The sequence below is a fragment of the Halomonas sp. PGE1 genome, from assembly GCF_013000985.1.
GTDB lineage: Bacteria > Pseudomonadota > Gammaproteobacteria > Pseudomonadales > Halomonadaceae > Halomonas > Halomonas alkalicola.
Window position 1 is genome coordinate 2,239,746 of the sequence record NZ_CP053032.1, and the last position, 226,259, is coordinate 2,466,004.

General features: G+C 68.7%; 207 protein-coding genes, 1 tRNA gene and 1 pseudogene (2 of these 209 cut by a window edge). 83 read left to right on the plus strand and 126 right to left on the minus strand.

The window, feature by feature from the left end:
• From HIR79_RS10600 to HIR79_RS10620, 5 genes are all read right to left on the minus strand, one after another.
• On the minus strand, positions 1–6 hold the 5' portion of the coding sequence (locus tag HIR79_RS10600) for a c-type cytochrome (RefSeq protein ID WP_169958336.1). The gene continues 471 nt to the left of window position 1, outside the view; 6 of the gene's 477 nt are visible here — the first part of the coding sequence; its start codon is at positions 4–6; the stop codon falls past the left edge of the window.
• Between the two features lie 92 nt (positions 7–98).
• Positions 99–500, minus strand: a complete 402-nt coding sequence (locus tag HIR79_RS10605; RefSeq protein WP_169958337.1) for a DUF2069 domain-containing protein — start codon at positions 498–500, stop codon at positions 99–101.
• Positions 500–1,123, minus strand: coding sequence for an NAD(P)H:quinone oxidoreductase (gene wrbA / locus HIR79_RS10610; RefSeq protein WP_169958338.1), 624 nt, complete (start codon positions 1,121–1,123; stop codon positions 500–502). The genes HIR79_RS10605 and wrbA overlap by 1 nt, the downstream gene beginning before the upstream one ends.
• Positions 1,124–1,157: 34 nt before the next feature.
• Positions 1,158–1,505: an arsenate reductase (glutaredoxin) gene (gene arsC, locus HIR79_RS10615; protein ID WP_169958339.1), complete on the minus strand. Its 348-nt coding sequence runs from the start codon at positions 1,503–1,505 to the stop codon at positions 1,158–1,160.
• An 83-nt stretch (positions 1,506–1,588) separates the two neighbouring features.
• Complete coding sequence (locus HIR79_RS10620; protein ID WP_169958340.1) at positions 1,589–2,032, minus strand: gamma-glutamylcyclotransferase family protein; 444 nt, start codon at positions 2,030–2,032, stop codon at positions 1,589–1,591.
• Positions 2,033–2,148: 116 nt separating this feature from the next.
• Here HIR79_RS10620 and smrA point away from each other — a divergent pair, with 116 nt between their 5' ends.
• On the plus strand, positions 2,149–2,763 hold the full coding sequence (gene smrA, locus HIR79_RS10625; RefSeq protein ID WP_502708648.1) for a DNA endonuclease SmrA: 615 nt from the start codon (positions 2,149–2,151) through the stop codon (positions 2,761–2,763).
• 194 nt (positions 2,764–2,957) lie between these two features.
• Here smrA and HIR79_RS10630 read toward each other — a convergent pair whose 3' ends face one another.
• The 5 genes from HIR79_RS10630 to metH form a co-directional block, all read right to left on the minus strand.
• Positions 2,958–4,160 (minus strand): ISL3 family transposase, encoded by a 1,203-nt coding sequence (locus HIR79_RS10630; RefSeq protein ID WP_211620706.1) that lies wholly within the window; start codon positions 4,158–4,160, stop codon positions 2,958–2,960.
• A 207-nt stretch (positions 4,161–4,367) separates the two neighbouring features.
• A complete protein-coding gene (locus HIR79_RS10635; RefSeq protein ID WP_169958341.1) occupies positions 4,368–4,916 on the minus strand; it encodes a DUF934 domain-containing protein in 549 nt (182 codons plus the stop codon).
• Positions 4,909–6,561: a nitrite/sulfite reductase gene (locus HIR79_RS10640; protein WP_110068714.1), complete on the minus strand. Its 1,653-nt coding sequence runs from the start codon at positions 6,559–6,561 to the stop codon at positions 4,909–4,911. Before HIR79_RS10640 ends, HIR79_RS10635 begins: the two co-directional genes overlap by 8 nt.
• Positions 6,562–6,697: 136 nt before the next feature.
• On the minus strand, positions 6,698–8,026 hold the full coding sequence (locus HIR79_RS10645; protein ID WP_169958342.1) for an MATE family efflux transporter: 1,329 nt from the start codon (positions 8,024–8,026) through the stop codon (positions 6,698–6,700).
• 55 nt (positions 8,027–8,081) lie between these two features.
• Positions 8,082–11,783, minus strand: coding sequence for a methionine synthase (metH, locus tag HIR79_RS10650; RefSeq protein WP_169958343.1), 3,702 nt, complete (start codon positions 11,781–11,783; stop codon positions 8,082–8,084).
• Positions 11,784–12,082: 299 nt separating this feature from the next.
• Here metH and nfuA point away from each other — a divergent pair, with 299 nt between their 5' ends.
• Positions 12,083–12,673, plus strand: coding sequence for a Fe-S biogenesis protein NfuA (gene nfuA, locus HIR79_RS10655; RefSeq protein ID WP_110068711.1), 591 nt, complete (start codon positions 12,083–12,085; stop codon positions 12,671–12,673).
• 174 nt (positions 12,674–12,847) lie between these two features.
• Here the strand turns inward: nfuA and HIR79_RS10660 are convergent, their stop codons facing one another.
• Positions 12,848–13,876: a DNA-binding protein gene (locus HIR79_RS10660; RefSeq protein ID WP_169958344.1), complete on the minus strand. Its 1,029-nt coding sequence runs from the start codon at positions 13,874–13,876 to the stop codon at positions 12,848–12,850.
• A gap of 277 nt (positions 13,877–14,153) precedes the next feature.
• On the opposite strand from HIR79_RS10660, the gene HIR79_RS10665 reads away from it, so the two are divergent.
• On the plus strand, positions 14,154–15,299 hold the full coding sequence (locus HIR79_RS10665) for a tyrosine-type recombinase/integrase (RefSeq protein WP_169959543.1): 1,146 nt from the start codon (positions 14,154–14,156) through the stop codon (positions 15,297–15,299).
• Positions 15,300–15,327: 28 nt separating this feature from the next.
• Entirely contained in the window at positions 15,328–15,753 is a 426-nt protein-coding gene (locus HIR79_RS10670; RefSeq protein ID WP_169958345.1) for a SufE family protein, read from the plus strand.
• Positions 15,754–15,779: 26 nt separating this feature from the next.
• Here the strand turns inward: HIR79_RS10670 and yidD are convergent.
• The 6 genes and pseudogenes from yidD to HIR79_RS10700 form a co-directional block, all read right to left on the minus strand.
• A pseudogene (gene yidD / locus HIR79_RS10675) lies at positions 15,780–16,092 on the minus strand (membrane protein insertion efficiency factor YidD).
• Positions 16,093–16,148: 56 nt separating this feature from the next.
• The gene (gene hisI, locus HIR79_RS10680) at positions 16,149–16,595 is read right to left on the minus strand and encodes a phosphoribosyl-AMP cyclohydrolase (RefSeq protein ID WP_169958346.1); all 447 of its coding nucleotides are present in this window, start codon (positions 16,593–16,595) and stop codon (positions 16,149–16,151) included.
• Between the two features lie 44 nt (positions 16,596–16,639).
• Positions 16,640–17,083: a transcriptional repressor gene (locus HIR79_RS10685; RefSeq protein ID WP_169958347.1), complete on the minus strand. Its 444-nt coding sequence runs from the start codon at positions 17,081–17,083 to the stop codon at positions 16,640–16,642.
• A 67-nt stretch (positions 17,084–17,150) separates the two neighbouring features.
• Positions 17,151–18,140: an alpha-L-glutamate ligase-like protein gene (locus tag HIR79_RS10690; protein ID WP_502708649.1), complete on the minus strand. Its 990-nt coding sequence runs from the start codon at positions 18,138–18,140 to the stop codon at positions 17,151–17,153.
• A 5-nt stretch (positions 18,141–18,145) separates the two neighbouring features.
• Positions 18,146–19,651, minus strand: coding sequence for a UUP1 family membrane protein (locus HIR79_RS10695; protein WP_169958349.1), 1,506 nt, complete (start codon positions 19,649–19,651; stop codon positions 18,146–18,148).
• 48 nt (positions 19,652–19,699) lie between these two features.
• Positions 19,700–20,536: an ATP-dependent zinc protease family protein gene (locus HIR79_RS10700; protein WP_169958350.1), complete on the minus strand. Its 837-nt coding sequence runs from the start codon at positions 20,534–20,536 to the stop codon at positions 19,700–19,702.
• 290 nt (positions 20,537–20,826) lie between these two features.
• Here HIR79_RS10700 and HIR79_RS10705 point away from each other — a divergent pair, with 290 nt between their 5' ends.
• Entirely contained in the window at positions 20,827–21,414 is a 588-nt protein-coding gene (locus HIR79_RS10705) for a DUF3833 domain-containing protein (RefSeq protein ID WP_169958351.1), read from the plus strand.
• Between the two features lie 44 nt (positions 21,415–21,458).
• Here HIR79_RS10705 and HIR79_RS10710 read toward each other — a convergent pair whose 3' ends face one another.
• The 4 genes from HIR79_RS10710 to gorA form a co-directional block, all read right to left on the minus strand.
• On the minus strand, positions 21,459–21,854 hold the full coding sequence (locus HIR79_RS10710; protein ID WP_169958352.1) for an ectoine synthase: 396 nt from the start codon (positions 21,852–21,854) through the stop codon (positions 21,459–21,461).
• Positions 21,855–21,944: 90 nt separating this feature from the next.
• The gene (ectB, locus tag HIR79_RS10715; RefSeq protein WP_169958353.1) at positions 21,945–23,210 is read right to left on the minus strand and encodes a diaminobutyrate--2-oxoglutarate transaminase; all 1,266 of its coding nucleotides are present in this window, start codon (positions 23,208–23,210) and stop codon (positions 21,945–21,947) included.
• A gap of 91 nt (positions 23,211–23,301) precedes the next feature.
• The gene (gene ectA / locus HIR79_RS10720) at positions 23,302–23,880 is read right to left on the minus strand and encodes a diaminobutyrate acetyltransferase (RefSeq protein ID WP_169958354.1); all 579 of its coding nucleotides are present in this window, start codon (positions 23,878–23,880) and stop codon (positions 23,302–23,304) included.
• Between the two features lie 283 nt (positions 23,881–24,163).
• Positions 24,164–25,543 carry a glutathione-disulfide reductase gene (gene gorA / locus HIR79_RS10725; RefSeq protein ID WP_169958355.1) on the minus strand — a complete coding sequence of 460 codons (1,380 nt, stop codon included), beginning with the start codon at positions 25,541–25,543 and terminating at the stop codon, positions 24,164–24,166.
• Positions 25,544–25,708: 165 nt separating this feature from the next.
• Between gorA and can the strand changes: the two genes are divergently transcribed.
• A complete protein-coding gene (gene can / locus HIR79_RS10730) occupies positions 25,709–26,356 on the plus strand; it encodes a carbonate dehydratase (RefSeq protein ID WP_169958356.1) in 648 nt (215 codons plus the stop codon).
• On the opposite strand, the gene HIR79_RS10735 is transcribed toward can, so the two are convergent.
• Positions 26,353–26,832, minus strand: a complete 480-nt coding sequence (locus HIR79_RS10735; protein WP_249322118.1) for a cytochrome c — start codon at positions 26,830–26,832, stop codon at positions 26,353–26,355. The genes can and HIR79_RS10735 overlap by 4 nt on opposite strands.
• A 141-nt stretch (positions 26,833–26,973) precedes the next feature.
• Between HIR79_RS10735 and pepQ the strand changes: the two genes are divergently transcribed.
• Positions 26,974–28,269, plus strand: coding sequence for a Xaa-Pro dipeptidase (gene pepQ, locus HIR79_RS10740; protein WP_169958358.1), 1,296 nt, complete (start codon positions 26,974–26,976; stop codon positions 28,267–28,269).
• A 7-nt stretch (positions 28,270–28,276) separates the two neighbouring features.
• Positions 28,277–29,311 (plus strand): hydrolase, encoded by a 1,035-nt coding sequence (locus HIR79_RS10745; protein ID WP_169958359.1) that lies wholly within the window; start codon positions 28,277–28,279, stop codon positions 29,309–29,311.
• 28 nt (positions 29,312–29,339) lie between these two features.
• On the opposite strand, the gene msrA is transcribed toward HIR79_RS10745, so the two are convergent.
• Genes msrA through HIR79_RS10765 form a run of 4 tightly spaced genes read right to left on the minus strand, consistent with a single transcriptional unit; the run spans position 29,340 to position 36,723 of the window.
• A complete protein-coding gene (gene msrA / locus HIR79_RS10750) occupies positions 29,340–29,870 on the minus strand; it encodes a peptide-methionine (S)-S-oxide reductase MsrA (protein ID WP_169958360.1) in 531 nt (176 codons plus the stop codon).
• 27 nt (positions 29,871–29,897) lie between these two features.
• The gene (gene tamB, locus HIR79_RS10755) at positions 29,898–33,920 is read right to left on the minus strand and encodes an autotransporter assembly complex protein TamB (RefSeq protein WP_249322119.1); all 4,023 of its coding nucleotides are present in this window, start codon (positions 33,918–33,920) and stop codon (positions 29,898–29,900) included.
• Positions 33,884–35,755: an autotransporter assembly complex protein TamA gene (tamA, locus tag HIR79_RS10760; protein ID WP_169958361.1), complete on the minus strand. Its 1,872-nt coding sequence runs from the start codon at positions 35,753–35,755 to the stop codon at positions 33,884–33,886. The genes tamB and tamA overlap by 37 nt, the downstream gene beginning before the upstream one ends.
• Before the next feature lie 56 nt (positions 35,756–35,811).
• Positions 35,812–36,723: a coiled-coil domain-containing protein gene (locus HIR79_RS10765; protein ID WP_169958362.1), complete on the minus strand. Its 912-nt coding sequence runs from the start codon at positions 36,721–36,723 to the stop codon at positions 35,812–35,814.
• Between the two features lie 224 nt (positions 36,724–36,947).
• Here HIR79_RS10765 and HIR79_RS10770 point away from each other — a divergent pair, with 224 nt between their 5' ends.
• Positions 36,948–37,529 (plus strand): superoxide dismutase, encoded by a 582-nt coding sequence (locus HIR79_RS10770; RefSeq protein WP_110068692.1) that lies wholly within the window; start codon positions 36,948–36,950, stop codon positions 37,527–37,529.
• Positions 37,530–37,623: 94 nt separating this feature from the next.
• On the opposite strand, the gene HIR79_RS10775 is transcribed toward HIR79_RS10770, so the two are convergent.
• Positions 37,624–38,910, minus strand: coding sequence for a UDP binding domain-containing protein (locus HIR79_RS10775; protein WP_169958363.1), 1,287 nt, complete (start codon positions 38,908–38,910; stop codon positions 37,624–37,626).
• Positions 38,911–38,914: 4 nt separating this feature from the next.
• A complete protein-coding gene (galU, locus tag HIR79_RS10780; RefSeq protein WP_169958364.1) occupies positions 38,915–39,805 on the minus strand; it encodes a UTP--glucose-1-phosphate uridylyltransferase GalU in 891 nt (296 codons plus the stop codon).
• 230 nt (positions 39,806–40,035) lie between these two features.
• Here galU and ubiG point away from each other — a divergent pair, with 230 nt between their 5' ends.
• Together ubiG and HIR79_RS10790 are read left to right on the plus strand one after the other, a co-directional pair.
• A complete protein-coding gene (gene ubiG / locus HIR79_RS10785; protein ID WP_110068689.1) occupies positions 40,036–40,761 on the plus strand; it encodes a bifunctional 2-polyprenyl-6-hydroxyphenol methylase/3-demethylubiquinol 3-O-methyltransferase UbiG in 726 nt (241 codons plus the stop codon).
• Positions 40,761–41,423: an HAD-IA family hydrolase gene (locus HIR79_RS10790; RefSeq protein WP_169959545.1), complete on the plus strand. Its 663-nt coding sequence runs from the start codon at positions 40,761–40,763 to the stop codon at positions 41,421–41,423. Before ubiG ends, HIR79_RS10790 begins: the two co-directional genes overlap by 1 nt.
• A gap of 134 nt (positions 41,424–41,557) precedes the next feature.
• Here HIR79_RS10790 and HIR79_RS10795 read toward each other — a convergent pair whose 3' ends face one another.
• From HIR79_RS10795 to HIR79_RS10855, 13 genes are all read right to left on the minus strand, one after another.
• On the minus strand, positions 41,558–42,322 hold the full coding sequence (locus HIR79_RS10795; RefSeq protein ID WP_169958365.1) for a YciK family oxidoreductase: 765 nt from the start codon (positions 42,320–42,322) through the stop codon (positions 41,558–41,560).
• 16 nt (positions 42,323–42,338) lie between these two features.
• Complete coding sequence (gene ybgF / locus HIR79_RS10800) at positions 42,339–43,115, minus strand: tol-pal system protein YbgF (RefSeq protein WP_119021043.1); 777 nt, start codon at positions 43,113–43,115, stop codon at positions 42,339–42,341.
• A 31-nt stretch (positions 43,116–43,146) separates the two neighbouring features.
• Positions 43,147–43,695, minus strand: a complete 549-nt coding sequence (gene pal / locus HIR79_RS10805; protein WP_169958366.1) for a peptidoglycan-associated lipoprotein Pal — start codon at positions 43,693–43,695, stop codon at positions 43,147–43,149.
• 44 nt (positions 43,696–43,739) lie between these two features.
• Positions 43,740–45,026: a Tol-Pal system beta propeller repeat protein TolB gene (tolB, locus tag HIR79_RS10810; RefSeq protein ID WP_169958367.1), complete on the minus strand. Its 1,287-nt coding sequence runs from the start codon at positions 45,024–45,026 to the stop codon at positions 43,740–43,742.
• Positions 45,026–46,189 carry a cell envelope integrity protein TolA gene (gene tolA / locus HIR79_RS10815; protein WP_169958368.1) on the minus strand — a complete coding sequence of 388 codons (1,164 nt, stop codon included), beginning with the start codon at positions 46,187–46,189 and terminating at the stop codon, positions 45,026–45,028. Before tolA ends, tolB begins: the two co-directional genes overlap by 1 nt.
• Positions 46,190–46,198: 9 nt before the next feature.
• Entirely contained in the window at positions 46,199–46,636 is a 438-nt protein-coding gene (gene tolR / locus HIR79_RS10820; protein ID WP_169958369.1) for a protein TolR, read from the minus strand.
• A 12-nt stretch (positions 46,637–46,648) separates the two neighbouring features.
• Positions 46,649–47,326, minus strand: a complete 678-nt coding sequence (tolQ, locus tag HIR79_RS10825) for a protein TolQ (protein ID WP_240407769.1) — start codon at positions 47,324–47,326, stop codon at positions 46,649–46,651.
• Between the two features lie 23 nt (positions 47,327–47,349).
• The gene (gene ybgC / locus HIR79_RS10830) at positions 47,350–47,766 is read right to left on the minus strand and encodes a tol-pal system-associated acyl-CoA thioesterase (protein ID WP_283241835.1); all 417 of its coding nucleotides are present in this window, start codon (positions 47,764–47,766) and stop codon (positions 47,350–47,352) included.
• Entirely contained in the window at positions 47,763–48,800 is a 1,038-nt protein-coding gene (ruvB, locus tag HIR79_RS10835) for a Holliday junction branch migration DNA helicase RuvB (RefSeq protein WP_169958370.1), read from the minus strand. The genes ybgC and ruvB overlap by 4 nt, the downstream gene beginning before the upstream one ends.
• A 4-nt stretch (positions 48,801–48,804) precedes the next feature.
• The gene (ruvA, locus tag HIR79_RS10840; RefSeq protein WP_169958371.1) at positions 48,805–49,416 is read right to left on the minus strand and encodes a Holliday junction branch migration protein RuvA; all 612 of its coding nucleotides are present in this window, start codon (positions 49,414–49,416) and stop codon (positions 48,805–48,807) included.
• Positions 49,417–49,568: 152 nt separating this feature from the next.
• Positions 49,569–50,108: a crossover junction endodeoxyribonuclease RuvC gene (gene ruvC / locus HIR79_RS10845; protein ID WP_169958372.1), complete on the minus strand. Its 540-nt coding sequence runs from the start codon at positions 50,106–50,108 to the stop codon at positions 49,569–49,571.
• A 138-nt stretch (positions 50,109–50,246) separates the two neighbouring features.
• Positions 50,247–52,025 (minus strand): aspartate--tRNA ligase, encoded by a 1,779-nt coding sequence (aspS, locus tag HIR79_RS10850; RefSeq protein ID WP_169958373.1) that lies wholly within the window; start codon positions 52,023–52,025, stop codon positions 50,247–50,249.
• A gap of 53 nt (positions 52,026–52,078) precedes the next feature.
• A complete protein-coding gene (locus HIR79_RS10855) occupies positions 52,079–52,345 on the minus strand; it encodes an FmdB family zinc ribbon protein (protein ID WP_110068678.1) in 267 nt (88 codons plus the stop codon).
• Between the two features lie 181 nt (positions 52,346–52,526).
• Between HIR79_RS10855 and HIR79_RS10860 the strand changes: the two genes are divergently transcribed.
• From HIR79_RS10860 to HIR79_RS10870, 3 genes are read left to right on the plus strand one after another with little or no spacing between them, the layout of a single operon-like run.
• Complete coding sequence (locus HIR79_RS10860; protein ID WP_169958374.1) at positions 52,527–53,459, plus strand: D-2-hydroxyacid dehydrogenase; 933 nt, start codon at positions 52,527–52,529, stop codon at positions 53,457–53,459.
• Positions 53,460–53,474: 15 nt separating this feature from the next.
• Positions 53,475–54,389, plus strand: a complete 915-nt coding sequence (locus tag HIR79_RS10865) for a ribokinase (RefSeq protein WP_169958375.1) — start codon at positions 53,475–53,477, stop codon at positions 54,387–54,389.
• Positions 54,390–54,398: 9 nt separating this feature from the next.
• Complete coding sequence (locus HIR79_RS10870; protein ID WP_169958376.1) at positions 54,399–55,343, plus strand: nucleoside hydrolase; 945 nt, start codon at positions 54,399–54,401, stop codon at positions 55,341–55,343.
• Here HIR79_RS10870 and HIR79_RS10875 read toward each other — a convergent pair.
• Positions 55,340–55,612: an acylphosphatase gene (locus tag HIR79_RS10875; protein ID WP_169958377.1), complete on the minus strand. Its 273-nt coding sequence runs from the start codon at positions 55,610–55,612 to the stop codon at positions 55,340–55,342. The two genes, HIR79_RS10870 and HIR79_RS10875, sit on opposite strands and share 4 nt — an antisense overlap.
• A gap of 236 nt (positions 55,613–55,848) precedes the next feature.
• On the opposite strand from HIR79_RS10875, the gene HIR79_RS10880 reads away from it, so the two are divergent.
• A complete protein-coding gene (locus HIR79_RS10880; RefSeq protein ID WP_169959547.1) occupies positions 55,849–56,892 on the plus strand; it encodes a Glu/Leu/Phe/Val family dehydrogenase in 1,044 nt (347 codons plus the stop codon).
• Between the two features lie 96 nt (positions 56,893–56,988).
• On the opposite strand, the gene HIR79_RS10885 is transcribed toward HIR79_RS10880, so the two are convergent.
• Positions 56,989–57,924, minus strand: a complete 936-nt coding sequence (locus HIR79_RS10885; RefSeq protein WP_169958378.1) for a YihY/virulence factor BrkB family protein — start codon at positions 57,922–57,924, stop codon at positions 56,989–56,991.
• A gap of 134 nt (positions 57,925–58,058) precedes the next feature.
• Between HIR79_RS10885 and HIR79_RS10890 the strand changes: the two genes are divergently transcribed.
• A complete protein-coding gene (locus tag HIR79_RS10890; RefSeq protein ID WP_169958379.1) occupies positions 58,059–59,153 on the plus strand; it encodes a bifunctional nicotinamide-nucleotide adenylyltransferase/Nudix hydroxylase in 1,095 nt (364 codons plus the stop codon).
• A 3-nt stretch (positions 59,154–59,156) separates the two neighbouring features.
• Here HIR79_RS10890 and HIR79_RS10895 read toward each other — a convergent pair whose 3' ends face one another.
• The 7 genes from HIR79_RS10895 to HIR79_RS10925 all read right to left on the minus strand — a co-directional run bounded on the left by HIR79_RS10895 (position 59,157) and on the right by HIR79_RS10925 (position 67,012).
• Complete coding sequence (locus HIR79_RS10895) at positions 59,157–60,074, minus strand: LysR substrate-binding domain-containing protein (protein ID WP_169958380.1); 918 nt, start codon at positions 60,072–60,074, stop codon at positions 59,157–59,159.
• Positions 60,075–60,138: 64 nt separating this feature from the next.
• Complete coding sequence (gene cls / locus HIR79_RS10900; protein WP_169958381.1) at positions 60,139–61,554, minus strand: cardiolipin synthase; 1,416 nt, start codon at positions 61,552–61,554, stop codon at positions 60,139–60,141.
• A 92-nt stretch (positions 61,555–61,646) separates the two neighbouring features.
• The gene (locus HIR79_RS10905; protein WP_169958382.1) at positions 61,647–63,152 is read right to left on the minus strand and encodes a fumarate hydratase; all 1,506 of its coding nucleotides are present in this window, start codon (positions 63,150–63,152) and stop codon (positions 61,647–61,649) included.
• A 172-nt stretch (positions 63,153–63,324) separates the two neighbouring features.
• On the minus strand, positions 63,325–64,149 hold the full coding sequence (gene nei / locus HIR79_RS10910; RefSeq protein ID WP_169958383.1) for an endonuclease VIII: 825 nt from the start codon (positions 64,147–64,149) through the stop codon (positions 63,325–63,327).
• Positions 64,150–64,333: 184 nt separating this feature from the next.
• Positions 64,334–66,355, minus strand: a complete 2,022-nt coding sequence (gene uvrB / locus HIR79_RS10915) for an excinuclease ABC subunit UvrB (RefSeq protein ID WP_169958384.1) — start codon at positions 66,353–66,355, stop codon at positions 64,334–64,336.
• 28 nt (positions 66,356–66,383) lie between these two features.
• On the minus strand, positions 66,384–66,800 hold the full coding sequence (locus tag HIR79_RS10920) for an OsmC family protein (RefSeq protein ID WP_110068668.1): 417 nt from the start codon (positions 66,798–66,800) through the stop codon (positions 66,384–66,386).
• A gap of 14 nt (positions 66,801–66,814) precedes the next feature.
• The gene (locus tag HIR79_RS10925) at positions 66,815–67,012 is read right to left on the minus strand and encodes a hypothetical protein (protein ID WP_110068667.1); all 198 of its coding nucleotides are present in this window, start codon (positions 67,010–67,012) and stop codon (positions 66,815–66,817) included.
• A 182-nt stretch (positions 67,013–67,194) separates the two neighbouring features.
• On the opposite strand from HIR79_RS10925, the gene ygfZ reads away from it, so the two are divergent.
• Positions 67,195–68,232 (plus strand): CAF17-like 4Fe-4S cluster assembly/insertion protein YgfZ, encoded by a 1,038-nt coding sequence (gene ygfZ, locus HIR79_RS10930; protein WP_110068666.1) that lies wholly within the window; start codon positions 67,195–67,197, stop codon positions 68,230–68,232.
• Here ygfZ and HIR79_RS10935 read toward each other — a convergent pair whose 3' ends face one another.
• Positions 68,233–68,991: a TatD family hydrolase gene (locus HIR79_RS10935; protein WP_169958385.1), complete on the minus strand. Its 759-nt coding sequence runs from the start codon at positions 68,989–68,991 to the stop codon at positions 68,233–68,235.
• A gap of 73 nt (positions 68,992–69,064) precedes the next feature.
• The gene (gene prfC, locus HIR79_RS10940; protein ID WP_169958386.1) at positions 69,065–70,654 is read right to left on the minus strand and encodes a peptide chain release factor 3; all 1,590 of its coding nucleotides are present in this window, start codon (positions 70,652–70,654) and stop codon (positions 69,065–69,067) included.
• Positions 70,655–70,798: 144 nt separating this feature from the next.
• Here prfC and HIR79_RS10945 point away from each other — a divergent pair, with 144 nt between their 5' ends.
• Entirely contained in the window at positions 70,799–72,073 is a 1,275-nt protein-coding gene (locus tag HIR79_RS10945; RefSeq protein ID WP_169958387.1) for an ATP-binding protein, read from the plus strand.
• 27 nt (positions 72,074–72,100) lie between these two features.
• Entirely contained in the window at positions 72,101–72,646 is a 546-nt protein-coding gene (locus tag HIR79_RS10950) for a response regulator transcription factor (protein ID WP_110068662.1), read from the plus strand.
• 104 nt (positions 72,647–72,750) lie between these two features.
• On the opposite strand, the gene HIR79_RS10955 is transcribed toward HIR79_RS10950, so the two are convergent.
• Together HIR79_RS10955 and hybE are read right to left on the minus strand one after the other, a co-directional pair.
• Positions 72,751–73,524, minus strand: coding sequence for a 3-hydroxybutyrate dehydrogenase (locus tag HIR79_RS10955; RefSeq protein ID WP_110068661.1), 774 nt, complete (start codon positions 73,522–73,524; stop codon positions 72,751–72,753).
• 83 nt (positions 73,525–73,607) lie between these two features.
• Positions 73,608–74,054 (minus strand): [NiFe]-hydrogenase assembly chaperone HybE, encoded by a 447-nt coding sequence (gene hybE / locus HIR79_RS10960; protein WP_169958388.1) that lies wholly within the window; start codon positions 74,052–74,054, stop codon positions 73,608–73,610.
• A 103-nt stretch (positions 74,055–74,157) separates the two neighbouring features.
• On the opposite strand from hybE, the gene HIR79_RS10965 reads away from it, so the two are divergent.
• The 3 genes from HIR79_RS10965 (at position 74,158) to HIR79_RS10975 (ending at position 76,264) form a co-directional block, all read left to right on the plus strand.
• Complete coding sequence (locus tag HIR79_RS10965) at positions 74,158–74,979, plus strand: inositol monophosphatase family protein (RefSeq protein ID WP_110068659.1); 822 nt, start codon at positions 74,158–74,160, stop codon at positions 74,977–74,979.
• A gap of 118 nt (positions 74,980–75,097) precedes the next feature.
• Complete coding sequence (locus tag HIR79_RS10970) at positions 75,098–75,373, plus strand: GrxA family glutaredoxin (protein ID WP_110068658.1); 276 nt, start codon at positions 75,098–75,100, stop codon at positions 75,371–75,373.
• A 123-nt stretch (positions 75,374–75,496) separates the two neighbouring features.
• The gene (locus tag HIR79_RS10975; protein ID WP_110068657.1) at positions 75,497–76,264 is read left to right on the plus strand and encodes a VOC family protein; all 768 of its coding nucleotides are present in this window, start codon (positions 75,497–75,499) and stop codon (positions 76,262–76,264) included.
• An 80-nt stretch (positions 76,265–76,344) separates the two neighbouring features.
• Here HIR79_RS10975 and HIR79_RS10980 read toward each other — a convergent pair whose 3' ends face one another.
• Both HIR79_RS10980 and HIR79_RS10985 read right to left on the minus strand, forming a co-directional pair.
• Positions 76,345–77,004, minus strand: coding sequence for a CoA transferase subunit B (locus HIR79_RS10980; protein ID WP_110068656.1), 660 nt, complete (start codon positions 77,002–77,004; stop codon positions 76,345–76,347).
• An 88-nt stretch (positions 77,005–77,092) separates the two neighbouring features.
• Positions 77,093–77,794 carry a CoA transferase subunit A gene (locus HIR79_RS10985; RefSeq protein ID WP_169958389.1) on the minus strand — a complete coding sequence of 234 codons (702 nt, stop codon included), beginning with the start codon at positions 77,792–77,794 and terminating at the stop codon, positions 77,093–77,095.
• A 206-nt stretch (positions 77,795–78,000) separates the two neighbouring features.
• Between HIR79_RS10985 and HIR79_RS10990 the strand changes: the two genes are divergently transcribed.
• From HIR79_RS10990 to HIR79_RS11015, 6 genes are all read left to right on the plus strand, one after another.
• Positions 78,001–78,897, plus strand: coding sequence for a LysR family transcriptional regulator (locus tag HIR79_RS10990; RefSeq protein ID WP_169958390.1), 897 nt, complete (start codon positions 78,001–78,003; stop codon positions 78,895–78,897).
• A gap of 75 nt (positions 78,898–78,972) precedes the next feature.
• Positions 78,973–79,839 carry a 1-acylglycerol-3-phosphate O-acyltransferase, YihG family gene (yihG, locus tag HIR79_RS10995; protein ID WP_169958391.1) on the plus strand — a complete coding sequence of 289 codons (867 nt, stop codon included), beginning with the start codon at positions 78,973–78,975 and terminating at the stop codon, positions 79,837–79,839.
• Entirely contained in the window at positions 79,791–80,726 is a 936-nt protein-coding gene (locus HIR79_RS11000; protein ID WP_110068652.1) for a LysM peptidoglycan-binding domain-containing protein, read from the plus strand. The genes yihG and HIR79_RS11000 overlap by 49 nt, the downstream gene beginning before the upstream one ends.
• A 108-nt stretch (positions 80,727–80,834) precedes the next feature.
• Positions 80,835–81,992 carry a glycosyltransferase family 4 protein gene (locus tag HIR79_RS11005; RefSeq protein WP_110068651.1) on the plus strand — a complete coding sequence of 386 codons (1,158 nt, stop codon included), beginning with the start codon at positions 80,835–80,837 and terminating at the stop codon, positions 81,990–81,992.
• A complete protein-coding gene (locus HIR79_RS11010; protein WP_119021007.1) occupies positions 81,964–82,506 on the plus strand; it encodes a phosphatase PAP2 family protein in 543 nt (180 codons plus the stop codon). The genes HIR79_RS11005 and HIR79_RS11010 overlap by 29 nt, the downstream gene beginning before the upstream one ends.
• A 50-nt stretch (positions 82,507–82,556) precedes the next feature.
• Positions 82,557–83,177 (plus strand): alpha-ketoglutarate-dependent dioxygenase AlkB family protein, encoded by a 621-nt coding sequence (locus HIR79_RS11015; RefSeq protein WP_169958392.1) that lies wholly within the window; start codon positions 82,557–82,559, stop codon positions 83,175–83,177.
• A 132-nt stretch (positions 83,178–83,309) separates the two neighbouring features.
• Here HIR79_RS11015 and gcvT read toward each other — a convergent pair whose 3' ends face one another.
• Together gcvT and HIR79_RS11025 are read right to left on the minus strand one after the other, a co-directional pair.
• The gene (gcvT, locus tag HIR79_RS11020; protein WP_169958393.1) at positions 83,310–84,422 is read right to left on the minus strand and encodes a glycine cleavage system aminomethyltransferase GcvT; all 1,113 of its coding nucleotides are present in this window, start codon (positions 84,420–84,422) and stop codon (positions 83,310–83,312) included.
• A gap of 77 nt (positions 84,423–84,499) precedes the next feature.
• Positions 84,500–85,903 carry an alanine/glycine:cation symporter family protein gene (locus tag HIR79_RS11025; RefSeq protein ID WP_110068647.1) on the minus strand — a complete coding sequence of 468 codons (1,404 nt, stop codon included), beginning with the start codon at positions 85,901–85,903 and terminating at the stop codon, positions 84,500–84,502.
• A gap of 497 nt (positions 85,904–86,400) precedes the next feature.
• On the opposite strand from HIR79_RS11025, the gene gcvH reads away from it, so the two are divergent.
• From gcvH to sorU, 4 genes are all read left to right on the plus strand, one after another.
• Positions 86,401–86,793, plus strand: coding sequence for a glycine cleavage system protein GcvH (gcvH, locus tag HIR79_RS11030; RefSeq protein ID WP_110068646.1), 393 nt, complete (start codon positions 86,401–86,403; stop codon positions 86,791–86,793).
• Between the two features lie 104 nt (positions 86,794–86,897).
• Complete coding sequence (gene gcvP, locus HIR79_RS11035) at positions 86,898–89,792, plus strand: aminomethyl-transferring glycine dehydrogenase (RefSeq protein WP_169958394.1); 2,895 nt, start codon at positions 86,898–86,900, stop codon at positions 89,790–89,792.
• Positions 89,793–89,963: 171 nt separating this feature from the next.
• Positions 89,964–91,190, plus strand: coding sequence for a SorT family sulfite dehydrogenase catalytic subunit (sorT, locus tag HIR79_RS11040; protein WP_169958395.1), 1,227 nt, complete (start codon positions 89,964–89,966; stop codon positions 91,188–91,190).
• A gap of 65 nt (positions 91,191–91,255) precedes the next feature.
• Positions 91,256–91,579, plus strand: coding sequence for a SorU family sulfite dehydrogenase c-type cytochrome subunit (gene sorU / locus HIR79_RS11045; RefSeq protein WP_169958396.1), 324 nt, complete (start codon positions 91,256–91,258; stop codon positions 91,577–91,579).
• 32 nt (positions 91,580–91,611) lie between these two features.
• On the opposite strand, the gene HIR79_RS11050 is transcribed toward sorU, so the two are convergent.
• Positions 91,612–92,526, minus strand: coding sequence for a LysR family transcriptional regulator (locus HIR79_RS11050; RefSeq protein WP_169959548.1), 915 nt, complete (start codon positions 92,524–92,526; stop codon positions 91,612–91,614).
• A gap of 98 nt (positions 92,527–92,624) precedes the next feature.
• Between HIR79_RS11050 and ppnN the strand changes: the two genes are divergently transcribed.
• Positions 92,625–93,986, plus strand: a complete 1,362-nt coding sequence (gene ppnN, locus HIR79_RS11055) for a nucleotide 5'-monophosphate nucleosidase PpnN (protein ID WP_283241836.1) — start codon at positions 92,625–92,627, stop codon at positions 93,984–93,986.
• A gap of 119 nt (positions 93,987–94,105) precedes the next feature.
• Here the strand turns inward: ppnN and HIR79_RS11060 are convergent, their stop codons facing one another.
• On the minus strand, positions 94,106–94,471 hold the full coding sequence (locus tag HIR79_RS11060; protein WP_169958397.1) for a hypothetical protein: 366 nt from the start codon (positions 94,469–94,471) through the stop codon (positions 94,106–94,108).
• A 1-nt stretch (position 94,472) separates the two neighbouring features.
• Positions 94,473–94,937, minus strand: coding sequence for a flavodoxin domain-containing protein (locus HIR79_RS11065; RefSeq protein WP_110068642.1), 465 nt, complete (start codon positions 94,935–94,937; stop codon positions 94,473–94,475).
• 154 nt (positions 94,938–95,091) lie between these two features.
• Here HIR79_RS11065 and HIR79_RS11070 point away from each other — a divergent pair, with 154 nt between their 5' ends.
• Positions 95,092–95,301 carry a DUF2788 domain-containing protein gene (locus tag HIR79_RS11070; protein WP_110068641.1) on the plus strand — a complete coding sequence of 70 codons (210 nt, stop codon included), beginning with the start codon at positions 95,092–95,094 and terminating at the stop codon, positions 95,299–95,301.
• A 57-nt stretch (positions 95,302–95,358) separates the two neighbouring features.
• On the opposite strand, the gene ihfA is transcribed toward HIR79_RS11070, so the two are convergent.
• The 10 genes from ihfA to cysQ all read right to left on the minus strand — a co-directional run bounded on the left by ihfA (position 95,359) and on the right by cysQ (position 104,954).
• Positions 95,359–95,658: an integration host factor subunit alpha gene (gene ihfA, locus HIR79_RS11075; protein WP_110068640.1), complete on the minus strand. Its 300-nt coding sequence runs from the start codon at positions 95,656–95,658 to the stop codon at positions 95,359–95,361.
• Between the two features lie 90 nt (positions 95,659–95,748).
• A complete protein-coding gene (pheT, locus tag HIR79_RS11080) occupies positions 95,749–98,145 on the minus strand; it encodes a phenylalanine--tRNA ligase subunit beta (protein WP_169958398.1) in 2,397 nt (798 codons plus the stop codon).
• Between the two features lie 33 nt (positions 98,146–98,178).
• A complete protein-coding gene (pheS, locus tag HIR79_RS11085) occupies positions 98,179–99,198 on the minus strand; it encodes a phenylalanine--tRNA ligase subunit alpha (protein WP_169958399.1) in 1,020 nt (339 codons plus the stop codon).
• 119 nt (positions 99,199–99,317) lie between these two features.
• Positions 99,318–99,671, minus strand: a complete 354-nt coding sequence (gene rplT, locus HIR79_RS11090; RefSeq protein ID WP_021817421.1) for a 50S ribosomal protein L20 — start codon at positions 99,669–99,671, stop codon at positions 99,318–99,320.
• Between the two features lie 35 nt (positions 99,672–99,706).
• Entirely contained in the window at positions 99,707–99,901 is a 195-nt protein-coding gene (gene rpmI, locus HIR79_RS11095; RefSeq protein ID WP_089725334.1) for a 50S ribosomal protein L35, read from the minus strand.
• A 107-nt stretch (positions 99,902–100,008) separates the two neighbouring features.
• On the minus strand, positions 100,009–100,551 hold the full coding sequence (infC, locus tag HIR79_RS11100) for a translation initiation factor IF-3 (RefSeq protein WP_258306193.1): 543 nt from the start codon (positions 100,549–100,551) through the stop codon (positions 100,009–100,011).
• 33 nt (positions 100,552–100,584) lie between these two features.
• Positions 100,585–102,483 (minus strand): threonine--tRNA ligase, encoded by a 1,899-nt coding sequence (thrS, locus tag HIR79_RS11105; protein ID WP_169958400.1) that lies wholly within the window; start codon positions 102,481–102,483, stop codon positions 100,585–100,587.
• 199 nt (positions 102,484–102,682) lie between these two features.
• Positions 102,683–103,345, minus strand: a complete 663-nt coding sequence (locus tag HIR79_RS18665) for an OmpA family protein (protein ID WP_169958401.1) — start codon at positions 103,343–103,345, stop codon at positions 102,683–102,685.
• Between the two features lie 267 nt (positions 103,346–103,612).
• Positions 103,613–104,080, minus strand: coding sequence for a DUF2489 domain-containing protein (locus HIR79_RS11115; RefSeq protein ID WP_169958402.1), 468 nt, complete (start codon positions 104,078–104,080; stop codon positions 103,613–103,615).
• Positions 104,081–104,123: 43 nt separating this feature from the next.
• Positions 104,124–104,954, minus strand: a complete 831-nt coding sequence (cysQ, locus tag HIR79_RS11120; protein WP_169958403.1) for a 3'(2'),5'-bisphosphate nucleotidase CysQ — start codon at positions 104,952–104,954, stop codon at positions 104,124–104,126.
• 212 nt (positions 104,955–105,166) lie between these two features.
• Between cysQ and HIR79_RS11125 the strand changes: the two genes are divergently transcribed.
• Positions 105,167–106,627, plus strand: coding sequence for an SLC13 family permease (locus HIR79_RS11125; RefSeq protein WP_169958404.1), 1,461 nt, complete (start codon positions 105,167–105,169; stop codon positions 106,625–106,627).
• 82 nt (positions 106,628–106,709) lie between these two features.
• Here HIR79_RS11125 and cyoE read toward each other — a convergent pair whose 3' ends face one another.
• The 4 genes from cyoE to HIR79_RS11145 are packed head-to-tail and all read right to left on the minus strand — an operon-like array spanning position 106,710 to position 110,015.
• Positions 106,710–107,633, minus strand: a complete 924-nt coding sequence (cyoE, locus tag HIR79_RS11130; RefSeq protein WP_375153259.1) for a heme o synthase — start codon at positions 107,631–107,633, stop codon at positions 106,710–106,712.
• Positions 107,634–107,640: 7 nt separating this feature from the next.
• Positions 107,641–108,705, minus strand: coding sequence for a COX15/CtaA family protein (locus HIR79_RS11135; RefSeq protein WP_169958405.1), 1,065 nt, complete (start codon positions 108,703–108,705; stop codon positions 107,641–107,643).
• A gap of 21 nt (positions 108,706–108,726) precedes the next feature.
• A complete protein-coding gene (locus HIR79_RS11140) occupies positions 108,727–109,275 on the minus strand; it encodes a redox-active disulfide-containing membrane protein (RefSeq protein ID WP_169958406.1) in 549 nt (182 codons plus the stop codon).
• Entirely contained in the window at positions 109,275–110,015 is a 741-nt protein-coding gene (locus HIR79_RS11145; protein WP_249322121.1) for an SURF1 family protein, read from the minus strand. The genes HIR79_RS11140 and HIR79_RS11145 overlap by 1 nt, the downstream gene beginning before the upstream one ends.
• Positions 110,016–110,025: 10 nt before the next feature.
• Here HIR79_RS11145 and HIR79_RS11150 point away from each other — a divergent pair, with 10 nt between their 5' ends.
• Positions 110,026–110,220 carry a DUF2909 family protein gene (locus tag HIR79_RS11150; protein ID WP_110068630.1) on the plus strand — a complete coding sequence of 65 codons (195 nt, stop codon included), beginning with the start codon at positions 110,026–110,028 and terminating at the stop codon, positions 110,218–110,220.
• Between the two features lie 40 nt (positions 110,221–110,260).
• Here the strand turns inward: HIR79_RS11150 and HIR79_RS11155 are convergent, their stop codons facing one another.
• From HIR79_RS11155 to HIR79_RS11175, 5 genes are all read right to left on the minus strand, one after another.
• Positions 110,261–111,118: a cytochrome c oxidase subunit 3 gene (locus HIR79_RS11155; RefSeq protein WP_169958408.1), complete on the minus strand. Its 858-nt coding sequence runs from the start codon at positions 111,116–111,118 to the stop codon at positions 110,261–110,263.
• Positions 111,115–111,714: a cytochrome c oxidase assembly protein gene (locus HIR79_RS11160; protein WP_169958409.1), complete on the minus strand. Its 600-nt coding sequence runs from the start codon at positions 111,712–111,714 to the stop codon at positions 111,115–111,117. Before HIR79_RS11160 ends, HIR79_RS11155 begins: the two co-directional genes overlap by 4 nt.
• A gap of 32 nt (positions 111,715–111,746) precedes the next feature.
• Entirely contained in the window at positions 111,747–113,381 is a 1,635-nt protein-coding gene (gene ctaD, locus HIR79_RS11165) for a cytochrome c oxidase subunit I (RefSeq protein ID WP_169958410.1), read from the minus strand.
• A gap of 33 nt (positions 113,382–113,414) precedes the next feature.
• Entirely contained in the window at positions 113,415–114,536 is a 1,122-nt protein-coding gene (gene coxB, locus HIR79_RS11170) for a cytochrome c oxidase subunit II (RefSeq protein WP_169958411.1), read from the minus strand.
• Between the two features lie 133 nt (positions 114,537–114,669).
• On the minus strand, positions 114,670–114,843 hold the full coding sequence (locus tag HIR79_RS11175) for a DUF2970 domain-containing protein (protein WP_169958412.1): 174 nt from the start codon (positions 114,841–114,843) through the stop codon (positions 114,670–114,672).
• A gap of 162 nt (positions 114,844–115,005) precedes the next feature.
• On the opposite strand from HIR79_RS11175, the gene HIR79_RS11180 reads away from it, so the two are divergent.
• Complete coding sequence (locus HIR79_RS11180; protein ID WP_169958413.1) at positions 115,006–115,359, plus strand: hypothetical protein; 354 nt, start codon at positions 115,006–115,008, stop codon at positions 115,357–115,359.
• Between the two features lie 95 nt (positions 115,360–115,454).
• On the opposite strand, the gene HIR79_RS11185 is transcribed toward HIR79_RS11180, so the two are convergent.
• The 3 genes from HIR79_RS11185 to HIR79_RS11195 all read right to left on the minus strand — a co-directional run bounded on the left by HIR79_RS11185 (position 115,455) and on the right by HIR79_RS11195 (position 118,252).
• Positions 115,455–116,189 (minus strand): LrgB family protein, encoded by a 735-nt coding sequence (locus HIR79_RS11185; protein WP_169958414.1) that lies wholly within the window; start codon positions 116,187–116,189, stop codon positions 115,455–115,457.
• A complete protein-coding gene (locus tag HIR79_RS11190) occupies positions 116,186–116,542 on the minus strand; it encodes a CidA/LrgA family protein (RefSeq protein ID WP_169958415.1) in 357 nt (118 codons plus the stop codon). Before HIR79_RS11190 ends, HIR79_RS11185 begins: the two co-directional genes overlap by 4 nt.
• Positions 116,543–116,623: 81 nt before the next feature.
• A complete protein-coding gene (locus tag HIR79_RS11195; RefSeq protein ID WP_169958416.1) occupies positions 116,624–118,252 on the minus strand; it encodes a BCCT family transporter in 1,629 nt (542 codons plus the stop codon).
• A 210-nt stretch (positions 118,253–118,462) separates the two neighbouring features.
• On the opposite strand from HIR79_RS11195, the gene HIR79_RS11200 reads away from it, so the two are divergent.
• Together HIR79_RS11200 and HIR79_RS11205 are read left to right on the plus strand one after the other, a co-directional pair.
• Positions 118,463–118,539, plus strand: a tRNA-Pro gene (locus HIR79_RS11200).
• 91 nt (positions 118,540–118,630) lie between these two features.
• The gene (locus HIR79_RS11205; protein ID WP_169958417.1) at positions 118,631–119,296 is read left to right on the plus strand and encodes a L,D-transpeptidase; all 666 of its coding nucleotides are present in this window, start codon (positions 118,631–118,633) and stop codon (positions 119,294–119,296) included.
• Positions 119,297–119,306: 10 nt separating this feature from the next.
• Here HIR79_RS11205 and HIR79_RS11210 read toward each other — a convergent pair whose 3' ends face one another.
• Together HIR79_RS11210 and HIR79_RS11215 are read right to left on the minus strand one after the other, a co-directional pair.
• Positions 119,307–119,771, minus strand: coding sequence for a hypothetical protein (locus HIR79_RS11210; RefSeq protein WP_169958418.1), 465 nt, complete (start codon positions 119,769–119,771; stop codon positions 119,307–119,309).
• A gap of 115 nt (positions 119,772–119,886) precedes the next feature.
• Positions 119,887–121,122, minus strand: coding sequence for a DUF4236 domain-containing protein (locus HIR79_RS11215; RefSeq protein WP_169958419.1), 1,236 nt, complete (start codon positions 121,120–121,122; stop codon positions 119,887–119,889).
• Between the two features lie 200 nt (positions 121,123–121,322).
• Here HIR79_RS11215 and HIR79_RS11220 point away from each other — a divergent pair, with 200 nt between their 5' ends.
• Together HIR79_RS11220 and HIR79_RS11225 are read left to right on the plus strand one after the other, a co-directional pair.
• Positions 121,323–121,721, plus strand: a complete 399-nt coding sequence (locus HIR79_RS11220) for an antitoxin Xre-like helix-turn-helix domain-containing protein (protein ID WP_169958420.1) — start codon at positions 121,323–121,325, stop codon at positions 121,719–121,721.
• Positions 121,715–122,407 (plus strand): RES family NAD+ phosphorylase, encoded by a 693-nt coding sequence (locus HIR79_RS11225; protein WP_169958421.1) that lies wholly within the window; start codon positions 121,715–121,717, stop codon positions 122,405–122,407. Before HIR79_RS11220 ends, HIR79_RS11225 begins: the two co-directional genes overlap by 7 nt.
• 45 nt (positions 122,408–122,452) lie before the next feature.
• Here the strand turns inward: HIR79_RS11225 and HIR79_RS11230 are convergent, their stop codons facing one another.
• A complete protein-coding gene (locus HIR79_RS11230) occupies positions 122,453–123,877 on the minus strand; it encodes a DNA recombination protein RmuC (RefSeq protein ID WP_169958422.1) in 1,425 nt (474 codons plus the stop codon).
• 238 nt (positions 123,878–124,115) lie between these two features.
• On the opposite strand from HIR79_RS11230, the gene HIR79_RS11235 reads away from it, so the two are divergent.
• On the plus strand, positions 124,116–124,727 hold the full coding sequence (locus tag HIR79_RS11235) for a superoxide dismutase (protein WP_169958423.1): 612 nt from the start codon (positions 124,116–124,118) through the stop codon (positions 124,725–124,727).
• Positions 124,728–124,812: 85 nt separating this feature from the next.
• Here HIR79_RS11235 and HIR79_RS11240 read toward each other — a convergent pair whose 3' ends face one another.
• Genes HIR79_RS11240 through HIR79_RS11255 form a run of 4 tightly spaced genes read right to left on the minus strand, consistent with a single transcriptional unit; the run spans position 124,813 to position 131,304 of the window.
• Positions 124,813–125,691, minus strand: coding sequence for a DUF7281 domain-containing protein (locus HIR79_RS11240; RefSeq protein ID WP_169958424.1), 879 nt, complete (start codon positions 125,689–125,691; stop codon positions 124,813–124,815).
• Between the two features lie 20 nt (positions 125,692–125,711).
• Positions 125,712–126,959, minus strand: a complete 1,248-nt coding sequence (locus tag HIR79_RS11245) for an SET domain-containing protein (RefSeq protein ID WP_169958425.1) — start codon at positions 126,957–126,959, stop codon at positions 125,712–125,714.
• Positions 126,956–127,582 carry a condensin complex protein MksE gene (locus HIR79_RS11250; RefSeq protein WP_169959550.1) on the minus strand — a complete coding sequence of 209 codons (627 nt, stop codon included), beginning with the start codon at positions 127,580–127,582 and terminating at the stop codon, positions 126,956–126,958. Before HIR79_RS11250 ends, HIR79_RS11245 begins: the two co-directional genes overlap by 4 nt.
• Before the next feature lie 41 nt (positions 127,583–127,623).
• Positions 127,624–131,304, minus strand: a complete 3,681-nt coding sequence (locus HIR79_RS11255) for an ATP-binding protein (protein ID WP_169958426.1) — start codon at positions 131,302–131,304, stop codon at positions 127,624–127,626.
• A 538-nt stretch (positions 131,305–131,842) separates the two neighbouring features.
• Here HIR79_RS11255 and HIR79_RS11260 point away from each other — a divergent pair.
• Complete coding sequence (locus HIR79_RS11260; RefSeq protein ID WP_169958427.1) at positions 131,843–132,802, plus strand: zinc metalloprotease HtpX; 960 nt, start codon at positions 131,843–131,845, stop codon at positions 132,800–132,802.
• Between the two features lie 69 nt (positions 132,803–132,871).
• Here HIR79_RS11260 and HIR79_RS11265 read toward each other — a convergent pair whose 3' ends face one another.
• Positions 132,872–133,354, minus strand: coding sequence for a Spy/CpxP family protein refolding chaperone (locus HIR79_RS11265; protein ID WP_169958428.1), 483 nt, complete (start codon positions 133,352–133,354; stop codon positions 132,872–132,874).
• Between the two features lie 135 nt (positions 133,355–133,489).
• Here HIR79_RS11265 and nfo point away from each other — a divergent pair, with 135 nt between their 5' ends.
• The 5 genes from nfo (at position 133,490) to HIR79_RS11290 (ending at position 137,742) form a co-directional block, all read left to right on the plus strand.
• Positions 133,490–134,338 (plus strand): deoxyribonuclease IV, encoded by an 849-nt coding sequence (nfo, locus tag HIR79_RS11270; protein WP_169958429.1) that lies wholly within the window; start codon positions 133,490–133,492, stop codon positions 134,336–134,338.
• Positions 134,335–134,838: a GNAT family N-acetyltransferase gene (locus HIR79_RS11275; RefSeq protein ID WP_169958430.1), complete on the plus strand. Its 504-nt coding sequence runs from the start codon at positions 134,335–134,337 to the stop codon at positions 134,836–134,838. Before nfo ends, HIR79_RS11275 begins: the two co-directional genes overlap by 4 nt.
• A gap of 94 nt (positions 134,839–134,932) precedes the next feature.
• The gene (locus HIR79_RS11280) at positions 134,933–135,928 is read left to right on the plus strand and encodes a TRAP transporter substrate-binding protein (RefSeq protein ID WP_169958431.1); all 996 of its coding nucleotides are present in this window, start codon (positions 134,933–134,935) and stop codon (positions 135,926–135,928) included.
• 66 nt (positions 135,929–135,994) lie between these two features.
• Entirely contained in the window at positions 135,995–136,483 is a 489-nt protein-coding gene (locus HIR79_RS11285; RefSeq protein WP_169959551.1) for a TRAP transporter small permease, read from the plus strand.
• On the plus strand, positions 136,480–137,742 hold the full coding sequence (locus HIR79_RS11290; RefSeq protein ID WP_169958432.1) for a TRAP transporter large permease: 1,263 nt from the start codon (positions 136,480–136,482) through the stop codon (positions 137,740–137,742). Before HIR79_RS11285 ends, HIR79_RS11290 begins: the two co-directional genes overlap by 4 nt.
• 27 nt (positions 137,743–137,769) lie before the next feature.
• Here HIR79_RS11290 and HIR79_RS11295 read toward each other — a convergent pair whose 3' ends face one another.
• Positions 137,770–139,149, minus strand: coding sequence for an FAD-binding oxidoreductase (locus tag HIR79_RS11295; RefSeq protein WP_169958433.1), 1,380 nt, complete (start codon positions 139,147–139,149; stop codon positions 137,770–137,772).
• 201 nt (positions 139,150–139,350) lie between these two features.
• Between HIR79_RS11295 and HIR79_RS11300 the strand changes: the two genes are divergently transcribed.
• Positions 139,351–139,548, plus strand: coding sequence for a hypothetical protein (locus HIR79_RS11300; protein WP_169958434.1), 198 nt, complete (start codon positions 139,351–139,353; stop codon positions 139,546–139,548).
• Between the two features lie 17 nt (positions 139,549–139,565).
• Here the strand turns inward: HIR79_RS11300 and HIR79_RS11305 are convergent, their stop codons facing one another.
• The 3 genes from HIR79_RS11305 to HIR79_RS11315 all read right to left on the minus strand — a co-directional run bounded on the left by HIR79_RS11305 (position 139,566) and on the right by HIR79_RS11315 (position 141,848).
• Complete coding sequence (locus HIR79_RS11305) at positions 139,566–140,189, minus strand: DUF938 domain-containing protein (protein WP_169958435.1); 624 nt, start codon at positions 140,187–140,189, stop codon at positions 139,566–139,568.
• A gap of 27 nt (positions 140,190–140,216) precedes the next feature.
• Entirely contained in the window at positions 140,217–141,287 is a 1,071-nt protein-coding gene (gene rluF / locus HIR79_RS11310) for a 23S rRNA pseudouridine(2604) synthase RluF (RefSeq protein ID WP_169958436.1), read from the minus strand.
• Positions 141,288–141,389: 102 nt separating this feature from the next.
• A complete protein-coding gene (locus HIR79_RS11315) occupies positions 141,390–141,848 on the minus strand; it encodes a YchJ family protein (protein WP_169958437.1) in 459 nt (152 codons plus the stop codon).
• Between the two features lie 181 nt (positions 141,849–142,029).
• On the opposite strand from HIR79_RS11315, the gene HIR79_RS11320 reads away from it, so the two are divergent.
• Entirely contained in the window at positions 142,030–144,798 is a 2,769-nt protein-coding gene (locus HIR79_RS11320) for a cation-translocating P-type ATPase (RefSeq protein ID WP_169958438.1), read from the plus strand.
• A gap of 80 nt (positions 144,799–144,878) precedes the next feature.
• On the opposite strand, the gene hrpB is transcribed toward HIR79_RS11320, so the two are convergent.
• Positions 144,879–147,329 (minus strand): ATP-dependent helicase HrpB, encoded by a 2,451-nt coding sequence (gene hrpB, locus HIR79_RS11325; RefSeq protein WP_249322123.1) that lies wholly within the window; start codon positions 147,327–147,329, stop codon positions 144,879–144,881.
• 79 nt (positions 147,330–147,408) lie between these two features.
• On the opposite strand from hrpB, the gene HIR79_RS11330 reads away from it, so the two are divergent.
• A complete protein-coding gene (locus HIR79_RS11330) occupies positions 147,409–148,437 on the plus strand; it encodes an ArsJ-associated glyceraldehyde-3-phosphate dehydrogenase (RefSeq protein WP_169958440.1) in 1,029 nt (342 codons plus the stop codon).
• Entirely contained in the window at positions 148,434–149,651 is a 1,218-nt protein-coding gene (gene arsJ / locus HIR79_RS11335; RefSeq protein WP_211620710.1) for an organoarsenical effux MFS transporter ArsJ, read from the plus strand. The genes HIR79_RS11330 and arsJ overlap by 4 nt, the downstream gene beginning before the upstream one ends.
• Before the next feature lie 3 nt (positions 149,652–149,654).
• Here the strand turns inward: arsJ and HIR79_RS11340 are convergent, their stop codons facing one another.
• Together HIR79_RS11340 and HIR79_RS11345 are read right to left on the minus strand one after the other, a co-directional pair.
• Entirely contained in the window at positions 149,655–149,960 is a 306-nt protein-coding gene (locus HIR79_RS11340; RefSeq protein WP_169958441.1) for a type II toxin-antitoxin system RelE/ParE family toxin, read from the minus strand.
• A 210-nt stretch (positions 149,961–150,170) separates the two neighbouring features.
• A complete protein-coding gene (locus HIR79_RS11345; protein ID WP_169958442.1) occupies positions 150,171–150,851 on the minus strand; it encodes a TetR/AcrR family transcriptional regulator in 681 nt (226 codons plus the stop codon).
• 237 nt (positions 150,852–151,088) lie between these two features.
• On the opposite strand from HIR79_RS11345, the gene xdhA reads away from it, so the two are divergent.
• From xdhA to HIR79_RS11370, 5 genes are all read left to right on the plus strand, one after another.
• Positions 151,089–152,552, plus strand: coding sequence for a xanthine dehydrogenase small subunit (xdhA, locus tag HIR79_RS11350; protein ID WP_169958443.1), 1,464 nt, complete (start codon positions 151,089–151,091; stop codon positions 152,550–152,552).
• 58 nt (positions 152,553–152,610) lie between these two features.
• Entirely contained in the window at positions 152,611–155,088 is a 2,478-nt protein-coding gene (xdhB, locus tag HIR79_RS11355) for a xanthine dehydrogenase molybdopterin binding subunit (protein WP_249322124.1), read from the plus strand.
• A gap of 2 nt (positions 155,089–155,090) precedes the next feature.
• Positions 155,091–155,993: a xanthine dehydrogenase accessory protein XdhC gene (xdhC, locus tag HIR79_RS11360; RefSeq protein ID WP_169958445.1), complete on the plus strand. Its 903-nt coding sequence runs from the start codon at positions 155,091–155,093 to the stop codon at positions 155,991–155,993.
• 138 nt (positions 155,994–156,131) lie between these two features.
• A complete protein-coding gene (guaD, locus tag HIR79_RS11365) occupies positions 156,132–157,448 on the plus strand; it encodes a guanine deaminase (RefSeq protein WP_169958446.1) in 1,317 nt (438 codons plus the stop codon).
• Between the two features lie 144 nt (positions 157,449–157,592).
• The gene (locus tag HIR79_RS11370) at positions 157,593–158,963 is read left to right on the plus strand and encodes an NCS2 family permease (RefSeq protein ID WP_110068789.1); all 1,371 of its coding nucleotides are present in this window, start codon (positions 157,593–157,595) and stop codon (positions 158,961–158,963) included.
• A gap of 65 nt (positions 158,964–159,028) precedes the next feature.
• On the opposite strand, the gene HIR79_RS11375 is transcribed toward HIR79_RS11370, so the two are convergent.
• The 3 genes from HIR79_RS11375 to msrP are packed head-to-tail and all read right to left on the minus strand — an operon-like array spanning position 159,029 to position 160,968.
• Positions 159,029–159,373 carry a c-type cytochrome gene (locus tag HIR79_RS11375; RefSeq protein WP_169958447.1) on the minus strand — a complete coding sequence of 115 codons (345 nt, stop codon included), beginning with the start codon at positions 159,371–159,373 and terminating at the stop codon, positions 159,029–159,031.
• Positions 159,370–159,975, minus strand: coding sequence for a protein-methionine-sulfoxide reductase heme-binding subunit MsrQ (msrQ, locus tag HIR79_RS11380; RefSeq protein ID WP_169958448.1), 606 nt, complete (start codon positions 159,973–159,975; stop codon positions 159,370–159,372). The genes HIR79_RS11375 and msrQ overlap by 4 nt, the downstream gene beginning before the upstream one ends.
• A 15-nt stretch (positions 159,976–159,990) precedes the next feature.
• A complete protein-coding gene (gene msrP / locus HIR79_RS11385) occupies positions 159,991–160,968 on the minus strand; it encodes a protein-methionine-sulfoxide reductase catalytic subunit MsrP (RefSeq protein WP_169958449.1) in 978 nt (325 codons plus the stop codon).
• 235 nt (positions 160,969–161,203) lie between these two features.
• On the opposite strand from msrP, the gene HIR79_RS11390 reads away from it, so the two are divergent.
• Positions 161,204–162,193 carry a cytochrome-c peroxidase gene (locus HIR79_RS11390; RefSeq protein ID WP_110070353.1) on the plus strand — a complete coding sequence of 330 codons (990 nt, stop codon included), beginning with the start codon at positions 161,204–161,206 and terminating at the stop codon, positions 162,191–162,193.
• Positions 162,194–162,274: 81 nt separating this feature from the next.
• Here the strand turns inward: HIR79_RS11390 and HIR79_RS11395 are convergent, their stop codons facing one another.
• The 6 genes from HIR79_RS11395 to HIR79_RS11420 all read right to left on the minus strand — a co-directional run bounded on the left by HIR79_RS11395 (position 162,275) and on the right by HIR79_RS11420 (position 170,589).
• The gene (locus tag HIR79_RS11395) at positions 162,275–163,270 is read right to left on the minus strand and encodes an adenosine deaminase (RefSeq protein ID WP_119020903.1); all 996 of its coding nucleotides are present in this window, start codon (positions 163,268–163,270) and stop codon (positions 162,275–162,277) included.
• A gap of 78 nt (positions 163,271–163,348) precedes the next feature.
• Positions 163,349–165,115 (minus strand): thiol reductant ABC exporter subunit CydC, encoded by a 1,767-nt coding sequence (gene cydC, locus HIR79_RS11400; RefSeq protein WP_169958450.1) that lies wholly within the window; start codon positions 165,113–165,115, stop codon positions 163,349–163,351.
• Positions 165,108–166,793, minus strand: a complete 1,686-nt coding sequence (gene cydD, locus HIR79_RS11405) for a thiol reductant ABC exporter subunit CydD (protein WP_169958451.1) — start codon at positions 166,791–166,793, stop codon at positions 165,108–165,110. Before cydD ends, cydC begins: the two co-directional genes overlap by 8 nt.
• Before the next feature lie 3 nt (positions 166,794–166,796).
• Positions 166,797–167,798 carry a cytochrome d ubiquinol oxidase subunit II gene (cydB, locus tag HIR79_RS11410; protein WP_119020900.1) on the minus strand — a complete coding sequence of 334 codons (1,002 nt, stop codon included), beginning with the start codon at positions 167,796–167,798 and terminating at the stop codon, positions 166,797–166,799.
• Between the two features lie 3 nt (positions 167,799–167,801).
• Positions 167,802–169,220 (minus strand): cytochrome ubiquinol oxidase subunit I, encoded by a 1,419-nt coding sequence (locus HIR79_RS11415; protein ID WP_169958452.1) that lies wholly within the window; start codon positions 169,218–169,220, stop codon positions 167,802–167,804.
• Positions 169,221–169,608: 388 nt separating this feature from the next.
• Positions 169,609–170,589, minus strand: a complete 981-nt coding sequence (locus HIR79_RS11420; protein ID WP_169958453.1) for a calcium/sodium antiporter — start codon at positions 170,587–170,589, stop codon at positions 169,609–169,611.
• Between the two features lie 200 nt (positions 170,590–170,789).
• Between HIR79_RS11420 and HIR79_RS11425 the strand changes: the two genes are divergently transcribed.
• The 6 genes from HIR79_RS11425 to HIR79_RS11450 all read left to right on the plus strand — a co-directional run bounded on the left by HIR79_RS11425 (position 170,790) and on the right by HIR79_RS11450 (position 177,173).
• A complete protein-coding gene (locus HIR79_RS11425) occupies positions 170,790–172,163 on the plus strand; it encodes a paraquat-inducible protein A (RefSeq protein ID WP_169959553.1) in 1,374 nt (457 codons plus the stop codon).
• The gene (gene pqiB, locus HIR79_RS11430) at positions 172,160–173,833 is read left to right on the plus strand and encodes an intermembrane transport protein PqiB (RefSeq protein WP_169958454.1); all 1,674 of its coding nucleotides are present in this window, start codon (positions 172,160–172,162) and stop codon (positions 173,831–173,833) included. Before HIR79_RS11425 ends, pqiB begins: the two co-directional genes overlap by 4 nt.
• A gap of 58 nt (positions 173,834–173,891) precedes the next feature.
• Positions 173,892–174,485: a PqiC family protein gene (locus HIR79_RS11435; RefSeq protein WP_249322125.1), complete on the plus strand. Its 594-nt coding sequence runs from the start codon at positions 173,892–173,894 to the stop codon at positions 174,483–174,485.
• An 82-nt stretch (positions 174,486–174,567) separates the two neighbouring features.
• Positions 174,568–175,086, plus strand: coding sequence for a helix-hairpin-helix domain-containing protein (locus HIR79_RS11440; protein ID WP_169958455.1), 519 nt, complete (start codon positions 174,568–174,570; stop codon positions 175,084–175,086).
• A gap of 149 nt (positions 175,087–175,235) precedes the next feature.
• Positions 175,236–176,549 (plus strand): DEAD/DEAH box helicase, encoded by a 1,314-nt coding sequence (locus HIR79_RS11445; RefSeq protein ID WP_169958456.1) that lies wholly within the window; start codon positions 175,236–175,238, stop codon positions 176,547–176,549.
• A gap of 81 nt (positions 176,550–176,630) precedes the next feature.
• Positions 176,631–177,173 (plus strand): hypothetical protein, encoded by a 543-nt coding sequence (locus HIR79_RS11450; protein WP_169958457.1) that lies wholly within the window; start codon positions 176,631–176,633, stop codon positions 177,171–177,173.
• Positions 177,174–177,266: 93 nt separating this feature from the next.
• Here the strand turns inward: HIR79_RS11450 and HIR79_RS11455 are convergent, their stop codons facing one another.
• Positions 177,267–178,148, minus strand: coding sequence for a DMT family transporter (locus tag HIR79_RS11455; RefSeq protein WP_119020893.1), 882 nt, complete (start codon positions 178,146–178,148; stop codon positions 177,267–177,269).
• A 144-nt stretch (positions 178,149–178,292) separates the two neighbouring features.
• Here HIR79_RS11455 and HIR79_RS11460 point away from each other — a divergent pair, with 144 nt between their 5' ends.
• The 6 genes from HIR79_RS11460 (at position 178,293) to HIR79_RS11485 (ending at position 185,387) form a co-directional block, all read left to right on the plus strand.
• Entirely contained in the window at positions 178,293–179,519 is a 1,227-nt protein-coding gene (locus tag HIR79_RS11460) for an MFS transporter (RefSeq protein ID WP_249322335.1), read from the plus strand.
• Positions 179,520–179,610: 91 nt separating this feature from the next.
• A complete protein-coding gene (locus HIR79_RS11465) occupies positions 179,611–180,342 on the plus strand; it encodes an ABC transporter ATP-binding protein (RefSeq protein ID WP_169958458.1) in 732 nt (243 codons plus the stop codon).
• 7 nt (positions 180,343–180,349) lie between these two features.
• Positions 180,350–182,713: an ABC transporter permease gene (locus tag HIR79_RS11470; RefSeq protein WP_169958459.1), complete on the plus strand. Its 2,364-nt coding sequence runs from the start codon at positions 180,350–180,352 to the stop codon at positions 182,711–182,713.
• 16 nt (positions 182,714–182,729) lie between these two features.
• Positions 182,730–183,938 (plus strand): efflux RND transporter periplasmic adaptor subunit, encoded by a 1,209-nt coding sequence (locus HIR79_RS11475; protein WP_249322126.1) that lies wholly within the window; start codon positions 182,730–182,732, stop codon positions 183,936–183,938.
• A gap of 61 nt (positions 183,939–183,999) precedes the next feature.
• Positions 184,000–185,058: an asparaginase gene (locus HIR79_RS11480; RefSeq protein ID WP_169958460.1), complete on the plus strand. Its 1,059-nt coding sequence runs from the start codon at positions 184,000–184,002 to the stop codon at positions 185,056–185,058.
• 92 nt (positions 185,059–185,150) lie between these two features.
• Positions 185,151–185,387, plus strand: a complete 237-nt coding sequence (locus tag HIR79_RS11485; protein ID WP_169958461.1) for a DUF2789 domain-containing protein — start codon at positions 185,151–185,153, stop codon at positions 185,385–185,387.
• A 15-nt stretch (positions 185,388–185,402) separates the two neighbouring features.
• Here the strand turns inward: HIR79_RS11485 and HIR79_RS11490 are convergent, their stop codons facing one another.
• The 3 genes from HIR79_RS11490 to trhP form a co-directional block, all read right to left on the minus strand.
• On the minus strand, positions 185,403–186,083 hold the full coding sequence (locus HIR79_RS11490; RefSeq protein WP_169958462.1) for a TVP38/TMEM64 family protein: 681 nt from the start codon (positions 186,081–186,083) through the stop codon (positions 185,403–185,405).
• Positions 186,084–186,206: 123 nt separating this feature from the next.
• Positions 186,207–186,875, minus strand: coding sequence for an anti-virulence regulator CigR family protein (locus HIR79_RS11495; protein WP_169958463.1), 669 nt, complete (start codon positions 186,873–186,875; stop codon positions 186,207–186,209).
• Between the two features lie 147 nt (positions 186,876–187,022).
• The gene (trhP, locus tag HIR79_RS11500) at positions 187,023–188,465 is read right to left on the minus strand and encodes a prephenate-dependent tRNA uridine(34) hydroxylase TrhP (RefSeq protein WP_169958464.1); all 1,443 of its coding nucleotides are present in this window, start codon (positions 188,463–188,465) and stop codon (positions 187,023–187,025) included.
• A gap of 198 nt (positions 188,466–188,663) precedes the next feature.
• Here trhP and queC point away from each other — a divergent pair, with 198 nt between their 5' ends.
• Genes queC through HIR79_RS11520 form a run of 4 tightly spaced genes read left to right on the plus strand, consistent with a single transcriptional unit; the run spans position 188,664 to position 191,231 of the window.
• Positions 188,664–189,401, plus strand: coding sequence for a 7-cyano-7-deazaguanine synthase QueC (queC, locus tag HIR79_RS11505; protein WP_169958465.1), 738 nt, complete (start codon positions 188,664–188,666; stop codon positions 189,399–189,401).
• Positions 189,401–190,093, plus strand: coding sequence for a 7-carboxy-7-deazaguanine synthase (queE, locus tag HIR79_RS11510; RefSeq protein WP_169958466.1), 693 nt, complete (start codon positions 189,401–189,403; stop codon positions 190,091–190,093). The genes queC and queE overlap by 1 nt, the downstream gene beginning before the upstream one ends.
• Positions 190,093–190,938 (plus strand): 6-carboxytetrahydropterin synthase, encoded by an 846-nt coding sequence (locus tag HIR79_RS11515; RefSeq protein WP_169958467.1) that lies wholly within the window; start codon positions 190,093–190,095, stop codon positions 190,936–190,938. Before queE ends, HIR79_RS11515 begins: the two co-directional genes overlap by 1 nt.
• The gene (locus HIR79_RS11520; protein WP_169958468.1) at positions 190,935–191,231 is read left to right on the plus strand and encodes a YkgJ family cysteine cluster protein; all 297 of its coding nucleotides are present in this window, start codon (positions 190,935–190,937) and stop codon (positions 191,229–191,231) included. Before HIR79_RS11515 ends, HIR79_RS11520 begins: the two co-directional genes overlap by 4 nt.
• An 11-nt stretch (positions 191,232–191,242) precedes the next feature.
• Here the strand turns inward: HIR79_RS11520 and HIR79_RS11525 are convergent, their stop codons facing one another.
• The gene (locus tag HIR79_RS11525) at positions 191,243–191,596 is read right to left on the minus strand and encodes a hypothetical protein (RefSeq protein WP_249322127.1); all 354 of its coding nucleotides are present in this window, start codon (positions 191,594–191,596) and stop codon (positions 191,243–191,245) included.
• A 351-nt stretch (positions 191,597–191,947) separates the two neighbouring features.
• Here HIR79_RS11525 and HIR79_RS11530 point away from each other — a divergent pair, with 351 nt between their 5' ends.
• A complete protein-coding gene (locus HIR79_RS11530) occupies positions 191,948–192,772 on the plus strand; it encodes a helix-turn-helix domain-containing protein (RefSeq protein WP_169958469.1) in 825 nt (274 codons plus the stop codon).
• 37 nt (positions 192,773–192,809) lie between these two features.
• Here the strand turns inward: HIR79_RS11530 and HIR79_RS11535 are convergent, their stop codons facing one another.
• The 8 genes from HIR79_RS11535 to HIR79_RS11570 form a co-directional block, all read right to left on the minus strand.
• Positions 192,810–193,187: a histone-like nucleoid-structuring protein, MvaT/MvaU family gene (locus tag HIR79_RS11535; RefSeq protein ID WP_169958470.1), complete on the minus strand. Its 378-nt coding sequence runs from the start codon at positions 193,185–193,187 to the stop codon at positions 192,810–192,812.
• A gap of 371 nt (positions 193,188–193,558) precedes the next feature.
• Positions 193,559–195,235, minus strand: coding sequence for a 30S ribosomal protein S1 (gene rpsA, locus HIR79_RS11540; protein WP_169958471.1), 1,677 nt, complete (start codon positions 195,233–195,235; stop codon positions 193,559–193,561).
• Positions 195,236–195,414: 179 nt separating this feature from the next.
• Positions 195,415–196,113, minus strand: coding sequence for a (d)CMP kinase (cmk, locus tag HIR79_RS11545; protein ID WP_169958472.1), 699 nt, complete (start codon positions 196,111–196,113; stop codon positions 195,415–195,417).
• Positions 196,110–198,431: a bifunctional prephenate dehydrogenase/3-phosphoshikimate 1-carboxyvinyltransferase gene (locus HIR79_RS11550; RefSeq protein WP_249322128.1), complete on the minus strand. Its 2,322-nt coding sequence runs from the start codon at positions 198,429–198,431 to the stop codon at positions 196,110–196,112. The genes cmk and HIR79_RS11550 overlap by 4 nt, the downstream gene beginning before the upstream one ends.
• A gap of 9 nt (positions 198,432–198,440) precedes the next feature.
• Positions 198,441–199,532 carry a prephenate dehydratase gene (gene pheA / locus HIR79_RS11555; protein ID WP_169958474.1) on the minus strand — a complete coding sequence of 364 codons (1,092 nt, stop codon included), beginning with the start codon at positions 199,530–199,532 and terminating at the stop codon, positions 198,441–198,443.
• Positions 199,533–199,537: 5 nt separating this feature from the next.
• On the minus strand, positions 199,538–200,656 hold the full coding sequence (gene serC / locus HIR79_RS11560; protein ID WP_169959558.1) for a 3-phosphoserine/phosphohydroxythreonine transaminase: 1,119 nt from the start codon (positions 200,654–200,656) through the stop codon (positions 199,538–199,540).
• Positions 200,657–200,678: 22 nt separating this feature from the next.
• On the minus strand, positions 200,679–203,363 hold the full coding sequence (gene gyrA, locus HIR79_RS11565) for a DNA gyrase subunit A (protein WP_169958475.1): 2,685 nt from the start codon (positions 203,361–203,363) through the stop codon (positions 200,679–200,681).
• 110 nt (positions 203,364–203,473) lie between these two features.
• Positions 203,474–203,905 carry an acyl-CoA thioesterase gene (locus tag HIR79_RS11570; protein WP_169958476.1) on the minus strand — a complete coding sequence of 144 codons (432 nt, stop codon included), beginning with the start codon at positions 203,903–203,905 and terminating at the stop codon, positions 203,474–203,476.
• A gap of 166 nt (positions 203,906–204,071) precedes the next feature.
• Between HIR79_RS11570 and HIR79_RS11575 the strand changes: the two genes are divergently transcribed.
• From HIR79_RS11575 to HIR79_RS11595, 5 genes are all read left to right on the plus strand, one after another.
• Positions 204,072–204,998 (plus strand): recombination-associated protein RdgC, encoded by a 927-nt coding sequence (locus HIR79_RS11575; RefSeq protein ID WP_169958477.1) that lies wholly within the window; start codon positions 204,072–204,074, stop codon positions 204,996–204,998.
• Positions 204,999–205,002: 4 nt separating this feature from the next.
• The gene (locus tag HIR79_RS11580; RefSeq protein WP_110070385.1) at positions 205,003–206,175 is read left to right on the plus strand and encodes a 1-acyl-sn-glycerol-3-phosphate acyltransferase; all 1,173 of its coding nucleotides are present in this window, start codon (positions 205,003–205,005) and stop codon (positions 206,173–206,175) included.
• A 24-nt stretch (positions 206,176–206,199) separates the two neighbouring features.
• Positions 206,200–207,396: a cation diffusion facilitator family transporter gene (locus HIR79_RS11585; protein WP_110070386.1), complete on the plus strand. Its 1,197-nt coding sequence runs from the start codon at positions 206,200–206,202 to the stop codon at positions 207,394–207,396.
• Between the two features lie 100 nt (positions 207,397–207,496).
• Positions 207,497–208,204 carry a transglutaminase-like cysteine peptidase gene (locus tag HIR79_RS11590; protein WP_169958478.1) on the plus strand — a complete coding sequence of 236 codons (708 nt, stop codon included), beginning with the start codon at positions 207,497–207,499 and terminating at the stop codon, positions 208,202–208,204.
• Between the two features lie 32 nt (positions 208,205–208,236).
• Entirely contained in the window at positions 208,237–210,153 is a 1,917-nt protein-coding gene (locus tag HIR79_RS11595) for a bifunctional diguanylate cyclase/phosphodiesterase (RefSeq protein WP_169958479.1), read from the plus strand.
• A 238-nt stretch (positions 210,154–210,391) separates the two neighbouring features.
• Here the strand turns inward: HIR79_RS11595 and HIR79_RS11600 are convergent, their stop codons facing one another.
• The 6 genes from HIR79_RS11600 to HIR79_RS11625 all read right to left on the minus strand — a co-directional run bounded on the left by HIR79_RS11600 (position 210,392) and on the right by HIR79_RS11625 (position 223,129).
• Complete coding sequence (locus HIR79_RS11600) at positions 210,392–210,730, minus strand: tryptophan synthase subunit beta like protein (RefSeq protein WP_169958480.1); 339 nt, start codon at positions 210,728–210,730, stop codon at positions 210,392–210,394.
• A 135-nt stretch (positions 210,731–210,865) separates the two neighbouring features.
• Complete coding sequence (locus tag HIR79_RS11605; RefSeq protein WP_169958481.1) at positions 210,866–216,316, minus strand: retention module-containing protein; 5,451 nt, start codon at positions 216,314–216,316, stop codon at positions 210,866–210,868.
• Between the two features lie 244 nt (positions 216,317–216,560).
• Positions 216,561–217,190, minus strand: a complete 630-nt coding sequence (locus tag HIR79_RS11610) for a response regulator transcription factor (RefSeq protein WP_169958482.1) — start codon at positions 217,188–217,190, stop codon at positions 216,561–216,563.
• Positions 217,191–218,627, minus strand: a complete 1,437-nt coding sequence (locus tag HIR79_RS11615; protein WP_169958483.1) for an HlyD family type I secretion periplasmic adaptor subunit — start codon at positions 218,625–218,627, stop codon at positions 217,191–217,193. It abuts the gene before it with no gap.
• A complete protein-coding gene (locus HIR79_RS11620) occupies positions 218,627–220,801 on the minus strand; it encodes a type I secretion system permease/ATPase (protein WP_249322129.1) in 2,175 nt (724 codons plus the stop codon). The genes HIR79_RS11615 and HIR79_RS11620 overlap by 1 nt, the downstream gene beginning before the upstream one ends.
• A 99-nt stretch (positions 220,802–220,900) precedes the next feature.
• The gene (locus HIR79_RS11625; RefSeq protein ID WP_169958484.1) at positions 220,901–223,129 is read right to left on the minus strand and encodes a TolC family outer membrane protein; all 2,229 of its coding nucleotides are present in this window, start codon (positions 223,127–223,129) and stop codon (positions 220,901–220,903) included.
• Between the two features lie 440 nt (positions 223,130–223,569).
• Between HIR79_RS11625 and HIR79_RS11630 the strand changes: the two genes are divergently transcribed.
• The 3 genes from HIR79_RS11630 to HIR79_RS11640 form a co-directional block, all read left to right on the plus strand.
• Positions 223,570–223,851, plus strand: coding sequence for a hypothetical protein (locus HIR79_RS11630; RefSeq protein ID WP_169958485.1), 282 nt, complete (start codon positions 223,570–223,572; stop codon positions 223,849–223,851).
• 169 nt (positions 223,852–224,020) lie between these two features.
• Positions 224,021–225,505 carry a tRNA uracil 4-sulfurtransferase ThiI gene (gene thiI, locus HIR79_RS11635; RefSeq protein ID WP_169958486.1) on the plus strand — a complete coding sequence of 495 codons (1,485 nt, stop codon included), beginning with the start codon at positions 224,021–224,023 and terminating at the stop codon, positions 225,503–225,505.
• Positions 225,506–225,591: 86 nt separating this feature from the next.
• A protein-coding gene (locus HIR79_RS11640; RefSeq protein WP_169958487.1) for a transglycosylase domain-containing protein crosses the window boundary here: on the plus strand, positions 225,592–226,259 show its 5' portion. It continues 2,464 nt past the right edge of the window; the window shows 668 of its 3,132 coding nt (coding positions 1–668); it begins with the start codon at positions 225,592–225,594; its stop codon lies beyond the right edge, outside the window.

Sequence of the window (226,259 nt, forward strand, 5' to 3'; positions counted from 1 at the left end):
GGTCATCACGATCTCCTTTCGTGTGGCGGGTCATGAATTGTATGGCTTGAGTCAGCCGTCTTGAGGTGAATCAAGCCTTTCAAGCGTAGCACGTGCGCCTAGTTCCCGCGGGCCGCGCGCTGCTGGCGGCTGCGAAAGCGGGCATAGAAGGTGCAGCCGCCGAACAGCGCCAGCGCCGCCAGGGCGATCAGCCAGCCCAGCCAGCCGAGCCCGGGCAGGATCGCGACGTTCACCCCGATCATGAAGTAGAGCAGGCTGACGAAGGCCAGCCAGGCGTGCCCGCGGGGTCGCTTCGCCAGCAGGGAGGGCAGGAACAGCGCCAGTGGCAGCAGGAAGGCCAGCAGCGGACGCAGGTTGCCATCGTCGCGAGCCAGCAGAAGACCCCAGGCCAGCAGGGCCAGGACCAGGATCCCGTAGCTGCCCAGCACCCAGCGGCGCGACCGGTCGGTCAGGTGATCCAGCCCCTTCTCGGCCTCCAGGGCCTCGAGCCAGCGCCTCATCAGCGCTCCTCCCTGGGCATCGCCGACAGCGCCAGGGCGATCCTGGCCAGGCGGCGGCCCTGGGCGTGGGCCAGGTGGCGCTCCCGCTCGTCCAGGGGGCGGTCGCTGCGCTTGCCGGCCAGGTGGCTGGCCCCGTAGGGAGTGCCACCGCTGGTGGTCTCCATCAGCTCGGTCTCGCTGTAGGGCAGGCCTGCATAGAGCATGCCGTGATGCAGCAGGGGCACCAGCATGGTCAGCAGGGTGCTCTCCTGGCCGCCGTGCAGGCTGGAGGTGGAGGTAAAGGCGGTGGCCGGCTTGTCGATCAGTGCCCCGCCGAGCCACAGCTCGCTGGTGCCGTCGAGGAAGTGCTTGAGGGGGGCGGCCATGTTGCCGAAGCGGGTCGGGCTGCCGATCGCCAGCCCCGCGCAGTGGCGCAGGTCGTCGAGGCTGGCGTAGATGGCCCCCTCGGCGGGAATCTCCGGGTCTACCGCCTCGCAGGTCGGCGAGACTGGCGGCACGCTGCGCAGCCGCGCCTCGATGCCGCGAACGGACTCGACGCCGGCAGCCAGCCGTTCGGCCATGGCGCGGGTGGCGCCGTGGCGGGAGTAGTAGAGGATCAGCACATAGGGCAGGGAGGCGCTCATCGGGGCTCCTGGGGCAGGGAGGGGTGGGAAGGGGTCACTCAAGCAGGCGGAGAACGTCTTCGGGCGGGCGGCCGATCACGGCGCGCCGGCCGTCGTCGGCGATGGGGCGCTCCATGAGCCGAGGATGGGCGACGATCGCCGAGATCACCTGCTCGACGTCGCTGGCATCGGCATCCAGCGACTTCCACTCGGGTTCCTTGGTGCGGATCAGGGCCGAGTGGTCGCCGTCGAGGCGGGCGATCAGCGCGCGCAGCTCGTCGGCGCCGAGCGGCGCCTCCAGGTAGCGGCGTACCTCCACCGGCACGCCGCGCTCCTCGAGTAGGGCCAGCGCCTGGCGGGACTTCGAGCAGCGCGGATTGTGGAGGAGGGTGATGGCGGTCATGTCGACTCCTTGTCGAGGGCGGATCGCCGCCGGGACCGGCCCGGGGCGTGGCAGCGGCCATTGTATTCGGCGGCGTGGGGCGCTCACAACCGAGCCCCGTTGAGGGCCTCCTCGGGCAGGCGCCGGTAGACCCAGGCGTCGCTGCCGTCGGCCAGGGTGAGGCGCACCCGTTCGTAGCGCAGGCCGAGGCGCTCGTAGCGATCGAGCCGGGCGAGCTCCTCGGCGCTCACCGTGATCACCTCGCCCTCGACGCGCTCGCCGGGGGCCTCCTCCAGGTCGAGGGCGCTGCGGCGGAAGTCCTCGAGCGTGGCCGGTCGTGACTCGCCGGCGCGGCCGGTGACGATCCAGCGCACCAGCCCCGAGCGCAGAGTGCCGTAGACGAAGACCTCGTGGGGGCCCGCTTCAATGGGGGGCAGATGGTCGGGGCGATCATAGGTGAAGGGGCTGAGCATGGTCAGCCAGAGCCAGCCGGCGAGGGCAAGGGGCAGGCCGAGCAGGGTGGCGAGCAGCAGGTGTAGGCGTCGCATGGGGCTCCTTCCGGGAGGGGAGCGTCCCATCCTGCCATGCCGCGAGGGCGTTGTCCGGTGTTCGTCATCGGGCGGCTTAAGCCGGGTCGAGCGCTCTGCTAGGATGGAGCCTCCCCATGACGAACGTGAGGTGCCCCATGACCCGGCAGGCGTGTTATGACCTCGACTTCCAGGCCCTGATGGGTGACGTACGCCCGCTCTCCCGGGACCTCAATCGCGCCGACCCCGGCCGCACGCGTCGCGCGCCCAGCGAGGCACAGCTGGCCAGGCGGGAAAGCGCCGCCGCTGCGCCAGCAGGCCATGGCTTTCTCTCCGATGATTTCGTCGACCTGGTGCCTCCCTTCGATCCCCTCGAGTACCGGCGCGACGGCATCCAGCAGGGGGTGGTGGACCGCCTGCGCCATGGCGGCTACGCGGACCAGGCGCGCCTGCACCTGCTGCGTCGCCCGCTGGAAGAGTGCCGGCGAGCGCTGCCGCCCTTCATCCACGAGGCCTTCGCCCACGACCTGCGCTCGGTGCTGATCGTCCACGGCCGCGGCCGGGCGATCGACAGCCCGGCCAACGTGCTGCGCTCCTACCTGGCCAAGTGGCTGCTGCAGTTTCCGGAGGTGCAGGCCTACGTCTCCGCCCAGCCATCGGACGGCGGCCTCGGCGCCACCTGGGTGATGCTGCGCAAGAGCGAGCGGGCCAAGGCGGCCAACCGCGAGCGGCAGCAGAAGCGAAGGGGGTAAGCGGGTAATGTAGGTGAGGTTGGTGATTGCGGGGCTTTCCCGGCGACAGGCCTGTACGGGGGCGCTGTGAATACCTCCCTGTACGCTACTTTTTCCCTGCGGCGCTCTCGCATCCTGCTCCGCTTGCAGGGCCGGTGCTGGCCATCCTTGGCCAGCCCGTTCGGAGCAATGCTCCTCACCCCTGGAAAAAGGGTTCATCGCATTTTGCCGGGAAACGCGGCACGGATCTTCAGGAAGAAGTATTCCGTGTCGCGGTACCCATAGGCCATCCGTTTGATGACCTTGATCCGGTTGTTCATGCCCTCCAGCACGCTGGTGTTTAGCCGGTGGCGAGCACTGGACACGATGCCATCCAGGTAAGGCTCCAGCTTCTTGGTGAAACGCACCAAGGCGTCGATGCCGCTGCTCAACGCCATGCCGGCCCACTCTCGCCAGCCATGGCGGGCGGTTGCCTCGTCATCGGCAAACCACAGCGTCTTAAGCTGGTCCTTGAGCAGGTAGACCTTGGTCAGTGAGGCATTGGCAGCCAGCAGCTCCTCCAGCTTCACCGCCTGCTCAGGCTTGAGATTGTCCTGATTGCGCAGTAACAGCCAGCGGCTGCCTTTGATCACCTTGCGGGCCGCCTTATCATCGCGCAGCTGGTTGGCCTGATCGACACGCACCCGGTCCATCACTTCACGCCCGTACTTGGCCACGACATGGAAGCGGTCGTAGACCACCTCGGCGTTGGGGCACTGGTCCTTCACTTCGAGATCGAAAGACGCGTTCATGTCCATGGCGACGGCCTCGATCTGCTGTCGCGCATCACCCAACCATTCGAAGAACGGGCGGATCGCCTCCCGGGAGCGACCTTCGCCGATCCACACCACCTGCTGGGTGTCGGCACACGCAATCACCGTGGCGTAGCGGTGCCCCTTGTGGAGGGCGAACTCGTCCATCATCAGGCGACGTAGCCGTGTCGGGTCCGGAGCCGGCAGGTCACGCTGAAGGCGCTGCTTATCGATGGTCTTGACGGTATGCCAGTGCAGGCCGACCAAGTCGGCGACATGCCGGATCGGCAACAACTCGACCAGACGCTCCACCCACTGGCGCAGCGTAGTGGTCACCGGTGAACGACCCGGCAACCAGTCAATGCGCTCGCGTGTCGGGCCGCAGACGGGGCAGCGCAGGCGACGTACCGGCACCTCCAGCTCCACCCGGTAGGTCAGCAACGGCGCCTCTCGGACGCGACGGTGATGCACGTCATGGACGAGAAAGCAGGCATGGTCACAGCCGCTGCAGACCGGCGGGACTCGGTCATCAGGCGCCAACTGGAGCCGTAGTGTTTGCTCATCCAGGAATTCGTGATGGGCGACGGTGAAACCTTTCCAGAACAGGCAGAGCGGGGTAGCATCCATGGCAACGGCGGTATCCGTAGGCTGGGGTTTGTGGTGAACATCAGCTTACTCGGATTTACCGCCGTTTCTCTATCCCGCCTCTGCCTAAGGTTGCTTCGCTTTCACGCCAGTCTGCGAAGAACCGGAAAAAGACCCCCTTCAGGCCTGCCCCCGGCGCCCCGCCTCAAGCGTGAGCAAGCCCTTGCTGGCGACAGGCCCTGATGATGGTCAGGCGTAGGCAGCGGCCTCTTCGCGGGCCCGCGCCCACTCGCGCTCGCGGCGGCGGAACAGCGGCTCGGGCTGGTCCACGGCCGGCTGGTAGGCGCGGCTGAAGGCCCCCAGCGCCCGCTGGGCGTCTTCCAGCCACTGGTCCTCGCGCAGCGAGAGGCCGTCGAACCCGCAGCGGGTCATGAAATAGAGCTGATCCACCAGCACGTCGCCCACCGCACGGATCTCGCCGCCAAAGCCGTGGCGCTCTCGCAGCAGCCGCGCCAGGCTGTAGCCGCGCCCGTCGGTGAACTTCGGGAAGTCCACGGCGATCAGCGGCGCCTCGGCCAGCCGCTCGGCCAGGGCGTCGGTCAACTCGGTGTCGGCCGGGAGCCAGGGGGCCAGGGTGGCGCTCGGTGCGGCCTCGAGCCAGTCGGCGAGGGGCACGATGGCGGCGGCACCGGCCGGCGCCTCGCCCTCGCGAACCAGGGTCCAGGCGTCCGCGGCGGGCTGGCCGCGGAACAGGTAGGGGCGTGACTCGGGGCGTGCGTTGGGGGCTTGATCAGGCATAGACCCGCTCCTTGAAGGGTTTGAGGCCGATACGGCGGTAGGTGTCGAGGAAGGTCTCGCCGTCACTGCGCTCGCCGACGTAGACCTTGAGCAGCTTGTCGATCACCTCGGGCACGCTTTCGCGGCTGAAGGAGGGACCGAGGATCTTGCCCAGCGAGGTGGCGTTGCCCTGGGCGCCGCCGAGCGAGATCTGGTACCACTCCTCGCCCTTCTTGTCGACGCCGAGGATGCCGATGTGCCCCACATGGTGGTGGCCACAGGCGTTCATGCAGCCCGAGATGTTCAGCTCCAGCGGGCCCAGGTCATAGAGGAAGTCGAGGTCATCGAAGCGTTCCTGGATCGCCTGAGCCACCGGGATGGACTTGGCATTGGCCAGGGCGCAGTAGTCGCCCCCCGGGCAGCAGATCAGGTCGGCCAGGGTGCCCACGGTGGGGTTGGCCAGGCCCAGGGCATCCAGGCGCTGCCACAGCTCGTGGAGGCGATCCACCGGCACGTCGGAGAGCACCAGGTTCTGCTCGTGGGTGACCCGCAGCTCGCCGAAGCTGTACTCGTCGGCGAGATCGGCGATCTGGTGCATCTGCTCGGCGGTCACGTCGCCGGGGGACTGACCGGCTCGCTTGAGCGACAGGGTCACCGCCTTGTAGCCGGGCACCTTGTGGCCGGTGACGTTGTTGGTCACGAAGCGGGCGAAGGCGCGATTCTCGCCGCGCAGCCGCTGGAAGGCCTCGATGGCCTCGGCGCTGACCGGGCGGCGTTCGGGGTCGACGAAGTGGCCGGCGACCGCCTCGACGGTTTCGTGGGTGAGGGTCTGGGGGCCATCCTTGAGGTGGGCCCACTCGGCGTCGACCCGGCGGCGGAACTCCTCGATGCCTAGCGCCTTGACCAGGATCTTGATGCGCGCCTTGAACTTGTTGTCGCGGCGACCGAACTGGTTGTAGACCCGCACCAGCGCCTCGAGGTAGGTCAGCAGGTGGCGCCAGGGGAGGTCCTCGCGTACCACGTCGCCGATCATCGGCGTGCGGCCCAGGCCCCCACCGGCCAGCACCCGAACGCGCACCTCGCCGCTGTCGTCGCGCCACAGGCGCAGGCCCACGTCATGGACCTGGATGGCCGCGCGATCCTCGGCGGCACCGGTGACGGCGATCTTGAACTTGCGCGGCAGGTAGGCGAACTCCGGGTGGAAGGTCGACCACTGGCGGATCAGCTCGCACCAGGGGCGCGGATCGACCTCCTCATCCTCGGCCACCCCGGCGAACTGGTCGGTGGTGGTGTTGCGGATGTCGTTGCCGCTGGTCTGGATCGCATGCATCTCCACGCTGGCCAGCTCCGCCAGCATGTCCGGCACCGTCTCGAGCTTCGGCCAGTTCAGCTGCAGGTTGGTGCGGGTGGTGAAGTGGCCATAGCCGCGATCATAGTCGCGGGCCAGGTCGCCGAGCTTGCGCAGCTGGTAGGAGGCCAGCATCCCATAGGGGATGGCGATGCGCAGCATGGGGGCGTGACGCTGGACATAGAGCCCATTCTGCACGCGCAGCGGAAGGAACTCCTCCTCGCTGAGGCGGCCGGCCAGATAGCGCTCCATCTGGTCGCGGAACTGGGCGACGCGTTCATTGACGAGGGTCTGGTCGTGGGTGTCGTAGCGGTACATTCAGCCGTTCCTGCTGCAGTGAAGGGTGGCGGAGCCTGAAGGTGCACCATACGCGCCCCGCGTTATACTTGGAAAGAATAAATACTTATAGTTTTTATGCGAAAAGTAATTACCGGACCGCGGCAGGGGCGGCCCGTCACACCCTGAGGCGCTGCCAGCGACGGCGCTGCCAGATCACCGCGAACCAGGCGGAGTTGAGGCAGCGATAGCCGAGCTGCGCCCACCAGATGCCGAGCAGGCCCTGCTCGAGGCCCACGCCGATCCACCACGCCAGCGGCAGGAACACCAGCCACTGCAGGCCGAGGGTGGTGGTCATCACGGTGCGATTGGCGCCGGCGCCGAGCAGCGCCTGGGCCAGCACCAGGGCGGCGGCATCCAGCACGATCATCAGCGCGGTGAGCTGCAGGGGCAGCCGGCCCAGCTCGATCAGCGCCGGGTCATGCAGGAAGAGCCCCAGCACCGCCTCGGGAAACAGGGCCATGGGCAGCGCCAGGGCCGCGAGGCACAGCCAGGCCAGGTGCACCACCTCCCAGCCCCAGCGATGGGCATCGCCATGGGCCTCGCGGCCCAGCGCCTGGCCTACCAGGCTCATGGCGGCCATGCCGAGCCCCACCCCGGGCAGGATCAGCAGCAGCGAGAGGTTCACCAGTACGTGGCCCACGGCGACGCTGCGGGTATCGATCTGGCCGAGGATCCAGAACAGCACCGCGTAGCCGGCGGCGAACCACAGCTGCTGGAAGGAGTGGGGGGTCGCCAGGCGCAGGGTGGTCGCGAAGGTGAAGCGCCGTGGCAGGCCGGCGAGGAAGCCGCTGCCCCTGGCATGGCGCGCGCTGAGAAGCGCCCAGATGGCCAGCCCCATGAACAGCGACAGGCTGGTGCCGGCCCCGGCGCCGGCGGCTCCCATGGCCGGCAGGCCCAGGTAGCCGAAGATCAGCGCCAGGCTCGCCGCCACGTTGACGGCGTGCATCACGAGGATGATGCGCAGGTAGATGCCGGTCTGCTGGATACCGTTCCAGTAGCCGCGAAAGCAGAAGATCATCGCCACGGCGGTAAGCGACACCACCCGCCAGCGGAAGTACTCCACCGCCACGGCGTTGACCGCCGGGTCCTGATTGATCAGCGCCAGCAGCCGCGGCGCCTGCCACAAGCAGAGCAGCGTGATGGGCAGCGATGCGATGACCGCGATCACCAGCCCCGCGTTGAGCGGCACCGCGCGCCGCTCCCAGGCCTCCTCGCCGTGGCGCCGGGCAGTCTGGGCCTGAACCCCGGAGGAGAGGCCGAACACCAGGGCGGTGATCAGGAACATGGCATAGCCGCCGATGCCGACGCCGGCCAGGGGCACCTCGCCCAGCGACCCCACCATGGCGGCGTCGATCAGGTTGATCAGGCTCTGGGAGAGCATGCCGGCGATGATCGGCAGGGCGAGGCGCAGGATCGTCTGGCGGCGAGTGGGCTCGGGCAGCATGGGGGTCCGTCGAGTCAGGGCCCGCAAAGCGGGCCCCTGGGCGGCTGGCGACCGATCAGGCCGGGTCGTAGGAGAGCACCGGCGAGAGCCAGCGCTCCATCTCGTCCAGGGCCATGCCCTTGCGGCTGGCCAGCGCCTCGACCTGATCGCGGGTGATCTTGCCGGTGGAGAAGTACTTCGACTGGGGGTGCGAGAAGTACCAGCCGGCCACCGCGGCGGCGGGCCACATGGCGAAGCTCTCGGTGAGCGTAAGGCCGCTGTTGGCCTCGGCGTCGAGCAGTCGGAAGAGGGTCGCCTTCTCGGTGTGGTCCGGGCAGGCCGGGTAGCCGGGGGCGGGGCGGATGCCCTGGTACTTCTCGGCGATCAGCGCCTCGTTGTCCAGCGTCTCCTCCGGCACGTAGCCCCAGATCTCCTTGCGCACCCGCTCGTGCAGGCGCTCGGCGAAGGCCTCGGCCAGGCGGTCGGTGAGCGCCTGGACCATGATGGCGTTGTAGTCGTCACCGGCGGCCTTGTAGCGCTCGGCCAGCTCCTCCACGCCATGCCCGGCGGTGACCGCGAAGCCGCCGATCCAGTCGGGCTTGCCGCTCTCTTTCGGGGCGATGAAATCGGCCAGGCTGTAGCAGACCCCGTCGCGATTCTTGGTGGTCTGCTGGCGGATATGGTGGAGCCGCTCGATCACCACCTGGCGCGACTCGTCGGCGTAGACCTCGATGACGTCGTCGTCGACGCTGTTGGCCGGCCAGAGGCCGATCACCCCGCGGGCCTGCACCAGCTTCTCGTCGATCAGCCGGGCGAGCATCGCCTGGGCATCGCGGAACAGGTTGCGCGCGGCCTCGCCCACCACCGCGTCGTCGAGGATCTTCGGGTACTTGCCGGCCAGCTGCCAGCTCATGAAGAAGGGGGTCCAGTCGATGCGCTCGACCAGCTCCGTGAGATCGTACTCCTCGAACACCGTGAGGCCGGTGACGGCAGGCCGGGGCGGGGTGTAGCTGGTCCAGTCGATGACGAACTTGCGCGCGCGGGCCTCGGCATAGCCGAGATCGGCGGCCTTGGGGCGACGCTTGGCGTTGCGCTCGCGGACCTGCTCGTATTCGCTGCGGATCTCGGCCACATAGGCCTCCTTGAGGCCGGGCGAGAGCAGCTTGCCGGCCACGCCCACGGCGCGGGAGGCATCGGGCACATAGACCACCGGGTGCTCGTAGCCGGGCTCGATCTTGACCGCGGTGTGGGCCTTGGAGGTGGTGGCGCCGCCGATCAGCAGCGGGAGGCTGAAGCCCTGGCGCTGCATCTCCTTGGCGACGTGCACCATCTCGTCGAGCGACGGGGTGATCAGCCCGGAGAGGCCGATGATGTCGGCGTTCTCGGCCCTGGCGGTCTGCAGGATCTTCTCCGCGGGCACCATCACGCCGAGATCGACCACCTCGTAGTTGTTGCACTGGAGCACCACGCCGACAATGTTCTTGCCGATGTCGTGGACGTCGCCCTTGACCGTGGCCATGACGATCTTGCCCTTGGCCTGGGTCTCCCCGCTCTTCTCGGCCTCGATGAAGGGAATCAGGTAGGCCACCGCCTGCTTCATGACCCGCGCCGACTTGACCACCTGGGGCAGGAACATCTTGCCGGCGCCGAACAGGTCGCCGACCACGTTCATGCCGTCCATCAGCGGCCCCTCGATCACCTCGATGGGGCGCGCCGCCTCCTGGCGAGCCTGCTCGGTGTCCTCCTCGATGTAGACCGTCACGCCCTTGACCAGGGCATGCTCGATACGCTTGTTCACCGGCCAGGAGCGCCACTCGAGGTCCTCCTTCTTGGCCGGGCCGGCGCCATCGCCCTTGTACTTGTCGGCGAGATCCACCAGGCGCTCGGTGCCGTCGGGGCGGCGGTTGAGCACCACGTCCTCGACCGCCTCGCGCAGCTCCTCCGGCAGGTCGTCGTAGACCGCCAGCTGGCCGGCGTTGACGATGCCCATGGTGAGACCCGCGCGGATGGCGTGGTAGAGGAACACCGAGTGGATCGCCTCGCGCACCGGGTTGTTGCCGCGGAAGGAGAAGGAGACGTTGGAGACGCCGCCGGAGACCATGGCGTGGGGCAGGTGCTCGCGGATCCAGCGGGTGGCGTCGATGAAGTCCACGGCGTAGTTGTCGTGCTCCTCGATGCCGGTGGCGATGGCGAAGATGTTGGGGTCGAAGATGATGTCTTCCGGCGGGAAGTCGAGCTCATCCACCAGGATGCGGTAGGCCCGCTCGCAGATCTCGGTCTTGCGCGCGAAGGTGTCGGCCTGGCCGGTCTCGTCGAAGGCCATCACCACCACGGCGGCGCCGTGGCGGCGACAGATGGTGGCCTGCTCGCGGAAGGCCGCCTCGCCCTCCTTCATGGAGATCGAGTTGACCACCGCCTTGCCCTGCACACACTTCAGGCCCGCCTCGATGATTTCCCACTTGGAGGAGTCGATCATGATCGGCACCCGGGCGATGTCGGGCTCGCCTGCGATCAGGTTCAGGAAGCGCACCATCGCCTCCTGGGACTCGAGCATGCCCTCGTCCATGTTGATGTCGATCACCTGGGCGCCGTTCTCGACCTGCTCGAGGGCTACCTCCAGGGCGGTGGTGAAGTCCTCCTCCACGATCAGCCGCTTGAAGCGCGCCGAGCCGGTGACGTTGGTGCGCTCTCCGACGTTGACGAACAGGGAGTCGGCGGCGATGTTGAAGGGCTCGAGGCCCGACAGGCGGCAGGCCCTGGCGATCTCTGGCACCCGGCGCGGCGCCACGCCGTGGATGGCCCGGTGGATGGCCGCGATATGCTCGGGCGTCGAGCCGCAGCAGCCGCCGATGATATTGACCAGGCCGCTCTGGGCGAATTCGGCGACGATGGTCGCCATCTCCTCGGGGGTCTGGTCGTACTCACCGAACTCGTTGGGCAGGCCGGCATTGGGGTGGGCGGAGACGAAGGTGTCCGCCTTGGTGGAGAGCTCCTCCACATAGGGGCGCAGCTCCTCGGCCCCCAGCGCGCAGTTGAGGCCCACCGAGAGGGGGCGCGCATGGCGCACCGAGTTCCAGAAGGCCTCGGTGGTCTGGCCGGAGAGGGTGCGGCCGGACGCATCGGTGATGGTGCCGGAGATCATCACCGGCAGGCGCTCCCCGCGATCCTCGAACAGCTCCTCCAGGGCGTAGATCGCCGCCTTGGCGTTGAGCGTGTCGAAGATGGTCTCGATCATGATCAGGTCGCTGCCGCCCTCGATCAGCGCCTCGGCCGCCTCGTAATAATTCTCGCGCAGGGCGTCGAAGGTGACGTTGCGCTTGGCCGGGTCGTTGACGTCCGGCGAGAGCGAGGCGGTGCGCGAGGTGGGGCCCAGCACCCCGGCCACGTAGCGGGGCACGCCGGTCTCGGCGGCCACGGCGTCACACGCCTGACGCGCCAGGCGGGCCGCCTCGCGGTTGAGCTCGACTACCAGCGCTTCCATGCCGTAGTCCGCCTGGGAGAGCCGGGTGCTGTTGAAGGTGTTGGTCTCGACGATGTCGGCACCGGCTTCGAGGTACTCGCGATGGATGCGCGCGACCAGCTCCGGGCAGGTGAGCACCAGCAGGTCGTTGTTGCCCTTGAGGTCGGAGGGCCAGTCGATGAAGCGCTCGCCGCGGAAATCGGCTTCGGACAGGCCGGCATTCTGCAGCATGGTGCCCATGCCGCCATCGAGCATGAGGATGCGCTCGTTGAGGCTGTCGATGAGGGAAGCGGTCTGAGCGGTGGGAAGGGCGGCCATGGGCAGGTCTTGTCTCCAGCGAAAGTCGCATCCAGGGGCAGGGCCGCACGGACGCCTCGGGGCGTCTTCTGCCTGCTGCAGCGCTCCGGTAGAGCTGGCGGTGTCAGTCAGGGGCGGCCAGGGATGGCGGCCCATGTTACCAAAAGGCGCGCCCAAAGGCAGGCCGTTGCGCAAAGACCCACCAATTCACTCGGGATTGTCAGTTCCGGCCCGCTGTCTTACCATGGGAGGCAGTCAATCCCCGACGCGCGGCCTGCCGAGGGAACGCACCAGGCCGCAGCCCGACCAGCGAGAACACCATGAGCAACCCGATCCAGATCACCGACAGTGCCCAGGACTACCTTGCCGAGCTGCTCGAGAAGCAGAACGTCGAGGGCATCGCCGTGCGCATCTTCATCACGCAGCCCGGCACCCCCTATGCCGAGACCTGCCTGGCCTACTGCCGCCCCGGTGAGGAGGAGCCGACGGACGAGCGTCTCGAGCTGCCGAAACTCGCGGTCTACCTGGACAAGAACAGCCTGCCGTTTCTCGAGGAGGCGGTGGTCGACTTCAACAAGGATCGCATGGGCGGCCAGCTGACCATCAAGGCGCCCAACGCCAAGATGCCCAAGGTCAACGCCGACAGTCCGCTGGAGGATCGCATCAACTACATCCTCTACAGCGAGATCAACCCCGGCCTTGCCGCCCACGGCGGCGAGATCAAGCTGATCGAGCTCACCGAGGAGCAGGTGGCGGTGCTGGCCTTCGGCGGCGGCTGCCAGGGCTGCGCCGCGGTGGACCTGACCCTCAAGGAGGGCGTCGAGAAGACCCTCATGGAGCGCATTCCGGAGCTGGCCGGCATCCGCGACGTGACCGACCATACCGACACCACCAACGCCTACTACCGCTAGGCTCTGCCCGAAAACTGGCTGCGCTCGACCATACGGCGTTAAAAATCAGCTCAAAGTACTCATTTACACCCCGTAAACTCCGTCTTTTCGCTGATTTTTGCCTTGTCTGACCTTCGCTCGCCGACGTTTCAGGCAAAGCCTAGGCAGGCCGGGCGGGCAGGCGCCCGCCCTCGGCTATTTCTCTGAAGGCTCCGCCATGGCGGGGCCTTCGTCGTTGTCGGCCTCCTCCTCGCCGTCGGGTGTCGGCGGGGTCTGCCACAGGCAGCGGTGGAGCTGCTGCTCCAGGTCGCGCAGGCGGCGGGCCTGCTCCTCCAGCAGACGCTTCTGCTCGTCGATGCGCGCCTGCAGCAAGGCCTGCTCGTGCTGGCGGGTGTCGGCCAGGGTCTCGGCCTGGCGGCGCGCCCAGTCGGTTTCCCGGTGCTGCTTCTCCTCCTCGGCCAGGCGCCCGCGGGCCTCCTGCAGCTGCTGCTCCAGGCGCTCCAGGCGGGCCGCGACCTGCTTCTCCCGATCCGCGGCGGCCTTCTCGCCGGCCAGGCGTTCCTGGCGCGCCTCGTCCAGCAGCCCCATCAGCCGCGCCTCGGCGCTCTCGTGGCGCTGCTCCTCTCTGGTCAGGCGCTCGCGCTGCGCCGCCTCCAGGGCCTCCATGGCCTGCTGGTGCTCCCGGCCCTGCTGGGCCATCTCGCCGCGGATCCGCTCGAGCAGCCCCTCAAGCTCGGCGTGGCGGGTCTCCAGGCGGTGACCCTTCTCGGTGAGCTGTTCCCGCTGCGCCTCGCTGCGTGCCAGGGCCGTGCTGCGCTCCTCCAGACGCTGCTCGGTGCTGGCCAGGTGGGCCGCCAGGGCCGATTCGCGCTGCTCGGCGTCCTCGGCCTGGCGGCGCGCCTCGGCCACCGCCTCATCGGCCGCCGCGATGCGACGGTCTGCCTCCTCCCGGTAGTGGGCGAGGGCCTCGTTGGCACTCTCCTGGGCCCTATGCCACAGCACCTCTGCCAGCTCCTGCAGGGCCGCCGGCATGCCGCGGGGCGGCGGCACGTCGCGGTTCTCCTCGCGCCGCTGGCGCCACTCGCGCAGATGATCACTGATGGTGGTGAAGCTGCCGGTGCCCAGCACCTCGCGCACCTTCTGCACGCTGGGCGCCTCGCCCCGTGCCAGCAGGTCATCGATCGCCCGCTGCACGTCCTCGTACTGCACGCCGGTGCGCGCCATATCGCCTCTCCTTGCTCTGCTCTCGCCTGTGGGCCACCTCGAGATGGGGCGCGGCCGCAGGCGCCGATGGGGCGCAGCATATCCCGTGGAGGGGTGAAAGGGAAATTAATTACATAATACGTTATACGTAATTTATGATATGAAATAGGCAGTAAAAGCAAGATTACGCGGCTTATCTTGATTTTATGAGCATGGAGTCGGGATACTGGGGCGCAAGGACTAGCAGAAGGGGAAAGGGGTGGATCGCCAGACCCGTGACGAGACGAGCAGCGAGCTTCTGCCCGCGCCGGCAGGAGAGCTGCTTCCCGCCTTACCCGCCGGGCACAGCGCCCATATCAGTGCGCGCAGCGACGCGGAGGCGGTGGGGCTGTGGCTGGCCGAATATCGGGCCAGCCCGCAGACCCGGCGCGCCTACCGCCGCGAGGCCGAGCGGCTGCTGCTGTGGCTGGCGGAGCAGGGGCTCGCGCTCGGCGAGGTGCGGCGCGACCATCTGGATGCCTTTGAGGCCTTCCTGGCCGACCCGCGCCCGCGGGAGCGCTGGGTCGGGCCGCCCAGGCCGCGCCACGCCGATGACTGGCGGCCCTTTCGCGGGCCGCTGGCCCCCGCCAGCCGGCGCCAGTCCCTGGTGATCCTGCAGGGCATGTTTGCCTGGCTGGCCGAGGCCGGCTGGGTGGCCCACAACCCCTTCCGGCTGATGCGCGACAAGCGCCGGCGGCTCGACAACCGCCAGGGAGGCATCGAGCGCTACCTGGAGCGCCCGCTGTGGGCGTGGTTCTGGTCCTGGCTGGGCCGGCCGGTGGGGGAGGGCGCTTCGCCCAGGCAGCACTACGAGTGGCAGCGTCGCCGCCTGGTATTCGGCTTCGCCTACCTGCTGGCCCCCCGGATCGGCGAGATGAGCGCGGCGCGCATGGGGGACTTCCATCGCCGCGAGGGACGCTGGTGGTGGCGGGTGACGGGCAAGGGCGACAAGACGGCGACCATTCCGGTGCCGCCCGACATGGTCACGCTGCTCACGGCGTGGCGCCGCACGCTGGGGCTCGCCGCCGAACCGCTACCGGACGACGCCACGCCGGTGCTGCGCTCCCTGGACGGCCGGCGCGGCCTTGGTGACAACCGGCTTTATCGGGTTATCCGCGAGGCGTTCGGCGAGGCCGCCGAGGCGCTGGAGGCTGAGCAGGGAGAGGAGGGCAGGCCATGGGCCATGCGGCTGCGCGCCGCCACCCCCCACTGGCTGCGCCACACCGCGCTGACCCATCAGGCCCAGGCCGGGGTGGAGCTGCGCTACCTGGCCGCCACCGCACGCCATTCGAGGCTCGACACCACGGCACGCTACCTGCATGCCGAGGATGAGGCCTGGCACCGCCAGCAGTCGGCCCATCGCCTGGCCACAGGGGCGGACGAGGGCAGCAACCAGCCGGTATAATCAGCGCGAAAATGACCAAGGAGCCCCCATGACGACCGAAGCCACCACCGAGCAGGCACAGCAGGCACTGCTGGAAGAGTTCGAGATGTTCGACAACTGGATGGATCGCTACCAGTACATCATCGACATGGGCAAGGCGCTGCCGGACTTTCCCGAGGCGTGGAAGACCGACGAACTGAAGATCCAGGGGTGCCAGTCCAACGTCTGGATGCGCCATGAGCGCGACGGCGAGCGGATCCACTTCGACGCCATCTCCGATGCGGCCATCGTCTCCGGGCTGATCGCCGTGCTGATGCGCATCTACAGCGACCGGCCCGCCGCCGAGATCCGTGACACCAGCCCGCACTTCCTTGCGGACCTGGGCCTCGACAAGCACCTCTCGCCGACCCGCAGCAACGGCCTGCACGCCATGCTCAAGCGCATCTACGAGGTGGCCGAGCAGGAGACGGCCTGACACCGGGCTGGCTTGTCGGCAGGGACTCACTCCGCCTTCTTCTGCTCCCGTGCCGGAGCCGCGGAGTCCCGGGGCCGGAAGTGCTCGTCCAGTTCCGGGTCCTCGCGGCACAGTCGTTCGCTGGGCCCGCCCGGCACCGGGTCGATGCCGCCCTCGCAGCCGGGGTGGCAGCGCACGATACGCCGCGCCGCCATGACGCCCCCCCCTGAGGGGGCCGTGCACCTGAATCGCCTCCACCGTGTAATGGGAGCAGCTCGGCCAGTAGCGACAGCGAGGCCCCAGCAGCGGGCTCAGGGTGACCTGGTAGACCCTCACCAGCGCAATCATCAGCCAGGCCATGCCCCGGCGCAGGGCGCGCAGCAGACGGGCCAGCCAGGCGGCGAGGCAAGGCATCGCTATCCCTTGCCGCTGCCGTAGAGGGTGTCGGGATCGATCAGCGGTTCCGCGGTGATGCGCGCTTCGTCGTTCTCCAGGGCCACATAAAAGCAGCTGCGCCGGCCGGTGTGGCAGGCCGGACCGGTCTGCTCCACCTGCAGCAGCAGGGTGTCGCCGTCGCAGTCCAGGGCAGCGCTCTTCAGGTGCTGCTGCTGACCGGAACTCTCTCCCTTACGCCACAGTTTCCCCCGCGAGCGGGACCAGTAGCAGACCCGGCCGGTGTGCAGGGTCTCCTCCAGCGCCTCGTGATTCATCCAGGCCATCATCAGCACCTCGCCGGAGTCATGCTGCTGGGCGATGGCGGGAATCAGGCCGCTCTCATTGAAGCCCACGGCATCGAGGATCTCGGCCAGGGGGTGGCGGCTGTCGCGGGGGGCCCGTTCGAGGGTCTTGAAGGGTTCGCTCATGGTCGGTCCGGCAGGCAGTGGTGGAAAGGGGCAGGGTGGCTGGCTCAGGGCGCGGTATGGCACGCCTCGCAGTGGCCGAGCAGTTCGATGGTCTGGCGCTCCACGCGGAAGCCCAGGTCACGGGCCCGCTGCGAGAGCTGGGCATTGACGTCATCAAGGTGCAGCTCCTCGACCCGCCCGCAGAGCCGACAGATCAGCAGCTGGAAGCCATGGGTATGCTCCGGGCAGGGGCAGGCCACATAGGCGTTGAGCGATTCGATGCGGTGCACCAGGCCCTGGTCGATCAGGAATTCCAGGGCGCGGTAGACGGTGGGCGGGCGGGCGGCGGCATGCTCCTCGGCCAGGCGGTCGAGGAGATCATAGGCCTTGAGGCCGCCGGGGGCCTCGGCGATCATCTCCAGCACCCGTCGCCGGATCGGAGTGAAGCGCACGCCGCGCACTTGGCACTGCTGGGCGGCCTGGTCGAGCAGGGCGCGTGAGTCTGACATGACGACCGTCGAGTGGCGAAATGAAAGGCCTATTCTACGCGTCGCACCGCGGCCCGGCCAGCCGCCGTCAGACGGCCTCGGCCGTCGCCTCGACGATGGGTTCGAGCTCGCTGCGTCTGGCGAAATGGTGCTGGGCGAAGGCCACCCGCGCCTCGGGGGAGGCGCCAGGCGCCTGACGCTCGATCAGGTCGAGCCGGCGGCGCAGCCCCTCGCCGTTGGCCATCTGGATGGCCAGCCCCGGACGGGCGTTGAGCTCCAGCAGCATGGGTCCCTGGTCGCGGTCCAGCACCATGTCGGTGCCGAGGTAGCCAAGCCCGGTCATTTCATAGCAGCCGGCGGCCAGCAGCAGCAGGGTACGCCAGTCCGGGATATGCAGGCTGGCCAGTTCGTGGCCGGTATCCGGGTGGTCGACGCGGGTGCGATCGAACTGCACGCCGCGGATGGCGGTGCCGGTGGCGATGTCCAGCCCCACCCCCACGGCCCCCTGGTGGAGGTTGGCCTTGCCGTCCGAGGCCGCGGTGGAAAGCCGCATCATCGCCATCACCGGGTAGCCGAGGAAGATGATGACGCGGATGTCGGGCACCCCTTCATAGGTGTACTCGGAGAGCCGTTCGTCGAAGTTGATCAGCGCCTCGACCACCGCCACGTCGGGCGAGCCGCCCAGGGAGTAGAGCCCCGAGAGGATATTGGAGGTGTGGCGCTCGATATCCTCCAGGGTGAGCCGGGCGCCGCTGGGCTTGACGAAGGCGCCGCCGTCGACGTGGTCGATCACCAGGATCCCCTTGCCGCCGCTGCCCTTGGCCGGCTTGATCACGAAGCCGTTGTGGCCGCGCAGCATCTCGTCGAGGTGCTTGACCCCGAACTGGGTCGTCACCGTGCCGATCAGCGCCGGCGTGGTGATGCCGTACTCCTGAGCCAGCAGCTTGGTCTTGAGCTTGTCGTCCACCAGCGGGTAGAGGCGCCGATCGTTGTAGCGGCCGATGTAGCGGATGTTGCGCCGGTTCATGCCGATGATGCCCTTCAGGCGCAGCTTGTCCGGGGAGGTCCAGTTCCACATGTCGCTCAATCCTCGGTCACGGGCTTGAAGCGGCGCAGCTCGAGCAGCCGGTAGCCGGTGTAGTTGCCGAGCAGCAGGATCAGCGCCATCAGGATCAGCTGCACCCCCAGGAAGTTGAAGGTGATGTGGCGCACCCAGGGGTTGTTCATGGCCAGGTAGGCGAGTACCGCGGTGAGCAGGCTGCCGCCGCCCTGGATCAGCACCTCCTTGGGTCCTTCCTCCTCCCAGAGGATCGACATGCGCTCGATGGTCCAGGAGAGGATGATCATCGGGAAGAAGGTGATGGTCAGGCCCGCGTTGAGGCCGAAGCGGTAGGAGAGCACCGAGAAGAGCGAGATGATCGCGATCACCGTGATGATCACCGCCGAGACCCTCGCCACCAGCAGCAGGTTGAGGTAGGAGAGGTAGTTGCGGATCACCAGGCCCACCGCCACCACCAGCAGGAAGCCCACCAGGCCGGTGATCAGGGTGGTCTGGATGAAGGCCAGCGCGATCAGCACCGGCATGAAGGTGCCGGAGGTCTTGATGCCCACCAGGATCCGCAGCAGCACCACCACCAGGGCGCCGATTGGGATCAGCAGGATGGTCTGGAACAGCGCCTGCTCCTCCAGCGGAAGGCTGTGGATGGAGAAGTTGAGCAGGGTGTCCTCGGCCATCTGGCTGCGCACCGCGGCCGCCGCCGGCTGGTTGCGGTTGAGCATCGAGAAGGTGACCCGGGAGTTGGTGCCGCCCTGGACCTCCAGCACCGCCTGACCCGAGGACTCCCACAGCAGCAGGTTGTCCGGGCGGCCCTGTTCGCCGGTGACGGGATTGAACAGGGTCCAGCGGTCGCCGTCGAACACCTGGACCCACTGGCTGAGGGACTGGCGGCGACGGCCATCCTCCAGCAGCAGGCCGCTGACCTCCCGGGCCGGCACGCCGGCCTGGTTGAGCAGGCGCACCAGCAGCGGGCCGCGCTCGAACTGGGTCAGCAGCAGGCGCGAGTTCTCGCCCTGGCGCTCGTCGCCGAAGTCGCGGATCAGCTCCCGGGCGAAGGTGAAGGCATCGGCGCTGCGGTTCCAGGCGCGTTCGATCACCTGGGTCGCCGCGGTGTCGTAGGGGCGCTCCCAGACGATGTCGCGGCGCAGCTCAGGCGGCTCGACTTCCGGGGAGCTGGCGTTCGGGGTCGCCAGCATCTGGGTGGTGTAGTAGAGCTGCTGGCTGCCGGAGGCCTCGCGAATCGACCACTGGGCGCGACGCCCGCCGTTCTCCTCCAGGAAGGCCAGGCCGTAGCCGGGCGAGGCGGTGTGCTCGGTGAGCAGCCGATACGCCTGTTGATGGGACGGCAGCGCCATGTTGACCAGCACCGGCCCTCCCTGGGCGGTGAAGTTGACCAGCGCCTCGACCTCCCAGACCTCGCGCTGTTCGCCGGGGGTCCAGGGGACTTCGAGGGTAATGTGACGGTGCACGCTGAGGCCGATGCCGGTCACCAGCAGCAGGCCGACCAGCAGATAGAAGGGGAGTCGTGACATGGGGCTTCCTTGGCGAGATCAGTACGAGACGGGGCCGGGCAGGGCGCCTCAGCGCTCCTCGTCTTCCCGATCGTTCTCGTCGGCTTCGGCCTCGTCGGCCGGGCGGCCGCCGGGGAACTCGGGGCGCTCGTGCAGGTAGGTCTCCGCGACATCGATCATCGCGATGTCCATCAGGAATCGCCGGCCGAGCAGCACCGGGTAGTTGAGGTGAGTACGGTCGTTGAGGGTGAACTCCACGGACTCGCGGATCGGCCCCAAGGTCATCATCAGGCTGACCACCGGCCGAGTTCCCTCGCCGAAGGCCTGCACGATCCGCACCCGGCGCTCCACCGGCGCCTCGATCCACTCGTCGCGCACGCCGTCGACCACCACGTCATCGTCGGTGAGCCCCAGCTTGAAGCGCACCCAGTTGGCGCCGTCGCGCTCGAACCGGGTGATCTCGCTGGCCGAGAGCGACGAGGTGTTGGCGCCGGAATCGACGCGCGCCTTCAGGTAGGTGCCCACATCGGGCAGGCCGATCCACTCGCTGCGACCGACCACGGTCTTGCCGCCCATGGCAGGCTCGACGGTGGCGCACTCCTGGGGAATCAGGGTCGGCTCGCCATCGGTGCGCTCCAGGCGCTCGATATCGGCGCGCAGGTGGCGCACCAGGCTGCCGACCTCGCGCACGTCGTCCACCAGGGTGTCCTGGCGGCGGGCCTGTTCACCGAGCTGCGCCTGCTGCAGCTCGCACTGGGTGGCGAGGTTGGCCTCGAGCCGGTCGATGCGCAGCGCGAACTCTTCCGGGCCCAGCACGGGGTCAGGTTCCGGCTGATGGGTCAGGGCGCAGCCGGAGAGCAACAGGCCGAGGGAGAGGGCTCCGGTGAACAGCAGGGGTCGGGACATGGGACAGGAATGTTCCTTGTAGCGGTCGCGTGATGATAAGGAGTAGCCGGCCGGCTTGTCCAACCGGGGAGGGCCAGAGGGCGTGAAGATTCAAGCAAAAAGGGTGAAAAAGTGTCACCGAGGGCGGGATGGCTCCGCTGGCATCCACCTTATTTAACATAATATACATTATGCGCACTTCAAGGTGCCGTGGGCGAGGTAGCCGTCTCAACCGGTGTTTCCGCTGGCCGCCGGACCTTTCCGGGGCTAGGATGACAATATCTCTACCAATGTTATACGAGTAAATATCAATGTATCGAAAAATCCGCTCTCATTCGCTGGCACTGCTCCTGCTGGCCCTGCCTCTTCTGCTGGCCGGCTGCAGCAGCGTGGATATCGAGCGCTATGCGGGCACGACGCCGGAGCTCGATATCGGCGAGTATTTCGAGGGACGCACCCGGGCCTGGGGCATGGTCCAGGACTATCGCGGCGAGGTGCAGCGGCGCTTCGTGGTCGACATCGACGGCGAGCATGACGGTACCACCCTGGTGCTCGACGAGCACTTCGTCTATGACGACGGCGAGACCGACCGTCGGGTCTGGACCTTCGAGCGCCAGGGTGACGGTCGCTGGGTCGGCAGCGCCAACGACGTCGAAGGCCCCGTGGAGGCACGCCAGGCGGGCCACGCCTTCACCATGACCTACCGGCTGCCGGTGGAGGTCTCGGGCCGCGAGATCACCTTCACCATGGAGGACTGGATGTTCCTGCAGCCCGACGGGCGCCTGCTCAACCGCACCGACATGAAGAAGTTCGGCGTCACCCTGGCGCGCATCACCATCGTCTTCGAGCGCCTCGACGATGCCTCGGGTAGCCTTGACGCAGACGCCCCCGACACCTGAGGTGCCGGGGGCGTCATCATGCGACCGGGCGCGCAGGCCCCGGCTCAGCCTTCGTCGGCCGGCGCGTAGGAGCCATCCTCGCGATGGACCTCCTTGCCGGAGAGGCCCGGCGTGAACACGCAGGCCAGGTGCATGGTCTTGTGGGCACGCAGCAGGTGCTCGTCGTGCTGGTCGAGGATATAGATGTCGCCCGGCTTGATCGGCCAGATCTTGCCGTCGGCCAGGGTCTCCACCTCGCCTTCCCCTTCGATGCAGTAGACCGCCTCGAAGTGGTGCTTGTAGTGGATATGGGTCTCGGTACCCTCGTAGATCCGAGTGATATGGAAGGAGCAGTTGCCACCGTCGTCAGCCAGGCTCAGACGGGTGCTGTCCCAGTTGCCGTTCTCGGCCTTGACCAGGCGGTCGGTCTTGCGGCACTCCTCGAGATTGCGAACGATCATATGATGTCTCCGTAATAGATCCTGTCCGATCGGGCGCTCTTGCGCCCGACCGCCGGTGTCACCTGCGAGGCTCCCCCGCAGAGCAGCCTATCAGCTCAGCGCCTGACGCGCGCTCTCCTCGAGGATGGCCAGGCCCTGCTCCAGATCCTCGTCGGTGATGGTCAGCGGGCAGAGACACTTGACCACTTCGCCATCCTGGCCGCTGGTCTCGATGACCAGGCCGTTCTCGAAGGCCTGGTGGGTGATCTTGTCGGCGATCTCACCGGTGCCTACGTCGATGCCGCGCATCAGGCCGCGGCCACGCACGCTGGCCTCGATGCCCTGGGTGCCGAGCCAGGCGGCGATCTTGGCGAAGCGCTCGGCGACGATCTCGCCCTTGCGCTGGACGTCGCGCTCGAAGGCATCGTCGCGCCAGTAGTGGTTCAGGGCGGCGGCGGCGGTGGTGAAGGCCAGCGCGAAGCCGCGGAAGGTGCCGTTGTACTGACCCGGCTTCCAGGCGTCGAGCTCCGGGCGCATCAGCACCTGGGCGAACGGCAGGCCGAGGCCCGAGAGGGACTTGGAGTTGGTGACGATGTCGGGCACTACGCCGGCGTGCTCGAAGCTGAAGAACTTGCCGGTGCGGCCGCAGCCCGCCTGGATGTCATCGACGATCAGCAGGATGTCGTGGGCGCGGCAGATCTGCTCCAGGCGCTTGAGCCATTCGGGGCTGCAGGCGTTGATGCCGCCCTCCCCCTGCACGGTCTCGACGATCACGCCGGCCGGCACGTCGAGGCCGCCGGACTTGTCGGTGAGCAGTTTCTCGAAGTAGTCCAGGGTGTCGGTGCCGTCACCCAGGTAGCCGTCGTAGGGCAGGAAGGTGCCGCCCACCGTCGGCACGCCGCCGGTGGCCTCGCGGAACTTGCGGTTGCCGGTGGTGGCCAGCGCCCCCATGGTCACGCCGTGGAAGCCGTTGGTGAAGGTGACGATGTTGTGGCGACCCTTGGCGTTGCGCGCCAGGCGGATGGCCGCCTCGACGGCGTTGGTGCCGGTGGGCCCGGGGAACTGCACCTTGTAGTCCAGCCCGCGGGGCTTGAGGATCACCTCGTCCAGGGTCTCGAGGTAGTGGCGCTTGGCCTCGGTCCAGAAGTCCAGGCCGTGGATGATGTTGTCCTCGGCCAGGTAGTCGAGCAGCGCCTGCTTGATCTGGGGATTGTTGTGGCCGTAGTTGAGGGTGCCGGCACCGGCCAGGAAGTCGATGTACTCGCGGCCATTCTCGTCGGTGAGGCGCGCATTCCTGGCCCGGGTGAAGACCACCGGGAAGGAGCGTGAGTAGGTCCGGACTTCGGATTCCATGCGTTCGAGGATCTGGGTCTGCATTGGCGACCTCCTGTCGGTAGGTGGGTAGCGGAAAAAAGGCGTGCGCATGCCGTGGCCGATCACGGGACCGGCCTGGCGTCACGAGGGGGGATCAGATGCGATCGGTCTGGAAGGGACCGATGCGCACCAGGTTCTCCGGGTCGTGCTCCCCGCCGAGCTGGTCGGTGGAGAAGTACTCGCGGCTGTTGAGCGGCGCCTGCCAGCGATCGGCGAGGCGGCGGAACAGCCCCCAGGAGGCCTGGTTGTCGGGGGTGATGGTGGTCTCGAGGTGATGCACCTCGGCCAGTTCGGGGCGTGACATGACGGCCTCGACCAGGCGGCGGGCCAGCCCGGTGCCGCGGGCCTTCTCGCCCACTGCCACCTGCCACAGGAAGTAGGTGTCCGGGGCGTTGCTCTTCACGTAGCCGGAGACGAAACCGACGATCTCGCCCTCCTCGTCGGTGGCCACCGCGCAGCTGTCGCGGAACTGGGTGGCAAGCAACAGGTAGGCATAGGCGGAGTTGACGTCCAGCGGGGGGCAGGACTTGACCAGCTCGTAGATGCCCCAGCCGTCATCGGGGTTGGGCTTGCGGATGAAAAGCGAGGTGCTCTCGGCGCCGACCACGGCATCTGCCACGCTCGGGCGGGCCAGGTCGGCGGAGGGAGTGAAGGGCTCGGTTGTTGTCATCATGGGCAGGTTCGCTGTGCGAATTTGGAAAGGATTATACCAGCGGCGGGCGATAATTCAAATCTGTAGTTATTTTCCACGCCATTATCTATAACGGAAAATTATGCAATGCGTGCTGCCGGCAGCGAAACCGCCTGCCGGGGCCAGAGGGGGCGTGCCTTTCCGCCTATCGCGCCCTCCTCCCCTGCAGTCTAGTCCAGCCCCCCTGTGTTCGGGGCCGCCACCCAAACGCCATCGGGCCACCCGAAGGTGGCCCGATGGCGTGGTGAACCGAGGTGAAGAAGGCTCAGCGCCGCGTCGGCGTACGCAGGGTGACGAACTCCTCGGCGCCGGTGGGGTGGATGCCCACGGTGGCGTCGAAATCGGCCTTGGTAAGGCCCGCCCGCACGGCGATGGCGATGCCCTGGATCACCTCCCCGGCCTCCTCGCCCACCATATGGGCGCCCACCACCACGTCGCTTTCGTCATCCACGATAAGCTTCATCAGGCAGCGCTCCTGGCTGCCCGAGAGGGTGTGCTTCATGGGGCGGAAGTCGGTGACGTAGACGCGGATCTCGCCGCACTGCTCGCGGGCCTGCTCCTCGGAGAGCCCCACGGTGCCGATGTTGGGATGGCAGAACACCGCGGTGGCAATGTTGCGGTAGTCCAGAGGGGCCGCCGGCGGGGTGTCGCCGAAGTGGTGGGCCACCAGGTGCATCGCTTCGGCCAGGGCCACCGGGGTCAGCTCGAGGCCGCCGGTGACATCGCCGAGCGCCAGGATTGAGGGCACCGAGCTCTCGAAGCGGTCGTTCACCGCGACGTGGCCGCTCTCGGTGAGTTCGACCCCCAAGGCATCGAGGCCGAGTCCCGCCAGGTGCGGTCGGCGCCCGGTTGCGGCCAGCACGGCGTCCACCTCCAGCACCTCGCCGCTGGTCAGGGTCACCGCCAGGCCGCCTTCGCTGCGTTCGATGCGCTCGATATTGGCCTCGAAGTGCAGGTTGACGCCCTTGGCGGCCATCTGGTCGCGGGTGAACTCACGCACCTGCTGGTCGAAGCCGCGCAGGAACAGCTCGCTGCGATAGACCAGATGGGTCTCGCTGCCCAGGCCGTTGAAGATGCTGGCAAACTCCACGGCGATGTAGCCGCCTCCCAGCACCAGGAAGCGCTCGGGGAAAGCATCGAGATCGAACACCTCGTTGGAGGTCAGAGCCAGGTCGCTGCCCGGGAACTCCGGCACGAAGGGCCAGCCGCCCACCGCTACCAGGATCTTCTCGGCACGGTGGGTCTCGCCGGCCACCTCGACGGTGTGAGCATCGAGGACCCGGGCGCGCCCGTTGATCAGGCGGACCCCGGCACCCTCCAGCAGGCGCCCGTAGATGCCGTTGAGGCGCTTGATCTCGCCGACCTTGTTGTCGCGCAGGGTCGCCCAGTCGAACTGCGGCGTCTCGCCGAGCTGCCAGCCGAAGCCAGCGGCGTCCTCGAAGGCGTCGTGGAAGTGGGCGGCGTAGGAGTAGAGCTTCTTGGGCACGCAGCCCACGTTCACGCAGGTGCCGCCGAGATAGCGATCCTCGGCCACGGCGACCCGGGCACCGGTGGCCGCGGCGGTACGCGCCGCCCGCACGCCGCCGGAGCCGGCGCCGATCACGAAGAGGTCCCAGTCGTAGTGGGAGTCGGTAGGCTCGGACACGAGATTCTCCTGTTGCTGGGGGCCCTGGGCCCGATACGTCGTGGCGGCATGATAGCAGCCGGACCACGGCCCCGGCAGGCGGCGATTTGACCCAGTGCGTCTCGACCGGGTAAAAACCTCCGCCAACGGTCGTACGGCCCCTGCACCTTGATAAGAGCCCCCGCCATGAAGAAGGAAATCCACGGCCTGCTGGAGAACAACCGCCTTTGGGCCGAGAAGGTCTGCCGTGACGATCCGGAGTTCTTTGCCCGCCTCTCCCGGCAGCAGAACCCCGACTACCTGTGGATCGGCTGCTCCGACAGCCGCGTGCCGGCCAATCAGATCATCTCGCTGCCGCCCGGCGAGGTCTTCGTGCACCGCAACGTCGCCAACCTGGTGCACCACAACGACCTCAACGCCCTCTCGGTGCTGCAGTACGCCGTCGAGGTGCTGGGCGTGCGCCATATCATGGTGGTGGGCCACTACGGCTGTGGCGGGGTGAAGGCCGCGGTCACCGGTGGCGATCACGGCATGGTGGACATCTGGCTACACTCGGTGCGCGAGCTCTACAGCCGCCACCGCGAGGCGCTGGCGTCGCTCTCCCTGGACGACCAGGTGAACCGCATGTGCGAACTCAACGTCGAGGCCCAGGTGATGAACCTGTGTCGCACCAAGATCATCCAGTACGCCTGGCAGCGTGGCCAGGAGGTCTCGGTGCACGGCTGGGTCTACGGACTGGCGGACGGCCGGGTCAAGGATCTCGCCTGCAGCATCTCAGGCCTCGACCAGATCGAGGCCCTCTACCACATCGAGGGGCTCTCCCCGGCCGGCTAGTAGCGGTAGCGGCGGTGGCAGCTGCGGCAGGTCAGGCTGAGATCGGAGAGCTCCCGGGTCGCCAGGCGGTAGTCCTCCGCCTCGGCGGCCTCGCGCAGGGCCGCGACCCGCTCCTCCAGGGCCGTGAAGCCCGCCTCGAACTCCTCCCACTCCTCCCAGATGCGCGCGCGGGCCTCGGAGCCCCGTCCGTGGCTGCCCTCGATGAAGGCGGGCAGCAGGTGCGCGCCGCTGGCGAACTCGGCGAGTTCCGCCAGGCGCGGCTCGGCGCCGCGGGCGTCCCGGTTGTTGACCAGGTCGAAGCGCAGCTGGCGCACCAGGCGCTCGATGCCCTTGAGCTCCTCGCGGCGCCAGGTGACGGCCTCGCGCGGATCCTCGAAGCGGGGCCCCTCCCCGTTCGGCGACTCGGCCTGCAGCGGACCGGCCAGCGCCATGCCTGTCGCCAGGACGGCCATCAACGATTTCCGCAGCATCAGCATCTTGTTCCTCCCCGTGTGACTCATGCGCTGCGCATGATGCCAGCCGCACCGCGTCATGTCTGCCCTGCCCGTCTTACCTGAGGGGCGCTACAATGCGACCAGGCAGCGCATCGGCTCACCCCCCTGCCAGGATCCGACCCCATGACCGAACGTGATCGCCAGCAGCACGCCCATCTGAGCGCCCTGACCCAGGCCTACGCCGAGGTGCTGGGGGCCCAGGGGTTCGACGGCGTGCTGCTCTACAGCGGCCGGCCGGCCCGCCATTTCGGCGATGACCAGCATGCCAGCTTCACCGCCTATGGCCACTTCGTGCACTGGACCGGCCAGGCGCAGCTGGCCCACAGCTGGCTGCTGATCCGCCCGGAGGAGCCGCCGATCCTCTATCTGCATGCCCCACAGGACTTCTGGCACCTCCCCGCCGAGCTGCCCGAGGAGCCCTGGGTCGCGCGCTTTCGGGTGGTGCGGCGCGAGACGACCGAGGCTCCGACGCTGCCCCCCGGGCGCTTCGCGGTGCTGGGGGATCTCGACAGCGGGATGGCAAGGGCGCTAGGCGCCGAAGCCAATCCCCCGGGCCTCGTGGCCGCGCTCGACGAGCGCCGGGTGTGCAAGAGCGACTACGAGGTGAGCTGCCTGCGCGAGGCCAACCGCCGTGCCCTGGCCGGCCACCTGGCCGCGCGGGAGGCGTTCGAGGCAGGCGGCGCCGAGCTCGATATCCAGCTGGCGTACCTGGCCGCGGCCCGCCAGCGCGAGAGCGAGCTGCCCTACCCCAACATCGTCGGGCTCAACGCCCACGCCGGGGTGCTCCACTACCAGCACTACGACACGGCGCCGCCACCGGTACGGCACAGCCTGCTACTGGATGGCGGCAGGCGCTTCCGGGGCTACTGCGCCGACATCACCCGCACCTGGGCCGGCCCCGCGGCGGCGCCCGAGTTCGCGCCGCTGATCGAGGGCGTCACCGCGCTGCAGCAGCGGCTGATCGCCGGGCTCGCCCCCGGGGTGAGCTACGTGGGCCTGCACGCGCGGATGCACGAGGAGCTCGCGGCACTGCTGGTGTCCCACGGCCTGGTGGCGGCCTCGCCCGAGGCAGTGCTGGCGAGCGGCTTGACCCGCGCCTTCTGCCCCCATGGGCTCGGCCACCTGCTCGGCGTGCAGGTCCACGACGTGGCCGGCCGGGTGAGTGCCGACGGTGAGCCACTGCCGCCCCCCGCCGAGCACTCGGCGCTGCGCCTCACCCGGGAACTGGAAGCCGGCATGGTGGTCACCATGGAGCCGGGGCTCTATGTCATCCCCACGCTGCTGGAGGCCCATCGCCACCGGACCGAGGTGAACTGGGGACGGGTGGAGCGCCTGGCGGACCACGGTGGCATCCGCATCGAGGACAACGTGCTGGTGACCGCCAAGGGCCCGGACAACCTCACTCCCCAGGAGGCGTGAGCCCGCCATGACCGGTCAGCTGCATCGCGCCGACTTCGTCCCTCCCGCGGGGCTGGCCAACCGCCATGTCCAGACCCTGCTGCCCCGCCTGCTGCCGCGGCGCCACCTGCCGCATCGCTGGGAGACTCTGACGCTGCCGGATGGTGACTTCGTGGAGCTGGCCTGGGTGGCGCCGGGTCCCACGGCCCCGGACGCGCCGCTGTTCCTGCTCTTCCACGGCCTGGAGGGCTCCTTCGACTCCCCCTATGCCCGCGAGCTGCTGGCCGCCGCCGACGCCCTGGGCTGGCGGGCGGTGCTGATGCACTTCCGCGGCTGCGGTCGCCGGCCCAACCGGCTGCCGCGGGCCTACCACAGCGGCGACACCGCCGACGCCTACTGGCTGATCGGCCAGCTGGCCCACCGCTACCCCCGCGCCCTCAAGGTGGCCGCGGGGGTCTCGCTGGGCGCCAACATGCTGGTCAAGCTGGTGGCCGAACAGGGGGGCGATGGCCTCGACCTGGCCGGCGCCATTGCCATCAGCGCCCCCCTGGATCTCGCCGCCAGCGCCGACTGCCTGCAGCGCGGCTTCGCCCGGGTCTATGAGCGCCACCTGCTCGCCTCGCTCAAGGCCAAGACCGCCGGCCGGCTGGGTGACTTCCCGCTGGCGCTCGACCGCGAGAGACTGGGGCGGCTGCGCACCCTGCGCGACTATGACGACGCCGTCACCGCGCCGCTGCACGGGTTCCGCGACGCGGCGGACTACTACCGCCGCGCCTCGGCGGGCCGCTGGCTCGGCGAGCTGGAGCTGCCGACCCTGATCCTGCATGCCGAGGATGATCCCTTCATGCCCGGAGACCTGTTCGAGCGGCTGCCGCCCCCGGGGGCGGCGGTGCGAGTCGAGCTGGCCCGCCAGGGTGGCCACGTGGGCTTCATGGAGTGGCGCGAGGGGCGACTGCGCTCCTGGCTGGCGCGCCGGGTGAGCCGCCAGCTCGAGGACTGGGCGCCGACCTTCGCCGGCCGGCCTCGTCGCCTGGCCGCCGAGAGCGAACCCCCCGGTCGCTGAGGGCTACCCTCGGCGGCAAGGGTGGCCCTCAGCCCTTGAGCCGGTGGCCGAAGTGCTGTGCCAGCTTGTGACGCTTGGGGGGAATCACGTACTGGCAATAGGCATTGCCGGGGTTCTTCGTGAAGTAGTCCTGGTGATAGTCCTCGGCGGGATGGAATACCGCCAGGGGGGCCACCTCGGTGACGATGGGGGCCGCGTAGTCGACCGCCAGCGCATCGATCATCTCCCGCGCCTCCCTGGCCTGGTCCTCGTCCAGGGTGTAGATCGCCGAACGGTACTGGGTACCCACGTCATTGCCCTGGCGGTTGGGCGTGGTGGGGTCATGCAGGGCGAAGAATATCGTCAGCAGGTCGCGAAATCCGATCACCGCCGGGTCATAGGTCAGCTCGACCACCTCGGCGTGGCCGGTGGTGCCGCGGCAGACCGCCTCGTAGGTCGGCGCCGGGTCATCGCCCCCGGCATAGCCGCACACCACCTGCTCCACGCCCTCCACCAGGCGGAAGCTGGCATCCAGGCACCAGAAGCAGCCGCCGCCCAGCACGCAGGTTTCCATCGCCATCGTCTCGTCCCTCCCGGGTTGTCGCTATCAATCTTGCTCGGTGATCCTCGGCGGCTTGCCGGGACGGCTGAAGGCGTAGACCAGATCCACCGCCTGGGCCGCCCCGGAGACCGCCTGCAGGTAGAGGTTGCGCCACAGGGTATAGCGTAGCGTCAGCTCGGCGATCGGCGAGAAGACCCCGACCCCGTAGCTGATGCGCAGATCATCGGTGAGCTGCCCGGTCACCACCACCTGGCTCTCCTCGCCGGTACCGGCGGTCTCCAGGGCGAGATCGGAGATGCCGAAGGCCTCGCCGATGGCGCCCACGGCGCCGCCGGTCTGGCCCAGGGTCAGGCCGATCAGGGCCTGGGTCAGGGCGCCGTCGGTATCGCTGTCGTCCGGGGCGCGGCCGCGCAGCAGGTAGGAGAGCGCCCGCGCCTCGTCCATGGCGGGCTCGGAGAAGACCCGCAGCTGCGGCTCCGCGGCGGTGCCGGTGACGCGCAGCCCGGCGATCACGCCGTCCTGGGTGACGTTGGGGTTGCGGATCGCCTCGAAGCTGAGCAGCGGCTGGTCCGGCGGGCCGCTGAACAGCAGCTGCCCCTCGCGAATCAGCAGGTCCTGGCCGTAGGCCCGGAAGCGGCCGTCTACCAGGCTGACATCGCCGAACAGCTGCACCGGCCCGCTCTGCTGGCGTACCTCCAGGGTGCCGGAGAGGCCGGACTCCAGGCCATAGGCCGACAGCTGCATATCGGGGCCCAGGCGCAGGTTCAGCTGTACATCGACCGCCATGCCGGCCCGAGCCAGGGCCTCAGCGGCCTCCTCACCGGGTTCGCCCGCGGCCGCCTCGGCGGCCCGCTGGGCCTGGCGCCGCGCGCGCTCCTCGTCGCGGCGGGTGATGATGATCTCGTCCGGGCTCGGCGACACGGCGGAGGGCGGCAACTCGCCCACCTCCAGCCTCGCCCAGGGCACCCGCACCTCGCCACGCACCTGCAGCAGCGAGGGCGTCACCAGCACGGTCATTTCCGGGGCCAGGCGCAGGCGGCCGAAGGCCGGCAGTACCGCCAGCAGCGGCTGGTCGCGGCCATCCAGGGCGATGCTGATGCGCCAGTCGTCGGCGCTGGGCCAGGCGGCATCGCCGCGAATGGCCAGGCGCCCCTCCTCGGCGGCGATGAAGCCGTCTATGCGGCCCTGGTCGCCGCTGAGCGTGATCGCCACCTCCCCGTCGCGGACCTCCACCGGCACATCGGCCCCGCGCAGGCGCAGCCCGGCCAGGTCGATGCGACCGTCCAGGGAGGGCACCTGGGTGGTGCCGGTGATGGCCACCTGGCCATTCAGGCGCCCCTCCAGGGTCTCCATGCCCGCCACCAGGGTGCGATAGCGATCGAGGCGCAGGTCGTCCAGGCGCAGCTGGCCGTCGAGTCGTCCCGCCCCCGCCGGATCGTCGATGGTCAGCGCCAGGCCCACCTGCCCCGCCTCGGCCACGCTCAGGTCGAGGTCCACCTCGGCCCGCGCCTGGGTGGCGGAGACCCGAGCCGCCAGGCGTGAGGCCGGCAGCGACCAGGGCTGGCCGTAGGCATCGAGCCCCTCGACGGCCAGGTCGCTCTCAAGGCGCAGGTCGGCCTGCCAGGCGCTCCCGCCCTGGCGCCACTCGGCCACTAGGTCGAGCTCGCTTCCGCCCTCGAGGGTCCACTCCTCCGGCACCCATTCGTCGAGCAGCGACATGGGCAGGTCACGCAGGCTCAGCGCGGCGCGCCCGCGGTCGGCAGAGGTCTCGAGCGTCTCGACGAGGCAGAGCTCGCCGCCCTGCTCGCGACGCAGGCAGAAGGGCTCGGCTCTGACGCTGCCGGCGGGCAGGTTGGCCTCGAAGGCGATCGCCTCCGCCAGGCGGATGTCGCCGAACTCGGTATCGACCTCCAGCGGCGTGAGTGCGCCGCGATAGCGTTCCCGGGCCCCATCGAGCCCGCCCTCGAGGGCGAGGGCCGCACGCGACAGGGGCATGCCGCGACCGGCCTGGGCCGCCACGGTCAGGCGATGGGCGGAGAGGCGGCCGTCGAGCCCCAGGGTGATCTCGCTGAAGCGCTGGCCGGCGGCGTTGAGGCGCTCGAGCTCAAGGCTCACGTCGAGGGCAGGGTCCTCGATGCCGCTGATATCGGCGCTCAGGCGCAGCGAGTCCACCCGATGCTGGGCGAAGGCCAGGTCGTCGCCGCCGAGCTCGAGGTCGAGCTGGGGCGCTTCGAGGCTGCCACCGGCGGCGAAGCGCCCGGCCAGGGTGCCGGATAGCTCGTCGTGGAGGCTCCCGAGGTTGGGCATGTCCAGCTCGCCGGCCAGGTCGATGAGGGCCTCGCTGACCCGGCCGGCGGCATTGAGGCGATTCTCCCCCTGGCGGAAGTCGAGGGTGTCGATCTCCCAGCGCATGTCGCTGTTGCCGCTCAGGCGTGCGTCGAGGGCCAGCGGCAGCTCCTGGAGCACGCCGCTGATGGAGAGGGTCGGGATGGCCAATTGCCAGCCCTCTGCCGACTGGGTGAAGCTCGCCGCGATGTCGCCGTCGAGGCGCCCGTCGAGCCCCTCCACGAAGCGCCCGGGCTCCACGCGATCCAGGCGCGCCACGGTCTCCACCGCCAGCTCCTCGGCCCAGTCGACGCGTCCGCGGGTCACCAGGGAGCCGCCGGCGAGGCTGATCGAGAGCGGGGTCCAGGCGAAGTGCTCGAGATCGCCGCTGCCGGCCAGCGCCACCCGGGTGAAGGGGACCTCGGGGCCCTCCACCATCAGCGAGGCGGCCAGCCGGTAGTCGGTCAGGCGACCCTCAGCGCGCAGCGTCAGCTCCTCCACCAGCCAGGGCTCGGGGGCGGCCTCCTCCTCCTCCGACATGGCGCCGGGCAGCGGCCACTGCACCAGGTCGCTGGCCAGAGAGGCGCTGAAGGGCAGCGTCGGCTCCAGCGCATCCAGGCGCGCATCCAGGGCGGCGTTGACCGGCCCCTCCAGCTGCAGCCGCACCAGCAGCTCGGCCAGGCTGCCGTCCAGGGCCAGGTCGATGCGCTGGCCGGCAAGCTCGGGAAGGCGGTCCGGCAACCACAGGGCGCTCTGCAGTCGCGCCTCGAGCGGGTAGTCATCGCGCAGCGAGACCCGCGCCTGGAGGCGGGCATCGGCGTCGCGGCTGCTCACCTCCAGGGGGTGGAGCTCCACGTCGTGTCCGCTGGCGGAGAGCGTCAGGGCCAGGCGTTGGATACCGTATTCCATGGCGCCTTCCACTGCGCTGTCCTCCACCAGCAACTCCGGGACCTCCAGACGCAGCGGCAGGCGGATCTCGGGCAGCGTGCGGCGGGGCTGCTCGGCCAGCGGCGTGGCGGCGAGCCCCTCCAGCTCGGCGGCGACTTCCGCCGGCAGCGGCGAGCGCACGGCAATGGCGGCATCGATGGCCGCGGCGACGATCCTCGGCCCCTCGTGCTCGGCCTCGCTCAGGGCGAGCCGGGCGCCCGGCGACAGGGGCAGCAGCAGCCGCAGGCCGGCCAGCCGCGTGGGCCGCAGAGTGACGCTCTGCTCCTCGGCCAGCGCCCCGCTGGTGAAGGTGTCCCAGCGCAGCCGGGTCCCGTCGGCCAGCATCACCTCCACGTCATTGAAGGCCAGGGTGCGCAGCTCCACCGGAAACGGCAGGCGGATCTCCTCCAGGGGCTCGCCGGGGGGCGCAGGCTCGTCGTCGCCCTCCTCGCCTGCACCGACCCGGATCCGGGCGCCGTCCACCACCAGGGTGTCCAGGCAGAGCCGGCCCTGCAGCAGGCAGTCGTCGGCCCAGGCGAGCTCGAGGCGCTCGAGCGCCACGCGGACCGGCCCCGCCTCGAGCTTGAACCCGTGCAGCACCAGGCGATCGAGAGGCGCGCCCTCATGGCTCTCCAGCTGGTAGAACCCCTGGCGCGCCCCGGTGTCCAGCAGCAGCCCCGTGCCCCAGGGGGAGAGCGCCAGGCCCAGGGCCAGTATCACCAGCCCCAGCAGGGTGAGCGGCAGCAGGATCAGCAGGCGAAACAGGGCCCAGAGCAGGCTCAGAACTCTGGACCGATGGCGAAGTGGATGCGCCACGCATTGTCCTCGTCGTCGAAGGGGTGAGCGATGTCGAAACGGATGGGGCCCACCGGAGAGATCCAGCGAACGCCGAGGCCGGCACCGGTGTTGAGGTCATCGGGCCCCCACTCCTCGAAGGCGTCGCCGGTGTCGACGAAGGCGGCGCCCCACCAGTCGCCGGTCAGCCGTCGCTGCAGCTCCACGCTGGCGGTCAACAGCTGCTGGCCACCGGTCAGCTTGCCCTCCTCGTTGCGGGGCGAGAGGCTCTCGTAGCCATAGCCGCGCACGCTGCGGTCACCGCCGGCGAAGAAGCGCAGCGAGGGGGGGATCTTGCTGAAGTCATCGGACTCGATGGCGCCGATGCCCATGCCGGTCACCAGGCGCATGTCGTCGCCGAACAGGCGGATCCACTGGGTCTCGCCGGTCATGCGCAGGAAGTCGGCGTCGGAGCCCCAGGCGCCGTCGGAGACCTCGAAGGCGATGCGCTGGCGATCCCCCCAGGTGGGGAAGGTGGGATTGCGGGTCCGGGTCCGCGACCAGCTGACGCCGGGGTAGAGGATCACCACCTGCTCGTCGTCGCCGCCCTGGGTGAAGTCCTCGAAGGTACTGCGCACGTAGATCGTCTGCACCCAGCGGTTCTCGAACTCCCAGCGCCGCGCGCCCTCGAGGGTCGCCTCCAGCGAGCGGGTATCCTTGTTGTCGCGATGCCGAAAGCCGTACTGGAAGCGGTAGCTGTCGCGCAGCGGATCATCCAGCGGCATGCTGTAGACCCCGGAAAAGCGCTGCTCCGGCGCCGAGATGAAGAGGTCGTGGTCCAGCCCATGGCCATAGCGGTTGATCCACGGCTGGTCCCAGGAGAAGCGCAGCCGCGGCCCCACGTCAGTGGCGAAGCCCACCCCCACCTCGAACTGGTGACGATCGGCCGGTGTGAGGGTGACGTCGACCGGCACCTCGGGGGGGCCGCGACGCCCCACCGCGGCGGCCGCGTCGACCGCGGCCATGGTCAGGGTCGGCGTCTCGACCTCCGGGGGCGAGGCCTCGAGCTCGCCCCACCAGCCGTCTGCCTCGGCTGACGCGGCGTCGGCGTCGCGAAACAGCGCCTCGCCCTCGATCAGCCGGGGGCGCACGGTGATCGAGCCGAACCAGCGGGTCTGGCCGAGGCGCTGGTTGTAGCGAGCCAGCTCGCCGGCCAGGTAGGGGTCGCCGGGGGCGAAGGTCAGCATGTTGCGCAGGCGCTCGGGCTCGATATGGCTGCCGCTCAGGGTGACGTTGCCGAAGCGATAGCGGGGCCCGCTGTCCAGGGCGAGGTAGAGCCGCGCGCTCTCGGCGAAGGGGCGTACCTCCATGCGGCGGTCGGTGAAGCGCCAGTCGAAGTAGCCCCGCTCCAGGGACAGGTTGGCCAGCCGGGCTCGCAGGCGGTCGTAGGGGGCATGCACCAGGGGGTCGCCCACGGCCAGGGGAAAGGCGTCGATGGCCTCCTGGAAGGGTGGGTCCTCGCGGGCATCGCCGGCCAGGCGAAAGGAGAGGCGCTCGATGGTGACGCGGGGGCCCGGGTCGATGGCCAGCTCAACGTGGCGCGGCGGGTCGCGGTCGTCGAGGCGCAGCCGGATATCGGGCTCGTAGTAGCCGTAGACCCGCATCGCCTCGCGGGTGCGGCGCTGGGCCTCGCCCTCGACCCGGGCGCGGCTGAACTGCTCGGGGTCCAGCCCGTCCAGGTAGTGGCGGATGTTCTCGGCCACGTTGCCGTCGATGCCGTCGATGCGAACATCCAGGGCAAGGGCCCCGCCCGGCATCAGGGCAAGGGCCGCCACCAGAGTCGCGGTTCCCAGGCGTTTTCCCACATGATCTCCCATCTCTCGACGCCTTCGCTCCATGCGACTCGTTTTCCCGCCCCCATGGCAAGTCGCCATCAGGGACGCAGGGCCTCCAGGCGCGCACTCAGCGCAAGCTGGCTGCGCCGCAGCTCCCCGACTTCCACCGCCAGGGCCGCGAGGCGGGCCGCCAGGGCCTCCTGCGCGCTGCCCTCATCATCCCTTGCCGCGGCGAGGGCTTCAACCTCCCCTCCCAGGGCGGCCAGCTGCTCCTCGAGGCTCTGACGCTGACGCTCGGCGGCCTCCTCGGCCTCGGAGAGGCGCTCGGCCAGGGCCTGCTGGTCGGCCTCGAGGCGCGCCACGGCCTCGTCCTGGCCGCTCTCGACGGTCAGCTGGCCGAGTCGCTCGTCCAGCGCGTCCAGGCGACGGCGCTCGCTGGCCTGGACCTCGGCCAGGTCGTCCAGCTGGCCGCGCTGGGCCTCGAGGGCATCGCCCAGGGCGGCCCGCCCCTCTGCGCCGGCGCGCTCCAGGGCATCCAGGGAGAGCTGGGTCGCCGCCAGCATCGCCTCGCGGGTGGCGGCGGCCTCGGCGATGCGCACGAGGCGCTGCTGAAGGGCGTCGTGGCGGGCCTCCTGGGCCTCCAGCCCCGAGGCAAGGTCCTCCTCGAGCACCGCCAGCAGCCCGTCGTGGGCTTCGTCGCGACGCACGAGGGCCGTCAGGCGTGCCTCGATGTCGGTGAGCGCCTCGCCCTCGCCGAGGGCCGCGTCGAAGCGCGCATGGACATTGGAGAGCTCCCCGGAAAGCCGGGCCACTTCGGCATCGAGGCGCGCACGCTCCTCCCAGGCCAGATAGCCCGCCCCGCCCCCGGCGGCGGCCAGCCCCAGGACCAGCAGCCACAGCGGCCATACCCGGGGCGGCGGCGGTCTCCGCCAGCGCCGGGAGGCCAGGCTGGCCTCGGGATCGGGGACGATGGAGGCGGCATGACGGCGGTCCTCATGGCGATCAGCCATGGTCAACTCCTTCTCTGGCGGTGGGCGGGGGGCACAATTGGCGCCCCCTGCGACGGGTGCTATGATGCCGCGGCACCCTGTACAGCGTCGCCGTAGTGTAAGGTTTTTTTGCCCCACGGCGCACGGGGTCCGGCCAACGGAGCGGCCCCCTTGAAGTCCAGGCAAGGAATACCCACCATGGACGATCGCTGTGACTCATTGTGACGACCCGAGGAGAAACCTGAATGGCATTTGAACTGCCCGCCCTGCCGTACGACAAGAACGCTCTGGAGCCGCACATCTCCGCCGAGACCCTCGAGTACCACTACGGCAAGCACCACCAGGCCTACGTGACCAAGCTCAACGAGCTGACCGAAGGCACCGCTGATGCCAGCAAGTCTCTGGAAGAGATCATCAAGTCCTCCTCCGGCGGCCTCTTCAACCAGGCGGCCCAGGTGTGGAACCACACCTTCTACTGGCACTGCCTGGCGCCCAACGGCGGCGGCGAGCCCTCAGGCGCCCTGGCCGACGCCATCAACGCCAAGTTCGGCTCCTTCGAGAAGTTCAAGGAGACCTTCAACGCCAACGCCGTGGCCAACTTCGGCTCCGGCTGGACCTGGCTGATCAAGACCGAGGACGGCGGCGTCGACATCGTCAACACCAGCAACGCCGACACCCCGATCGCCCATGGCCAGACCCCGCTGATGACCATCGACGTGTGGGAGCATGCCTACTACATCGACTATCGCAACGCCCGTCCGAAGTACCTGGAGAGCGTGTGGAACGTGCTGAACTGGGAGTTCGTCGCCCAGAACTTCGCCGGCTGATCGGCAAGCACGTCAGGCGTCGCTGACGCCCGATGGAGACGAGCGGCCCCGCCATTGGCGGGGCCGCTTGCTGTGGTGGGAAGGCCCGAGGCGGTCAGGGATCCGCGCGACGTCCGATGCCCCGATAGTGCAGGCCCTGGGCGGCCACCCAGCCCGGGTCGAAGATGTTGCGGCCATCCAGCAGCAGGCCCTCCCCCAGCAGGCCGGCGAGCCGTTCCCAGTCGGGGTTCCAGTAGGCCTTCCATTCGGTCACCAGCATCAGCGCGCAGGCGCCCTCGCAGGCGACGTGGGGATCGCCGTCGAACACCTCCAACAGCGGCTGCTCACCCACCTCCTCCAGCAGTGCCGGAATCGCCGCGGGATCGTGGAGCCGGACCCGCACCCCCTCCGCCCACAGCGCCCGCAGCAGGCGCAGCACCGGGGCATGGTCGATGCGCGCCGTGCCGGGCTTGAACGCCGCACCCCAGATGGCCACGGTGCGCCCCTCGAGGCGACCATGGAAGTGGGACCACAGCTTGCGGAACAGCGTCTCCTTCTTGTGCTCGTTGATGTCGAGCACCTGCTCGAGCAGCGCCGAGCGGCGACCGCTGGCGGACTGGACGTCGGCCAGGCGCATCAGGTCCCGGGAGAAGTTGGGACCGCCGAAGCCGCAGCCGGGATAGAGATACTCGTAGCCGATGCGGGAATCCGCCCCCATGCCCCGGCGCACGTACTCGACGTCGACGCCCAGGCTGTCGGCCAGGCCGGCCATCTCGTTCATGTAGCTGATGCGGGTGGCCAGCATGCCGTTGATGGCGAACTTGGTGAGCTCGGCGGCGCGGCGCGGCATGCGCTGGATCACCTCGCTGCGGCGGTTGAAGGCCCGCAGCAGCTCACGCATCTGCGCCTCGGCGGTGGCATCGTCGCTGCCGAGCAGCCAGCGCCCGGGGCGCGTGAAGGTGTCCCAGGCGCGCCCCTCCTCCAGCAGGTCCGGCAGGGAGACCGTCCGGCCGCGGCCGTCGAGCTGGGCCTCCAGGCGCTCGGTCTCGCCCACCGGGAAGGTGGAGTTGTTGACCACCAGCAGGGTCGCGGCGCCGCCGGCAAGGGCGGCCAGCAGGGGGGCCAGGTCGCCGCGCTGCCCGGGGGAGACCGCCAGCCAGAGCACCTCCTGGTCGGCGGGGCGCGCCGCCTCGAGGGACTCGACGAGGCGCAGGCTGCCGCCCTGGCGGCTCTCCTCCAGCTGGGCCAGCAGCCGGGGCTCACGGCGCAGCCAGTCGGCGTGCTCGAGCTCTGCCCAGGGCGTCTCGGGATGGGGAAGCCAGGTGACGCGATGGCCCACCGAGGAGAGCGCGGCGGCGGCGGTGGCCGCGGCAAGTTCACTGCCGTGGATCAGCACACGCATGGCGTCAGGCCTCGTCGGCGTAGCGGGTGAGCAGCTCGCGGAATCCCTCGCCGTAGCGGGCATGGCGGCGTCCGTAGGCGAGGATCGCTTCCAGGTAGCCGAGCTGGTGACCGCAGTCATAGGTCTTGCCGCGCATGCGGAAGGCATCGACGCCCTCGCGCTGGCGGAGGGTCTCGATGGCGTCGGTGAGCTGGATCTCGCCCCCGGCCCCCGGGGCCGTCTCGGCCAGCAGCTGGAAGATGCTGCCGGGCAGCGCGTAGCGGCCGATCACCGCCAGGTTGGAGGGCGCCTCTTCCACCGGCGGCTTCTCCACCACACCGGCCAGCGGGCGCGACTCGCCGGGAGCGGGTGTATCACCCCCGGTGTCGACGATGCCGTACTTGTAGGTCATCTCGCGGGGCACCTCCTCCACCATCAGCTGGGCGCGGCCGCTGGCGTCGAAGGCACCGAGCATGCAGGCCAGGTCGTTGCGTTCGAGGCCCTCGGCATCCACCAGCACGTCGGGGAGCAGCACCGCAAAGGGCTCGTCGTCACCCACCACCGGGCGGGCGCAGAGCACGGCATGGCCGAGCCCCAGGGGCTCGGGCTGGCGCACGCTGATGATATTGACGTCCTCCGGCACGATGCTGCGCAGCTCGGCGAGCAGCTCGTGCTTGCCCTTGGCCTCGAGGCTCGCCTCCAGCTCGAAGTGCTTGTCGAAGTGGTTCTCGATGGCCGACTTGCTGCCATGGGTCACCAGCACGATATCGCGGATGCCGGCGGCGACCGCCTCCTCGACCACGTACTGGATCACCGGACGGTCAACGATGGTGATCATCTCCTTGGGAATTGCCTTGGAGGCCGGCAGGCAGCGGGTGCCGAAGCCGGCGACGGGAAGCACGGCCTTCTTGATCATGGTGAAATCCTTGTCCGTAACGTCATCGTCTGTGAATGGCCACGACGCGGCCGGACCCTGAGAGCCCCGCCGCGTCGCGCCAGGCGACTCCCGCCCCTGGCCATGGGAATGCGGCCTCAAGAGCGGGTAGAATGGTGCCATGATACCGGACGAGCCTGGCCCTGCCACTGTGCCGGCCAGGCAACATCCATGGTTAGGACTGCATCGTGATTCCTGAACGGAGAGCTCAGATGGGCGCAAGTCAGACGCAAGCGGGCAACGTCGACCCCGGCGAGATTGCCAAGTTCGAGGCCCTGGCCAGCCGCTGGTGGGACCCGGAGAGCGAGTTCAAGCCGCTCCATGAGATCAACCCGCTGCGCCTGGACTTCATCGATGCCCGCGCGGGCCTGGCCGGCAAGCGAGTGGTGGACGTGGGCTGCGGCGGCGGCATCCTGGCCGAGGCGATGGCCCATCGCGGCGCCCGGGTCACCGGCATCGATCTCGGCGAGGCGCCCCTGGCGGTGGCCAGGCTGCATGCCGAGGAGAGCGGCGTCGAGGTCGACTATCGCCGCATCAGCGTGGAGGCGCTGGCCGAGGAAAGGCCCGGCGAGTTCGACGTGGTGACCTGCCTGGAGATGCTCGAGCACGTGCCCGATCCGGCTTCGGTGGTGCGCGCCTGCGCCACCCTGGTCAAGCCCGGCGGTCAGCTCTTCTTCTCCACCCTCAACCGCAACCCCAAGGCCTATGCCCTGGCGATCCTCGGCGCGGAATACCTGCTGCGCCTGCTGCCCCGCGGGACCCACGACTACGAGAAGTTCATCCGCCCGGCGGAGCTGGCCGGCTGGTGCCGCGCGGCACACCTCGAGATCCAGGAGCAGAGCGGCCTGGTCTACAACCCGCTGACCCGGCGCTACCGCCTGCACCCCACCGACGTCTCGGTGAACTACCTGATGCACTGCCGCCGGGAGGCCGAGTGATCACCGCGACGCGTCCGGCCGCCCTGCTCTTCGACCTCGACGGCACCCTGGTGGATACCGCGCCGGACCTGGCCCGGGCCACCAATGCCCTGCGCGCCCACCATGGGCTCGCCCCCCTGCCCTATCCGGTGATCCGCGCCCAGGTCTCCAATGGCGGCAGCGCTCTGGTGACCCTGGCACTCGGACTCGCCAGGGAGGCCGAGGGCCACGACGAGGCGCGCACCTTCCTGCTCGCCGCCTACGGCGAGGCGGTGGCCGACGAGAGCCGCGTCTTCCCGCCGCTGGTGCGGCTGCTGGAGCAGTGGGAGGGTGCCGAGCGCCCCTGGGGCATCGTCACCAACAAGCCGCGGGCCTATGCCGAGCCTCTGGTGGCTGCCCTGGGGCTGGCCCCGGGGGCGCTGCTGTGTGCCGACGACCTGCCGGTGAAGAAGCCGGACCCAGTCCCGCTGCTGGAGGCCGCCCGCCGTCTTGCGGTGGCGCCCCAGGCCTGCTGGTACCTGGGCGACCACCTGCGCGACATCCAGGCCGCCCGCGCTGCCGGCATGGCGGCCGTGGCGGTGGGCTGGGGCTATGTGGAGGAAGGCGACGACTATCGCGCCTGGCCCGCCGATCTCTGGTTCGAGAGCGGCGAGGCGCTGGTGGCCGCGCTGCTGCAAGGATGACGGGAAACAGTGTGAGTGGCGCCGGGACAGGCCCGGTCGCCACGGGCGCAGACCCCGACCCGGCCACCAGGCCCACCGTGGTGGGCCTGGTCGACACCGCACAGGCCTGACCCCATGAGCCTGTTGTCGGGCGGTTACTCCTTCGGCGGCTGAGCGTCGAATGTCTCGCCGTTGTGGCCGCGGCTCTCCGCGCCCATCAGCCACAGGTAGGTGGGCATGATCTCCTCGGGAGTGCGCAGGGTCTCCGGCAGCTCGCCCGGGTAGGCCTGCTTGCGCATCTGGGTGCGGGTGGCGCCGGGATTCAGGCTGTTGACCCGCACGTTGCCCAGGTGCTCGACCTCGTCGGCCAGCACCTCCATGAACCCCTCGGTGGCAAACTTGGAGACCGCGTAGGCCCCCCAGTAGGCACGCCCGCGGCGTCCGACGCTGGAGGAGGTGAACACCAGCGAGGCATCCGCGGACGCCTTGAGCAGCGGCAGCAGCGCCTGGGTCATCCAGACGGGACCGTTGAAGTTGACCTGCATCACCTGCTCCCACAGCTCCGGATTGTACTGCTCGAAGGGCGTGATGCGCCCCAGCAGGCCGGCGTTGTGCAGGATACCGTCGAGGCGGCCGAACTCCCGGTCCAGGGTCTCGGCCATGTCGTGGTAGTCCTTGAGGGTGGCGCCCTCGAAGTTGAGCGGGAAGATCGCCGGCTGAGGCCCCCCCGCGGCCTCGATCTCGTCGTAGACCTTCTCCAGCTTGGCGATGGTGCGGCCCAGCAGGATCACCGTGGCCCCGTGACGGGCAAAGGTCAGGGCTGCGGCCCGGCCGATCCCGTCGCCCGCGCCCGTTACCAGGATGATGCGGTCCTTGAGCAGGTCCGCAGGGGCCTGATAGTCGATCTTGCAGGTCGTCATGGGGTCTCCTTGGTGATCAGTTGCCGGACTGGCGCAGGAAGTCGTTGGCCAGGCCCGCCGCGGTGGTGTCCGGGTAGTCGTCACGCACCCGTTCGAGCAGCTCGCGGCTGGCCTGGGGGTCGCCCTGGCGCGCCTTGAGCAAGCCCAGCTTGTAGAGGGAGTCGGGCACCTTGTTGCTCTGCGGGAAGTCGTCGAGCACGGTGCGGAACTCGCGCTCGGCCGCTTCGAGGTCGCCCTCCGCGGCGTGCAGCTCCCCCAGCCAGTAGTAGGCATTGGCGGTCAGGCTGTTGTCGGGGTGCTGGGCCACGAAGCGTTCGAAGGCGCCGATGGCCTCGCTGAACTCCCGGGCCTGGACCCTGGCGAAGGCCTGCTGATAGGCCTGCTGGGCCTCGGGGCTCGCGCCGCTGGGCGACGGTGCCTGGGCCACCTGGCGTGCGGCCTCGTCATCGACCTGAGCGCTCGCATCCCCGCCGACGCCGACCGGCGCCGTGGCGAGTCTGTCCTCGAGGTCCAGGTACTGGTCGCGAGTCTGGCGGCGCAGCTGCTCGAGCTGGTGCCGAAGCTCCTCGACCTGGCCGCGCAGCTGGCGGATCTCCTCCTCGTGCTGCTGGACCTGATTGAAGATCACCAGGCTGCCGCCCGCGGCCTCGCGGGTTTCCGTTTGCTGGTAGAAGGTGCGCGGCTGGGAGGTGAGGTCTTCGACCACCGGCTGCTGCGCGACTGCGGGGAGCCATACGGACAGCGGGAGCACCAGGGCTCCCGCGCCGCACAGTCCTTTCAGACCGTGTTTCATGCGTGCCTCCATCGACGCGGGTACCGGCGACTCAGTAGGCGAAGACGACCCGACGGTTCTGGGCGTAGGCTTCCTCGTTCTGGCCACGGGCGGCCGGGCGCTCCTCGCCGTAGCTCACTACCTCGATCTGGGAGGGCGACACGCCCTGCACGGAGAGGAAGCGCTCCACGGAGCGAGCACGACGCTCGCCCAGCGCCATGTTGTATTCGCGGGTGCCACGCTCATCGGTATGGCCCTGCAGGACCACACGGGAGTTGCCATTCTCGCGCAGGTAGCGGGCGTGGGCGGCCAACACAGGTTCGAACTCGCTGCGGATGCGGTCGCTGTCGAACTCGAAGTAGATGGTGCGCTGCTGGGGGATGCGGCCATCGGCCTCCTGGCCAGCGGTGCCGCTGCCGAAACCGGTGCCGCCTACCTGGCTACCGGAGACGCCGCTGCCAGCCACGCCGTTGCCGGTGCGGGAACTGTCCATGGACCCGTCCTGGGTCCCGCCACTGCTGGAACAACCTGCCACGAAGGCCAGGGACAGAGCGACCGCCAGGGTCCTGGCATAGGGCTTGAGACCGCGCTTGAGTTGCATTGTGTTACTCCTTACTGAATCGAAGAGCACCAACATCACTGTGGTCAGTTGAGAAAGGGAGACCATGCGGGTTCACGCACGTCGCCCGATGCGGAAGGCAGCCGGAAGGACGCACGTCCGTCGGCGGTCACTGCCCCCAATACCCCGCTGTTACCCTGCTGGGTGGCGAAGATTACCATGGTCCCGTTGGGCGCAACACTGGGGGATTCATCCCAGCGCGAATCGCTCAGCACGACCAGTCGTCCGCTGTCCAGGTCCTGGCGCGCCACCTGGAAGCCGTTGCTGGAGCGGTGGATGAGGAAGATCGATTCCCCGTCGGGCGAGAAGCGCCCGCGGGCATTGTAGTTGCCGGTGAAGGTGAGCCGCTGCTGCTGGCCGCTGGCGAAGTCGTGGCGGTAGAGCTGCGGCCCGCCGCTGCGGTCCGAGGTGAATAGCAAGCTGCGACCGTCGGGCGCCCAAGCCGGCTCGGTGTCGATGCTCGAGCTGTTGGTGATGCGCTGGAACTCTCGCGAGGCGATGTCCATCACGTAGATCTCCGGCTGGCCATCCTTGGAGAGCGACATGGCGAGTCGGCGGCCATCCGGTGACCAGGCCGGGGCCCCGTTGATGCCCTCGAAGGAGGTCGCGCGCACCCGCTGGCCCGAAGCCAGGTCCTGGATATAGATCGCCGGCCGCTCGGTCTCGAAGGAGACATAGGCCAGGCGGCGCCCGTCGGGCGACCAGGCCGGCGACAGGATCGGTTCCCGTGAGCTCAGTACCTGCTGGCTGTTGCGGCCGTCGGCATCCGCCACGTAGAGGGTGAACTGCATGTTGTCGCCCACACCCTGGGCCGTCACGTAGGCGATGCGGGTCGAGAAGGCGCCGCGAATGCCGGTGATCGCCTCGAAGATCTGGTCGCTGATGTAGTGGGCGGCGCCGCGCAGTTCGTTCTGGTCGGCGGTGACCACCTCCCCCAGCATGCGGCGCTCGCCGCTGACGTCCATCAGCTCATAGCGCAGGCGGTAGCCGTTGCCTTCCCGGCTGGCACGCCCCACCACCAGGTAGCGCACGTCCAGGCTGCGCCAGGTGCCATAGCGCACCTCGTCGCTCTCGCTGGGGCGGTCGATCATCTGGCGGCGCGGCAGCGGGTCGAAGTAGCCGCTGCGCTCCAGGTTGTCGTGGATCACCTGGGCGACGTCCTCGGGGAAGTCGTCGCCGCCGGCGAAGGGCACCACGGCGACCGGGGTCGCCCGGTCACTGCCGCGGGTGATCTCGATGGTCAGGTTGGCCTGGGCCAGGCCGCTGAAGATCAGCAGCAGAGCCGTCAGCCAGGAAGTGATCAGGGCTTTCATCAGCGCACGTCTCCCGGTGTGAAACGCAGATTGAATTGACGGTAGTCCCGTTGCAGGTTGGCTGGCAACTGTCGCAGTTCGGCGAACGGTGCCGCGGCCTCGACCGCCTGGATCGCCGAGCGATCGAAGGCGCTGTCGCCGCTGCTGCGGGTGATCGAGGCGCCGAACAGCTCGCCGGAAGGGCCGAGACGCACCGCGACCTCCGCGGTGGCACCGCCCGGTACATTGGGGGGAATCACCCAGGCCTGCTCCACCGCGCGGCGGACCAGGTTGATGAAGCTGTTGGCGGCCTCCTGGCCCTGTCGCGCATTGGCGACGGCGTCGCTCTCGCCATCGATGGCGCGATCGAGCCCCTGGCTCGCCGCCTCGGCGGCGCGGCGCGCGGCTTCCTCGGCCTCGCGCTGGCGCTGGGCCTCCTGCTCCCGGCGGCGCTGCTCCTCCGCTTCGCGCTGACGACGGGCCTCTTCCTCGGCCTGACGCTGGCGTTCGGCTTCGGCCTGGCGCTGACGCTCGGCTTCCGCCTCGGCCTGGCGCTGACGCTCGGCTTCCGCCTCGGCCTGACGCTGGCGTTCGGCTTCCGCCTCGGCCTGGCGCTGGCGCTCGGCCTCTGCCTCGGCCTGACGCTGCCGTTCGGCTTCCGCTTCGGCCTGGCGCTGTCGCTCGGCTTCCGCCTCGGCCTGGCGCTGTCGCTCGGCTTCCGCCTCGGCCTGACGCTGCCGTTCGGCCTCTTCCTGCTGAACGCGCTGCTCCTCACGCTGCTGGGCCTGGCGTTCGGCCTCCTCGGCGCGCCGGGCGGCGTCGGCCTCGGCCGCCTCGGCGGCACTACGGGCCTCTTCCTGAGCCTGGGTCTCGGCCTCCTGCTCCGCCTGACGCGCGGCCTCGACGGCGGCAGCCGCCTCCTCTGCCTCGCGGGCGGCCTCCTCGGCCTGACGCTGCTCCTCCGCTTCCCGCGCCAGGGCGCGCGAGCGCGCCGCCTCGGCACGCTGCGCCTGGTCGGTCACCGTCTCGGTGCTGACCAGGGTCGCCTGGACGATGGAGGATGAGGTCGGTTCCGGCTCGCGGCTGGGCAGGCTGATCACGCTGAACAGCACCACCACCACGTGCAGCGCCACCGCGAGGATCGTCGGCAGGCCGTACCCTACCCGTGGGTCCTGTGTGGCCATCGATAATCCTCAGCCTTCCCCGCCGGGTGGTTCGGAGATCAATCCGACGTTGGCCACGCCGGCCACCTGCAGGGTACTCATCAGGGTGACCACCTGACCGTAGGTAACATTGCGATCCCCGCGCACCATCACCGGCGTGCCGGGGCGGCGCTCGAGCAGGATGACCACCCGATCGGCGAGCTCGTCGAGGTCCACGGCGCTCTCCTCGCCGCCGATGGAGAGGTAGTAGCCGCCGTCGCGATCCACCGAGACGATGATCGGGTCACTCTCATCGGCGTTCTCGATGGGCTCGGAGGTCACCTGGGGCAGATCCACCTGCACGCCCTGGGTCATCATGGGGGCGGTGATCATGAAGATCACCAGCAGCACCAGCATGACGTCGATGAAGGGCACGACGTTGATTTCGCCCATGGGCTTGCGCCCGCTGCGATTGAAAGGTCCATGCATGGCCAGACTCCCTCAGGCGGCGCCGGATTCGGCCCGGCCCTGCAGGTTGCGGTGCAGGATGGAGTGGAACTCCTCGGCGAAGTCCTCGTACTTGCCCAGCAGCCGCGCGGATTCTGACGACAGGCGGTTGTAGAAGATCACCGCCGGGATGGCGGCGAACAGCCCCATGGCGGTGGCGATCAGCGCCTCGGCGATCCAGGGGGCCACGGTAGCGAGTGTCGCCTGCTGGGTCATGGAGAGCGCCTGGAAGGAGCCCATGATGCCCCAGACGGTGCCGAACAGGCCGATATAGGGGCTGGCCGAGGCCACGGTGGCCAGGAACACCAGGTGCAGGCTGAGGCGCTCCTCCTCCCGGGACCAGGCCACCCGCATGCTGCGCTGGACGCCATCGAGGATCGCCTGGGGGCTCTTGGTCTTGGGCAACAGGCGGTTGAATTCGCGGAAGCCGGCGCGGAACACGTGCTCGGCGCCCTGGGTCTCCTGCTCCGCCGGGGTCTCCCGGTAGAGCTCGTTGAGGTCGACGCCGGACCAGAAGCGCTCCTCGAAGGCCTGGTGGGTCTGCTTGGCACGGCGCATCACGAAGGTGCGCTGGAAGATCACGACCCAGGAGAGGATCGAGCCCACCGTGAGCAGCAGCATAACCAGCTGCACCACGGTACTGGCGCTCATGATCAGGTGGGGTATGGACATGGAGTCGTTCACGGGCATCCTCGTCAGTCTTGCGGTTGGGCAGAGGGTTGGGCCAGGGCCGCGGCCAGCGCCGGCGGCCAGGGTACGGGCTTGAGGCGCGTCGCATCGATGCAGGCGATGTCGACCCGCGCCTCGCACAAGGGTTCCCCGCGACAGCTCACGACCTGGCCGAACTGCAGCCGGGCGCGGCCATGGGACCGGATCTCGGCGCTCACCTCGAGCGCGTCATCCAGTCGGGCGGGCTTGGCATAGCGACACTCCAGCTTGTGCACCACCAGCTGGATGCCGGCCTCGAACAGCTCGCGCTGGGTGATCCCCTGCGCGCGCAGCCACTCGCTGCGTGCCCGCTCCATGTACTTGAGGTAGTTGACGTAGTAGACGATGCCACCGGCATCGGTGTCCTCGATATAGACGCGCACCGGCAGACGGAACTCGCTCACGGCCGGGTCTCCCCGGCGGCGTCCGCGGCATCCTCGGCGGGTGCCAGGCCGAAGTGCAGCCAGGCCTGGCGGGTCACCACCCGACCCCGCGCGGTGCGCATCATCAACCCCTGCTGGATCAGGTAGGGCTCGATGACGTCCTCGATGGTATCGCGCTCCTCGCCGATGGCGGCGGCCAGCGAGTCGACCCCCACCGGGCCGCCGTCGAACTTCTCGATCATCGCCAGCAGCAAGCGGCGGTCCATGTGATCCAGGCCGTGATGGTCGACGTGGAGCATGTCCAGCGCCCGGTCGGCGATCTCGGCGTCGATACGGCCGCTGCCGCGCACCTCGGCGTAGTCGCGCACGCGGCGCAGCAGGCGGTTGGCGATGCGCGGGGTACCTCGGGAACGGCGCGCCACTTCCCGGGCGCCGTCGGCGTCCGCCTCGACCCCCATCAGCCGCGCCGAGCGGGTGACGATCTCGGTGAGCTCGCCGATGGCATAGAACTCCAGGCGCTGGACGATCCCGAAGCGATCGCGCAGCGGCGAGGTCAGGAGTCCCGCCCGGGTGGTCGCCCCCACCAGAGTGAAGGGCGGCAGGTCGAGCTTGATGGAGCGCGCCGCCGGCCCCTCGCCGATCATGATGTCGAGCTGGAAGTCCTCCATGGCGGGATAGAGGATCTCCTCCACCACCGGCGAGAGGCGATGAATCTCGTCGATGAAGAGCACATCGCCGGCCTCGAGGTTGGTCAGCATGGCGGCCAGGTCGCCGGCGCGCTCCAGCACCGGGCCGGAGGTGGACTTGAGCCCCACCCCCATCTCGGCGGCGATGATGTTGGCCAGGGTCGTCTTGCCCAGCCCCGGGGGGCCGAACACCAGGGTGTGGTCGAGGCTTTCGTCCCGGGCGCGGGCGGCGCCGATGAAGATCTCCAGCTGCTCGCGCACGCGCGGCTGGCCGATGTAGTCGGCCAGGCGCTTCGGGCGGATGGCGCGGTCGATGGGCTCCTCACCCTCGCGGGCGTCGGCAGCGATCAGGCGATCGTTCTCCAGCATCGCGCTACCCCGCCATCCGGCGGCTCAGGGCCGCCTTGATCATCGCCTCGGTGCTCCCCTCGCCCTCGAGACCCGCCAGCATCCTGGCCGCCTCGGCGGGCTTGTAGCCCAGGCTGACCAGGGCCGCCTCGGCATCGGCCAGGGGATCGTGGTGTGAGACGTTGGGCTGGGCGCCGCTGGCCAGCTCCGCCAGGGCGTCGTCACCGGGCTCCCAGTGGGGGAAGCGGTCGCGCATCTCGATGATCAGCCGCTCGGCGGTCTTCCTGCCCACCCCGGGCAGGCGCATCAGCGCCTTGACGTCGTCGTCGAGCACGCAGCGCCGGAAGGCGGCCTCGTCCATGCCGGAGAGGATCGCCAGAGCCAGCCTCGGGCCTATGCCATTGACCTTGATCAGTGCGCGGAACAGCGCCCGCTCCTGCTCCCGGGAGAAGCCGTAGAGCAGGTGGGCGTCATCGCGCACGATCAGGTGGGTGTGCAGGGAGACGGCCTCGCCGTTAGCCGGCAGGGCCACCAGGGTAGTCATGGAGGCCTCGAGCTCGTAGCCGACCCCGGCCACGTCCACCACCAGCCAGGGAGGCTGCTTCTCGAGCAGGGTGCCACGCAGGCGTCCGATCATGGAGAAATCCGTGTCCTTCACTGCAGGAAAGGCGGCTCAGGGCCGCCGATGACGCCACTATACTGGTCGCCCGTGCGGCTGACCAGCCCGTGCTGAAACAGCGTTCGACAACTCGCCGACGCCTCATCCGGCGTCGCCGGAGAGCGACAGCCTCAGGGTTGGAAATCGCGCCAGGAAACGCCCTTCCGGCGGCTGCGGTGGCCGCCGAAGCTGCCGGTCTGGAGCAGGCCGAGGCGGGCATGGGCGTGGGTCAGGGCGATGGCCAGGGCGTCGGCGGCATCGGCCTGGGGCGTGGCGGAGAGCTTGAGGATGGCCGTCACCATGTGCTGCACCTGGGCCTTGTCGGCGCCGCCGGTGCCGGTCACCGCCTGCTTGATCTGCCGCGGACCGTACTCGCTCACCGGGAGGCCGTGGTTGGCGGCACAGACGATGGCGGTGCCCCGGGCCTGGCCGAGCTTGAGCGCCGAATCGGCGTTCTTGGCCATGAACACCTGCTCGATGGCGAATTCACCGGGGCGATGGATGGCGATCAGCTCACTCACCCCCGCATAGACCTGGGCCAGCTTCTGGGCCAGGTCGTCGGCCCGGATGCGGATGCAGCCGCTGGCCACGTAGCGTGGCGTCGAGGTCGAGACGTCGAGCACCCCGTAGCCGGTGAGCCGCGAGCCGGGGTCGATGCCGAGAATCAGCACGGCCCTGCCCCGCCATCGGTTTGCTGCGTGCTCCTCATGGGGCCTCCCTGCTCGGCTCGGTGATCGGATCAGTCGCCATCATACGATACCGGCGCCCATTGGGCGCCGGTCTCTTGCTGCGTCAGGGGTCAGGAGATATTACTCCTGCCCTTCCGCCTTGGCCTTCTGGCGCAGCCGGATGCTCAACTCGCGCAGCTGGTCGATGCTCACCTCGCCCGGGGCGTCGGTCATCAGGCAGCCGGCGCTCTGGGTCTTCGGGAAGGCGATCACCTCGCGGATGGTGCGGGCACCCGCCATCAGCATCACCAGGCGGTCGAGGCCGAAGGCCAGGCCGCCATGGGGCGGCGCACCGTACTGCAGGGCGTCGAGCAGGAAGCCGAACTTCTCACGGGCCTCCTCCTCGCCGATGCCGAGGATCTCGAACACGGTGGTCTGCATCGCCTGGTCGTGGATACGGATGGAGCCACCGCCCAGCTCGGTGCCGTTGAGCACCATGTCGTAGGCCCGGGAAAGCGCGCCCGCCGGGTTGGCCTTGAGCTCCTCGGGGCTGCAGGAGGGCGAGGTGAAGGGGTGGTGCAGCGGGCTCAGACGACCGTCGTCGTCGGCCTCGAACATCGGGAAGTCCACCACCCACAGCGGCGCCCAGGGCCGGGTGTAGAGGTCGAGGTCCTCGCCCAGCCTGACGCGCAGCGCGCCGATCGCCTCGTTGACGATGCGCGCCTTGTCGGCACCGAAGAAGATGATGTCGCCGTCCTCGGCGCCGACGCGGTCGAGCAGCTGCTCCACCACGTTCTCCATGAACTTGACGATGGGCGACTGCAGGCCCTCGAGGCCCTTGGCGCGCTCGTTGACCTTGATCCAGGCCAGGCCCTTGGCGCCATAGATGCCGACGAACTTGGTGTAGTCGTCGATCTCCTTGCGGGAGAGCTTGGCACCGCCCGGCACGCGCAGCGCAGCCACGCGCCCATCCTCGGCGCTGGCGGGACCGGAGAAGACCTTGAAGTCCACCTGCTGCATCAGGTCGTCGACGTCGGTGAGCTGGAGCGGGATGCGCAGGTCCGGCTTGTCGGAGCCGAAGCGGTTCATCGCCTCGCTCCAGGTCATGCGCGGGAACTCGGGCAGTTCGACCTTGAGCACCTCCTGGAAGAGCTGGCGGATCATCGCCTCGGTGATCCCCATGATGTCGTCCTCGGAGACGAAGGAGGCCTCGAGGTCGATCTGGGTGAACTCCGGCTGGCGGTCGGCGCGCAGGTCCTCGTCGCGGAAGCACTTGGCGATCTGGTAGTAGCGGTCGAAGCCGGCCACCATCAAGAGCTGCTTGAAGAGCTGCGGCGACTGGGGCAGTGCGAAGAAGCTGCCCGCATGGGTGCGGCTCGGCACCAGGTAGTCGCGAGCCCCTTCCGGGGTGGCGCGGGTGAGGATCGGGGTCTCGATGTCGAGGAAGCCCTGCCCCTCCAGGAAGGCGCGTACGCTGTGGGAGATGCGCGAGCGCAGGCGCAGCTTCTCGATCATCTCGGGACGGCGCAGGTCGATGTAGCGGTGCTTGAGGCGCACCTCCTCGCCCACCTTGCCGTGCTCGTCGAGCTGGAAGGGCGGCGTGGCGGCGGTGTTGAGCACCTCCACCTCCTTGGCCAGCACCTCGATCATGCCGGTGGGCATGTTGGGGTTCTGGGTGCCTTCCGGGCGCAGCCGCACGCGGCCCTGGATGCGCAGCACGTACTCGCTGCGGGCGCGGTCGGCGGTGGCGAAGGCCTCGGCGGTGTCGGGGTCGACCACGACCTGGGCGATGCCGTCGCGATCGCGCATGTCGAGGAAGATCACGCCCCCGTGGTCACGGCGGCGATGTACCCAGCCGCACAGGGTGACCGTCTGGTCCACCAGGGTCTCGTTGAGCTGGCCGCAATAATGGCTGCGCATGTCGTATCCTGTTCTGTAGCGAAATGAGGGGTTGGCGAGTGGCTGGGCGGCCCTCAGGCCGCCGCGCCCTCCTTCTTGCTGGACGATGACCCGCTCTGGGCGGAGCCTCCTGCATCACCGGCCAGGTTCTTCTTGCCGCCGGACTTGAAGTCGGTCTCGTACCAGCCGCCGCCGGCCAGGCGGAAACCGGCCGCCGAGACCAGCCGCGAAAGCTCGGGGGCCTCGCAGGCGGGACAGTCGGTCAGCGGGGCGGCGCTGATCTTCTGCAGCTTTTCCAGGCGCTGGCCGCAGGCCTTGCACTCGTATTCGTAGATGGGCATGGTTTGATCACTCCGGAAAATCACGGTATCCAGATCAGGACGCTGCCGGGCGCTCCCGGCGACAACGAATATGTGGCCGGCCCGCAGCGAATCCAAGCCTGCCAAAGCCGGACATTATAGCGTGCCCACCACCCGTGCGGGCAAGGCGCCTGCGCAAGGCCCCCCAGAAGGAAGCCAACCGATGAATGCCGTTCTCCTCGATGCTTCAAGCCTCGGCCCCGATATCGACCTCGCCCCGATCCGCGAGCAGGTCGACTCCCTGGCGGTCCACGACCAGAGCACCACCGCCGAAGCCCGCGAGCGCCTGGCCGGCGCTCGGGTCGCCATCGTCAACAAGGTGGTGCTGGACGCCGCGACCCTCGAGGCGCTGCCCGAGCTCAGGTTGATCTGCGTGCTTGCCACTGGCACCAACAACATCGACATGGCCGCCGCCGAGCGCCTGGGCATCGCGGTGAAGAACGTCACCGCCTACGGCACCGCCAGCGTGGCCCAGCACACCCTGATGCTGATGCTGGCCCTGGCCAACCGACTGCCCCTCTACCAGCGCGACGTGGCGACCGGGCGCTGGGGCGAGAGCCCCTTCTTCTGCCGGATGGACCACGGCACCCTGCAGCTGGAGGGCAAGCGCCTGGTGATCGTCGGCCAGGGGGTGCTCGGCAGCCGGGTCGCCCAGCTCGCCGAGGCCTTCGGCATGGCCGTGACCTTCGCGGCCCGGCCCGGCAAGGCGGATGACCGCCGCCCCACCCTGGCCGACCTCGCCCCCGAGGCCGACATCATCAGCCTGCATTGCCCGCTCAGCGAGGCGACCCGGCACCTGGTCGATGCCGACCTGCTGGCCACCCTCAAGCCCGGCGCCCTGCTGGTCAACTGCGCCCGCGGGGGCATCATCGACGAGCTGGCGGCCCTCGAGGCCCTTCGCGAGGGGCGCCTGGGCGGGCTCGGCGTCGACGTGCTGCCGGTGGAGCCGCCACGTGACGGCCATCCGCTGATCGATGCCCTGGCGGAGCCGCTGAACCTGATCGTGACCCCTCACAACGCCTGGATAACCCCGGAGTCGCGCCAGAACGTGGTGGCCCTCACCGCCGACAACCTGCGCGCCTGGCAGTCCGAGTGACGGAGGCCCCGGCCCATGCTGCACAACCTCGGCTCCATCAACCTCGACCACGTCTATCGCGTACCCCACCTGGTCAGACCCGGGGAGACCCTGGCCAGCCATGACTACCGCGTGGGCCTGGGCGGCAAGGGGGCCAATCAGTCCCTGGCCATGGCCCGGGCCGGCGGGCGGGTCTGCCACTGGGGCCGACTGGGCCGCCAGGACGCCTGGGCCCGGGACAGCCTGGCCCGGGCCGGGGTCGACGTCACCCATGTCAGCCTGGTGGATGCCCCCAGTGGCCACGCCATCATCCAGGTGGACGATTCCGGCGAGAACGCCATCATCCTCTTTCCCGGGGCCAACCACGGTTTCCGGCGTGCCGACCTGGAGGCGCTGGTAGCCGCGACCCGGCCCGGCGACTGGCTGCTGCTCCAGAACGAGTGCAACGGCCTCCAGCAGCTGCTTCCCCTGGCCGCCGGCCACGGGCTCAGGATCGCCTTCAACCCGGCCCCCATGAGCGAGGCGGTGAGTGAGTTGCCGCTGCCGGCCTGTCAGCTGCTGTTCCTCAACCGCAGCGAGGCGGCCGGGATCACCGGCCTGGCCCTGGAGGCGGGCGCGGAGGCCCTGCTCGACGCCCTGGCCGAACGGCTGCCGGGCTGTGAGGTCGTGCTCACCCTGGGCGGCGAGGGAGCCTGGTACCAGCAGGGCGACCAGCGGCTGCATCAGCCCGCCCTGCCGGTCAGGGCGGTGGATACCACCGGGGCCGGCGACACCTTCATCGGCTACTTCATGGCCGCCCTCCAGGCCGCGCTGCCGGTCGGTGACTGTCTGCGGCGCGCCGCCAGCGCCGCGGCCCTGGCCGTGCAGCGCCCCGGCGCCGCCGAGAGCATCCCGGTCGTCGCCGAGGTGGAGCGCCTGCTCCACGACTCGACCCCGCCCCCAAGCCCCTGAGGAGCCCCCATGCCCCATCCGATCATCTTCGATACCGACCCCGGGGTGGACGACGCCCAGGCCATCGCCATCGCCCTGCGTCACCCCGAGATCGAGCTGCTGGGCCTGACCACCACCTATGGCAACGTGGACGTCACCACCGCCACCCACAACGCCCTGCTGCTGGCCGAACTGGCCGGCCGCGGTGAGGTGCCGGTGGCCCAGGGCGCCGCCGCGCCGCTGGTCAAGAGGCGCTGTCCGCCGCCGGCCCATATCCACGGCGCCAACGGCCTGGGAGACATCTCACTGCCACCGGTGAAGGGCCGAGCCGACGGGCGAAGCGCGGCGCAGTTCATCGTCGATACCGTCAATGCCCGCCCCGGCGAGGTCACCCTGGTGGCGGTGGGGCCGCTGGGCAACCTGGCCGCCGCCCTCCAGCTCGACCCGACGCTCATCGAACGGGTGAAGCAGGTGGTGATCATGGGCGGTTCGATTCGCGAGGGGGGCAATGTCACCCCGGTGGCCGAGGCCAACATGTTCAACGACCCCCATGCGGCAAGCCGGGTGCTGACCGCCGGCTGGCCGCTGACCCTGGTCGGCCTCGATGTCACCCACCGCTGCGTGCTGACGGCCGAGCACATGGCGCGCATCGAGGCCGGCCAGGGCGAGCTTGGCCGCGTGCTGGCCGGCAGCTACGCCTTCTACCGCGACTTCTACCGGACCTTCCTGGGCATCGACGGCTGCTGCCCCCACGACAGCTGTGCCCTCGCCTGGCTGCTCAGGCCAGAGCTCTTCACCACGGCGCGCGGCCACCTCGCCGTGGTCACCGACGGTGACGCCGAGGGCCAGACGCTCTTCGCCCCCGAGGGGCGGACCTTCATCGAATCACGCTGGTCCCGAACGCCCGAGGTGGATGCCTGCCTGGGGGTCGATGGCGAGGCGGTGAGCGACTGGATCGCCGAGGTGCTGGGCTAGTCGGTCCGGAAGTCATCGGGGGCGTGGGCCTCGATCACCTCGAGCTCGACGTGGGTCACCCTAGCCTTCTCCGGCCCCCGCCACAGCCACTCGCTGACCGCCTTCACGGCATCCGGGCCACCGCACAGCAGCACCTCCACCCGACCGTCGGGCAGGTTCCTGGCGTGGCCGGTGACACCATGCTGCAGGGCCTGCTCCTGGGTCGCCCGGCGATACCAGACCCCCTGCACCTTGCCCGTCACCAAGGCCTTGACGCAGCACATCTCCATGCCCACCTCCATCGTCGCAGTGTCCGGAACGGCCCGCTGCCGCTCCGTTGGGTATGCCCTTGTTTCTACCAGCCCCGACGCGGCCAAGGCCAGCCCGGCAGGTGACTTCCCGCCAACGCCGCCATGCTCTAACCTTGACCATAGTCCTGTCTCCCGGCCACAAGCCGGATCGACAGGTCCCCGCCCTACCCGGGCAAGCCAGTACAACGACAATCCTCATGAGGGAGAGCCACGCCATGCCGGTCTTCGAGCACCCGGAATTCGACCACCACCAGCAGATCGTCTTCGGCAGCGATGCCGGGAGCGGGCTGCGCGCCATCATCGCCATCCACGACACCTCCCGCGGCCCCGCCCTCGGCGGCCTGCGCATCTACCCCTACGCCAGCGAGACGGAGGCCCTCACCGACGTGATGCGCCTCTCACGAGGCATGAGCTACAAGTCGGCCATGGCGGACCTGCCCCTGGGCGGCGGCAAGGCGGTGATCATCGCCGACCCGCGTACCGCGAAGACTCCCGAACTGCTGCGCGCCATGGGGCGCCTGGTGGACTCCCTGGGGGGCGCCTATATCACCGCCGAGGACTCCGGCTCCAGCGAGGCGGACATGCAGGTCATCGCCGAGGAGACCCGCCACGTGGGCGGGCTGCGCCGAGCCAGCGGGGAGTCCGGCGACCCCTCCCCCTTCACCGCCTGGGGCGTCTTCTGTGCGCTGAAGAGTGCGGTGCGCCACGGCCTCGGGCGCGACGATCTCGAGGGGCTCAGGGTGGCGATCCAGGGCGTCGGCCATGTCGGCGCCCACCTGGCTCGCCACCTCGCGGATGCCGGTGCCCGCCTGGTGCTCACCGACGTCGACCGCGAGGCGCTTGCCCACCTGGCCGAGGAACTCGGTGCCGAGACGACGCCGCCGGAGGCGATCTTCGATGCCGAGGTGGACCTCTTCGCCCCCTGCGCCCTGGGCGCCGTGCTGGATGACGACGTGGTGGAGCGCCTCAGGGCGAGGGTGGTGTGCGGTGCGGCCAACAACCAGCTGGCCACCCCGGCCATGGCCGAGCGGCTGATGGCGCGCGGGATTCTCTATACGCCGGACTATGTGGCCAACGCCGGCGGCGTGATCGAGATCGCCTGGCAGCGCCGCGAGGACTATCGTCGCGGGGCGGTGATGGCGCATATCGAGGGGATCGGCGCGACCCTGGAAGAGCTGTTCGCCCGGGCGGCCAGCGAGGGGCGCAGTCCCGCGACCATCGCCGACACCATGGCCCGGGAGCGCTTCGGCCGCGGCTGAGCCTGGCGAGGCCCCGGCGCCCGGTGGAAACCGGGCACCCCATACCGCGCGAGGCCGGCATGCTGCCGGCCTCATCGCCTTGGGACCTGGCCCCCGCTAGCTGTCCATCAGCTCGCGCCTGACTACCACGGCGGTATTGCGCGGCACCAGCGGCTGCCCCCGCTCGGCCAGGTGGCAGCGGGTGAAGGCGGCGCCGAACAGCAGGATCAGCGAGCTGTAGTAGACCCACAGCAGGATCATCACCACCGAGCCCGCGGCCCCGTAGGTGGAGGCGGTAGCGGTGTGGGAGAGGTAGACGGCGATGGCCGAGCGCCCTACCGCAAAGAGCAGCGCGGTGACCACGGCGCCTACCACCACGTCCTGCCAGCGCAGCACCACGTCGGGCAGCACCTTGAAGATGGTGGCGAAGAGCACTGAGATCACCGCCAGGGAGACGAGGAACTCGACTCCCGTGGTCAGGAAGCCCACAAAGGGCACCAGCTCATCGGCGGCCTGCAGCATGGCCCGCACCATGACGCCGAAGATCAGCGAGACCAGCAGGATGAAGCCGATGGAGAGCACCACGGTCAGCGACAGCAGGCGGTTCTTGATGAAGATCAGGGCGCTGTTGGCGCTGGGCCGCGCGGTGACCCCCCAGATGGTGTTGAGCGAGAACTGCATCTGGGCGAACACCGTGGTGGCCCCCACCAGCAGGGCGCCGACGCCCAGCAACGTGGGCAGCAGGCCCGACTCCTCGATGCGCGAGCTCGCCACGGCCTGTTCGATGGCGGCGGCGGCATCATGGCCCATGGTGTCCTGCAGCTGGGCGACGATCTGGCCCTGGGCGGCATCCTCGCCCAGCACCAGGCCGATCACGGTGACGGCGATGATCACCGTGGGGGCCAGGGAGAAGAGCGTGTAGAAGGCCAGCGACCCGGCGTAGCTGAAGGCGTTGCGCTCCAGCCAGAGGCGAATCGCCCCCTGGGTCACGTTCCACCAGAACAGCAGCGTGGCCCTGAGCGCGGCCGGTGTCAGTCGGTTGAGCTCGATCATGGTGTTCCCCGCATCCCTGTGTGCCTTTCAGCATACGCGAATGTAACCGAGCGTGCTGCCATAGGGCGCATTGCACCCGCCTGCGGCGCTGACCATAATGAGCGGCGCCTTCACACCGCCCGCCAGGAATGCCCATGACCGACTGCCCGGACATCGACCGCGACGCCTTCGACTTCGACTGCCTGGTGTTCATCGGTCGCTTCCAGCCGCCTCACCTGGGGCACCTCGCGGTGATCCACGAGGCGCTCAAGCGCGCCCGCCAGGTGATCGTGCTGGTGGGCTCCTCCTGGCAGGCGCGCTCGCTGCGCAACCCCTGGCGCTTCGACGAGCGCCGCGCCATGCTGCGCAGCGCTTTCGACGACGAGGAGAACCGCCGGCTCGCGGTGGTGCCGCTGCTCGACGCCCTCTACAACAACGATGTCTGGGTGCGCGACGTGCAGCGCAAGGTGCGCGATATCGCCAGCCCCCAGGGGGCGCGGCTGCCGCGCATCGGCCTGATCGGCGCCAGTCGCGGCCAGTCCAGCTACTACCTCTCGCTGTTCCCCCAGTGGGAGTCGGTGAGCGTGCCGCTGGTGGAGGGCATCTCGGCCAGCCAGATCCGCGAGCGGCTGTTCCGCTCCCCCTCCTCCGCCGACGACTACCTGACCACCGGGGCCTCCCACGACCTGCCGCCGGGGGTGGTCGGTGCCGTCCGGGACTTCTGTACCGGCGAGCACTACCGGCAGCTGAGCGAGGAGCAGCGCCTGCTGGACCAGTACCGCAGCGCCTGGGCCCAGGCGCCCTATCCACCCATCTTCGTCACGGTGAATGCGGTGGTGGTGCAGTCGGGACACGTGCTGCTGGTGCGCCGCACGGCGGCGCCCGGCAAGGGGCTGCTAGCACTGCCCGGCGGCTTCATCAACTCCCATGAGCGGCTGCTGGATGCCTGCCTGCGGGAGCTGCGCGAGCGGATCCGCCTCAAGGTGCCGGAACCGGTGCTGAAGGGCTCCCTGCGCGGCCAGCGGCTATTCGACGAGCCCCATCGCAGCTGGCGGGGCCGCACCCTGGCGGAGGCCTTCTACTTCGCACTGACCCCCGACCAGCAGCTGCCGCGCCTCAAGCCGGTCAAGGGGGGCGACCACGCCCGCTGGGTGGCGCTGGCGGACCTCGATCCGGAGGCCCTCTTCGAGGACCACTTCTTCATCATCCAGGACTTCCTGGGACTGCCGGCGGACTTCGGGGGGGGCTAGGGCTCAGGCCTGGAGGAAGTCGCGCGGGAGCTTCTGCATCTGCCGCCACAGCTTCTCCACGCCGGGCTTGTGGACCAGCGAACAGCGATAGAGGCGGATCTCCAGGGGCACATCCCACTCCTCGCCCCCGGCGCGCACCAGGCGGCCGCTCTTGAGCTCCTCGCGGATGCAGAAGTCGGGGATCCAGGCCATGCCGATGCCCTGCAGCACCATCCCCTTGAGCCCCTCGGCCATGGCGGTCTCGTAGACGGTACGCAGGCGCAGGCGCAGCGCGTCGTTCTTGAGCAGCATGCGTACGCTGCTGCCCAGGAAGGCGCCCTGGGTATAGGCGAGATAGGGAATGGACTCGCTCCCCTCCAGCGGGAAGCGCGGTCTGCCCTCCTCGTCCGGCAGGCTCACCGGCAGCATCTTCACCTTCCCGATGGAGAAGGAGGGAAACACCTCCGGGTCGAGCTGCATGCTGGCATAGGGGTCGTAGTAGGCGAGCATCAGGTCGCACTTTCCCTCTCTCAGCACGTGGATCGCCTCCCCCACGTTCATGGCCACCAGCCGGGTCGGCAGCTCGCCGACTCCCTGCTGCAGGCGGGAGATCCAGGGGGGGAAGAAGCTCAGCGCCAGGGAGTGGGCGGCGACGATGTCCAGCGCCTCGTTGGCGATGGAGAGCCCGCGCAGGTGGCCCAGGCTCTCGTTGAGCTGCTCCACCAAGTTGCGGGCAGTCACCAGGAACAGCTGCCCTTCGGGGGTGAGGTCCACCGGCGTGGTGGAGCGGTCCACCAGGGTGGCCCCCACCGCCTGCTCCAGGGCGCGAATGCGGCGGCTGAAGGCGGGCTGGGTGACATGCCGTTGCCTCGCCGAGGCGGAAAAGCTGCGGGTATTGGCCAGAGCGACGAAGTCTTCCAGCCACTTGGTCTCGAGGTTCACCGTGACTCCCGGTCGGCGGATGGCAGGGTGGCCGACGCTGCGGCCATCGTGAAACGATAATGTATCACTGGATGGGGGACAGCAGGTAGGCGGCCCGCGAGACCAGCTTGCGCCACAGGGGGCGCGAGGTGATCTCGTCGAGGCTGATCCGTCGGCAGTCGGCGAAGTCCTTCTCCAGCATCAGGCGCACCTTGGCGGCGAACAGGCGATCCGGCAGGAAGGCGGTGATCTCGAAGTTGAGCCGGAAGGAGCGGTTGTCGAGGTTCACGGTGCCGACGCTGGCCGCCGCATCATCGATCAGCATCACCTTCTGATGCAGGAAGCCCGGCTGGTAGCGATAGACCTTCACGCCGGCCCTGAGCATGTCGGGCAGGAAGGAGAAGGCCGAGAGGAACACCAGCAGGTGGTCGGGGCGCTCCGGGATCATGATGCGCACATCGACGCCGCGCATGGCGGCCAGGCGAAGGGCGTCCTGAACGCCCTGGTCGGGCACGAAGTAGGGGCTGGTCACCCAGAAGCGCTCGCGGGCGCTGTGGATGGCATGTTGCACCAGCAGCCCGGCGGTGTCCTGGCGGTCCGCCGGCCCCGAGGGGACGATGACCACCTGGTGGCACTCCTCGCAGGTCACCCGGGGGGTCCAGGAGAGGGTGATGACCTCGCCCGTCGCCCAGTGCCAGTCCTCCCAGAAGGCCTCCTGCAGGCCCAGCGCGCTCGGCCCGGTCAGCTTGAGGTGGGTGTCCCGCCAGGGCCCATGGCGCCCCTGCCCCAGGTACTCCACGCCGACGTTGAAGCCGCCGACCCACCCCACGTGGCCGTCCACCACCAGCACCTTGCGGTGGTTGCGGAAGTTGAGCTGGAAGCGATGGCGGAACCCCCGCGACGACCGGAAGGCGCTCACCTCCACCCCACTGCTGGCGAGGTCGCGCAGATAACCCTCGTTGAGCTTGTGGCTGCCCACCTCGTCGTAGAGGAAGTAGACCCGCACCCCGCGCTCGGCCACCCGCTGCAGGCGGTGCTTGAGCTCGATGCCCAGGGCGTCGTTGCGCACGATGAAGAACTGGATCAGCACGTAGTCCCTGGCCCGCTCGATGCCGTCGAAGAGGCTGTCGAAGGTGGCCACCCCGTCCACCAGCAGCTCGGCGCGGTTGCCGCTGGTCAGCGGCATCTGGGCCAGCTGCTCCACGGCGCGCACGTCGGGATCCCGGGCATCGGCGACGAAGGGTTCGAGCTGCTCGCGATAGCGGGACAGCACACGGCGCAGCACGGAGTCGCGCTCGCCGCGGGCGGAGACGTAGCCGTAGAAGCGCGGGCGGCCGAAGATCCAGTAGGCGGGCACTGCCAGATAGGGCAGCGTGATGAGGGAGAGGATCCAGGCGATGGCGCCCTGGGAGGTGCGACTCGACAGCAGGGCCAGCAGCGCGGAGACGACCCCCAGCACGTGGAAAAGGAAGATGGCCAGGCCGAACAGCCAGGAGGTCATGATCTCTCCCTGAAAAAACAGTGTCCTACAGGATACCCAAACGGCAGCGGCCCCGCCAGATGGCGGGGCCGCTCGGTTGCCCTGGCAGGGGATCAGGCGCGCTCGGCGATGATCTCCTTCCACTTGGCCGGACCGGTCTGGTGGACCGAGGTGCCCTGGCTGTCCACGGCCACGGTCACCGGCATGTCCTCCACCTCGAACTCGTAGATGGCCTCCATGCCGAGGTCCTCGAAGCCCACCACGCGGGACTTCTTGATCGCCTGGGCCACCAGGTAGGCGGAGCCGCCCACGGCCATCAGGTAGACCGCCTTGTTGTCGCGGATCGCCTCGATGGCGGCCGGGCCGCGCTCGGCCTTGCCCACCATGCCCAGCAGGCCGGTCTCTTCCAGCATGGTGCGGGTGAACTTGTCCATGCGGGTGGCAGTGGTGGGACCAGCCGGGCCGACTACCTCGTCACCCACCGGATCCACCGGGCCCACGTAGTAGATGAAGCGTCCCTTCAGGTCCACCGGCAGCGGCTCGCCCTTGGCGATCATGTCCACCATCCGCTTGTGGGCGGCGTCGCGGCCGGTGAGCAGCTTGCCGTTGAGCAGCAGGGTATCGCCGGGCTGCCAGGTCTGAACCTCTTCCGGTGTCACGCTGTCGAGGTTCACGCGCTTGACGTTGTCCCCCGCCTCGCGGGTGATCTCCGGCCAGTCCTCGAGCTTCGGTGCCGGCAACGCGGCGGGGCCGGAGCCGTCCAGCGTGAAGTGGGCGTGGCGGGTGGCCGCACAGTTGGGGATGATCGCCACCGGCTTGTTGGCGGCGTGGGTCGGGAAGTCCTTGACCTTGATGTCGAGCACCGTGGTCAGGCCGCCCAGGCCCTGGGCACCGATGCCGCTCCGGTTGACCTTATCGAAGAGCTCGAGGCGCAGCTCCTCGGCGCGATTGGAGGGGCCGCGGGCCTGCAGCTCCTGGATATCGATGGGATCCAGCAGCGCCTCCTTGGCGATCTCCATGGCCTTCTCGGCGGTGCCGCCGATGCCGATGCCCAGCATGCCGGGCGGACACCAGCCGGCGCCCATCTTGGGAAGCTGCTCCATCACCCAGTCGACCACGCTATCGGAGGGGTTGAGCATGGCGAACTTGGACTTGGCCTCGCTGCCGCCCCCTTTGGCTGCCACGTAGACCTCCACGGTGTCACCGGGCACGATCTTGTGGTGGATGATGGCCGGGGTGTTGTCGCCGGTGTTCTTGCGGGCGCCGTCCGGGTCGGCCAGCACCGAGGCGCGCAGCACGTTGTCGGGCAGCGCATAGGCACGGCGAACGCCCTCGTTGACCATGTCGTCCAGGCTCATCTCGGCGTCCCAGCGCACGTTCATGCCCACGTGCAGGAAGACGGTCACGATGCCGGTGTCCTGGCAGATCGGACGGTGCCCCATGGCACACATGCGCGAGTTGATCAGGATCTGGGCGATGGCGTCCTTGGCGGCAGGGTTCTCCTCGCGCTCGTAGGCCTGGGCCATGGCGTCGATGAAGTCCTTGGGGTGGTAGTAGGAGATGTACTGCAGCGCATCGGCGACGCTCTGGATCAGATCGTCCTGGCGGATCACGGTCATGAGCAAGGGGCTCCTTGGCGTTGTCGGCATGCCCGCTCGTCACCGGCGGCGCGGCCGGCGTGGCGGGCTCGAACGGCCGGCATTATACCCTACCCCGCCGGCTGTCGACATTGGGCCGCCAAAGGTAGCAGATGCTTTCAAAGACATGAGATAACGGTATAAAAATGGAAGCTCAAGGGGATGCCTGGCAGCGCGGGCAGGCGTAGAGCCTACGCGAGGCCACCGTCGCCCTCTCGATGGCCGTGCCGCAGAGGTGGCAAGCCAGCCCCTCCCGCTCGAAGACGGCAAAGCGCCAGCGCCGACGGGACGCCCCACCCCGTCGCTCCGCCGCCGCCCAGTCGGGTCGGTTGGTTACCCCCGCCTGGTCGTAGGCCTGGCGGGTCACCTCGAGAACCGTGTGCGCCAGCCGCTCGAGCGCCGCCTCGTTCAGGTCCATGGGCCGCGCCCTGTGGTGGAGGCCGGCGAAGAAGAGGATCTCGGAGCGCAGGTAGTTGCCGATGCCGGCGAACAGCGACTGGTCCAGCAGCAGCCCGCCCAGGCGCCGGCGCTGGAAGCGCGGTTCCCGTAGCCGGGCCATGGCCTCCCCCACCGTGACCCCGTGGGTCAGCAGGTCCGGACCGAGCCGAGCGAGGAAGGGGTGGTCACCGAGACGGTCCTGCTGCCACAGCGAGACGTCCGAGGCGCTGTAGAGGCTGGCCGCCCTCCCCTCGGCCACCAGCCGCACACGCAGCGAGCGGCCGGTATCCGGCTCGCGTTCGGCATCGTGGAGCTTCCAGACGCCGTAGAGCTGGTTGTGGGAGTAGAGTACCCGGCCATCGTCGAAGCGGGTCAGCAGCGCCTTGCCCCAGCTGTCCACGGCGCTGACCCGCCGCCCCACCAGCGAATCCGCCCGGGGCGCCAGCGCGGGAAAAGCGAACCAGACGTGTTCCAGTCGACGGCCGGCGAGCTGGGCATGCACCCGGTCGGCGGCGCGGCGAATCTCGGGCCCTTCAGGCATCCCTTTTCCTTACGAACTAAGCAACGAATCCGACAATCAATGCCCCTCGGGGCTGATCCGCGGACAGGCCTGCGAGGAGGCGCTGTGAACCCATCCCTGGGCGCTACTTTTGCCATCCATGGCAAAAGACCTCCTCTTCGGCCTGCCCCCGGCGCCCCTCACCTTGGCGAAGTCGCGAGGCTGTCTATCCAAGCGCCAGCTGGCGCTCCTTGAGCCCATGCAGCCGGTCGCGCAGCCGCGCCGCCTCCTCGAACTCCAGGTTCTGGGCCGCCTCGAACATGGCGTCCTCCACCCGGGTCAGCTCCTGCGCCAGCTCGGCCGGCGACAGCTCCGCGGGGTCGTAGATCGCCTCCCGCTCCGCCACCTTGCGCTCGCCGCGACGCCCCTTGCCCTTGCGGCCCGGCGCCTGGGCGGCCTCGAGGATATCGGCCACCGAGCGGGTCACCGTGGTCGGGGTGATGCCATGGGCCTCGTTGTGGGCGATCTGCTTGTCGCGGCGTCGCTCGGTCTCCTCCATGGCGCGGCGCATGGAGTCGGTGACCCGGTCACCGTAGAGGATCGCCTTGCCGTGGGCATTGCGGGCCGCGCGGCCGATGGTCTGGATCAGCGAGCGCTCGTTGCGCAGGAACCCCTCCTTGTCGGCATCGAGGATCGCCACCAGCGAGACCTCGGGAATGTCGAGCCCCTCGCGCAGCAGGTTGATCCCCACCAGCACATCGAATTTGCCCAGGCGCAGGTCGCGGATGATCTCCACCCGCTCCACGGTATCGATGTCGGAGTGCAGGTAGCGCACCCGCACGTCGTGCTCGCCGAGATACTCGGTGAGATCCTCGGCCATGCGCTTGGTCAGCGTCGTCACCAGCACCCGCTCGCCCACCGCGCTGCGCAGGCGGATCTCCGAGAGCAGGTCGTCCACCTGGGTACCGGCCGGGCGCACCTCCAGCTCCGGGTCGAGCAGCCCGGTAGGCCGCACCACCTGCTCCACCACCTGGCCGGCATGCTCGGCCTCGTAGGGACCTGGGGTCGCCGAGACGAAGATCGTCTGGGGGGAGATCGCCTCCCACTCCTCGAACTTCATCGGACGGTTGTCCAGCGCCGAGGGGAGCCGGAAGCCGTACTCCACCAGGGTCTCCTTGCGCGAGCGGTCGCCCTTGTACATGCCGCCCACCTGGGGAACACTGACATGACTCTCGTCGATGAACAGCAGCGCATCCGCCGGCAGGTAGTCGAAGAAGGTGGGCGGCGGCTCGCCCGGGTTGCGTCCTGAGAGGTAGCGGGAATAGTTCTCGATGCCGTTGCAGTAGCCCAGCTCGAGCATCATCTCGATGTCGTAGAGAGTGCGCTGCTCCAGGCGCTGGGCCTCCACCAGCTTGTCATGCTTGCGCAGCCAGTCGAGGCGCTCCTTGAGCTCCGCCTTGATGGCGTCGATGGCGCCGAGGATGGTCTCCCGGGGCGTCACGTAGTGGGACTTGGGGTAGATCGTCATGCGCGGCACCTTGCCCCTGACCTCGCCGGTGAGCGGGTCGAAGAGGCTGATGGTGTCGATCTCGTCGTCGAACAGCTCCACGCGCACCGCCTCGTCCTCGGCGTCTGCCGGAAAGATGTCGATGACATCGCCGCGCACCCGATAGGTGCCGCGCTTGAAGTCCATGTCGTTGCGGGTGTACTGCAGCTCCGCCAGGCGGCGCAGGAAGGAACGCTGGTCAATCAGCTCGCCGCGGGTGAAGTGCAGGCGCATCTTCAGGTACTGGTCGGGGTCACCCAGGCCGTAGATGGCCGACACCGAGACCACGATCAGCGCATCGCGCCGCTCCAGCAGGGCCTTGGTGGCGGAGAGGCGCATCTGCTCGATATGGTCGTTGATGGAGGCATCCTTCTCGATGAAGGTGTCCGACGACGGCACATAGGCCTCGGGCTGGTAGTAGTCGTAGTAGGAGACGAAGTACTCGATGGCGTTGTCGGGGAAGAACGCCTTGAACTCGCCGTAGAGCTGCGCCGCCAGGGTCTTGTTCGGCGCCATGACGATGGTCGGGCGCTGCAGGCGCTCGACCACGTTGGCCATGGTGAAGGTCTTGCCCGACCCCGTCACCCCGAGCAGGGTCTGGTGGGCGAGCCCCGCCTCGAGCCCCTTGACCAGGCTGTCGATAGCCGTGGGCTGGTCGCCGGCGGGCTGGAACTTAGAGGCGAGGCGAAAGGGCTTGCTCATGGCGTCTCCGCGTGTGGGGTCCGGAAGGTCAGGCCTCGACGGTGGTCCGCGTGGAAACCTCCACGGTGGAGCTGGTCATCAGGCGATGGATGGGGCACTTGTGGCTGATCTCCTCGAGGCGCAGGCGCTGCTCGGGCTCCTCGATGCCGTGAAAGGTCATCTCCACGTCGAGCCGGTAGGTGCCATGGCGCTCCTCGCTGTCATCGCGATGCACCTTCACGCTCACCCCCTCCAGGGGCCACTTCTTGCGCTTGGCATACATCATCGAGGTGATCGCCTTGCAGGCCCCGAGCGACAGGTCGAAGAAATCGTGGGGATCCGGGGCGCTGCCCTCGCCGCCATAGGCCTCCGGCACATCGACGAAGAGGTCGTCGAAGCCATCCAGTTCGACTCGCTGGCGGAAGATATGGTTGCGTACGCTTACGATCTCAATGGTCTTCTTCATGGGGAACCTCCTGTTCACTTGACCTGGATGGGAAGCTTGAGGGCCTCGATGGCCTTGATCAGCGCCTCGCGCCGGGCGCGCCCCTCGACCTCGGCACCGTGACGCCCCACCTCGGCGCTGTCGACGCCGTCGAGCATCATCAGGGCGGTGGTGATACGGTTGATCTGATCGGCGTTCTCGACGCCGGTGAAGCTCAGCGATTGGTGCGCCATGGGGACGGCTCTCCGAGGTGGTGGCGAGAGGGACGGCGGGGCCTGTCGCGGGTTGCCGCGAGCGCCCGGCAGAAATCTGCGGCGAGTCTAGCATGGCGCCGGGGCGACCACAGCGGTTGCAATGTCGCACGGCTACCCGCATAAGAAGAGCCAGCCAACCAGCAGACGACAAGGAGCTCCCCATGCACGACTGGATCACCGCCTGTGGCGGACGGCAGGACGCCGAGGACCGGATCGCCTTCGACACCCCGGCGCCGGCCCGCCAGGCCCTGGATGGCACCGTGGTCACACCGCTGGTGCATCTGGGCGTACTCGACGTGATCGGCCAGGACGCCGAGCGCTTCCTGCAGGGCCAGGCCAGCGCCCAGGTGGGCCTGGCCAACGGCGATTTCGCTCCTCTCACCGTGTTCTGCACCCCCAAGGGGCGAATGCTGGCCAATGCCCAGCTGCTGCGCGTCGCCGAGGGGCACTATCGACTGCTGATGCAGCGCGGCCTGGTCCAGCCCCTGTCGGAGCACCTGGGCAAGTTCGCCGCCTTCTACAAGGCCGAGCTCCGGGTTCGCGACGACCTGGCGCTGATCGGCCTGATCGGCCGTGACGCCCCGGCGCTGGCCGAGGTGAGGCTGGACCTGGTGCCACCCCCGGTGTGGCATCAGGCAGGCGATGCCGAGGCCCAGCTGCTGACCCACCCGGGGCCGCTCCCGCGCCAGCTGATCTGCCTGGCCTCCGGCCAGGCCGCAGCGCTATGGTCGCGCCTCGCCGAGCAGGCCACCCCGGTGGGCAATGCCATCTGGTGCCTGCATGACATCCAGGCCGGCCTGGCCTGGCTGACCCCCGCCCATCGCGATGCCCTGCTGCCGCAGATGATCAACTGGGAGGCGCTCGGCGGGATCAGCTTCAAGAAGGGCTGCTACACGGGGCAGGAGGTAGTGGCCCGGGCCCACTTCCGCGGCCAGGTGAAGCGCCGCCTGGTGCGCGCCCAGCTGGAAGGCGGCGAGCTGCCCGCCCTGGCAAGCCCCGTGGAGAGTGCCGATGGCAAGGCGGTGGGCGAGGTGGTGGCCGCCGAACTCGACGCCTATGACCAGGCGGAGATCCTGGCGGTACTGAGCACCAAGGAGGACCTGGGGCCGCTCCGCGTCGCCGGCCAGGCCGTCAAGCAGCTGAAGCTGCCCTACCCCATCGAACGCCTGGACCCGGAGAGCCTGGCGGCCAGCCGCTAGTCACAGCCGGAAAAGGCGCCTGGCGTTGGCGGTGCTGGCCGCCGCCACCGCCTCGAAGGGTTCCTTGCGCAGTTCGGCCACGAGCCGGCACACCTCCGCCACCCGCGCCGGCTCGTTGCGCTCTCCCTGGCGACCGGCCAGCGGCATGTCGGGGCTGTCGGTCTCCAGCACATAGCCATCGTCGGGCAGGCTCGCCACCGTGCGCCTCAGGCGCTTGGCCCGGACATGGGTGACCGCGCCGCCCAGGCCCACCACGAACCCCAGATCGAGAAACGCCTTCGCCTGCTCCGGTGAGCCGGCGAAGGCATGGATCAGCCCGCCGGCCGGCAGCGCCAGCTCACGCAGCCGCCTGGCGACCCGGTCGTTGGCGCGCACGCAGTGGATCACCACCGGCAGACGGCGCGCCTTGGCCATCCTGAGCTGGGCATCGAAGAGCCGCCACTGGGCGTCGAGGGTCTCGGGAAAGCGGGCGTCGATACCGCACTCGCCAATGGCGACAAGGTCGCCATGCGTCTCCAGCCCTGCCTCAAGAGCGGCCAGGTCCTCCTCCCGATGTTCCTCCAGGAAATAGGGATGCAGCCCCAGGCAGACGCTGACGTCGTCCCGCGCCCCCAGCGCCAGCACGTCGGGCCAGCGGGCGCGCGTCGTGCCCGGCACCACGAAATGGGCGACGCCCGCCGCCCTGGCCCGCTGGATCACCGCCTCGCGGTCGGCGTCGAAATCGGGGAAATCCAGATGACAGTGGGCGTCGATCAGCATGTATCCCCCTTCAGGCCCGTCCCCGGCGCCGCTCGGCTAGGCACTATCCTGCTCGGCGCTCCGTGCTGGTATCTCAATGCTCCCGGGTGGGCTGGAAGCGGATCTCCGGCCAGCGCTCCTGGGTCATCTGCAGGTTGACCCGGGTCGGCGCGATGTAGGTCAGGTAGCCGCCGCCGTCGATGGCGAGGTTGGCGCTCGCCTTGCGCTTGAACTCCTCGAGCTTCTTGGCATCGTCGCTATAGATCCAGCGCGCGGTGTTGACGTTCACCCCCTCGTAGATCGCCTCCACCTTGTACTCCTCCTTGAGGCGGTGGGCGACGACGTCGAACTGCAGGGTCCCGACGGCACCGAGGATCAGGTCGTTGTTGTCCAGCGGCATGAAGACCTGGGTGGCCCCCTCCTCGGAGAGCTGCTGGAGCCCCTTCTGCAGCGCCTTCATCTTGAGCGGGTCCTTCAGGCGCACCCGCTTGAAGAGCTCCGGGGCGAAGTGCGGGATGCCGGTGAAGCGCATCTCCTCGCCCACCGTGAAGGTGTCGCCGATCTGGATGGTGCCGTGGTTGTGCAGGCCGATGATGTCGCCGGGCCAGGCCTCCTCCACCTGGGAGCGGTCCGAGGCCATGAAGGTCAGGGCGTCGGCGATCTTGACGTCCTTGCCGATGCGCACATGGCGCATCTTCATGTTCTTCTCGTACTTGCCCGAGCAGACCCGCAGGAAGGCGATGCGGTCGCGGTGGTTGGGATCCATGTTGGCCTGGATCTTGAACACGAAGCCGGTGAAGCGTGAATCGTTGGCCTCCACGGTGCGGGTGTCGGTCTCCCGTGACTGCGGGGGTGGCGCATACTCCACGAAGCCGTCCATCATCTCGCGCACGCCGAAGTTGCCCATGGCGGTCCCGAAGTAGACCGGCGTGAGCTCGCCGCGGCGGTAGGCCTCGAGGTCGAAGGCGTGCGAAGCACCGCGTACCAGCTCCACCTCCATGCGCAGCTCCTCCGCCTGGTCCTCGCCCAGCACGGCGTCCACCTCAGGGTTGTCGAGCCCTTCGATACGCTTGTCATCGGGGATGCGACTGCCCTGCCCCTGGGTATAGAGGTGGATGACGTCGTTGTAGAGGTGGTAGACCCCCTTGAAGTGGCGACCCATGCCGATGGGCCAGGTCATGGGCGCGCACTGGATGTTGAGCACTGTCTCCACCTCGTCCATCACCTCAATGGGGTCGCGGATATCGCGGTCCATCTTGTTCACGAAGGTGAGGATCGGGGTGGTGCGCAGGCGGCACACCTCCATGAGCTTGATGGTGCGGTCCTCGACGCCCTTGGCGCCGTCGATCACCATCAGCGCCGAGTCCACCGCGGTCAGGGTGCGGTAGGTATCCTCGGAGAAGTCCTCGTGGCCGGGGGTGTCGAGCAGGTTGACGATGCGCCCACCGTAGGGGAACTGCATCACCGAGGTGGTCACCGAGATGCCGCGCTCCTGCTCCATCTTCATCCAGTCGGAGGTGGCGTGGCGGTCGGCGCGCTTGCTCTTGACGGAGCCGGCCATCTGGATGGCGTTTCCGAACAGCAGCATCTTCTCGGTGATGGTGGTCTTGCCCGCATCGGGGTGCGAGATGATGGCGAAGGTCCTGCGCAGCCCGACTTCGCGGGCCAGTGTGGCGTCTGACATCGATGGGGTTCGTCGTCGAGGCACCGTCATGGGTGCGTGAATGAGTGCCGGTTCGGCAGTGGCCGCATTCTACGCCGGTCGGCCGGCGAAATGTAGGGCGGCCCGGCAGCGGGTATGATGGATAGCCGTCAGCGAGGAGCCGCCATGACCACCACCCAGCCACTGCCCCTCTCCACCCCCAGCCGCAACCTGGTGCGCCTGACCATCGTGCGCGGCATCACCTGGACCGGCTTCCTGGTCGGGGTGATCATCGGCGTGGAACTGCTCGGCTTCACGCTCCAGGTCAAGGCGGTGATCGGGGTGATACTGGCGATGGCGCTGGTCAACCTGGCCACCTGGTGGCGCCTGGGACGTCACCGCGCCGTCTCCCACGGCGAGTACCTGGCCCACCTGCTGGCCGATGTGGCGGGGCTCACCCTGCTGTTCTACTTCACCGGCGGCTCCAACAACCCCTTCATCACCTACTACCTGGTGCCGGTGACCATCGCCGCCGCCACCCTGCCCTGGCGCTTCGCCTGGATCATCGCCACCACCGCCCTGCTGGCCTACTCGCTGCTGATGGTGCAGTACCACCCTGTGCCCCAGCTGGCCCACGGCAGCCATGCCGATCACGGCATCAGCCTTCACGTGCTGGGGATGTGGCTCAACTTCGCCCTGTCGGCGGGGCTGGTGACCTTCTTCATCTACAAGATGGCCCATGCGCTGCGCAGCCGGGAGCAGGCGCTGTCGCGCACCCGGGAAGCCGCGCTGCGCAACGAGCAGGTGCTGGCCGTCGCCACCCAGGCGGCGGGCACCGCCCACGAGCTGGGGACCCCGCTCTCCACCATGGCGGTCCTGCTCACCGAGATGCGCGATGAGGCCCGCGACAACCCCGCACTGGTCAAGGACATCGAGCTGCTGCGCCAGCAGGTGGACACCTGCAAGTCGCGGTTGCGCCAGCTGGTGGAGAACGCCGACCGACGGCGCATGGGGGAGCCCCAGGTGCGCGACGCCGAGATGTGGCTGGCCGCCGTGGTGCAGCGCTGGCTGGTGCTGCGCCCCGATGTCAGCCACCGCATGGCGGTGGCGGAGCGCCGGGGGCGCCCCTGGATCTCGGTGGACACCACCCTGGAGCAGGCGCTGACCAACCTGCTCGACAACGCAGCCGATGCCAACCCGGACGACATCCTGATCAGCCTCGACTGGAACACCCAGGAGGTGGTGATCGACATCCGCGACCATGGCCCCGGCGTGGCGCTCGCCATCGCCGACCAGCTGGGCGAGACCTTCATCTCCACCAAGAGCAAGGGGCTCGGGATCGGGCTGTTCCTGACCCACGCCACCATCAACCGTCTCGGCGGCGGCGTGAGCCTGTACAATCATCCCGAAGGCGGCACCCTGACCGAAGTGGTGCTGCCGCGCAGCGAACCGGCCAGCTGAGCCATGACCCGACGTGACGAGGACGCCATGCAAGAGCCAACCACAGCCGAACGGCTGCTGATCATCGACGACGACGAGATGTTCTGCCACGTGCTGGACCGCGCCATGCGCCGCCGCGGCTTCGAGGTCGTGGTGGCCCACGACGCCGAGCAGGCGCTGGCCCTGGCGCATCAGCAGCGCCCGGCGCTGGCCACCCTCGACCTGAAGCTCGAGCACGACTCGGGGCTGAAGCTGCTGCCGGAGCTGCTCGAGGTGGTGCCCGAGTGCCGCGTCGTGGTGCTGACCGGCTACTCCAGCATCGCCACCGCCGTGGAGGCGATCAAGCTGGGGGCGGTGAACTACCTCTGCAAGCCGGCGGATGCCGACGAGGTGCTGGCGGCCTTCGGCCGGGAGGGCGGCGACCCGGAGACGGAAGTGGCCGAGCAGCCGCCTTCCATCAACCGCCTGGCGTGGGAGCATATCCAGAAGGTGCTGCAGGAGCACGATGGCAACATCTCCGCCACCGCCCGCGCCCTGGGGATGCACCGACGCACCCTGCAGCGCAAGCTGCAGAAGCGGCCGGTGAGGCGATAACGCGGCAAGCGGCCAGGAAGCGATGCCGACCCTCAGACGCAAACCCCGAGGCCATGGCCTCGGGGTTTGCATATAGCTCGGCGCCTACGGCAGGGCGCTGGCGCTTACTGCGCCGTCCAGCCCAGGTCGATGTTCCAGCTCGAGCCGGTGACCGCACCAGCGGCATCCGAGGCCAGGTAGGCGACCAGCTCGGCCACCTCGGCGGGCTCGATCAGACGCTTCACGGCGGCGTTCTTGAGCATGATCTGCTCGATCACCTGCTGCTCCTCCATGCCGTGGAGCTTCGCCTGGTCGGCGATCTGATTGTCCACCAGCGGAGTCTTCACATAGGCCGGACAGATGGCGTTGGCGGTGATGCCCTGGGCCCCGCCCTCGAGCGCCGCGGTCTTGGTCAGGCCGATCATGCCGTGCTTGGCGCTGATGTAGGCGGACTTGCCGGGCGAGGCCACCTGGGCATGCACCGAGGCGATGTTGATCACCCTACCCCAGCCATTCTCGCGCATGGAGGGCCAGACGGCCTGGGTCAGCAGGAAGGGCGCCGTCAGCATCAGGTCGATGATCTGGCGCCACTTCTCCTCCGGAAACGCCTCGATGGGGGCGACATGCTGGATCCCGGCATTGTTGACCAGGATGTCCACCCGCCCGAAGCGGCGGATGGCCTCCGCCACTGCCGCCTTGCAGGCCTCGCCATCGGTCAGGTCGGCCTGGAAGAAGACGGCGCCGGCCTGCTCGGCGACCTCGGCACCGGCCGGGTTGAAGTCCACGGCCAGCACCTGGTGGCCCTGCGCGCAGAAGTGGCGCACCACGGCTTCACCGATGCCGCTCGAGGTGCCGGTCACCAGGGCAACGCGGGGAGTAATGGGGGCGGTTCCTGACATCAGCAGCTCCTTGTCTTTTCGTTGTCATGCCCAGCGCGCGGGGCTGGAGAAATGAAGCGCCCCCAGCATAAGGCCGCCTGCTCTCAGGCGCTACCATCGCCGGGCGAGCCATCGGCCATCACCCGCTCCATCAGCTGCTGGGCCAGCCGGCTCGCGGCCGGTCGGCTGGCCACGTCGGAGAGATCGTCGAGCAGCACCAGGCGCCGACACCAGGCCGACTCCCCCAGGGCGACGGTCTCCAGCGGGTACTCCCCCGAGGGCAGCGCCAGCCAGTGGCGGCTGCCCGCCTCGGGCATCTCGGCGCTGTCGGCCGCGGGCACCATCGCCAGCCACAGCGACACCGGGGTGACCAGGGCCCCCACCAGCTGCTCGCCGAGCTCGGGGTCGGTGTGGCGCTGGAAACAGAGGGCATCGGCGGCCAGCCGGGGGTTGAAGGTCGGCGACGCCTTGGCGTCGCGCAGGTGCGCATGGGTCCAGGCCTCGGCCAGCTGGCGCAGGCGGGCATACTGCTCGGCGGTCAGGGCATGCATGGTGGGCTCCTCGGCAAGTGGGCGGCAGTATAGCGTCGCCCTCCCCGCGGTTCAGCCCGGCCTGCTATGCTGGAAGGCCGTTTCCCACCCCATGGAGCCCGTCATGACCGATGCCGAACGCCTGGCCCTGGCCGTCGAGATCGCCCGGGAGGCCGGCCAGATGATCCGCGAGGCGCGGGAACAGCGGACCTTCGGCCACCGCTACAAGCAGGGGCACGAGCTGGTCACCGATGTGGATGTCGCCGTCGACACCCATATCAGCGCACGGCTCGAGGCGAGCTTTCCCGGCGAGGCGCGACTCAGCGAGGAGCTCGCCCCGGATCGCGAGGTGCTTGGCAGCCCGGCGCCGCTGTGGGTGGTGGACCCCATCGACGGTACCGTCAACTTCGCCCACGGCCTCCACCACGTGGCGGTCTCCATCGCCTGGGCCGTGGCGGGCCGCGTGCGCCTCGGGGTAGTCCACGCACCCTTCCTCGGCGAGACCTTCACGGCGCTCGACGGCCAGGGGGCCCACTGCAACGGGCGGCCCATCCAGGCCAGTCGCCGCGGCAGCCTCGAGCGCAGCCTGGTGGGCACCGGCTTCCCCTACCGCCGCGACAGCCGCCCGCCGCTGATGCGCCGCCTGACGGCGGTCCTCGAGCGCTGCCAGGACGTGCGCCGCAACGGTTCCGCCGCGCTGGACCTCTGCGACGTGGCCTGTGGCCGGCTCGATGCCTACTACGAGAGCGTCTCACCCTGGGACTTCGCCGCGGGCTGGCTGATCGCCCGGGAGGCCGGCGCACGCACCGGGCACCTCTACCCCCGCCCCGAAGGTTTCCCCGAGGATCTCTACGGCGAGAACCTGCTGGTGGCGAGCCCCGCCATCCACCGAGAGCTGGGCGAGCTGCTGCGCCGCGCCGACAGCGGCGAGGGCATCCCGCGCTGAAGCACACCGCGCCCCCATAGGGCCCGCCAATGGTGCCTCTTGATGTCGACTATTGGCGCGCCCGGTGTCGATCCGTCACAATCGACACCATCCGACCGCTTCCCCACCAGGAGTCCGCATGTTCGTCGTCATCTTCGGCCGCCCCGGCTGCCCCTTCTGCGTCTTCGCCAACGAGCTGGCCACCCGGTTGCAGGGCGCCGGCGCCATCGAGGGCTTCCGCTACGTGGACATCCAGGCGGAGGGCATCACCAAGGCCGATCTGGAGAAGACCATCGGCAAGCCGGTGCATACCGTGCCGCAGATCTTCATCGACGAGACCCCGATCGGCGGCTACACCGAGTTCGAGCAGTATGTGCGCGAGCATCGCCTGCTGGAGCCGGCCCGCAGCGTCTGAGCCAGCGCCCCTCCCTGCAGCGCGCTTCCGGCTACCCAGAAGCGTCATCGCGGCGTTGAAAGCCCCCGGGCGGCACCCGCCTATACTTCCCGCCAGCATCAGACGACAAGGGAAGCCAGCGAGATGCAGAGGGAAGAGTTCGTCCAGCAGCTGTGGCTGGACTATATTCATCAGCACCCGGAAGTGGGCGCCCTGCGGTTATGGCCGGTGGACGCCCCCGCGGAATATCTCGCGCTGCTGACACTTAACCATGGGCCCTGGAGCATGGATGCCCTGATGCCCAGCCTGGCGCATCTGGGCTATCGCCCCGGGCACCGCCACGCCATGGCCGACCGCGGGCTGCTGGTGACCCTGCTCTCCCCGCCGGACGATGGCCCCTGGCTGGTACTGGCCGAGCTGCAGCTGGGCACCCTCTCCCGGGAACCGCGCCAGCGGCTCGAATCCCTGATGGCCCAGGCCCCGGTGGCCGATCAGCGCGGTCAGAACCTGCTGTGCCGCGGACGCCCCTGGCCAATGCCGGACTGGGACACCTACCAGAGGCTGTGCGAGGCCCACCCCCTGGCCGGCCTACTGGCCGTCAACGGCCCCCGCCTCCACCATGCCGGCTTCGACTGCCAGCGCCTGGGGGACTCCCTCGAGTATTTCGATGCGCGGCTCGGCGAGAGCGGCTTCAGCGGCAGCAGCGACCGCCACCACGGCATCTTCCCGGTCTCCGGGCTGCTCGACTACCGCTTCTACCCGGCCTGCTCCCAGCGCCTGCCCTTTGCCGAGGGCGACGAGCACCGCATCGAGAGCGGCGGGCTCGCCCTGGTGCAGAAATCGGTCAGCGCCAACCAGGAGCGCGCCGTGGAGCTGCTGCTGCCCCACCATACCCGCTGCGAGATCGCCTGAGCGCCAGCCGTTTCACCGCCCCGAACGACGCCGGCCCGGTCGCATCGCGACCGGGCCGGCATGTCTCACACGTGACGTGATTAGTCGAAGGTCATCTCCGGCACGTGATCCGGAACGATCAGCTTGCCGGCGGTCTTCTCGACGATCTCCTCCACGGAGACGCCCGGGGCGCGCTCCTTGAGGTGGAAGGCGCCGTCCTTGATCTCCAGATAGGCCAGGTCGGTCAGCACCCGGTTGATGCAGCCCGCGCCGGTCAGCGGCAGGCTGCACTTCTCGAGCAGCTTGGACTCGCCGTGCTTGGAGGCGTGGGTCATGGTGCAGATGATGTTCTCGGCACCGGCCACCAGGTCCATGGCACCGCCCATGCCCTTGATCAGCTTGCCCGGGACCATCCAGGAGGCGATATTGCCCTCCTGATCCACCTCGAAGGCGCCGAGCACGGTCAGGTCCACGTGGCCGCCGCGGATCATGGCGAAGGACTCCGCGGAGTCGAAGATCGCCGCGCCAGGGCGGGCGGTCACCGTCTGCTTGCCGGCGTTGATCATGTCCGCGTCGACCTCCTCCTCGGTGGGGAAGCGACCCATGCCGAGCAGGCCGTTCTCGGACTGCAGCATCACGTCGATGCCGTCCGGCACGTAGTTGGCCACCAGGGTCGGGATGCCGATGCCCAGGTTGACGTAAAAGCCGTCCTCGAGTTCGCGCGCCACGCGCATTGCCATCTGTTCGCGAGTAAGTGCCATCTTGTTGCCTCGTTGTTCGATGTAACAGCTTCGGGGGAGAAGCTCAGGAAGCGCCGGCCGGGCCGGCGGTCAACGCATCGCTACGGCCTCAGGCCTCGCGGACGGTGCGCTTCTCGATGCGCTTCTCGAAGCTGCCCTGGATGATGCGATCGACATAGATGCCCGGGGTGTGGATCTGGTCCGGCTTGAGCTCGCCCGGCTCGACGATCTCCTCCACTTCCACCACGGTGATCTTGCCGCAGGTGGCGGCCAGCGGGTTGAAGTTCTGGGCGGTGTCGCGATAGACCACGTTGCCGTAGCGATCGGCCTTCCAGCCCTTGACGATGGCGAAGTCGGCGTGGAACGCCTCCTCGAGGATATAGTGACGGCCGTTGAACTCGCGCACCTCCTTGCCCTCGCCGATCGGGGTGCCGTAGCCGGTGGCGGTGTAGAAGGCGGGGATGCCCGCGCCCCCGGCCCGCATCTTCTCGGCCAGGGTGCCCTGGGGCGTCAGGATCACCTCGATCTCGTCGTTGAGCATCTGCTGCTCGAACATGGCGTTCTCGCCCACGTAGGAGGCGTAGATCCGGCTGATCTGCTTGTCCTCCAGCAGGATGCCGAGGCCGAAGCCGTCGACGCCGCAATTGTTGGAGATCACGGTGAGGTCCTTGACGCCCAGGCGCTTGATCTCGGCGATCAGGTTCTCGGGGATGCCGCAGAGACCGAAGCCGCCGGCAACGACGGTCATGCCGCTCTCGATGCCTGCCATCGCCTCTTCGTAGGAGTTAACGCGCTTGTCGAATCCGGCCATAGTGAGTGGCGCCTCATGTTGTTGTGAATGAGCCTGGCCAGGGGGACGCTGTGGTGTCGGCGCCCTGGAGGCGGCTCGGGGGTGAAGGATAGCGGGTCCCTGGGGACACGATGGCCCCAGTGTTGTGCCTGGTGATATATTTGTTAAGTTTGTTTTTCTTATTGATTGATCAATCCGGCTTATAAATTTGACCTTGGTAGCATGCCATGACCGTCAAGCAGCTTCGCGCCTTCCTCGCCGTGGCCCAGTCCCTGAGCTTCACCCAGGCCTGCGAACGGCTGCATCTCTCCCAGCCGGCGCTGAGCCTGGCCATCAAGGGGCTCGAGGAGAGCCTGGGGGGGCGACTGCTGATCCGCACTACCCGCAGCGTGCGCCTGACCCCGGAGGGTGAATCCTTCGTGCCGCTGGCCAAGCGGCTGCTGGCGGAGTGGGACAACACCGAGGAGCTGATGCGCCAGCGCTTCACCCTGCAGCTGGGTCGCCTGGCGGTGGCCACCATGCCGTCCTTCGCCAGCAACCTGCTGCCGCCGGCGCTGATGGCCTTCCGCAGTCGCCATCCGCGCATCAACGTCACGGTCCACGACGTGATCAACGAGCAGGTCATCGACATGGTGCGCGACCGTCAGGTGGAGCTGGGCATCGCCTTCGAGCCCGAGGCGGTAGGCAGCCTGGCCTTCACCCCGCTGTTCGTCGACCGCTTCGTGGCCGTGGTGCCGCCCCGCTCGCTGCTGGCCCATCACCAGAGGCTCAGCTGGGAGACCCTGCTGACCCACGACTTCATCGCCCTGCAGCGCCCCTCCATGGTGCGCCGGCTGCTCGAACAGCAGCTCGGCGAACGCGGCATCAGTCTGCCGTCCGCCTTCGAGAGCCACCAGCTGGCCACCGTGGGGCGCATGGTGGCCAGCGGCCTGGGCGTCAGCGCGGTGCCCTCGCTGTGCGCCCGGCAGATGGAGGAGCTCGGCGCCCGCTGCCTGCCGCTGGACGACCCGGCCATCGAGCACGCCGTCGGCATGCTCACCCACGGCGAGCTCTCCGCCGCCGCGCTCGCGCTTCGCCAGGTGCTGGTGGAGACCCTCGGCCGAGCCGAGCCGGTGGCCGAGTGAGGACGCTGGGCAGCCGGCCGACGATCCTTTAGCATTGCCGCATCCTTGCCCCTCCCACTGCACACGGAGAGACGCATGCCGACCCTCAAGGGTCTCGTCAGCCTTGTGCTGCTCACCCTCAACACCCTGTTCTGGGGCGTTCCGCTGATCCTGCTCACCCTGCTCAAGCTGGTGACCCCCGGCCGGCGACTGCGCCGGCGCGTCCTGGGTGGGCTCAACGCCGTGGCCCTCAACTGGATCGGCGTCAACCTGTGGTGGATGCGCCACTGGCTCAAGCCACGCTTCGAGATCGAGGTCCCCGAGGGGCTGCGCCGCGACCAGTGGTGGCTGGTGATCTCCAACCACCGCAGCTGGACCGACATCTTCGTGCTGTTCTTCGCCCTGCACCGCCGCATCCCCATGCCGCGCTTCTTCCTCAAGCGTCAGCTGATCTGGATCCCCATCGTGGGGCTGGCCTGGTGGGCCCTGGAGTACCCCTTCATGCGCCGCATGAGCGCCGAGCAGCGGGCCCGCCACCCCCACCTGGCGCGCCGCGACCAGGAGGCCACCGAGCGGATGTGCCACCGCGCCCGGGAGGCGCCCATCGCCATCTTCAACTTCCTCGAGGGCACCCGCTTCACGCCGGCCAAGCGCGAGGCCCAGGGCGCCCCCTTCCGCCAACTGCTGCGCCCCAGGGCCGGCGGCATCGCCCAGGTGATCAACCTGCTCGGCGACCGGCTGGAAGGGGTCCTCGACGTGACCCTGAGCTATGACAACCCCGACCCCACCTTCTGGGGCTTCCTGTGCGGCCAGGAGCAACGCGTGGTGATGAAGGCGCGCGTCCTTCCGGTGCCGGCCTGGATGCTCGAGGGGGACTATCAGGACGACCCCGACCTCAAGGAGCGCTTCCACTCATGGCTCAACGCCCTGTGGCAGGAAAAGGACGACTCGCTCTCGCGCTGATGCTGGCGGCGCTGCTGCTGGGAGGCTGCGCCTCGCGGCCCGACGCCCCCGACAGCGCCCGCACCAACGCCACCGCCGAGAGCGGCGGCTGGGTGGTGGTGCAGCGCGGCGATACCCTGGGCGAGATCGCGCGACGCGGTCAGGTGCCCCTCGAACGCCTGCAGCGCTTCAACCCCGACGTGGACCCGCGGCGCCTCGCCGTGGGCCAGCGCCTGCTGATGCCCACCCAGCAGGAGCGTGCCCCCTCCGGCGGCCCCTATCGCTACCAGGTGCGGCCCGGCGATACCTACTCGAGCATCGCGCGCCGCTTCGGCACCCGTGCGTCGCGCATCCAGGCCGCCAACCCCGGGGTCCAGCCCACCGCCCTGAGGGTCGGCCAGCTCATCCAGGTCCCCCTCGCCGGCGGCGCCTCGGCCGGTGCCTCTCGCCCGGCGCAAGCCGGCTCGAGCGGGTCGGGGGGCGCCGCCGCCCCGGCGCGAGCCAGCCTCCCCGACCCCGGCAACCTGCCGAGTTCGGCCCGCAACTGGCCCTGGCCCCTGGAGGACTACCGCATCGTGCGTGCCTTCGGTGCCGACAGCCGCGGGACCCTGCAGCCGATGCTGCTGGCCACCGGCCGCGGCGCCCGGGCCCGCGCAGTAGCCGATGGCGAGGTGCGCTTCGCCGACAGCATGCGCCAGCTGGGGCAGGTGGTCATCGTCCACCACGCCGACAACCTGCAGAGCGTCTACGCCCTGTGCGAGACCACCCTGGTCGCCAACGGCGCCCGGGTCAGCCGCGGCGACCCGCTCTGCGAGGTGGGCTACAGCAGCACCAGCGAGCGCCATGACCTGCTGTTCGACCTGCGCCACGGCGGCAAGCCGATCGATCCGCGCCGCGTACTGCGCTGAACCGCGTCATGCAACCGTCACCCCGGCGTCGCCGGGGTGTCATCGCGCAGGCCCATCCTCGACGGGTGACGGGGCCCATGACGGGCCCGCCACGCCGCGGGGATGCACATGCGTATCTGTCTGGTCAGCGAAACCTGGGCGCCGGAGATCAACGGCGTCGCCCATACCCTGGGTCACCTGAGCCGGGAAGCCATCGCACGCGGCCATCGCCTGCAGCTGGTGCGTCCGCGACCGGCCTCACCGGCGCCACGCAGCGAGGGCATGGAGGCCGAGCTTCGGGTGCGCGGCGTCTCGCTGCCGGGCTACCGGGAGGTCCGCCTGGGGCTGCCCGCCGCCCGCTGCCTCACCCAGTTCTGGCGTGAACAGCGCCCCGACGTGGTCTACCTCGCCACCCAGGGCCCGCTGGGCTGGTCGGCGCAGGGTGTCGCGCGGCGCCTGGCCATCCCCAGCGTCGCCGGCTGGCACACCAACTTCGACCACTACTGCCATGACTATGGCGTTCCCTGGCTGAGCGGCCCGGTGCGCCGCCGCCTGCGCACCTTCCACAACCGCAGCCAGGCCACCCTGGTGCCGACCCGCAGTCAGGCCGAGGCGCTCACGGCCGATGGCTTCCGGGAGGTGCGGGTCATGGCACGCGGCATCGACGGGGAGCGCTTCTCCCCGGCCCACCGCGACCCCGCCCTGCGCGCCCGCTGGGGGGCCGGCGAACACACCCCGGTCATCCTCCACGTGGGACGCCTGGCCCCGGAGAAGAACCTGGCGCTGCTGCGGGAGAGCTGCGTGGCCATCGGCGAGGCCCGCCCCGATGCGCGCATCGTTATCGTCGGCGACGGCCCGGGACGCAAGGCCCTGGCGGCCTCGCTGCCCCATGCCCACTTCACCGGCTTCATCCCCGCCGACGACCTGGCGCGCCACTATGCCAGCGCCGACCTCTTCCTGTTCCCCTCGCTCTCGGAGACCTGGGGCAACGTGCTGCTCGAGGCGATGGCCAGCGGCCTGGCCACGGTGGCCTTTCGGCATGCCGCCGGCGCCGAGCTGATCGACCACGACCTCAACGGCTTGGCGCCGGCAGTGGAGGACGTCGCCGGCTTCCGGGAGGCCGCCGTTACCCTCTGCCAGCAGCCGGCCCGACGGGCCCGCCTGGGGCGAAATGCCCGTGAGCGGGCGCTGGCCTACGCCTGGCCGGCGATCGCCGACGCCTTCCTCGCTGTTCTCGACCACGCCCGGGAGACTCCCCATGGACACTCGCGCCCCCGCCCTGCTTGACCGCCTCGACCTGCTGGAGTGGCGACTCTGCCAGCGCATCGGCCGCCTCAACCTCTATCGCCCCTGGCTTTGGCTGCTCCGCCTGGCCAGCCGTCTCGGGGACTGGCCCGCCTGGGTGGCCCTGGTGCTCGCCCAGCCGCTGCTGCAGGAGAGCGGCGGCTGGCGGCACCTGGTGCAGTACACCCTGACGGCCCTGGTCGCCATTGCCGTTTACCGCCTGGTGAAGACGCGCCTGTGCCGGGAGCGTCCCTTCATCACCTTCGTGGGCAACGTGCGCTCCCACGAGCCGGCCCGGGACCGCTACAGCTTTCCCAGCGGCCACACCATGCATGCGGTGATGTTCCTTGTGCTGACCGCGAACCATCTGCCCTGGCTGGCGCCTTGGCTGGTCCCGCTGGTGCTGCTGATAGCCCTCTCACGGGTTGGCCTCGGCCTGCACTACCTGAGCGATGTGGTGGCCGGCGCCCTGCTCGGGCTGCTGTTCGCCGGCGCGAGCCTGGCCCTGGTCGGCTGACGCTCGGCGCACGGCTCGTCGGATCAGCACCGCCGTGGCATCCTTGGGCGATGCCGACCGAGATCCTGCTGCCCGACCCGCCCCTGTGGCTCACGGCTCCCCTGCTGGGGGAGCCCCATGCCTCCCGGCTGCTTCACACCCTCGATGCCGAGCTCGCCTGGCAGCGCCCCACCCTGCGCCTCTACGGCCGTGAGCACCTCATTCCCCGCGCCCAGGTCTGGATGGGCGACCCCGAGGCGCACTATCGCTATTCCGGTCGGGACTTTCGCCCCGAGCCCTGGCACCCAGCCGTGGCCGAACTGCGGGATCGGGTGATCGCCGCCCTGGCAGACCACGGCATGCAGGCCGGCTTCAACAGCGTGCTGCTCAATCGCTATGCGGGCGGCGAGGAGCGCATGGGCTGGCACAGCGATGACGAGCCCGAGCTCGGACGCGAGCCGCTGATCGCCGCCGTCTCGCTGGGGGCCGAGCGCCCGCTGCGCTTTCGCCGGAAGCCGAGCGCGGCCCCTGCCGGAGTCGCGGGAGCCGCCGCGCCCTTCAATGCCTGGCTGCCCCACGACAGCCTGCTGGTCATGGGGCCCGGCGTGCAGCGTACCCTGCAGCACGCCCTGCTGCCGCGGCGAATCCCCGGGCTGCGCATCAGCCTGACGTTTCGTTGGATAAGAGGCTAGGCACGGCGAGTGGCGGGGGGATTCCTACGGGCGAGCACGACGACAAGTTAACGGTATAAAAACAACCGCCGCGCCCCGAATACAGGACGGCCACCCGAAGGTGGCCGTCCTGTGTCCATCAGTTCCCCGCATTCAGCCGCGGTAGTAGCCCGGCGCCACGAAGGGCATCCTGCTGACCGTCATCGGCAGGCGCTTGCCACGCACATCGGCGAACACCTGGGTCCCGATCTCGGCATGGGACACCGCCACGTAGCCCATGGCGACCGGCCGCCCCACCGACGGACCGAAGCCGCCGGAGGTGACGATCCCGATGCGACCGCCCTCGGCATCGAACAGCTCGACACCCTCGCGCACCGGCGCACGCCCCTCCCCCAGCAGCCCGACCCGCTTGCGCTGGTGATCCTTCGCGTGCATCTGGTGCAGGATCACATCCGCCCCGGGGAAGCCACCGGCACGCTCTCCGCCGCGGCGCCGCGGCTGGCCGATCGCCCACACCAGCCCCGCCTCCACCGGCGTGGTCTCGGTGTCGATATCGTGGCCATAGAGGCAGAGCCCAGCTTCCAGGCGCAGGGAGTCCCGGGCGCCCAGGCCGATCGCCTCCACCTCGGACTCGGCCAGCAGGCGCCGCGCCAGTGCCTCGCTCTGCTCGGCCGCCACCGAGATCTCGAAGCCATCCTCGCCGGTGTAGCCGCTGCGGCTGACCCACACGGAGAAGCCATCGATCTCGAAGCGGCCGTGCTGCATGAAGACCATCTCGCAGGCCGCCGGGCAGAGGCGCGACATGACCTCGGCGGCCTTGGGGCCCTGCAGGGCCAGCAGGCAGCGGTCGAGGACCTCGAGCTCATGCCCAGCGGAGAGCCCGCGGCGCAGGTGGGCGATGTCCTGCTCCTTGCAGGCGGCATTGACCACCAGGTAGAGATGGTCCCCGGCATTGACCACCATCAGGTCGTCGAGGATGCCGCCCGCCTCGCTGGTGAACAGCGCATAGCGCTGCCAGCCCGGCTCGAGGCCTGCGATATCCGCCGGCACCAGGGTCTCCAGCGCCTCGGCCGGAGACGGCCCCCGCAGCAGCAGCTGGCCCATGTGGGAGACATCGAAGAGGCCGCAGGCGCTGCGGGTATGCTCGTGCTCCTTCTTGACACCGAGCGGATACTGAACCGGCATCTCGTAGCCGGCGAAGGGCACCAGCTTCGCGCCCAGCTCCCGATGCAGACCATGCAGCGGGGTGTGCTTGAGTTCGCTCATCTTCTCTCCCTCGTCTTCGAGTCTCGCAAACAAGGACGGGAGGTGCCATGGCACCTCCCGTCGTCATCGGGCCAGCCTCAGCCCTTGTCGTGGTCGAGCTCTTCGCCCGGCAGGACCTCCTTGCCGTCGAAGTAGTCTCGGGTCAGCTTGAACACCACCGGCGACAGCAGCGCCAGGGCGATCAGGTTGGGAATCGCCATCATGGCGTTGAAGGTGTCGGCCATCAACCAGATGAAGCCCAGGTTGGCCATGGCCCCCAGCGGGATCGCCAGCACGAACAGCACCCGGTAGAGCATGATCGAGCGGGTACCGAACAGGAACTGGAAGCACTTCTCGCCGTAGAAGGACCAACCGAGGATGGTGGTGAAGGCGAAGACCGCCAGCGCCACCGACACGATCTGGTTGCCGAAGCCCGGCAGGGCCGCGTCGAACGAGAGCGCGGTCAGCGAGGCGCCGGCCTCCCCCTCGATCCACACCGTGGAGGTCAGGATCACCAGGGCGGTGATGGTGCAGATGATGATGGTATCGATGAAGGTGCCGAGCATGGCGATCATGCCCTGGCGCACCGGGTTCTTGGTCCTGGCAGCGGCGTGGGCGATGGGCGCACTGCCCAGGCCCGCCTCGTTGGAGAAGATGCCGCGGGCCACACCGAAGCGAATGGCCGCCATCACCGCCGCCCCGGCGAAGCCGCCGGCCGCCGCGATCGGGTTGAAGGCGTAGTAGAAGATCAGCCGGAAGGCCTCGCCGATCTGGCCAGCGTTGACGATCAGCACCAGGATACCGGCGATCACATAGAGGATGCCCATGATCGGCACCAGCTTGCCGGCTACCTTGGCGATCCGCTTGATGCCACCCAGGATCACCGCACCGGCCAGCACCATGATCACCACGCCGGTGAGCCCATGGGGGATGCCGAAGGTGGAATCCAGGGCGTCGGCCACCGAGTTGGACTGCACGGTATTGCCGATGCCGAAGGCCGCCACGGCCCCGAAGAAGGCGAAGGCGCCACCCAGCCACAGCCACTTCTTGCCCAGGCCGTTCTTGATGTAGAACATCGGACCACCGATATGGTAGCCGGTGCTGTCGGTCTCGCGGTAGCGCACCGCCAGCACCGCCTCGGCAAACTTGGTGGCCATGCCCACCAGCGCCGTGATCCACATCCAGAACACCGCACCGGGGCCGCCCAGGGCGATGGCGGTCGCCACGCCGGCGATGTTGCCGGTGCCGATGGTGGCGGAAAGCGCCGTCATCAGGGCGTTGAAGGGCGAGATCTCGCCGTCATCGTCCTTCTTCTTTTCGCCGGGCGCCGGCTTGGCATCCCGCCCCTGCCACATCAGCTTGAAGCCCATGCCGAGCTTGCGCAGCGGCATCAGCTTGAGGCCGATCTGGAGGTAGAGGCCTACCCCCAGCAGCAGGATGAGCATCAGCGGCCCCCACACCACGCCGTTGATGGCCCCAAAGATACTGTTCAAGGTTTCCACGTGAATCTCCCTTTGCGATTGTTGTTTTGATTCGCCGACCACGCCCCGCAATGCCAGGCGATCATCCCGCCGTGGCGTTGGCCATGCGCAGGATCGACGAAACGAACCGCGCTAACATAGCGGATCTTGCCGCCTCTTCACCAGCCTGACGAAAGACTCAACTTCAATTCTTGCCCCATTCGGTGAAAACATGTTTCCGATGAGAAACACGAACAGGGCCCGCGAAGCCATGCCGCTACCCGCAGGATAGTCAGTCTCGCCGGCATCGTCGCCCCGCGCCGCCTGCCCGGCGCCGAGCCGTGACCCCAGGCGGCGTTGACCACCAGTGACGAGGCCAAATCTCCCCGTGACGGGGCCTGCGGCTGGACGAAAGGCCACCGCCAGGCCACCCTTGGAGGCGGGAGTACGCCCCGGATACGCCGCGGGGGCTCGCCAAACGCCGTCGATGGCGTTAGCATTTGCACATCCAGAAAACCTTTTTCGTATAGGAAATTCTCATGAGCTCAATTCCTGCCAACCTCCGCTACGCCGACAGCCACGAATGGGTGCTGGACAACGGTGACGGCACCGTGACCATCGGCATCAGCGACCACGCCCAGCAGGCGCTCGGCGACGTGGTGTTCGTGGAGCTGCCCGAGGTCGGCCGCACCCTCGCCGTGAAGGAGGAGTTCGGCGTGATCGAGTCGGTCAAGGCCGCCTCCGACCTCTACGCCCCGGTGGCCGGCGAGGTCATCGCCGTCAACGAAGCGCTCGAGGACGCCCCCGAGACCGTCAACGAGGCCCCCTATGCGGACGGCTGGATCATGAAGGTTCGCCTGGACGACAGCGCCCAGCTCGACGACCTGCTGGATGCTGACGGCTACGCCGCCGTCGCCCAGTCCGACGACTGAGGCCGCCGCGACGCTCCCTGCTGCCCCGGCCGCCCTGGCCGGGGCCTTGATTTCAACGCCTGCGTCGTCCCCTCGACGCCCCTGACCCACGCTACGGTGCCCCCATGCCGATCGACACTCGCCGCCTGGCCGACCTGGCCGCCCACGATGACTTCCTGCAACGCCACAACGGTCCCCGCGAGGCGGACGTGACGGCCATGCTGGCCACCCTCGGGGTGGAGAGCCTTTCGGCGCTGATCGAGCGCACCGTGCCGGCGGATATCCGCCTGGGCCGCGAGCTCGAGCTGGACCCGCCGCGCAGCGAGGCGGAGGCGCTGGACTACCTGAAGCGCCTGGCGCGTCAGAACCGCGTGTTCAAGAGCTATATCGGCCAGGGCTACCACGGCACTCACCTGCCGCCGGTGATCCAGCGCAACGTGCTGGAGAACCCGGGCTGGTACACCGCCTACACCCCCTACCAGCCGGAGATCTCCCAGGGCCGCCTGGAGGGACTGCTCAACTTCCAGCAGATGGTGATGGACCTGACCGGCATGGAGCTGGCCAACGCCTCGCTGCTGGACGAGGCTACCGCCGCCGCCGAGGCCATGGCGCTGTGCCACCGCGCCAACAAGAAGGCCAAGAGCGAGGTCTTCTTCGTCGCCGACGACGTGCTGCCCCAGACCCTGGACGTGGTGCGCACCCGGGCCGCCTACTTCGGCTTCGAGCTGGTGGTGGCCCCGGTCGAGCAGCTGGCCGAGGTGGAGGCCTTCGGGGCCCTGCTGCAGTACCCCGGCGAGAGCGGCCGGGTCCATGACCTGGCGCCGCTGCTCGGCGCCGCCGCCGAGCGCGGCATCATGACCTGCGTGGCCGCCGACATCATGAGCCTGGTGCTGCTCAAGGAGCCGGGGGCGCTGGGCGCCGACATCGTCATCGGCACCACCCAGCGCTTCGGCGTTCCGATGGGCTTCGGCGGACCCCACGCCGCGTTCTTCGCCACCACCGACAAGCTCAAGCGCTCCATTCCCGGCCGCATCATCGGCGTCTCCCAGGACAGCCGTGGCGGCCAGGCGCTGCGCATGGCGATGCAGACCCGCGAGCAGCACATCCGCCGCGAGAAAGCCACCTCCAACATCTGTACCGCCCAAGCGCTGCTGGCCAATATCGCTGGCTTCTATGCGGTCTACCACGGTGCCGAGGGGCTGCGCACCATCGCCTCCCGCATTCATCGCCTGACCACCCTGCTGGCCACGGGCCTCCGGGAGAAGGGCATTAAGCTTGCCCACGACAGCTGGTTCGACACCCTGCGCCTGACCGGCGTGGATGCCGGCAAGCTGCACGGCCGCGCCCTGACCCACGAGATCAACCTGCGCTACTTCGACAATGGCGACGTGGGCGTGAGCCTCGACGAGACCACCACCGCCCACGACCTGGACGTACTGTTTGACGTGCTGGTGGGCGAGGAGCACGGCCTCTCCGTGGCCGCCCTGGACGAGCGTGCCGTGGCCGAGGGCGCCAGCGGGATTCCGGCGGCGTCGCGGCGCGAGAGCGACTTCCTGACCCACCCGACCTTCAAGCGCTACCGCAGCGAGACCGAGATGCTGCGCTACCTCAAGCGCCTGGAGAACAAGGACCTGTCGCTGGCCCACGCGATGATCCCGCTCGGCTCCTGCACCATGAAGCTCAACGCCACCAGCGAGATGATCCCGATCACCTGGCCGGAGTTCGCCAACGTGCACCCCTTCGTGCCCCGCGACCAGGTGGCCGGCTACCAGCAGATGATCGACGAGCTGGCCGCCTTCCTGGTTGAGGTGACCGGCTACGACCACATCTCCATGCAGCCCAACTCCGGCGCCCAGGGCGAGTACGCCGGTCTGGTGGCGATCCGCCGCTACCAGGCCGCCATCGGCGAAGGCCACCGGGATGTCTGCCTGATCCCGAGCTCCGCCCACGGCACCAACCCCGCCTCGGCGGCCATGGTCGGCCTCAAGGTGGTGGTGGTGGAGTGCGACGCACAGGGCAACATCGACGTCAACGACCTGCGCGCCAAGGCCGAGCAGCACAGCGAGGCGCTCTCCTCGATCATGATCACCTACCCCTCCACCCACGGGGTCTTCGAGGCCAACGTGCGCGAGGTGTGCGCGATCGTGCATGCCCACGGCGGCCAGGTCTACGTGGACGGCGCCAACATGAACGCCCAGGTGGGCCTGACCCGTCCCGGCGACTTCGGCGGCGACGTCAGCCACCTCAACCTGCACAAGACCTTCTGCATCCCCCACGGCGGCGGCGGCCCGGGCATGGGTCCGATCGGCGTCAAGGCGCACCTGGCGCCCTTCGTCTCGAACCACGTGGTCACTCCCATCCCCGGCGTCAACGCCGACTGCGGCGCGGTCTCGGCGGCGGCCTTCGGCTCGGCGTCGATCCTGCCGATCTCCTGGGCCTACATCAAGATGATGGGTGCACGGGGCCTGCGCGAAGCCACCGAGCTCGCCATCCTCAACGCCAACTACATCGCCGCCCGCCTCGGCGAGCACTACCCGGTGCTCTATCGTGGCGAGAACGGCAGCGTGGCCCACGAGTGCATCATCGACATCCGTCCGCTCAAGGCGGCCTCGGGCATCAGCGAGGAGGACATCGCCAAGCGCCTGATGGACTACGGCTTCCACGCCCCGACCATGTCCTTCCCGGTACCGGGCACGCTGATGATCGAGCCCACCGAGTCGGAGTCCCTCTACGAGATCGACCGCTTCTGCGACGCCATGATCGCGATCCGCGAGGAGATCATGCGGGTCGAGGCCGGCGAGTGGCCGGCGGACGACAACCCGCTGGTGAACGCGCCGCACACCCAGGCCGACCTGATGGACGACAGCTGGGAGCGCCCCTACTCCCGGGAGCTCGGCGCCTTCCCCTCGGAGGCGGTCAAGGCGGCCAAGTACTGGCCGGCGGTGAACCGCGTCGACAACGTCTTCGGCGACCGGCAGCTGGTCTGCTCCTGCCCGAGCATCGACGAGTACCGCGACTGATCGGAAGCGCCGTCCTCGATCGCAGCAGGCCCCGCCCATGGCGGGGCCTGCTGCGTTTAGGGCTGGGTTTGACCTCGCAGGTAATGAATCTTATAATCATATGACGGGCTCGGGCGGTGACGCCCGCACCTGATCTCCGAACGACACCATAACAATCACAGGAGAGACGGCATGACCTCCCCTTCTGACGGCATGACTCGGGAACCCTCCCATACCCTGGACAACCCGGCTCGGCGCACCCTGCTCAAGGGCAGCGCCGGCGCCCTGGCGGCCCTGGGCCTGATGCAGCTGACCCCGGTCGCCCGGGCGGAACAGGCCACCTCACTCCCCGACTACGTGGCCTGGAAACGCCAGCAGGACCTGATCGTTCACGGGCGCGAGACCATCGAGACCGAGCGCGGCGCGATCCGCAGCGGCGTGGTCACTCCCAGCCGCACGCTGTTCGTGCGCAACAACCTGCCGGCGCCGGATGCCAGCATCACCGACGACCCGGACGCCTGGGAAGTCTCCATCGAGGGCGTCAACGCGCCACGCACCCTGACGGTCGGCGAGCTCAAGCGCATCGATGTCACCTCGGTGGCCTCGGTGCTGCAGTGTTCCGGCAACGGCCGCGCCTTCTTCCCCCACGGCGCCAGCGGTACCCAGTGGTCCGTCGGCGCGGCGGGCTGCGTGGTCTGGACCGGCGTACCGCTCAAGCACGTGATCGACGAGCTGGGCGGCCCCGCCGACGGCGTCCGCTTCCTCACCGGCACCGGCGGCGAGGAGATTCCCGAGGGACTGGATCCCAAGGACATCATGGTGGAGCGCTCTGTCCCGATGGAGGCCATGGAGACCGCCCTGCTCGCCTGGGAGATGAACGACGAGCCCCTGGACCTCGCCCATGGCGGCCCGCTGCGCCTGGTGATTCCCGGCTACTACGGGGTCAACAACGTCAAGTACGTCAAGCGGGTTGCCCTGACCGAGGAGGAGACCGAGGCGCGGATCCAGACCAGCGGCTATCGCATCCGCGAGGTCGGCGTCGGCGGTTCCCCCGACCAGCCTTCCATGTGGGAGATGAACGTCAAATCCTGGGTGACCCTGCCGCTGGAGAGCACCCATGAAGGGCGCAACCTGATCTACGGCGTCGCCTTCGGCGGCACCCGGAACGTCGACAGGGTCGAGGTCTCGCTGGATGGCGGGGAGAACTGGCAGGACGCCGAGCTGATCGGACCGGACCTGGGCCCCTATGCCTGGCGCCCCTTCGTGCTCGCCACCGAGCTATCGCCCGGCGACTACCGCATCGTCTCCCGCGCCACCGACGAGGACGGCAACAGCCAGCCCCGCGAGCGCTACGAGAACGAGCGCGGCTACCTGCACAACGGCTGGGAGGACCACGGCGTCACCGTGACGGTGGCCTGATCGCACCCCGGAGGGCGGCCGCCGACGGCCGCTCTCCGGCCCTCCCCGCAAGAAGAGGACTCCCGATGGCAAGACCCCGAATCTCCGCGCTGGCAGCCGTCATCCTGCTGGCCGCACTGCCCGTCACTGCCGATGAGACCCTGACCCTCGGCAAGCAGGTGTTCACCGAAACCGCGACCCCCTCCTGCACCATCTGCCACACCCTCAAGGATGCCGGCTCCTCGGGCGCCATTGGCCCCAACCTGGATGAGCTGAAGCCCAGCGCTGAGGCCATCCGCGCCGCCGTTGCCCGCGGCGTCGGCGTGATGCCGGCCTATGAGGAGGCGCTCTCCAGCGAGCAGATCGACGCCGTGGCTCGCTACGTCTCCCACGCACACGGCGGAGAGTGACCGAAGCGGCAGCGCCCACCCGGGCGCTGCCGTCACAGCGGGGCCGGGAGCTCCCCGAAGCCGGAGAGCGCCTGGCGACGCTGCTCCCGGAAATCCTCGAGCAGGCGCACGTAGCGGCGCGGCATCTCGCTGCCGGCGCGGGTGACCAGATGCAAGGTCTCGTGGACCGCCACCGGCAGGTCCAGCTCCTTGACCTGGCGCTGCCAGGGCGAGGTCTCCAGCACCAGCCGCGAGACCACGGTAAAACCTAGCCCCCGGGCCACCGCATCCAGCACCATGCCCACCTCGTTGGTGAAGCCCTGGCGCCGGAAGTGGCTCATGGAGCGAAACTCGCGGGGGAAGTTGCTGCGCAGCAGCGCACTGGCGTGGTTGAGGCCATCGTAGTAGTTGACGAAGCCGATGCCCATCAGCTCGGCGAGCCCGCTGCCGGCGAAATCCGCCGGCACCACCAAGCACAGGGGCTCGCGGTGCCAGGGTTCCACCTTAAGGTCAGGCTGGCGCAGGGTGTCGGTGACGATGCCCAGGTCGTAGCGGCCGGCCAGCACGTCCTGGACGATCTCGTGGTTGAAGGCAAAGCTGTAGCTGACCGAGAGGCCGGGGTGCATCTGCTGCTGCCCGAGCAGGAAGGGGTAGAGCATCAGCCCCACGCTGCCTGGCGAGGCGAGCCGGCACTCCCCCGAGAAGAGGGAGTCGGCATCCAGGGAGTGGCGAAACTGCTCGTGGTCGGCAAACAGCTTCAGCGCATAGTCATAGGCCCGCCGCCCCGCCTCGGTGAGGGTAAAGCGCCGGCCGTGACGCTCCAGCAGCGGCTTCTCCAGGTACTGCTCGAGCTTGCGCACGTGCTGGCTGACGCCGGGCTGGGTCATCTCCAGGCGGCGCGCCGTCTGGGTGAAGCTGCCGGTCTCGACCAGGGTGATGAAGGTGCGAAAGTAGAGCGCGTTGAACATGGCGGGCCAGATGAGGGGTGGGCAGGCCATTGTAGCACCGGGCGCAAGCGTGCCGTGATAGCATCGGCACAGACGACACCCGCGACAAGGACGCCTCTATGCCCGATACCATCTCCAGCATCATCTCCCCGGAAGGCAGCCTCGAGATCCTCTCCCAGCACGAGGTGAGTCGCCTTCACGACACCTCCAAGGCCGGCCTGCACGACATCCTGCGCCGCTGCTCCCTGGCGGTGCTCAACTGCGGCTCGCCCATCGACGACGGCGTCGCCCTGATGGAGGCCTACCGGGACTTCGATATCGAGGTGATCCCGCAGGACCGCGGCATCCGCCTCAAGCTCACCAACGCCCCTGCCGAGGCCTTCGTGGATGGCAAGATGATCCGCGGCATCCGCGAGCACCTCTCCTCGGTGCTGCGCGACATCGTCTACGTCTACAACGAGATCCAGGGCCACCAGCGCTTCGACCTGAGCACCGGCGAGGGCACCACCAACGCCGTGTTCCATATCCTGCGCAAGGCCGGCACCCTCAAGCCCGGCCGCGATCCCAGCCTGGTGGTTTGCTGGGGCGGCCACTCCATCTCCCGCGAGGAGTACGAGTACAGCAAGGACGTCGGCTACCACCTGGGCCTGCGCGAGATGGACATCTGCACCGGCTGCGGCCCGGGCGCCATGAAGGGCCCCATGAAGGGCGCCAACGTGGCCCATGCCAAGCAGCGCCGTCGCGAGGGCCGCTACCTGGGGGTCTCGGAGCCCGGCATCATCGCCGCCGAGGCGCCCAACCCCATCGTCAACGAACTGGTGGTGATGCCCGACATCGAGAAACGCCTGGAGGCCTTCGTGCGCCTGGGCCACGGCATCATCGTCTTCCCGGGCGGGGTGGGCACCGCCGAGGAGATCCTCTACCTGCTCGGCATCCTGCTCCATCCGGACAATGCCGACATGGAACTGCCGGTGATCTTCAGCGGGCCGGCCAACAGCGCCGAGTACTTCGCGCGCATCGACGAGTTCCTGGTCTACACCCTCGGGGAAACGGTGCGTCAGCGCTATCGCATCATCATCGACGACCCCACCGAGGTGGCCCGCGCCATGCGCAAGGGCATCGATGCGGTGGCCGAGTACCGCCGGGCGCGCCAGGACGCCTTCTACTACAACTGGCGCCTGACCATCGACCGCCCCTTCCAGGAGCCCTTCGAGCCCACCCACGAGGCCATGGCCGGGCTGGCCCTGCACCGCAACCAGCCGGTTCATGAGCTGGCCGCCAACCTGCGCCGCGCCTTCTCGGGGATCGTCGCCGGCAACGTCAAGGAACAGGGAATCCGCGCCATTCAGGCCCACGGCCCCTTCCGCCTGCACGCCGAGGAGGAGCTGATGGCGCGCCTCGACCGGCTCCTCGACTCCTTCGTCGCCCAAGGCCGCATGAAGCTCTCCGGCGACTACGAGCCCTGCTACACCCTGGGCTGAGCCGCACGCCTCAGGAGATCAAGGCTCACCAACGCAAGGAGCAAGCCCAGGGGAGGTCCCTGACGCTTGCTCCTTGTCGCATATGCTTGAGGCTTGTTGGCTCTTTGCCTGTGGCAGGCCTAGCGAGGCGCCTTGATCCACAGCCCGAGGGCGTGCAGCAGCAGCCCCAGGGTGGCGCCGTGGGCAATCAGCAGCTCCCAGCCGATGAAGTCGGTGAACAGGGCGTGGTAGAGCCCCATCCCCGCCAGGCCTGCCACCATGCACACTCCCAGCCGCCCCATCAGGGGCGGCAGGCGCCGGCGTGCCTCGGCCTCGAGCATCCGCCAGTGGGCCACCGCCACGCCGGCCACCACCAGCAGGGCGATCAGGATCAGGTTGAAGCGGTTGTCGTGGCCGCCCACCAGGTAGCGGGGGATGGTCGACAGCATCAGCAGCGCAAGGCCCAGCATCAGGCTGAGCCGTTCGGGGGTCGGCTGGGCGCCCATCTCAGGCCACCTTGAGCGCTTGGGACTCGATCCACTCCTCGGCCCAGGGCAAGGCGGCGTCATCGGCCATGAAGGTCTCCATGGCATCGACCTCCAGCCGCTCGCCGAGACGCTGGGCGCCCTGCCCCTGCAACAGCTCGTCGAGCTGACGCCCGGCACCGCAGAAGGTCTCGCCGTAGGAGCTGTCGCCCAGGGCGATCAGCCCGTAGCGCAGCGAGGAGAGCCCGGGGCTCTGCTCGGCGATGGCCCGGGCGAAGGGCACGAAGTTGCCCGGGTAGTCGCCGCTGCCGGTGGTGGAGACGCAGAACAGCGCCAGGTCGATATCCGACCCGGTGAGGTCCTCGAGGACGGGATTCTCGAGGATGGCCACCTCGAAGCCGGCCTCCTCGAACAGCGGCTTGACCTGCTCGGCGACGTCCAGGGCGCCGCCATACATGGTACCGACGAAGATCTTGAGCATGGGCATGTCTTGGATTTACCTGAGAATTCCACTCGGATATTAACACGACTCATTGGCGCGGCCCATCCCCCGACGAGGCGTTTCGCCGCACCCCGGGCCCTGCGCCGGGCGGGATGACCCAGTATAATGCTGGGTCTTTCATCCCCTGCACGGAGGCGACATGCAGCAGACCTTCGAGACCTGGATCACCCCGATCATGATCGGCGGCCTGATCCTGTTCATGGGCTTCATCATCTGGGACCTGGCGAAGAAGTCCAACGCCGGACGCTTCGGCACCCTCATGCTCTTCGTCGTGCTGGGCGCCGGCATCCTGGGCTATGTGTTCAAGGTGGTGATCACCTGGGCACTGGAGAACGGCGGCGGCGTATAAGGAACGTAGAACGCCACCCCGAAGGGTGGCGTTCTACGCAGGGTGGCACGGCGAAGATCAGGCGTCGCCGCGGTAGCCCTCCACCTGGCTCTTGAGCTTCTGGCCGGGTCGAAAAGTCACCACGCGCCGGGCGGAGATCGGGATCTCCTCGCCGGTCTTGGGGTTGCGGCCCGGCCGTTCGCGCTTGTCGCGCAGGTCGAAGTTGCCGAAACCGGACAGCTTGACCTGTTCATTCTCGCGCAGGCAGGCCCGGATCTCCTCGAAGAAGGCTTCCACCATGGACTTGGCCTCGCGCTTGGAGAGGCCCAGCTCGGCATGCAGATGCTCGGCCAGCTCGGCCTTGGTCAGTGCACCCATGTTCACTCCCTCGTATGGGGTCCGCCTCACGGCCGGTACCGACTCCCCGCTCCGCCTCGCCGGCTCCTTCGCCGCGCCTCTCCGCAACGCTTAACCGCGAAGCTCCGCGCCCAGGTGCTGACGTGACTCGGTGACGATGGCATCGACCAACTGATTGATTTCTTCGTCATTCAGCGTGCGCGAAGGATGCTGCCAGGTCAAGCCCAGCGCCACGCTCTTGCGTCCTTCCACGACCCCCTTGCCCCGATAGACATCGAACAGGCGACTCTCGGTGAGCCATTCGCCGGCCTGGCCATGGATGGTATCGAGCAGCGCCTGGACAGGCAGATCCTCGTCCACCAGGAAGGCCAGGTCACGGCGCACTTCCGGGAAGCGCGACAGCGGCGTGAAGGCCGGCACCCGGCCATGGGTCAGGGCATCGAGGCGCACCTCGAACAGCACGGCGTCCACCTTCAGCCCCAGCTGGGCGCGCACCGCGGGGTGCAGGGTGCCGATCCAGCCGGCCTCCTCACCGCGGTGGAGGATCCGGGCGCACTGACCAGGATGCAGTGCCGAATGCGTCGCGGGCTCGAAGCGCCAGGCCTCGGGCTCGCCGCCCATGGCCAGGAGGCTCTCCAGGTCGCCCTTGAGGTCGAAGAAGTCGACACCGTCGCGCGCGGCGGCCCAGCCCTCGGGATCCCGGGAACCACACACCAGTGCGCCCAGCATGGGCAGCTGCTGCAGCTCGTCGAGCTCACCGCGGAAGATCAGGCCGGTCTCGAACAGGCGCACCCGGGTCTGCTGGCGATTGAGGTTGTGCTGAAGCGCACGCACCAGGCCCGGGAAGAGGCTCGCCCGCATCACCGACAGGTCGGCCGAGATGGGGTTGGCCAGCACCGGCGAGACGGCCTCGGGCAGCAGCGCCTTCTGCAGCTCAGGGGCGACGAAGCTGTAGGTCACCGCCTCCTGGTAGCCGCGGGCCACCATCTGGCGACGCAGGCGGGCGAGCGGTGTGCGCGACTCGTGGTCGGGACGCAGGGCCAGGCGTGCCGCCGGGCGGCGCACCGGCAGGCGGTTGTAGCCGTGGATGCGGGCCACTTCCTCGATCAGGTCCTCCTCGATGGCGATATCGAAGCGCCAGCTCGGCGCCGCGGCGCTCCAGCCAAGCGCATCGGCCTTCACCGCCATCCCAAGACGCTCCAGGATGTCGGTGACCTCATCGGCGGGCAGCGCCTTGCTGAGCGCCTGCTCGAGCCGCGCGGCACGCAGGCGTACCTGGCGCTCGCCGGGCAGGTGCTCACCGCTTGCCACCTCCACCAGCGGACCCGGCTCGCCGCCGGTGATCTCGAGCAGCAGCGCCGTGGCGCGCTCGGCGGCCTCGCGGGCCAGGAGCGGATCGACGCCGCGCTCGAAGCGGTGGGAGGCATCGGTATGCAGGCCGTAGTTGCGGGCCTGACCGGCCACCGCCAGGGGCGCGAAGAAGGCCGACTCCAGGAAGATGTCGCGGGTCTCGGCGCTCACGCCGGAGTGCTCGCCACCCATGACGCCGGCGATGGCCAGGGGGCCACGCTCGTCGGCGATCACCAGGGTGGTATCGGCCAGAGTGACCTCCTGGCCGTCGAGCAGCACCAGGCGCTCGCCCTCCCGGGCCAGGCGCACGATCACGGCGCCGTGAAGGTTCGCACGATCGAAGGCATGCAGGGGCTGACCGAGCTCCAACATCACGTAGTTGGTGACATCCACCACGGGGTCGATGGAGCGGATGCCGCTGCGACGCAGCCGCTCCACCATCCACAGCGGCGTCTCGGCGGTCACGTCGACCCCCTTGATCAACCGGCCGATATAGCGCGGGCAGTGCTCGGGGTCCTCGACGCGCACCGCGAAGGTCTCGTCATGGGTCGCGGCGACCGGCGCGATGTCAGGTCCGGCCACAGGCAGGCGGTTGAGCACGCCCACCTCGCGGGCCATGCCCTTGACGCTCAGGCAGTCGCCGCGGTTGGGGGTCAGGTCCACCTCGATGGTGTGGTCGTCCAGCCCCAGCCAGGCGCGAAAGTCCTCGCCCACCGGCGCACTCACCGGCAGCTCCAGGATGCCCGGGGAGGTCTCCTCCTCCAGGCCGAGCTCGGAGGCGGAGCAGATCATGCCGCGGGACTCCTGGCCGCGCAGCTTGGCTTTCCTGATCTTGAAACCAGGAGTCTTGAAGTCGCCCGGCAGCACGGCGCCGACCCGGGCGAAGGGCACCCGCTGCCCCACCGCCACGTTGGGCGCGCCGCACACCACCTGTACCGGCTCACCGCTGCCGTCGCGCACCTGGCAGACGCTCAGCTTGTCGGCATCGGGGTGCTGGATCTTCTCCAGCACCTCGGCCACCACCACGCCCTCGAAGATCGCCGCGACGGACTCCACCGCGTCCACCTCGAGCCCGGCCATGGTGATCTGGTCGGCCAGGGCCTGGGTCGCAAGCTGCGGCGACACCCACTCGCGCAGCCACTGTTCGGAAAATTTCATGACAAATCCTGTGTTCTGCTGATGCGAGGGAGGTCAGGCAAACTGGCGCAGGAAGCGCAGGTCGTTGTCGAAGAACATGCGCAGGTCGTTCACGCCGTAGCGCAGCATGGCCAGGCGCTCAGCCCCCATGCCGAAGGCGAAGCCGGTGTAGCGCTCGGCATCGATGCCGGAGTGGCGGAACACCTCGGGGTGCACCATGCCGCAGCCCATCACCTCGAGCCAGCCGCTGTGGGAGCAGACCCGGCAGCCGTCACCGGAGCACATCACGCACTGGATATCGACCTCGGCGGAGGGCTCGGTGAAGGGGAAATAGGAGGGACGGAAACGCACCGAGAGGTCGTCACGCTCGAAGAAGGCGTGCAGGAAGTCCTCGATGGTGCCCTTGAGGTCGGCGAAGCTGACATCCTCGTCCACCAGCAGCCCTTCCACCTGGTGGAACATGGGGGTGTGGGTCAGGTCGGAGTCGCTGCGGTAGACCCGCCCCGGGCAGACGATGCGAATGGGCAGCTTGCCCTCCTTCATGGTGCGCACCTGGACCGGCGAGGTATGGGTACGCAGCAGCCGGGTGGCATCGAAGTAGAAGGTGTCGGCCATGCCCCGCGCCGGATGGTGGGCCGGGATGTTGAGCGCCTCGAAGTTGTGGTAGTCATCCTCGATCTCGGGACCCACCGCCACGTCGTAGCCGATGCGAGTGAAGAGCCCCTCGATGCGCTCCAGGGTGCGCGTCACCGGATGCAGGCCGCCGCTGGGCTGGCCGCGCCCGGGCAGGGTCACGTCGATGCGCTCGGCGGAGAGGCGTGCTTCCAGAGCCGCCTTCTCCAGGGCCGCACGTCGCCCCTCCAGCTCCTCGGCGAGCGCCTGCTTGGCCTGGTTGATGCGTTCACCGGCGGCCGGGCGCTCGGCGCCCGGCAGCTGGCCGAGCCCCTTGAGCAGCGCGGTGATCTCGCCCTTCTTGCCGAGGTAGCGCACGCGCAGCTCCTCCAGGGCCGGAATGGTCTCGGCGGCCTGGATCGCCTGGCGGGCCTCGGTGACCAGAGTGGGAAGGTGGTCCATCCGTTGCGCTCCGAATTCGAGTATCAGTCTTCAAGAAAAAGGGGAAGAGCGGCTGCTCTTCCCCCTGAACGTCAGCGTGCGCCCTGCCGTGGCAGGACACACGCGGATGACGCGGTCACTTACTGGGCAGCCTTGGCCTTCTCGACGATGGCAGCGAAGGCTGCCTTCTCGTGCACGGCCAGGTCAGCCAGGACCTTGCGGTCGATCTCGATACCGGCCTTCTTCAGGCCACCGACGAAGCGGCTGTAGGACAGGCCGTGCTGACGGGCGCCGGCGTTGATACGCTGGATCCACAGGGCGCGGAACTGACGCTTGCGCTGACGACGGTCGCGGTAGGCGTACTGGCCGGCCTTGATGACGGCCTGCTTGGCAACGCGGAACACGCGGCTACGGGCACCGTAGTAACCCTTGGCCTGCTTGAGAATCTTCTTGTGACGACGACGGGCGACAACGCCACGCTTGACACGAGTCATAGCTTACTCCTGACGAAAAAAGGGTCTACCAAGGGTTACAGGTTGGGCAGCATCCGCTGGATCAGCGCCTTGTCGGCGTCGTGGATCTGCTTCATGCCGCGCAGCTGACGCTTACGCTTGGTGGACTTCTTGGTCAGGATGTGGCTGCGGAACGACTGCTTGTGCTTGAAGCCGTTGGCCGTCTTCTTGAAGCGCTTGGCGGCGCCACTGTTGCTCTTGATCTTCGGCATGGAAGAACACTCCATTACGAGGTTTTTTTCAGAAAACCCGGGGCCGACGGTGGGCTACCCCACCGCCCGTTGGACGGGCCGCCGGATCACTTCTTCTCTACTGCTGCTTACTGCTTCTTCTTGGGGGCAATGATCATGATCATCTGCCGCCCTTCCATCTTGGGGAAGGACTCCACGGTCCCGATCTCCTCGAGATCGGCGGCGATCCGTTCCATCAGCTTGCGGCCGAGGTCCTGGTGCGCCATCTCACGACCGCGGAAACGCAGCGTGACCTTGCCCTTGTCGCCACCTTCGAGGAAACGGATCAGGTTCTTAAGCTTGACCTGATAGTCGCCCTCGTCGGTGCCAGGCCGGAACTTGACTTCCTTGACCTGAATCTGCTTCGTCTTCTTCTTCTGAGCAGACTTCTGCTTCTTCTGCTCGAAGACGAACTTGCCGTAGTCCATGATCTTGCAGACGATCGGATCGGCATTGGATATCTGTACGAGGTCGAGTCCCGAGGCTTCGGCGCGCTCCAGTGCTTCGCTGGTGGGCACTACGCCCAGCTGCTCGCCGTCGGCATCGATCAGGCGAACCTGATCCTCGGTAATACGCTCGTTCATCGGGGGGCGCTTATCCTGGACGCGCCCTCTTGGGTTGCTTCGCTTGATCGCTCAGTCTCCTTAAGACGATTGACGATGTCGTCAGCCGAGTTCGGCGTTCAGACGCTCGATGAGGTCATCGACCCGCATGGTGCCTAGATCCTCGCCGGTGCGTGTACGCACGGCCACCGAGTCGGCCTCGACTTCCTTATCCCCCACCACGAGGAGATAGGGAACTTTCTGCAACGTATGCTCGCGGATTTTAAAGCCGATCTTCTCGTTCCTCAAGTCCGCCTTGACGCGCAGGCCGATTTTCTGCAAACGCTTCTCGAGATCCAGCACGTAATCGCGCTGGGCATCGGTGATATTGAGGATCACCGCCTGCTGCGGCGCCAGCCACAGCGGCATGGCCCCGGCGTAGTGCTCGATGAGGATCCCCAGGAAGCGCTCGAAGGAGCCCAGGATCGCGCGGTGCAGCATCACCGGGGTCTTGCGGGCGCCGTCCTCGTCGACGAACTGGGCGCCGAGGCGACCCGGCAGGTTGAAATCGAGCTGCAGGGTGCCGCACTGCCAGACCCGATTGAGGCAGTCGCGCAGGGAGAACTCGATCTTGGGGCCGTAGAAGGCCCCCTCGCCCGGCTGCAGTTCCCACTGGAGTCCGGTGGAGTTGAGCGCCGCCTCGAGGCCCGCCTCGGCACGATCCCACATCTCCGGCTCGCCGAGGAAGTCATCGGGACGGGTGGAGAGCTTGAGCTCCACGTCATCGAAGCCCAGCTCCTTGTAGACCTTCAGGGTCAGGGCGATGAAGTCCTCGGCCTCGGCCTGGATCTGCTTCTCGGTGCAGAAAATGTGGGCGTCGTCCTGGGTGAAGGCGCGCACGCGCATCAGGCCGTGCAGCGAACCGGAGGGCTCGTTGCGGTGGCAGCTGCCGAACTCGGCCAGGCGCAGCGGCAGGTCCCGGTAGCTCTTGAGGCCCTGGTTGAACACCTGCACGTGGCAGGGGCAGTTCATCGGCTTCACCGCGTAGTCGCGCTTCTCGGACTCGGTGGTGAACATCAGCTCGCTGTAGTGCCCCCAGTGGCCGGACTTCTTCCACAGCGAGAGATCCACCACTTGGGGCGTCTTGATCTCCTGGTAGCCGTTCTCGATCTGCACCCGGCGCATGTACTGCTCGAGCGCCTGGTACATGGTCCAGCCGTTGGGGTGCCAGAACACCATGCCCGGGGCCTCCTCCTGGAGGTGGAAGAGGTCCATCTTCCGGGCCAGCTTGCGATGGTCGCGCTTCTCGGCCTCCTCGAGGCGCTTGAGGTAGGCCTTGAGCTGCTTCTTGTCGGGCCAGGCGGTGCCGTAGATGCGAGTCAGCATCGGCTTGGTGGCATCGCCGCGCCAGTAGGCACCGGCCAGCTTGGTGAGCTTGAAGGCCTGCAGGTGCCGGGTGTTAGGCACATGGGGCCCCCGACACATGTCGGTGTACTCTTCGTGGTGATAGAGGCGGATGGTCTCGCCTTCCGGGATCTCGCGCACGATCTCCTGCTTGTAGGGCTCGTCGCGGTGCAGGAAGGCGAGCATGGCCTTGTCACGATCGACGTATTCGCGGACCACGTCGTAGTCCTTGTCGATCAGCTGCTTCATGCGCTTCTCGATCGCCTCGAGGTCCTCGGGAGTCGCCGGGCGACCGAAGTCGATATCGTAGTAGAAGCCGTCGTCGATCACCGGACCGATCGCCATCTTCGCCTCAGGGAAGAGCTGCTTGACGGCGTGGCCGATCAGGTGGGCACAGGAGTGGCGGATCACCTCCAGCCCCTCGGCATCGCGAGCGGTGAGGATGGCCACTTCGGCGTCGTGCTCGATCAGGTCGGCGGCATCCACCGGCACACCGTCGATCTTGCCGGCCACGCAGGCCTTGGCAAGCCCGGGGCCGATCGCCTCGGCCAGCTGCATCACGGTGATCGGGGTATCGAAGGTTCTCTGACTGCCGTCGGGCAGGGTAACGATGGGCATGAAGGGGGTCCTTGTGCGCAGTGGTGGCCCATACGAGAGACCACGTGTCGCGGTAAACAGGGATGGAAAAGCGGCGACTACCTTACCAGAGTCGGTCACCGGGGCGCCACCGGCCGCGACCGCCAGCCGGAACGAAGCAGGGGCGCCCGAAGGCGCCCCAGCCGGTCGGGCGATGACTCGCCCGGTTCACGACGGTCGATTACTGACGGTCGATCTCGACGCGACGGTTCAGGGCACGGCCCTCGTCGGTGTCGTTGCTCGCAACCGGACGCTCCAGACCGTAGCCCACGGCGATCATGCGGTCACCGGCGACGCCCTGGCTTTCCAGGTAGGTGCGCACGGAATTGGCACGACGCTCGGAGAGGCCCTGGTTGTACTGGGCGGAGCCGACGGAGTCGGTGTGACCCTCGATGCGAATGCGCACGTCGGTATACTCGCGCAGACGACGGGCGACTTCGTCCAGGGTCGACTCGGCAGCGGGGGTCAGCGCATCGGAATCGAACGCGAAGTTGACCTCGCTGGAGAGGGTCACCGGCTCGAAGTCCGGCACGGGCTCGGGCTCAGGCTCGGGCTCAGGCATCGGCTCGGGCTCGGCCACCGGGGCCGGGGTGCGGTCGGCACACAGCAGGGCGCCGATGGCGGCACCGGCTACGGCACCGGTGGCGGCACCCTCTTCTTCATCGGAGCTGCCGCTGGTGGCGTAGCCGATGCTGCCGCCGATCAGGCTGCCAGCGATGCCGCAGGTCACCGGCTGCTGGTACCAGGGACGATCGGACGAGGGGGTGGTGTTGGGGGTGGCGCAGCCGGCAAGGCCAACCACCAGAGCGGAACCGAGCAGCAAGCCAGTCGTGGACTTCTTCATGTGAAACTCCTTCTCTTTTTCTTTCTTGGTTCCAGGTCAGGCAACAGGTTCACCGCCTTCCCAGATGATCCCGACGATTGGGCGCCGCGGAGTCGGCTCCGCCGCGACCAGACCTCGCCTGCCGCAGACCGCTTCACGATCCGGGCAGGTTCGGCACGGGCCAAGCTTGCAGCAGCTCGCCCCATCTTTCAATCGCCTTCTTATGAACTTAGCAGATCGTTACAATATACGCACAGTGTTCGATAACAGGCGTGAGGCATTCAGGCGTCAGTGCAGGCTGCCCGGCCAGTTGCGCCGGAACTCCAGTACCGCACCGGCCGCACCGAGCACCGCCTCGCGCAGCTCCTCCTCCACGGTCAGCCGCTCGCGATCCTCCTTGAAGCGCTCCTTGGGCGTCTGCGCCTTGCGCGCCGCATGGGTGTGCAGGTGGCGAGTGCGCTCATGGACCTCACCGAAGGGGCGGAAGGCCTCGCGCTCCAGCAGCCGCGGATCAAGAATCTCCAGCAGCACCTTGCAGCGCCAGGCCCCCTCGGTGATATCCACCTGCTCCTGGAGCAGGGCCGAGGCCACGAGTTCGAGGTTCTCCAGGCAGTTGTCGCGGGCGCGGCGCTCCTCCTCCTCACGGAAGGCCTGCCGGCGGCGAACCTCCTGGCGAAGCGTATAGGCGTAGGCGGCCAGGCCGGCGATGATCGCCAGACCGAGGCCAGCAAGGACAAGCGCAGTGGTTGTCGACATCAGGGCTCTCGAGGTTGTGGGTCGAATCGGGGGTGGCCCCATTCTACCGGTGCCGCCCGCTCTCCCCAACCGCCTGCCGCCGCAGGACCGCCAGGCGCTCCCGCCAGGCCGGCGTCGCACAGGCGATGAAGTGGCCGTTGACCAGGCTCTCCCCCTGCTGGCAGCGCAGTGCCGCCAGGCTGTCCGCCGCGAGGACCACGCCGCCGGCGGCCTCCAGCACCGCCTGGCCGGCGGCGGTGTCCCACTCGCAGGTCGGCGAGAAGCGCGGATAGAGATCGGCCCGCCCCTCGGCGATGCGACAGAACTTCACCGAGCTGCCGCAGCGCTCCAGCCGGGCGCCGGGGATCGCCGAGATCCATGCCCGGGTAGCGGGGTCGAGGTGCGCCCGGCTGGCCAGCACCCGGGGAGGCCAGCGCGGGGCCACGCCGATGGGCTCGCGACGGCCGGCCTGCCAGCGCCAGGCCCCCTGCCCCAAGACGCCGGCCCAGCTGGTGCCCGAGGCCGGCACATGCACCACCCCAAGCACCGGCCGCCCCGCCTCGACCAGCGCCACATTGACGGTGAAGTCATCGAAGCCGTCGACGAACTCGCGCGTGCCGTCCAGCGGGTCGATCAGCCAGAAACGCTGCCACTCCCGGCGCGCCTCCCAGGGCACCTCGCGCCCCTCCTCGGAGAGGATCGGCAGCGTCGAGCCGGCCGCCAGGCCCGCCACCAGGATCTCATGGGCGGCCAGGTCCGCGGCCGTCACCGGCGAGGCATCCTCCTTGGCGTCGACCCTGAAGCCCGCCTCGCGCACCGCCAGGATGGCACGTCCGGCCTCCTCGCAGAGGCGCACCAGGGTCTCGAGGTCCGGCTGGGTATCGCTTGGCTCCATGTCGGGGCTCCTGATGGTTCGGGGTGTCGGGTGGGGACGGCGGAACAGGGTTGCCTCTGGCCTTACCCGAGTCAAGGTTGCCGGCATCCGCCGACCGCGGGCGCCACACCTTAGACCAAAGGCGAATAAGACTATCCTGACGCACGACTACAACTTAAGTAGAATGCCGCGCTTTCACGCACCCCGGTGCCAATCCGCTGATGGAGACACGCATGCAGTCGAGCCCCGATGTTCCCGAGAAGACACAGGGCCCTTCCGGTCCCGGCCGCTTCGGCCTGTGGCTGGGCCCTGCCCTGCTGCTCGCCACTCTGATCCTGCCGCCACCCGCCGGCATGAGCGAGGCCGCCTGGGCCTGCGTGGGGCTGGCGCTGCTGATGGCCACCTGGTGGTCCACCGAGGCCGTCCCCATCCCGGTCACCTCGCTGCTGCCCATGCTGCTGGTGCCCGCCCTCGGCCTCGGTACCCTGGGCGAGGCGACCGGCAGCTACGCCAACCCGATCATCTACCTGTTCCTGGGCGGCTTCCTGCTCGGCATCTCGATGCAGCGCTGGAACCTCCATCGTCGCCTGGCGTTGCACGTGCTCAAGCTGGTGGGCCACCAGCCCCGTCGCCAGATCGCCGGCTTCATGATCGCCACCGGCTTCCTGAGCATGTGGGTCTCCAATACCGCCACCGCCATCATGATGCTGCCGATCGGCATGTCGGTGATCAGCCTGCTCGGTGACAACAGCGACCCCGACGAGGTCAAGCGCTACGCCACCGCTCTGCTGCTGGCCATCGCCTACTCCGCCAGCATCGGCGGCGTGGCGACCCTGATCGGCACCCCGCCCAATGCCCTGCTGGCCGGCTACCTGGCGGAGGATCGCGGCATCGACATCGGCTTCGCCCAGTGGATGATCATCGGCCTGCCCATCAGCATCACCATGATGGGCGCGGCCTGGTGGTGGCTGACCCGCGGTGGCTTCCGCCTCGAGGCCGGCGAGGACAGCGCCGGGGTGGTCAGCCAGGAACTTGCCAGGCTCGGCCCCATGAGCGCCGCCGAACTGCGCGTGGCGATCATCTTCTCGCTGGCGGCGATGGCCTGGGTGGTGCGCCCCCTGCTCAATGACCTGGGCCTGCCGTGGCTTTCTGACACCAGCATCGCCATCGCCGCCGGCGTGGTGCTGTTCCTGGTGCCCAGCGGTCGCGGCGACGGCGAGCGGCTGATGGTCTGGGAGGAGGCCCAGAAGCTCCCCTGGGGGATCCTGCTGCTGTTCGGCGGTGGCCTGGCACTGGCAGGTACCATCACCCGCACCGGGCTCGCCGAGTGGATCGCCGGCCAGCTGGCCATCTTCGGCACCTTCCCGCTGCTGGCGATGATCGCCGTGGTGGTGCTGGTAATCATCTTCCTCACCGAGGTGACCTCCAACACCGCCACCGCCGCGGCCTTCCTGCCGCTGCTGGGCGCCCTGGCCCTGTCGCTGGACATCTCCCCGCTGCTGGTCACGGTGCCGGCCGCCATCGCCGCCAGCTGCGCCTTCATGATGCCGGTGGCCACGCCGCCCAATGCCATCGTGTTCGCCACCGGCCACATGAAGATCCAGTCGATGATCCGCGCCGGCTTCGCCCTCAACCTGATCAGCACCGTGCTGGTCACCCTGATGGCCTACTTCCTGCTGATCACCCTCTGGTAGGCCATCGCGCCTGACGGCGCCTCGGCTCCCCCGACACGACTCCGCCCGGCCTTGGCCGGGCGGAGTCGTCTGCGCCATCGACTCATCCCCAGAGGGACCAGGCCATGGCGTAGTGGTCGAGCAGCAGCACGCCGAAGACGCCGAGGATATAGCGGATCGAGAACCAGAAGGCGGCCAGGGGGGCCCTGGGGTCCTGGCCCCGCCACACCTTCCAGTTCCAGTACATGAAGCGCGCATTGAGCGCCACCATGCCCACCAGGTAGACGGCCCCGCTCATGCCGATGGCGAAGGGCATCAGGGTCACCGCCACGGTGAGCCACCCATACAGCCACACCTGCAGCCGGGTGAAGGCCTCGCCGTGGGTCACCGGCAGCATCGGCACCCCGGCGCGTGCGTACTCCTCGCGCTTGTGCAGCGCCAGCGCCCAGAAGTGCGGCGGGGTCCAGGCGAAGATGATCAGCACCAGCAGCAGCGGCTCAGGACCGACCTGCCCGGTCACCGCCGTCCACCCCAGCAGCGGCGGCGCCGCCCCGGCCACCCCGCCGATCACGATGTTCTGCGGCGTGGCGTGCTTGAGAAAGGCGGTATAGACCAGCGCATAGCCGATCAGCGAGCCCAGGGTCAGCCAGGCGGTGAGCGCATTGACCTGCCAGGCCAGCAGGCCCACGCCCGCCACCGAGAGCAGCGTGGCCCACGCCAGCGCCACCGCGCTGGGCATGCGCCGAGCCGCCAGCGGGCGGCGGGAGGTGCGCAGCATCATCGCATCCAGCCGCCGGTCGACCACGTGGTTGAAGGCCGCGGCGCCGCCGGCGGCCAGCCCGATGCCGGCCAGCCCGAAGACCACCACGGCCAGCGACGGCAGTACCGGGCGCGCGAGCGCCATGCCCACCAGGGCGCACACCAGCATCACCACCACCACCCGCGGCTTGCACAGGGTCAGCAGGTCTCTCCAGCCCCAACGGGCCGACTCCAGCGGCACGGACGCTGCCGTGCGAACTTGCGTCATCATGGCCTCAGACATGGACCCACTCCTTCTTGGTCGATTGTTGTAATGCCGACACGCCTTCGGCCTCGCGCCAGGCCCACACCGCCATGGCCATGGCGATCACCAGCGCCACCGCCCCGGCGGTGTGCAGCAGCGCCAGCCACAGCGGCAGCCACAGCAGCACATTGGCGATGCCTAGCCCCAGCTGTACCACATAGAGTCCCGCCAGGGCCCCCAGCCAAGGTCTCAGCCGCGCCTCATGCCAGTGGCGCATGGCCAGCAGCAACAGCGCCAGCCCCAGCGCCAGGGCCCCCAGCCGATGCCCCATCTGGATGGCCGTGCGCGCATCGGCATGCAGCTGGCCATGCAGGTAGTTGGGCCCCACGCTCTGGGTCAGGTGAAAGCCCTCGCTCCAGTCCATGGCCGGCCACCACTGGCCGTTGCAGGTCGGAAAGCCCTGGCAGGCGATGCCCGCATAGTTGCTGGAGACCCAGCCTCCCAGGGCGATCTGCGCCACCAGCAGCAGCATGGCGAGCCCCCACAGCGGCGTCAGCGGGCGGCGCGGCGGCGCCACGCCACCCGGCGTCAGTCGGCCGCCGGCGAAGCGACGCAGCCGCAGGTGCAGCCACAGGAACAGCAGCATCACCGACAGCCCGCCGAGCAGGTGGAGAGTCACCACCTGGGGCCACAGCTTGAGAGTCACGGTGAAGGCCCCGAAGGCCCCCTGCACCAGGATCACCGCCAGCAGCGCGAGGCTCACCCCCCAGGGGTAGTCGGGCCGACGACGCAGCGGCGCGCCCAGCACCACCAGGGCAATCACCAGCAGCCCCAGCGCCGAGGCCACGTAGCGATGCACCATCTCGACCCAGGCCTGGAAGGTCTCGAGCGGCGCCTCGGGCGTGTGGGCCATGGCCCGGGCCTCATCCGGCACCACCAGCCGCCCGTAGCAACCGGGCCAGTCCGGGCAACCCAGGCCGGCGTCCACCAGCCGCGTGAACACCCCCACCAGGATCACCGCCACGGTGAAGACCACCCCCACCAGGCTGAGCGCCATGAGCCGCCGCAGGCGGCGCCGAGATGCCTCATTGGTCATTATCGTCATCCCTGTCGCCTCCTAGCGTCCCGCCAGCCTGGGCTCATCCCGACGCAACACCTCGGGGTTCATGCGCAGCAGGCGATTCAGATCGTCGAGCACGTCCCGGGCCGACACCTCGGGCCCATAGGCAAGCACCGGCACGCCTCGCGGGTCCAGCACCCAGAGGTGGTCGGGGGCATGCCACGCCGGGTGCTCGGTCCAGTGGGCCACCGCCTCACCGGGCAGTGCACTGGCCTCACCGCCGACCCGCAGCCGGCTGACCCGCGGCGCCTCGCGCCCCAGGGCCCGATGCAGGCGCCACCACTGGTCGGCCAGCGCCGCACACTGGTCGCCGCAGTCGAAGGCCAGTACCCAGCCACCGCCAAGCCCGGCGGCGTGCTCACCCTCCAGGGGCCAGGCCGCCAGCGCCGGGAGATCCGGCGCCAGATCCCCGTGGGCGGTACGCTGCTCGGGAATACCGACCCGCCAGGTCACCATGGCCCAGGCCACCAGCAACGGCAGTGCGAAGAGCGACAGCAGCGCCAGCACCTTGAGGCGGGACGCACGGGCTCGAGAGGTCTGTCTCATCACAAGCTCTCCTGCTTGTTGTCTGTACGACAGGGATCATCATTGGCCGCCCGGCGGTCACGCCCCAGGCGGCGGCCACCGATCACCATCACCACCAGGGCGGCCAGCGCCAGCCCCCACCACTGCACGGCGTAGCCCAGGTGGCGACTGGGCGGCATCACGCTGGGCGTCCACCAGGGTTCGAGCCGCCCCGGGCCCTGCTCGAGGTGCAGCCAGCCGTCATGGGCAAAGGGCAGCTCCCAGGCATCGAGCTGGATGCGCTGCAGGCGCTGCCCCTCGCGGTTGGGGCCGAACAGCGGCGCCCCCTCGCCCGCCACCTGCCAGCGCCCCTCCAGGGTCACCGGGCCTTGCGGCGTCTCCACCTCCGGGGTCTCGCGGCCGGCACCACTGGCCAGGAAGCCCCGCTGCACCAGCCACAGGCGGCCGTCGGCGGTGCGCAGCGGGGTCAGCGGCGCCACGCCGTGACGCCCATTGAGCACCCGGTTGTCGAGGAACAGCGTCTGTTCGGCCAGGTACTCACCGCTCAGGGTCAGGTGGCTGCCGTCCGGCGGCCGCTGGTGCGGCGCCTCCAGGTGCGGCGCCGCCGCAAGGCCCGCCAGATAGTCACGCTTCTCGCCTGCCCGCTCCCACTGCCAGAGCCCGAGCCCCAGGCCGAGCAGCACCAGCGGCGACCACAGCAGCCACCACAGGCGTTGCCGCCCTGGCCCGCGACGGGCATGCTGAGAGGGAGAATCGTTCAAGGAGTGTTCCATGCTACTCAAGGTCCTGATCGCGCTGGTGTTCCTGGCCATGCTGGCGAGCCTTGCCGCCGGTGCGGGCTTCCTGCTCCGCGACGAGGCCGCCTCGCGCCGGCTGCTGGTGTCACTCAAGCTCCGCGTCGCCCTGGCCGCCACCCTGCTGGGCCTGCTCTTCTACGGCTTCTACGCCGGCGGTCTCGCCGGCTGATCGGTGCCCGGGATGCTGGCGGACCCGGCCAGCCCCGGGCTCAGAAGACATAGACGAACAGGAACAGGCCGATCCACACCACGTCCACGAAGTGCCAGTACCAGCAGGCCGCCTCGAAGCCGAAGTGGTTGTCGCTCGAGAAGTGGCCGCGCAGCACGCGCACCAGCATCACCGCCAGGATGGTGGCGCCGATGATCACGTGGGCTCCGTGGAAGCCGGTAAGCAGGAAGAAGGTCGCCCCGTAGATGCCCGCCTCCAGGGTGATGCCGTTGTGAACATAGGCCTCGTAGTACTCGATGCCCTGGATGGTGATGAAACTGATGGCCAGCAGCAGAGTGGCGAACAGCCAGTTGCGGGTTGTATCGCGATGCCCCTCCTTGAGCCCCTCATGGGCCACCGTCAGGGTGATGCTCGACGCCACCAGGATCAGAGTGTTGACCAGAGGCAGCTGCCAGGGGCTGAAGGTATCGCGGGGGCCTGCCACATCACCGGGCGGCTCGAGCAGCGGCCAGCTGGCGGTGAACTCCGGCCACAGCAGCGCGGCCACCCCCTTGGCCCCCTCGCCGTCGAGCCATGGCAGGGCGAAGGTGCGGATATAGAAGAGCGCTCCGAAGAAGGCGGCGAAGAACATCACCTCGGAGAAGATGAACCAGCCCATGCCCTGGCGGAAGGAGCGGTCCATCTGGGCGTCGTAGAGCCCCTGGCGGGACTCCTTCACCACGTCGCGGAACCACAGCCCCATCACCGCCAGCACTGCCAGCAGGCCCAACACCATCAATGAAGTGCCACGGTCATGCACCAGTACCATGCCGGTGCCGACCATCATCAGGCCCAGGGCCAGCGAACCGAGAATCGGCCACTTGCTGGTTGCCGGAACGTAGTAGCTGCCACCGCTCATGCCTCATCTCCTTTGCCGGCAGTCGCCCGGGCCTGAAGCGGCGCCTCGTCGCGGGTGACCGGATACAGGGTGTAGACCAGAGTTACCGTATTGACCTCGGGCGGCAGGTCCCGGGCCAGCTGGAACACCAGCGGCAGCTCCAGGCGCTCGCCCGCTTCCAGGTGCTGCTCCTCGAAACAGAAGCAGCTCACCTTGCGCAGGTGGCGCGTGGCATTCGAGGGCGACACGCTGGGCACCGCCCGCCCCCATGTGCCCTCACCGCTGGCATTGTGGAAGGCGAACTCCACTTCGGTGGTCTGCCCCGGGTGGACGCGCATCTGGCGGGTCTCCACCTCGAGGTTCCAGGGCAGCCCCGACCCGTTGCGGGTGATGAACTGCACAGTGACGTAGCGCGAATCGTCCACCCCCTCGTGCACGATGGCCTGGGCGGTGGTGTCCACCTTGCCATTGATGCCGGTGACGCGGCAGAAGACGTCATAGAGCGGCACCAGGGCGAAGGCAAAGGCGAACATGCCCACCAGGGCGGCCACCGAGCGCACCACCGTGCGGCGCACGCCGGGGTTGGGGGCGGTGGAGTGGCGTTGGGGCTCTGTCATGGGTCACCTCCTTGGGCGCGGGCCAGGCTCGCTCAGTGTTCCTGGCGCTGGAAGGTCGGCGGCGTCTCGAAGGTGTGCAGCGGGGCCGGACTCGGCACGCTCCACTCGAGATCCTCGGCGCCCTCCCAGGCCTTGGCCGGCGCCTTCTCGCCGCCGCGCACGCAGAGGATCACCACCGCCACGAACACCAGCTGCGAGGCGCCGAACATGAAGGCCCCCAGGCTCGACACCAGGTTGAAGTCGGCGAACTGCAGGGCGTAGTCGGGAATGCGCCGCGGCATGCCGGCCAGGCCCGCGAAGTGCATGGGGAAGAAGGTCAGGTTGACGCCGATCACCGAGAGCCAGAAGTGCCACTGGGCCAGCTTCACGTTGGGGTAGTGGCCGGTCCACTTGGGCAGCCAGTAGTAGACCCCCGCCATGATCGCGAACACCGCTCCGGGCACCAGCACGTAGTGGAAGTGGGCCACCACGAAATAGGTGTCGTGGTACTGGAAGTCCGCGGGGGCGATGGCCAGCATCAGGCCGGAGAAGCCGCCGATGGTGAAGAGCACCACGAAGGCCAGGGCGAAGAGCATCGGCGGCTCGAAGGTGATGGAGCCGCGGAACAGCGTAGTGATCCAGTTGAACACCTTCACCCCGGTGGGCACCGCGATGATCATGGTGGTGTACATGAAGAACAGCTCGGCGGCGAGCGGCAGCCCCACCACGAACATGTGGTGCGCCCACACCAGGAAGGAGAGGATGGCGATGGCCGCGGTGGCATAGACCATGGAGGCGTAGCCGAACAGCCGCTTGCGGGCGAAGGTCGGGATGATCGCCGAGACGATGCCGAAGGCCGGCAGGATCATGATGTAGACCTCGGGATGCCCGAAGAACCAGAACAGGTGCTGGAACAGCACCGGGTCGCCGCCGCCGGCGGCATTGAAGAAGTGGGTGCCGAAGTTGATGTCCATCAGCATCATGGTGATCACCCCTGCCAGCACCGGCATCACCGCGATCAGCAGGAAGGCGGTGATCAGCCAGGTCCAGACGAACAGCGGCATATCCATCAGCCGCATGCCCGGGGCGCGCATGTTGATGATGGTGGCGATGATGTTGATGGCACCGAGGATCGAACTGATCCCGGCGATGTGCAGCGAGAGGATGAAGAAGGTGGTGGACGGCGGCGCATAGGTGGTGGAGAGCGGCGCGTAGAAGGTCCAGCCGAAGTTGGGCCCGCCCCCCGGCATCAGCAGGGTGGAGAGCAGCAGCAGGAAGGCCACCGGCAGCAGCCAGAAGCTGAAGTTGTTGAGCCGTGGCAGGGCCATGTCCGGCGCACCGATCTGCAGCGGGATCATCCAGTTGGCAAGCCCCGTGAAGGCCGGCATGACCGCGGCGAAGACCATGATCAGGCCATGCATGGTGGTCATCTGGTTGAAGAATTCCGGATTGACCAGCTGCAGGCCCGGCTGGAAGAGCTCGGCCCGCACCACCAGCGCGAAGATCCCGCCGATGAAGAACATGATCAGCGAGAAGATCAGGTAGAGGCTGCCGATCTCCTTGTGGTTGGTGGTCAGCAGCCAGCGCAGGATGCCACGCGGTGGCGCGGGATGGGCGGCTGCCTGGCCGCCGGCGGTGGCCGAGGTGCTCTGCTCGACGGGGTGATGCGGAGGCAGCTTGGGCGCCATCGTGAATCTCCCTGATCTGTCATTGTGCTGTTGTTATTGGTTCGCCAGCTTCTCGACCACATCAGCCGGCTGGACGGCGTCGCCGCTGTCGTTGCCCCAGGCGTTGCGCGTCCAGGTGGTCACGGCGGCGATCTCGACCGGGTTCAAGGTGCTGCGGAAGGCCGGCATCGCCGTGCCGGACACCCCGTTGACGATGACATCCAGGTGCCAGGTGAGGTCGTCGAGCAACCGCTGGTTGCCGGCGAGCGCCGGGAAGGCCGGCGCCGCCCCCTGCCCCTCGGGCTGGTGGCAGGAGGCACAGATACTGCCGTAGACCGCCTCGCCGCGCTCCATCAGCTCCTCCAGTTCCCACTCGCGGTCGACGCCCATCGCCTCCTGCTCCGCTTCCTCGCGACGCTCGGCGAGCCAGGTATCGAACTCCTCCTCCTCCATGGCGTGCACCACGATCGGCATGAAGCCGTGGTCCATGCCGCAGAGCTCGGCGCACTGGCCGCGATAGATGCCGGGCTCGTTGATGCGCACCCAGTTCTCGTTGACGAAACCGGGGATGGTGTCCTGCTTGACGGCGAAGTCCGGCACCCACCAGGAGTGGATGACATCGTCGGAGGTCATCAGGAAGCGCACCTTGCGGTTGATGGGCAGCACCAGGGGGTTGTCGACCTCAAGCAGGTAGTGCTCGCCACGCGGCTCATCCCCGCGGATCTGGGCGCGCGGGGTGCTCATGCTGGAGTTGAAGGCGACATCCTCGCCCAGGTACTCGTAGCGCCAGCGCCACTGCTGGCCGATGATCATCACATCGAGCTCGGCGTCGGAGGTGTCGTACATCTTCTTGAGGGTCGCGGTGGCCGGCACCGCCATGCCCACCAGGATCAGCAGGGGAACGGCGGTCCACAGCACCTCCACGGTGGTGTTCTCGTGGAAGTTGGCCGCCTTGGCGCCGCGGGAGCGACGGAACTTGAACAGGGAGTAGAACATCACCCCGAACACGATCACGCCGATGATCACGCAGATCCAGAAGATGGTCATGTGCAGGGAGTGGATCTCGCGACTGAGGTCGGTGACCCCCACCGGCATGTTCCAACCGCTGGCGACTGCCGCGGGGACGAACGCAAGCCCCGTCAGACAGCCCGCCATCCACACGAACAACGTGCGCATCGGCGCCTCCTCGTTATTGTTGTCTTAGCGGTTAACGCAACATTAGCTGTGTCTGCGATGCAGTATAGAAGACCCTGCTGTGACAACTCGCCGCAGTCGGCGGGCGTACCAACGCCGGATTCAACGGGGCCCCTCAGCGGGCGACCACGATGGCCACCGCCGCCACCCCCACCACGAACAGCAGCCCCATCACCACGCCCACCACGATGAAGGCCAGCGGCCTGCCCTGCTCGAAATCCTCGCGGCGGCGCTGCTCCTTCTGCACGCCGAGGAATGCCGCCAGTACCGACTTGATCACGCGCCACATCGCCAGCTCCTTGTCTGTTCGCCGAGTAGCAGGGGGCGGCGTGACAGGCATCAAGAAAGGCTCATTCCCTGCGTCACATCACCGACCACCTCTCCTATACTCTAGATGCTTTCTCCCCATACCCCGCAGCGCGCCCCGAGGGGGCCCGTTCAGGAGGCGATCATGAAGACCAACCCCTTCGGCATGGACCTCGGCATGATGAATGCCAATCCCATGCTGGCCTGGTGGCAGCAGCAGTGGATGAAGGGCGTCAATCCGATGGCGCGCATGCAGGCGGCCTGGATAGAGAGCCTGGCCGAGGCCATGGAGTTCGAAGCGCAGTTTCTGAAAGCGATCGCCGAGAGCGGCGAGCAGATGAACGAATGCTTCAAGACCGAGACCCCCTGCACCCCCGAACAGGTCCAGGCCTGCTACCAGAAACTCGTGCAGCAGATGACTGACGCCCAGCAGAAGCGCATGGAGCATGCCGCCCGGCTGAGCCATGACTTCCGCAAGCGGCTCTGGGAGGAGATCTGACGGGCCAGCGCCCACTCCTCCCGTACACCCACCACGCGAAGCGGCGCCATCTGGCGCCGCTTCGTGTTTCCGCTTTCCCGCCCGCCGCCCGGGGCCTATCCCCCCAGGCCGAACAGCCGTGTCAGCAGCGGCAGCAGGAAGGCGGTGAGCAGGCCGGTGAGCCCCATGGCCAGCCCCGAGAAGGCCCCGGCGACCGCCCCGATACGGGCGAAGGCCTGGGCGGTGCCGAAGCCATGGGCGGCCAGGCCCAGGGTAAAGCCCTGCACCGCCGGATCCTTCACCCCCAGCAGCCGGAACACCCAGGGCGAGAGCGCACAGCCGATGGAACCGGTCAGCAGCACCAGTCCCGCGGCCAGCGACGGGATACCGCCGATCTGCTCAGCGATGCCCATGGCGATGGGCGAGGTCACCGAGCGTGGCGCCAGCGACAGCACGGTCTCCGGCCGCGCCCCCAGCGCCATCGCCAGCCCCAGGGTGGAGGCGACCGCGGAGACGATCCCGGTCATGCAGGCCACCAGCAGCGGACCCAGCAGCCGGCGCACCCGCTCGCGATGGTCATAGAGGGGAATCGCCAGGGCCACGGTGGCCGGCCCCAGCAGGAAGTGGATGAACTGGGCACCCTCGAAGTAGGTGGCGTAGTCCATGTCCACCAGCAGCAGCAGGCCGATCAGCATGGCGATGGAGAGGGTCACCGGATGCAGCAGCGGCGTGCCCCCCAGGGCCCTGCTGAGGCGCACCGCCAGGGCGAACACCAGCAGGGTCGCCAGCAGCGAGAGCAGCGGACTGCCCGAAAGGTAGACCCACAGCTGGTCGAGGTCGGCGACATTCATGAGCGATTCCCCCGCCGCCGGTTCATGCGATCCAGCAGCCAGGCCGTCACCCCCAGCGTCACCGCCGTGGAGAACACCAGGGTGACCAGGATCGGCCACAGGTCCTGGCCGATCAGCCGGAAGTGGACCATCAGCCCCACCCCCGCCGGCACGAAGAGCAGCGTCAGGTAGCGCAGCAGCCCCTCGCCGGTCATGCGCAGGCTGTCCGGCACCTTACCGCGCACCATCAGCCCCGCCAGCAGGATCACCATGCCAAACACCGGGCCCGGCACCGGCAGCATCAGGCCGCGAGCCAGCAGCTCCCCGAGGAACTGGCAGATCAGCAGCACGCTCATCCCCATGATCAATGGCATCGCGCCCCTCCTCCTCTCCCAGGGGGTAGCCTCTGCCGCCCCCGATCGCTCTCATCCCCTGCGCCACCCGTTGAGGGGTGTTCAGTGTGGCTTGTGGGCCTCGTCATCGGAGACCGGCACCGGCTGGACACCGGCATCGTCCAGGTCGGCCCAGGGCTCGCGGGGCGCCTCGGCCCGCTCGCCGGTACGCGCCGCATAGCGCTCGCGGTGCAGCGCCTTGAGCAGCCCGGCGATCATCAGCATGATCACCACCGAGAAGGGCAGCGCCGCCATGATCACCGCCGCCTGGAGCGTCTCCAGCCCGCCGGCCAGCAGCAGCACCGCGGTCAGCAGGCCGAGCACCGCTCCCCACAGGATGCGGTGGAAGGTCGGCGGCTCCGGGTCGCCCCCGGAGAGGATGGTGTTGATCACCAGGGTGCCCGCGTTGGCGGAGGTGATCAGGTAGGTGGCGATCAGCACCACCAGCGCCAGGGAGACGGCCTGCCCCGCCACCCCGAGCCCCATCGCCTCGATGGTGGCGAACAGCGCAGTGGCCACGTCCCGATCCACCGCGGCCACGATGCCGCCGGCACCGAACAGCTCATGGTAGAGAGCGGTGCCGCCGAACAGCCCGATCCACACCACGGTGATCACGGTGGGCACCAGCAGCACCCCCATCACGAACTCGCGGAAGGTACGACCGCGGGAGACCCGGGCGATGAACATGCCCACGAAGGGCGACCAGGCCAGCCACCAGCCCCAAAAGAAGACCGTCCACTCCGCCTGCCAGCCGTCATCCCGGGTGGCGTTGGTGTGGAAGGTCATGCCCATCAGGTTCTGGATGTAGTCGCCGGCGGACTCGATGGTGATGGCGATCAGGTACTGGGTCGGCCCGAACAGCAGCAGGAACACCACCACCGCGATGCTCAGCCAGAAGTTCGCCTCCGAGAGCAGGCGCACCCCCCGCTTGACCCCGGAGACCACCGAGAAGGTGGCCACCGACATGATCACCGCCGTCACGGCCAGCTGGAGCCACACCGAACTCTCCAGGCCGAACAGCGCCCCCAGGCCCGCGTTCATCTGCTGCACGCCCAGCCCCAGGGTGGTGGCGATGCCGAACACAGTGCCGAACACCGCCAGCACGTCCACCGCATCGCCCAGCCCCCCTTCCACTCGCTTGCCGAACAGGGGCTGGAGGCAGGAGCGGATCGTCAACGGCAGGTTCCAGCGATAGCTGAAGTAGGCCAGCACCAGCGCCACGAAGGAGAAGATCGCCCAGCCGTTGAGGCCCCAGTGAAAATAGGTCAGCCGCATGGCCACCCGGGCGGCATCCGGGGTCATTCCCTCGGCGATGAAGGGATTCTCCTGGAACTGCAGGATCGGCTGGGCCACCGCCCAGAACAGGATGCCCACCCCGGTGCCCGCGGCAAACAGCATCGACACCCAGGAGAAGAAGGTGAACTCCGGCTGCTCGAAGTCGCCGCCCAGACGCACGTTCTTGTAGCGCCCCGTGCCCAGCCACACCATGAACAGCAGCAGGAAGGCCACCAGCAGCACGTAGTACCACTCGAGGAACGGATCCAGCAGCCCGCGCGCGGCGGCAAGCCCGCCGGCCAGGCGCTCGGTGAAGAAGGCGCCGTAGACCAGTGCCACCGCCACCACCAGGATCGTGACCAGGGTGACGCGTGGATTCATTCCCTTCAGCAGCCCGCGCTGCGCCTGTCCGTACATGTCCACTCCGAGCCGATTGCATGGTGTGGGCGAGCCTCGCCGCCCTTTCGCCTCCCCATGATAGAGGATCCCCTGGCCCCACCCCAGCGGCCCCACGCCAAGCGATTGAAAAGAAAGTGCAAAAGGGGCTTTCCATTTGCCGGCGAACGCGCTAGTATACGCCTCGTTCTCGGAGGACAGGCCAGACGGTCAGGAAGCCGAAAACAGAGTCGGAGCGTGGCGCAGCTTGGTAGCGCGTTGCAATGGGGTTGCAAAGGTCGCAGGTTCGAATCCTGTCGCTCCGACCACTTAACATCGAGAAAACGCCGCTCAGGGTCATACCGAAGCGGCGTTTTTTGTATGTTCACCCCTCGTCCTCATCACACCGTGCTGCCGCCCATGCTCATCCGATCGCTCAAGCGCCTTGCCCTCTCCCCGCTGGCCCTGCTGGTTGCCCCCGGCCCTGCCAGCGCCTCGCTGATCGACACGACGGAGCCGCCGTCGACCTACGCCTCGGGCACACCGGGGCAGCACTTCCTGGATGACGTCGATACCGGGATCAGCCTGCTGCCCATCGAGGATGGGCGGGTGTGGCTGCACATCAGCGTGAAGGATCGTACCCTCTCCGTGGTGCGCGGCCGGCACGTGATCCATGAGATCCCCCACTTCGCCATCGGCATCAATGGCGCCGTCAACCTGCGCACCCGCGGCAGCGCCATGACGCCGAAGGGGGAGTTCCGGGTCGAGCGGATCAACCCCAACAGTCAGTACGCCACCTTCATCGGCATCAACTACCCGAACCCGAGAGTGGCCGACCAGGCCCTGTCGGAGGGGCTGATCACCGAGGAGGAGGCCGAGCGGATTCGCCGCCACTACCAGCAGCACCGCCTCTCCTACCCCAACACCACCCTGGGGGGCCATATCGGCATCCATGGCCTCGGCAACCGCGACCCCTTCCTGAACCAGCGAGTCGACTGGACCGAAGGCTGCCTGGCCGTCGAGAACGACCAGGTGCGCCTGCTCCACTCGCTGGTGGAGATCGATACGCCGGTGCTGATCCAGTAAGCCTGCGTGATCAGCCTGCCGCGGCCTGAGTGGCCGCGTGCAGGCGCCCTGCACTCTCCTCCAGTTCCTGAACGATACGCTCCATCACGGCGATCCTCGCGTCCAGGTAGTCCTGGGCCTCGTCGTCCGTGGCGTGGCGGCTATCCAGCACCGCCTGGCTGCTGGCGCTCTTCAGGGCCAGGGCCATGGCACGCAGGGTATCGGCGGTGCGGTGAGCCTGGGCGGCGTTCTCCAGCTCGGCATCGGCACCGTGACGGAAGAAGATCGGCACCACGCTGTCATCGGCATCGAAGGTGATCGCATCGCGCAGGGCGAGTTCCGCCGAGGCGTAGGCGCTGGCGCCGCTGCCATAGCCGGCGCTGTCACGCACCACATGGCCGGCATGGTCGAGGATACGCCACTCGTAGGGCTCGTCACCGTACACCTCGATGCAGCCGGCTTCATACGGGCGGTCAATGCGGTGCTGGATGTTCATCTGGGTGGCCTCCCTATGGGGTCTCTGCGCCGTTGCCATGGCGGCGCGGGGCGCTGGTCATCAGCGCGAGTCCAGCATAACCGCCACCCGGGCTCCCCGCCTTGACCTGGCACACCTACACCAGCTTAAGGGGCTCGATATCCCGGAAGATTCCGGTTCGCGTCATGTCGCGGCGCAGGGTGAAGGCCTCCATGGCGGCCACCGGGTCCACCTGGTCGAGGCGGTCGAAGTGGATCTTCCCCCACTGCTCCCGGCTCACCTTGACGCTGTAGAGGTACTGGTCGCGCTGGCCCCCGGTGGCGGGCTCGGGCACCTGGCGATAGCCGGAGATGCGGGCCTCCACCACGGCGGGCAGGCGGGCGAACACCGCCCCCAGCACTCGAAAGGCGATGCCGTGGACATGGTCGCGGTAGAGCTCACGCTGGCGGGTGGCGCCGAGCTTGCGCGGGCTGAGCCTGAGCTGCTTGGGGGGCATGCCCCAGTAGCGGTCCGGCATCTCCTCTTCGCCGGGCAGGTCGATGTCCACGGCGATGGTGCGCAGGTCGCTGCCCAGGTCGAAGTCGATCAGGGTCTCGCGGGGCCAGTCGATCTCCTCCAGCCGGTCACGCAGCGTCTGCTCCATGGCCGCCGGATCGTCCCACACCTCCTCGCTCTCCCGGCGATGACGGGAGAATTCCGCCGCGTCGTGGTCGGCCTTGCGCCACTCCCAGGCCCGGTAATGCTCGTCGAATTCGTCGCGGCGCCGGCGATTCTCCTCCTCGAGGCGGCGCCTGGCCGGCGACCAGAGGGCATGGCGCAGGCCGGGAGCCTGAGGCTGGAACGGAGGCGGGGGCGGTTCGTCGAAGTCGCGCATGAGATAGCCTCCCGCCTCGGGCGGCGGTGTTTCCTCGTGCAGCCGCCCCAGGCGGTCGAGGTCGGCATTGAGCCGCTCGCAGTGGGCCAGCAGCTGTTCGCGAAGTGTTTCCTCGGCATGGCGGCGCAGCACCCGGGCCTCGGCGCTGCACAGGGGGGAGCCGTCGGCGTGGAAGTAGACGACCTGGCCGCCCTCCTCGACCTCCAACTGCACCGCCAGGCTGCCACCCTCGGCCAGCAGCGCCTCCAGCACCGCCGCACGGCTGGCGGCCGTGGCGCCCGCGTCGGACTTGTCCTGCGTGCCCGCACCACCGCCACCGTCGAGCCGGCGCCGGTAGGCCAGGCCGGTGCCGGGAAGACCCGCATGGCCGTGCACCCCGCTCGGCCCCATGCTCAGGCTGGCGCCGCGCGGCCCCACCGAGAGCCCCAGGCCGCGCTTGCCGAGGTTGAGGCGCACGCCGGGCGCCAGACGAATACGGCGCTGAAAACGAAAGGCCATCTCCACTCCCTGTTCCTGTGCCTGGCCCCTGCCGGGCCGCCCCAGCACTTCACCAAGAAAAGGCGCCATTGCCAACGCCGGCGGGCATCTTTTTCCGCCAGGCGGGGCACCATGGCGGGCGAGCTGTCTCTGCAAATACAAAATGGGCTATTATGTCTTCATAAACACAGAATCTTTATCAACACAGAGCGGGAGGCCCCATGCTCGACACTGCCACCCCGACCCATGACAAGGCCGCGGCCGCCGCAGGGCTCAAGACGGCGGTGCGCATCCTCGACCGCTGGGGCGCCAGCGGCGAGCAGGGCGAGGCGATCCTGCGCGTCTCCCACAGCACCTACGCCCGCGCCCGCCGGGGCGACCTGGCCGAGATCAAGCTCGACCGCGACCAGCTCACCCGCATCAGCTACCTGCTGAATATCCATGCGGCGCTGCGCATCCTGTTCGACAACCCGGCGAACCGCTACGGCTTCATGGCCATGGCCAACCACAACCCCTACTTCAATGGCCGCACCCCGCTGTCGCTGATCGGCGGCGGCGATATTGCCGCCCTCTACGAGACCTTCAAGCGCATCGCTGCCCTGCGAGGCGCCCAGTGGTAACACCCGGCGAGCTACCCGCCCTGCCCCCCGGCAGGGTCCGCGGCCATCGGCTGGTCAACAGCAAGTTCCCGCCCATCGGCCTGTTCGACGATGTGGCCGATGCCGCCGAGTTCGAGGCCATCTTCGCCCTGCAGGCGCTGACCCATCCGCGCCTGCAGACCGAGGCAGGCAACCTGGCGCTGCTGCCCAGGAACGAGATCCCCTTCGGTATTCGCGGCTGCAGCTATGCGGTGGCGCCCTTTACCCACGTCAACCCGGATGGCTCGCGGTTCAGCGACGGCAACTTCGGGGTCCTCTACCTGGCCGATGCGCTGGAGACCGCCATCGCCGAGGTGAGGCACCACCAGCAGGCCTACTGGCAGCGGGTGGAGGGGCTGCACTTCGAACGCTTCGTGTTCCGCGGCCTTGTGGCCGACATCGACGAGGCGGGCTGTCGCGACGGGCCCTGCCTCCCCGCCGGTCACGCCATCTATCACCCGAGCGACTACGGCGCGTCCCGCGCCCTGGGCCATGCCCTGCGCGCCGCCGGCGAGCCCGGCCTGCGCTACCGCTCGGTACGCCGACAGGGCGCCACCTGCTGGGCACTGCTCACCCCCAGCCGGGTCTCCGGCATCGTCCAGGCCTGCCACCTGGAGATGATCTGGAACGGCAGCCTGACCGAGGTGAACCAGCTCAGCGCCCGCTGACGGTGCCGCTGACGCACGACTCGCCGCAGAACGATCAGGGTCCGCCTATCGCTCCCGGGCATCTGCCGGCGAGGTCTCGGCAGCGGGCTGCGTGGCAGTGCCCACCTCGAGCCCTGCACGCTCGACGAGCTCGGCGGGCAGTTCCTTCTTGACCGCCACGCCCAGCTCCTGGAACTCGCTGGCCTGCTTGATCAGGTTGCCCTTGCCGTTGACCAGCTGCCCCAGCGCCCTGTCGTAGCTGACCCGGGCGCCATCCAGCTTCCTGCCGACGTCCTGCATGCTCTCCAGAAAGGAGCCCAGCTTGTGGTAGAAGCGCTCCGCCTTCCTGGCCAGCTCAGCGCTGTGGCGGCTCTGGTTCTCGAAGCGCCACAGTTGGCCGACGATGTTCAGGCTGGTGAGCAGCGTGGTGGGCGTGGCCACCAGCACATTGCGTTCGATGGCGCGCTGGTAGAGGGTGCCGTCGTGGCGCAGCGCCTCGATATAGGCCGACTCCACCGGAATGAACATGATCACCACCTCCGGCGAGTTGAGCCCCGGCAGGTCGTAGTAGTGCTTGTCGGCCAGCTCCTCGATGCGCGCGCCCACCGCCCGGGCGTGAGCCGCCAGCGACGTCTGACGGGTCAGCTCATCTTCGGCGTTGACGTACTCCAGGTAGGCGGCCAGCGACGTCTTGGCATCGATCACCAGGTGGCGCCCCTGAGGCAGGTAAACCAGCGCATCCGGGCGGCGCTTGCCCTCCTCGGTGGTGAAGCTCCTCTCGCGCTGGTAGTCCTGACCTGGGCGCAGGCCCGCGCTGTCGAGGACGTTCTCCAGCATCAGCTCGCCCCAGTTGCCCTGCACCTTCTTCTGCCCCTTGAGCGCCTCGGTGAGCCGCGCCGCCTGGTCGGTGATGTCACGGTTGAGCTGCTGCAGGTGCCTGAGCTCGGTGGTGAGGCTGGCCCGCTGGGCGGTCTCCTGGGTATGCAGGGTCTCCACCTTCTCGCGAAAGCCCTTCATCTCCTCCTGGAAGGGCTTGAGCAGCCCCAGCAGGTTGCGCTCGGAGAGCGACGAGAAGGCCTTGCCCTTCTGCTCGAGCAGCTCGTTGGCGAGGTTCTCGAACTCCACCCTGAGCTGTTGCTTGCTCTGCTCCATCCAGGCCAGCTGACGACTGAAGCTCGCCTCCTTCTCCTCCAGGCGGCTGGTCAGCTCGCCGTGGGTCTGTTTCAGGGCGTAATAGGCCTCGCGGAAGCGCTCGACCTCCCGCGCCCGGGCCGCCACGTCCTCGCGCTGTGTCTCCACCTCCCCCTCGGCCACCTGCAGCGCCACCGCCTGCTCGCGGGCCTCCAGCTGCTGGTCATGCAGCTCGGCGCGGGTGGCATCGAGCGCCCGGCGAGCGGCCTTGAGCCCGCCCCGACCCAGGGCGAAGCCCCCTGCCGCACCGAGCAGGAGGGCAACCAGGACGATGAGAATGAGTTCCAGATCGAGGGGCATGCAGGGCTCCGGGGGTGGGCTGGGGTCGGCGGCCTCGTCGATGAGGGCATGCTGACAGTCGATAACGGCGAGTCTACCTGGCAGCAGGCCTCGCTGGCGAAGGGCGGCCCAGACTAGCCGATTGCCTTTGCCTACATAAGCCGATAATGATTCTTATTGGCCGATTCCGGCCGGCTCTGCCATGCTGTCGGGTGATCTTGAAGGAATACATTTCCCGACGACCGATGGAGGTGCAACCATGCCCCACAGCCTGCCCGATCTTCCCTATGCCTACGATGCCCTGGAGCCCCACATCGATGCGCTGACCATGGAGATCCACCACTCCCGGCACCACCAGACCTACGTCAACAACCTCAACGCCGCCCTGCAGGGGACCGGCCTCGAGGAGGTACCGGTGGACGAGCTGCTGGCCAACCTGGATCGCGTGCCGGCCGACAAGCGCCAGGCGGTGATCAACAACGGCGGCGGCCACTCCAACCACACCATGTTCTGGCAGATGATGTCGCCCGACGGCGGCGGCGCGCCCAAGGGCCAGGTGGCCCAGGCCATCGACAAGGAGCTCGGCGGCTTCGACGCCTTCAAGGAGGCCTTCACCCAGGCCGCCCTGGGGCGCTTCGGCAGCGGCTGGGCCTGGCTCTGCGTCACCCCCCAGAAGGGCCTGGTGGTGGAGAACTCCCTGAACCAGGACAGCCCCCTCTCCAACGGCAACACCCCGGTGCTGGGCCTGGACGTGTGGGAGCACGCCTACTACCTGAAATTCCAGAACAAGCGCCCGGACTACGTGGCCGAGTTCTTCAACGTCATCGACTGGGACGAGGTGGAGCGCCGCTACCAGGCCGCCATGGCCTGAGCGTCCCGCCCCTGACCCGGCGGCCCATGCCGCCACCCTCCATCGCCGCACCCTCGGGTGCGGCGATGTCGTTGAAGGCGGCGGCCTATCCCAGCGGCAGCAGCGCCAGCGACTCGTCGGGGCCGAACCACTGCTGGAGAAGACCGCGCTGTTCGCCCAGCAGCACGGCCAGGTGGCGGGCCAACGGATGGTCTGCCGGCAGGCGCGCAGCGTGGTCGCGAAGCGATGCCTGCAGGGGCATCTGATCCGCCGGGAGCTGCTCGCCGCTGGCCCGGTTCGACATGAACGCCAGGGGCGGCAGCAGCAGGTGGGTCGCCCCGCTGCCCAGGGCGTTGTGAAGCCCCGCGGCATCGAAGTCGCCCAGGTAGAGGTGCGGCCTTCCGGTGGCGGACCAGTCGGCGGCCAGGGCGGCGAAGCCGCCGCCATAGTGGCGATCGCCGCGGTAGAGCACCAGCGGGCGGGACCAGCCGGCCAGCGCCGGTATCGCCGGGTCGAAGGCATAGAAGCTGTCGAGGTTCTCGACCTGGAGCAGCACGTCGAAGGCCTCCAGGGCGATCTCTCGGCGATCGAGGTCGAGGAAGTCCCGGGGCCGGCTCGCGAGGCCAGGGCGCGGATCGCCCGCGGGAAGGCTGGCCAGCACTCGCTGTCGGCGCGGCGCCTCGCGCACGCTCTTGTGCTCGAGATTCCCGAGCCGCGCCTGCTCGGCGCTGGTCAACCCCGCCAGGGTGTCCTCGAGGCGGGGATGACCCAGGGCGCCCAGGGTGTCGTCGATGCGCTCGAGCAGATCGCGGTCCAGCCGCAGCCGGCCATGGGTCAGCCGCGGGCCGGGCTCGATGTCGTGAGCCTCGCACCAGGCGACGACCTCCTCCACCACCCGGCTGCGGCGCTTGTCGACCTGGGCCACCCGGCGCAGGGAGCGGGCGGCATCGTGCAGCAGGGTGCGGGCGCGGGACGAGAGATGCATGGAGCCTCCGGTGGGCTGATTCAGGCCTCCAGTTGAAGGATGACGTCGTGGATCAGCCGCAGGTGGTTGAAGGGGCTGGCCTGGGTCTCCTGCTGGCGCAGCCGGAAGGCTCGCTGCTCCCCCCGCGGCAGCCCCTGGTACTCGGCGATGACCTGGAACAGCCAGATCTCCTCGCCCCACTCGAACTCGCCCTCCTGCAGGTACTCGAGTGCGCTGCGCGGCTCACCGCCGCCGTCCACCACCGCGAGATAGAAGCGCTCCACGTCCTCCTTGAGCGCCTGATGGCGGGCGGCGACGAGGGTGGCCTCCTGAATCTGTGCGGCGCCGGCGGCGGTCACCGGCTCGGAGCGCGTTGCTGGCCTGGGCAGGCGATGAAGCAGCCCAGCCAGGGTGCGGCTGTCGGCGTCGTGGTCCAGGGCGGCGGCACCGGCGGCGATCAGCGGCGCGGCGCGGTTGACCAGCGCCGGCACCTCGCTGCGCCGGGCGTAGTTGCCGGGCACGAAGCCGGGATGCTCGCGCAGGAAGGCGGCCATGCCGGCCACCAGGCGGCTGCGCGCCTGCTGCTGGCGGAAGCGTGCCAGCAGCTCGATCATCCGCCGCTGCACCTCGCGCAGGCTGGTGTAATGGCGGCTGAGCTGGTGCTGCAGGCCGCTCACCAGGAGCTTGCGCAGGGCGCCGTCGCCCCCCACCAGCTCGATCAGCTCGGTGAAGTCGATCAGCGCCAGGCCGTCGAGCAGGCGCACGATCTGCTTCTGGGCCCGCTCGTTCTCGCGGATCTTGTCGCCCAGCCGGCTGACGAAGCCGAAGTCGCTGTTGAGGCGGCGCCACAGGCTGTCGATGGCGTCGGCGAAGCGGCCGTTGAGGTCGTCCACCTCCTGGCGCAGGCGCAGCAGCTGCTGCTCCTGGCGCCAGTAGTCGCCGGCATCCCGCGCCTCGCGGTAGCTCTGCACGAGGCTGCGCAGGAGCTCCAGGGACTCGGCGACGTCGGCGTTGACATGGCGGCGGGTCTCGTCGGCCAGCATCTCCGCGATCAGCTCGCGCACCTTGGGGGCGAGCTTGACCCCGCCCTGCTCGTCCGGGCGCCACAGGATGCGCGCGGCGAGAAGCCGGTTCAGCGCGGTCTTGCTCAGCCCGGCCAGCGGCACCTCGTCCCGGGCGTAGCCGGCCATCAGCGTCTCGGCGTGCTTGCCGAGCAGCGCCAGCCGCTCGGTGCCGGTGCTGATCAGCCGGCTCTCCAGGGCGTGAGGGTCGCCGACGCCCCCCGTCACAGCAGGCTCTCCTGGCCGGCCGGCGCCTGGTCTTCGATGGGCAGGTGCTCCTCGTCGCGGATGAAGCGCACCAGGTCGATCAGGTAGTCGATCTTGGCGGTCACCACGTAGTACTGCCGGTCGGCGTGGGGCTGGAGCAGGTAGCCGTGCTCCCTGAGCCGCTTGAAGACCTGCTTGATCTGGGCGTCGAGCTGCTCGCTCTGGGAGCCGAAGAAGGGGTCGGTGGCGAGGCGCTCGAGGCGCTCGCGCAGGCCCTGGTTGTCCTCGCATCGGGAGCTGAAGTCCGCGGGCTTGAGCACGTCCCCCGCGGAGGCCAGGCCGTCGCGCCCCAGAGTCTCCTGGACCAGCTGCAGCCACTCCAGCAGCGGCAGCAGGCTTGAGACCGTCTCGGCCAGCTGCCGGGAGAGCTGCTCCCGGGCGGCCTCGTCGAGCACGCGCCAGGCCAGAAAGTAGACGCTGCCCTCGTCGCTGGTGGCCAGGCGGCGGTTGAGCGGGCGCAGGTAGGCATCGAGCCGTTCGCGGGTCGCCTCGTCCTCGAGACGGCGAAAGGCGCTCTCGTCGCTCACCGCGCAGATGAACTCGCCGGCCAGCAGGCGTTCGAGCAGCGGGCCCAGTTCGACCATGGAAGGCGCCACCATGGCGCCATCGCTGTGGATCATATCGCTCATGAGGCGGCCTCCTCGGCACGGGCCTGGAGGCGCTGGGCCAGGCGGCTCAGGCGCGGCTCGATGCGCTTGAGGCGGCGCTTCTCCGGGGCCGCCTCGTCGCGGTCGATCAGGTAGCGATTGTGGAACAGCAGCAGCACGTCCGACTCCGGGTTGGGGAAGGCGCCGACGATATGGATGCGGTTGTTGTCACAGGCGTCGAACAGCTTCTCGACGTTGTGATAGGCCAGGGTGCCGATCTCGTCGATGGGCCAGTGGATGGCGATCTCGGCCTGGCCCCGCAGCAGCCGGGTGAAGGCGAGCAGGAACTTGCACAGGATCAGGTAGGCCATGCCGTGGCTGGAGGACTCCAGAAGCTGGCGGTCGTTACGGATCACCAGGTCGGTGCCGCCCTCATTGAGGTGCAGCTCCAGGCGCAGCAGGCTCTCGAAGCTGTACTGCTGGTCGCTACGCAACAGCTCCACCACGTCGGCCAGGGCATCGAGGTAGTCGTCACTGGGCAGTGGCTGGCCGGACTCCCGCCACTCCCGATAGCGCTGGGCAAAGCGCTTAAGCGGCTCCCAGAAGCCCAGCTCGTCGATGGTGGACTGGATCTTCACCTCGGCGCGGCCGATGCCCTCCAGCCGGAGGTCGTCGGCCACCTCGTCGGAGAGCCGCCGGCTCTGGGCGTTGATGCGGCGGTTGAGGTCGCGGAACACGGTGAAGAACTTGTCGAGGTCGTCGCTGAGGTTGCGCCCCTCCTGCAGCAGCTGCTGTTGCTGGCCCTCGAGCAGCTGGAGCATGTCGCGCAGCACCCCGAGCAGGCGGCGCGGGCCGGGATCCTCGAGCTTGGCGCGCTCGGCCTCCAGGGCGTCCTGGAAGTCGGCGCTGGCCCCCTTGACCAGCTCGACCTCGATCTTCTCGCAGCCGCGGCGCAGCTCGTCGAGCTGGCGGGCGTGGTCGGCCAGCGCCTGGCGGGCGCGCTCGATGCGCTCGGCGGCATCGCCCGGCGCTTCGCCGCGGGGCTCGGCGGCGGGCGCCAGCGCCAGGTCGGCGAGCTTGTCGAGCAGCGGCGCCAGGGTCTCCACCAGCGCCTGCTCGGCGTCGCGGCGGACCTTGAGCTCGCCCACCGCGGCCTGGTGCGCCTGGCTGGCGGCACGGAAGTCGGCCCTGTGCTGCTCGCGCTCGCGCTCCGCCGCCTGGCGATCGCGGTCGAGCGACGCCTCCTTCTCCACCAGCCGGGGCTTGCGCTCGCCCCACTCCACGCGCATGAAGCGGGCGTAGTCGTCGAGCTCCTCACGGCGCGCCTCGGTCGCACGGATGCGCTTGCCGAGGGCCTCGAGGCGGGTGCGGGTCTCCCCGAGACGGACGGTGTCGACGCCCTGCTCGGCCAGCTCGCGGTCGAAGGCGGCCTGCAGCTCCTCGCGCTGGCGGCGATTCTCCTCCTTGAGTTCGCCGAGCTGGCGGCGGTATTGCTGGATCTGCTGTTCGAAGCCGGACAGCCGACCCTGGTAGTCGGCGGTCAGCTCGAGGCCCTGGGCGCGGTGGGTCTCCGCCAGTGCCGCCAGGGCACGCTGTCGCTCCTCGCTCAACGCCTGCTGGGTCGCCTGCTGCTCCTCCAGGGCCGCGCGGCAGGCGTGTTGGCGGGCCTGCTGGGCGCCAGCATGACGCTCCTGGCACTGGCGACGGGCCTGCAGGGCGTACTCCACCTCCTCGCCGGTGCGCCGGCTGGCGCTGCGCCCACGGTCGAGGCGCGCAGTGGCTTCCTGCACCGCGTCATGGCGCGCTCTGAGGGCCTTCTCCGCCGCCTGGATCGCCGCCTGGGCCTCGCCGAGCGCCTGCTCGGCGGCCTCGATCTCGGCCAGCAGGCTGGCCTCGTCCTGGGCGTAGTCGGGCAGCGCAATGGCGGAGAGGTCCAGCGCCAGGCCGAAGAGGTCAGCGCTGGCCTCGTCGTTGAACTGAGGCGCCAGGTCGCGGCGTTCGAGCAGCGCCGGGGCGATCACCTTGCCGAGGGTCTCTTCCCAGCCCGGGCGATGGTGGCGCAGGAAGTGGCGCAGGCTGCCCTGGGCGGGGTCGCGCTGCACTCGCAGCGTCTCCAGATGGGCCTCGGCCCGGGAGCGTTGCGCGCGAGCCAGCTCCAGCTCGCGCTCGGCGGCCTCCCGCGCCTGCCGGCGCTCGTCCAGCTCGCTGCGCAGGCTGTCGACCGCCGCCGTGGCGGCCTGCTGCTCGCTGCGGGCCTGATCGACCCGCGCCTGGGCGAGCTCGGCCTCGCGGGCCTCCTCCGCGGTCTGGGCGGTGTGGGCAAGCTGTGCCTTGAGCTCGGAAAGCCGAGCGGTGCCCTGCTCCAGGCGGCTGCGGTAGTCGTCGTCCAGGGCCTGGCGGCGCGCCTGGTAGTCGGCCTCGAGGCGGCTCTGCGCCTCGCGCTGGGCCTCCAGGCAGCCCTCCTTCTCCTCGCCCAGGGCATCGATCAGCGCCTGGATCTCGTCGCGGCGCTGCTCCAGCAGATCGCCCAGCTCCACCAGGCGGGCCTCGAGCCGCGCCTTGCTGGCCTGGAACGCCTGCTCCATGAGCTCGAGGTGGTCGCGCAGCTGCTGCTGCTGCTCGCGCCACTGGGGCAGCGCCTTGAGGTCCTGCTCGAGGCCCGGCATGTCGGCCTCCTCATAGGCCTCGAAGCGGCGCTGCAGGTCGTCCAGGTCCCCGCGGGTCTTGTCCAGCTCGCTGTCGAGCTCGCTTGCACGATCGTTGAGGGCATCGCGTGTCTCGCGGTAGGCCTGCTCCTGGGCCTGGAAGTCGCGCTGGCGCTGGCCGAGCTCGGCCTCGAGGTCGGCCCGGGTGCGCTCGGCCCGGTGGCGGTCGGCCTCGAGCTGGGGCCTGAGCTGCCACAGCGAGGCCTCGAGGTCGGCGAGCTCGCGATCGAGGCTCTCGAGGGCGGCCAGGGAACGCTGCAGGGGGTCCAGGCGCATGGACTGGCGCATGCGGGCGATCCACTCCCGCGCCTTGGTGTTGCGAATGCGGGTGACCGGCAGCTCGACGCCGTCCTCCTCGAAGATCGCCGCCAGCATGGTCTTGAGGGTGTCCATCTTGCCCTCCTTGGCGTGCACCGCCGAGACCAGCTTCTCCATATGGCGGATGCGCTGCCCCGGGCGCACCAGGCTGAAGCGGGCGGCCACCTGGCGCAGGCGCAGCCCGTCGCGGCTGTTGGCCCGGGGCTGGGCATCACCGACCTGGGTGAAGTCGTTCTGGATCACCGAGCGATATTCGGAGGTGGCGCCGAACTTGGGGGACAGCGAGACCCCCTGGCGACGCAGGCCGTTGGCCCACTGGGCGTAGTCCAGGGCCGTCACCCCGGCCTCACTCTCCACCAGGTAGTCCTCGGGCCGATAGGGCGCGCCGACGAAGCGGTACTCCACGCCACCCTCGCTGCGGCGGGTCAGCACCGCCTGGCAGACGTCTCCCTCCTCGCGGCGATACTCGTAGACGAGGTAGCTGTTGCGATGGGGCAGGTAGAAGGCATCGAACTTGAGCCGGGTGCGCGGGACGACCCGATTGGGCAGCTCCCCATAGAACACCGGCACCAGCCGCTGCAGGGTCGTCTTGCCCGAGGCATTGGTACCGCAGATGTTGGTGTGGCCATCCACACTGAGCTCGACCACGCCCTCGAGGTGGCCGTGGATCATCACGATGCGTAACAGATGGGCCATGCCGCGTCCTTGATGCTTGCCGTTGGGATCGGAGCCTGGCGGTTAGCGCCGGGCGATCCTGTGCCTTTTGGAAACGACAAAGTATGCTGCAAAGCAGGGGGTGACACAAAGACGAAAGGGGACGGGCGGGAGGTCAATCGAGGGGGCGAAGCGGACGGCTCGAACGGATTGGTCGTCTCAGCCGTAAAGCGTCGGGGGCCCTCCCTGGCCCTGCGCCATCATCGTGTCAAACGCTGATAATCAGACGATGTAGGCGCGAATGGCGTCACTGGCGGCGCGCTGCGCCATGGCGGTGGTGGCCCAGTACTCGAGCACTTCGCTGTCCAGAACGATCGCTTGGGTGGAAGTTGACATGGCGTGTCTCCTTGGTAGGGAAAATACTATATAACCCAGGATTTTCGACATTTCAATGCGCGGAATCAATTTCCATATTGTTGCGTGAGCGTAACGATTTTTAACGAAAACAGCCCGTTACGCCAGAATCGCAAACAACATCAGCGAGTTGCCCTCTCCCCATTGAGAGTCATCAGGAGCCATCGTGACCCATCGCCTGGCCGCCCAGCGGCTCAGAAACGCCCTGCAGCACCTGCTGATCCTGGCCGGTCTGGCCCTGCTGCTGGCGGTGCCCGGCTACCTGCTGGCGGGCGCCTTCGGGGTGGCCTGGGCCTTCGGTCTGGTAGCGCTGACCCTCTATCTGGGCGGGCGCATCCCACCGCGCCTGGCGCTCGCCCGCGCCAATGCCGGCCTGCTGCGCCGTCACCAGGCGCCGGCGCTCTACCGGGTGCTGGATCTGCTCTATCGCCGTGCAGGGATCCACGCCGAACCCCAGCTCTTCTACGTGCCGTCGGCGGACCTCAACGCCTTCGCCGTGGGGGACGCCCGCGAGGGGGGCATCGCCCTCACCGACGGCCTGGTGCGCACCCTCGACCTGCGCCAGCTGGCCGGGGTGCTGGCCCACGAGGTGAGCCACCTGCGCCACGGGGATACCCGGGTCATGTCCATGGCGGCGACCATGACGCGCCTGACCATCTGGGGCGCCTTCCTGGTGCAGCTGGGGCTTGTGCTGATGCTGCCCATGGTGCTGGCCGGTGAGCTCAGGATGCCCTGGCTGGAGCTGCTGGTGGTGGCCCTGGCGCCTTCGGCCAGCACCCTGCTGCAGCTGGCGTTGTCGCGCAACCGGGAGTTCACCGCGGACCTCGAGGCGGCCGCGCTGACCCGGGATCCGCTGGGCCTGGCCGCGGCCCTTCAGGTGCTGGAGCGCCGCCAGGGGCTGTGGCTGTCGGCCCTGCTGCTCGGTGGCCGCCCGCCGGGCTGGTTCCGCCTGCTGCAGACCCACCCGCCCACCGACGAGCGCGTCCGCCGGCTGCTCGCCCTGGCCCGACGCCAACCGCCGCGGCCCTCCTCCCCCCACCCCCATCGCCCCGATGAGGGGCTGGTGGTGGACCGGCCGTCGCCCCTGGGACACCGCCACTGGCTGGGGCGCAGGCCAGGGCGGTAACGCAAGAGGCGACCCCGAAGGGTCGCCTCTTGATCGCGCCAGGGCCCCGCTCTGAGAGGGGCCTTCGGCTTATTCGGCTGGCATCTGCTGCTGTTGCATCTGCTCCTGCATCTGGCGCATCTGCGCCTCCTGCTCCTCGGCCAGGCGCTCGAGCTCGTCGCGCTGCTCCGCGGTCAGGGTGGACTGGATGCGGGCCTGCATAAGGGCGCTCTCGGCGGTCATGTCGCCAGTGAGCTGGCCGAGCCGCTCGGCGTCACGACGAATGGCGGCCTCGTCGAACTCCGGGCCGATCTGCTCGTGGATCTGCATCTGCACGCCCTGGGCCTCGGCCTGCAGCGACTGCAGCCGCTCCTGGCCATCGGTCAGCAGCGCGATCAGCTCCTGCTCCTGGCTGTCGTCCAGGTTCACCAGCTCGTCGAGCTGGGCCACCTGCTGTTCGGCGCTGGGCGCGCCGCCCTGAGGCATCTGCTGGGCCACGGCGGGGGCGGCCAGGGCGAAGGTCAGGGCAAGGGCGCTGCTGCCGATCACGGCGAGGGGCTTGGCAAATGTCATGCAATCTCCTGAAAAATCATGGGCATCCAATGACCCTAGCATGCCGCTGGTGGAGATGACACCCCGCACCCCGCGGCGAGTTGCGCTAGAATCCCGAGCCATTCCCGAGACAGCAGCGGAGCCATCCCGTTCACCATGAAATATATCGGAGCCCACGTCAGCGCCGCGGGCGGCGTCGATCAGGCGGTACTGCGCGCGGTCGAGATCGGCGCCAACGCCTTCGCCCTGTTCACCAAGAACCAGCGCCAGTGGAACGCCAAGCCGCTGGATGATGCCACCGTCGAGGCGTTCCGTGCCGCCTGCCGCCGGCACGGCTTCGGGCCGGGGCAGATCCTTCCCCACGACAGCTACCTGATCAACCTCGGCCACCCGGAAGCGGAGGGCCTGGCCAAGTCCCGGACGGCCTTCGTCGACGAGATGCAGCGCTGCGAGCGGCTCGGCATCGACCTGCTCAACTTTCATCCGGGCAGCCACCTGAAGAAGATCAGTGAGTCCGAGTGTCTCGCGCGCATCGCCGAGTCGATCAACGAGGCGCTGACCCGGACCCGCAGCGTCACCGCGGTGATCGAGAACACCGCCGGCCAGGGCAGCAACCTGGGCTGGCGATTCGAGCATCTGGCCGAGATCATCGAGCAGGTGGAGGACAAGGGTCGAGTAGGCGTCTGCCTCGATACCTGCCACGCCTTCGCCGCCGGCTACGACCTGCGCACCGCCGAGGCGACCACCGCCATGCTCGACGAGTTCGAGCGGGTGGTGGGCATCGAGTACCTCAAGGGCATGCACCTCAACGACGCCAAGAGCGAACTCGGCAGCCGGGTCGACCGCCACCACAGCCTGGGCCAGGGCAATATCGGCCTTGCCTGCTTCACCACCCTGATGCGCGATGCGCGCACCGACGGCATCCCCCTGGTGCTGGAGACCATAGAGCCGGCCATCTGGGCCGAGGAGATCGCCTGGCTGCGCGCCCAGCAGGAGGCCTCATGACGGGTTCATCGCCGATCGGCATTCGCGCCTACGACCCCGCCGACTGGCCCGCCGTCTGGGCGATGCTCGAACCGGTGTTCCGCGCCGGGGAGACCTACGCCGTGCCCCGCGACATCGGCGAGCAGGACGCCCACCGGATGTGGGTCGAGCTGCCCCGGGCGGTGCGGGTGGCGGTCGATGCGCAGGGCACCCTGCTCGGCACCTACTATCTCAAGGCCAACCAGGCCGGCCCCGGCAACCACGTGGCCAACTGCGGCTATATCGTCGCCGCGCAGGCCCGCGGCCTCGGCGTCGCCGGTCGGATGTGCGAGCACTCCCTGGGGCTGGCTCGCGAGCTCGGCTTCAGTGCCATGCAGTACAACCTGGTGGTGGCCACCAACGAGGTGGCGGTCAAGCTGTGGCAGAGGCACGGCTTCGCCATCGCCGGCACCCTGCCCCGAGCCTTTCGCCACCCCGTGCACGGCCCGGTGGACGCCCACGTGATGTATCGGCTGCTGTAGCCGTCGCCGAAGCCATTGACCGGCCTCCCCGGGGCGGTGCATGCTCGGCAGGGCATCGAACCGCAAGACGCTGACACTACAAAGGAAACCAATAATGAAAGGCTTCGTACGCAGCACGCTGGCGCTGGGGATCTCCCTGGCCGTCATGACCTTCGCCAACGCCTCCGAGTTCGCCGAGATGGACCCAGTCACCCTGCGCCTGGCCCACGTGGTCAACGAGCAGGACGGCTTCCATATCGCCGCCGTGAAGTTCCAGGAGCTGGTCCAGGAGCGCACCGAGGGTGCCGTCACCGTGGACCTTTACCCCAACGCCAGCCTGGGCGACGAGCGCACCCTGCTCGAGGGCATGCAGATCGGCACCGTGGACATGGGGGTGATCACCAACGGGCCGGTGGCCAACTTCGTCGAGGAGATGGCGGTCTTCGAACTGCCGTTCCTGTTCCCGAGCCCCGAGGCCGCCTACGAGGTGCTCGACGGCCCCATCGGCCAGGAGCTCCTCGACAAGCTCGCCGAGGTCAACCTCAAGGGCCTGGCCTACGCCGAGCGTGGCTTTCGCAACCTGACCAACAGCGAGCGTCCGGTATCGAGCCCCGACGACCTCGACGGCCTGCGCATCCGCGTGATGGAGAACCCGGTCTACACCGACACCTTCCGCGAGCTCGGCGCCAACGCCATCCCCATGGCCTGGACCGAGGCGCTGACCGCCATGCAGCAGGGGACCATCGATGGCCAGGAGAACCCGGTCAACGTCATCCACTCCTTCAAGCTCAACGAGACCCAGGCGCACATGACGCTGACCCGGCATACCTATGCGCCGGCGCTCTTCGTGATGGGCATGCCGAGCTGGAACCAGCTGCCCGAGGCCGCCCAGGAGGTGCTGGTGCAGGCCGCCCAGGAGGCCGCCGAGCATGAGCGCCGCGTCAACGCCGAGATGGAGGCGGAGCAGCTGGCTGAGCTGCGCGAGGCGGGCATGCAGATCATCGACGATGCCGACCTCGAGGCCTTCCAGGCCGCCGTGGCGCCGGTCTACGAGAAGTACGGCGAGCAGTTCGGCGACTACCTCGAGCGCATCCGTGAGGCGCTGGAATAAGTGAATCCACTTGCGCGCTACCTGCTGCGCCCCCTGCAGTGGAGTGAGCGCGCCCTCGACGCCGTCATGCAGCCCGTGGTCTTCACGGGAATGGCGGCGTTGATCGGCGTGATCACCCTGCAGATCGTCTCGCGGGTCTTCTTCACGGCGGTGGTCTGGACCGAGGAGGTCGCCCGCTTCCTGCTGGTGTGGATCACCTTCCTCGCCGCCACCCTGGCCTTCCAGCGCGGGCGCCATATCGCCGTGACCTTCGTGGTGGACGCCCTGCCGCTGCGCCTGCGCCAGCTCGCGCGCATCGCCGCGGTGCTGGTGGCGCTGGGCTTCATGGTGGCGCTGGTGGTGATCGGCCATCGCTACATGCAGGTGCAGAGCTTCCAGAAGTCCGCCTCGCTGCGCCTCTCCATGACCTATGTCTACGCCGTCATCCCGCTCTCGGCGGCGATCATGGCCTGGTACGCCCTGGTCGACCTGCTGGAGCTGCTGATCCAGGGGCCGGATGCCGCCCGCGACGATGACAAGGGTGGCAGCGGCACAGCCGAGGAGCCTCTCCCATGACCGGCGTGCTGTTCCTGCTCTTCTTCCTCTTCATGCTGCTGGGGGTCCCCATCGCCCTGGCCATCGGCGCCAGCACCCTGCTGGCCCTGAACGCCCAGGGCGTGCCGCTGATGGTGGTCACCCAGCAGATGTTCCAGGGCATCAACTCCTTCGCCCTGGTGGCGGTGCCCATGTTCATCCTCGCCGGGGACCTGATGGCTCAGGGCAAGGTGAGCGAGAAGCTGGTCGACTTCGCCGATGCTCTGTTCGGCTTCCTCAAGGGCGGGCTCTCCCTGGTTTCGGTGGGCGCCGGCATGTTCTTCGCAGCGATCTCGGGCTCCGGCGCCGCCACCACCGCCGCGGTGGGCTCGAGCCTGGTGCCGGAGCTGCGCAAGAAGGGCTACGACCCGGCCTCGGCGGCCAGCCTGATCGCCGCCAGCGGCACCATCGGCGTGGTGATCCCCCCCTCGGTGCCGATGATCATCTACGCGGTGATCGCCCAGCAGTCGGTCTCGAAGCTGTTCCTGAGCGGCATCCTACCGGGGATCGCCATGGGGCTGGGACTCGGCGCCATCGCCATCGTCCAGGCCTACCGCCGCAACTACCCCCGCGGCACCGAACTCTCGCTGGCCACCATCTGGCGCACCTTCCTGAGCGCGAGCTGGGGGCTGATGACCCCGGTGATCATCCTGGGCGGCATCTTCTCGGGGATCTTCACCCCCAGCGAGGCCGCGGTGGTGGCGGTGAACTACGCCCTGCTGGTGTCGCTGTTCGTCTACCGCGACCTGAGCCTTGCCGACGTCTACCGCATCCTGATCCGCTCGGCGATCACCACCTCGGTGATCATGCTGGTGATCGCCACCTCGGCGGTGCTGAGCTGGACCCTCTCCAGCTGGCAGGTGCCCGGCGCCATCGCAAGCGCGGTGCTCTCGCTCTCCACCGACCCGCTGGTGATCATGCTGCTGATCGTGGCGGTGATCCTGCTCACCGGGGTCTTCATCGAGACTGCCAGTGCCCTGATCATCCTCACCCCGGTGCTGCTGCCGCTGGTGACCCAGCTCGGCATCGACCCGATCCACTTCGGCATCATCATCGTGATGGGGCTCGCCATCGGGATGATCACCCCACCGGTGGCGATCAACCTCTACGTCGCCTCCTCGGTGACCCAGCTGCCGCTGGAGCGCATCACCCGAGCGATCCTCCCCTACCTGCTGGGGCTGATCGCGGTGCTGCTGCTGGTGGTCTACGTGCCGATACTCGCGGGCTGGTCCGGCGCCTGAGCGGCGCCGGATGTCACGTCCTGGCGCTCACCCCAGCACCTTGCCGGGGTTGAGCAGGCCATGGGGGTCGAGGGCCTGCTTGAGCAGGCGCATGGTGGCGATCTCCGTCTCGCTGCGACTGAGGCTCAGGTAGTCGCGCTTCTCCAGGCCGATGCCATGCTCGGCAGAGATCGAGCCGCCGATCTCGGCCAGCGGCGCATAGACCAGCTGCTCCACCGCCCGACGGCTCTCGGCGCCGCCGTCTCGCACCGTGATCATCAGGTGCAGATTGCCGTCGCCCAGGTGGCCGAAGGTGACCAGCCGCGCGACCCCGGGCCAGGCCTCGGCCAGGCGCTGCTCCAGCGCCTCCACATAGGCCTCCATGGCGGGAATCGGCAGGCTGACGTCGAAGGAGAACATCGGATTGAGCGTGCGCACCAGCACCTCGATGTCCTCGCGGATCGCCCAGATCGCCTGGCGCTGGGCCTCGGAGCTCGCCAGCACCGCGTCGGTGATCAGCTCCGCCTCGAAGGCCTCCTCCAGCAGCGCCTGGAACTGCTCGGCGTCGTGCTCGGCGTCCATGCCCTGGCTCTCGAGGATGGCGTAGAAGGGCGAATCGGTGGCCAGCGGCGGGGTATGGGCGCCGCTCTCCTCGGTCATCAGCCGGTAGTGGCTGTTCCACAGCGCCTCGAAGGCGCTCAGCCCGATGCGCCGGGGCGCCAGGTTGAGCAGGCTGGTCAGCGCCGCGAAGCTGGGTACCGCCACCAGGGCGCACTGCTCGCTGGCCAGGGCCGGCTGCAGGCGCAGCACGGCACGGGTGACGATGCCGAGCGTCCCCTCGCTGCCGATGAAGAGCTGCTTCAGGTCGAAACCGGCGTTGTTCTTGAGCATGTGATTCATGGAGCTCAGCACGCGGCCGTCGGCCAGCACCGCCTCGAGCCCCAGCACCTGCTGGCGCATCATGCCGTAGCGGATCACCCGGATGCCGCCAGCGTTGGTGGCGATGTTACCGCCGATGGTGCAGGAGCCTCGAGCGCCCAGGTCCAGCGGGAACTGCATGCCGATCTCGGCGGCGGCCTCCTGGACCCGCTGCAGCGGCGCCCCGGCCTGGACGGTGAGGGTGCCACCCACCGGGTCGATCGCCTCGATGGCGCTCATGCGCTCCAGGGAGATCGCAAGCTCACTGGGCGCCGCCACCGCACCGTGCACCACCCCGGTCAGGCCGCCGTGGGTGACCACCGGCTGGCGAGCCGCATGGCAGAGGGCCATGACGCGGCTGAGCTGCTCGGTATTCCCGGGTCGCACGATGGCCGCGGCCTCGCAGGGGGCCGAGGTGAACCAGTCGACGCTGCGCTGGCGCACGGCCTCACCGGTCAGAAGGTTCTCGGGGCCGACGATCTCGGCGAGCGCATCGAGCAGTGTTTGCATGGCTGGGTCCTGTGCCAGGGTCAATGAGCATGAGACATTACCGATGCTTTCGTCCGCTGTCTCCTCGACTTTCCCCTGAGCCCGGCCGCAGGCCTTCCCAGAAGACCCGCCGGGGGGTAAGGTCGACAGGCGCCGCGGCCTGGAGCACCACGGCCGCGATGACCGACGCTCTTCGCTTCCCCGCATGACCAAGGAATCTGCATGCTCTCGACGCGCCCGCTTCTGATCGTTGCCCTGCTGAGCGCCCCGCTGCTGCTCGCCGGCTGTACCACTTACACCTTTCCCGACGGTAGCCAGGAGACCCTGTGGGGCGTGCCCGCCGACGACGAGACCCTGACCCGCGAGGAGCGCGACCGCCAGGCTCCGCGCTACCGGGTGCCCGGCGAGATGCCGGAGTAATCCTGCGGGGCGGGCCCTCAGGCGGTGGAGAGGGCCTGCCCCCTGACGAGGACCACGCTGAGGTTGTTGGCGGGCATATCCATGACTCGCTCGAGCTCGAGGCCACGGCACGTCGCCTCGGCCACGACCGCCTCGAGGTCGCGCACGCCCCAGCGCGGATCGTGGCGCCTGAGGCTGGCGTCGAAGGCGGCGTTGCTGGGCGCGGTGTGCTCGCCGCCCCGCCGATAGGGACCGTAGAGATAGAGCGTGCCGCCCGGCACCAGGCGCTCACCGGCGCGAGCCATCAACGCCTCGGTGACCGCCCAGGGCGAGATATGCAGCAGGTTGATGGCCACGATGGCGTCGAAGGACTCTGCCGGCCAGCCGCCGGGTTCGGTGGCGTCGAGATGCCGCGGCGCGGCCAGGTTGGGCAGCGCCGCCGTCTCGCGCCAGGCGGCAATGGAGGCCAGCGCCTCGTCGCTGGGGTCGCTGGGTTGCCAGTGCCAGCCGGGCATGGCGCCGGCGCAGTAGAGGGCATGCTCGCCGCTGCCGCTGGTCACCTCCAGCACCCGGGCCCGCTCGGGCAGGACCTGGCGCAGCACCTCGAGGATCGGCTGGCGGTTACGGGCCGCGGCGGGGCTGTGGAGACGGGCATCGCTCATGGTGGCTCTCGGTCGAGGGAGGGATCGCTACTTCTTTCTGCCCCGGGACTTGCCGGCCGGGCCGCTGCCCCTGCCAGGCCCTGACCCGGGCTTCCTGGTGCCGGATGGCTTGGCACCGGCCTTCTTCGGGCCCGCCGTCCTCGCGCTCGGCTTCTTGCCACCCGCCGCCTTGCCCGCGGCCGCGCTGCCGCCTGACGCCTTGCGTCTTCCGGGCTTCCCGCTGGCCGGCTTGCCGCCGGCAGCCTTGCCACCCTCGCCGCGGCGCGGCGTTGCGCCCTTGCGGCCCCCCGCCCCGGGGCTCGCTGCCTTGCCGGCCCCGGCCCTGCCACCCTGGCGCCGCGCAGAGCGGCGGCCGGGGGTCTGGGCCTCGGAGGAGGAGTGCTCGGTCATGGCGAGGATCGTCGACACCTCGGCGGGCGTCAGGTCCCGCCAGTCCCCCTCGGCGAGCCCCTTGAGGGTGACGTTCATGATCCGCAGCCGTTCCAGCTTCACCACCTCGTAGCCGAACACCTCGCACATGCGGCGAATCTGGCGGTTCAAGCCCTGGACCAGGGTGATGTTGAAGACGAAGCGGGACTCCTTGACCACTGGACACTTCTTGGTGACCTCGCCGAGGATCGGCACGCCGCTGCCCATACCCTGGATGAAGTCGTCGGTGATGGGCTTGTTGACGGTGACGCGGTACTCCTTCTCGTGCTGGTTGCTCGCCCTCAGGATGCGGTTGACCAGGTCGCCGTTGTTGGTCAGGAAGATCAACCCCTGGGAGTCCTTGTCCAGCCGGCCGATGGGGAAGATGCGCGCCCCATGGCCGACGAAGTCGACGATATTGGCCTTCTCGCTCGGCTCGGTGGTGCTGACGATGCCCACCGGCTTGTTGAGGGCGATGAAGACCAGGTCCTCCTCCTCCAGCTCCAGCGGCTCGACGAGCTGGCCGTTGACCTTGACCACGCTGCCCGGGAAGACCTGGTCACCGGGGGTGGCGCGCCTGCCGTCGATGCGCACGTTGCCCTGTTCGATGTAGCGGTCGGCTTCTCGTCGCGAGCACATGCCACTTTCGCTGATGTACTTGTTGATCCGCTTGGAGAGGGTCTGGGCCATGGGACGCGTCCGGAACGTGGGGGGAAAGGGCCGAGGTGGCGAGGCTATCAGCCCGGCAGTGTAAGGGCTGACCCGGCTGACGGCCAGCCGACGAGGAAGGGCCTAGCCTGCTCCGCAGCACTGCTTGAGCTTGCGACCGCTGCCGCAGGGGCAGGGTTCGTTGCGGCCGGGCTTGAGGCGGGTCAGCGTGGGGCGTCCCTCCAGGTAATACCACCGTCCGGCCTCCCGGCGAAAGCGCGAGGCCTCCTCCAGCACCCCGAAGCGCCGCCCCTCGCGGAAGGTGGCGCGGAAATGCACGTGACCGCTATCGCCGTCTTCGTCGCTCTCCAGCACCTCGAGGCGCAGCCAGCGGGTGGTCGGATCCGGGGCGAGCTCCGCAGGGCGAGTGCTCGGATGCCAGCTCGCCAGCAGGTAGTCGGTGAGGTTCAGGGCGAAGGCGCTATAGCGGGAGCGCATCAGCGCCTCCGGGGTAGGAGCGGCCTCGCCGGCATGGTAGCGGCCGCAGCACTGGGCCAGCGACGTGCCGCTGCCGCAGGGACAGGCGGGGCGTGCGTGGGTCATCACGGTTCCTCGTCGGGGTTTTCGCCCCATGTTAACAGGGCCCTGCGACCGCCTCGACTCCGCTCTCATCCCCCTTGTGCTCAATGACTTGGCGCGTCAACCTGTCCTTGATCACTGCACTGCAACATGCTGTATGCTAATGCTATGGCAAGCAGCCGCCCATCAGCGCCGGAGGTAGAGGATGACCGACCCAAAACGCAGCGAGACCACCGCCTGGCACGCCCTGGCCGCCGACGAGGTTCTCGAGCGCCTCGACAGCTCGACCGACGGGCTCGCCGCCAGCGACGCCGAGCGGCGCCTCGAGGAGTATGGCCCCAACGAGCTCAAGCAGGCGGAGGCACGGCCCTGGTGGAAGCGGCTGCTGGAGCAGTTCAACAATATCCTGATGCTGGTGCTGATCGTGGCGGCCGTCGCCAGCCTGGGGCTTGGCCATACCCTGGATGCAGGCGCGATCTTCGGGGTGGTGCTGATCATCGCCCTGATCGGCTTCATCCAGGAGGGCAAGGCGGAGCAGGCCCTGGAGAGCATCCGCCAGATGCTCTCCCCCCAGGCCAAGGTGCTGCGCGGCGGCAAGCGCCAGACCATCCCCGCCGAGGAGCTGGTGCCCGGCGACATCGTGCTGGTAGAGAGCGGCGACCGTGTGCCGGCGGACCTGCGCCTGCTGGAGGCGAGGCGCTTTCGCACCGAGGAGGCCTCGCTGACCGGTGAATCCACCCCGGTGGACAAGAGCACCGAGGCAACGGCCGAGGATGCGGACCTCGGCGATCGCACCGGCATGGCCTATGCCAGCACCATCGTGGTCCAGGGCAACGCCCGGGGCCTGGTGGTGGAGACCGCCGCCAACACCGAGATCGGCCGCATCTCCGAGATGCTGCGCGGCGTCGAGAAGCTCAAGACGCCGCTGCTGCGCCAGATCGACCGCGCCGGTCAGGTGCTGGCCCTCTTCATCCTCGCCGCGGCGGTGCTCACCGGCACCTTCGGGGTGCTGGTTCACGCTCAGCCCCTGGGCGACATGTTCATGGCGGCGGTGGGCCTCGCCGTGGCGGCGATCCCCGAGGGGATGCCCGCCATCGTCACCATCGGTCTGGCGCTCGGCGTGCAGACCATGGCGAAGAAGAACGCCATCATCCGCCGCCTGCCGGCGGTGGAAACCCTGGGCTCCATCTCCACCATCTTCTCCGACAAGACCGGCACCCTGACCCGCAACGAGATGACCGCCCAGGCCATCTGGCTACCGTCCGGGGAGGTGCGCATCGAAGGGATAGGCTTCGCCCCGGAGGGGAGCTTCCACCGCGTGCATGACGGCGAGGCCGAGGAAGCGGCGCTGAACCTGGACGACGACCACGCCCTGCGCCACTTCCTCAAGGTGGGAGTGCTCTGCAACGACGCCGAACTGGGCGAGGAGCAGGGCCGCTGGAAGATCCACGGCGACCCCACCGAAGGGGCCCTGGTGGTCGCCGCCGCCAAGGCGGGGCTGACCACCGAGGAGCTGCGCGGCAAGCACGACCGCCACGACGCCATCCCCTTCGAGTCCGAGCGCAAGTACATGGCCACCCTGCACAAGCTGGAGGGCGAACAGCTGCTGCTGGTCAAGGGCGCGCCGGACCGCCTGCTCGAGATGTGCCACAGGGTGCGCGACGACGGCAACGACATCGAGCTCGACGTCGGCCTCTGGGAGGAGCGCATCAACGACCTCTCATCCCGGGGCCTGCGCGTGCTGGCGCTGGCAGAGAAGCGGGTCCGCGACATCCATGAACTGGCCGACGAGCACGCCGAGGAGGAGCTGGTGCTGCTGGGCCTGGTGGGGCTGCTCGACCCGCCGCGGGACGAGGCCATCGAGGCGGTCAAGGAGTGCCTGGCCGCCGGCATCCGCCCGGTGATGATCACCGGCGACCATGCGGTGACGGCACTCGCCATCGCCAGGCAGCTGGGCTTCGCCCACACCGAGCGCGCTATCACCGGCCGCGAGATCGAGGCGATGTCCGATGCCGAACTCGAGGAGGTGATCCTGGAGGTGGACGTCTTCGCCCGCGCCGCGCCGGAGCACAAGCTGCGCCTGGTGCAGGCGATGCAGGCCCGCGGCGGCATCTGCGCCATGACCGGCGACGGCGTCAACGACGGCCCGGCCCTGAAGCGTGCCGATGTGGGCGTGGCCATGGGCATCCAGGGCACCGAGGCCGCCAAGGAGGCCGCCGAGATGGTGCTGGCCGACGACAACTTCGCCACCATCGTCGGCGCCATCCGCGAGGGCCGCAAGGTCTACGACAACATCCGCAAGACCATCACCTTCATCCTGCCCACCAACGGCGCCCAGGGCCTCGCCATCATGCTCGCCGTGCTGGCCGGCTCCACCCTGCCGGTGACCCCGCTCCAGGCGCTGTGGGTCAACATGGTGGTGGCGGTGACCCTGGGCCTGGCGCTGGCCTTCGAGCACGCCGAGAAGGACATCATGACCCGCCAGCCCCGGGATCCCGACGCCTCCCTGCTCGACCTCTTCCTGCTGTGGCGGGTGGTGTTCGTCTCGCTGCTGCTGCTGGCGGGCGTCTTCGGCATGTTCAGCTGGATCCAGGCCCAGGGCGGCAGCGTGGAGCTCGCCCGCACCGGCGCGGTCAACATGCTGGTGATGGGCAGCGCCGCCTACCTGATCAACAGTCGCTACCTGCTGCGCAGCACCCTCTCCTTCGCGGGGATCTTCGGCAGCCGCCCGGTGTGGGGCTCCATCGGCACTATCGTGGCGCTGCAGCTGGCCTGGACCTACCTGCCCTTCATGCAGCTGATCTTTGCCAACGAAGGGCTCGGCCTCGGCCACTGGGGCGTGATCGTCGCCGGCAGCCTGGCCATCTACCTGATCGTGGAACTCGAAAAGCGGGTGCTGCGCGCCCGGGGCGTCAACGGTCAGCCGGCCGCCAATCACGGCAGCCACGACCGTACGGGGCTGAAGTCCTCCTGATGGCGCTACTTGCGCTTGGTGCGGGCGGTGGCCTCGGCGGCCCTGGTGCCGCGGGGTCCTCGGCGCCTGGTATGCCAGGATCAGCTTCGCCGCTTGGTCCGGGCGGTGGGCTCGGCAGTCGTGGGGTCCTCCGGCCAGGGGTGCTTGGGGTAGCGGCCGCGCATCTCCTTGCGTACCTCCGGGTAGCCGCCCGCCCAGAAGCTCGCCAGGTCCGCGGTGACCTGCAGCGGGCGGCGCGCCGGGGAGAGCAGGTGCAGCAGCACCGGCTCGCGGCCGTCGGCGACCCTGGGCGAGGCCTGCCAGCCGAAGCACTCCTGCAGCTTCACCGCCAGCACCGGCGGTTTGCCCTCGAGACAGGGCGCATAGTCCACCCGGTGGCTGGCGCCGCTGGGCACCGGGAGCCGCTCCGGGGCCAGTTCGTCCAGGCGGGCGCGAAGCGGCCAGTCGAGGGTATCGAGCAGCAGGCGCGCCAGGGGCAGGCGCTCCACGGCGTCGAGCCGGGTGATGCCATCGAGGTGCGGCGCGAGCCACGCCTCAAGGCTCGCGAGCAGTGCCTCGTCGGACCAGTCGGGCCAGGCTGCCTGCTCATCAGAGTCGAAGGTGCGGCGCAGAAGCGCCACCCTCCCCTGTAACTGAGTCAGGACGTCATCCCGGGGGAGCCCCCGGCGGCGCAGCGCCTCGATCAGCGCCGCCCTGACCGCCTCGGCCGGCGGCTTGGCCAGGGGCCTTCGCTCCAGCACCACCGCGCCCAGGCCGCGCACCTGCTCGCCGATCAGGCGGCCTTCGGCGTCGGACCACGCCAGGCTCGCCCGCCACTCGCCACACTCGGGATAGAGCGCCTCCATCCGCTTTTGAGAGAGCCCCACGGCGCGAAAGATCCGCGCCCCGCTCGCCTCGCCGTCCAGCTCCACCGCCACCAGCAGCGCGGCGTGGGCCAGGGGGTGGTGATCGGGCAGGGTCGCCAGGCCCCCGCCGGCCAGGCGAAAGCGGCCCGGGGCATCCAGGCGCTGGGCGATGCGCTCCGGATAGGCCAGCGCCAGCAGCTCACCGAGCGGGGCCAGGCCTGCCACCTTGAGGCTCACCTGGGCGATACGGGCCAGCCGCTCGGCGTCCCGCTGCCACTGGCGGTGCTCCCTCGGCGCCTTGAGCCGTGCCTGCAGGGCCTGCTCGAGGTCACGCTCGTCGTCCAGGCCGCGCCCTTCGAGCAGCGCGACCAGGGCGCAGGCCAGCGGCAGCGCGTCGAGCGCTCGGGCGCGCTCCAGCATGGCCGCGAGACGCGGATGGGTGGGCCAGCGGGCGGCCCGGCGACCCAGCTCGGAGAGGTGGTGCTCGGCATCCAGCAGCCCCAGGCGCCCGAGCAGCTCGCGGCCGGCGGAAAGTGCCCCAGCTGGGGGCGCGGTCACCCAGGCGAGGCTACCCGGGTCGGTCACGCCCCAGCGCGCCAGTTCGAAGGCGAGCGGGGCAAGGTCGGCCTGGCGCACCTCAGGCTCGCCGTGGGGAACGAGCGGCTGCTCCTCGGCCCAGAGCCGCAGGCAGAGACCGGGGCCCTGGCGGCCGGCGCGGCCTCGGCGCTGGTCGGCACTGGCGCGGTTGACGCGGCGCGTCTCCAGGCGGGTCAGGCCGCTTCGCGGCTGGAACACCGGCACCCGCTCCTGGCCGGCGTCCACCACCAGGCGCACGCCGTCCACGGTGACGCTGGACTCGGCGATGGCGGTGGCGAGTACCACCCGCCGCTGCCCGGAAGGGTCGGGGCGCAGAGCCCGGCGCTGAACCTCGAGCGGCAGGCGGCCGTGGAGCTCCATGACGGCAAGCTCGGGCGACCGGCTCGATAGCTCCCGGGCCAGGCGACGGATCTCCGCCACCCCGGGGAGGATCACCAGGGCGTCGCCCTCCTGCTGCCCCATGGCGTCGAGCAGCGCCCGGGCCTGCTGGGGCGCGGTCTCCTCCCGGGCGTTGAGGGCGCGGTAGCGAGTCGCAACGGGAAAGGTGCGCCCCGGGCAGTCGATCACCGGGGTGCCCTCGCCCAGCACGCCGAGCAGGGCCTCGACGTCCAGGGTCGCCGACATCACCAGGAGGCGCAGATCGTCGCGCACCGACTGGGCGTCCAGGGCCAGCGCCAGGCCGAGGTCGGCCTCCAGGCTGCGCTCGTGGAACTCGTCGAAGAGGATGCCGGCTACCCCCTCCAGCAGCGGGTCCTCCTGGAGCATGCGGGTCAGCACGCCCTGGGTCACCACCTCCAGGCGGGTGTGCGGGCCGACCCGGCTCTCGCCGCGCATCCGGTAGCCCACCGTCTCGCCTACGCTTTCCCCCAGGCTTTCCGCCATAAAGCCGGCGGCAAGCCGCGCCGCCACCCGCCTTGGCTCCAGCAGCAGCAGCCGGCCCTCGCGGGCCCAGGGGGCCTCGAGCAGCGCCAGGGGCACCCGCGTGGTCTTGCCGGCGCCGGGCTCGGCCACCAGCAGTGCGCGCGAGTGTGCCGCCAGGGCGGCCTGGATAGCGTCGAGCCGGGCCTCGATGGGCAGGCCGGCTGTCATCGAACTGTCACCTGAATTCATATACGATTCGCCATATATGCTCGCTCTCCACTTCCCCTGATACCCAAGGAGCCTTCCCATGGCGATACGCATCGGCATCAACGGTTTCGGCCGCATCGGCCGCCTGGCCCTGCGCGCCGGCTGGACGAACCCGGACCTCGAGTTCGTGCAGATCAACGACCCGGGCGGCGACGCTGCCACCTTCGCCCACCTGCTGCAGTTCGACTCGGTGCACGGCCAGTGGACGGGCGGCGGCGATGATATCACGGCGGACGACGGCGCCCTGACGGTGGCCGGCCGGCGCATCGCCTTCACTGCCAACCGCGAGATCGAGGCCACCGACTGGACCGGCTGCGACGTGGTGATCGAGGCCTCGGGCAAGATGAAGACCACCGACAAGCTCCAGGCCTACCTGGAGCAGGGGGTCAAGCGGGTGGTGGTGAGCGCCCCGGTAAAGGACGAGGGCGTGCTCAACCTGGTGGTGGGGGTCAACGACCATCTGTTCGACCCGGCCCGGCATCGCATCGTCACCGCGGCGAGCTGCACCACCAACTGCCTGGCGCCGGTGGTCAAGGTGATCCACGAGACGCTCGGCATCCGCCACGGCTCCATGACCACCATCCACGACATCACCAACACCCAGACGATTCTGGATGCCCCCAGCTCTCCACAAAAGCCTGATCTCCGTCGCTCCCGGGCCTGCGGCATGAGCCTGATCCCGACGACCACAGGCTCCGCGAAGGCGATCACCGCCATCTTCCCCGAGCTGACCGGCAAGCTGAACGGCCACGCCGTGCGCGTGCCGCTCGCCAACGCTTCGCTCACCGATATGGTCTTCGAGGTCGCCCGCGAGACCACCGAGGAGGAGGTCAACGCCCTGCTGAAGGAGGCCGCCGAGGGCGAGCTCGCCGGCATCCTCGGCTATGAGGAGCGCCCGCTGGTCTCCATCGACTATCGCACCGACCCGCGCAGCTCCATCGTCGATGCCCTCTCCACCATGGTGGTGGCCGGCACCCAGGTGAAGCTCTACGCCTGGTACGACAACGAGTACGGCTACGCCTGCCGCACCGCGGAGCTGGCCGCCAAGGTAGGCAAGGCCGACTCATGATCGCCCGCGTCGCCGCCCTGCCCCGGGAGATCCGCCAGTACCTGCTGGTCACCGGCAACTACTGGGCCTTCACCCTCACCGACGGCGCCCTGCGCATGCTGGTGGTGCTCTACTTCCACCAGCTGGGCTACTCGGCACTCGAGGTGGCGCTGCTGTTTCTCTTCTACGAGTTCTTCGGGGTAGTGACCAACCTGGTGGGAGGCTGGCTGGGGGCGCGCCTCGGGCTCAACCGCACCATGAACCTGGGCCTCGGCCTGCAGGTGTTGGCGCTTTCCATGCTGCTGGTGCCGGTGGCCTGGCTCTCGGTGCCCTGGGTGATGGCCGCCCAGGCGCTTTCGGGCATCGCCAAGGACCTCAACAAGATGAGCGCCAAGAGCGCCATCAAGACCCTGGTGCCGGCCGGCGACGCCGGGCATCAGTCCCTCTACCGCTGGGTGGCGCTGCTCACCGGCTCCAAGAACGCGCTCAAGGGCGTGGGCTTCTTCCTGGGGGGCCTGCTGCTGACCCTGATCGGCTTCCAGGGGGCGATACTCGCCATGGCGGTGATGCTGGCCGGGGTGCTGGCGCTGTCGCTTGCGCGCCTCGACGGCGATCTGGGCCGGGCCAAGGCCAAGCCGAAGTTTCGCGAGATGCTCTCCAAGAGCCGCGCCATCAATATCCTGTCGGCGGCACGAATGTGCCTGTTCGGCGCACGGGACGTCTGGTTCGTGGTGGCCCTACCGGTCTTCCTGGCCACCCAGTTCGGCTGGGACAGCTGGCGGGTGGGGGGCTTCCTGGCGCTCTGGGTGATCGGCTACGGAGCGGTGCAGGCGGTCGCCCCCAGGATCACCGGGGGCACGGCGGGTCGCGGTGCCGCCATCGCCTGGGCCTCGGCGCTTACCGCCCTGCCGGCGCTGATCGCCCTGGGTCTTGAAGGACAGCTCCTGGCGGCGCAGCCGCAGCTGGTGCTGCTCGGGGGGTTGATGCTGTTCGGCGTAGTGTTCGCGGTGAACTCCAGCCTGCACAGCTTCCTGATCGTGCGCATGGCCCGCTCGGACGGGGTCTCGCTGGACGTGGGCTTCTACTACATGGCCAACGCCATGGGGCGGCTGATCGGCACCCTGCTGTCAGGCTGGCTCTACCTCGCCGGTGGCCTCGTCGCCACCCTTTGGGTCTCCAGCGCCCTGCTCGCGACCACCGTGCTGATCAGCCTGGCGCTGCCGAAGGAGGCTTGACGCCTATAGAGGGAAGCGCTCTGTATTTTCCAACAGACGACGCCCATGCATGACGGCCAGAATCAGGATGCGCTCAGCCTCCACGCGATAAATCAGGCGGTAGCTATAGACAAAGCGCTCACGAATATTCGCCTCACCAAGTTCGGGCACGACTCTGCCCAGCTCAGGAAACTCACCTAGCGCCCGAGCCGTATCCACCAACTTGGTCACGACAGCCCGTGCATAGAAGGCAGAATCTCGCTCGATATACTCGGCGATGAGTTCCAGATCCTCGAGCGCTTCTGGTGACCAGGCTAGCGGTCGAGCCACTTTGCCAGCTTCCGCTCGACCTGTTCTTGGCTGAGAGTCCCCTCGGTCTCAGCACGCTGACTGCCTCTGTGTACCTTTTCTACGACGTAGAGATGGTACTGGATATCTTCCATTGTACAGTCCTCGGGAAGGGACTCGAGCAGTTGCCGTACATCATCCTTGGCCGTATTCATGGCTTCACCTATTCAACATACGCCTGACAACACTCTATCATGCCCCGATCCCGGGCGGTCTCACCCCGCACCCCTTCAAGATGACTCGGGTGAGGAAGGCGGTGATCTGCTCGACATCGGCGTCGCTGAGCTCACCCTTGCCGGTGATACCCAGCACCTGGGCCTCGAAGTCGGCGTAGTGCTGGGTGGCGGACCAGATCAGGAATATCAGCCAGACCGGTTCCACCGGATCCATCAGGCCGCGCTCGGCCCACTGGCGGAAGATCGCCCCGCGCTCCTCCACCCAGGCGCGCAGCTCGCCGCTCAGGTACTCCTGCAGGAAGGGAGCCCCGGCAAGGATCTCGGCGGCGAACAGCCGTGAGCCCTCCGGGTGGCGCCGGGAAAGCGCCATCTTGCTGCGGATGAAGGCCTCCAGCACCTCGGCGGGATCATCGTCCACCGAGATATCGTCCAGCAGCGCGTTCCAGCGCGCCATCATCCGCTCCAGCAGGCGCACGTAGAGCCCACGCTTGCTGCCCATGTAGTAGAGCACGTTGGACTTGGGCAGCCCCGCCGCCTCCGCGATGGCCTGGACGCTGGCGCCGCGATAGCCGTGGGCGGCGAAGATCTTCTCCGCCGCGGCGAGGATCTCGCGCTCGTTGCGCTCGCGGGTCGCGCCCCCGGCCTCGCCTCTCTCCCGCGCACGGCGTATCGCCGCCGGACTCGCGACTTCTGTCATCTACCCGTTCCCTGTGCCATTGGTCTGTGCCGAGAGTGCCGCACCGCGGCGGTGCATGCAATTGCCGGCCGCCTCGGGATGGCGACATGAGGTGAAGGTCGCGAGCGATTGGCTTGCAAAGTCGGCCATCGTTGGCCATGCTGAATATAACCTGACCATATGGTCAACATGCCGACTTCCCTGATGGTCGGTGACGACCGGGGTACGCCCCCAGCGATCAATAACAGAGACAATGTCATGATCGACTTCCTGCTCAACGGGCAGCCCCGCCGGTGCGAGGCCACGCCCGATACCAGTGTGCTCGAGCTTCTGCGCGACCCCCTCGGCCAGACCGGCACCAAGGAGGGCTGCGCCTCCGGCGACTGCGGCGCCTGCACCGTGGCCATCGGCGAGGCCGGCCCCGACGGCCGGGTGCGCTATCACAGCGCCAACGCCTGTATCACCCCCGCCCATCAGCTCAAGGGCCGCTCGCTGGTCACCGTGGAGGGGCTCGCACGAGGCGAGGCTCTCCATCCCGCCCAGGCCGCCATGGTCGACTGTCACGCCAGCCAGTGCGGCTTCTGCACTCCAGGCATCGTGATGTCGCTCTTCACCCTGCACGAGGAGCAGCAGCAGAGGCCCGCTCCGCTGACCCCCGAGCGGCTCGAAGCGGCGCTGGGAGGCAACCTCTGCCGATGCACCGGCTATCGCCCGATCCGCGACGCGGCACTCTCCATGGGGGAGCATCCTTACGCGCGCCCCGAGTGGCTGGATCTCGCCGTGGATGCCACCGCACCCATCCAGGAACCCTCGGCCGATAGCGCCTTCGTGCAGCCCACCACCCTGGCCGAGCTGGTCGAGGAGCGTCGCCGCCACCCCGAGGCGCCCATCGTCGCCGGCGGCACCGACCTCTGGCTGGAGGTGACCCAGCGCCTGCGCCGGTTCGAGCGTCTGGTGGATGTGACCCGGGTGGCCGAGCTCACCGCCATCGAGGAGGCCACCCTGGCGGATGGCCGCGAAGGCTGGTGGATCGGCGGTGCCGTGAGCTATGCCCGCCTCGAACCGCTGCTCGAGGCGCACTACCCCGCCTTCGCCCACCTGCTGCATCGCCTGGGCTCCGCCCAGGTGCGCAACCGCGGCACCCTGGGAGGCAACATCGCCAACGCCTCGCCCATCGGCGACACCCCGCCGGTGCTGCTGGCGCTGGGGTCGCGACTTCGGCTCGCAGGGCCGGACGGTGAAAGGGAGCTACCCCTCGACGACTTCTTCCTGGACTACAAGCAGACCGCCCTGCTCAAGGACAAGGGCGAGGTGATCCGCGCTATCTTCCTGCCGCGCCCCGAACCGGGGCGACACCTCAAGGTGTGGAAGCTGTCCAAGCGTCGAGAGGATGATATCTCGGCGGTGCTGGGCGCCTTCTCCTGGCGCCTGGAGGACGGGGTGCTGCGCGAGGTGCGCCTCGCCTTCGGCGGCATGGCGGCCATACCGAAGCGGGCCGCCGCCGCCGAGGCGGCGCTGGAGGGTCAGCCACCCACGGTGGCCAGCTTCCAGGCGGCTCGCGCCGCCCTGGGGCAGGCGTTCTCACCGATGAGCGACGTGCGCGGCAGCGCCTACTACCGCTCGCTTTCAGCCGCCAACCTGCTGGAGCGGCTGCGCCTTGTCATCGCGCAGCAGCAAGCCCACTCTGACCGGGAGGTGATGCTCCATGCGTACGCTCACTAAGCTCAATAAAGCGCCCGGCGCCGCGCCGGATAAGGCGCCCGGAACCACGCCGACCAAGATGAAAGATGACGCCGACGTCGGCACCGACTCCGCCGAGGCGCGGCGGAAGCTCGACAACCGCATCCAGGGGGCGAGCCCGCTGGCTCGCGACACTCTTCTCCCCGGCAGCGCCGGCCACTCCCAGGCCCACGAGAGCGCGGTGAAGCACGTCACCGGCCGCGCCGCCTATATCGACGACCTCAAGGTAGCAGCGGACTGCCTGCACGTGGCCCTGGCGCTTTCGCCGGTGGCCCACGGCCGGCTGACCGGCGTGGCCCTCGACAAGGTCCGGGCGCTGCCCGGGGTGGTGGACGTGGTCGGCATCGAGGAGGTGCCCGGCCACACCGATATCGGGCCGGTCTTTCCCGGCGACCCGATCTTCGTCGAGGACGAGATCAGCTACGCAGGCCAGGTGCTCTTCGCCGTGGCCGCCGAGAGCCACCGCGCCGCCCGGGAGGCGGTGAAGGCGGCCTTCGATGCCGGCCTGGTCACAATCGACGAGCGGCCGGCGAGTCTCGATGCGGTGGTCGCCGCCGAGCGCGGCGAGTTCGTGAGGCCCACCCACATCCAGCAGCGCGGCGACTGGGAGGCGGCGCTGGGAGGCGCCAGCCAGGTCTTCGAGGGCGAACAGTTCGTGGGCGGCCAGGAGCACTTCTATCTCGAGGGCCAGGCCTGCCTGGTCACGCCCACCGAGGACGAGGGGGTGGTGGTCCACACCTCCAACCAGCACCCGAGCGAGACCCAGAAGCTGGTGGCCGAAGTGCTGGGCATACCCTTCCATGCGGTGACCGTGGAGGTGAGACGCATGGGCGGCGGCTTCGGCGGCAAGGAGACCCAGGCCTCGCCCTGGGCCTGCATCGCCGCGCTGATCGCTCGGCGCACCGGCCGCGCGGCCAGGCTGCGCCTGCCCCGCGGTGACGACATGCGGGTCACCGGCAAGCGCCACCCCTTCCACAACCGCTACCGGCTGGGCGTAGATGACAAGGGCGTGATTCAGGGCGGCGAGATCACCGTGATCGGCGACTGCGGCTACTCGCCGGACTTGTCGGATGCCATCGTCGACCGCGCCATGTTCCACGCCGACAACGCCTACTCCCTGGGCGCGGCCCGGGTGACCGGTCATCGCGCCCGCACCCATACCGCCTCCAACACCGCCTTCCGCGGCTTCGGCGGCCCCCAGGGGATGATGGTGATCGAGGCGGCCATGGACGATATCGCCCGCCGGGTGGGAGAGGACCCGCTCACCGTGCGCAAGCGCAATCTCTACCGCCACGCCAGCGACGGCACCCCTGGTGATGTCACCCCCCGCGACGTGACACATTACGGCCAGACCGTTGAGCAGGTCGGCCTGCTGCACGAGCTGATCGAGCGCCTGGAGGCGAGCAGCGACTACTGGGCACGGCGCGAGGCCATCACGGCCTTCAACGCGGGCAGCCCCGTGATCAAGCGCGGCCTGGCACTGACCCCGGTGAAGTTCGGCATCTCCTTTACCGCCAAGCACCTCAACCAGGCCGGCGCCCTGCTCCACGTCTATACCGACGGCAGCGTGCAGATCAACCACGGCGGCACCGAGATGGGCCAGGGGCTGCATACCAAGATCTGCCAGGTGGTGGCCCGGGAGCTGGCGCTGGACCTCGACAGCGTCCGCATCACCGCCACCCGCACCGACAAGGTGCCCAACACCTCCCCCACCGCCGCCTCGAGCGGCGCGGACCTCAACGGCATGGCCGCCCGCGACGCCTGCCTGACGCTCAAGGCGCGGCTCTTCGACTTCGCCGCCGAGCACTATGCACTCGACCGCGAGGCGATGCGCCTGGAGGCCGGCCATCTGGTAGCAGGCACCGGCGAGAGCGAACGGCGCATCCCCTGGGGCGAGCTGGTGCAGACGGCCTATCTGGGCCGCGTCTCGCTCTCCGAAAAGGGCTTCTATGCCACGCCGCTGATTCACTACGACCGCGGCACCGGCCAGGGGCGCCCCTTCTACTACTACGCCTTCGGGGCCGCCGTGGCCGAGGTGAGCGTCGACACCCTGAGCGGCGAGTACCAGGTGAACCGGGTCGACATCCTGCACGACGTGGGCGACTCCCTGAACCCGGCCATCGATATCGGCCAGGTGGAGGGCGGCTTCATCCAGGGCATGGGCTGGCTGACCAGCGAGGAACTCAAGTGGAACGACGCCGGCCGGCTGATCTCCGACGGGCCGGCCACCTACAAGATCCCCACCTACGGCGACCTGCCCCCGGTATTCAACGTCGCGCTGATGGAGGGACATCCCAACTCCATGGCCAGCATCTACCGCTCCAAGGCGGTGGGCGAGCCGCCCTTCATGCTGGGCATCTCGGTATGGTCGGCGCTGCGTGACGCCCTGGCGAGCCTCGCCGACTACCGCGAAGCCCCGCGGCTCGACACCCCGGCCACGCCGGAACGGGTGCTGCTGGCCGCCGAGGCGCTGCGTTCACGCCACAGCGACTGGCCGCCGGCCTTCGGGGGGCAGTGACCGTGGCCCCGCAGAGCACGCCCCCGGCGAGCGAAAGGCGTACCGAGAGCTGGCACGCTGCCCTGCATCGCCTGCAGCGCGACGGCGCTCCCCACGCCCTGGCCACCCAGGTGACCAGCGCCGGCTCCACGCCCCGGGAGCCCGGGGCGCGGATGGTGATCACCCTGGATGCCGTCTTCGACACCCTCGGCGGCGGCACCTTCGAGTACCAGGTGATCGAGGCCGCCAGGGCGCGGCTCGCCGGGAAGGATGGCAGTGCCGAGGGCGGACTTAGCCTCGAGGCCTTCGCCCTGGGCGGGCGCAGCGGCCAGTGCTGCGGCGGCTTCGTCAACGTGCTGGTCGAGGTCTTCCCGGGCAGCGCCACCACCCTGGCGCTGTTCGGTGCCGGCCACGTGGGGACCGAGCTCGTGCGCCTGGCCGCCCCGCTGCCCTGGCAGGTGCGGTGGCACGACAGCCGGGAGGCGATCTTCCCCGACTGGGCGGCTGAGCAGCCGCGGCTCGCCTGCCGCCACGCCCCCAACCCGGCCGCCGCCGTGGCGGCGCTGCCGCCCGGCGCCCATGCCCTGGTGCTGACCCACGACCACGCCGAGGATCTCGCCCTGGTGGATGCTCTGCTCGCCCGTGGCGACGTCGCCTCCCTCGGTTTGATCGGCTCGACCAGCAAGTGGGCCAGCTTTCGCTCGCGGCTGGGCAAGGCCGGTCACGACGAGGCGACGCTTGCCCGGGTGCGCTGCCCCATCGGCATGGCGGCGGGTGGCACCGGGGGCGACAAGACCCCCTACGCCATTGCGCTTGCCACCCTCGCCGAGCTCTTGCCGCTGACGGCCAGCGCCGAACGCCCCGACCAGCGCGGCCTGGATCCCGCCCTGCTCAGAGCAGTCTTCAATACCAATACCGTAACCTAGGGCGCCGGGGACGGGCCGAAGAGGAGGTCCGATTCCAGGGAAGGAATCGGTAGCGTACAGGGAAGTATTCACAGCGCCTCCTCGGCGGCCTGTCGCCGGATCAGCCCCGGTGACACCAAATTGATGAGCTCGACCATAATGACCACGAATGACTCGCGCCTGCTGCGCGCCGAACTGCTGAGCTTCGATGCCGACCCCGGCGACGAGGACACCCCCGCCCCGGGCAGCGTCACCCACCATCGTGATGGTGCCCTGTGGATCGAGAACGGTCGGATCCGGGCCATCGGCGACTACGCCACCCTGGCCCCCGACCTGCCCCCGGGCCTCGAGGTGATCGATCACCGCGGCAAGCTGATCACTCCCGGCTTCATCGACAGCCACGTCCACTACGTGCAGCTTGAGATCATGGCCTCCTACGGGCGCCAGCTGCTCGACTGGCTCAACGACTACACCTTCCCGGAGGAGCAACAGTTCGCCAGCCGCGAGCACGCAGACGCCCTCTCCGAGGCCTTCCTCGACGAGATGCTCAGGGTCGGCACCACCACCGCCCAGGTGTTCTGCTCGAGCCACCCGGTCTCGGTGGACGCCTTCTTCGCGGCGAGCCAGCGGCGCGGGCTCTGCATGCTGGCCGGCAAGGTGCTGATGGACCGCCACGCTCCCGAAGGCCTCACCGACGACACCCTGGGCGGCATCCGCGACAGCGAGCGACTGATCGGCGACTGGCACGGCAAGGGGCGGCTCGGCTACAGCCTCACCCCGCGCTTCGCGCCCACCTCCACCCGGGCCCAGCTCGACGCCACCGGCGCCATCCTGAGAAACGACCCGAGCCTCTGGCTGCAGACCCACCTGGCCGAGAACACCGGCGAGCTGGACTGGGTGGCGGAGCTCTTCCCCGGCAGCCGCGACTACCTCGCGGTCTACGAGGAATCGGGCCTGGTGGGGCCGCGCAGCACCTTCGCCCACGGCATCCACCTGGACCAGGAGATGCGCGCACGCCTGGCCGAGCGCGGCGCCAACCTCGCCTTCTGTCCCAGCTCCAACCTCTTCCTCGGCAGCGGCCTCTTCGACCGCCAGGCGGCCCGGGAGATGGGGCTGGGCGTGACCTTCGCCAGCGACGTGGGCGGCGGCACCGACCTCTCGGGGCTTGCCACCCTGAAGGCCGCCTACCAGGTCGGCCAGCTGCGCGGCCAGCCCCTCACCGCCTGGCAGGGCTTCCATGGCCTGACCCTCGGCAACGCCCGGGCCCTCTCCTTGAGCGATCGCATCGGCCGCCTGGCGCCGGGCATGGACGCCGACTTCGTGGTGCTCGACCCCGCGGCGACGCCGCTGCTGGCGCGGCGCACCGCGCGCTGCCGCACGCTCGGCGAGACGCTCTTCGCGCTGATGATGCTGGGCGATGATCGCAGCGTGGCCGAGACCTGGGCCGGAGGGCGCCTGCAGCACCACCGCTCCTGAGCGGGCGTGCCGCCCATTCACCATCACCACACGAAACGCACCTGACACGACGGCCCTCCGCGCATGGAGGGCCATCGCCAGAGGGCCAACTGCGGCCCATAGTTGACCATATGGTCAGAAACCCACAACAACAACGGGGTTCCCATGGACACCAACAATGCCTCCCTGTCAGGCGAGTCACTCAAGCCGACATCGTCAACGGAAGGACACTGGCTCGACCGCTACTTCGGGGTCAGCCGCCGCGGCTCCACCCTGCGCACCGAGGTGCTGGCCGGCATGGCCACCTTCCTTGCCTCGATGTACATCATCGTGGTCAACCCGGCGATCCTCTCCGACGCCGGCATTCCCTTCTCCGCCGCCCTCTCGGCCACGGTCCTGATCAGCTTCATGAGCAGCCTGGCCATGGGGCTCTATGCCCGCAACCCCATCCTGGTGGCCCCCGGCATGGGCATGAACGCCCTGTTCACCTACACCCTGGTGCAGGGTGCGGGGCTCTCGTGGGAGGTGGCGCTGGGCTGCGTGTTCTGGTCAGGCGTGATGTTCGCGATCCTGGCCATGTTCAACGTGCGAAAGGCGATCATCGAGGCGATTCCGCCCTCGCTGCGCTATGCCATCACCTGCGGCATCGGACTCTTCATCACCTTCATCGGCCTGAAGAACGCCGGCTTCATCGTCGGCAGCGACGCCACCCTAGTCACACTCGGCAGCTTCGACCCGGCGCTGGGGATCTTCTTCCTGGGCATGATGGCCACCGCTATCCTGGTGATCCTGCGCTTCAACGGCGCCCTGATCCTGGGGATCGCGCTCACCACCCTGCTGGCCACGCCCATGGGGCGCCTGTGGGGCGGCGAGGTGATGGTGGAGTGGAGCGGGCTGGCCGCCTGGCCCGACTTCAGCGCGGTGATGCAGGTGGACATCTGGGGCGCCCTCAAGGTCGCCTACCTGCCCTTCATCTTCGTGATGCTCTTCACCAACTTCTTCGATGCGCTCTCCTGCTTCATGGCGCTGTCGGAGTCGGCGGACCTCAAGGACAAGGACGGCAACCCCCGCAACCTCAAGCGCTCCATGACGGTGGACGCCTTCGCCTCGATGATCGCCGCACCGCTGGGCACCAGTGCGGCCCAGACCTTCATCGAATCCGGCGCGGGCGTGGCCCAGGGCGGGCGCACGGGGCTGGTGGCGGTGGTGATCGCCCTGCTCTTCCTGCCCTTCCTGTTCCTCTCGCCGCTGCTCTCGCTGGTGCCGAGCATCGCCACGGCGCCGGCCCTGGTGCTGGTGGGGCTCTTCATGCTCTCGCCCATCGGCAAGATCGACTGGAATCGCTATGACGAGGCCTTCCCGGCCTTCCTGGCGATCATCCTGATGCCGCTGACCTACTCGATCACCCTGGGGATCGCCTTCGGCTTCCTCAGCTTCGTGCTGATCAAAGTGTTCACCGGCCGGATGCAGGCGATCCGCCCCGCCATGTGGATCTCGGCGGCGCTGAGCGTGGTGATGCTCGCCACGACCCACTAGGCCGACACACGACAGGCCGTGGCCTCGCCCCCGCTCCCGCTCCCGGCGGGGTCGAGGCGGGGCTCCTAGTCCTCGCGGGCGTCGAGGCTGAGCAGCCAGCTCACCAGGCGCTCGATCTCCTCCTCGGCGACGCGGCGGTTGGGGGTCATGCGCTCCTCGCCCCAGTTGCCGCTGCCGCCGTCGCGCACCGTGACTACCAGACGCGAGAGCGCCTCGTCGTCGTCCCGATAGCGCTCGGCCACGTCGCGCCAGGCCGGCCCCCGCAGGGGCTTGTCCAGGTCGTGGCAGTTGAAGCAGCCGCTCTCCCAGGCCAGGTCGATCATCGCCTCGTCGTTCTTCTCGGCGAAGGCGGCCCCGGACAGCATCAGCACCGAGCAAAGCCCCACTCCCCAGCGACTATGACTGTTCATTGTGATCGTCTCCCGATCAACGCATCCACCACCCGGAACAGCGCCAGGGCCGCCACGGCGACCGCGAAGCTCGTGGCCATCAGGTAGTCGGCGCGGGTAAGGACCCACAGGTGCACCACCCCCAGGGCCGCGGACACATAGACCAGGCGGTGGAGCCAGTGCCAGGCAGTGTAGCCCATGGCCTTCTGCGTGTAGCGGAAGGAGGTGAGCGCCAGCGGTACCAGCAGCAACAGCGCCGCGGCGCCATAACGGATGTAGGGCAGCTCTACCATCTCGCGACGGATCCAGGGCCAGTCCCAGTACTGGTCGAGGCCCATCCAGGCCAGCATGTGAGCCACCAGCCAGACGAAGGCCCACAGGCCGATCTGCCGGCGGGCGATCATGAAGCCGATCCAGCCGGTGAAGCGAAAGGCCGGGCTGAAGGCGATGGTCGCCACCAGCAGGGTCAGGCCGGTGCGGCCGGTGAAGTGGACCACCGCCTCGGCGGGCACCGCCCCCAGGTCGCCGAAGAACCACTGCCAGGCCAGCCACACCGCGGGCAAGGTACCGGCGGCCAGCACCAGCAGGCGGAAGGCGAGGATTCGCTGTGACGCATCCAGCATCGGGTTTCCCTGGAGTCAGAAGTACTTGTTCAGGTCCATGCCGGCGTAGAGCTCGGCGACCTCGTCGGCGTAACCGTTGAACATCAGCGTCTCTCGACGACCGCTCTCGCCGATGCGCCGTTCGCGGGCCTGGGACCAGCGTGGATGGTCCACCTCGGGATTCACATTGGCGTAGAAGCCGTACTCTTCCGGGTTCTGGTCGATCCAGGAGGTGGTGGGCTGCTCCTCCACCAGGCGTATCTTCACCACCGACTTGATGCTCTTGAAGCCGTACTTCCAAGGCACCACCAGCCGGATCGGCGCACCGTTCTGGTTGGGCATCACCTCGCCGTACATGCCCACCGCCATCAGCGTCAGCGGGTGCATCGCCTCGTCGATGCGCAGCGCCTCCCGGTAGGGCCACTCGATGATGGAGCGGCGCTGACCGCGCAGGTTGTCGGGGTCGAGGATCGACTCGAAGACCACGTACTTCGCCCGCGAGGTGGGCGCATGGCGCTTGAGCAGCTCGGCCAGCGGGAAGCCGATCCAGGGAATTACCATGGACCAGGCCTCCACGCAGCGCAGCCGGTAGATGCGCTCCTCCAGCTTCTGGTCGGCGAGGATATCCTCCAGGGCGAAGGTGCCGGGCTTCTCCACCTCGCCCTCGATGGTGACCGACCAGGGATCGGTGACAAGCCGGTGGGCGTAGACCTCCGGGTCGCTCTTGCGGGTGCCGAACTCGTAGAAGTTGTTGTAGGTGGTGGCGTCGCGGAACTCGGTCAGCGACTCATCGCCGGCGAGCGCCTGGCTCGGCAGCTCTCCCTCGAGGCGCGCTTCGAGTCCCTCGCGCCAGGCGTGGGCGGCAGGCGAGAACAGCAACCCCGGGGCCAGGGCGGCCGCGCCCAGGGCCGCCCCGCCCCGGAGCGTGCCCTTGAGAAAGCGGCGCCTCCGCTCGAAGAGCTCGCGGGGCGTCACCTCGGACTCGGGAATGGCGGGATAGCGATAGCGGGTCATGGCCGGTGACCTCCTCCGCAGGGTCGAGAAAGCTCACAGCTTCCCGAAAAAGCCGGGAGGCGTCCAGCCAGCAAGGTGAACCATTGTCAAAACTTGACGTGGCTCAAGGTTGGTCGTTTTCCGACGGTTTTACTGGGTTGATTAGCGAGATGCAGTAACGCACTGTGCCTACAGAAGGTTAAGCGCAAGTTAGCCAATGCGACTGACCCGGCTCATCACCACGAGGGGAACGACCATGATCAAACAACGCCTGCTGGCCTCGGCCATCGCCATGGGCTCCGCTATCGCCATCGCCGCACCGGCCATGGCCGACGACGGTCTCGGCGACTACCGCAACCGCTTCGAACCGCTGCCCCACTTCCCGCCGATTCCGGCCGCTAACTCACTGACTCCGGAGAAGGTCGAGCTCGGCAAGTTCCTGTTCTTCGAGCCGCGGATCTCCTCCAGCGGCGTGATCAGCTGTGCCACCTGCCACAACCCGGCGCTGGGCTGGGCGGACCGCATTCCCCGCGCCACCGGCCATGACGGCCAGATCGGTGAGCGCAACACCCCCACCGTGCTGAACTCCGGCTTCCTGGGCTCCCAGTTCTGGGATGGCCGCGAGCCCGATCTGGAAGGCCAGGCCCTCGGCCCCATCGAGGCCGACGTCGAGATGGCCATGGACCTGGACAGCGCCCTGGAGCGTCTGACCGAGTTTGACCTCTACCAGGAGAAGTTCGCCGAAGCCTTCCCGGGCGACGATGATCCGATCAACGCCGACAACCTGGCCCAGGCACTCGCCAGCTTCCAGCGCACCCTGAACACCCCGAACTCCCCCTTCGACCGCTACCTGCGCGGCGACATCGGCGCCCTGAACCAGCAGGAGAAGGACGGCATGGTGGCCTTCGTGGACAACGGCTGCATCGCCTGCCACAGCGGCCCGGCGCTGACCGACAGCAACTTCCACCGCATCCAGGTGCCGGGCTCTACCGACGTGGGCCGCTACGAGGTCACCGGCAACGAGGCGGACATGTACCGCTTCCGCACCCCGACCCTGCGCAATGTGGGCGTGACCTACCCCTACATGAACAACGGCGCCACCGAGACCCTGGAGGAGGCCGTGGCCATCATGGGCAGCGAGATGTTGGGTCGCGAGTTCGAGGAGCAGACCATCGCCGACATCACCGCCTTCCTGCACACCCTGACCGGCGAGATGCCCGCCCTCGAGATACCGGCCCTGCCGTAACCACAGCGCCTGACCGCAGGAGCATGACAGCACCGCCCCCCGGCTCGCCGGGGGGCGGTTCGTTGTGGGCCCCGAATGGCGTCACACGCTATCGGCGAGCCGGCGACGGAGCGCCAGACGGCGCTGGTCGCTGACGAAGGCGGCCTCGATGGCGGTGCCCGCCAGTTGGATGAAGGTGGCCTCGTCCCAGCCGAAGGCGCGCTGGCAGGCCAGGTAGTTGTCGAGCATCCCGCCGCCGAAGTAGGCCGGGTCGTCGGAGTTGAGGGTGATCCTCAAGCCTGCCTCCAGCAGCTGCGGCAGCGGATGCGCCTCGAGTCGCTCCACCACCTTGAGACGCACGTTGGAGAGCGGGCAGACGGTGAGCACCACGCCCTCGTCGCGCAGCCGCGCCACCAGCTCGGGGTCCTCCAGGCAGCGCACCCCGTGGTCGATGCGGCAGACGTCGAGCAGATCCAGTGCCTCGCGGATGTACTCGGGCGGCCCCTCCTCCCCGGCATGCGCCACTCGCGGAATCCCCAGCCGCGCCGCCCGCTCGAACACCTCGGTGAACTTCGAGGGCGGGTTGCCGCGCTCGGCGCTGTCCAGCCCCACGGCATCGAGCATCTCCCAGTAAGGGGCAGCCTCTTCCAGCACCGCCATCGCCTCGCTGGCATCGCGGTCGCGCAGGAAGGCCATGATCAGCGCCGTGGAGAGGCCCAGCTCCCGCTCGGCATGGCGCCGGGCCAGGGAGAGCCCTTCCATCACCACGGGCAGCTCGATGCCGCGCACCCGATGAGCCTGGGGGTCGAAGTGCATCTCCACATGCACCACCCCCTCGGCGTGGGCGCGCCGGAAGTAGTCCATGGCCAGGTCGTGGAAGTCCTCGGCGGTGCGCAGCACGCTCATGCCCTGGTAGTAGAGGTCGAGGAAGGACTGCAGGTCGGTGAAGTCATAGGCAGCCCGGGCCTCCTCCACCGAGGCGTAGGGCAGCGCGACGCCGTTGCGCTCGGCGAGGGCGAACATCAGCTCGGGTTCCAGGGAACCTTCGATGTGCAGGTGCAGCTCGACCTTGGGCAGCCGCTTGAGGAAGTCATGCATGGCTCGTCTCGTCCGGGGGCGTTGCTCTCATCCTGATATAGACACCGACTCTGCGCAAAGCCTGAGTTTCCACGCCCGCTATCCCGCCCCAGGTACCGGTGGCGGTCTCCCCGCGCCCTCACTCGCCAGCTGCCCCTCGACCAGCGTCAGCGTCCGATCGATGCCCGGCGGCTGGAAGGGACCGCCGTCGAGCTGGTGCACCAGGTAGAGCACGCTGCGCCCGGCAAGCCAGGCGTCGAGCCGTGCCGCGAGTGCCGTGGCGGTATCGGCATCCAGGCCCGCGAAGGGTTCATCGAGAATCACCAGCGACGGGTCGCGCAGGTGTAGGCGTGCCAGCGCCAGGCGGCGCGCCTGCCCCCCCGAGAGGCGCTGGCCGCCCTCGCCCACCCGGGTGTCGAGCCCCTCGGCAAGGCCTCGGACCCAGGCCTCGAGGCCCACCCAGGCCAGCGCGCGCCACAGGGCATCGTCGTCGGCCTCGGGGGCGGCCAGGCGCAGGTTGGCGGCCAGGCTGTCATCGAGCAGATCGATGCGCTGGGTCAGGGCGGCGACCCGCCGGCGCAGCGCCGCCTCTGGCCAGTCCGCGAGGACCACGCCCCCAAGCCGCAGAGCACCGGCCTGGGGTGTCAGCTGGCGCAGCAGCAGCTCCACCACGCTGGTCTTGCCAGCCCCGGACGCCCCGCACAGCGCCAGCCGCTCGCCGGGGGCCAGCGTCAGCGTCAGCGCCTGCAGGGCCGGCGCCAGGGCACCGGGATAGCGCAGGGTGACCCCATCGAGCTCGACCGCCGGTGCCCCCTCCACCGGCACCGGGGCAGCGGAGGCGGACGCGGGCGGCGTGGAGTCGGCGCGGGCCTCCAGCTCGTTGAGCCGCTCGGCGGCCCCCAGGGTGGCGCCCAGCCAGGTGAAGGCGGCCGGAAGCGCCGCCAGCGCCTCGCTCATGGCCAGCATGGCGAGCGGCATCATCACCATCAGCGGCCCGGAGAGCTGGCCCGCCGCCCAGGCCTGGGCGGCCAGCCACAGCGCCAGCAGCGCGGCGAGCCCCACCAGCAGGCTGGCCAGGGCGTTGCCCAGGGCCGCCAGCAACCCGAGTCGGCGCTGTCCGCGGTAGAGCCTCGCCTCGAGGGCCGCAAGGTCGTGGCGGTGGCTCGTCAGGCTGCCGTAGGCCTCGAGCTCCGCCATCCCCTGCAGCTGCTCGACCAGGCGCCCGCGCAGCGCCTCCAGCTCGCTCACCTGGGCCCGGCTCGGGGCCAGGCCCAGCCGCGCCTGGGCGAGGGTCAACCACAGCCAACCGACCAGCAGCAGGGCGCCCGAGGCCAGGCCGACCCGCGGCGCGAACACGGCCAGGAAGCCGGAGAGCCCGAGGATCGCCAGCAGCGCGACGCCGGCCGGGGCGAGCAGGCGCAGGTAGAGGCTGTCCAGGGTGTCGATGTCGGCCGTCAGGCGGTTGAGCCAGTCGCTGGCCCGGCGGCGCGCCAGGGCCTGGCCGTCGAGGCCCGCCAGGGCGCCGAACAACCGGGCGCGCAGGTCGGCCAGCAGGCGCAGCACGGTGTCGTGGTTGTAGAGCCGCTCCAGATAGCGCGCCACGGTGCGGGTCACCGCGAAGAAACGGATGCCGCCACCGGGCACGTAGACCTCGAGGGTGGCGGCCACGCCCGCCGCCAGGAGCAGACCGGTGAGCCCCGTGGCGGCGATGAACCAGCCGGAGAGCGCCAGCAGGCCGATGGCCGAGGCCAGGGTCAGCGCCATCAGGGCGGCGCCGGACCACAGGCGCCCTCGGCGGCGGTCGAGCAGCGTTAGCCAGGGGCGCAGGGCCGCAAGCGAAGTGCCCGCGGGTCGGTAATCAGCCATGGGGCACCTCCATGACGCGACCCGCCTCGATCGCCAGGCGCCGACCGGCCATGGCGATCAACGCCGGGTGGTGGGTGGCAATGACCAGGGTGCGGCCCTCCCGGGCCAGGGCCTCGAGCGCCACGACGACCCGGGCCTCGGTCTCGGCATCCAGGCTCGCCGTGGGTTCATCCAGCAGCACCAGGGGAGCACCGGAGAGAAACACCCTGGCCAGCGCCAGGCGCTGGGCCTGGCCGCCGGAGAGCCCGACCCCGCGCTCGCCGATGGACGTATCGAGCCCCCCGGGCAGCGCCGCGACGAGCGCCCCCAGGCCGGCCCTGTCCAGCGCCGCCTGCATCGCCTCCCGCGAGGCCGCGGGGGCGGCCAGCCGCAGGTTGTCGGCCAGGCTGCCCTGGATCAGCAGCGGCCGCTGATCCATCCAGGCGAAGGTCGTGCCGGCGGCCAGGCGCCGCTCGCCGGCCTCCGGGCCGACGAAGCCCGCCAGCAGCTGCAGCAGAGTCGACTTACCGCTCCCTGAGGGACCGGTCAGCGCCACCACCTCGCCCGCTGCCAGGCGCAGGTCGACCGGCCCCAGCACCCGGCCGCGGCCGGGTCGGGTCACGCCTGCCCCGTCGAGTTCCAGAAGGGCGTCGGGCGAGTTCGTCGAGGGTGGCGCGATACCGCGATGCGGATCGGGGGCTTCCGCAAGAATCGCCAGCAGGCCATCGGCGGCCCCCAGGGCAGCGGCCCGGTCGTGGTAGTGCTGGGCCAGGGTGCGCAGCGGCTGGAAGAACTCCGGCGCCAGCAGCAAGACCAGCAGGCCGCTGAACAGGGTAAGCTCGGGAGAGGGTCCATAGGTGATGTAGCCGAGCAGCCCGAAGCCCACGTAGATGGCCACCACGGCGATGGCCACCGAGGCGAAGAACTCCAGCACCGCCGAGGAGAGAAAGGCGACGCGCAGGGTGCGCATGCTGCGCCGGCGATAGTCGTCGGCGGCGGCGTGGACCTCGGCGGTCGCCCCCCGTGCCCGGCCGAACAGCTGCAGGGTGGAGATCGCCTTCACCCGGTCGATGAAGTGCCCCGAGAGCCGGGCCACCGCCTCGAACTGCTCGCGATTGAGGCGCTCGGCGCCCATCCCCACCAGCGCCATGAACAGCGGGATCAGTGGCGCGGCCAGCAGCAGGAAGAGTGCGGCCAGCCAGTCCAGCGACAGCGCCACGCCCAGCACCAGTGCCGGGCTCAGCACCGACAGCATCAGCTGGGGGCGAAAGCGGGCGAAGTAACCGTCCAGGGCCTCCACCTGCTCCACCAGCTGGCTGGCCAGTGCCGCGGAGTGGCGCCCGGCGAGCCAGCCCGGCCCGAGCCGCGCCAGGTGATCGAGCAGCTCGCCACGCACCCGGGAGCGGATGGCGAGGCTGGCCGCCTGGCCCAGTTGCTCCTGGCCGAAGAGCGCGAGGGCGCGAAGCAGCAGCAACCCGGCCATGGCGGCGATGGCAGGCAGCTGGGACGCGGGGGAGGCCCGCTCCACCAGCAGCTGACTGACCACCCACGCCAGCAGCGCCAGCTGCCCCAGGGTGGCCAGGGTGGCGATGACCCCGGCGACCACCGCCAGACCCAGGCGGCGTCGCTCCCGGGCGGCGAGTCCGTTCAGCCAGCGGCGGACATCGCGTCCGCCGCCGGTGGTGTCAGGAGCGGCCATGGCTCAGTGGTAGCCTTCGCCCACCTTGACCTTGCCGCGAAAGACCCAGTAGGTCCAGGCGGTGTAGGCCAGCACGATGGGAATCACGAACAGCACCCCGATCAGCAGGAAGAGCTGGGATTCCGGCGCCGAGGCGGCGTCCCAGATGGTGTAGTTGGGCGGCACGATCACCGGCCACTTGCTGGCCACCAGGCCCAGGTAGGTGAAGATGAACAGGCCGAGCGTCGCGACGAAGGGCTGCCCCTCCTGGCGGCGATGGACCGCCGCGATCAGCCAGCCGGCGCAGGCCAGCGCCAGCACCGGGAAGACCCAGATCAGGTGGATATGATCGAACCAGCGCTCGAAGACGCCCGGGTTCACCATCGGGGTCCACAGGCTGATCATCACGAAGGCGGCGAGCACCGCCAGCAGCAGCACCGGCGTGATGCGGTAGGCCCACGCCTGGACATGCCCCTCGGACTTGAGGATCAGCCAGGTGGCGCCGAGCAGCGCATAGCCGGCCATCAGGCTGATGCCCGTCAGGATGGTGAAGGGCGTCAGCCAGTCCAGGGCGCCGCCCACGTAGGTGAAGTCCTCCACGGCGAAGCCCTGGATATAGGCCCCTACCACGGCGCCCTGGGCAAAGGCGGCCACCGCCGAGCCCCAGCAGAAGGCACGGTTCCACCAGTGCCGGTTGCGGCGCGACTTGAAGCGGAACTCGAAGGCCACCCCGCGGAAGATCAGCCCCGCCAGCATCAGGAAGACGCCGATATAGAGGGCGGGCAGGAACACCGAGTAGACCAGCGGGAAGGCGCCCAGCAGGCCCGCCCCGCCCAGCACCAGCCAGGTCTCGTTGCCGTCCCACACCGGGGCCACCGAATTCATCATCACATCCCGGGAGGCCTCGTCCGGGGCGAAGGGATAAAGGATCCCGAGCCCCAGGTCGAAGCCGTCCATCACCACGTACATGATCACCCCGAAGCCGATGATCAGCGCCCAGATCAATGAAAGATCAAACATCTCCATGGCCTATCTCCTCCAGGTGGGCGAGGCGTCATGCTCGAAGGGGGTATGGGCGGCGGAAAGCGGGCGCTTGGGGCGGTGCACCTCGCCCTCCACGCTGTCGCGCTCGTCCTCGGGGAGCATTCCCTGGCGCACCACTCGGGTGAGGTAGTAGACCCCGGCCCAGAACACCACTGCGTAGACCGCCACGTAGCCCACCAGGGTGAAGAGCGCCATGCCGCCGGTGAGCGACGGCGTGAGCCCCTCGGCATGGCTCAGCATGCCGTAGACCAGCCAGGGGGCGCGGCCCACCTCGGTGACGATCCAGCCCGCCAGCACCGCGATGAAGGGGGTCACGCTCATCAGCCGCAGCGTCTGCAGGAAGCCGCGGTGTTCGTAGAGCCGCCCGCCGCGGCGCAGCCAGAGCCCGGCGAGAGCGACGCCGATCATCACAAAGCCCAGGCCCACCATGACACGGAACGCCCAGAAGACGATCCACACCGGCGGCTGCTCCTCCGGGGGTACCTCGCTGATGCCGGGCACCACGCCGGCCGGGTCATGCTTGAGGATCACGCTGGCCAGGCTCGGGATGCCGATCTCGAAGCGGTTGGTCTGGGCCTCCTGGTCGGGAATCGCGAAAAGCAGCAGCGGGACATTGCCGCGGGTCTCCCAGTTGCCCTCCATGGCCGCCACCTTGGTGGGCTGGTGCTCCAGGGTATTGAGGCCGTGGAAGTCGCCTACCACCGCCTGAGTGGGGGTCAGCACCAGCAGCAGCCACAGGCACATGGAGAGGGCCCGGCGGTTGGCCTCCACGTCACGCCGGATCAGCAGGTACCAGGCGCTGACCCCGGCCACCACGAAGGCACCGGTCAGGAAGGAGGCCATCACCATATGGGCGAAGCGCCAGCCGAAAGAGGGGTTGAAGATCGCCGCCATCCAGGAGGTGACATGGAAGCTGCCGTCGATGAGCTCTACCCCCGCGGGGGTCTGCATCCAGCTGTTGGCCGAGAGGATCCAGAACGATGAGATGAAGGTACCGAAGGCGACCATACAGGCTGCGAAGAGATGCACCCCCTGGGGCACCTTGCCGCGGCCAAAGAGCAGCACGCCGAGGAAGGCCGCCTCCAGGAAAAAGGCCGTGACCACCTCATAGCTGAGCATGGGCCCGAGGAAGTTGGCCGACGCCTGGGCGAAGTTGCTCCAGTTGGTGCCGAACTGGAAGGACATCACGATGCCCGACACCACCCCCATGCCGAAGACCACAGCGAAGACCTTGGTCCAGAAGAGGGCCAGACGATCCCAGACGGGGTTCTCGGTCCGATAGAAGAGCCCGTGCAACAGGGCGATATAGGACGCCAGCCCGATGGTGAAGACCGGGAAGATGGCGTGAAAGGAGACCACGAAGGCGAATTGCAATCGTGATAGCAGCAGCGGATCCAGTTCCATGACGCATGCCTCGATACGGGATATTGAGTCGAGCATGTCGCAAGGGATGCGGGCGCACCTAACGGTGCTTGTTATGCCTCTGACGCCGTCGCGGCGCCATGACGCACTCCACCTGGACACCAGGTCAATGCCGGCACGCAGACGAAAATCGCGCGACCGGAAAGGGAATCGATGACCTTTATTGATGCATTTTCATTGAGTCATCCATACCGACCGCCATAATGCCGAAAAGTTGATCTGGATCAGGCGTGTCCCATTGTCGCACTGCCTGTCTCGACCTCGGCTCCCTCCCAAGAGACGGATGCAGGAGCCCGTCGCCGGGCCTCGTTCCGGCCTCGGCTTCTGCCCTCGCTGGGGGCTGCGACCCAGCGGCACGCCCCCGCGGCAACTAGCCTGTGCCGCCCAGCACCAGGCGCACCAGCCAGGCCGTATAGATGAGGTACATGGTCAGCAGCACCCCGCCTTCCAGGCGGTTGATGCGGCCTGCCCGGCCGCGCCAGCCGAGGGCGAAGACCGCCATCAACACGGTCATGGCCGCCATCAAGCTCCAGTCACGCAGCAGTACCTCGGCGCCCACCTGGATGGGGTGGATCACCGCAGCGAGCCCCACCACTCCCAGGGTATTGAAGAGGTTCGAACCCACCACGTTGCCGAGCACCAGGTCGTGCTCGCGACGCCGCAGGGCGCTGATGGAGGAGGCAAGCTCGGGCAGGGAGGTGCCCACCGCTACCACGGTCAGGCCGATGATCAGGTCACTGACGCCCAGGCCCTGGGCGATGGACACCGCTCCCCACACCAGGATGCGCGAGCTGACCACCAGCAGCACCAGGCCGATGCCGGTCCAGACGAGGCCGGCGCGAAGCGACATCGGGTGTTCCGCCAGGCTCTCCTCGGTATCGGCACCCAGGGGGTCGGCGCCATCGCGGCGCGCACGGAAGATGCTGGCGCCGATGAAGAGCGCCAGCAGCGCCAGCAGAAGCGCCCCCTCCAGGCGCCCCACTACGCCGCCCCACATCAACAGCGCCGAGAGCAGGGTCGCCGCGCCCAGAATGGGCAGCTCGCGACGCACCACGGTGGAATGCACCGCCAGGGGCGAGATCAACGCCACCAGACCGAGGATCAGGCCGATGTTGGCGATATTGGAGCCGTAGGCGTTGCCCAGCGCCAGGCCGGGATTGCCCTGGCCCGCCGCCAGCGCCGAGACCACGAGCTCGGGCGCCGAGGTGCCGAAGCCGATCACCAGCATGCCGATCAGCAGCGGCGAGACACCGAAACGGGCGGAGGATGCCGCCGCTCCGTCGACGAAGCGCTCGGCGCTCCACACCAGCAGGACCAGGCCTGCCACCACCGCTACTGCAGGAAGGATCATCGTGTTGCCTCAGCCACATTCAGGAGTGCATGTTTATCTATGGTACGCATTGCGTCAACGTGTCACACTTTTGTCCGAGACCCATCGCCCCGGGCCGAGAGTGTAGGCCACCTACCGCCCCGGGTGAAGCCCCCGGCACCGTGCCGCCCCCAGGAGTGACCACGCCCTTGGCCCAGCGCCCCTTCCGCCTTCTGGAGCGCATGCCCTCGCTGCCCGCCGAGGCCCCGAGGGTCGATCGCATGCCGCCCGAATCCCGGGCGCGACGACGCCTGCGCGCCTGTCAGGAGTGCGACTGGGTGGTTGCCCTCCCCCCGCTGCGCGGCGGCGAGCAGGCCGACTGCCCGCGCTGCGGCCACACCCTGGTCAAGCGCCACCTGCGCCCGGCCCAGCGCAGCATGGCGCTGGCGCTCGCGTCCCTGCTGGCGCTAGCCATGGCACTCTCGTTCCCCTTCATCAGCTTCAGCGTGGGCGGCGTGGGCAACCGCATCGAGCTCTCCCAGACCGCCACCACCCTGATCGGCTTTCATCAGCCGGTAGTGGCCGGCGCGGTGATCCTCACCATCATCGTGCTGCCGGCGGTCTACCTGCTGGGGGTGGTCTGGCTGCAGCTCGGTCTGCTGCGCGACGCCCCGCTGCCCGCCAGCCGCGCCATCGCCCGCTCGCTCGCCCAGCTCAACCCCTGGATGATGGCCGATGTCTTCATCATTGGCGCCCTGGTCAGCCTGATCAAGGTCGCCGGCATGGCCCAGATCGAGCTGGGGGTCTCCTTCTGGGCCTTCTGCGCCTTCGCCCTGCTGCTGCTCTTCACCACCCAGTCCATCGACGCCGACTGGATGTGGTTCTCCCTGGCCGGCGAGCCCCGGGCCCCGGAGGGCACCCGCACCGGCGAGACCGCGGCTCCCCAGGGACTGGCCGGCTGCAACACCTGCGGCCTGATCGGTCGCCTGGATGAACGAGGGCGCGGTCGCTGCCGACGCTGCGGCGACCGCCTGCGCGCCCGGCTGCCCCACAGCCTGCAGCGCACCTGGGCCCTGCTCGCCGCCGCCACGGTGATGTACATTCCCGCCAACGTCTACCCGATCATGACCACCACCAGCCTCGGCCACACGAGCCCCTCGACCATCATCGGCGGCGTGGTGGAGCTGGTCCAGTTAGGCTCCTGGCCGGTGGCCGCGGTGATCTTCATCGCCAGCGTCATCGTGCCGGTGGGCAAGCTGGTGGCGCTGGCCTGGCTCTGCCTGGTGGTGAGCCGCAGCAGCGAGCTCAATGCCGCCGTGCGTACCCGGCTCTACCGGCTCACCGAATTCATCGGCCGCTGGTCGATGATCGACATCTTCGTGGTGGCGATCCTGGTGGCGCTGATCCGTGCCGGCTCGCTGATGTCGATCACCCCCGGGCCTGCCGCCCTGGCCTTCGGCGCCGTGGTGGTGATCACTATGCTGGCGGCCATGACCTTCGACCCGCGGCTGCTCTGGGATGCCCCGCTGCCGCGTGATAACAGCTGGCGAGCCTCCCGCGCCAGAGGCCAGGATGACCCCGCCACCCGCCAGGACTCACAAGGACATAACGGATGAGCGATACCCCCCGCGGCGAGGCTGCGGCCGACCAGGACCTGCACCGCGCCAAGCCCTCCCCCCAGGCCCGCTTTTCGCCGATCTGGATCGTGCCTATCGTGGCCATCCTGATCGGCCTGTGGCTGGTCTATGACAACTACCGCAGCCGGGGCCCTCAGGTGACCCTGGTGATGGCCAACGCCGAGGGGATCGAGGCCGGCAGCACCCTCATCAAGACCCGCAACGTCCAGGTGGGCCGCGTGGAACGGGTCCAGCTCTCGGAGGATCTCGCCACCGCAGTGATCACCGCCCGCATGAGCCCCGATACCGAGACCATGCTGGTGGAGGACAGCCGCTTCTGGGTGGTCAAGCCCCGGGTGGGCCGCGAGGGGATCAGCGGCCTGGGCACGGTGCTCTCCGGGGCCTTCATCCAGCTCGAGCCGGGCAGCAGCGAGACCGCCTCCAGGGAGTTCCAGGTCAGCGACCAGCCGCCGGTGGCCCCGGCGGGGGCGGCCGGCCTGCGCATCAACCTGGTCAGCCAGCTCGGCAACTCGCTCCGGGTCGGCGACCCGGTCACCTACCAGGGCTATACCGTGGGCCGCGTCGAGGACGCCCTCTTCGATGCCCAGACCCGGCGCATGCAGCACCGCATCTTCATCGAGGCGCCCTACGACACCCTGGTCACCGACAGCACCCGCTTCTGGTCGGCCAGCGGCATCGACCTGCGCCTCGACTCCGAGGGCTTCCGGGTCAACGTGGAGTCCTTCGAGGCGCTGCTGGGGGGCGGCGTCACCTTCGGGGTGCCGGAGGACCTGCCGCTGGGCGGCCCGGTGGAGCCCGACGTCACCTTCAACCTCTACCCCGACGAGGACAGCGCCCGCCAGGGCACCTTCAACCGCTACCTGGAGTACGTGCTGCTGGTGGACGACTCGGTGCGCGGCCTCTCCCGAGGGGCGCCGGTGGAGTTCCGCGGCGTGCGCATCGGCACCGTGGCGGCGGTCCCCTGGAACTTCAACGCCCCTCAGCCCGAGGGCCGCACAGGGTTCTCGATCCCGGTGCTGATCCGCATCGAGCCACAGCGACTGGGCATCGAGAACCAGGACGTCGTGCTCTCCGAATGGCGCGAGCGCTTCGACCGCCTGTTCGGCGTGGGGCTGCGCGCCAGCCTGAAGAGCGGCAACCTGCTCACCGGGGCGCTGTTCGTCGACCTCAACTTCAACAGCGATCTGGCCGGCCAGCACGTGGCCGAGACCTTCGCCGACAAGACGGTCTTCCCCACGGTCGCCGGCGGCTTCGCGCTGATCGAGGCCCAGGTAACCGACCTGCTGGCCAAGCTCAACGACCTGGAGATCGAGCCGCTGCTGGCCGGCCTCGATCGCAACCTGGCCGCCTCCGAGGCGATGCTGGGCGAGGTGCGCGAGCTCTCCGCCTCGCTCAACGCCCTGCTGGCGGACCCGGGCACCCGGGAGGTGCCGGTCAACCTCAACGCCACCCTCACGGAGCTGCGCGAGACCCTGCAGGGGGTATCGCCTGGTTCCAGCGCCTACCAGGAGCTGACCGGCGCCGTGGAGCGCCTGGAGCGGCTGATGCGCGACCTCCAGCCGGTGGCGCGGACCCTCTCCGACAACCCCCGCGCCCTGCTCTTCGACAGCCTGGAGACCGAGGACCCCATGCCCCGGGCCCCGCGATGACCCCCAGGACGACTGACGGCGCCTGTCGGCACAAGACGCCCCTCGACAAGGAGACGAGATGATGACGAGGCGATGGATGCTGGCCGCCCTGGCGGCCCTCACGGTCACGGCGGGGCTCGCCGGCTGCGCCAGCTCGAGCCCCCAACCTGCGCGCTATACCCTGCCCGAGGCGGCAGGCTCGGCGGCCGGCGCCGAGGCGACCCACCTGCTGCTGCTGCGCCCGCCGCGGCTGGCCCACTACCTGGACGTGGACGGCCTGGTGATGCAGGTGGATGACATTACCCTGGTGGAGGCCCGCGGCCATCAGTGGGCCGAGGCCCTGGGCCGCCAGCTCGAGCGCGGCCTGCGCCTGCGCCTGGCCGCCCGGCTGCCCGATACCCGGGTGATGCTGGACGAGGCCGGCGTGCGCGAACCCGGCGCCCTCAGCTTGCGCCTGGAGCTCGACCGCTTCCAGGGTCGCCACGACGGCCTGGCCGTGATCGGCGGCCAGTGGCAGCTGCGCGACGCCGAGGGGCGCCTGCTGGCCATGGCGCCCCTGCAGGTGGAGACCGAGCTCGACGACGACGGCTACCCGGCCCTCGTGCGCGCCCTGGGCCGCGGCTGGGACAGCGCGGCCGACCAGCTCGCCGAAGCGTTGCGCCGCGCGCGCTGAGCGCCGCAGGCAGAGCGCCCGGCGCTGGGCTATGGTCATCTGAGGCCCTCAGGGGCACTTTCTTACCGACAGGGACGACACCATGCACGACGACCTGACCCGGGAGCTCGCCGAACGCGAGTTCCGCCATGCCATCGCCCTCGAGCTGCGCGATATAGCCCGGCGCGCCCGCCGCGCCCTGCTGATCGCCCTGGCCAGCGACACCCACGGCCAGGAGGCCCTGGCGGAGCTCGGGGTCGCCGACCGGGCGCTGGCCGAGCTCGACGCCCTGGCCGCACAGCATGACTTCGTGGCGCTGCCGATGCTTGCCGACGTGCGCCGCGGGGTCGACCGCCTGGCCTGCCAGCTCTACCAGGACGGCGCCTGCGACGGCCTCGACGAGGACGCCCACGAGGCCTTCCTCAACCGCCATGCCCGCGGGCTGACCGCCCTGGACGGCATCGGCCCGGTCACGGCCCGGCGCCTGTTCGCCCACGGCATCAGCGACCTCGACCAGCTGCGCGAGCTCGGCGCCGAGGGCCTCGACGAGATCACCGGCCTCAACGCCGCCACCCTGGCCCGCATCCGCACAAGCCTCGCCGCAGACGCGGACGGGAAGTAGCTGCGCCGGCCGCCTCGATCTGGCATAATGCGGATACGCGGCAACCATCGAGTCCCTCCTGCCGCGCCTACCCGAATTTCTCACGCCCCGGCCCGGGACTGGCCACGCGTCTTAGCGTGGCGCGGCCGAGGCGTTTCTGCGGAGACCGCATGACCTTTTCCGACCTCGGCCTGCGTGCCGAACTGCTGCGTGCCGTAGAGGCACAGGGCTACACCGTTCCGACCCCGATCCAGCGCCAGGCGATTCCTGCCGTGCTCGAGGGCGGCGACCTGCTGGCCAGCGCCCAGACCGGTACCGGCAAGACCGCCGGCTTCACCCTGCCGATGCTCCAGCGCCTGGCCGGTGGCCCGCGCCCCGGCCGCCGCGAGGTGCGCGCCCTGGTGCTCACCCCGACCCGCGAGCTGGCCGCCCAGGTGGGCGAGAGCGTGGCCGACTACGGCCGCCACCTGACCCTCAAGAGCCACGTGATCTTCGGCGGCGTGGGCCAGCAGCCCCAGGTGGATGCCATCCGCCCCGGCCTCGACGTCCTTGTCGCCACTCCGGGTCGCCTGCTCGACCTGCAGCAGCAGAAGCACGTGGACCTCTCCAAGGTGGAGATCCTGGTGCTCGACGAAGCCGACCGCATGCTCGACATGGGCTTCATCCACGACATCAAGAAGATCCTCCGGGTACTGCCCCCGAAGCGCCAGAACCTGCTCTTCTCGGCCACCTTCTCCGATGACATCCAGGCGCTGGCCAACAAGCTGCTGGACCGTCCGGCGATGATCGAGGTGGCGCGTCGCAACACCACCGCCGAGACCGTCGACCAGGCGATCTATCGCGTGGACCGCGAGAAGAAGCGCGAGCTGCTGGCCCACCTGATCAGCCAGCACAACTGGCACCAGGTGCTGGTCTTCACCCGCACCAAGCACGGTGCCAACCGCCTGGCCGAGCAGCTCTCCAAGCAGGAGATCCCGGCCATGGCGATCCATGGCAACAAGAGCCAGTCGGCGCGCACCAAGGCGCTCTCCGCCTTCAAGAGCGGCGACCTGCAGGTGCTGGTGGCCACCGATATCGCCGCCCGCGGCCTCGACATCAGCGAGCTGCCCCACGTGGTCAACTTCGAGCTGCCCAACGTGGCCGAGGACTATGTGCACCGCATCGGCCGCACCGGGCGTGCCGGCAGCGAGGGCCAGGCGGTCTCGCTGGTCTGCGTCGACGAGCACGGCCTGCTCAAGGGCATCGAGCGCCTGATCAAGCGTGATCTCGAGAAGCGCATCGAGCCCGGCTTCGAGCCCGACCCCAACGCCAAGCCCGAGCCGATCGAGAACGGTCGCAATCGTGGCGGCGGCGGTCGCGGCCAGGGCCGCGGCAACGGTCAGGGGCGTGGCAACGGCCAGGGCCAGCGCGGCCGCGACGAGCAGTCCCAGGCGCCGCGCCGGCGTCGCGGTGGTGGTGGCGGCGGCGGTCGCCGGCAGGCCTGAGAGGGCTTGTCGGGGCTGCTGGAATAGTCGATTTGAATATGCGAATGTAGGCTCCCTTTTGCTCCCTGAAGCCTGACGACCATGCTGAAGCGACTGCTGGGCAAGACGCCCATCGAGGTCTGGGTGATCAAGCAGGTCGATGCCGACCTGCTTCACCTGTGCGGCCGCGCCACCCTGGAGGCCAAGCCCAGCCGCAAGGCGGTGCTGGCGGCCCTCGAGGAGGGCCACTACGCCGGCGCCGTGAAGATGGCGACCGGCGGCGTGGTACTCAACGCCAGGCTCTTTCAGGCGCTGGTGCCCGTGGAGCAGCTCGAGCTACTCCCGGACGGCCAGGCCCGCTGGCGAGGCCGCGACTGGGGGCTGGCCCAGGCGCCCCAGCGCTGCTGGACCTACCAGGGCTCTCTCGTTGTACAGCCGGACCCCACCGGCGGCCTGATCAGCGCCGAGGACGTCTCCGGCATTCGCCAGCGGGTCGCCCAGGGGACGCACCAGCCGCCGGGCCAGGTGGTGTTCCGGCCCGAGAATGCCAACGAGGATCACCCCCTGTTGGCAGGGCGGGAGGACGACCGCAAGGATGGCATGCGCCCGAAGGCCGGGCGCGAATGGCGCCGCGACCGCGACTGATCCCTGCCCGCCCCGGAACACCGAACGCCCGACTCACGACACGGCCGCCGCAAGGCGGTCGTGTCGTTTTCGTCTAATGCCGAGCCCCCTCCCCTAGCGGCGCTGGGAAACGCCCACGCCCAGCAGGATCATCCCCAGCGCCAGCAGGTGGTTCCACTCGGGGCGCTCCCCCAGGAAGAGCAGGCCGATGGCCACCGCCCAGAGCGGGATCAGGTAGTTGATCAGCGAAAGGAAGGTGGGGCCCGCGGCCGCCACCAGGGTGAAGTAGACCACGCTGCCCAGCGCCGTGCAGAGTACGCCCAGCACCACCACGGCCCACAGCGCACCGCTGGAGAGCCCCATGGGCCAGGCGGACTCTGCAGGCAAGAGGGCCAGCGGCAGGGTGAGCAGGCAGGCCATCCCCAGCACCAGTGCCGAGGTCGACCAGGCGTCGCTGGCCGGCTTGTGGCGAGCGATGATGGTGTTGATCGCGTAGCAGCAGGCGGCCAGCAGCACCGCCAGCTGCGCCAGCAGGGTCTCGCCCTGTCCGCCCAGCTCACGCAGCGCGGCGGGCCCCACCAGCGCCAGGATGCCGGCGAAGCCGATCACGAACCCCGTGAGCCGGGCGGAGGTCATGCGCTCCCCCGCCACCAGGAAGTGCGCCAGCACCAGGGTCATGAGCGGCATGATCGCCATCAGGATGCCGGCCAGCCCGCTGTCGATGCGCTGCTGGCCCCAGCTAATCAACAGGAAGGGGGTCATGTTGCCCACCACGGCGATGGCCAGCATGAAGCCCCACAGCCGCCCGCCGCGGGGCCAGGCGCGCCCCAGCAGCAGCACCAACCCGAGCAGTGCGAGGCTGGCCAGCAGGTTGCGCCCCACCACCAGCATGGCCGGGTCCAGCTCGGCCACCGCGATCCGGGTCAGGGCAAAGGAGCTGCCCCACAGCAGGGAGAGGGTGACCAGCAGTAGCCAGTGGCTCAGGGGGCGCGTCATGGCAGGGTTCCGTGTGACAGTCCGTGCGAGGTCAGGGTGGCCGGGAGGGGTAGCCGAGGGAGCGGCCTACCGACATGGGGCCATGGAGCTTACCATGCTAATCTATTTGGCCCTTCACCCGACGAGTCAACGCCGATGTCCGCGATGCCGGAGCCCACGGATCCCCATTCCCTCCGACCGAACCGCCGCCTGCTGCTGGTCTTCATCGGCCTGATGGTGCTGGTGGGGCTCAACCTGCGCCCCGCCCTCTCAAGCCTCGCCCCGGTGCTCACCCGCATCCAGCAGGATACCGGCCTCTCGCCGCTCGCCATCGGCGCGCTCACCACCCTGCCGGTGCTCTGCCTGGGGCTCTTCGCACCCCTGGCCCCCTGGCTGGCCAAGCGGCTGGGCCCGGAGCGGGCCCTGGCCGCCGGCCTCGCGCTGCTGGCCGGCGGGCTCGCGCTGCGCGGTATTCCCCTGATCGCGACCCTCTTCCTCGGCACCCTGATGGTGGGCGCCGCCATCGGCGTGGCCGGCACCCTGCTGCCCGCCCTGGTCAAGCGCGAGCTGCCCGCCGGCGCCGACCTGATGACCGGCGTCTACACCATGGCGCTGTGCCTGGGGGGCGCCCTGGGCGCGGGGCTCGCCATTCCGTTAACCGAGTGGCTGGGCGGCTGGCACCTGGGCCTGGCCAGCTGGGCGGTGCTCGCCGTTCTGGCCCTGGCGGCCTGGCTGCTGCTGGCGCCGCGCCGCGACGAGGCGGCGATGCCCAGCGCCGGCGGCTCCATGCGCGCCGTGCTCGGCCAGCCCCTGGCCTGGCAGGTGATGCTCTTCATGGGGCTGCAGTCATCGCTGGCCTATATCGTCTTCGGCTGGCTGCCGACCCTGCTGGTCGCCCGAGGCTACGGCGAGGCCGAGGCCGGCTGGATGATGGGCGCTTCGGTGATGGCGCAGCTACCGGCGGCTCTGGCCGCCCCCTGGCTGGCCCGACTGGGGCGCGACCAGCGCCCAGCCCTGCTCACCGTGCTGGCCCTGATTGCCGCGGGCTTCTGGCTGCTGCTGCAGGGGCCGGTGGCGCTGCGCTGGCTCGGCGTGGTGCTGCTGGGCTTCGGCCAGGGAGGCGGCTTCAGCATGGCGCTCACGCTGATCGTGCTGCGCTCAGGCAACTCCCGGCTGGCCGGCAAGCTCTCCGGCCTGGCCCAGGGCGGCGGCTATACTCTGGCCGCCCTGGGGCCGCTGGGTGTAGGGGTCATGCTGCAGCTCGATCTGGGCCTTGCCACCATCACCATCGTGCTGATGTCGGTCTGCGCCCTGGCTGGCCTGTTCGCCCTGTTCGCCGGCCGCAACCGACGCCTGGAGATCGATGCCGAGGGGCGCCTGGTCACCCGCTGACGAAGCGAGCCACCAGGCTTGTCCGCGATCAATGGCGGCCCTCCACGGCCGCGGTTAGACTCGAGGCAAACCCTTCCGGCAGCGGTGGCGCATGGGCGATGACAAGGCGGTGGCCCTCGAGGCCCGCGGGCTGACGCGCAGCTACCCGATGGGCGAGGTGACCATCCAGGCCCTGCGCGGCGTGGACCTGGCCCTCTACCGCGGAGAGCTGCTGGTGATGCTGGGCGCCTCGGGCTCCGGCAAGTCCACCCTGCTCAATATCCTCGGCGGCCTCGACAGTGCCAGCGGCGGCGAGGTGCGCTACGTCGACCACCGCGGCCAGAGCCGCGACCTGACCCGCGCCAGCCAGCGCGAACTCACCCGCTTTCGCCGCCACTACGTCGGCTTCGTGTTCCAGTTCTACAACCTGATCGCCAGCCTCACCGCCCGGGAGAACGTGGCCATCGTCACCGAGATCGCGCGCCGCCCGATGAGCCCGGAGTCGGCGCTGGCCATGGTCGGCCTCGGCGAGCGCCTCGACCACTTTCCCTCCCAGCTCTCCGGCGGCGAGCAGCAGCGGGTGGCCATCGCCCGGGCGGTGGCCAAGCAGCCCGATCTGCTGCTCTGCGACGAACCCACCGGCGCCCTGGACTTCCGCACCGGCATCCGCGTCCTCGAGGTCCTCGAGACCGTCAACCGCGAGACCGCCACCACGGTGGCGATCATCACCCACAACGAGGTGATCGGCGAGATGGCCGACCGGGTGATCCGCCTGCGCGACGGCCGGGTCGACGAGATCCACGTCAACGCCACCCGCCGCCCCGCCCGCGAGCTGCGCTGGTGAGGCCGCCGTGAGGACCCTCGACCGCAAGCTGCTCCGCGATTTCTGGCGCCTCAAGGGCCAGGCCCTGGCCATCGCCGTGGTGATCTCCGGCGGGGTGATGACCCTGATCCTCTCGGTGACCACCCTGGAGGCGCTCTCCGGGGCCAGGGAGCGCTTCTACGCCAGCCACCACTTCGCCGAGGTGTTCGCCGACGTCAAGCGCGCCCCGCTGGGCGTGGTGAGCCGCCTGCAGGAGATCGAGGGGGTCAACCTGATCGAACCCCGGGTGCAGGCCGCCATGCGCCTCTCGGTGGTGGGCTTCGACGACCCCATCCGCGGGCTGGCCCAGTCGATCCCCGATGGGCGTCAGCCGATACTCAACCGCCTGCACTTGGTGGCCGGCGGCCTGCCCGAGGCGGGCCGCGACGACCAGGCGGTGGTCTCCGATGCCTTCGCCGAGGCCCATGGGCTGGTCCCGGGCGACAGCCTGGAGGCGATCATCGACGGTCGCCGTGTGCGGCTGCAGCTCGCGGGCATCGCCCTGAGCCCGGAGTTCCTCTACCAGGTCGCCCCCACCGACCTGATGCCCGACTACCGCCGCTACGCCGTGCTTTGGATGAACCAGCGCACCCTCGCCAACGCCTACGGCATGGAGGGCGCCTTCAACCAGCTGACCCTGACCCTGCAGGCCGGGGCGCAACGCGAGGCGGTGATCGACGCCCTCGACCTGGCGCTGGCCCGCTACGGTGGCACTGGCGCCTGGACCCGCGACGACCAGCCCTCCCACCGCTTCCTCGACGAGGAGCTCAACCAGCAGCGCATCCAGGCCACGGTGCTGCCGGCGATCTTCCTCTCGGTCTCCGCCTTCCTGCTCCACGTGGTGATGGGCCGCCTGATCCAGACCCAGCGCGAGCAGGTCGCCGTGCTCAAGGCCTTCGGCTACCGCGACGGGGAGCTGGCCCGCCATTTCGGCCTGCTGGCCGGGATGATCGTGCTGCTCGGCTGGGCGCTGGGCGTGGCCCTGGGGGCCTGGGCGGCCAGCGGCATGGCCAGCCTCTATCGGGAGTACTTCCGTTTCCCCGAGATGCCCTTCCGGGTGCCGCTGTGGGCGCTGGCGCTGTCGCTGTCGGTGGTGGCCCTGGCGACCCTGCTCGGCACCTGGCGAGCGGTCTGGCAGGCGGTCAGCCGACCGCCCGCCGAGGCGATGCGCCCGCCGGCCCCGCTGCGCTTTCGCCGCAGCTGGCTGGAGCGCCTGCTGCCCGCTGCCTTGCTGGGGCAGGAGGGGCGCATGATCCTGCGCCACCTCGCCCGACACCCGGCCAAGGCCGGCCTCTCGGTGGCCGGCATCGCCCTCTCCGCGGGCCTGCTGATGATGGGCGCCTACCAGCTCGACGCCGTGGAGGCGATGATCGACCAGCAGTATCGCCAGGTGCTGCGCATGGACATGGAGCTCACCTTCGCCGAGGCGACCCCGGCCCGAGCCGCCGGCGAGCTGCGCCACCTGCCCGGGGTGCTCGCCGTGGAGACCTGGCGCCGGGTGCCGGTCACCCTGATTCACGGCCATCGCGTGGAGCGCACCAGCCTGCTGGGCATGGAGCCCGAGCCGCAGCTGCGCCAGGTGTTGGATGGCCAGGGCCGTCCCCAGCGCCTGCCCGAGGAGGGCCTGATGCTGACCCGCCACCTGGCCGACTCCCTCGATGCCCGGGTGGGGGACGAGCTGGAGGTGGCGATCATGGAGGGGCGGCGGCGCCAGGTGATGCTGCCGCTGGCCGCCCTGGTAGACGAACCCCTCGGCGTAGGCGCCTATCTCACCCGCCCCCGGCTCAATGCGCTGATGGGCGAGGGGCCGGCGATCAGCGGTGCCTGGCTGCTGGTGGATGACAACCACCGCGAGGCGCTCAACGCCGCCCTCTGGGAGATGCCCGGGGTGGCCGCCATCGGGCGGCTCGACCAGGCCGAGCGGGGCATCCGCGACTACCTCGACGAGACGATCCTGCTGTTCGCGGTGATCTTCGTGGCCATCGCCACCTCGATCAGCTTCGGCGTGGTCTACAACAACGCTCGCGTCACCTTCGCCGAGCGCGCCCGGGAGCTCGCCACCCTGCAGGTGCTGGGCTACAGCCGTGCCGAGGTGTCGCGCATCCTGCTCGGCGAGATCGCCCTGCTGACGCTCGCCGCCCTGCCGCCGGGCTGGGCCATCGGCATCGTCTTCAGCCGCCTGCTCAACCAGGCCTTCAGCAGCGACCTGTTCCGCATTCCGCTGGTGCTCACTCCCCAGGCCTTCGGCATCGCCGCCAGCGGCGTGCTAGCCGCCTCGCTGGTGGTGGCCCTACTGGTGGTGCGACGCCTGGGCCGCCTGGACAAGCTGCGCGTCCTCAAGGCCGTGGAATAGTACAAGGAGACCGACCGTGACACTTCGCCCCTGGCAGAGACGCCACTTCTGGAGCCTGGCCGCCCTGGCCATGCTGGCCCTGCTGGCCTTGGCGCTGCGCCCGGCGCCGGTGCCGGTCAGCGTGGCCCGGGTCACGGCCGCCCCCTTCGTCGACTCGGTGATCGAGGAGGGACGCACCCGGCTGCGCGACACCTGGAATGTCTCGGTGCCCATCGCCGGCTACCTGCAGCGGGTGATGCTGGAAGTCGGTGACGAGGTGGAGCAGGGCCAGCCCCTGTTCCTCCTCGAACCCAGCCCCGCGCCGGCCCTGGATCCCCGCTCCCGTCAGCAGGCCAAGGACGCGCTGCAAGCGGCCGAGGCGCGCCTCGCGGCCGCCCGAGCCAATCTGGAGACCACCCGCGCCGAGCGGCGCTTCGCCGAGGCCGAGTTCGAGCGCTACCTCACCCTGCACCAGCGCAACCTGGTCTCCACCGCCGACCTCGACCAGCGCCGCAGCCAGCGCGACCGTCAGCGCGCCATCGAGAGCGCGGCGGCCGCAAGCGTCGAGGCGGCCCGCTTCGAGGTGGAGAGCGCCCGGGCCATGCTGGCGGTGGCCAGCGGCCAACGCGACGCTGCCGAGCACCCCGCCCTGGTGGTTCGCGCCCCCATCAGCGGCACGGTGCTGACCCGCTACCGCTGCTGCGAGGGCAGCGTGGCCGCCGGCGAGCGCATCCTCGAACTCGGCAGCCTTGCTGACCTGGAGATCCAGGTGGACCTGCTCTCCATGGATGCCGTGCGGGTCCGCCCCGGCATGGCGGTGCGCCTGACCGGCTGGGGCGGCGAGGAAGCGCTCGCGGGCGTGGTGCGACGCATCGAGCCCGCCGGCTTCACCCGAGTCTCGGCGCTGGGCGTCGACGAGCAGCGGGTGCCGGTGATCGTGGACTTCGCCGAGGAGATCGACCCCGCCGCCCTGGGCCTGGGCAGCGGTTTCCGGGTCGACGCCGAGTTCCTGGTCTGGCAGGCCGACGAGGTACTGCAGCTGCCTACCAGCGCCCTGTTCCGCGCCGACGGGGAGTGGGCGGTGTTCCGCGTGGAGGAAGCCCGCGCCCGCCGGGTGGCGGTCACCCCGGGGCGGCGCAGCGGCCTCGTCACCCAGGTGCTCGAGGGGGTGGAGGCCGGCGACCTGATCATCACCCGCCCGGGCGAGCGGGTCGCCGAGGGCGTGCGGGTGCGCATCGACGAGTGAGCCTGGCGACTGGGCCCGCCCCTTCGTATCATGGTCGGCTCATGCCTGCCCCGGAGCCCCCATGTCCATCGACGCTACCTTCTCGTCCCCGCGCCCTGTGCTGGTCATCTACACCGGGGGAACCCTGGGCATGGTGGCAGGCGAGCACGGCCTCGTCCCCGGCGGTGACATCGAGGCGCGCCTGGCTCGCGCCCTGGACGGCCTGCCCGCCCAGCGCCGCGCGGCACTGCCGGACCATGAGGTGCTGGCCTTACCCGCCCCCATCGACTCCAGTGCCGCCACCCCGCGGGAGTGGCAGCGGCTGGCCGACTTGATCGCCAAGCGCTTCCGGGACCACGCCGGCATCGCGGTGCTGCACGGCACCGATACGCTGGCCTGGACGGCCTCGAGCCTCGCCTATCAGCTTCAGGGCCTGGACCGCCCGGTGGTGGTGACCGGCGCCATGCAACCGCTGGAAGCCGAGAACAGCGACGCGGCCGACAACGTCGAGCTGGCGCTGCGTTTTGCGATCAACCCAGCGCTTCAGGAGGTGGCCATCGCCTTCGGCGGCAGGCTGCTGCGTGGCGTGCGGGCACGCAAGTGGCAGACGCGGGACGCCCACGCCTTCGTCAGCCCTAACTATCCGCTGCTCGGCGAGCGGGTCGGCAGCGACGCCGTGCTCTATCCCGGGCGCGGCCTGGCGCATCAACAGCGCGGCGCCCCACGCTTCGAGCTGCCCGACTATGGCCCCCTGGCGGAGGGCGGGGTGGCACGCATCGTGCTGTGGCCGGGCATCGCCGCCCGCCAGGTGGCGGCCTGGCTCGAGGCGCCGACGCTCAAGGGGGCCCTGCTGGAGGTGTGGGGAGGTGGCAACGTGCCCGAGGATCCCGAACTGCTTGGTGTGCTCGCCGAGGCCAGCGGCCAGGGCAAGCTGTTGGCGGCGATCAGCCAGTGCCCCCATGGTGGCATCGACATAGGCCACTACGCTGCGGGCTGGGGACTGCAGGCGGCCGGGGTGCTCTCGGCCGATGCCATGACCCCGGAAGCGGCACTGACCAAGCTCGTTCATCTGCTGGCCCAGCCGCTGACGGATGCCGAACGCCGGCGGCGCTTCCTCACCCCGCTGGTGGGAGAGCGGTGACGGCTCCCTGCACCAGCGTTGACGACGGTCATGCAACGGGCGGCGCAAGCCGCTATGGTGGGAGGTATTCCAACACCGCAAGGAGAGCCGCCATGGAACACCCCGACCACCCCTTCACCGAACTCTTCGAGCAGCTGGGCCTCGCGTCGGAACCGGAGGCGATCAAGCGCTTCATCGAGCGCAACGGCCCAATTCCCGATGAGATCCCCCTGCCGGACGCCCCCTGCTGGAACGAGGGCCAGGCCGAGTTCTTGCGCGAGGCCATCGAGGAGGACGCCGACTGGGCCGAGGTGGTCGACCACCTGAACGCCTCGCTGCGCAAACCCTGATGGCCGCCGGCCAGGCTAGCCGTTGGCGGCCTGGCCGTTGGCCTCCACCCGCCGCCTGACCCAGGCGCCCACCAGCAGCAGCACGGTGAGCGCCAGCAGCGGCAGCACCACGCCGATGCTCAGTGCCTCTTCCTTCTCCACCGCCTCCAGCGCCCCATAGATGGCGCTGGCATAGACCGCCCACTTCACGCCGAGACCGATGATGGCCGCCATCAGGAAGGTCCCCAGCGGCAGGCGCAGCAGGCCGGCGGCATAGTTGACCACCGAGTGCGGGAAGCCCGGCAGCACACGCAGGGCGCACTGGGTCAGGAAATCGCTGCGCTGCTCCAGGCGCCGCATGATCTTGCGGGTGAGCCCCTTGGGCGTCCAGCGATCGCCCACCCGGGCCGAGAGCCAGTAGGCGCCCAGGGCCCCGAGCACGCTGCCCACGATCAGCATGGGGGTCGCCGCCAGGGGCGAATAGAAGGGGGCGATCAGCCACAGCCCGATGCTGCCGGGCAGGCCCAGCGCCAGGGTCACGGCCATCACCAGGATCACGCTGATGATCACGGCGGGATGGTGGGAGGCCTCGTCCGCCCAGCGCTGCAGATCCGCCAGGTCAGGCGAGTGCCAGATCCACAGGTAGAGCGCCATCAACACGACGCCACCCACCGCCGCTACCCGCCAGGGCCAGCGCAGTGAACTATCGTTGAACATCGATCATCTTCCGGTGCGCAGAGGCGCCCATGGTGCCATGCAGGAGCCATCCTACGCCAGCATGGCAACCGCCGCGGCCGGCCGCTGAGGGGCCTGCCACGGCGGCGTGTCGAGCCTGCGGGATCAATAGAGGACGTCGCGAATCACCTGGTAGATGATCTCGTTGGCGGCGTCGACCAGGATCGCATCGGGCCCCACTCGGCGCCATTCGTAGCCGTCATAGCGCGGCAGGTAGCCCAGCGCACGGTCGTCGAAGCGCTTGGCGATGCCCGGAGGCAGCGGCTTGCCGCGCTCGAGGTTCATGCGGATGCCCGGCGGCAGGGCGGCGCGATCATCTTCGCGAACCCAGTCGCGACCCTCGCCGAAGAGGCGGCGCAGCTCCCGCTCGTCGATGCTGGGACCGCTGCGGTAGCGCTCGTCGCGACGCTCACGGTCGCGATAGCCCGCGTCGCGCCGGTCACGGTAGCTTTCTCTGTCCCGGTAGCTCTCCCGATCCCGGTAGCCTTCCCGGTCACGCTCGCGGTCGCGCCAGTCACCCTCCCGGCGTTCACCGTCGCGGTAGCGCTCCTGCTCACGAAGCTCCTGCTGGCCGCGATCACCGCCCCGCCCCTGGGGCCCCTGCTCTCGCCGCTCCTGGCTCTGTCCTTGTCCTTGCCCCTGCCCTTGAGCCTGAGAGGCCCCCTGGCCTCGGCCGGGGTGGTCGGCGGGCTGTGCCAGGGCGGGGCCTGCCGCCATCACCAGCGCAAGGCTAGAAGCCGCCAGGGCCAGGCGCAGATCGATTCGCTTGCTCATGTGAACCTCCGGTTCCATGGGGGGATGCCTATCAGACTAGTCGCCAATGATGCAGCCGGTGTGGAACTACTGTCGGCCTGTGGCGACACCCTGAATGCAAAGAGGCCCGGCATGCGGCATGCCGGGCCTCTGCGGGTCGAACCTGGCTCAGCCCTTGAGGTCACGCATCAGCAGCGCGAACTCGATGCGCTCGGGCGCGATCGCCTCGCCCGGTACCGGGATGCGCACCACGTGGCCGGAGCCCGGTGCCACCCCCACGGATTCGCCACGCTTGTTCTCGATATGCTCGAGCACGAAGCGGCGGTTGCCACCGGGCAGCATCAGCTCCATGCCGTCCCCCACCTCGAAGCGGTTCTTGACGTCCACCTCCAGCACGCCTCGGTCGGGGTCATAGCCGATCACCTCGCCGACGAACTGCTGGTGCACCCCCACCGAGTTGCCCTGCTCGTAGTTCTGGTACTCGTCATGCACGTGGCGGCGATAGAAGCCTTCCGTGTAGCCGCGGTTGGCGAGGTTGTCGAGCTCATCCATCAGACGCATGTCGAAGGGCCGGCCGGCCACGGCATCATCGATGGCGCGACGGTAGACCTGGGCGGTGCGCGCCACGTAGTAGTGGGACTTGGTGCGCCCCTCGATCTTCAGCGAGGTGACGCCCATCTGGGTCAGGCGCGGCACGTGCTGGACGGCGCGCAGGTCCTTGGAGTTCATGATGTAGGTGCCGTGCTCGTCCTCGAACACCGGCATCAGCTCGCCCGGGCGGGTGCGGTCCTCGATCAGCGCCGAGAGCTCGTCCTGGCCCTCCACCCCGCCGGCGGTGGCCGTGGTCTGGGACAGGCCGGCGAAGGAGGTGCTGCCGCCGCCGGAGGCGATCAACCCGCCCTGAGCCCCGCCCTGCTCGGGGGTCCAGACGCCGCTGGCCGCATGGGCGGCCGCCGAGTTGGCCGGCACCAGGTCGCCGGTCTCGTCCTGGGCGGCGGCCACGGTGTTGTACTTCCAGCGGCAGGCGTTGGTGCAGGTGCCCTGGTTGGGGTCGCGGTGGTTGAAGTAGCCGGAGAGCAGGCAGCGCCCGGAGTAGGCGATGCACAGCGCGCCGTGAACGAAGGTCTCGATCTCGAGGTCGGGGCACTCGGCACGGATCTCGCCGATCTCCTCGAGGGACAGCTCACGCGACAGGATGATGCGGCTGATGCCCTGGCGCTGCCAGAACTTCGCCGCCGCCCAGTTGACCACGTTGGACTGCACCGAGAGGTGGATCACCTGGTCGGGCCAGCGCTCGCGCACCATCATGATCAACCCCGGGTCGGACATGATCAGGGCATCGGGACCGGCCTCGATCACCGGCTCCATGTCGCGCAGGTAGGTCTTCAGCTTGCTGTTGTGGGGCGCGATGTTGGAGGCCACGTAGAACTGCTTGCCCCGCTCATGGGCGTAGGCGATGCCCTTGTGCAGGTTGTCGATCTTGAAGTCGTTGTTGCGCACGCGCAGCGAGTAGCGCGGCTGGCCGGCATAGACGGCATCGGCGCCATACGCGAAGGCGTAGCGCATGTTCTTGAACGTTCCCGCGGGGGAGAGCAGTTCGGGGGCTTGCATGTGAGGTCACCGTTGTCAGGACGATGGCAGCCGGGGCAGAAGCGCTCCGGCGTGCAGGGGGATGGGAAGGCGCGAAAGTCTAGCAATTGCCGCCGAATCTGGCCAGAAAGTGTCGATTTGCGTACACTGCGCGCCACCGGACCGGACCCCGGACTGCCGCACCCACGGCCCCACAAATTCTCCGACCAGAGCTGACCCATGACCCTTCCTGCTTCCCCCACGGCGGCCGACCGCACCACCGTGGTGATCTACTCCGGCGGCATGGACTCCTACACCGTGCTGCACCGCGCGCTGCGCGAGGGGCTCGACGTCCACGCCCTCTCCTTCGACTACGGCCAGCGCCACGCCCGTGAGCTCGAGGTGGCCGAGCGCGTCTGCCGCGAACTCGGCGTGCCTCACCAGGTGGTGGACATCCGCGCCATTCACGGCCTGATCGATGGCTCGGCGCTCACCGACGCCGGCCGCGAGCTGCCCGAGGGCGACTACGGCGAGGAGAACCTCAGCGCCACGGTGGTGCCCAACCGCAACATGATCCTGCTGGCGCTCGCCATCGCCAAGGCGGTGAACATCGGCGCCGGCCGGGTCGACTACGGCGCCCACGGCGGGGATCACGTGCTCTACCCCGACTGCCGCCCCGAGTTCGTGGAGCGCATGAACGCCGTGGCTGGCATCGCCAACTTCGAACCCGTCGAGATCCACGCCCCCTACCTGCGCGCCAGCAAGGCCGAGATCCTCGCCGATGGCCTGGCCATGGGGCTCGACTACGGCCAGACCTGGACCTGCTATCGGGGTGGGCGGCTTGCCTGCGGGCGCTGCGGCAGCTGCCGCGAGCGCCTGGCGGCCTTTGCCGCCAACGGGGCGATCGACCCCCTGGGCTATTCGGAGCGGCCCGACACCGCCACCGACGCCTCACCGCAGCCCGATCAGGAGGCCTGATGTACCACGTCAAGGAGGCCTTCTATACCCTGCAGGGCGAGGGCGGACAGGCCGGGCGCGCCAGCGTCTTCTGCCGCTTCACCGGCTGCAACCTCTGGTCCGGCCGGGAGTCGGACCGGGCGAGTGCCGCCTGCACCTTCTGCGATACCGACTTCCTCGGCACCGACGGCCAGAACGGCGGGCGCTTCGCGGATGCTGCGTCCCTGGCCGAGCACCTGACGGCGCTCTGGCCTGCGCAGGACGGCCCGAGCGTGAGAGGCGCCACGCCCTATGTGGTCTTCACCGGCGGCGAGCCTCTGCTGCAGCTCGACGAGGCGCTGATCCAGGCGATGCATGAGCAGGGCTTCGAGGTCGCCGTGGAAACCAACGGCACCCTGCCCGCCCCCGCCGGTATCGACTGGCTCTGCGTCAGCCCCAAGGGGGCGACGGAGCTCGCCATCACCGCGGGCAACGAGCTGAAGCTGGTCTACCCACAACCTGAGGCCCCGCCGGCGCGCTTCGCCCGGCTCGACTTCGACCACTTCTTCCTGCAGCCCATGGACACCGGGGCCGGCGGGCGACCTGCCACCCCGGCGAACGACGCCATCGCCGTTGCGACGACCGACACCATGGCCGCCAGCGTCGCCTACTGCCTCGCCCACCCGCAGTGGCGCCTGTCGCTGCAGACCCACAAGATTACGGGGATCGACTGATGACGCTATTCGTCAACCGCCTGACCCAGCTTGACGTCTCCTGGTGGTGCCCGACCCGGGGCCTGGTCGGCGCCAGCTGGCAGGTGGACGTGGAGCTCGACGGGGAGCTCGGCGAGGACGGCATGCTGTTCGACTTCGGCGAGGTGAAGCCGTGGATCAAGCAGCGCCTGGATGCCGGTGCCGACCATACCCTGCTGGTGCCCACCCGGGCCCCCGGCCTGGAGCTCCATGACTGCCGCGAGGGGCTCTGCGTGCGTACCACCCTGCCCTGGCCCATGGAGCTTCGCGCCCCGCGCCAGGCGCTGACCCTGCTACCCTGGCGGGAGATCCGCGCCGAGCGGCTGGCCGACCACCTGGCGGCGGAGCTGATGCGCCGGCCGCCGCCGCGGGTCAGCGATATCCGCCTGCGCCTGCGGGAAGAGGAGATCGAGGGAGCGGCCTACACCTACAGCCATGGCCTGCGGCGCCACGCCGGCAACTGCCAGCGCATCGCCCATGGCCACCGCTCGCGGCTGCATATCTGGCAGGGCGGGAAGCGCGTTCCCGAGCTGGAGCGAGAGTGGGCAGAGCGGCTCGCGGATCGCTACCTGGTCGACCAGGCCGATATCGTCACGGACGAGGAGCCGGCCTGGAAGCAGATGCTGACCAGCCGCTATCGCACGGCCCAGGGGCAGTTCTTCCTGCGCCTGCCGAGGGAGCGCTGTGAGGTGCTGCCGACGCCGACCACGGTGGAGTGGATCGCCGACTGGCTGGCCCGGCAGATCGCCGGCGAGACGGGGCGCGCCACCCGGGTGCAGGCCTTCGAGGGGATCGACAAGGGCGCCATCGCGCAGGCCTCGCCATGACAGCAGGTGCCACGCCCGCCGACGACACGCCGGCAAGCGCAGCGGCCTGCCGGCCGGGATGCGGCGCCTGCTGCATCGCCCCCTCGATCAGCACGCCGATTCCCGGCATGCCGGATGGCAAGCCGGCCGGCGTGCGCTGCGTGCAGCTGGATGAGGACAATCTGTGCCGGCTGTTCGGCGACCCGCGCCGCCCGGCGGTATGCGAGCGCTTCGGCTTCGATGCAGCACTATGCGGCGAACGCCGTGAGCAGGCGCTGGAGCGCATCGCCGCCCTGGAGAGCGCCACCGGCTAGCGCTCCTGATATCAGACGATGCGGCCCATCGCCTTGAGCTGCACCAGCAGCTCGGCCACCTGCTCGGCGGGCTTCTGATACTCCTGCATCAGCGCCCGAAGTCGCTCCTCGAAGCTCTGCTCGACGTTCTTGTCGAAGCTATCCTCGACGCTCTTCTCGACATTCTCCTCAACGTTCTTCTGGCGGGGCGCTTCCTGCTCCTCCAGTGGAGACCCGATCACTTTGGAAGGCGCATCGGGCATCCCTGACCGTCCATCGGGGTTATCGAGTTCGCGAAGCGCCTCGGCAAAGGCATCATCGAGTTCACGGAACTTGCGCAGTTTCTCACGCTCGTCCATCGGTTTGCGCTGGGTCTGCTGTTTCATCAGTTTCCGGTCGTTCATGGGGACGGCTGAGGAGATGAACATCGCATCAGGCGGGCGTTAACCAGCCACTTATAAGCGCGATGTCCCGAGTCATTATTATACCGCCAACGTACTGCCCGGCGAAGGGCCGGGACCATGATGGCGCCACGACCCGACCGGCAACAGGATATCGCGACTGTGCACCAGCGCGCATACAGCTTGCCCAAACTTGCCTTTGCAAACCCTTAGGCCGCATAAAGTAACCAGGCCGGCAGGGCGCTGATCATTTTCGCAGCGACTGCAGACGTCGCCAGGCTGAAAATGAACGGACGCCCCGCACCGGGAACCATCGCGCAAGGAAGGGGCCAGACCATGTTCAACGAAATGATGCGAGCAGAGATCTGGCTGCAGGAGACGCTCGCCAGCGGAGAGAGCCTCGAGGAACTGGCCGCGCGCCTGGGCTACTCCAGCTCTCAGGTACGTCGCCGATTCCGTCAGTGCTTCGGGCTATCGCCGAGCGCCTACCGGGAGAGCCTGCGCCTGGAGAAGGCCGCTCGGCTGCTCACCTTCACGCCGCGGGGCGTGCGCGAGATCGCCAGGCGCTGCGGCTATACCAACCACTCGGCCTTCAGCCGGGCCTTCCAGCGCCGCTATCGCCAGACCCCCCGGGAGTTTCGGCTCAACCGGCACAGGGCGCTCAGGGCCTCTCGCCCGCCTGCGCTGACGTTAGAGCCCACTCTCCACACCCTCCCCCCGCGCACCGCCGTGGTTACCCGCTGCTATGTCGGCACGGAACAGCTGACGCCGCCCGAGACATGGCCACGGATGCTGTGGGGGGAAGAGCCGCCGTCAGGCATTCCGATGGACGCGCCGTCCCTTGCCCTGCTGCATGACCCCTGCCAGGCATGCTCGCTGCCCAAGCTCGACCTGGGGGTGGTCCTGGCGCCGGGGCTGGCCGACCGCCTGGCCATGCCGCCCTCACTGAGGGTGGTGACGCTGCCAAGCGTGCGCACTGCCAGCCTGTCATTGACCGCGGTCGACGACGTCAACACAGCCCTGGAGAGTCTGCTCACCGACGCCCTGCCCACGCTGGGCGAGCACTACTGTGGAGAAGCGATCCGCCTGATCGCCGACGGAGACGCCCTCGAGCTCCAGCTGCCGCTGATGCCGTCACCACAGACAACGACGGCGCCCTGAGGGCGCCGTCTAAAGGCCGAAGCGTAGCGATCGCACCTTACTCCTCGACGCGCACCAGCCAGGACTCCACGGTATCGCTGCCGTGCTCGTCCTTCCACGCCTTCAGGGTCTTGTGGTTGCCACCGCGAGTCTCCACGACCTCACCGGTATTCGGGTTCTTGTAGATCTTCAGCTTGCGCTTGCGACGCGCCCCTGCCGGCGCGGAGGCGGCCTTGGGTGCTGCCGCCGCAGGCTTCGGGTTGAGCAGCGCGATCACGTCCGCGGCGCTCTTGTCGAACTCTCGCATCAGCGACTCGAGGCGCTCCTTGAACTCGAGCTCCGACTGCAGGCGCTTGTCGTTTTGCAGCTTCTCCATATTGGCCTGGAGCTGTTTCAGCTGCTGTTCCATCTGCATGTATTCGTTGATCAGGGACATGATCCGACTTCCTTCTTTCGAAATGATAGGTGCAACGGGTGGACGATTATCTGACAGCGGAGTTATAACTTGCAACAGTTTGGATGATAGCAGCACTCAACGCAACTCGAGTATTGTCGGTTCTGTGTGATAACAAACCTCGGGCAGCGACTCGGCGAGACATTATCGCTCGCCATGAAGTACAACAGCCAAGTTTCCTGAATTCAAGAAAGGGGTCGCTGCGAGCGTCGAGCGCGAGACTATCTTGTTCGGCAACTCGAGAAGAACACAAAAGCGCGCCGAACCCGGTCAACACGCCAAACACCAGCGCTAAAAAAAACCGCCGCCCCGAAGGGCGGCGGTCTCTGGTCCGTCGGGAACTAACTTCCCGATCAGTCCTGACCCATCTGCTGCTTGATGAGGTCGCCGATGGTGGTCGGGCCACCCACTTCGACGTTCTCTTCGCGCAGCTTCTTGAGGTTCTGACGCGTCTCGTCCTGATCCTTGGCCTTGATGGACAGGGCGATCTGACGGTTCTTGCGGTCGACACCGATGATGCGAGCCTCGACGCTGTCACCCTCGTTCAGGACGTTGCGAGCATCCTCGACGCGGTCGGCACTGATCTCGGAGGCCTTGAGCACGGCGACGACATCGGTAGCCAGCTCGACCTGGGCCTGCTTGGCATCGACCTCGACCACGCGGCCGGTGACGATGGTGCCCTTGTCGTTGACGGCCAGGTACTCGGCGACCGGATCGGTGTCCAGCTGCTTGATACCCAGGGAGATGCGCTCACGCTCCGGATCGATGGAGAGGATCACGGCCTCGGCCTCGTCACCCTTCTTGAAGGAACGCACGGCCTCTTCGCCGGTCTCGGTCCAGGAGATGTCGGAGAGGTGCACCAGACCGTCGATGCCGCCATCCAGACCGATGAAGATACCGAAGTCGGTGATCGACTTGATGGTACCGGCAACGCGGTCACCCTTGTTGAACTGGGAGCTGAAGGTCTCCCACGGGTTGGCGGTGCACTGCTTGATGCCCAGGGAGATACGACGACGCTCCTCGTCGATATCCAGCACCATGACGTCCACATCGTCGCCCACCTGGACAACCTTGGACGGATGGATGTTCTTGTTGGTCCAGTCCATCTCGGAGACGTGGACCAGACCCTCGACACCCTCTTCCAGCTCGGCGAAGCAGCCGTAGTCGGTGAGGTTGGTGACGACGGCACGCACCTTGGTGCCTTCCGGGTAACGATCCTTGATGTTGACCCAGGGATCTTCGCCCAGCTGCTTGAGACCCAGGGAGACGCGGTTGCGCTCGCGATCGAACTTCAGCACCTTGACGCTGATCTCGTCGCCCACGGCAACGATCTCGCTCGGATGCTTGATGCGCTTCCAGGCCATGTCGGTGATGTGCAGCAGGCCGTCGACGCCGCCGAGGTCGACGAAGGCGCCGTAGTCGGTCAGGTTCTTGACGATACCCAGGATCTGCTGGCCTTCCTGCAGGGTGGCGAGCAGGGCCTCACGCTCGGCGCTGTTCTCGGCTTCGAGCACGGCACGGCGGGAAACGACGACGTTGTTGCGCTTCGGGTCAAGCTTGATGACCTTGAAGTCGAGTTCCTTGTTCTCGAGGTGCGTGGTGTCGCGCACCGGACGCACGTCGACCAGGGAACCCGGGAGGAAGGCACGGATGGAGTCGACATCGACGGTGAAACCGCCCTTGACCTTGCCGTTGATCACGCCCTTGACGATCTCGTCCTTCTCGAAGGCAGCTTCCAGGATCTTCCACGCTTCGGCGCGCTTGGCCTTCTCGCGGGAGAGGCGGGTCTCACCGAAACCGTCTTCGACGGCTTCCAGAGCGACGTGAACCTCGTCGCCGATGGCGATGGACAGCTCGCCATTATCGTCGCGGAACTGGGCCGCGGGGATCTGACCTTCGGACTTCAGGCCGGCATTGACGGTGACCCAGTCACCCTCGATGTCGACGATGGTAGCCACGACGATCGCGCCCGGCTCCATGTTGATGTCCTGGAGAGATTGTTCAAACAAGTCAGCAAAGCTTTCGCTCATGATGTTCCTACGTGATCAACGTTAAGTGCGGTCATGCCGCTTCCTCCGCACCACCAGCGAGTGCGGGCCTTATTTACCAAACCCCCGGAGATGTTGGCGCTGGTTCGACCTGGCTCGGCTATCGGGAATCGCTACCCAGCCACGTCATCACATGCTGCCGGAGGCGCCGCAAGGGAGTTTCAGGTGGCGGACGCCAGACCTCGTTCGGTCAGCAGTTCCGTCAGCCGATCCACCACTTCCGGTATCGTCAGGCGCGTGGTGTCAAGCGTGATGGCATCGTCTGCCGGCTTGAGCGGGGCCACGCTGCGTTGCATGTCGCGTGCATCGCGCGCCTGAATCTCCTTCAAAAGACTCGATAGACTAGCATCCACCCCCGCTTCCCGCAACTGGAGCTGGCGGCGGCGCGCCCTCTCCTCGGCGCTGGCGGTGAGGAAGATCTTCAGCGGGGCCTCCGTGAATACCACCGTGCCCATGTCGCGGCCGTCGGCGACGAGGCCCGGCGACTTTCGAAAGTCGCGCTGGCGGCCCAGCAGCGCCTCGCGCACCGCCGGCAGGGCCGCGATCCGCGAGGCGGCATCGCCGACCTGTTCGGTGCGGATGGTGGCGGTGGCGTCATCCCCTTCGAGCAGGATGCGGGTGGCCTCCGCCTCCGCCACGAACACCACATCGAGCCCCGCCGCCACCCGGGCGAGCCCAGCTTCGTCATCCAGCGCCACGCCGTGCTTGCCGGCGGCCAGCGCCGTGAGGCGGTAGAGGGCACCGGAGTCGAGCAGATGCCAGCCCAGCCGCTCGGCGACCAGGCGGCTGATGGTGCCCTTGCCGGCCCCGCCGGGGCCGTCGATGGTCAGTACCGGCACGGCAGTCTCGGCGACGGTCATGCGCCCTCCTCGGCCGCTTCCTCCTCGAGGACGAGTCCCACCTTGCGCGCCAACTCGATGAAGCCGGGGAAGGAGGTGGCCACGTTGGCGCAGTCGTCGATGATGATCTCGTCACCGGCGCGCAGGGCGGCGATGGCAAAGGACATGGCGATGCGGTGATCCTCGAGACTGTCGATGCGCCCGCCGCCATAGTTGGGGCCTTCGGCCTTGCCGCCACCGACGATATCGATACCGTCGGCGACCAGCGTGTGCTCGACGCCGATGGCGGCCAGGCCGTCGGCCATGGCCTGCAGGCGGTCGGACTCCTTGACGCGAAGCTCCTCGGCCCCGCGCAGGCGGGTCACCCCCTCGGCATTGGCTGCGGCGATAAAGAGCGCCGGAAACTCATCGATGGCCAGCGGCACCTGGTCGAGGGGAATGTCGATGCCCTTGAGCGGGGCATGGCGGATATGCAGGTCGGCCACCGGCTCGCCGCCCACCTCGCGCTCGTTCTCGAGGCGCAGGTCGGCGCCCATCAGCCTGAGGATATTGATCACGCCGATGCGGGTCGGGTTGATGCCGACGTGTTCCAGCACCAGATCGGCCCCCGGGGTGATGGCCGCCGCCACCAGGAAGAAGGTGGCCGAGGAGATGTCCGACGGCACATCGATGGGCGCGGCGGTCAGCTTGCCGCCGCCCTGAAGCCAGCAGGTGTCTCCCTCGCGGTGCACCTCGTAGCCGAAGCCGGCCAGCATGCGCTCTGTGTGGTCGCGGGTCGGCGCCGGCTCGCGCACCCGGGTCTCGCCCTCGGCGTAGAGACCGGCCAGCAGCAGGCAGGACTTCACCTGGGCGCTGGCCATCGGCATGTCGTAGGTGATGCCCTTGAGCGCGCGGCCGCCGTGGATATGCAGCGGCGGACGACCACCCTCGGCGGTATCGATCACCGCCCCCATCAGGCGCAGGGGGTCGGCCACGCGGCCCATGGGGCGCTTGGTCAGGGAGGTATCGCCGGTAAGCTCGGTGTCGAAGGCCTGGCCGGCCAAGAGCCCGGCAAACAGGCGCATGGCGGTGCCGGCGTTGCCCACGTAGAGCGGCCCCGAGGGCGCCTTGAGGCCGTGCATGCCGACGCCGTGGATGGTCACGCGCCCCTGGTGGGGGCCCTCGATGGCCACGCCCATCTCGCGGAACGCCTGCAGGGTGGCCAGGCTGTCCTCCCCCTCCAGGAAGCCCTTGACCTCGGTGACCCCCTCGGCCAACGCCCCGAGCATGATGGAGCGGTGGGAGATCGACTTGTCGCCGGGCACGCGAATGCGGCCGGTCACGGTGCCGCCCGGGGCGACCCGGTAGCGCAGCTTGCCTTGCTGTTGCATCTGATATTCCGCCTGATAACTGGTCTTGTTGAGCAGGGATTCGAAGTAGTGGCGCGCGTGACGGGCGCGATCGAAGGTGGCGAGCATGGCATCGCTGTCGCCATGTTCGATGGCCTGGCGAATCCGCGCCAGGCCGGCCTCGAAATCGTCCAGGGAGGCCAGCACCGCCTCGCGGTTGGCGACGAAGATGTCGCGCCACATCACCGGGTCGCTGCCGGCGATGCGGGTGAAGTCGCGAAAGCCCCCGGCGGCATAGCGGAAGATCTCCAACCGCTCGTCCTGGCGCGCCAGGGTGTCCACCAGGGAGAAGGCCAGCAGGTGCGGCAGGTGACTGGTGCGGGCCAGCACCTGGTCATGGCGCACCACGTCCATCTCCAGCACCTCGGCCCCGCACGCCTCCCACAGGGCGCGCACCCGGGAAAGCGCCACCGGGTCGGTGTCGGGCTCCGGAGTGAGGATCACCTTGTGGCGCAGATAGAGCTCAGGGTTGGCCGCCGCCACGCCGCTCTTCTCGGAGCCGGCGATGGGGTGGCCCAGCACCAGGTGGGGCGGCACGCAACCGAAGGCCTCGCGGGCGCAGTCGCGGATGGTCGCCTTGGTGCTGCCCACATCGGTGATCACCACGTCGGGGGCGGCCCGGTCGATCAGCCGGGCCAGTTCCCCCATCACGCTGCGCATCGCCAGCACCGGCACCGCCAGCACCACCAGGGAGGCGCCCTCGATGACCGCGGCGAGCTCGGTGTCGCCGCCGTCGATCAGCCCCATCTCGATGCCGCGGGCGATCTCGCCGGGGTCCGGATCACAGGCATGGATGGCGCCCCGAAAGCCGGCAGAGCCCTCCTTAGCCGCCCCGAAGCCGGCGGAAGGCTCTCTAGCCGCCCCGAAGCCGGCGGCGCGAAGGGCCGCGGCCAGGGAGCCGCCGATCAGCCCCAGGCCGACGATCAGGAGGCGGGGTTCATTGACTCTCACCACCACGCCTCAGAGCACGCCGATCGGGTAGGAACCGAGCACCTTCACCTCGGCGGCGCGCAGGCGCACCTCCTCGAGGACCGCGGCGACCCGGGGCTCGTCGCGGTGCCCCTTGAAGTCGATGAAGAAGACGTAGTTCCACGCCCCGCTGCGCGAGGGGCGGGTCTCCAGGCGGGTCATGTCGATCTGGTGGCGATGGAAGGGCTCCAGCAGGTCGTGCAGCGCACCCGGCTGGTTGCGCATGGCCACCACGATGGAGGTCTTGTCCTCGCCGGACATGGGCACGTCCTGGTGACCGATGATCAGGAAGCGCGTGGAGTTGTCCGGGCGGTCCTCGATCTTCTCGGCGAGCCGGGTCAGGCCATAGAGCTTGGCGGCCATGTCGCCGGCGATCGCCGCGCTGTGCCACTCGGTCTTGACCAGGCGCGCCGCCTCGGCGTTGGAGGAGACCGGTACCCGCTCGGCCTGAGGGTAGTGGGCGTCGAGCCACTTGCGGCACTGGGCGAAGGACTGGGGGTGGGAGTAGATGCGCGAGACCTTGTCCTGGCGGGTGGTCTCGCCCACCAGCAGATGGTGGTGGATGCGCAGCACCACCTCGCCGCAGATGCGCAGGCCGGAATCCATGAAGGAGTCCAGGGTGTGGTTGATCACCCCTTCGGTAGAGTTCTCCACCGGCACCACGCCGTAGTTGACCGCGCCGGCCTCCACCTCACGGAACACCTCATCGATGGCCGCCATGGGCAGGCTGACGGCGCTCTCGCCGAAGTGCTTGAGGGCCGCCTGCTGGGTGAAGGTGCCCTCGGGGCCCAGATAGGCCACCTTGATGGGCTGCTCCAGCGCCAGGCAGGCAGACATGATCTCGCGAAACAGCCTGGCGACCTCCTCGCTGTCCAGCGGCCCCTTGTTAAGCGCCATGATCCGGCGCAGCACCTGGGCCTCGCGCTCGGGCCGATAGAAGACCGTATCGGGGTCTTCGGCGGTCTTGACCTGGGCCACCTGCTGGGCACATTCGGCGCGCTCGCTGATGAGGCGCAGGATATCGCCGTCCAGGGCGTCGATGCGCTGGCGCAGTGCCTCCAGATCGATGGGGGTATCACTCATGCTCGTCAGCCCCTTCTCTTCTCGAAATCGGCCATGAACTCCACCAGCGCCTCCACCGCGGCCTCGGGCACGGCGTTGTAGAGGCTGGCACGCATGCCACCCACGCTGCGGTGGCCCTGAAGGTTGAGCAGCCCCGCCGCCTCGGCCTCGGCCAGGAACGGCTCATCCAGGCGAGCGTCGGCCAGCACGAAGGGCACGTTCATCCGCGAGCGGTTGGCCACCGCGATGGGGTTGGAGTAGAGCTCGCTCTCGTCGATGGCCGCATAGAGCCTGGCGGCCTTGCGGGCGTTGATCGCCTCCATGGCGGCCAAACCACCCACCTCGTCCTTGAGCCACTCGAACACCAGCCCGGCCAGGTACCAGCTGTAGGTGGCCGGGGTGTTGATCATGGAGCCCGCCTCCGCCAGCGCCTGGTAGCCGAAGAGCGACGGCATGTCGGCACGGGCGCGGTCGAGCAGGTCATCGCGCACGATCACTACCACCAGGCCTGCAGGGCCGATGTTCTTCTGGGCACCGGCGTAGATCACGCCGAACCGCGAGACATCCAGGGGCCCCGAAAGGATGCTGGAGGACATGTCGCACACCAGCGGCGCCTCGGAGCCATCCGGGCGGCGAGGCCCTCCACCTTCACTGCCGGGGATGTAGTCGAAGGCGAGCCCACCGATGGTCTCGTTGGCGGTGTAGTGCAGGTAGGCCGCATCGCTGGAGAGCAGGATCTCCTCCGGACGCGGCACCGCCAGGTGGCCGCCGGCCTCGCTGGCAGCCGCCACGTGAACGTCGCCAAACAGGTGGCGCGCCTCGGCGATCGCCTTCTTGCTCCAGATGCCGGTGTTGACGAAGTTGGCTCGCCCGCCCGGGCCGAGCAGGTTGTAGGGCACGGCGGCGAACTGCTGAGTGGCTCCACCCTGGGTGAAGAGCACCCGGTAGTTGGCCGGAATGGCCAGCAGCTCGCGCAGGTCGGCCTCGGCCTTCTCGGCGATGGCCACGTACTCCGGCGAGCGGTGGCTCATCTCCATCACCGACAGACCACGGCCGTGGTAGTCGAGCAGCTCGTCGCGGGCCCGCTCGAGCACCGCCGTGGGCAGCGCGGCCGGACCGGCGCAGAAGTTGTAGTGGCGATGAATGGGGGGCAGCCCCCCATTGCCGTTATTCCCCATCGTCTTCCCCTTGCTCATCGTCACCGTCGAAATCGGGGTCTGCCCCGGCTTCTTCCGGCTCGTCGATCCGTACCGTCTTGACCAGTTTCTCTTCGTTGCCCAGACGGATCAGCATCACGCCCTGGGTGTTGCGGGAGGTGATGGAGACCTCGTCGACCCGGGTGCGCACCAGGGTGCCGCGGTCAGTGATCAGCATCATCTCGTCGGTGGAGTAGACCTGCATGGCGGCCACCAGGGCGCCGTTACGCTCGCTGGTCTGCATGGCGATCACGCCCTGGCCGCCGCGGCCGCGCAGCGGGAACTCCTCGAGACGGGTGCGCTTGCCGTAGCCGTTCTCGGAGGCGGTCAGGATATAGATCTGGCCGCCGTTGCCGGCCTCGACGGCGACACCCGCTTCCGCCTCGGCTTCGCCCTCGCCCTCCACGTCGGCCTCGGCGTCGATCAGCTGGCTCTGGGGGATGATCAGGCTGATCACCTCGGCGTCGTCGAGCAGGCGCATGCCGCGCACGCCGCGGGCGGTACGCCCCATGGCGCGGACGTTGCCCTCCTCGAAGCGGATCGCCTTGCCGTTGGACGACAGCAGCATGACGTGGTCGCTGCCAGAGGTGATGGCCGCACCGATCAGGCGATCGTCTTCCTCGAGGTCGATGGCGATCAGGCCAACGCTGCGCGGCCGCGAGAACTGCTCGAGACTGGTGCGCTTCACCGTGCCCTTGGCAGTGGCGAAGAAGATGTAGTGGTCCGGGTCGTAGTCGCGCACCGGCAGGATGGCGTTGATCGCCTCGCCCTCGTCGAGCGGCAGCATGTTGACCAGCGGCTTGCCCCGCGAGCCGCGGCTGGCCGCCGGCATCTCGTAGACCTTGAGCCAGTAGACCTTGCCGCGGTTGGAGAAGAGCAGCACGGTGTCGTGGGTCGAGGCCACCAGCAGGTGCTCGATGACGTCCTCGTCCTTCATGGCGGTGGCGGACTTGCCGCGCCCGCCGCGGCGCTGGGCCTGGTAGTCGGAGAGCGGCTGGGTCTTGGCGTAGCCGGAGCGGGAGACCGTGACCACCATGTCCTCCTCGGCGATCAGGTCCTCCATGGAGAGGTCGAGATGGCTGGCCTGGATCTCGGTGCGACGCGGGTCGCCGAACTGGTCGCGCACGGCGTTCAGCTCCTCGCGAATCACCTCGAGCAGGCGCTCGCTGGAGGCGAGGATCGCCATCAGCTCGGCGATCTTCTCGAGGATATTGAGGTACTCGTCGAGCAGCTTCTCGGTCTCGAGGCCGGTCAGGCGGTGCAGGCGCAGCTCGAGGATGGCCTGGGCCTGGGCCGGCGACAGGCGGTACTCGGTGGCCGAGGGGTTGAGGCCGAAGCCCTCCTCCAGCTCCTCGGGCTTGCAGGAGGTGGCCCCGGCACGCTCCAGCATGGGCGTGACCTGCCCCGGCGGCCAGTTGCGCGCGAGCAGCTTCTCCTTGGCCTCGGCGGCGTTCGGCGAGGCCTTGATCAGCTCGATCACCTCGTCGATGTTGGAGATCGCGACGGTCAGGCCTTCGAGGATGTGGCCGCGCTCGCGGGCCTTCTTCAGCTCGAACAGGGTGCGACGGGTCACCACCTCGCGGCGATGACGAATGAACGCCTCGAGGATCTCCTTGAGGTTCATGATCTTCGGCTGGCCATCCTCGATGGCCACCATGTTGATGCCGAAGACCGTCTGCAGCTGGGTCTGGGCGAAGAGGTTGTTGACCACCACCTCGCCGGACTCGCCGCGCTTGGTCTCGATCACCACGCGCAGGCCGTCCTTGTCGGACTCGTCGCGTAGCTCGGCGATGCCCTCGATCTTCTTGTCCTTGACCAGCTCGGCGATCTTCTCGATCAGCCGCGCCTTGTTCACCTGGTAGGGCAGCTCGCTGATGATGATGTGGTCGCGGCCGCTCTTGTCGTCATGCTCGATGGTGTGACAGGCACGCACATAGATGCGCCCGCGGCCGGTGCGATAGGCCTCGAGGATGCCGGCCCGGCCGTTGATGATGGCCCCGGTGGGGAAGTCCGGGCCCGGCACATGCTCCATCAGGTCGTCGACGGTGAGGGTGTAGTCGTCGATCAGCGCCAGGCAGGCGCTGATGACCTCGCCCATGTTGTGGGGCGGGATATTGGTGGCCATGCCCACGGCGATGCCGGAGGAGCCGTTGATCAGCAGGTTGGGCACCTTGGTGGGGAGCACCTCGGGGATGCGCTCGGTGCCGTCGTAGTTGTCGACCCAGTCGACGGTGTCCTTCTCGAGATCGGCCAGCAGCTCGTGGGCCAGCTTCGCCATGCGCACCTCGGTGTAACGCATGGCGGCGGCGCTGTCGCCGTCGATGGAGCCGAAGTTGCCCTGGCCATCCACCAGCACGTGGCGCATGGAGAAGTGCTGAGCCATGCGCACGATGGTGTCGTAGACGGCGCTGTCACCGTGGGGGTGGTACTTACCGATGACATCGCCCACTACGCGGGCCGACTTCTTGTATGGCTTGTTCCAGTCATTGCCGAGCTCGTGCATGGCGAACAGCACGCGCCGGTGTACCGGCTTCAGGCCATCGCGCACATCGGGCAGTGCCCGGCCGATGATCACGCTCATCGCGTAATCGAGGTACGACTGCTTGAGCTCGTCCTCGATATTGACTGGCAGAATCTCTCTGGCGATGTCACCCATGGGTCGTCGAATCCTTTGCACTGCAAGAGGTTGGCCGCCCTCGCCGGCGTTGCCGCGGGCGCCATGATAGCGCTACATCATACCACCGCGGGCAGAGCAAAGGCAGCCGGCTATGCGAGGGGCTGCTCCATCACCAGGGGCTCGAGCAGCTCGCGAATCTCGCCCTCGATGGGCACCGCCTGGTTGGCCGCCACGTCGAGCAGCACAAAGGTCAAGATCGCCGCACTCACCAGGACGCCGTCGCGCACCCGGCGGATCTCCTGACTCATCTTCGCGCTGCGCCCGCCGACGGCCGAGAGGCGCGTGAGAATCTCCAGGTCGTCCCCCGCCACCGCCGCCTGGCGGTAGTCGATATTGAGGTTCACCGCCACGAAGGCGAGCTCGCCCCCCATCAGGCGCCGGGCGAGGCCCGGTCGATCGTCGAAGTAGCCCCAGCGCCCCTCCTCCAGGAACTCCAGGTAGCGGGCGTTGTTGACATGGCCGTAGCCGTCCAGGTGATAGCCGCGCACCCTCAGGCGGGTGGTCGAGACACGAGAATCCATGGCATTGCTCCTTGATAATGGCCGTGATGGCAGGCCCGGCGATTCTGGCAATGCCGCCGGCGAATTTCAAACAGTCGTTTCAAGCCGGACGCCGCCCGGAGACCCGCTGGCACCCCCGCCCCCCTTCAGGGATAATGGCCGTCCTTTTTACCCCGGGAAATGCTTCATGTGGTTCAAGCACTTGCACCTTTATCGCCTGCACGATGCGCCGACGCTGGATGCCGCCACCCTCGAGGAGGCCCTCGCCGAGCACGCCGCCAGGCCGCTGGGCGGCCAGGATCCTCGCCGACTGGGCTGGACCGCCCCGGCCGGCCGCGCGGGCACCGCACGCCTGCACGAGCTGCAGGGCCAGCGCCTGCTCAGCGCCCTGCGCCAGGAGCGGCTGCTGCCCGCCGGCGTGGTGCGTGAGGAGACCGAGGAGCGTGCCGCCGAGGTCGAGGCCCGGGAGGGGCGCAAGCTGCGCCGCCAGGAGAAGATCGCTCTCAAGGAACAGGTGGTCGAGGAGCTGCTGCCGCGGGCCTTCGTGCGCAGCCAGAAGATCGACCTGTGGTGGGACACTCGCCGCGGGCTGATCGGCATCAATGCCAGCTCGCGTACCCGCGCCGAGGAGCTGCTCGACCTGCTGCGCGAGACCCTGGGCAGCCTCAAGGTGACCCCGCTGGCTAGCCAGACCCTGCCCATGCGCGCCATGACCCAGTGGCTGACCGACCCCGCCTCGCGCCCCGCCGACCTGGTGCTGGGCGACCAGGTGGAGCTCAAGGCCAAGGGCGACGACGGCGTGCTGCGCGCTCGCCAGGTCGAACTGGACAGCGACGAGATCCAGCAGCTGCTGGAGGGCGGCCGCCAGGCCAGCAAGCTGGCCCTCGAGATCGAGGGCCGAGTCAGCTTCGTGCTGCACGACGACCTGGCGCTGAAGTCGCTGCGCTTCGGTGACGCCCTGATCGACGAGGCCAACGCCGCCGATGACGGCGACGATGCCCTGGTGCGCCTCGAGACCGACTTCCTGCTGATGGCCCAGGCCCTGGGCGAGAACATCGAACGCCTGATCGCCTGGCTGGGCGGCGAGGCGAGCACCGCGAACCGTGAAGTGTGACGCCATGACCGACCAACGCCCCGACACCTCGCCCGCCGATCCCTGGGCCGAGATTCGCCCCTACCGTGACGACGAGGTGGCCGAGGTCCTCGCCCGCCTCGCCTACGACCCGGAGCTGCTCACCGCCCTGACCCGCTTCCGGCTGCCGCGGCTGTCGCGCGTCATGCCGCGCCTCTCCAGCACCCTGGCGAGCCTGGCCATTCGCCGCGAGGTGCGCGGCGTGACCAGCGTCAACGACTTCCAGATGCGCATCGCCTCCTACATGGAGCGCATGATCCGCACCACCACCGATGACTTCCAGGTCGAGGGGCTCGACGCCCTGGATAACGACACCGCCTACCTGTTCATCGGCAACCACCGCGACATCTCCCTGGATCCGGCCTTCGTCAACTATGCGCTCTACCTGGCCGGGCGTGACACGGTGCGCATCGCCATCGGCGACAACCTGCTCAAGAAGCCCTATGTCACCGACCTGATGCGGCTCAACAAGAGCTTCATCGTGCCGCGCAGCGCCCGCGGCAAGCGCGCCATGCTGGCCGCCTACCAGCAGCTCTCCGCCTATATCCGCCACTCCATCACGGTGGACAACCACTCCATCTGGATGGCGCAGCGCGAGGGGCGCGCCAAGGACGGCATCGACCGCACCGACCCCGCGATCATCAAGATGATCACCATGGCTCGGCGAGCCGAGCAGCGCGGCGTCTCCATCGGCGAGGCGGTCGCCGAGCTGCGCCTGGTGCCGGTCTCGATCAGCTACGAGTACGACCCCTGCGACGTGCAGAAGGCCCGCGAACTCCACGCCCTGCACACCAGCGGCAACTATGAGAAGGGCCAGTTCGAGGACATCCAGTCCATCGTCGCCGGAATCACCGGCCACAAGGGCCGGGTGCGGCTCTGCGTCGGCACGCCGCTCTCCGATGACTTCGCAAGCCCCGAGGCCGTGGCCGCGGAGATAGACCGCCAGGTGCTGGCGGGCTACCATCTCTACCCCAGCCACTACCTGGCCCTGGAGGCGCTGGGCGACGCCCCGGAGCTGATCGACCACGCGGCCATCAGCGACGCCGACCGCGCCCGCTTCCAGGCCCGCCTGCAGCAGGTCCCCGCCGAGCTGCGCAGCTGGTGGCTGGCGCAGTACGCCAACCCGGTACGCAACAAGGCCGGACTCATCTCTCCCTGACCGCCCCCTGACCGCGAGGACGCCATGGCACACGCCCACGGCCATCACCACCATCACCATGCCGTGCCTCCCGACCGCGGCGCCCAGACCCGCGAGGCCCACAAGGTCACCCTGATCGGCGCGGTGATCGATTTCGTGGTGGGTGTGGCCAAGATGGTCACCGGCTTCATGGTGGGCTCGGCGGCCCTGGTGGCCGACGGCATCCACTCCTTCTCGGACATCCTCACCGATGTCTTCGTGCTGGGCGCCACCCACTTCGGCCGCCAGGAGCCGGACAGCAACCACCCCTATGGCCACGGCCGCATCGAGACCCTGGCCACCCTGTGGCTGGGCAGCGTGCTGATCTTCGTGGCCGGCGGCATCGCCTGGGCCAGCGTGACCCGCCTGGTCGCCGGCGAGCCGATTCCCGCCCCGGGCCTCTGGGCCATCGGCATCGCGGTGATCGCCCTGGGGGCCAAGGAGTGGATCTACCGCTACACCATGCGCGTCGCCAAGCGCGTCAACTCGCGGCTGCTCGAGGCCAACGCCTGGCACTCGCGCTCCGATGCACTCTCTACCGTGGTGGTGCTGGTGGGGCTGATCGCGGCCCAGTTCGGCGCTGGCTGGATGGATGCGGTGGCCGCGGTCATCGTCGGCGTGATGGTCGGCCAGGTGGGCGGCCGGCTGCTGTGGGAGTCGAGCCAGGAGCTGATCGACACCGCCCTGCCCGAGAAGGAGCGCCAGGAGATGCAGGCGGTGGCCGAGCAGGTGCCGGGCGTGCGCGGCGTCCACGACCTGCGCACCCGCACCCTGGGCAGCCAGGCGCTGCTCGACCTGCATATCGTGGTACCACCGCGGGTCACCGTCTCCGAGGCCCACGAGATCGGCAACGCCGTGACCCGACGCCTGCGCGAGGCCTTCCCGGTACTGGCCGACGTCACCTTCCACATCGACCCGGAGGACGATGCCGGCGAGACCGAGCACAGCCTGCGCCCCGGCCTACCGCTACGCGGCGACGTGGAGGGCATGCTCGACGAGACCTGGCGCCACGTGCGCGTCTGGCACGCAAGGGTCGCCCTGGACCTGCACTATCTGGACAACCAGGTGGATGTCTCGATCTTCATCAACGCCCTGCCGGAGGACCAGAGCCTGGAGCAGGCCGCCGACGAGCTGCGCGCCGCCTGCCGCGAGCTCGGCTGGATCGGCCGGCTGCGGGTCTGGCAGGGCCCCGGCAAGGGGTGAGCGCGACGCCCTGCGTCAGGGTATGAGCCCAATAGGGCACTCGCATTAGGCCTCGCCTGCGCCTAGACTTCAGCAAACGCCGATCTATCCGAGCCCCGCCATGCCACCCTCCTCCCCGCGCCCCCTGCAGTCGCCGGGCCGTCGCCGCTTCGTGGCGGGGCTCGGTGCCCTGCTGCTGGCGACCGGGCTGGGGCTGCGTCCGGGCCCGGCCACGGCGAGCCTCGACCCCTCGCGGCTGCGCCAGAGCATGCAGCGCCTCTATGGCCAGCAGGGGCTCAACGCCCTGGAGGCCTGGTTCTCGCTGCTCGAGCGCCTGCGCGGCGTCCCCCTCCAGACCCAGCTGCGCGAGGTCAATGACTTCTTCAACCGCCGGGTGCGCTGGGTCGATGACATCGACAACTGGGGCCGCGAGGATTTCTGGGCCACGCCGCTGGAGACCATGGGGCGCGGCCAGGGCGACTGCGAGGACTACTCCATCGCCAAGTACGTCACCCTGAAGCAGCTCGGGGTACCGGGCGACCAGCTGCGCATGATCTATGTACGGGCGCGGATCGGCCGCAGCCAGATCACCCAGGCCCACATGGTGCTGGGCTGGTACGAGACGCCGGCGGCGGAGCCGCTGATCCTGGACAATCTGGTGCCCTCGATCACGCCGGCCGCCCAGCGCACCGACCTCGACCCGCTGTTCAGCTTCAACAGCCAGGGACTCTGGGCCGGCGGCGGCACGGAGTCGCGGGCCGACCCGCTGGCGCGCCTGTCGCGCTGGCGCAACGTGATCGATCGCATGCGCGAGCAGGGATTCATCTGAGTCGGGCAAAGACCCGTGGGGAGCACAACGACATGTCGCTTATCAAGCAGCTCTGGCTGACCATCGTGGTACTGCTGTTGCTGGCCTTTGGCGGCAGCCTGTTCATCGGTGTGACCAGCAGCCGCCACTACATGCAGCAGGAAGTGCAGATCAAGAACGCCGACAACGCCAACGCCCTGGCGCTGACCCTGAGCCAGCTCGACAAGGACCCGGTGACCATCGGCCTGCTGATCGCGGCCCAGTTCGACACCGGCCACTACCGCCTGATCGAGCTGCGCGACCCCGAGGGGCAGGTGATCGACCTGCGCCAGGGGGGCGAGACGGTCGAGGGCGCGCCGGGCTGGTTCGTCGACCTGGTGCGCTTCGACGTACCTCCCGGCCGGGCCGTGGTCCAGGACGGCTGGCGCCAGTACGGCACCCTGACCGTCGCTACCCACCACAGCTTCGCCTACCAGTCGCTGTGGCGCAGCACCCTGGAACTGTTCGGCTGGTTCGCCCTGGCCGGTACCATCAGCCTGGCGCTGGCCGCCTGGATCGTGCGCACCATCCGCCGCCCGCTGCGGGCCGTGGTCGCCCAGGCCCGCGACATCGGCAACCGCCGCTTCACCACCTCCCCCGAGCCGCGCACCCGCGAGCTCAAGGAGGTGGTGCAGGCCATGAACCAGCTCTCAGGCTCCGTGCGCGACATGCTGGGCCGCGAGAGCGAACGGCTCGACGTGCTCAGGCAGCGCCTGCAGCATGACACCGTCACCGGCGTGCTCAATCGCGAGGCCTTCCTCGGCCAGCTCAAGGTCATGATGGAGAGCAGCGGTGCCCGGGCCAGCGGCAGCCTCGCCCTGGTGCGTCTGGCACGGCTCGGCGAGGTCAGCGAACAGCTGGGCCACGCCGACACCGACGACCTGCTCAGGTCACTCGGCCAAACACTGGAACAGCTCGGCACGCTGCGCGGTGGCGGTATCGCCGGGCGCCTGGGCGGCGGGGACTTCGCCCTGCTGCTGCCCGGCGCGGTCGATCTTCAAGCCTTCGGGCAGGAGCTTACCCAGCGCCTTCAGCCGCTTCAGCAGCAGGAGGAGCGCATCAAGCTTGGTCTGCCCTCCGCCCTGATCGCCTACTCCCAGGAGGATCGGCCCGCGTCCCTGCTGGCAAGCCTCGACGGGGCGCTCGCCACCGCCGAGAACCGCGGCGACCTCGCGCAGCTGATCGCCGAGGGCCCCCAGCGCCTGCCGCTCTTCAACAGCCACGCCGACTGGCGAAAGGCGCTGCAGGAGGCCCTGCAGGCCGGCGTCTACCTGGGCCGCTTCCCGGTGCTGGACGCCAACGGCAAGCTGCTCCACCTGGAGTGCCCTTCGCGGCTGCGCCTGAAGGGCGAGTGGCGCCCCGCCGGCGTCTTCATGCCCTGGATCTCGCGCCTGGAGCTGGACACCGCCCTGGACATGGCCGTGGCACGCGAGACCATCAAGGAGATCGCCCGCCACGGCAAGCCGCTCGGCATCAATCTCTCCCCCGCCTCGGTGCGCAACGCCCGCTTCGTGCTGGACCTGCGCAACCTGCTCCAATCACAGCGCGACTCCGCCGAAAAGCTCTGGCTGGAAGTCCCGGAATCCATGGTCATCCATGACCTGGAGAGCTTCCGCAGCCTGTGCCGAGAGCTGCAGCCCTTCGGCTGCAAGGTCGGCCTCGAGCACGTCGGGCGCGAGTTCCGGCGCATCTCGGACCTGCAGGACCTGGGGCTCAGCTACCTCAAGATCGACGCCTCGCTGGTCAAGGGGGTCGACCGCAGCCCCGAGCAGCAGACCATCCTGCGCGGCATGGCGACGCTGTGCCACTCCATCGGCATCCTCGCCATCGCCGAGGGCGTCGACAGCCTGCAGGAGGGCGAGCTGCTCTACGAACTGGGCATGGACGGCGTCACCGGCCCCGGCGTCCGGCAGCACGACAAGCCCGCCTGACGGCAAGGCACGCAAAAACGACAGCGCCTCACATCGGATGTGAGGCGCTGTCGAGAGCTTGACTATTCTCAGCCCCAGGAGCCAGCCATGAGAGTGATGAAAGTCACTCCATGGGAGCCAGAGGGTTGGATAACACTGAATGGCAACTTGAGAGCTTTGGAGACTTGGGGCTACTGGTGGGAGCTGGGCTTTGCCCGGCGAATGGCGCCGAAGGCGCCCAAACGGATAGCCCCCCTCCTCAGATCACCCCTCCCTCCTCATCGTCGCTGCCGACCAGGCTCAGGCCGCTCAGCCGCCGACGCAGCGTCTGACGCTCCATCACCTTCTGCTGGGCCGCCTCGGGCAGCTCGGTAAAGCTGATTACTCCCTTGTCCATCAGCAGTTCGATCACGTCCTCCAGCACCCGCACGAAGGCCAGATCCGAGGCCTGAAAGTGCGCCTGCCCCGACTTGACCTCCCCCTCGCTCAGGAAGGCCAGCAGCTCCGGCGAATCCGCCGCCAGAAACTCCCGACAATCCGGGGTCGCCTCACGGCTGACCAGTTCGATGCGACCATCGTCGGCACGCTTGATGTACATGAAGGCTCTCTCTAGCAGGCTCTACCGACCATGCTAGGCCAGTTCAGCACGGCGCGCAGCATGGATGTCGTGATGCCACAGGGTGGAAAGGAAGCGCCCGGCAATGCCGGGCGCCTGGTTGGGGTGGGCTAAGAGTTACTCGATATCAAGCTGACCGTTGGCAATAAGAGTGTTCAGGAACTCCGAAGAGCTCATATCACCCATGTCCACGTTATTCAGGATGATGACCTGATCAGCGCCGCTGATAGATCCTTCATCGACGGCCAACTCGCCCGCCGAGCTGATATGCAGGATGGTATTGCCACCACCTTCCACTGCATGCATATAGCTAGAAAGGTCGTCACTGGACTCCATTCCCTGCAGCAGGTCCGAGAGCACCAACTTATCGGCCCCGTCACCATCAAGAGTAAAGTCGGTGACGGTGTCGGTAGCCACGCTGCCATCGCTGCCCTGGTCACCCAGGTGCCAGACGAAGACGTTGTTGCCACCGCCGCCGGTCAGTTCGTCGTCACCGGCACCACCGATGAGGATGTCATTGCCCGCACCGCCTACTATCTCATTATTTCCAGCCCCTCCTGCCAAAGCCTCATTTTCGGAGCTGCCAGAAATTTGGCTTGAATTCTGCGCCGTCAAGACAACAGATCCTGAAATTTCATCTCCATCTCCATCTACAGCCTCAAATTCAAACTTGATGTCCGCAACACCGATGTCATCTAAAATAAAAGTATTGATGGCCTTAATACCCATATTCGAAACAGACCCAACATAAGTCAATTCTATTTTATCAACCAGAGATCCATTCTCCGAAGCAGGGAATGAATAGAAACCATCACCATTTAAATCCCCCGCTAAAATAGCACCACTTTTTGACGCGCCACCAACATAGAAAATTTGATAATTAACAGTGCCACTGCTGAAATTTCTAAACCCAACCTCGGCAACATACACCTCATCAACTGAACCGCTAGCTCCTTCATTATCAAAGTTCAGACGAACAGACTCACCATCACCAAAGTTTGGATTGTCAACACCAAATTGGTTGTTCTGGGCATTAATTTCTGTCCCACCCCCTATCGCAGTAATTTCCAACAACCAATTTTTGGCAGGATCAGAACCAAATGTACCATCTTCATATATATAGTAAGCTGGCTTTGGTCCGCCGGCACCACCCCTCGCCACAGTGTCAACGTCCAACTTGGACAAGTCGATTGGAGCGTGTTGAGTAAAGATATAACTACCATCAATATTCGCTTGCATGGTAAATACCTCAGCACCACCCTCTCCAGCAGTAGCAATAACTGTGCTCGTTCCAATCCCTGAATAAAATAATGGAATGCCACCAGAAGTCAGTGTATTAGTATCACTTCCGGAAAAACCAATATTTATACCTGTAAGTTTAACCTGGCCGCCACCATCTGCTCCCATTTCAGCGAGAGTGCCAACAAGCACTGTATTGGCAGTGTTCTGGAAGATTCCGTCCCGGATATCGAGGATAGGCGCATCGTCCAGCACGTCGATGGTCAGGGTGCCGGTGGCGCTGCTGCCACCCAGACCGGTGACCGCCAGGTCGACGCTGTCGACCAGCACCGCATCGGTGGCCGTGCCCGGCTCACCGTGGGCCTGGGCTGCATCCAGCACGTACAGGTAGCTGATGGTGGCGCTCTGGTTGCCGTCCGTGCTGCTGTAGCCGGTCAGGTAGAGCGTGCCCTTGACGGTGTCGATGCCCGCGGAGGGCGACGCGCTGCTGAACGCCTGCAGTTGCGCCAAGCTGAAGGTCGCACCCCCCACCGTGACGCTGGCAATGGTGTCGGTGGCCGAGACCTGGAAGCTGCCCTCGGCACGGTCGATGTCCGTGTCTTCCTGGGTGCCGCCCGGCAGGCCAGCCTCGTCGACCACGCTGTCGGCGCCCTGGGCGTTGACGATCACCTGGGCGCTGTCATCCACGCCCTGGATGGTCAGGCTGAGGCTGGCCGAGCTGGTGTCGCCATCGGCGTCGGTGATGGTGTAGCCGAGCGTGAAGTCGAGGCTGTCGTCGTCACCCAGCGCCTGCACCGCGGCCAGGCTGTTGTCGAGCGTGAAGCTCCAGCTGCCGTCGGCGTTGAGCACCAGGGTGCCGTACTGCTCGAGCTCGGCACGCTGCTCGTCAGTAACGTTCCAGGTCACCGTCTCGGTGCCCTCGTTCGGGCCATCGGCTCCAAAGGTGTCGTTATCGAGCACGTTGCCGCTGAGCACATTTTCGGCGGCGTCCTCGGTGACAGTGCCTCCGATGACGTCCACGGCTTCCGGCGCATCGTCCAGCACGTCGATGGTCAGGGTGCCGGTGGCGCTGCTGCCACCCAGACCGGTGACCGCCAGGTCGACGCTGTCGACCAGCACCGCATCGGTGGCCGTGCCCGGCTCACCGTGGGCCTGGGCTGCATCCAGCACGTACAGGTAGCTGATGGTGGCGCTCTGGTTGCCGTCCGTGCTGCTGTAGCCGGTCAGGTAGAGCGTGCCCTTGACGGTGTCGATGCCCGCGGAGGGCGACGCGCTGCTGAACGCCTGCAGTTGAGCCAAGCTGAAGGTCGCACCCCCCACCGTGACGCTGGCAATGGTGTCGGTGGCCGAGACCTGGAAGCTGCCCTCGGCGCGGTCGATGTCCGTGTCTTCCTGAGTGCCGCCCGGCAAGCCAGCCTCGTCGACCACGCTGTCGGCGCCCTGGGCGTTGACGATCACCTGGGCGCTGTCATCCACGCCCTGGATGGTCAGGCTGAGGCTGGCCGAGCTGGTGTCGCCATCGGCGTCGGTGATGGTGTAGCCGAGCGTGAAGTCGAGGCTGTCGTCGTCACCCAGCGCCTGCACCGCGGCCAGGCTGTTGTCGAGCGTGAAGCTCCAGCTGCCGTCGGCGTTGAGCACCAGGGTGCCGTACTGCTCGAGCTCGGCACGCTGCTCGTCAGTAACGTTCCAGGTCACCGTCTCGGTGCCCTCGTTCGGGCCATCGGCTCCAAAGGTGTCGTTATCGAGCACGTTGCCGCTGAGCACATTTTCGGCGGCGTCCTCGGTGACAGTGCCTCCGATGACGTCCACGGCTTCCGGCGCATCGTCCAGCACGTCGATGGTCAGGGTGCCGGTGGCGCTGCTGCCACCCAGACCGGTGACCGCCAGGTCGACGCTGTCGACCAGCACCGCATCGGTGGCCGTGCCCGGCTCACCGTGGGCCTGGGCTGCATCCAGCACGTACAGGTAGCTGATGGTGGCGCTCTGGTTGCCGTCCGTGCTGCTGTAGCCGGTCAGGTAGAGCGTGCCCTTGACGGTGTCGATGCCCGCGGAGGGCGACGCGCTGCTGAACGCCTGCAGTTGAGCCAAGCTGAAGGTCGCACCCCCCACCGTGACGCTGGCAATGGTGTCGGTGGCCGAGACCTGGAAGCTGCCCTCGGCGCGGTCGATGTCCGTGTCTTCCTGAGTGCCGCCCGGCAAGCCAGCCTCGTCGACCACGCTGTCGGCGCCCTGGGCGTTGACGATCACCTGGGCGCTGTCATCCACGCCCTGGATGGTCAGGCTGAGGCTGGCCGAGCTGGTGTCGCCATCGGCGTCGGTGATGGTGTAGCCGAGCGTGAAGTCGAGGCTGTCGTCGTCACCCAGCGCCTGCACCGCGGCCAGGCTGTTGTCGAGCGTGAAGCTCCAGCTGCCGTCGGCGTTGAGCACCAGGGTGCCGTACTGCTCGAGCTCGGCACGCTGCTCGTCAGTAACGTTCCAGGTCACCGTCTCGGTGCCCTCGTTCGGGCCATCGGCTCCAAAGGTGTCGTTATCGAGCACGTTGCCGCTGAGCACATTTTCGGCGGCGTCCTCGGTGACAGTGCCTCCGATGACGTCCACGGCTTCCGGCGCATCGTCCAGCACGTCGATGGTCAGGGTGCCGGTGGCGCTGCTGCCACCCAGACCGGTGACCGCCAGGTCGACGCTGTCGACCAGCACCGCATCGGTGGCCGTGCCCGGCTCACCGTGGGCCTGGGCTGCATCCAGCACGTACAGGTAGCTGATGGTGGCGCTCTGGTTGCCGTCCGTGCTGCTGTAGCCGGTCAGGTAGAGCGTGCCCTTGACGGTGTCGATGCCCGCGGAGGGCGACGCGCTGCTGAACGCCTGCAGTTGAGCCAAGCTGAAGGTCGCACCCCCCACCGTGACGCTGGCAATGGTGTCGGTGGCCGAGACCTGGAAGCTGCCCTCGGCACGGTCGATGTCCGTGTCTTCCTGGGTGCCGCCCGGCAAGCCGGCCTCGTCGACCACGCTGTCGGCGCCCTGGGCGTTGACGATCACCTGGGCGCTGTCATCCACGCCCTGGATGGTCAAGCTGAGGCTGGCCGAGCTGGTGTCGCCATCGGCGTCGGTGATGGTGTAGCCGAGCGTGAAGTCGAGGCTGTCGTCGTCACCCAGCGCCTGCACCGCGGCCAGGCTGTTGTCGAGCGTGAAGCTCCAGCTGCCGTCGGCGTTGAGCACCAGGGTGCCGTACTGCTCGAGCTCGGCACGCTGCTCGTCAGTGACGTTCCAGATCAGACTGGCAACACCGTCTGCGCCACCTGTGTCGTTGTCCAGCACGTTTCCACTGAGAACCGTCAATGCCCCATCTTCAACCAGCATCCCTCCATTGACATCCCGGGCCTCGGGCACGTCATCAAAAAACGCCACCGCCAGGGTGCCATCGACCGGCGTACCATTGCCGTCGATCACGGTGAAGGTCAGCTCGATGCCCGCTTCATCGGTGCCCTCGGCGTGCAGCACGTTGTCGAGGAGGGTCAGGGTGTATGCGCCGGTGGTCGGGTTCACTACCAGGCTGAAGAGCTCACCACGCGGGCCGGTGGCGGTGAGGGTATTGGTGGCGGCATCCCAGCTGTAGGTGACCGTCTCGGTGCCGACCTGGCCGGTGGTGCCACCCATGCCAGCGAAACCGATGCTGCCGGCCCCGTCGGGACCGAAATCGAACGCCAAGGTGCCGGTGAAGACGGAGCCGCCCTCCTGCAGGAGCTGGGCATCGAAGAGCTCGGCGGCCGATGCGCCGGCTTCGGGCGTACCGTCGATGGGCTCCTCGATGGGCTCCTCGATGGGCTCCTCGATGGGCTCCTCTTCGGCGGCCTCGATCAGTGCCACATCCTCCGGGAAGTCGATTCCGGCCACCTGGCCGCCCGCAAAGTTGAAGGCAAGCGGATCAACCCCTTCGGCGATACGCCCCAGCATCACGAAGCTGTGGCCACCGTCGGCGCCACCGCCGGGGCCGGCGCCGGCCGCGGTTGCATCGAGCGCGTCGAGCAGGTCGCCATCGCCATCGTCGATGGCAGCAAGCAGGGCCTCGAGGTCCTCATCCAGGGCGCTGAACTCGGAGGCCTCAGTCGGCTGGTTCGAGTCTAGCTCCGGGGTCATGGCGACCTGCTGGCCGCCATCGATCAGGGTCGGGTCAAGGCCGTCGCCGAAGTCGAGCTGGACCCTGGCGTTGTCGGCGGTCACGAGGGTCTCGCCCTCCTGCAGGGTGTCACCCACGCGGAGTTCGCGCAGGTTGCCATCGGCGTCCCGCGCCCAGGCCTGACCGGTGATGGAGATGACGGTTGCGATGGTCATGGTAAGACTCCCTGCATGATGATCTTGGTGTTATGGCCACGAGACGGCGCAGTGCCGACTGATACCTTCAAGTTAGGCGCGAGGTGGGAGAGGGAGTATTGGACCGATGGACAGGTAGGCTTTCTACTTGACGCACATCAATGTTCAAGACTGATAGCAGCCGTATCGACACCCGAGGTGCCGATACGGCGCGGTGAAAGATGAATTCGATGACCCGAGTGTCGTCGCGCGAGGCCCGTTGCCGTCACTGACCTGAATCAGACATCGCCGCGTGCAGGCCCGACAGGCGCAGCACCAGCTGCATGCGGTCGCGCACGCCAAGCTTGCCGAACACCGCCCCGAGGTGCGCCTTGACGGTGCGCTCGGTGATGCCGAGCTCGCGGGCCACCTCCTTGTTGCTGTGCCCCTCGAGCACGGCCAGGGTCACCGCCCGCTCCCGTTCGGTGAGCGCCTGCAGCTCCTCCGCCTGGGAGTGGGCCTGCGCCCGCCCACCCAGCGCGCGGAAGGTTCCCCCCACCACCCGGGCCATCAGCTCGGGCGGCACCCAGATCCCCTGGTTCATGATCACCACCTGGGCCTGGCGCAGCACTTCAGGGGCGGAGAGCGCATGCACATAGCCGCGCGCACCGCTCTCCAACGCCTCGAAGGCCTCGGCGGCGCTGGGGGAATGGGTCATCACCCCGACCGCCGCACCGCGCCGGTGCAGATCGGCCACCCGCTGCGGCCAATCCTCGCCGTCGACCATGACCCACACGCAGTCGCCACGCACCAGCCGGGCATGGATCTCCCGCGGGGAGATCAGGCGGGCATCGCTGAAGGCCTCGCGCCAGCGGGGGATCTCGTCGCGTCCCTGACTGATGAAGTAGATCGCCATCTATCGCTCTCCCAAGGAATCGCTCCAGGCCCGCAGCACGGGTTTGAGCATGAACTGCATCACGGTGCGCTTGCCGGTCATGATGTCCACCTGGGCGGTCATGCCGGGAATCACGGCGAGCTGCTGGTTGACCTCCTCGCCGTCCAGGGCGCGCACGCGCACCAGATAGAAGGTGTTGTCGTTATCGTCGGTGATGGTGTCGGCGCTGATGTGGTCGAGCTCTGCCTGCAGGCCGCCATAGATGGAGAAGTCATAGGCGGTGAGCTTGATGGTGGCCGGCTGCCCGGGGCGCAGGAAGGCGATGTCCTGAGGAGCGATGCGCGCCTCGACCAGCAGCTGGTCGTCGCTGGGCACGATCTCCACTACCTCCTGCCCCTGCTGGGCCACCCCGCCGATGGTGTTGATATTGAGCCGCTGCACCACGCCGTCCACCGGCGAGCGCACCTCGGCCAGGCGCACGCGGTCCTGCAGGCCGGCACTGGACTCGTCCAGGGCGGAGAGATCGCCCATCACCTGGGCCAGGTCGTTGCGCCAGTCGCTGCGCCGTTCGATGCCGAGCTCGCGCAGTTGGGTGCGCGCCTCCTCCACGGCCGACTCCAGACGCGAGACCGAGGCAGCGGCCTGGTTTCGCTCGCCGGTGGCGCGGGAGACCTCGCGCTGCAGGCGCAGGATATCCACCTCGGAGACCGCCCCGGACTGCAGCAGCGGCCGGGTCAGGTTGAGCTCCTGGCTGGCCATGTTGGCCTCGCGCTGGGCGGTATCCCGCCGGGCCTGGGCTTCGCGCAGCTCCTCTTCCCGCTGGCGAATGCGGTCGCGCAGGATGTTCTCCTGCTCGCGCAGCTCCTCGCGGCGGCTCTCGTAGACCTCCCGTTCCTGGGCGACGATACCCGGCGCCTCGGCGCGCAACTCTTCCGAGGGGTCGAAGGGCGTGTCGGTGATCAGCGCCCGCAGGCGCTCTGCCCGCGCCTGGAGCGACAGCGCCTGAGCGCGGTTCTCCCGGAAGGTGGCGACGAAGCGGGTGGGGTCGATGCGCATCAGCACCTGGCCCGCCTCCACCAGCTGCCCCTCGCGCACCAGGATCTCCTGCACCACACCACCGTCGAAGGTCTGCACCCGTTGCAGCTGGCTGGAGGGAATCACCCGACCGGCGCCGCGGGTCACCTCGTCGATGGCGGCAAACCAGGACCACACCAGCAGTGCCACCACGGTGAGAAGCACCACATAGAGGAAGGCACGAGCGCGGATGGGGTCCTGCTGCATGCGCGCCCAGTCGGCGTCGCTGGCCCAGTCACGGTTGAGGTGCGCCGCGGTGACGCGCCGGGCGAAGAGGCGATCCATGAAGGGGCGGAAGACCTTGCCGCCGCTCTCGGAGAATCGCCCGATCGCCTCGAAGCCGCGCTGTTCGGCGCTGCGCAGGTCCTTGCTCTTGCCGGCCATCAGCGCGCCCTCCCGATCTGGCCCTTGCGCAGGGCCTCCACCACCTTGTCTCGCGGCCCGTCGGCGACCACCTTGCCGCCGTCGATCACGATGATGCGATCCACCAGCGAGAGCAGCGAGGTACGGTGGGTCACGACTATCATCGTCTTGGCCCGGGCGAACTGCTTGAGGTTGGCCTTGAAGGTCTCTTCGCTCGCGTGATCCATGGAGCTGGTCGGCTCGTCGAGCAGCAGGATCTGCGGGTCGTTGACCAGGGCCCGTGCGATGGCCACCGCCTGACGCTGGCCGCCGGAGAGCGCCTGACCGCGCTCGCCCACCTGCAGGTCCACCCCCTGGGGGTGGGCGTTGACCAGGCTCTCCAGGCCGCTGAGCCGGATCGCCCGCAGCAGCGCCTCGTCGTCGACACCCTCGCTGCCACCGCCGGCGACGATGTTCTCGCGCAGGGTGCCGTAGAAAAGGCTGACGTCCTGGGGTACATAGCCGATCTGGCGGCGCAGCTGGATGGGATCGATCTGGCGCAGGTCGACGCCGTCGATCATCACCGCCCCCGCAGTGGGCTGATAGAGCCCGAGGATCAGTTTGTTGAGGGTGGTCTTGCCACAGCCCACCCGGCCGAGCAGTGCCACCTTCTCGCCGGCGTCGATCTTCAGCGTCACGTCGCGCAGCGCCTCGCGTTCCTCCTCGGGGTAGCGCAGGGTGACCTTGTCGAAGGCGATCTCGCCGCGCAGCGCCGGACGGCTGACGAAGGCCTTGCCCTCGGGGCGCTCCACCGGTCGCTCCATCACCCCGTTGAGGGACTGCAGCGCGGTGGAGGACTGGTGGTACTGGGCCAGCAGGGCCGCGGCCTGGCTCACCGGCGCCATGGCCCGCGAGGAGAGCAGGTAGGCGGCGATCAGCCCGCCCTGGGTGAGGTTGCCATCGATGATCAGGTAGACCCCGATGATGATCACGCAGACCGCCACCGAGTGCTGGGCCCACAGCGCCACGCTGGAGACCGAGGAGCTCACCAGGCGCAGCTGGGCGGAGGTGCGGGAGAGGAACGCCGAGGCCTTCTCCCAGACGCCCTGGATGCGGCTCTCGGCGCGCAGCGCCTTGACCGTCTCGAGCTGGGAGACCGATTCCACCAGGGTGGCGTTGCGCTGGGCGCTGACCCGCCAGGTGGTCTCGGAGAGCTCGTGCAGCTTGCCCTGGGCCGCCAGGGCATAGAGCAGCACGAAGGCGATGCCCACCAGCACCGGGATCACCAGCGGCGGGCCGATCAGGGCGATGATGGCGGCGAACATCAGCACGAAGGGCAGGTCGACCAGGGCCACCACCGTGGCCGAGCCGATGAAGCCCCGCACCGACTCATAGGACTGCAGGGTGGCCGCGAAGGAGCCGGTGGAAGCGGGCCTCGCCTCCATGCGCAGCCCCAGCACCCGGGCCATGATCGAGGAGGAGAGCTTGACGTCGGCCCGGCTCGCCGCCAGGTCGACGAAGGCGTTACGCATCAGCCGCAGCGCCAGATCGAAACAGAGCACGATGAAGATACCCACCGCCAGCACCCAGAGCGTCTCGGTGGCGTGGTTGGGCACCACCCGGTCATAGACATTGAGCACGAACAGCGGCATCGCCACCGCAAAGAGGTTGATCATCACCGAGCCGGCGATGACGTCGCGGTAGAGCTTGCGGTTCTCGCGAACCACGCCCCAGAACCAGTGGCGGCTGCGCTGCTTGTTCACCTCGGGGCCGCGGGCATCGAAGTGGAAGCGCGGCCGCACGTAGATCGCCTGGCCGGAGTAGCTGGTCTGCAGGCCGTCGAGGCTCACCTCGCTGATCGCATCACCCAGCTCCGGGAAGATCACCCGGGCGCGGCGTGCCTTGATGTCCAGTGCCACCAGCACGCAGGCGCGGCCCGGCTCCAGCAGCAGCACCGCAGGGAAGAGCGCCGGGTTGAGCTGCACCAGGCGGCTCTTGACCAAGCGCGCCGTCATGCCCGCCCGGGCCGCGGCACGCGGGAAGACTCCCGGCGTCAGCCTGCCCTCCTCCAGCGGCAGCCCGGCGGTCAGGGTCTCGGCGGTGGTGGTCTGGTCATGCAGGGTGGCGACGCTCTGCAGGCACTCCAGCAGCTCATCGTGAACCGCCGAGCGGGAGCCCGGCGCCTCCGGGGGGTCCAGGGATTCTCTCTGGCTCACGAACACCTCATCAGGGGAGAGGCCCTGCCAGCGAGGCTGGCAGGGCCGAAGGAGAGAGGACAAGCGGGGTCAGTGGTGACACCCCGCATCAGATCACGATCATCCCTTTACCGTATAGCTGTCACCGTACCCCATCGCGGCGAGCCGCTGCTGAAGTGCACGCGCCTCGGCGGGAGCGACCGGGCCCAGCTGCACGCGGTGCAGGCTGCCCGAGCTGTCCAGCTGCATCGGCAGGTTCAGCTCGGTGGAGAGCCGCTCGCCAAGCCCCAGGGCACTGTGCTGGTCACGCAGGGCGGCGACCTGCAGGAAGGTGCCGGAAGGCGCCACCTCGGCGACCTGTTCGAGCTCTGCCCGGACCACACCGGCCTCGGTGTAGAGGGTGACCGGGGACGGTTCGGCCCAGGCCCGCGAGACGGCATCGCTGCCGGCGGCCAGCGCCTGCGGCTGAGCCTCGACCGGCGCGAAGCCGAGATCCAGGTTCTCGCCCACCCGTTCCAGGGTCACCTCCACGCGGCGATTCTGGCGACGCCTCTCCACGGTATCGTTGGTAGCCACCGGCTGGCGGGAGCCGTAGCCGCGGGTCTGCACCAGGCCACGCTCCACGCCCTGGCTCACCAGATAGTCAGCCACGCTGTCGGCGCGCCGCTGGGAAAGCGGGTCGTTGATGGCATCGTTGCCGGTGCTGTCGGCGTGGCCGGCGATAAACACGCGCTCCAGATTGTTCATGCCGCGAATCTGCTGCGCCAGCTGGCCGAGCTCCCCGCGCGCCTGGGCGGAGAGATCCGCGCTGTTGACGGCAAACAGCGCATCGGCAGACAGGGTGACATCCGGCGCCCGTGCCGGTGCGCTGATCCCGCCGGTGAAGTCCTGCAGGGTGAAGCCCATGGGCCCTTCGGCGGGGCAGACCACGTCGGGGTTGAGCGCCACGCCGTCGCTGCCCATCTCGGCCAGGGTCGGCATGTCGTCACGCACCACGCCCAGGGTGGGCATCAGCTGCCCCATGGCGGCCAGGGTACGGGCGTCGGCCAGGGCCACGTCGTACTGGGCGTTGACGAAGGCGCGGCTGGCCTCGAAGAACTCGTTCTCGCTGTCCAGCACGTCGAGCAGGGTGCGCTGGCCGATATCGAACTGCTGCTGGTAGGCGCCGCGCACCCGATCGATGGACTGGCGGTGCTGGTTCAGGTACTGCATCTGCTCGCGCAGGCGGCGGGTGTCATTGTAGGCGATCTGGGTGGTCTGGCGGATGTTGTGACACACCACCTCGCGCTGGTTGATCGACTGCTCGACGCGGTCGCTGGCGGCGCGGAAGGAGGCCAGGTCGCTGCCGCCGCGGTAGAGGTTCATGCTGGCCACCAGCTCGATGCTGTGGCGGTCCCGCCGCCCAAACGCATCGAAGTTACCGTCGTTGCTGTCGTAGGTGCCTGCACGGCCGCGCAGGTCCAGGCGTGGCTGGAAGCCGGCCCGGGTGCCGGCCTGCTGGGCGCGGCTCGCCTCGATGTTCTCGATGGCGGCGTGGAACTCGGGGTTGCCCTGGAAGGCCAGGTTCACCGCCTCGGCCACGCTGGGCGGCAGGCGGTTATCCAGCTGCGGCGCCGGCGCCAGGTTCTCGGCGGGGAGCCGGCCGACGATGCGCTGGTAGCGGGCGGTGACGTCGTGGAGGTTGGAGGCCTCGGTCATCAGGTTGGACTCGGCCAGCGCCAGGCGGCCGCTGATCTGCTCCAGGTCGACGCCGCGCCCGGCGCCGGACTGCACCCGTTCCTCGATCTGGTTGAAGACGCGCAGGTGGTCGGCGTAGTTGTCCTGGGCCAGGCGCACCAGCTCGCGGTAGCGGCTCACGTCCAGGTAGGCGCGGGAGGCTTCCAGGGCGACGTTCTCGCTGGCCCCGAGCAGTTCGTAGTAGCGCACCAGCTTGGCCCGATCGAGCCGCTCCACTTCGCTGCGGGTAGCGAAGCCGTCCCAGATCATCTGGCTCAGGGTCAGCTCGGCGAAGGTGGTCTCGTAGCTGCCACGACCGTCATCCTGACGGTCTTCACGGCCGATACCGGCGGCGGCATCGATGCTCGGCAGGTAGTTGCCACGGGCCACGCCCACGTCGTTGCCGGCGGCGCGCAGGCCGTTCCAGGCCGCGTGCACCTCAGGGTTGGTGGCGAGCGCCTGGCGCACCACCTCGGTCAAGTCGGTGGAGCCGGGCTGAGCGAGCCCCGGCGGCAGGCTCTGGGCCACGGCGGCGGCCAGCGGCAGCAGCGTCAGGGCGGAGCCGACGACGGCGGCGCCGGCGAGACGACGCCGGCCCTGAAGGTAACGGGTAACTACGGTGGCGCATGTCATGATGGTTCCCTTTTGCATGATCCCCGGGCGCTGACCATCGGTCGATACCCGGCTGGAGAGTGTTATTTATTTTATTGTTCGGGTCGCATTCCCGGTGCGGCTCCTGCTCGCCGGAATGGCGCATCCTTTCCCGTACTCCTGACTCCTGAGCCAGCGGTATTACCAGGAAGGTAGTCGCCAGCCAGAGGAGAGGCTCAGCACTTTAGACTGATGCCCGCCCTGTTTGTTACTCAGTGTAATCTTATGTGGCCACTTGTCCACTCACTCCACTTCGGCAAGCCGACGAAATCTCACCTGCTTGACGTAAGCCAGGGATTACACTGCAGAGTCCTGCCCCGTCGATGCCCCGGCCAGGCTTGGCGCCCGCCTCTCTCCCGAAGCGATCAAACGTGATATCGTCACGCCACTGCGGCACGGCAACGTTAAACAAGGAGAAGGCCATGTCCTCATCGGAAATCCAGAAGACCCGGGTCATCAACGAACTGCGCGGTTTCATCAAGAAACTGCTGCAGGACCCGAGGATCCTCGACCAGTCCCTCGAGATCGCCCGGCGCCACCTGCCCGAGGGCGGCGGCAGCGCAGTGATGGCGCGCATCGCCAACGAGATCTCGGAGACCACCAGCGTGCACATCCCGGAGGATCCGGCCGAGCACTCCGAGGCCGACCGCCTCTTCCTGGAGCTGCTCAAGGAGGTGGTGGACGAGGAGCAGGCCCTCTACTGAGCGCCGCTCGCGGCCGCCGCTGCTGCCGCCCTCCTCCCCGCCTTTCCGGCACCTCCCAAGCGCCCCCCGACGCCCGGCCCTGCCGGGCGTTGTCGTTGCGGGCCCCTGCCCGCCGAGTCTGGTAAACTGTAAGGCACTGTTTCTACAAAAGCTTTACAGACTTTCCACGATGTACTATCTGCTCAAGCTGTTCCCCGAGATCACCATCAAGTCACGCTCCGTGCGGCGCCACATGATCCGCTGCCTCGCCTCCAACGTGCGCAATACCCTGCGCCCGCTGGACCCGCGGGTGAAGGTCCAGGAGCGCTGGGACATCCTGCAGGTGGCCCTGCCCGATGACCTGCCCCCTGCGCATCAGGAGGAGATGCAGGAACGGCTGACCCGCATTCCCGGTATCCACGAGGTGCAGGCGGTCGAGGAGGTCGACTTCGACGGCCTCGAGGACATCGCCAGGCAGGTGGTTCCGCTATGGCAGCACGCCATCGCCGGGCGGCGCTTCCGGGTCACCGCCAAGCGCCGCGGCGAGCACGACTTCACCTCTGCCGACATGGAGCGCCACCTGGGCACCCAGCTGCTTGCCGCGGCCCCCACGGCGCGGGTCGATCTGCGCCACGCCGAGGTCGAGGTGCCGGTGCAGGTGGTGGACGCTCGCCTGCGCCTGATCCGCCAGCGCTGGCCGGGGCTTGGCGGCTATCCGCTGGGCATGCAGGGCCAGGCCATGACGCTGATCTCCGGCGGCTACGACTCCCCGGTGGCCGCCTGGCGGATGATCCGCCGCGGCATCAAGAGCCATTTCCTGTTCTTCAATCTCGGCGGCCCCGAGCATGAGCGCGGCGTCCGCGAGGTCACCCACCACCTCTGGCAACGCTACAGCCTGTCGCATCGGGTCAACTTCATCTCGGTGCCCTTCGAGCCGGTGGTGGCCGAGATCCTCCAGACGGTGCCCGACAGCCTCATGGGGGTGGTACTCAAGCGCATGATGGTGCGAGCCGCCTCTCGCATCGCCCAGCGCGCCCGGGTGCCGGCCCTGGTCACCGGCGACGCCATCGCCCAGGTCTCCAGTCAGACCCTGACCAACCTGGCACTGATCGACGAGGCAAGCTCCCTGCCGGTGCTGCGCCCGCTGCTCACCGAGGACAAGCAGGCGATCATCGATCAGGCCCGCCGGATCGATACCGCACGCTTCGCCGAGGCGATGCCGGAGTACTGCGGGGTGATCTCCAAGCGCCCCCACACCCGCGCCCGGCGCGATCAGGTCGCGGCCGCCGAGGCCGGCTTCGACTTCGGCGTGCTTGACGCCGCCATCGAGGCCGCCACGCTGACCCGCAGCGATAGCCTCGGCGACACGACGGCCCCCGCCCCGCAGGCGCTCCTCACCTTGGACTCCCCGGCAGCCCTCGCCGCCGCCGACGACGTCAGCGTGATCGACATCCGCCCACCCGGCGAGCGCGAGGAGGCGCCGCTGGCACTGCCCGAGGTTCCGCGCCTGGAGATCCCCTTCTACGAGCTGCAGCAGCGGGCCGAGGCCCTGCCGGACGATCGCCGCTACTTCCTCTACTGCGACCAGGGGGTGATGAGTCGCCTGCAGGCCCTGCACCTCCATGATCGCGGTCTCACCCACTTCGGCGTCTATCGAAACATCGCATCCAGATAGTTACATTTCGCTACTCAAACGCCAGAACCGTTCTACGCTTATGGAAGGAGGTACGCATTCGTACCGGGCCATGGCGGAGGTAGCGTATGGGCAGGCTGGACTCTCAGGAGCCGCTTCTCGATCCCGGCTGGCCCCGGCCGCCGGGCGCCGGGCTGTCGGCCGAGCCTCCACCCAGGAAGCGGCGGCGCCTCGGACTGTGGCTGCTGCTGTTCTTCGCGCTGGTGGCCAGTGTGCTGGCCACCCTGCTGGTGGCTGAGGCACGCACCTCGCGCTTCCAGTCACAAGAGCTCTCCCGCTACGCCGCCACCCTGACCTGGACCGTCGCTCCGGGACGCAGCGAGCGGCTGCTTGCCCCCGCCCACGGCCCCTTCGATGAGCGGCTCGGCTACACCCGGCTGCCCGAAGTCCAGTCGCGACTGGTGGAGCGCGGCTTCCTGGTCGAGCGCCAGGCACGCTTCTCGCCGGCGCTGATGGAGTATGTCAACCACGGTTTCTTCCCCCCCTACGGCGAGAAGACCCGTGCCGGCCTCACCCTGGAGAGCTGCACCGGCGAGAGCCTCTACGTCTACCGCCACCCCGGGCGCCACTTCCCCCACTTCGATGCGGTGCCGCCTCTGGTGCTGGAGATGCTGCTGTTCATCGAGAACCGCCAGCTGCTCGACGCCAGCGCCCCCAACGCCAACCCCGCGGTGGACTGGCCGCGCTTCGCCCGCGCTGCCCTCTCCCAGGCGAGCCGGGCCCTGGACGTCTCGGA

Coding starts and splice junctions, on each gene's coding strand:
- HIR79_RS10605 (WP_169958337.1), bottom strand. CDS start 500: ATGAGGCGCTGGCTCGAGGCCCTGGAGGCCGAGAAGGGGCTGGATCAC.
- wrbA (WP_169958338.1), bottom strand. CDS start 1,123: ATGAGCGCCTCCCTGCCCTATGTGCTGATCCTCTACTACTCCCGCCAC.
- arsC (WP_169958339.1), bottom strand. CDS start 1,505: ATGACCGCCATCACCCTCCTCCACAATCCGCGCTGCTCGAAGTCCCGC.
- HIR79_RS10620 (WP_169958340.1), bottom strand. CDS start 2,032: ATGCGACGCCTACACCTGCTGCTCGCCACCCTGCTCGGCCTGCCCCTT.
- smrA (WP_502708648.1), top strand. CDS start 2,149: ATGACGAACGTGAGGTGCCCCATGACCCGGCAGGCGTGTTATGACCTC.
- HIR79_RS10630 (WP_211620706.1), bottom strand. CDS start 4,160: ATGGATGCTACCCCGCTCTGCCTGTTCTGGAAAGGTTTCACCGTCGCC.
- HIR79_RS10635 (WP_169958341.1), bottom strand. CDS start 4,916: ATGCCTGATCAAGCCCCCAACGCACGCCCCGAGTCACGCCCCTACCTG.
- HIR79_RS10640 (WP_110068714.1), bottom strand. CDS start 6,561: ATGTACCGCTACGACACCCACGACCAGACCCTCGTCAATGAACGCGTC.
- HIR79_RS10645 (WP_169958342.1), bottom strand. CDS start 8,026: ATGCTGCCCGAGCCCACTCGCCGCCAGACGATCCTGCGCCTCGCCCTG.
- metH (WP_169958343.1), bottom strand. CDS start 11,783: ATGGCCGCCCTTCCCACCGCTCAGACCGCTTCCCTCATCGACAGCCTC.
- nfuA (WP_110068711.1), top strand. CDS start 12,083: ATGAGCAACCCGATCCAGATCACCGACAGTGCCCAGGACTACCTTGCC.
- HIR79_RS10660 (WP_169958344.1), bottom strand. CDS start 13,876: ATGGCGCGCACCGGCGTGCAGTACGAGGACGTGCAGCGGGCGATCGAT.
- HIR79_RS10670 (WP_169958345.1), top strand. CDS start 15,328: ATGACGACCGAAGCCACCACCGAGCAGGCACAGCAGGCACTGCTGGAA.
- hisI (WP_169958346.1), bottom strand. CDS start 16,595: ATGAGCGAACCCTTCAAGACCCTCGAACGGGCCCCCCGCGACAGCCGC.
- HIR79_RS10685 (WP_169958347.1), bottom strand. CDS start 17,083: ATGTCAGACTCACGCGCCCTGCTCGACCAGGCCGCCCAGCAGTGCCAA.
- HIR79_RS10690 (WP_502708649.1), bottom strand. CDS start 18,140: ATGTGGAACTGGACCTCCCCGGACAAGCTGCGCCTGAAGGGCATCATC.
- HIR79_RS10695 (WP_169958349.1), bottom strand. CDS start 19,651: ATGTCACGACTCCCCTTCTATCTGCTGGTCGGCCTGCTGCTGGTGACC.
- HIR79_RS10700 (WP_169958350.1), bottom strand. CDS start 20,536: ATGTCCCGACCCCTGCTGTTCACCGGAGCCCTCTCCCTCGGCCTGTTG.
- HIR79_RS10705 (WP_169958351.1), top strand. CDS start 20,827: ATGTATCGAAAAATCCGCTCTCATTCGCTGGCACTGCTCCTGCTGGCC.
- HIR79_RS10710 (WP_169958352.1), bottom strand. CDS start 21,854: ATGATCGTTCGCAATCTCGAGGAGTGCCGCAAGACCGACCGCCTGGTC.
- ectB (WP_169958353.1), bottom strand. CDS start 23,210: ATGCAGACCCAGATCCTCGAACGCATGGAATCCGAAGTCCGGACCTAC.
- ectA (WP_169958354.1), bottom strand. CDS start 23,880: ATGATGACAACAACCGAGCCCTTCACTCCCTCCGCCGACCTGGCCCGC.
- can (WP_169958356.1), top strand. CDS start 25,709: ATGAAGAAGGAAATCCACGGCCTGCTGGAGAACAACCGCCTTTGGGCC.
- HIR79_RS10735 (WP_249322118.1), bottom strand. CDS start 26,832: ATGCTGATGCTGCGGAAATCGTTGATGGCCGTCCTGGCGACAGGCATG.
- pepQ (WP_169958358.1), top strand. CDS start 26,974: ATGACCGAACGTGATCGCCAGCAGCACGCCCATCTGAGCGCCCTGACC.
- HIR79_RS10745 (WP_169958359.1), top strand. CDS start 28,277: ATGACCGGTCAGCTGCATCGCGCCGACTTCGTCCCTCCCGCGGGGCTG.
- msrA (WP_169958360.1), bottom strand. CDS start 29,870: ATGGCGATGGAAACCTGCGTGCTGGGCGGCGGCTGCTTCTGGTGCCTG.
- tamA (WP_169958361.1), bottom strand. CDS start 35,755: ATGGGAGATCATGTGGGAAAACGCCTGGGAACCGCGACTCTGGTGGCG.
- HIR79_RS10765 (WP_169958362.1), bottom strand. CDS start 36,723: ATGGCTGATCGCCATGAGGACCGCCGTCATGCCGCCTCCATCGTCCCC.
- HIR79_RS10770 (WP_110068692.1), top strand. CDS start 36,948: ATGGCATTTGAACTGCCCGCCCTGCCGTACGACAAGAACGCTCTGGAG.
- HIR79_RS10775 (WP_169958363.1), bottom strand. CDS start 38,910: ATGCGTGTGCTGATCCACGGCAGTGAACTTGCCGCGGCCACCGCCGCC.
- galU (WP_169958364.1), bottom strand. CDS start 39,805: ATGATCAAGAAGGCCGTGCTTCCCGTCGCCGGCTTCGGCACCCGCTGC.
- ubiG (WP_110068689.1), top strand. CDS start 40,036: ATGGGCGCAAGTCAGACGCAAGCGGGCAACGTCGACCCCGGCGAGATT.
- HIR79_RS10795 (WP_169958365.1), bottom strand. CDS start 42,322: ATGACGACCTGCAAGATCGACTATCAGGCCCCTGCGGACCTGCTCAAG.
- ybgF (WP_119021043.1), bottom strand. CDS start 43,115: ATGAAACACGGTCTGAAAGGACTGTGCGGCGCGGGAGCCCTGGTGCTC.
- pal (WP_169958366.1), bottom strand. CDS start 43,695: ATGCAACTCAAGCGCGGTCTCAAGCCCTATGCCAGGACCCTGGCGGTC.
- tolB (WP_169958367.1), bottom strand. CDS start 45,026: ATGAAAGCCCTGATCACTTCCTGGCTGACGGCTCTGCTGCTGATCTTC.
- tolA (WP_169958368.1), bottom strand. CDS start 46,189: ATGGCCACACAGGACCCACGGGTAGGGTACGGCCTGCCGACGATCCTC.
- tolR (WP_169958369.1), bottom strand. CDS start 46,636: ATGCATGGACCTTTCAATCGCAGCGGGCGCAAGCCCATGGGCGAAATC.
- tolQ (WP_240407769.1), bottom strand. CDS start 47,326: ATGTCCATACCCCACCTGATCATGAGCGCCAGTACCGTGGTGCAGCTG.
- ruvB (WP_169958370.1), bottom strand. CDS start 48,800: ATGCTGGAGAACGATCGCCTGATCGCTGCCGACGCCCGCGAGGGTGAG.
- ruvA (WP_169958371.1), bottom strand. CDS start 49,416: ATGATCGGACGCCTGCGTGGCACCCTGCTCGAGAAGCAGCCTCCCTGG.
- aspS (WP_169958373.1), bottom strand. CDS start 52,025: ATGCGCAGCCATTATTGCGGCCAGCTCAACGAGACCCTGGTGGACCAG.
- HIR79_RS10855 (WP_110068678.1), bottom strand. CDS start 52,345: ATGCCCATCTACGAATACGAGTGCAAGGCCTGCGGCCAGCGCCTGGAA.
- HIR79_RS10860 (WP_169958374.1), top strand. CDS start 52,527: ATGAATGCCGTTCTCCTCGATGCTTCAAGCCTCGGCCCCGATATCGAC.
- HIR79_RS10865 (WP_169958375.1), top strand. CDS start 53,475: ATGCTGCACAACCTCGGCTCCATCAACCTCGACCACGTCTATCGCGTA.
- HIR79_RS10870 (WP_169958376.1), top strand. CDS start 54,399: ATGCCCCATCCGATCATCTTCGATACCGACCCCGGGGTGGACGACGCC.
- HIR79_RS10875 (WP_169958377.1), bottom strand. CDS start 55,612: ATGGAGATGTGCTGCGTCAAGGCCTTGGTGACGGGCAAGGTGCAGGGG.
- HIR79_RS10880 (WP_169959547.1), top strand. CDS start 55,849: ATGCCGGTCTTCGAGCACCCGGAATTCGACCACCACCAGCAGATCGTC.
- HIR79_RS10885 (WP_169958378.1), bottom strand. CDS start 57,924: ATGATCGAGCTCAACCGACTGACACCGGCCGCGCTCAGGGCCACGCTG.
- HIR79_RS10890 (WP_169958379.1), top strand. CDS start 58,059: ATGACCGACTGCCCGGACATCGACCGCGACGCCTTCGACTTCGACTGC.
- cls (WP_169958381.1), bottom strand. CDS start 61,554: ATGACCTCCTGGCTGTTCGGCCTGGCCATCTTCCTTTTCCACGTGCTG.
- HIR79_RS10905 (WP_169958382.1), bottom strand. CDS start 63,152: ATGACCGTGATCCGCCAGGACGATCTGATCCAGAGCGTCGCCGATGCG.
- nei (WP_169958383.1), bottom strand. CDS start 64,149: ATGCCTGAAGGGCCCGAGATTCGCCGCGCCGCCGACCGGGTGCATGCC.
- uvrB (WP_169958384.1), bottom strand. CDS start 66,355: ATGAGCAAGCCCTTTCGCCTCGCCTCTAAGTTCCAGCCCGCCGGCGAC.
- HIR79_RS10920 (WP_110068668.1), bottom strand. CDS start 66,800: ATGAAGAAGACCATTGAGATCGTAAGCGTACGCAACCATATCTTCCGC.
- HIR79_RS10925 (WP_110068667.1), bottom strand. CDS start 67,012: ATGGCGCACCAATCGCTGAGCTTCACCGGCGTCGAGAACGCCGATCAG.
- ygfZ (WP_110068666.1), top strand. CDS start 67,195: ATGCACGACTGGATCACCGCCTGTGGCGGACGGCAGGACGCCGAGGAC.
- HIR79_RS10935 (WP_169958385.1), bottom strand. CDS start 68,991: ATGCTGATCGACGCCCACTGTCATCTGGATTTCCCCGATTTCGACGCC.
- prfC (WP_169958386.1), bottom strand. CDS start 70,654: ATGTCAGACGCCACACTGGCCCGCGAAGTCGGGCTGCGCAGGACCTTC.
- HIR79_RS10945 (WP_169958387.1), top strand. CDS start 70,799: ATGACCACCACCCAGCCACTGCCCCTCTCCACCCCCAGCCGCAACCTG.
- HIR79_RS10950 (WP_110068662.1), top strand. CDS start 72,101: ATGCAAGAGCCAACCACAGCCGAACGGCTGCTGATCATCGACGACGAC.
- HIR79_RS10955 (WP_110068661.1), bottom strand. CDS start 73,524: ATGTCAGGAACCGCCCCCATTACTCCCCGCGTTGCCCTGGTGACCGGC.
- hybE (WP_169958388.1), bottom strand. CDS start 74,054: ATGCATGCCCTGACCGCCGAGCAGTATGCCCGCCTGCGCCAGCTGGCC.
- HIR79_RS10965 (WP_110068659.1), top strand. CDS start 74,158: ATGACCGATGCCGAACGCCTGGCCCTGGCCGTCGAGATCGCCCGGGAG.
- HIR79_RS10970 (WP_110068658.1), top strand. CDS start 75,098: ATGTTCGTCGTCATCTTCGGCCGCCCCGGCTGCCCCTTCTGCGTCTTC.
- HIR79_RS10975 (WP_110068657.1), top strand. CDS start 75,497: ATGCAGAGGGAAGAGTTCGTCCAGCAGCTGTGGCTGGACTATATTCAT.
- HIR79_RS10980 (WP_110068656.1), bottom strand. CDS start 77,004: ATGGCACTTACTCGCGAACAGATGGCAATGCGCGTGGCGCGCGAACTC.
- HIR79_RS10985 (WP_169958389.1), bottom strand. CDS start 77,794: ATGGCCGGATTCGACAAGCGCGTTAACTCCTACGAAGAGGCGATGGCA.
- HIR79_RS10990 (WP_169958390.1), top strand. CDS start 78,001: ATGACCGTCAAGCAGCTTCGCGCCTTCCTCGCCGTGGCCCAGTCCCTG.
- yihG (WP_169958391.1), top strand. CDS start 78,973: ATGCCGACCCTCAAGGGTCTCGTCAGCCTTGTGCTGCTCACCCTCAAC.
- HIR79_RS11000 (WP_110068652.1), top strand. CDS start 79,791: ATGGCTCAACGCCCTGTGGCAGGAAAAGGACGACTCGCTCTCGCGCTG.
- HIR79_RS11005 (WP_110068651.1), top strand. CDS start 80,835: ATGCGTATCTGTCTGGTCAGCGAAACCTGGGCGCCGGAGATCAACGGC.
- HIR79_RS11010 (WP_119021007.1), top strand. CDS start 81,964: ATGGACACTCGCGCCCCCGCCCTGCTTGACCGCCTCGACCTGCTGGAG.
- HIR79_RS11015 (WP_169958392.1), top strand. CDS start 82,557: ATGCCGACCGAGATCCTGCTGCCCGACCCGCCCCTGTGGCTCACGGCT.
- gcvT (WP_169958393.1), bottom strand. CDS start 84,422: ATGAGCGAACTCAAGCACACCCCGCTGCATGGTCTGCATCGGGAGCTG.
- gcvH (WP_110068646.1), top strand. CDS start 86,401: ATGAGCTCAATTCCTGCCAACCTCCGCTACGCCGACAGCCACGAATGG.
- gcvP (WP_169958394.1), top strand. CDS start 86,898: ATGCCGATCGACACTCGCCGCCTGGCCGACCTGGCCGCCCACGATGAC.
- sorT (WP_169958395.1), top strand. CDS start 89,964: ATGACCTCCCCTTCTGACGGCATGACTCGGGAACCCTCCCATACCCTG.
- sorU (WP_169958396.1), top strand. CDS start 91,256: ATGGCAAGACCCCGAATCTCCGCGCTGGCAGCCGTCATCCTGCTGGCC.
- HIR79_RS11050 (WP_169959548.1), bottom strand. CDS start 92,526: ATGTTCAACGCGCTCTACTTTCGCACCTTCATCACCCTGGTCGAGACC.
- ppnN (WP_283241836.1), top strand. CDS start 92,625: ATGCCCGATACCATCTCCAGCATCATCTCCCCGGAAGGCAGCCTCGAG.
- HIR79_RS11060 (WP_169958397.1), bottom strand. CDS start 94,471: ATGGGCGCCCAGCCGACCCCCGAACGGCTCAGCCTGATGCTGGGCCTT.
- HIR79_RS11065 (WP_110068642.1), bottom strand. CDS start 94,937: ATGCCCATGCTCAAGATCTTCGTCGGTACCATGTATGGCGGCGCCCTG.
- HIR79_RS11070 (WP_110068641.1), top strand. CDS start 95,092: ATGCAGCAGACCTTCGAGACCTGGATCACCCCGATCATGATCGGCGGC.
- ihfA (WP_110068640.1), bottom strand. CDS start 95,658: ATGGGTGCACTGACCAAGGCCGAGCTGGCCGAGCATCTGCATGCCGAG.
- pheT (WP_169958398.1), bottom strand. CDS start 98,145: ATGAAATTTTCCGAACAGTGGCTGCGCGAGTGGGTGTCGCCGCAGCTT.
- pheS (WP_169958399.1), bottom strand. CDS start 99,198: ATGGACCACCTTCCCACTCTGGTCACCGAGGCCCGCCAGGCGATCCAG.
- rplT (WP_021817421.1), bottom strand. CDS start 99,671: ATGACTCGTGTCAAGCGTGGCGTTGTCGCCCGTCGTCGTCACAAGAAG.
- rpmI (WP_089725334.1), bottom strand. CDS start 99,901: ATGCCGAAGATCAAGAGCAACAGTGGCGCCGCCAAGCGCTTCAAGAAG.
- thrS (WP_169958400.1), bottom strand. CDS start 102,483: ATGCCCATCGTTACCCTGCCCGACGGCAGTCAGAGAACCTTCGATACC.
- HIR79_RS18665 (WP_169958401.1), bottom strand. CDS start 103,345: ATGAAGAAGTCCACGACTGGCTTGCTGCTCGGTTCCGCTCTGGTGGTT.
- HIR79_RS11115 (WP_169958402.1), bottom strand. CDS start 104,080: ATGTCGACAACCACTGCGCTTGTCCTTGCTGGCCTCGGTCTGGCGATC.
- cysQ (WP_169958403.1), bottom strand. CDS start 104,954: ATGGAGCCAAGCGATACCCAGCCGGACCTCGAGACCCTGGTGCGCCTC.
- HIR79_RS11125 (WP_169958404.1), top strand. CDS start 105,167: ATGCAGTCGAGCCCCGATGTTCCCGAGAAGACACAGGGCCCTTCCGGT.
- cyoE (WP_375153259.1), bottom strand. CDS start 107,633: ATGACGCAAGTTCGCACGGCAGCGTCCGTGCCGCTGGAGTCGGCCCGT.
- HIR79_RS11135 (WP_169958405.1), bottom strand. CDS start 108,705: ATGACCAATGAGGCATCTCGGCGCCGCCTGCGGCGGCTCATGGCGCTC.
- HIR79_RS11140 (WP_169958406.1), bottom strand. CDS start 109,275: ATGAGACAGACCTCTCGAGCCCGTGCGTCCCGCCTCAAGGTGCTGGCG.
- HIR79_RS11150 (WP_110068630.1), top strand. CDS start 110,026: ATGCTACTCAAGGTCCTGATCGCGCTGGTGTTCCTGGCCATGCTGGCG.
- HIR79_RS11155 (WP_169958408.1), bottom strand. CDS start 111,118: ATGAGCGGTGGCAGCTACTACGTTCCGGCAACCAGCAAGTGGCCGATT.
- HIR79_RS11160 (WP_169958409.1), bottom strand. CDS start 111,714: ATGACAGAGCCCCAACGCCACTCCACCGCCCCCAACCCCGGCGTGCGC.
- ctaD (WP_169958410.1), bottom strand. CDS start 113,381: ATGGCGCCCAAGCTGCCTCCGCATCACCCCGTCGAGCAGAGCACCTCG.
- coxB (WP_169958411.1), bottom strand. CDS start 114,536: ATGCGCACGTTGTTCGTGTGGATGGCGGGCTGTCTGACGGGGCTTGCG.
- HIR79_RS11175 (WP_169958412.1), bottom strand. CDS start 114,843: ATGTGGCGCGTGATCAAGTCGGTACTGGCGGCATTCCTCGGCGTGCAG.
- HIR79_RS11180 (WP_169958413.1), top strand. CDS start 115,006: ATGAAGACCAACCCCTTCGGCATGGACCTCGGCATGATGAATGCCAAT.
- HIR79_RS11185 (WP_169958414.1), bottom strand. CDS start 116,189: ATGAATGTCGCCGACCTCGACCAGCTGTGGGTCTACCTTTCGGGCAGT.
- HIR79_RS11190 (WP_169958415.1), bottom strand. CDS start 116,542: ATGCCATTGATCATGGGGATGAGCGTGCTGCTGATCTGCCAGTTCCTC.
- HIR79_RS11195 (WP_169958416.1), bottom strand. CDS start 118,252: ATGTACGGACAGGCGCAGCGCGGGCTGCTGAAGGGAATGAATCCACGC.
- HIR79_RS11205 (WP_169958417.1), top strand. CDS start 118,631: ATGCTCATCCGATCGCTCAAGCGCCTTGCCCTCTCCCCGCTGGCCCTG.
- HIR79_RS11210 (WP_169958418.1), bottom strand. CDS start 119,771: ATGAACATCCAGCACCGCATTGACCGCCCGTATGAAGCCGGCTGCATC.
- HIR79_RS11215 (WP_169958419.1), bottom strand. CDS start 121,122: ATGGCCTTTCGTTTTCAGCGCCGTATTCGTCTGGCGCCCGGCGTGCGC.
- HIR79_RS11220 (WP_169958420.1), top strand. CDS start 121,323: ATGCTCGACACTGCCACCCCGACCCATGACAAGGCCGCGGCCGCCGCA.
- HIR79_RS11230 (WP_169958422.1), bottom strand. CDS start 123,877: ATGCCCCTCGATCTGGAACTCATTCTCATCGTCCTGGTTGCCCTCCTG.
- HIR79_RS11235 (WP_169958423.1), top strand. CDS start 124,116: ATGCCCCACAGCCTGCCCGATCTTCCCTATGCCTACGATGCCCTGGAG.
- HIR79_RS11240 (WP_169958424.1), bottom strand. CDS start 125,691: ATGCATCTCTCGTCCCGCGCCCGCACCCTGCTGCACGATGCCGCCCGC.
- HIR79_RS11250 (WP_169959550.1), bottom strand. CDS start 127,582: ATGGTCGAACTGGGCCCGCTGCTCGAACGCCTGCTGGCCGGCGAGTTC.
- HIR79_RS11255 (WP_169958426.1), bottom strand. CDS start 131,304: ATGGCCCATCTGTTACGCATCGTGATGATCCACGGCCACCTCGAGGGC.
- HIR79_RS11265 (WP_169958428.1), bottom strand. CDS start 133,354: ATGACATTTGCCAAGCCCCTCGCCGTGATCGGCAGCAGCGCCCTTGCC.
- nfo (WP_169958429.1), top strand. CDS start 133,490: ATGAAATATATCGGAGCCCACGTCAGCGCCGCGGGCGGCGTCGATCAG.
- HIR79_RS11275 (WP_169958430.1), top strand. CDS start 134,335: ATGACGGGTTCATCGCCGATCGGCATTCGCGCCTACGACCCCGCCGAC.
- HIR79_RS11280 (WP_169958431.1), top strand. CDS start 134,933: ATGAAAGGCTTCGTACGCAGCACGCTGGCGCTGGGGATCTCCCTGGCC.
- HIR79_RS11285 (WP_169959551.1), top strand. CDS start 135,995: ATGCAGCCCGTGGTCTTCACGGGAATGGCGGCGTTGATCGGCGTGATC.
- HIR79_RS11290 (WP_169958432.1), top strand. CDS start 136,480: ATGACCGGCGTGCTGTTCCTGCTCTTCTTCCTCTTCATGCTGCTGGGG.
- HIR79_RS11295 (WP_169958433.1), bottom strand. CDS start 139,149: ATGCAAACACTGCTCGATGCGCTCGCCGAGATCGTCGGCCCCGAGAAC.
- HIR79_RS11300 (WP_169958434.1), top strand. CDS start 139,351: ATGCTCTCGACGCGCCCGCTTCTGATCGTTGCCCTGCTGAGCGCCCCG.
- HIR79_RS11305 (WP_169958435.1), bottom strand. CDS start 140,189: ATGAGCGATGCCCGTCTCCACAGCCCCGCCGCGGCCCGTAACCGCCAG.
- rluF (WP_169958436.1), bottom strand. CDS start 141,287: ATGGCCCAGACCCTCTCCAAGCGGATCAACAAGTACATCAGCGAAAGT.
- HIR79_RS11315 (WP_169958437.1), bottom strand. CDS start 141,848: ATGACCCACGCACGCCCCGCCTGTCCCTGCGGCAGCGGCACGTCGCTG.
- HIR79_RS11320 (WP_169958438.1), top strand. CDS start 142,030: ATGACCGACCCAAAACGCAGCGAGACCACCGCCTGGCACGCCCTGGCC.
- hrpB (WP_249322123.1), bottom strand. CDS start 147,329: ATGACAGCCGGCCTGCCCATCGAGGCCCGGCTCGACGCTATCCAGGCC.
- HIR79_RS11330 (WP_169958440.1), top strand. CDS start 147,409: ATGGCGATACGCATCGGCATCAACGGTTTCGGCCGCATCGGCCGCCTG.
- arsJ (WP_211620710.1), top strand. CDS start 148,434: ATGATCGCCCGCGTCGCCGCCCTGCCCCGGGAGATCCGCCAGTACCTG.
- HIR79_RS11345 (WP_169958442.1), bottom strand. CDS start 150,851: ATGACAGAAGTCGCGAGTCCGGCGGCGATACGCCGTGCGCGGGAGAGA.
- xdhA (WP_169958443.1), top strand. CDS start 151,089: ATGATCGACTTCCTGCTCAACGGGCAGCCCCGCCGGTGCGAGGCCACG.
- xdhB (WP_249322124.1), top strand. CDS start 152,611: ATGAAAGATGACGCCGACGTCGGCACCGACTCCGCCGAGGCGCGGCGG.
- guaD (WP_169958446.1), top strand. CDS start 156,132: ATGACCACGAATGACTCGCGCCTGCTGCGCGCCGAACTGCTGAGCTTC.
- HIR79_RS11370 (WP_110068789.1), top strand. CDS start 157,593: ATGGACACCAACAATGCCTCCCTGTCAGGCGAGTCACTCAAGCCGACA.
- HIR79_RS11375 (WP_169958447.1), bottom strand. CDS start 159,373: ATGAACAGTCATAGTCGCTGGGGAGTGGGGCTTTGCTCGGTGCTGATG.
- msrQ (WP_169958448.1), bottom strand. CDS start 159,975: ATGCTGGATGCGTCACAGCGAATCCTCGCCTTCCGCCTGCTGGTGCTG.
- msrP (WP_169958449.1), bottom strand. CDS start 160,968: ATGACCCGCTATCGCTATCCCGCCATTCCCGAGTCCGAGGTGACGCCC.
- HIR79_RS11390 (WP_110070353.1), top strand. CDS start 161,204: ATGATCAAACAACGCCTGCTGGCCTCGGCCATCGCCATGGGCTCCGCT.
- HIR79_RS11395 (WP_119020903.1), bottom strand. CDS start 163,270: ATGCATGACTTCCTCAAGCGGCTGCCCAAGGTCGAGCTGCACCTGCAC.
- cydC (WP_169958450.1), bottom strand. CDS start 165,115: ATGGCTGATTACCGACCCGCGGGCACTTCGCTTGCGGCCCTGCGCCCC.
- cydD (WP_169958451.1), bottom strand. CDS start 166,793: ATGGCCGCTCCTGACACCACCGGCGGCGGACGCGATGTCCGCCGCTGG.
- cydB (WP_119020900.1), bottom strand. CDS start 167,798: ATGGAGATGTTTGATCTTTCATTGATCTGGGCGCTGATCATCGGCTTC.
- HIR79_RS11415 (WP_169958452.1), bottom strand. CDS start 169,220: ATGGAACTGGATCCGCTGCTGCTATCACGATTGCAATTCGCCTTCGTG.
- HIR79_RS11420 (WP_169958453.1), bottom strand. CDS start 170,589: ATGATCCTTCCTGCAGTAGCGGTGGTGGCAGGCCTGGTCCTGCTGGTG.
- HIR79_RS11425 (WP_169959553.1), top strand. CDS start 170,790: ATGCCCTCGCTGCCCGCCGAGGCCCCGAGGGTCGATCGCATGCCGCCC.
- pqiB (WP_169958454.1), top strand. CDS start 172,160: ATGAGCGATACCCCCCGCGGCGAGGCTGCGGCCGACCAGGACCTGCAC.
- HIR79_RS11435 (WP_249322125.1), top strand. CDS start 173,892: ATGATGACGAGGCGATGGATGCTGGCCGCCCTGGCGGCCCTCACGGTC.
- HIR79_RS11440 (WP_169958455.1), top strand. CDS start 174,568: ATGCACGACGACCTGACCCGGGAGCTCGCCGAACGCGAGTTCCGCCAT.
- HIR79_RS11445 (WP_169958456.1), top strand. CDS start 175,236: ATGACCTTTTCCGACCTCGGCCTGCGTGCCGAACTGCTGCGTGCCGTA.
- HIR79_RS11450 (WP_169958457.1), top strand. CDS start 176,631: ATGCTGAAGCGACTGCTGGGCAAGACGCCCATCGAGGTCTGGGTGATC.
- HIR79_RS11455 (WP_119020893.1), bottom strand. CDS start 178,148: ATGACGCGCCCCCTGAGCCACTGGCTACTGCTGGTCACCCTCTCCCTG.
- HIR79_RS11460 (WP_249322335.1), top strand. CDS start 178,293: ATGCCGGAGCCCACGGATCCCCATTCCCTCCGACCGAACCGCCGCCTG.
- HIR79_RS11465 (WP_169958458.1), top strand. CDS start 179,611: ATGGGCGATGACAAGGCGGTGGCCCTCGAGGCCCGCGGGCTGACGCGC.
- HIR79_RS11480 (WP_169958460.1), top strand. CDS start 184,000: ATGTCCATCGACGCTACCTTCTCGTCCCCGCGCCCTGTGCTGGTCATC.
- HIR79_RS11485 (WP_169958461.1), top strand. CDS start 185,151: ATGGAACACCCCGACCACCCCTTCACCGAACTCTTCGAGCAGCTGGGC.
- HIR79_RS11490 (WP_169958462.1), bottom strand. CDS start 186,083: ATGTTCAACGATAGTTCACTGCGCTGGCCCTGGCGGGTAGCGGCGGTG.
- HIR79_RS11495 (WP_169958463.1), bottom strand. CDS start 186,875: ATGAGCAAGCGAATCGATCTGCGCCTGGCCCTGGCGGCTTCTAGCCTT.
- trhP (WP_169958464.1), bottom strand. CDS start 188,465: ATGCAAGCCCCCGAACTGCTCTCCCCCGCGGGAACGTTCAAGAACATG.
- queC (WP_169958465.1), top strand. CDS start 188,664: ATGACCCTTCCTGCTTCCCCCACGGCGGCCGACCGCACCACCGTGGTG.
- queE (WP_169958466.1), top strand. CDS start 189,401: ATGTACCACGTCAAGGAGGCCTTCTATACCCTGCAGGGCGAGGGCGGA.
- HIR79_RS11515 (WP_169958467.1), top strand. CDS start 190,093: ATGACGCTATTCGTCAACCGCCTGACCCAGCTTGACGTCTCCTGGTGG.
- HIR79_RS11520 (WP_169958468.1), top strand. CDS start 190,935: ATGACAGCAGGTGCCACGCCCGCCGACGACACGCCGGCAAGCGCAGCG.
- HIR79_RS11525 (WP_249322127.1), bottom strand. CDS start 191,596: ATGAAACAGCAGACCCAGCGCAAACCGATGGACGAGCGTGAGAAACTG.
- HIR79_RS11530 (WP_169958469.1), top strand. CDS start 191,948: ATGTTCAACGAAATGATGCGAGCAGAGATCTGGCTGCAGGAGACGCTC.
- HIR79_RS11535 (WP_169958470.1), bottom strand. CDS start 193,187: ATGTCCCTGATCAACGAATACATGCAGATGGAACAGCAGCTGAAACAG.
- rpsA (WP_169958471.1), bottom strand. CDS start 195,235: ATGAGCGAAAGCTTTGCTGACTTGTTTGAACAATCTCTCCAGGACATC.
- cmk (WP_169958472.1), bottom strand. CDS start 196,113: ATGACCGTCGCCGAGACTGCCGTGCCGGTACTGACCATCGACGGCCCC.
- pheA (WP_169958474.1), bottom strand. CDS start 199,532: ATGAGTGATACCCCCATCGATCTGGAGGCACTGCGCCAGCGCATCGAC.
- gyrA (WP_169958475.1), bottom strand. CDS start 203,363: ATGGGTGACATCGCCAGAGAGATTCTGCCAGTCAATATCGAGGACGAG.
- HIR79_RS11570 (WP_169958476.1), bottom strand. CDS start 203,905: ATGGATTCTCGTGTCTCGACCACCCGCCTGAGGGTGCGCGGCTATCAC.
- HIR79_RS11575 (WP_169958477.1), top strand. CDS start 204,072: ATGTGGTTCAAGCACTTGCACCTTTATCGCCTGCACGATGCGCCGACG.
- HIR79_RS11580 (WP_110070385.1), top strand. CDS start 205,003: ATGACCGACCAACGCCCCGACACCTCGCCCGCCGATCCCTGGGCCGAG.
- HIR79_RS11585 (WP_110070386.1), top strand. CDS start 206,200: ATGGCACACGCCCACGGCCATCACCACCATCACCATGCCGTGCCTCCC.
- HIR79_RS11590 (WP_169958478.1), top strand. CDS start 207,497: ATGCCACCCTCCTCCCCGCGCCCCCTGCAGTCGCCGGGCCGTCGCCGC.
- HIR79_RS11595 (WP_169958479.1), top strand. CDS start 208,237: ATGTCGCTTATCAAGCAGCTCTGGCTGACCATCGTGGTACTGCTGTTG.
- HIR79_RS11600 (WP_169958480.1), bottom strand. CDS start 210,730: ATGTACATCAAGCGTGCCGACGATGGTCGCATCGAACTGGTCAGCCGT.
- HIR79_RS11605 (WP_169958481.1), bottom strand. CDS start 216,316: ATGACCATCGCAACCGTCATCTCCATCACCGGTCAGGCCTGGGCGCGG.
- HIR79_RS11610 (WP_169958482.1), bottom strand. CDS start 217,190: ATGGCGATCTACTTCATCAGTCAGGGACGCGACGAGATCCCCCGCTGG.
- HIR79_RS11615 (WP_169958483.1), bottom strand. CDS start 218,627: ATGGCCGGCAAGAGCAAGGACCTGCGCAGCGCCGAACAGCGCGGCTTC.
- HIR79_RS11625 (WP_169958484.1), bottom strand. CDS start 223,129: ATGACATGCGCCACCGTAGTTACCCGTTACCTTCAGGGCCGGCGTCGT.
- HIR79_RS11630 (WP_169958485.1), top strand. CDS start 223,570: ATGTCCTCATCGGAAATCCAGAAGACCCGGGTCATCAACGAACTGCGC.
- thiI (WP_169958486.1), top strand. CDS start 224,021: ATGTACTATCTGCTCAAGCTGTTCCCCGAGATCACCATCAAGTCACGC.